Genomic DNA, 190,067 nt, shown 5'->3' with positions numbered 1-190,067 from the left:
TTTGTAACCTAAGTTACTGGTAAAACATCATCACTGTGAGTGCCCACACAAATTGCATGATAACTAATTGTTAAAGAACTATTCTTACGAATATATTGATAAATCTCATTCGTTTATCAATGGGCTCTTAGGTTGCTGCCGTGTGGCTTTACCCTTGAGAGCGGATGCGCATTTTACGCATCTCAGTTTTGATGTCAACACTTTTTATTTAACTTTTTAAATAATTTTTTGTGTTGATGTTTTTTGCCTCAATGAAGTAAAAAACCTGTTCAAAACCGCTTCTTGGCTTGTCCCCGAGAAGTGGAGCGCATTGTAGAGATCTTCTGAAATGGATCAAGTACTTTTTGCATTATTTTGTTTGTTTGCAGGTTTTATAAGCAAACTGCTGTATTTATCGCTATATTTGTAGAAAAAACTCTCTCAAAAGGCCAATTTTGTATTTTTATACTATAACTTGATTAAAAAACAGGGCATTTATTACGCTTATCAGTTGCACAATAAGAAAAGCTCGGTAACATGTAATTGCAATTAAAAATTTGTATTTTAAAAATAATAATTAGGTAATCTTTATATGACTTCTCCGAAAACTACACAGATAGTGGCGGCAATAGTACTTGCTATTGTTGTTTACTTTATTGCTATCAGTATAGAACTTAACCCAGCAATTGTTGCTGCTATTGCATTTGTGTGCTCAATCTTAACTGGCTTTTTAGGTTCTGAAAGTACTGATAGTGTAACAGGCGACGTAAAAACACTTTATGTTGGCAATTTACCCTATAGAGCAAATGAGGGTGCAGTAAGAGCACTTTTTTCAGAATACGGTAAGGTGCACTCTGTTAGATTAATGAAAGACAAACACACAGGCAAACGACGAGGCTTTGGTTTTGTTGAAATGGCATCGAATGATGCAGATGGCGCTATTAAACAACTTAATGATTCAGAGTTCCAACAAAGAACACTGAAAGTAAGAGAAGCGAAAGAAAGGCCTGAAAAACAAAACGACGACGAATAACACGCACCTATAATATAGGTACGTTCAGAAAGTCGCTTATAAACAGCGACTTTCTTTTTATTAAATTCACTTAATTTACCTGAGAAGCAATAACAGCAATTCAATTGTTAACTCGTATTCTTTTCTGTTAACAGCCTATTTCAATCTAAATACCCGATATAAAGAGTATTCTTAAGTCTTTCAATAATGATGTGTAGAGCGTTATTCTTAGCCGTAGTATAAATAGCACCTATTTTCAGCATCATTAACCGACAACATTCACACTGTTTAAAGCTTAAGCCTAAAGAAAAAAGGCACTAATACTAGACAAAGCGACAAGGCGCGCTACACTTTGCGCTTTTTAAGTACGTTCACTATTAAGGCACATCATGTTTAGTCATATTGATCCAGAACTATACCAAGCACAACTTACTGAAAAGACCGTTAAAATGACTGAGCTTTTTCGCCCCTTTTCATCCGTTGAATTTGAAGTGTTTAGTTCAGAGCCTTTACATTATCGTCAACGTGCCGAATTTCGTGTATGGCATGAAGGAGACGATCTCTTCTATATAATGTTTAATCAACAGACTAAACAAAAATATCGTGTTGACACTTTTCCAGTTGCTAGTGAATTAATTAACACCTTGATGAAAGCCCTACTTGACGATATTCGTCACAATGAAACGTTACGCCGAAAGTTATTTCAAGTTGATTTTCTCACAACCCTAAGTGGTGAGGCTGTTATAAGCTTGTTATATCACAAGCAGCTAGATGAGAACTGGCATGAAGAATGTAAACAATTGAAACAACGGTTATCTTCTATTTGTCCGATTGATTTTATTGGTCGTGCTCGTAAACAAAAAGTGATTGTTGAAAAAGATTATGTTAATGAACGTCTGTCTGTGAATAATAAACAATATGTTTATCAGCAAATTGAAAATAGTTTTACGCAACCTAATGCAGGCGTCAATGAAAAAATGCTTACTTGGGCACAAAATGAGACCAAAGAAAAAGGCAGCGATTTAGTAGAACTATATTGCGGTAACGGCAATTTTAGTATTGCGCTAGCAGAAAACTTTGATCGAGTACTAGGTACTGAGATTTCTAAAACATCAGTCAAGTCTGCACAAAAAAATATTGAAGATAACCAATTAGCTAATGTTGAAATTATTCGCATGTCGAGTGAAGAATTTAGCCAAGCAATGAACGGTGAAAAATCATTCCGTCGATTAGCTGACTTAGACCTAACAAGCTATCAGTATGAAACAGTGTTAGTTGACCCACCTCGTGCAGGCCTTGACCCCGATAGTGTCGAATTAGTGAGTCGTTTTAATACTATTATATATATTTCGTGTAACCCAGAAACACTAGCTGATAACTTAAAACAATTAACTAAAACACATTATATTGAAAAGATGGCGTTGTTTGACCAATTTCCATATACCCACCACATAGAAACGGGGGTTATTTTAACGCGGAAATAGTTTATGTTTGCTCAGATTTAGTGTTCTCTATGCGGTTAGCGAGCTCCATAGCGCCACGAGCAATAAAACGTAGTTGGTGAATCGTTCGTTCTGATAAAAGCTCGCGCTCTTTGCTATCGGCATCTAGGGCATCTGATCCAGCGCTAAACACAATAGTAACCGCAGCGTTTGCTTGTAAATATGCTATTTCAGCATCAAGTCGGTTGGCTTGTTGTAAATAGTCACATAATTCTAATGTAAAATAGCTAATTTCACGATTTACAGCAGCACGAAATGCTGGCGACGTACCGGAACGTTCCCGGAGTAAAAGTCGGAAAATATTACCGTTATTCTCTATAAATTCCATGAAGGTTAACACGGATATTTGAATCACTGATCCCCCCTTTTCAATTCGTTGACGTGCTTGTCGCATTAATTGTCTAAGGGTAAGTCCGGCTTCGTCTACCAAGGTTAAGCCAAGTTCGTCCATATCTGAAAAGTGCCGATAAAAAGAAGTAGGTGCTAAGCCCGATTCTTTAGCTACTTCTCGTAGGCTTAAATTAGAAAAACTACGCTCTGCACTTAATTGATTTAACGCGGCATTAATAATCAGCCGGCGTGTTTTTTCTTTTTGTTGTGCTCGAATACCACTCATACTGATTCATTGTTCTGACATACATTACACTATAATACTCAAATAGTTCACGCAGGGGAAATTTCTAATAAACAAATACATACACATGTACACTTAAAAATTGAACAATTTATATTCAACACTTATTAAAACAATACTTGACTATAGATGAAGGAAATTTAAAATAGCTTACACTTGTACACTGAAATTAAATTAATCGAGCGATTAATGAAGAAACCTAAGATTATTTGGCTCAATGTAGCCGTTTTTGTCATCACCTTTTTATTTGCAGCCATTGCCGTTCCTTATCGAGCCTTAACTCATGGTTTTGATGCAGCCGAAATATTAATGGCTGTGGCGTGTTTTTGTTATTGCGGAATGTCTATCACGGCTGGTTACCATCGATTATGGTCACATAAAACCTACCAAGCACATTGGTCATTAAGACTCATTTATGCAATTGGTGGTGCATTTGCCCTACAAAATAGTGCATTACATTGGTCATCAGATCATCGCGTTCACCATAAACATGTTGATAAAAATGATGTTGATCCATATTCCGCTAAACGTGGCTTTTGGTTTTCACACATAGGCTGGATGTTACGAGAATATCAGTCTCATCGGTATAACGATTACGACAATGTAAGAGACTTACAAAAAGATGCTATCGTGATGTGGCAACACAAATACTATTTACCGCTTGTGCTATTAACCAATATTGGTATTCCTTTGTTATTTGGCCTTTGGCACGGTGATGTGATCAGTAGTTTATTACTTATCGGCTTTTTTAGATTGGTATTAAGTCATCATACAACGTTTTTCATAAACTCGTTGGCACACATTTGGGGCAAACAAACCTACAGCGAAAAAAACACTGCTAGAGATAATGGCTTAATCGCATTGTTCACCTTTGGTGAGGGCTACCACAATTTCCATCATAACTTTGAGAATGATTATCGTAATGGCATTCGTTGGTGGCAATTTGATCCAACAAAATGGTTAATAAAAGGTTGTGAGTACTTAAACTTAACGAAGAAATTACGCGTAAGCCCAGAAGACAAAATAATAAAAGCACGTGTTTCAATGGAGCTAAAGCGTAAACAATTAAAGCTTGCAGCTCACCCTAACGCAGACCAACTACTCGAACGATTACAACAAGAGTACGACCATTTAATCGTCAAGCTGAATGCTTTTTACGAGGTAAAAAAACAGGTACTTTTAAGCAAAAGAGAACAGATTATTGCAGACGTGGAAAAATCTGAATTATTACTACGCTATAAAGAAATTAAGTTTAACTTTCAACAACAACAACGTAGCTGGCAATTTTTTCTAGAAAAAGTTGCATAAATAACAAGTTACCAAAGCCTAATTTCAAAGCAATAAATTTACCTACCTCTTAATTCCTGCTAAAATTTTCGATTATCAGCAGGAATTAAGGTAACCCTTTTGGCTAAAAGTACTCCCTCTAAAAGCAATAAAATACATTTTGATTTTGACGCCATTATAATAGGTACAGGCCCAGGTGGCGAAGGTACCTCTATGGAGCTTGCCAAAAAAAATAAACGTGTCGCAATCGTCGAGCGTTATAAAGAAGTTGGCGGTGGATGTACTCACTGGGGAACAATCCCGTCTAAAGCACTCAGACAAAGCGTTTCTCGGCTCATCGAATACAATTCGAACCCCCTGTTTAGACAACATGAAAAAGCAAAACACCTGACCTTTTCCGATATTCTAAGTCACGCTTCCGCCGTCATCCGTAAGCAAGTACAACTACGTAGTGGTTTTTATGATAGAAATCGCGTGGAACATATTGTTGGTGAAGCTTCTTTCGTTGATAAACACACCTTAAAAATCATTAAGCCTGATGGTTCTATAGAAACGATTACCGCTAAACAAATAGTCATTGCAACCGGATCACATCCATATCGACCTGATGATATCGACTTCAATCATCCAAGAGTATACGATTCAGACACTATTTTATCGCTTAAACATGATCCTCGTTCGGTAATTATTTATGGCGCAGGTGTTATAGGAAGTGAGTACGCCTCGATTTTTAGAGGGCTGAGTGTAAAAGTCGATTTGGTGAATACCCGAGATCGCTTACTGTCCTTTTTAGATGACGAAATGTCTGATGCGTTAAGTTATCATTTTTGGAACAACGGTGTCGTCATAAGACACGGAGAGCAAATCAAAAGTGTTGACGCTACCGATGACCATGTCATTGTAAACCTAGAGTCAGGTAAAAAAATGAAGGCTGACTGTTTATTATGGGCCAATGGTCGTACGGGTAATACCGCAGCCTTACAATTAGAGAATGCTGGTTTAAAAGCAGACGGTCGCGGTCAATTAAAAGTCAATGATCTTTATCAAACTAGCGTAGATAATATTTACGCCGTTGGCGATGTCATTGGTTATCCAAGTTTAGCCAGTGCAGCTTACGATCAGGGTCGACTAGCAGCATATGCCATGATGGACAACAAAAGCACAGCGAAACTTATTGCTGATATTCCAACGGGTATCTACACCATCCCTGAAATCAGTTCAGTGGGCAAAACAGAACAAGAACTCACTGAAGCTAAAATTCCTTATGAAGTAGGTCGCTCGCAGTTTAAACATTTAGCAAGAGCACAAATTGCTAACAGTTTAGTCGGCTCACTAAAAATCTTATTTCACCGTGAAACCAAAGAAATTCTCGGCATTCATTGTTTTGGCGAGAATGCTGCGGAAATTATTCACATTGGCCAAGCAATTATGCAGCAAAAAGGTAAAGGCAATACGATAGAATATTTTGTAAATACTACCTTTAACTATCCAACCATGGCTGAAGCATTCCGAGTTGCCGCGTTAAATGGTCTTAACCGACTTTTTTAACATTTTTTCAAAGACGAAAAAATGAGTCAAAAAAAGGGGTCAGGTACAATTTAAGCCTAAATTGTACCTGACCCCTTTTTTTGTTTTTTTATATTCGTTTATAAATGATACGGTTTACTTAAACGGCGTACTGCATCAATAAAATAGCCGGCATGTTCAGGGTTTACATCAGGATGAATGCCATGACCTAAATTAAAAACGTGTCCGGTTTTCTCTTGGCCAAAACCTTTTAATATAGATGCGACCTCTTGCTCAATACGTTCTTTAGGCGCATATAACATTGAAGGGTCCATATTACCTTGCAACGCAACTTTATCGCCTACACGAGCTTTTGCATCTTCAATGTTAATGGTCCAATCTAAACCAACGGCATCACAGCCTGTCGCTGCAATTGATTCTAACCACATACCGCCATTTTTTGTAAAAAGCGTAACGGGCACACGACGGCCGTCATTTTCACGGGTTAAGCCATCTACAATTTTTGCCATGTACTGTAACGAAAAGTCTTTATAGTCGCGTGGCGATAGCACACCACCCCATGTATCAAATACCATAACAGATTGAGCACCTGCTGCTATTTGTGCGTTAAGGTAACTGATCACAGAATCTGCAAGTTTATCAAGTAACAGATGTAAGGTTTGTGGCTCTGCATACATCATCTTCTTGATTTTAGTGAAGGCTTTTGAGCTCCCCCCTTCTATCATGTAAGTTGCTAGTGTCCAAGGACTTCCTGAGAAACCTATTAATGGCACACTACCATCGAGTGCTTTGCGGATTGACCGTACCGCATTCATCACATATTGTAGTTCACCCTCAGGATCAGGAATACCTATTTTATCAACATCAGCTTTACAAGTAATAGGTCGTTCAAATTTAGGCCCTTCACCGGTTTCAAAATACAAACCTAAGCCCATTGCATCAGGTATAGTTAAAATATCACTGAATAAAATCGCCGCATCTAATGGAAATCGTCTTAATGGCTGTAAAGTTACTTCGGTAGCAAGCTCAGTATTACGACACAGTGCCATGAAATCACCCGCATCTTTGCGCGTTTCTTTATATTCTGGTAAATAACGACCTGCTTGACGCATCATCCATACAGGGGTGTAATCAACAGGTTGACGTAATAAGGCGCGTAAATACGTGTCGTTTTTCAATTCAGTCATTAAAATGCATCCAAAAAAAATAATGCGCGCATTCTACCACCGCGCTATTTATTGATCTATGTTCTATGTCAAATTGTTATGATGCAAAATATATAAAAGTACTCCCTACAGAAGATAGATAATTAACTATTCACTAAAATAAAATAAATTTTTGTTAACTTTTTTTTAATGACTGTTTTGCGATAAAACCCGCACATTGCTCAATATATAACCAACCTGATATATAGATAAATTTCAATGAATTCAGCAACCTCAGAAGGCATCTTAATTTTAGTGCTTTTTTAATACTCATTAACATTGTGCTAACAAGCCGTTATACGAAAAAACTCGTGGTATAAATGCTCTAATAAAGTTGTTGCATGGCAATAATCCCTTTGCTATAAATTGTCCCGCGCTAACGGAAAACAATAATAATAAAAAAACAAAAATTAATAAGAAGCTAGTAAAACTAGACCATACAGCGAGCATTTCAAGCCTTACTTCGGTAAGGCTTTTTTATTGCCTGAAATAATGTGTTAACATTAACGGACGTTAATATACAAGGGACACAGGCAATATCATGGATTTTATTCATTATTTGAAATTAATCAAAATTGACCAAAATATACGTTTAAAGCACCCCCAAGGAACCCCCAGTTGTTACTTTAAAAGTGGGGAGCATTTAAATGGCTAAACGATTCAATTTCACAATTGCCGCAATAAACAATATAGAAATACCTGAACAAGGTCGTATTGAATATCGAGATACTAAAGTTCCTGAGCTAACGGTACGAGTTACTTCTGCTGGCTCAAAGTCATTTTCAGTAGCTAAAAAAGTTGCAGGCAAAAATATTCGAGTCACGTTAGGAAAGTTCCCTGCAAACACAATCGAACAAGCTAGAAAAAAAGCACGAGAAAACTTACTACTATTAGAGAACGGCATTAACCCGATAGAAAAGAAACGTGAAGAGGTTATTCAAAATTTATCTGTTGTTGATCTTTATGAACAATACGAAGAAAACTTTAAAGCAAGAATAAAGGTAGGTGAACGTAGACAAAAATCATTAGATGACTTTAGAGTTCTGTAAATAACTGCACTAAGCATAACAACAATTAAACTGCTAGTTGTTAAAAAACATTGAAAAGTATAAACTGAATCGATTGAATTTACATTTATGGATGATGTTTTTAATGCTTTTATGGTTACGCTGTACGTTTCTTTTACTGTCTTTTTTTCTTTCCTTTCTTTCCTTTCCTACTTTTGCTGAAAAAGTTGAATTAGTAGATAATATTAATCAAACGCCTATTGATGCATGGGCAGGTAAATACTTAACGCCATATCAAAATAAATTATACTTTGTTGCTGACGGTGGGATTTTAGGCGAAGAGCTTTATGCTTATGACCCTAAAACAGGAGGAACATTACTAATCGCAGATATCAATATAGGGGAAGGCAGTAGCGATATTCATGACCTGCTTGTTTTTAATAACAAACTTTATTTCTTTGCGTTTGATGGTAAGCGGTATGGGTTATATCTATATGACGCACAAAATAATTTAAAAAATAAATTGAAAAGCTTTAGTAGTGTCGCAGGGGTAATTGATTACCCTAGTAATATTACAATTTACAAGGATGAGCTGTATTTCACAGTTGAAATATTTGGAGGGGGAATTATACATACATCACTTTATAGTTTCGATAGCGTAGAAGGAAAAGCCATTTTTAAATTTCGATCCGGTTCTGATTTAAATAGTAATTCTCAGCTTTTAGTGGTTGCAGATAAATTGTATATGATTTTACCTTGGGACTATTACGGGGGCATATATGTGTATGATAAGGATACAGATAAAACATCCTTTTTAGACGATGTTGCCGAAAATAACTTCGATGAAGTCATGGGATTCAGGGCATTTACGTCATTATTTACCTACAATGAGAAGTTGTATGTTAATTTTCCCTCTAAAGGTGTTGCTCGCTACGACCCCAAAGTTAATATCATTACTAATGCTACTCAGAACTTAAATGACTTTGAAATAACTGAATTATTAACGATTCAAGATAACAACCTTATACTCAGCCTTGAAAGCACTGAACTAGGGACAGAGCTTTATAGCTATAATCTGGTCACCAATGAATACATCTTAGTTGCCGATATTAATATTGGTGAAAATGACAGCTCTCCGTTGTTTGTGGCTAAACACAATAATAAACTGCTTTTTACAGCCGAAAATGATATTTACGGAAGAGAACTATATAGCTATGATTATGAAAATGGAGAAGTAAACCTTGCTGCTGATATTGTGCCAGAAGTAGAAGGCAGCGATCCAAATAACTTGGTTCTATTAGATGATAAGTTATATTTAACGGCAAATGATGTTAATCAAAAACGTAGCATATTTACCATAAGCCAGGATTTTTCTGAATATAAAGTCATAGAAAATTTTTCTAATTCAGATACGTCTAGTAGCTTGCCATCTTCATTTATTGAGTATAATGAACAACTCTATTTTAGTGCGTATGAAGGTAAAGCTGATAAAAATCAGCTTTACTATTATGATGCAGTAGAAAAACAAGTGGCTAGAGTATCGGATTCAGATATAGTTGAGCCGGGTGTTGAGTACCAAAGCAAACTATACTTTGCTAACAAATCAGGTCGAGGATTAGTTGCCTACAATGACGATACCAAAACTACCATTGTATTAGATAACTATGAACAAGGTTGGCTAATCAAACCTCAATCTTTAACAGTTGCTAATGACAAGCTTTACTTCATTAGTTCTTATAAATATTGGGATCTCACTGAAAATTTTTTTTATGCATACGATGCGAATACAAATACTTTTCAACCTTTACTCATTGATTATAACGGGATGCCAGATTATCTAACTGGGGATATGTCAGGTTTTATCGTTTACCAAAGTAATTTGTATTTCTACCTTGTTAATTATTATTCCCGAAACAAAATGGCTTCTGTTGAACTTTATGAGTTCAATACGGACTTGTCGGAGTTCAATTCAGTTTTTGAAATATCCTATCCCAGCACTAGATCAGAATTTCTAACCCACATAGCAAATAGCTTTTTTGTTGCAGAGGACAGACTATACTTCACTGCGCCGAACGAACAGGCGGAACAGCAATTATTTACATATGATGCTAATACTCAACAAGTAGTTCAAGTAGAGAATGTCCCTGTATCTAGTGCCGCGCCAATAATTAAAGAAAATAAATGGTACTTTCCAACAACAACACAAAATAGTGCAGCATTAAATATTTATGACACACAAACTGAGCAATCAACAATCGTTGAAGTGACGCCTTATATTGCAAGCACTGCATTACCTTATGACCTAACAATCTACAATAACAAACTGTATTTTAAAGTTGCGGATAATGGCATTATCTCACTGTATGATTATGACTTTAGCACACAAGAGATATCTTTAACTCTCGATGTAAGTACTGATAAGCCGGTAAACCACTTACATCACCTTTCTAAAATGAAGGTTTATAAAAATAAACTCTATTTCTCCGGCTTATTAAAAAATCACGGTTATGAGCTATTTAGCTTGCATTCTAACCATATTCCTGAAGGTACAATCGACATTATTGGCTCTGCCTTTGAGCATCAAACTATAACGGTAGTTAGCAGTATTGAAGATGCCGATGGTAAAGGTGAAATGAGTTATCAATGGTATAGAGACAATATAGCTATTGATGGTGAAACTAATAATAGCTATATAATCACATCAGACGATATAGCTAAGTCGATTACGGTAGTAGGCAGTTATTATGATGGTGAAGGTACTTTTGAACAAGTAACGAGTAACCCAGTTACCCCGACTAAAGCAAGTAGCCCTCAAGAAGAAAATCAAAAATCATCGTCAGGAGGTAGCTTTGGGTTTATTCTTTTTATCTTGTTTTTCATATACACATACAAGCAAAGAGCAATATTGAAATGCCTTTTATTACGAATAACGGATCTTGTGATCAAGTCAAGATTAGTTTTTAAGTATAGCTCTATGGCACATAAGTTATAAATGTAAATCTGTATGAATTAGAGTTACTCAGTGTATACATAGCCTCTACTCGTTCGGCCATATTTTGTGCAAAATATTGATTTTAATGTTTTTTAATTTCATTACTTTTAATAAGCTGTTAGTTAGTTTTTATATTTAACAGCTTATTAGAATTACTACTTAAAAGTCCCCCATACCCCCCTAAGAAATAAAAATAAAATTTAAACCTTTAAATACAAAGATTTACAAACCAATAACACATTGCTTCGGTAAGGCTTTTTTATTGCCTGACGTTCAATTATTCATTTTAATTTCTTATGTGAATTGATATATTGTTTTTATACTGTTAAAACAATATATTAACCAAACAAAGGATTGTGTTGTGAATTATTTTTTAGCTTTTGCTTTATGTTTATTAAGCTGCTTCCCTGCTCTCTCAGATCAATTAAAATTTAAATCCACTCAAAAAGATAAAGTACACCCCAATGAGCAATATATCGTTACATTAGAAGCGCCAAGCTTCTATCAGCAACTTAAAATGAATCAAAAAACTAACCAGCGAATTAAAAACAAATCACACATTAAGCAAGTCAAGGCTAACATCGTATCACAGCAAAAAGTTCTAATAGGCGATATACAGAATAAATTTAAGGGTAAAGTATCAGTAAATAAACAATTTGATAAATTGATTAATGCTGTTGTTATCAGCGCTTCTCCATCACAAATACATAAAATTTCATCGATGAGCTCAGTTAAGAGAGTCAACAGAGTTATTCAACATAAAATAACTTCGGCTTCCAATGTAACTAATATTGATCTAATTAAGGCTGATCAAGTTTGGTCCATTGAAAAAAACGGTGAAAAAATTACAGGGAAAAATATATCTGTTGGCGTATTAGACACTGGCATTGATTATACACACCCAGATTTAGGTGGTTGCTTCGGCGCGGGGTGTAAAGTTTATGGTGGCTATGATTTTATTGAAGGTGATAATGATCCTTTTGATAATGAAAGTCATGGTACTCATGTTGCGGGAATTATTGCTGCAAATGGAGAGTTAAAAGGTGTTGCGCCTGATGCGCGATTGCTGGCTGTTAAAGTGTGTGATGATTTTGGTATATGTGATAATTCTCATGTTATTGCAGGTCTTGAATATGCATTAGATCCTGACGGCGATCCTGCTACAGCGGATAGTGTTAATATTATCAATATGAGTTTGGGCTCCATTCAACATGATGAAGCACTGATTGAAGCTGTAAATAGTGCTGTTGAACAAGGTGTTGTTGTGGTTGTGTCAGCAGGAAACGATGGCTCTACACATAATGTAATCGGCTCTCCTGCTGATGCTGAAAAAGCAATCACAGTTGCCGCAAGTGTTGACAATCAAAATATTGCTGACTTTAGCTCAAGAGGCCTCCCTTCGTCAGGTATTGCTATATTAAAACCAGAGATAGCTGCTCCGGGGGTGTCAATAAACTCAACTTTACCGCATGGTGAATATGGCGAACTAAGTGGCACCAGTATGGCATCACCTATGGTGGCTGGTGTTATAGCCTTAATGAAACAATATTCGCCGCATCAAACACCAGCTCAAATTAAAGCATCATTAGTCTCAACAGCTTCACCAATAGTCAATGATTTACTAGCAGAAGGAAGTGGCTTGATAAATGCTTTGTCAGCAATAAATTTACCGATCGTTATTGATACGCCTATCATTTCATTCGGAGATAGTGATTTTTCTCAATATTTATATGAAGTCACAGCCCCGTTAGTTATTAGTAACCCAAACTCAGAAGAAGTTAGTTTTCCAATACACATTACTGAATCAGCACATCCATCCATAAGTTATCAAAGCGCTAAATCATCGATTACTTTAGCCGCAGGTGAAACTTTATCAATAGATTTAAGTATGAGCGTAAATATGAATGAATTACCTATATCGCAAGACTCGCCTGTCTATCAATCAGCAATTAACTTCAAAATTAGCGACAAAATTTATAATGTGCCCATTGTTTTTTTTCATCGCTCATATATCAATATAAATTTTATTAATTATCCTCAAAACTATTCTGATCTTATTATCCTAAATGAAGATGAAACTCACATTTATGATACCCAAATATGGTCGCCCTATAGCTTATCCGGACAAACAAAGCGCGTTTTTGTGCCTCCTGGAAATTATAAATTGATCGATTCTGCTAAAAATTCAGGCACTAATCCATTAAGAGAGACTACATTTCTTTTTTATCCCGATATTGTGCTTGAAAATTCTTACACAATAGATGTATCTGTTGAGCAAGCCACAACCAAGCTTCATTTTAACGTTGAAAATTTCAAGGGTAAAAAAATAAGTGGTGAGCGTGGTATGTCTAAAGACAGCCAAAAAGGCGTTAGTTTATCTATGTTTAATAAATCCACAGGGAAGTTTATTAAGAATAATTTTCTAAGCTTTGAGTTAGAAGCTGAGCAAGAAGCAACCTTCAGCTTTAATAGTATTCCTGATGGCTATACTTTTCATTTATTTTCAGAAAACAATAATGAACAAGCGACAGAGCACCACTCTTTCTCTTATAAATTCGATAGTCCTATAACGCAAGAACCATATGTTGAAATTAAAAAGGATGATTATAAAAAAATAAAACTTAATTATGCACAGCCTCCATTGTTAACAGAACCATTTTTAGATGCATTTGTTTATTCCCGTTGGAATATAAATGAACCAACTGAAGATAGCTTTGGGGAGTACTTCTCTTTTAATAATATTGAACAAGGGCGAACTTATTATTCAACAGGTTTAGGTGAGAACTTCAAATATTCTTACTTCAATGACCGTATAAATAATAAAGAATGGCATAATGAAGATCATATTAAGCTTTATGAAAGTCCTCATTTTAAACTTAATGAAGGCAAGCAATTAGCCATTTATAACTTTTATAATGACCAAGTCATTAAAATATTCGAACCAAGTGAACACTATCAACTTTCTGTTGGCAAATTATTACCGTTTTGGAGCGGTACAGTAAGCAAATTGAATAATGGAAAGTTTGTTTATAATTTCACTGATACCAATAGTAACGCATTCTTCAGAGATTCACATTATAGCTACTGGTTAGATAAAGTTAAAATATACACTAATAATTATGAAGACATTGTTAGTCATAATTATGCGCATTTAAATTTAGGAGCTATTACGCAATATATTACTCTTCCAATACAATCTGGGAAAGTTCAAACAGAAATTAGTTTTAATGGTTATATTATTGAAGATAGAACAAGTAATATTTCAACTGAACTAACCTTTGATTTAAATAATGAAAAATTTAGCCCGCCTGTAATACGAGATTTACAGATAATTACGGCTAATCATTTAACTCATCAATTGCAATGTAGAAAGGGCAGTATCTCTATTGAATTTGATGAAACTATAGTTGCTGAAAACATTCAACTATTTATTAAATCCTCAGATAACGGTGAGTGGCAGCAGCCTCCAATAATGGTACAAGACAAAAATGCAATTGTTAATCTTTCAGATATTTTACCCGGCTTTTATGATTTAACCTTTCATGTGCAAAATAGCGAAGAAAGTAGCTTGTCATATACTGCAGAACCAGCATTTCATGTTAGTAATAGTACATTAGATACCAATGATTGTGATGGAGATGGTGTTAATAATATTAACGATGATTTTCCATTTGATCCTAATGAATCAGTCGACACTGATAACGATGGCATAGGTAATAATGCAGATTCTGATGATGATGGCGATGGCGTTTCAGATAGTACTGACGCCTACCCATTAGATGCATCACGTAGTGATAACTCAAACACTAAAAACAATAACTTACCCAAGAGCTCTGACGACTCTGGTGGTGGTAGTATGTATGTTTTATTGCTATTGATCTTTACCAGCCGAATAGTGAGGTTGAAGAACAAATATGAGGATATTTACAAGAGTCTAACGCGTAAAATTCGTTACATATAAAAATAGAAGTTTTAACGACGATACTTTTACTGAATTGAGTTAGATAATAAAGGACTTTTGAAATGAATTATATAAAATCATTTTTAACAATTATTTTTGCGTTAACTACAACATACTTCTTTGATTTGACCCCCTCCACCAACGGAAGTGCAAATTGGAACTTTTACCTTATGTTTATGTGTTGTACTTTTATCTACGGAATTATACTTTCGATGATGTTCGACAAGTTGTATAAATAAGCATTGAACTTCGCTCTCTATTAATGAGTTCTTGATTGGCAGATACTATAAAATTTCGTGTTATTCTACCTGGCAGCGACTGATTTTATGTTGACGATGAAAAGAACGCACAAAAAAACCGACGTGATTCACGTCGGTTTTTTTATGCTTAATAATTACTGTTCAAAGTAAAACCTTGAGCGTTTATTATCATAGTTACCAATTTCATTCATAGTTGCAGCGTCATATAGTCGGCCATTTATCATAGTATAAGTGACACGATCAGATAAACGAATGTCTTGTGTTATATCACCATCAATGACAATCAAGTCAGCAAGTTTACCCTGTGTTAATGAACCTAGGTCTTTGTCTAAACCTAGAGACTTAGCCGGTGCTATTGTCGCGGTGCTTAATGCTTCAATAGGTGACATACCGCCTTGCGCCATCATCCAAATTTCCCAATGCATCGCTAAACCTTCACGCTGACCATGCCCGCCAGCATTCACTAACACACCCAAGTCTTGCATCTCTTTAGCCACTTTAGCGACGTTAAAGTGATTATAGTGATGTAATGGCGCTTTAGTTCTGCGCATTGAGCGCGGTTCTAGTATTTCACTCGGTACGTATTTGCTTAAACGTGGGTGTTTCCATACCTCAGTTGTGTCGTACCAATAGTGCTCGCCAGAAATACCCCCATATGCAACCCCCATCGTTGGTGTATAAGCCATTTCAGAATGCGACCACAATTGTTTAATATCGTCATAAACTTTAGCCGTTGAAATAGAGTGCTCTAACGTTGTGTGACCATCTATCAGCATCGTTAAGTTATGTTGTAAAAGAGAGCCACCTTCAGGCACAACCATCACACCAGCTTCACGCCCTGCTTGAATAAACTGTTGGCGTTGATCACGACGTGGCTGGTTATAACTTTTCACGGAAAAAGCGCCAGCTTTTTGTAAGCGCTCAATGTGGAACTTTGCGTCATCTAAGCTATCAACGTGGGCCGTAGCGCCAGCTGATGTTGCTCCATATAAAATACGTCCTGTTGAAAATAGGCGTGGTGCAACAATTTCACCTGCTTTTTGCATTTCACTTGCAGCAAAAAAGCTGGTTGTATCATTTGAAGGATCATGAATCGTCGTCACCCCTAGTGACAACCCAGCATAGTTCTTCCAGTTTTGTTCAGGAATAATTTGATAGCTTCCTTGAGCACCATGAGCATGGGCATCAATCAATCCTGGTATGATGGATTTACCGGTAATATCAATAACTTTCGCATCTTTTGGAATACTAACGCTTTGTTGATTACCCACTACAATAATTTTATTACCGTCAACAACCACAACACCGTTATCAATCACACCTTTATTGTCCATGGTGACAACCTTACCCCCAACAAAAGCAATTTTACCTGTCGGTTTATCGATTGTATGTTCATAACTTAATGAAGTAATACGAGGTTTAACGTCAGATTTTTTTGCGTCATCTTTAGCAAAATCAAACAAGTTTGAAACGTCTGCCTGATATAAATCTGGGCCTAAGGTCCAATATAAAGCTGCAGAATTTCCGTGCCAATTAATGCCTTCACCTGCTCGCACCGATAATTGTTTTACCGGAAAGTTTTTAGCACTTGGCCCTGTATCAATAACCGAACCGCGCTCAACAAATGGTGTAACAAACACTTTAAAACGTTCTGCAAATGCTAAATGTTTGCCATTTGGCGCAACGCGATATTCAGTGGCAAACTTACCTTGATATAAGGCTTGTTCATGTTGACCATCTAAATCTATTTTAAATAATTGCGTTTTCTTGCCACCCCGAGTTAAATAAATACGGTCATTTTTAGCACCGAAATGTGGCGCAGAACCTGACTCGGTAATTAAAACCGGTTTACCACCTTTTGCCAATACTTGATAGACACCTGTTTTTAAGCCCCATTTAGGATCTAATATTCCGCCGCCTCGTACTTTTCGATAAACAACGGTTTTTCCGTCTGGCGAAAAGCTCGGCTCGATATATTTACCTGGCTCCTTAATCAGTGATTTACCTTTGCCACCGCGACTTGAAGTTACCATCACCTGACCAAGTGACTTATCATCCCACGTCGTATAAACAATCTTTTTACCATCGCGTGAAAAACTTGGATTTAATTCACGATAATCGCGTTGTTTTGTCAAACGCTTCGCTTTACCGCTCACTTTGCCATCACGCATTTTTTGGGTATATAAATAACCCATTGACTCAAACACAACTTGTTTGCCATTTGGCGACACTTCAACATCCCGGATCATTTTCGTATTAAAGGTGTCTTGATCTAAGTCTTGTTGAAAACGTAATGCGGTTTGAATTTTCTTTTGAGTGTTTACCTCAAACGGTATCACTTTAACTTGGCCGTTCTCAGTATTTAATCGATTGATATGCCCGCCAGACCAAAAAATTAATGTTTTGTTGTCTGGCAACCATGCCATATCTGGATACACACCATGTATAGCCCAGGTTTCTTGCATATCACGATCAAGGTTTTCATATGCGAGTATTTTTTCACCGCTATTTAGGTCGTAGAGATAAAGGTTAGACTGAAAGTCATCGCGACTCACAAACGCTAAAGTATTTCCATCTGGAGAAGGTACAGGACGAATAGCCCCACCTTTGCCTGAAATAATCGTTTTAATTTTCCCTGTGGCTAATTCAAAACGTTTAATGCGATAAATACCTGATTCTGAATCTTTACTGTATTCAAAATATTTACCTGGCGTTGCATCTTGAGAAAAATACACATAACGGCCATCAGGTGAAAACGCTGGCTCACCTAAGTCTTTTTGTTCATTCGGGCGTTTAGTTAACATTACACCACTTCCGCCTGACTTGTGGTACAGCCATACTTCACCTGCGCCTAGTGAACGTCTGCCAGTATAATGCTTACGACCAACAAGGTAATCTCCATCAGGTGACCAAGCTGGGCTGTTTAGCAATCGAAATGATTCTTTCGTAACGGGTTTAGCATCACTACCGTCTGCATTCATCACCCATAGGTTATCACCACCGTCTTGATCAGAAGTAAAGGCAATATATTTACCGTCAGGGCTAAAAGTAGGTTGCATTTGCCAAGCAATATCGGTCATTAAAGCCGTTGCTTTGCCGCCGGAAATTGGCATGGTATAAATATCACCTAACAAATCAAAAACAATTGTCTTTCCGTCAGGGCTTACATCAACATTCATCCAAGTTCCTTGGCTTACATTGATATTAGCGGTAGTAAATTCACCTTGAGGTTCGTTCACCGACCATTTTTTATCTTTATCAGCAGATAACTTTTCGTCAGCAATGCTGCTTGCACTTGCCATTGATAAAGCAAGAGTAAGCGCTGCTGTCGACAACATGTGTAGTGGCTTTTGAGGCATTTGAATATCCTATCGGGTTATCATTATAATTTTTATCACTAAGCAGGCGCGATTCAACACACAGCTGTCTTTAGCGTTTAACAGTTATAGTAAACACTAAAGCATAGATGTATACAAAATTTCAATGTGGTTGAGATAGACGAGAATAATTTTACGGTAAACGCCTAATAGCTATAGATATAAACGTTAATTATTTTTGGTAGCCCCAGCGAGGCATGATGTTTTGAGAAATATTTAAATGGTCAAGCAATCTGCCAACCATAAAATCAACTAAATCATTAATAGATTGAGGATTATGATAAAAGCCAGGAGCCGCCGGCATAATAGTGACGCCCATTTGTGAAAGTGTCAGCATATTCTGCAAATGTATGGTCGAAAATGGTGTTTCTCTTGGTACTAAAATCAGCTGTCCACGTTCCTTTATCACCACATCAGCGGCACGTTCGATTAAGTTATCACTCATGCCTTGGCTAATAGCAGCTAATGTACCGGTTGAACATGGGCAAACTACCATGGTTTTAGGCGCCGCAGAGCCAGAGGCTACCGGTGAAAACCACTGTTCTTTACCAAAAACGGTAATTTGTTCTGCTTTTGCATCAAAATGTGACGTTAACAATGAGGTAGCCGCATCTGGTGCCGCCGGCAGTTTTAATGACACTTCTGTATCAAGCACTACGCGTGCAGCGCTCGATACCAACAAGTAGATTTGATAATTCGTTGCAACAAGACATTCAATTAACCTTAACGCATACGGTGAGCCAGAAGCGCCAGTGATCGCTAACGTGATTTTTCCTGTAAAGTTGCTCATCATTACCTCAATTATTTAGTTGCTAATGCAGTTAACAAGTGCTCGTGAATTCCACCGAAACCACCATTACTCATGACCACAATCGTATCACCAACCTGTGCATGATCAATAATTGCAGCAGTAAAACGCGATAAGTCATTATCAACAATACACGGCTGTTGGCAATCTTGAATGAGCTTATCTACTGACCAAGTTATTTTATCACCCTGATAAACAAATGACAGATCGGCTGTTGAGAGTGACTTTGCTAAGGTATCTTTATGCACACCTGACTTCATGGTATTCGATCTTGGCTCTAACACAGCAAGAATTCGTCCTTCCCCAACATTTGCTCTTACAGCACTTAATGTTTTTTCAATTGCAGTGGGGTGATGGGCAAAGTCATCAAATACTTTTATCTGATTTATCTCACCGCGTAACTCTAAACGACGTTTCGTATTAACAAATTCGGAGAGGGCTTCTATCGCAACTTTAGTTGGTACTCCCGCATGGCGTGCAGCAGCGATCGCCATTAAGCCATTATCAATATTAAAATCGCCAATTAAAGACCAATTAACCGTACCTTGAATATCATCTTTAAAACGGACTATAAATTGACTACCGTCTGGCGTGAGTTTTTCAGCATGCCAGCCCAAGTGTTGTTTAACATCATCAACACTAAATTCTGTTGGTGTCCAACACCCCATTGAAAGTGTTTCTTCAATAGCACTGTCATTTGCAGGAGCAAGTACCAAACCATTACTTGGTACCATGCGTATTAAGTGATGAAATTGTTTTTGTATATCGCTCAAGTCATTAAAAATATCAGCGTGATCAAATTCCAGATTGTTGATCACTAACGTTCGTGGTCGATAATGAACAAATTTAGATCGTTTATCGAAAAAAGCCGTGTCGTATTCATCAGCTTCAATCACAAAGAAAGGGGAGTTACCCAATCGGGCAGAACAACTAAAGTTTTGCAGTACACCACCAACTAAAAAACCAGGTGTTAGCTTGGCGTATTCTAATATCCACGTAAGCATTGAGCTTGTTGTTGTTTTGCCATGTGTGCCTGAAACTGCCAACACCCAGCGATCTTTTAAAACATTCTCTAACAACCATTGAGGTCCAGAGATATAAGGAATATTGCGGTCAAGAATATGTTCAACCATCTCATTGCCGCGAGACATGGCATTACCTACGATCACCAAATCAGGTTCATCATTTAAATGTTCAACGTGATAGCCTTGTTTTAATTCAATACCTAATGCGGCTAGTTGAGTACTCATCGGCGGATACACATTAGCATCACAACCCGTGACGCGGTGTCCAAGCTGTTTAGCAATTGCAGCAATGCCACCCATAAAAGTACCGCAAATGCCAAGTATATGAAGATGCATATAATTCCTATCTATTTGGGAGCTCAGTAATGGTCTGCAATATACCCGATATCACCACTAAACTCACCTTTAAACTCATCATTAAACCCATTATTAAGTAATGTATTCAGCGCATAAACAACAAAAACCTAATATTTCATTTAATTACAATTGCACTTATTCACTCGGTTTGCCAAAATCATCACAAAGAAACCTAAAGGAATTATTGTGCCTAACCTAGAAGTTCAGTCGTTACATATCTACCCAATAAAATCAGCAGCAGGTATTAGTTTATCGCATGCTTGGGTTGATAATTATGGGTTAAGCTTTGATCGTCGTTTTGTTTTAACCACGTTAGATGGTCAATTTATCACCGCTAGAACGCAACCAACACTGTGTTTAATTAACGTTAATATAACTCCTGAAGGATTAGTATTAACCGCGCCAGACATGCCCGTACTGGAAGTGACGACCGAAAAATTTAGTGAGCAATATCATAACGTAACAGTGTGGAAAGACGACATCGAAGCGCTATACTGCCACCAACATTACGATAAATGGTTTAGTCAATATTTAGGTATACCCTGCCAATTACATTTCTTTGCTGAGCGCTCAACTCGCTTTGTTAAAAACAGAAATAATCAAGTGGCTTTTGCTGATGGTTATCCATTACTAATCGCCACACAAGCAACGTTAGATGATCTTAACCAGCGCTTATCAGATCATCAGGTCAGTATGAGCCAATTTAGACCAAACATAGTCGTAAAAAATAGTGATATATTTGCCGAAGATACATGGAAACATATCCGTATTGGTGAAGTTGAATTTGAAATCACCAAACCTTGCAGTCGCTGTATATTTACCACAGTTAACCCAAACACTGGTGAAAAGCACAGCAAGCAAGAACCGTTAAACACCTTAAAGCAATACCGCCAAATGGAAAATGGCGACGTTATTTTCGGACAAAATATGGTGGCGCTAAATAAAGGGGTTATTCGCCAAGGTGACAATATAACGATAATTAAACAACAAGATGCACCAGTATACTGTAAACCATCAAAAACAAAGAAAAGTATTCCCGAAGCCGATCCTGAAAAAACAGCACGAACTCAGCCTACAAAAGTTGTGCCTAAAAAAGTAACTCTACAGTTTGAGTCTTGGGATACTTCCCATAAAGGAAACACCCAAGAACCAGTTTTAGATCAAGGAGAAGCCGCAGGGCTGATATTACCGTACTCTTGCCGAGGTGGTATGTGTGGTCGTTGTAAAATAAAACTTAAAAGTGGTGAGGTAAAGCAGTTAGCTGATGATGGCTTAACTGACGAAGAAAAACAACAAGGTTATATATTAGCATGTAGCGCTATCCCACTATCTGACTTAGTGTTAAGTTCACAATAATATGACACTGCTACTTAATTGCGACATCGGTGAAAAAGTACATCACAACGATGCGTTGTTGATGCCATATATAGACCAAGCGAGCATAGCCTGCGGTTTGCATGCATCTGATCCCCAAACTATCGATCACACCATTAAACTCGCCATAAAAAACAAGGTTTGCATTGGTGCTCACCCCAGTTACCCAGATAAAGAAAACTTTGGCAGGAAAACCATGGTGTTACCCCAAAGTTCACTTGAAGCGATATTACATTATCAATTAGCCGCATTTGCGCAATTATGTAAAATTAACGGTGGTCAACTACGCTATGTAAAACCACATGGCGCTTTGTACAATGATATGATGAAAGATCTCGATATTTTTACTGTGATTTGCCAAGTAATAAACAATATGTTTATCGATGTGTCACTCATGGTACAGGCAATTCCTGAAATGAATAAATTCCAACAGATTGCGGCACAATACAATATCAACTTAATAACCGAAGCTTTTGCAGATAGAAACTACCAAGATAATGGCTTGTTAGTCCCGCGTACACATACAAATGCAACAATACATGATACGAATCAAATTCAGCAAAATATTGCGCAATTCCTAAAAACAGGAAAGCTATTGTCAGTGTCAGGTCAAACGTTACCGCTAACTGTAGATAGTTTGTGTATTCATGGTGATAACCAACACGCGGTTACCCTCGTCAAACAATTAAGACAACTACTCAATGAACACCGCTGAGCAAGTCGAAATTTCAGCTATCGCTGAAGATGCTGTACTCGTTGAATGGCAAGAAACTATTTCACCCACCATTCAACAGGCAATTTCGCATTTGAAAATTTCATTAAACGCTGCACTTTCGCATAAAGTAATTGAGATGGTGTCGAGCTATAATAGCTTGCTCATTTATTATCGCTTTGATTTGATTACCTACTCGCAATTACTTGAAACCATCATTGAGCACACTGCCAATTCTACGGTATCGCGTGACGATACCAGCAACACGCCGGAACTCAATATTCCAGTATATTACCATGGTGTCGATTTAGACCATGTGGCAAACCAATTATCGCTAAGTGTAAAAGAAGTGATTGATCACCATAGTACCAATAGCTATATTGCATACGCTCATGGTTTCACACCTGGGTTTTGCTATTTAGCATCACTAGTAAAGCAACTGCAATTACCAAGGCGTGATACGCCTCGCACTAACGTACCCAAAGGCGCAGTGGCTATTGCAGGGCAACAAACCGCCGTGTACCCAAATATTAGCCCTGGTGGGTGGCATATCATCGGTTACACACCTTTGCCAATGTATACAACACAAAGCCAAGTATTTGAACCAGCCATTAATTTAGGCCAAGTGGTTCGTTTTACCGCTATTTCGAAAGAAAAATTTATTGCCTTAGGCGGTAACCTTGAAGAGATTAGTCGCTTATGATCACTGTCGAAAAGTGTACTAAAAACATTTCTATACAAGATTTAGGTCGTCCATCAGCCCAGCATTTAGGGTTTAGCACATCAGGTGCCGCAGATGAATATAGTTTTTTGCTTGCTAATTTACTGCTCGAAAATCAAGCTAACACTCCAGCCTTTGAAATATTTCTAGGTAATGTTACGTTCAAATTCAATCAGCCTTGCACCATTATGTTAACCGGAGCAGATTGCCATTCTCTCCTTAACAATCGCAACGTAGAAAATAACCAACTACTACTCATGGAAAAAGGCGATGTATTACAATTACGAACACCGAGAAATATGCTTTATACTTACCTTAGCGTTCAAGGTGGATTTGATTGCAATAACTGGCTAGGAAGTGCAAGTTACACACATAACGAACATCATATAAACGGGCATATACCCCCCATTTATCAAGGTCAAGCATTTACTTTATCAGCAAATACAGGCTCGAAAAGTAAACATGAAAATGTTATCAGTAATACCCCAAAACAAGATAGAAACCTTTTCCATCAATCACAAAAAGATAAATTAACTCTTAGGTTTATTCCAAGTAATTTATTTAATGCATGGACAAAAACACATCAACATACATTTTTGACTCAAACATACCAGGTCTCAACACTCAGTGATAAAATGGGTTATCGTCTTACAGGTGAGCCACTTGAGGTATCCTTAGAAACAGAATTATCAAAGCCTGTAACATTAGGCACCATTCAATTGCCCCCTGATGGCCAACCGATCATTTTAATGAAAGCACGGCAAACAATCGGCGGTTACCCGGTACTTGGTGTGGTGATATATACCGATGTTATTCGATTGAGTCAGAAACGTCCTGGTGAACAAGTAAATTTTAACATGACACCGCTTAGTCAAGCACAAGCACAATTGCTTTCATTTAGAAAACGTATGGGGTTAACGTGAAACTAAGCACTATTGAACTAGGGCCTGTTGATCTTTCGCGTTTAATTCAAACAAAATTTAATATCAAAAGATCAACAGACTCTATATCAAACCTACAAATGAATACCTCAGGTACAAAATAGTTGATGAATTATCAATGCTATCACTTTAGAATAGCCGCGGTTTTTCTTGCTTGTTTCTATAAGGTTTCTTTGTGATATTAATGATCGACAATTACGATTCGTTTACCTTTAATCTCGTACATTATTTCGAATCACTCGAGCAACGGGTTTTAGTATTCCGTAATGATGAAATCACCATTGAAGCAATTAAACAGCTTGCGCCCCAGTATATTGTTATATCACCTGGTCCCTGTGATCCTGACAAAGCAGGTATCTCGCTTGCCGTTGTTGAGCACTTCGCAGGCAAAATTCCTATTTTAGGAGTTTGTTTAGGTCATCAATGTATTGCGCAATATTTTGGTGCAAAAATAATCAAAGCTCGCCAAGTTATGCACGGTAAAACGAGTCAAGTTCGTCATCGAGGAAACTCTCTTTTTACCTCGTTAAATCAACCATTGAATGTCACTAGATACCATTCATTAATCGTTGATAAACGCAGCCTACCCGCATCGCTAGCAATAACAGCATGGACAGAAAACGAACAGGGGGAAATTGATGAAATAATGGCACTAACGCATAAAGAACTCGCTCTTACCAGTGTACAATTTCATCCAGAATCAGTGTTAACAGAGCAAGGCCATCAATTATTAAAAAACTTTCTTACTCAACAACCTCTATAATTGTGTTTAAACCCATAAAATTAAACGTTATGCTACTGATGCCGATAGCAAGATGTCACGCTTAAAAATAGATACTCATGAAAATATTTGAAGATAACGAACTCCTTTCACCGATTTACCAAAAAGCAATTGCACTTACTATAGGGAAGGAATATGTCGAGCGTGAGCATAATGCAACTTCGGTTATTGCCAAACAAAACAGTGAACAAGAGAATCGAAGAAGAGAATTATTAGCCGTAGAAGAGCAAGCAAATAAAGACAGACTCATTGAAGAGCACGGGAAAAATCATTTTAAACATCAAATGATGAGCAAATTCTTTACCCAAGTGAACACGCAGGTAAACAGTGCCTTCGATCAAAAAGAAAGCTTATACACCAATCTGTTACAGATAGAAGATGCTGCGCCAGCTATTATGGAAATTTTAGCCGTAAAAGCTGCCTCAGTGAAACGAATATCTCCGCTGGTAGCATCGCTGCCTTGGCTTGCTGATGAACTTATCAAACTCGTTAACAAACCACAGTATAGAAAGCGCGCAGATGTTCAAGTGAGCGATGCTAATTTAGCCTTAACGTACATCGGTTTAGAAAACCTAAAATTAGTCATGCCCACCTTTATGTTAAAACATTGGCTACCAACAAGTACCTCTCCTTTTGGTGCAATGAAAAGAAAACTATGGAACGATTCACTCACAATCGCGCTTGCTACACAAGCACTGGCAAAGCTCCATAAATTAGACACTTTTACTGCCTTTTCAGCAGCCATGTTTAGTAATATAGGCTTACTTGCTGTTACGCGAAGTTATATTCAAACCTACAATGATTTACACAAAGAAGAAGTAAAAAAAGCGTTTGATAATAAAGATAAACGTTTACATGATGTATTAGTTGAATTTGATTTATCACCTGAATTAATGCATCAACAACTGACCACAAGAAGTGCAGCAGTTAGTGCTGATTTAGTGGAGTTAATGCGCTTTGACCGCTTAATGATCACTGAGCCTATTTTTGATCTTGCCTATACCAATAACTTACAGACAATGACACCCATCGCACAGCTTATTGTTAAAGCCAAGGCGTATGTGATGTACCGAAATTTAGCAGCCGATGAAATGCTCTCTACAGAACAAGCTAAAACATTACTCAGTAGCGTAAAATTGACTAAGGCAGAAATAGCACTACTGAAAAAATCAGATATTGATCATATTAAACTGACCTTTGATCACACCTAAAGCCAACTTCTTTTAACGTTCCAGGTGACATGCCTCTTTAATGTTACCTTGACGCTTTATACACACCAAAAGAGTTATACAAGATGCTATAACATTGTGGTCAAATGCGACAAAAATCTGAAAAAATGTCGACAACATTGCGATAAAATTAGCATTTATTTTTGAGTATTTATGAAATGTAAACTTCTATTAACGTATCAAGAAATGCTCAAATACACTCAAGCTCTATCAAATTTATAGAATCGATTTATCAATTATAGTTATGCAATATAATTGAATAAAAAACATAAACCCCTTGATTTACAAGGCTTTCAAGCACATTCAAACAAGACAACTATCTTTTTATCTGTCATAATGCCGTTGGTATGTTTACCTTTGACGTATCTATTTCACACAATATTTACGCTCAGCATAGCAAGTATTTTCGTGTACAAAGTTTATACTGCAAAGTTAAACACACAAACGTAATTTAACGACTAAAATAGCATTAGCTGATATTAGTATTAAACAAATAAGTTAGCATTCCGAATTTAAGGAGTAGACAATGAGTAATCACCCACCAGTTAGCCGTGAATTATTTGATGAAGTTATGGTACCTAATTATTCTCCATCAGCAGTAATTCCTGTACGAGGCGAAGGTTCTCGCGTTTGGGACCAACAAGGTAAAGAGTATATCGATTTTGCCGGCGGCATCGCAGTTAACTGTTTAGGACATTGTCACCCAGCGCTAGTAGGCGCTTTAAAAGAACAAGGTGAAAAACTTTGGCATCTTTCAAATGTAATGACCAACGAGCCTGCTCTACGTCTAGCGAAAAAACTTGTCGATAATACCTTTGCTGAAAAAGTATATTTCGCCAATTCTGGCGCAGAATCTAATGAAGCAGCTTTAAAACTTGCACGTCGCTGGGCACTTGAAGTGCATGGCGAGCACAAAACACAAATTATCGCATTCAAACAAGGCTTTCATGGCCGAACGTTTTTTACAGTAACCGTTGGTGGTCAAGCAGCATACTCAGACGGCTTTGGACCAAAGCCGGGTGATGTAGTACATGCCGAATATAACAACTTAGAAAGTGTTAAAGCACTAATCTCAGAAAAAACCTGTGCTATCGTTATGGAACCTTTGCAAGGTGAAGGTGGCATTATTTCGCCAACAGACGAGTTTGTGAAAGGTGTTCGTGAATTATGTGATCAACACAATGCACTACTCGTGTTTGATGAAGTACAAACTGGTATCGGCAGAACAGGCGATCTTTACGCATATATGGGCCTTGGCGTAACACCTGATATTTTAACCACAGCCAAAGCCCTTGGCGGTGGCTTTCCAATTGGTGCAATGCTTACGACTACTGAAATAGCAAAACACTTAAAAATAGGTACACACGGCAGTACGTATGGTGGTAACCCATTAGCATGTGCTGTTGCTGAAGCAGCGTTCGATACAGTGAAAGATTCAGCAGTACTTGCTGGCGTAAGTCAAAAAGCTGCAATTTATAACGAAGGCTTAAATGCCATCAATGATAAATACCACGTATTCAAAGAAATTCGCGGAAAAGGTTTGTTAATCGGTGGAGTATTGTCTGATGACTACCAAGGTAAAGCAAAAGATTTTCTTATTGCTGCCATGGAAGAAGGCGTAATGACTCTTGTTGCCGGCGCTAGTGTCGTTCGTTTCGCACCTTCATTAGTGATCCCTGATGAAGATATCCAAGAAGGCTTAGCTCGATTTGAGCGTGCTGTAGCAAAAGTCGTTAACGCATAGCTTAATGAGCCTCTTTTCAGAGGCTCTATTTATCTTGAGAAGTAGATATGATCATTATTCGCCCTATTCGACAAAACGACTACGATGCGCTGCATAAAATTGCCGTAGAGTCAGGTCATGGTTTTACCTCACTACCGGTCAATGAAGAGCTACTTTCGCAACGCATTGCACACTCTGAAGCTTCTTTCCATCGTGACGTTTCATCCCCTGGCAATGAAGGCTACCTTTTTGTCATGGAAGATACCGACACTGGAGAAGTTGTCGGAACAAGTGGTATAGAAGCAGCCGTTGGTCTAGATGATGCTTTTTATCATTATCATGTTGGTAAAGTGGTTCACAGCTCTAGAGAGCTGAATGTATATAACACTGTTGACACCTTATCGCTTTGTAATGACTATACGGGGGCAACTGAAATATGCACCCTATTCTTATCAGAAAGTCATCGAAAAAATAGCAATGGCCGTTTTTTGTCGCGAATGCGCTTTTTGTTTATCGCAGAACACTTAGAGCGCTTTTCAGATACAGTTATCGCTGAAATGCGAGGCGTTTCTGATGATGAAGGTCGTTCTCCTTTTTGGAATTGGTTAGAAGAACACTTCTTTTCAATGGATTTCCCAACCGCTGATTATTTAACAGGCATTGGGAAGAAAGAATTTATTGCTGAATTAATGCCTAAATACCCTATTTATGTCAATTTACTCAGTAAAGAAGCGCAACAAGTTATCGATAAAGTACACGATAAAACAGTACCAGCATTAAGATTACTTGAAGCAGAAGGTTTTAGCCGACGTGGCTACGTTGATATTTTCGATGCCGGTCCTACCGTTGAAGCTAAAACGAGAGATATACGCTCAGTTAATGAAAGCCAACGCTGCCAAGTTATCGTTGGTGATGTTGATAGCAGTGATAACTACATTTTATGTAACAACAAAATTGCTGACTTTAGAGCTGTACAAGCACCGATACTAATGCGAGAAACCGCTCATCAAGCAGTAATTACTCCACAAGTAGCTGAAAGCTTACATGTTTCGGATGGTGACTGGATCAGAGTGATAAAAAATTAACAGCACCATTCGCATTCAACAAAATACACGCAACAGTCGTGATGAGGAAAAACAATGACGCACCCAATACAATTTATCGATGGCCAATGGCTTGAAGGTCAAGGCTCAGCTTTTAACTCTGTTAACCCTGCAAACAACACTGAAATATGGCAAGGGAATGCGGCAAGTGAACAACAAGTTGAACAAGCTATCAAAGCAGCACGTAATGCATTTACTCCATGGTCTTCTAAATCGGTAGAATCACGCATTGCCTTAACTGAAAAGTTTGCTCAGTTATTAACTGACAACAAAGAAACATTAGCAACAACTATCGCACAAGAAACAGGAAAGCCACTCTGGGAAACAAGAACCGAAGTAGGTGCAATGGTTGGTAAAATCGCCATTTCAATTAAAGCGTTCCATGACAGAACAGGAACCGTTGAAAACCCAATGCCTGGAGCCAAAGCGTTTATTCGTCATAAACCTCATGGCGTAGTTGCTGTTTTTGGTCCTTATAACTTCCCAGGCCATTTACCAAATGGCCATATCGTGCCTGCATTAATAGCCGGAAATACCATTGTATTTAAACCTAGTGAATTAACGCCGTTAACGGCAGAAGTCACCTTAAAATTATGGCAAGAAGCTGGACTTCCTGAGGGTGTACTTAATATGGTGCAAGGTGAAGTTTCAACAGGTAAGGCACTGGCGAATCATCCTCAAATTGATGGTCTATTTTTTACTGGCAGCTCAACAACAGGTAAATTATTGCATGAACAATTTGGTGGTCTTCCTGGCAAAATTTTAGCGTTAGAGATGGGCGGCAATAACCCGTTAATCGTGAAAGATGTAAAAAACACTGACGCCGTAGTTCATGACATTTTACAATCAGCTTTTATAAGTGCCGGTCAACGTTGTACTTGTGCACGTCGTCTATTTATTCAATCAGGTGAACAAGGCGATACCATACTTGCCAAACTTATTGAATCAACAAAAGCCATTAGCGTTGGTTATTATGATGATGAACAGCAACCATTTATTGGCTCAATGATTTCTGAAAAAGCCGCTTTAGGATTAGTGAGTGCGCAAGATAAGTTAATCAAGCTTGGTGCCAAATCATTAGTTGAATTAACCCATAAAAAAGCAGGTACCGGGTTTGTAACACCAGGCATTTTAGATGTTACTGGCGTAGATATCCCTGATGAAGAGCATTTTGGTCCTTTATTAAAAGTGTATCGCTATACCGATTTTGATGCTGCTATTGATGAAGGAAATAACACCGCATTTGGTTTATCAGCAGGTTTACTTGCCGACAGTGAAGCAGACTATCAACACTTCTTCTCACGTATAAGAGCCGGTATTGTTAACTGGAACAAACCAATTACAGGTGCTAGTAGCGCCGCACCTTTTGGTGGTATTGGCGACAGTGGTAACCATAGAGCCAGTGCTTATTATGCAGCAGACTATTGCGCATACCCAGTAGCCTCTGTAGAAGCTAACGCCGTATCGTTACCTGAAAATTTATCGCCAGGACTGACCATAAAATAAATACTGATCACGCTTTAATGAAGCCAATAAGGTCTTCATTAAAGCGTATTAATATCTAAATACTAAAAACACATTATTTTTAGCACCCAATACAATGTAGTGAGAAACATCATGAGCGTTGAAGTAAAACAATTATTCGATCATATTTGGCAAAATTATTTACAAGTCACTCCCTCAGCTGAGAAAATTCATCAGTTATTAGGTTCGGGCAGCGATGTAATAAATGATCATGTAGCGTATCGCACCTTTAACCACGAAAAAGTAAACATTGAGAAACTTGCCCAACATTTATTAGCACTTGGCTATAAAGAAGGTGGAGAGTACCATTTTGAAGCCAAAAAATTATACGCAAAACACTTTGAGCATGAAGATGATACGTTGCCAAAAGTGTTTATTAGCGAATTATTAGTGGAAGAATTTTCACCGCAAGCTCAAGCGATTATCAATAAAGTGGTTGACCATATTGATGCATCATTAGTGGCAACACCTGCATTACTTTATTCAGGTAGAAATTGGCCATTAAGCTATGATGAATACCAAACTCTACTCGCAGAAAGTGAATATGCTGCTTGGTTATCAGCATGGGGATATCGCGCAAATCATTTTACAGTTAGCATTAATTATTTAGAAAACTTTGATGACATCGAACAAGTTAACCAATGTTTGAAAGATGCGGGGTACGCCTTGAATGCTTCCGGTGGGGAAATAAAAGGTGGCGCTGATGTTAAATTAGAACAGTCATCCACAATGGCCGATAAAGCTAAGGTTGAGTTTTCTGACCAAGCAATTGAAATTCCATCATGTTTTTACGAGTTTGCCAAACGTTATCCTTTAGCCAATGGTAAATTGTATACCGGGTTTGTTGCCGCGTCAGCCGATAAAATCTTTGAAAGTACCAACTCAAAAAGCTAATACACATAACATCAATGCTGCTCAGTTAGCGTAAACTAACTGAGCTTTTCAGCATAAATTTAGCATATCAACTTACTTACCCTTGTTATTTTTGTGCTTGATGTTGAGCAATATCGGTAATGGAAACTTGTTGTTCACCACGCTCAATCATGTTGATCATCACTTCTGAACGCTTACCGTGCTTTTCAACAAACGCTAAAATATTTTCACCGTTACACGCAATATTTTTAGCGACAAACTTAGCTGAATAACCTGAAGCTTTGATTTGGTTATGCATCACTGCTCGATTTCCATTTGCTGCAGCCATACATAAGCTTGTTTCAATTGAACCATCTGAAGCTGTTAGCTTCTCTGCTTGCGCAGTTGCGGCTACGCCTGCAATCATTAACGCACTTACTAATACTTTTTTAATACACATCATTATTTCCACCCTTTATTACTGACAACACAACACATGTTGTTCGTATATATAGTGGCAATAAAATCAGATAAAGTTGTTTAATCTGGCGTTGAGAATGTAAAAGTTCGTGTCATAACTCTGTCGAAAGTACAAAAAAAATACGCAAGAAAAATACATAACAATCTGTATTTATTATTAAAAACGATGTCGTATATACAATTTGTAAAAAAACACAAAAGATTACATTCATCATGTCAAATAAATTAATTATTCAATAATACCACCGGCAGAAAACTTTCTGCTTACTCGGGAAAACAACTGCAAAATGATGTTAAAGCAATCTTTAATATTTTCATTGCAGCCCTCAGATCAAGCAATACTCGGTATGAACACAGTTGTTTATATAATAGCTCCAACTATCTCGTATACTCTTCATAAAAATTGCATAAACGTACAATTATCTTATTAATACAATGAAAATCAGTGGTGTTTTAGTTGGTAATACGTCAATATGTACCTTAAGGGATAAAATGGATTACCTTCAAAAATTGGAATGCTCGTAAAATCAGCTAAGTTGTTGGCTATACATAACTTTATTTGAGCTGTTTTTTACTTTAAATGCAATTTTTATTATTCATTTTCTATTTGTTTTACTATAGTTAAATATTAAACAGTTGTTTTAGTTGGGAACAACGATACGACCAATTATTTAATTAGCAGTAAAGTAATGGTTTAGGAACATAATATGGATATACAGCTCTTTGAAAATAGTGCACGACGACAAGATACCTCGTTACGGATTGCCGTAGACCGTGTTCACAATAAACTTCAACATTTACAATCAGAAAAACAATTAATTCAATTAGTAACAGAGCTATTATGTGAATTATCAGAATCACGTTTAGCGTTAGCGTTTAAACTTTCTTTTGATGATCAAAGAACTCCTTATTTTGAAAAAATAGCCGCAGCTGAAAGTACACCACTGAGTTCGGTACCTTTAGCCTGTTCGCAGCACCTAGCTATTAATACCGTTACTAAACCTATCTACAAAGCCTATGTCGCAAACTGTCCAACTGTTTTTCATCAATCAGAACTATTAACAGAAATAAACCCTAATGGTGGCGAAAATAAACAGGCGGTAATGTTTCCTGTTCATGACGTAGAAAAACCAATCGCGATGTTTTTTTTATTTGACGCGAAAGCGCCTTATCATATTAATCAAATTGTTCGTTACATCCCGTTATTTAATGCATTGAACCATGTGCGACGTTTACTAAAAGCATCACCTATTAATGCACATAAACTGACCAAACTCGAACAAAGCTTTAAGCAAAATTATTCCTTATTAGAGACACTTTCGCCCAACCCAATTTTAATTCTTAAAAAAGATTTAAGCATCGCCCGAATTAACCCTTCTCTAGAAGCATTATTAGGGTATGACAACAGTCAACTAGTGAATGAACACATTAGTAAAATTATTCCTGAACATCATAAACATCAACACAAGTTAAGAATAGCGCTAAGTTTTCAACATATTGGGCAAGCAAACAAACAACAAATCACCATAAATACGCACGATAATGTTCCGTTAAATTTATCTTGTAGCATTGTCAAAATGATGGAAGCTGGTGAAGTTCGAATTTTAGTGTTGATGCTTGATCAACATGATGATCATTCGGTACAGCAACGTTATGAATTAGAACTAGCACGTTTTAAAGCATTATCTGAGCTTGTACCAATTGGTATTCTTCAAACGGATGAAAATTGGCATACGCGATATGTCAACAATAAATGGCTAGAAACCCTCGGTATTGAACGACAAGATGTTGATAAACTTAACTGGACTCAATTATTTAGTACTGAACAAGCCGAGTCTATTTTAGCCAACTTATATGAATCGTTAAATTGTCACCAAACGTTTGAATTTGAAGGTAGTATTTTCACGAATTATGAAAAAGAATTGTGGATCCATTTTGAAGCCCGACCGCTTTTCGATATGCAAGGTAATTTGTCTGGTTTTATTGCCTCAATTGTCGACAACACTTTTCATCATAATACTGAGGAGCGTTTAAGAGATATAGCCGAAACCGATCATTTGACAAAATTACCCAATAGATTAGCGTTAACCAATAGGCTCGCCAATTCTTTAGAGCGTGTAGAACGTCGTGGCGCAATGGCAATGTTAAGTTTAGATCTTGACGGTTTTAAAAACGTTAACGACACCATGGGTCACGATGCTGGCGATAAATTATTAATTCTGGTCGCCAATAGAATTTTAAAAGTGTTACGTAAGGAAGATTTTCTCGCTAGATTAGGCGGCGATGAATTTATTGTGTTACTCGAACAGTTAGCTGACTCTGAAGTGGCTTCGGCTGTCGCTAATAAAGTATTAAGTGCCATTAATAAACCTTTCATTATTGATTCTGAAGAAGTCTTTATCTCATCAAGCATTGGTATTTGTTTCGCTGTAGCAGGGCAAAAAACAACGAGCACCCAACTGATGAAGCAAGCGGATATTGCCATGTATCATGCAAAAGATATGGGGCGAAATACCATACAATATTATTCATCAAATTTAGATAAAATTTCTCGCGACCGTTTAGAGCTAGGTAATAGCTTACACAAAGCTGTTAGCCAGAAAGAATTTGAATTGTTTTATCAACTTCAAATTAATAATGCAGAGCAAAGCATTATTGGGCTTGAAGCCCTACTCAGATGGCGAAAAAACGGCGAAATGATTGTTGGTCCTGATCAATTTATTCCGTTATTAGAAGAAATTGGTTTAATAATTCCCGTTGGAAGGTTTGTTATTAAACAAGCATTAGCACAACTTGCTAGTTGGATTTCAGCAGGAAAACTAACCAAAAATGTGGCTATGGCGGTTAATTTAAGCCCAAAACAATTCCGAGATTCAGACTTAATTAAATATATCTTAAAATGTATTGATGACAATAACTTACAAGGGCATAATCTGGTTCTTGAAGTGACAGAAACAACCTTACTTCAAGATAATAAAGAAGTTACCTTTATTTTAAAAGAGCTTGCCAGTTGTGGCATAAAAATCGCGTTAGATGATTTTGGTACAGGATACTCTTCATTAAGCCACTTAAAAAATTATCCGATTGCAGAAATAAAAATTGATCGAAGTTTTATTAGCGATATTTTAACCGATGAAAGTGATAGAGAAATCACTAAAGCTGTGATTGCAATGGCGCATGCACTCAACATTGATATTGTAGCTGAAGGTATTGAAAATAAAGAAATTCTTGATGAACTTATCTTAATGAAATGTGCCATAGGTCAAGGCTATTTTTATAATCGTCCAATGCCAGCAGCTGATATTGAAGCATTATTTGTTCAGTATAAGTTTTAAGAAAATAAATAGGATTACTATCAATGGATGCTAACAACACACAATGTGTCACCCCAAATTACTGTATTGGCATTGGTGCTTCAGCGGGAGGATTAGAAGCATTAAGATCATTTGTAAACACCATCCCAACTGACTCAAATCATGCTTATATTATTATTCAGCATTTATCACCTGATTTTAAAAGCATGATGCCCGAATTACTTGCAAGACATACCGACTTACCAATTGTAAAGCTTGAAGACGGCACGATTATCGAAGCAAATCATATCTATTTAGCACCACCACGTAAAAACGTCATGCTTGCTGAAGGGAATACCTTATTAGTTGAACAAATGGAAAACCCAGGCGGTAGCTTTCCCATTGATGCCTTTTTTCGTTCTCTCGCAGAAGATCAACAAAATCAAGCGATTGCTATCATACTTTCAGGTACCGGAAGCGATGGTTCAAGAGGCATACAAGCCATAAAAGAAGTTGGTGGTTTAGTTGTTGTACAAGAACCCTCAGATGCAACATTTGATGGAATGCCATTCAATGCCGTAAAAACAGGTTATGCAGACATTGTCGATACTGCTGATAAAATGTTATCAAAAATCCTACAGTATACGAGTCATACGGTGGTTTCAGGAGAGAAACCGGTTGTTGAACCCGATAAAAGTATTGAACATGCATTATCTGATATCTACAGTTTATTAAAGGCAAAAAGCGATATTGATTTTAGCCATTACAAAGGCAAAACCATCGTAAGGCGAATTGAAAGGCGCATGGGTATCAATATGGTTGAAAGCGTGACTGACTATTACAGCTACCTATTAAAAAACCCTAAAGAGCTACAAACACTTGCCAAAGATATGTTGATAGGTGTTACGCGTTTTTTCAGAGATGACGAAGCGTTTGATTGTATTGTGAATAATGTGATCCCAGATATAATTAATCAATCATCCTCTGAAGATATACTCCGTATCTGGAGCGCTTGCTGCTCAACAGGTGAAGAAGCGTATAGCCTTGCTATTTTAGTTGATGAATACCTAAAGCAACATAATATCGAACGTGTCGTACGTGTCTTCGCAACTGATGTGGACGCAGATGCTATTACAGAAGCAGGCTTAGGGCGTTTTTCTCGAAATATCGAAGATGATGTAACACCTCAACGATTAAATAAGTATTTTGACCTGCAAGATGATTATTATGTCATCAAGCCTCATATTCGTAAAATGGTTATATTTGCAACACATAACTTACTGACTGACCCTCCGTTTTCTAACTGTCAATTAGCCGTGTGTCGTAATGCATTAATTTATTTTCAACCCAAAGCACAAAAACGCATTATTACGTTATTGCATTTTTCTTTGAATAAAGACGGTTATTTATTCTTGGGTTCATCAGAATCTTTAGGGGAAATGAAACAGCACTTCAATGTAGAAAATGAACGCCATCGCGTATATCGTAAAATTGATAACTCAAAAATGATGATTGAGTCGGTGCCGCCGTTAGACCAACAAAGCGGTAAAACGAATAAAAGCCCTTCTATTAGCCAATTACTGTCTAGTTTTCAACAATCAGCTAAAAGCCCTAATTACTCCCCTGTGCTAGAACGTATCATCGAAGAGTATTCGCCGCCTGCTATTATTTTATCTGAAGAACAGAGTGTTGTTCATGTTTTTGGCGATGTCAGCCCTTATACAAAAAAAATGGGGGCTGGACAATTCAGTTCTTTGTTATCTGATTATATCATTGAAAGTTTAAGTGTCGCAGTTTCTACCGCGTTGTATCGGGCACAATCGCTCAACTCAAGCGTGCATTACGAAAAAATACAATACGCTGATGAACATGGAAATAAATGTAGCGTCAATTTACGCGTACTATATTTAGATAGCCCAAGATTAACCAGTAATTATTTCGTGGTACTTTTTGAACAAGAGCAAGTCGTTAATAAAGTTCAAGACGTTATCGTTGATAACAATAATAGCCATGACCATAACAAACAGCTAATTTCTGACTTAGAAGATGCGTTGAGGACCAAACAGGAACATTTACAGGTTACCGTTGAAGAGCTACAAACGACCAATGAAGAACTTCAAAGCTCTAATGAAGAACTAATGGCGGCAAATGAAGAACTACAAAGCACAAATGAAGAATTACAGTCAGTGAACGAAGAGTTATATACTGTTAACAGTGAATACCAAGAAAAAATGGAGCTCACTTTACAAAGTAAACTTGATACTGATAACGTGATCAGATCAGCTGATATTGGCTTCATTTTTCTAGATGAAGCATTATTAATTCGTAAGTTTTCACCTTCAATTGTCAACGATGTCAATTTATTAGAAAGTGATGTTGGCAGACCATTTCATCATATCTCTCATGCGCTTGATTACGACGATCTGCTTACTGATGTTGCCGAAGTGATGCGCACCAATATTGATATCAATGTTCATGTTAACCGTCTTGATAATCACGGCCAGCGACTCGTTAAAATTTCACCGTATCGTGACCAATACGGTGTAGCATTAGGCTGCGTGATAAACATTACCGATATTACTGAAATAGTGACGTTAAAAAGCCAACTTCATGACTCTTGGCAGCGACTAAAACAAACACAAGGTGCGTCACTATTCCTAGAAAACAAAGACGTGATAAATTTATTGATTGTTGATGACGATGAAGTTGATCTTCATGCGATTCGAAGAAATATAGACATTGAACGAGCAGACAATTATACCTTTAATATTTCAACCGCCAATAATACTGCTGATGCAATAACCATGATCACAGAAAGAGAATTTGATGTTTGCATTATTGATTATCTATTGGCTGGCGATGATGGTTTAGTACTGATTGAAAAAGTACAACAACTTAACTCAAACAGCGCTTTTATACTGCTATCAGGCATGCTGACAAAAGAGTTAAGAGAAAAAGCTTTTGCTTTGGGGGTTTATGATGTTTTGGCGAAAGATGAGATAACACCGGCACTCATTCAAAGAAGTATCAGTTACACCTTAATTCACAAAAAGACTAATCAATTTTTACAATCCTGTAGCTAGCACAATTATAGAAAGAACTGTTGTGCTTTTTCATCGAAAAAGGAATGAGATGTTTAGTATCAATCATATTGTTTTAAGTCGATACCTCGGTGCTAGTATATCGCTGCTAGCCTTGATTGTGATCTTTGGTTGGTATTCTCATACCCCCTTATTGGTACAAATACATCCCACCTTTGTTGCAATGCAATTCAATACTGCCTTGTGTTTTTTACTTTGCGGGGCTGGCATCTCTGCTCGCTCTTTAAAGTATAGAAAGCTCTCAACATTTATTGCTTCGCTTGTTGTTTTAATAAGCACGATTACCTTTATTCAATATATCGCACACACCAACCTTAATATTGATCAGTTATTTTTAGAACATTACATTACAACTAGCACAACCCACCCAGGGCGCATGGCTATCAGTACCGCATTGTGTTTTATGCTAAGCGGAATAACGATTGTTACTCATAACATTTATCCACGTTTTCATATTAACAAAATCATTGGTCCAGCCATCAGTGGAATGGGCTCAGTTGCGCTAATTGGCTATATTTTTAGTATTGAAACAGCCTATGGTTTGGGCAACTTGTCTGCTATGGCGGTACATACCGCTATGGGTTTTGTTGTCATAGGTATTGCTTTAACACTCATGTCAGCAATAGCGACTGATAAATCTTTGCTTTTTGGCCAATACTGGAAAGAAAGCACCTTAACGGTTGCCTTAATTGTTTTTACCTTTGCTTTGTCGCAGGCGGTTGAAAATTGGCAAAACAAGCAACTGCAAGAAAAATTAGATGCTCATACAGTGAACGCAACGCAAGCGTTAAAAACCTTGATTAATACACGTGTTGATGCATTAAACCGAATGGCTCACCGTTGGCATGTGTTTGATAGCTTAACTAAACAACAGTGGGAAAACGATAGCCTACAATATGTAAATGACTTTCCAGACATGCAAGCTATTGAATGGGTTAATCGTAATATGAGGGTCAAGTGGGTGGTACCAATAGAAGGAAACGAAAAAGCGATTGACTTTGATCTTTCTTCAGAAGATAAGCGGCACGCGACTTTATTACGTGCACAGCAAATAAAAAGCACAACTATTTCTCCTGCAGTTGAGTTAATTCAAGGCAAGCGTGGCTTCTTGATTGTCGAACCGTTAACTAAACAGCAAGAAAATAGCGGCTTTTTAGTCGGAGTGATCGCATATACAGAGTTACTTAACGTATTGGCCGATAACTTTCATCTAGATAACTTCAATTTGACCATCAAAGCACAACATAAAATTATTGCGCACCATAAACCAGAAAGCGAAAGTAGCAATAACTATATCGCAACACAACAATTGGCTTTCTTTGGTGTAAATTGGCAAATAACACTCAAGTTCACTAAAGCGTATGCCTCTTCCTTACAATCTCAATTACCCAGCATTATTTTAGTTTCAGGTATGATCGCTATTTTTATGAGCTTATTGTTTTTAAAGCTATGGCGGGATGCAGCATTACACTCACAAAAATTATTACATGAAATAACACTGCATAAAAACACAAAGTCATTACTTGCTTATGAAGAAAATAGACTAAGAACCACACTTCAAAGTATGGGAGATAGCGTGGTGCTTGCAGATCATCAAGGTACAATTTTAAGTATCAATCAGGCGACAACAGCACTTTTTGGTTATCGCGAAGATGAAATGATTGGTAAAAATGTAAGAATGTTAATGCCAGAGCCAGATCGTTCCCAGCATGATGACTATATAGCTAACTATTTACACAGTAAAACACCCAAAATTATTGGTATTGGTCGCGAAGTAGTTGCGAAGAAGAAAAACCAAAAATCGTTCCCCATACATCTATCTATTGCGCACATGACTATAGACAACGAGCAGTTTTTCTCAGCTATTATTCGGGATATTAGTCAACAGAAAACCACCGAATTAGCACTCGCTAAATACACAAAAGAGCTTGAACGTAGTAATAAGGAGTTATCTGAATTTGCCTATATTGCTTCTCACGATCTTAAAGCGCCCTTAAGAGGGATCATGCAATTATCCAACTGGATTGACGAAGAACTACAAGATAATAAAAATTCACAGATAACTGAATATATAAGGCTGATGCAAAGCAGAACTTCTCGGTTAGAAAAGCTACTTGATGACTTGCTTTCATATGCAACATTAACCGAAAAGGTAGAAAAATTTACCACGATTAACGTTGATGTATTAGTGAAAGATACCTTTCAACTGTTAAACCCTCCGGCAAGTATTCATCTAGAAATAAACAGCGAGATTGTATCCTTCAATACTATTGCGGTACCGCTTGAACAAGTGTTAAGAAACTTAATTAACAATGCGATTAAACATCATGATAAAGAAACCGGCCACATTACTGTATCAATTAAACCGATTGAGCATGGATATCAATTTTCTGTTTGTGATGATGGCCCTGGCATTGATCCGCAATATCACCAACAAATTTTTGGTATTTTTAAAACCCTGAAACCACGTGATGAATTAGAAGGCAGCGGTATGGGATTAGCCATTGTTAAAAAGATACTTGATACTTATGATTGTGACATTACCATAGACTCTAATGGAAATACTGGTACTTGCTTTGCTTTTACTTGGCCAGATGAAGCAACATTAAAGAGGTTAATTGATGACTGAACATAACCAAAACAATAATACTGCTATATTACTTGTTGAAGATGACGATCTTGATGCAGTGAGTGTGAAGCGCGCCTTAACAAAGTTAAATACAAATAACCCCATTTATCGTGCTAAAGATGGCATCCAAGGGTTAGAATTGATGCGCAGTGAATTAAGTGGTCGGCCTTTTGTTATATTACTTGATTTAAATATGCCAAAAATGAATGGCTTAGCCATGCTTAAAGAGTTGCGTGAAGATCCAAAACTTTCGCATAACATCGTATACGTTCTTACCACGTCAAACAGAGAACAAGACAAAGCAAGTGCTTACCAACACCATATTGCAGGGTACTTTTTAAAATCAACACTAAACCATAACTATTCAGAGCTTGGTTCAATGCTCAATCAGTATTTGCAAATAAATGAACCTCCGGTACAACATGTCAATTAACGTTTTCATTTAAACGCCTTATCATGTCTTGGTTATTGTTGAAAATATACATTTAGCTAAAGGTACATCTAATTTACCTTTAGCTGTTAATAATTGTTTATGGCTCATTTCCAACAGTAAAGGTGCTGAAGGTAGAATGTCATCGATAATAAAAGCGATTTTCTCTGTCATTATTATCAATTCACCTTCCCCTGCTGCAATTGAATAGGGTCTACGTTTAATAACCTCTACATGGGAATAATCATTAATGTATTGCCCTACGTCATACTGTAGTACCCATTGCTTTTCCTCTAAAGTGCCAGAAAGACTATCAATAGCAATCACCTTTTGTGCTTGAAATGATGCTGGACACCGAAAACAAAAAGCATTTTGAGGGCATATACGTTGCCACTCTGTTAACTTATATTGTTGACATTGCAAAGCAGTAACAGCTTTAGTTTGAGCTGCTATGGGCACCATAAAGACTACTAGAGTGACCATTTGATATATGCGCCACTCGTTCAACTTACAATATAAGCATTTAATAGCGTTCAAGTGAAAACGCATATTTGTTGCTAACCTTACATCGACACAGTAGTGTGAAAACAGCTAACATAAACAACACGAAGGTTGCTGGTTCTGAAACCTTGGTAAGCTCACGAACAATTAATACAGGATTAATATCAATCCAATAGGTATTATCAACGTTTTGCACTAGCGGGCTTTGACGAATTTGTGCAACTTCAGCTTCAGTGAGTAGCGTTCTATTATTAAGACTAGGGTTCATTAAAAAAGCACCGTTTAAGTGAGGTAACCCTAAATTATGCCCAAGCTCATGGGCTAATAATTCGCTACCATATCCGCTATCTGCAAACCTAGATTCAACGACAAAGTCGTTTCCAAAATATTCGCCGCAGCCCACGATATTAGTACCGGTTGAACTTCCACAAGCGCTAATTGTATCGATAAAATAAAAATTAACGATATTGAAGCCACCTGAATGCATATTAAATAATTGGCGTACTTCTTCTCTTGTAGTGATATCTAATAAATTAGGGGCTAATATTTCAGAGGGTTGTCCAATACGAATATCAATGGGCAGATCACCGAACGAATCCTGAGAATATATCCTATCAAGCTCCGCTTCATTTATGGTGATATAAGCTGCTTGGCTAGCAGCCGAAATTAACAATGTCATTATAACAGCAATTGATTTTTCTAGTGTCATGTCCGTTCACCTACAATACGTTAAGGGGAATTCACCAGTAAAACTCAACGGTTTTTATTATTGTAATGATCAAGTTACGCACTAATGCATCATGATTACAACCATTCAAAACAGATCCTATACGTCCACATAGTCGCCACGGCTGTATGCTACACAGGTGATAACTTAACGAGAGTTAAAGAAAGGTTGTTTATTAACTGTAGAACTGTTGCTGAAATTTTCCAGTTTTTAATCGCTAAACCTCAGCACTAACAGTATAAATTAGCGTTTAATGATTTGTTCACGCATAGGGGCTAAACGCGCTAATAAACGATTTTGAACAGGATAAGAAATTCCGGTTGATTCCATGGCACGTATCAATAGTTCAACAACCCGATTAAAATCTCCTTCAGAAATATTCATACCTGTATGAATATCTACCATAGAATCGCCAGTATACTCACAAGGGCCTTCGCTTATAGCACACATATGGTTGATGAAACCTTTCCGAAAATAACTAACACTTGCTTTGGCAAAGTATGGAAATATTTGTTCATCTGCAACAATTTCAACAATTAATTGATCAACAAGTTTACTAATACCTTGTTGTTCGCCTAACGCTTGATACAAATTATTCTCTTGTGGTGATTGCTGCGAAGCGCATGATAAAACACTGAGATTAAGCAAAACCAACCACATAACACGTTTAAAAAAAATCATTAGAACTGCCCCGACATTGAAACATACCAACCATGCTGACCATCAATATTTGCGATTGTACCTAAATCTAAATAAGCCACTGTCATATTAAAGTGTTTATTCGGGAACCACGCCACAAATACATCATGCCAATTACTTTCTTTAACCGCTAGGTTTTCAGATTTAACGCGATATTCTGTGCCAATAGCAAAATGCTTATTTAATAAAATAGCTGCAGAAAGTTCTGGATGTAAGGCACCATTTCCTTCTGTACCTCCATAACCTAACAAGCCCATTTCATTTGCAGATGAATAGCGAAGCGTAGCATTCCAAAGAAAATTATAACCAGCAATCGCACCTAAATGTAATTTACTCGCAGCAAGATAAACATCAGTTCCTTTATCTTCTTTTGCACCCAAAGCAAAAGCAATGTCTGGCGTTTCCAGCATTTTATGTTGTACGCCTAACGATAATTGCGGCCAATCGCTATAGACAAGATCACCGTATAAGCGAAGTTTCATGCCAACCACTTCTTGCGAAAGGGTTAACGATAAAGGCTCAACATCAAAATCTTGTTTGGCATAAGACACTTCAATACGATCATAAAAATTGATTTGTGCACCGCAACTCTTCAATCGAAAATCTTGTACCTGTGCTGTTGAACAAAACACAGAGCCAGCTATTTCATCTTCGGTGGCATACCCAGCTAATTGTGCCCAAGGAACAATACCGCCACCGCCAGCCCCTTCTACTTGTGAAACCCCCGGTGTAGCTAAAATTTTACCGTTTGCAAAACACACGCAAGGCATGCAAAGTAACCATGTACTAAGTAGTCGTTTCATAGCTTTCATACCATTCAATTAACTTTTCTGCCGATAACGGCTTTGATAAATAATAGCCTTGTGCATAATCACAATTATATTCATTAAGTAACGCTAAGCTTTCTGCTGTTTCTACCCCCTCCGCTACCACTTGTAGCCCAAGGCGATGACCAAGTAACACGGTAGACATAACAATATCTTGATCTTGTTTATTTTTATCTAAATTGAGAATAAAACATTTATCAATTTTCAGTTCATCAACTGGCAAATGTTTAAGTTTAGCCAATGACGATTGACCAATACCGTAATCATCAACCGATATTTGAAAGCCAATAGATTTAAGATAAGTAAGACGTGATGCCACTAAGTTTTCATTCTCTGCAAGATCTCGTTCCGTTAATTCAAGCGTAATTTGCTGAGGTTCTACTTGTTTGGCTGCCACCGTATCTAATAAATATTCGACAAAGGTATCATGCTGAATATCCTGTGCGGATAAGTTAATCGACACCTTAAAGGTATAACCTTGTAGATTCCAATGTTCTACCTGTTGAATAACATGTAAAATCACCCATCGTGTTAACGTAACAATTAATCCTGCTTTTTCAGCCAAACCAACAAACAATTCTGGGTTAACAAAATCACCTTCTTTGTTTATCCAACGTATTAAAGCTTCTAATTTATCAACCCGCCCAGTAACCATATTTAACTTAGGTTGGTAATTCATAAATAATGGGCTATCTTCAGCCTCCAAGGCTGATTTTAACTCATCAATTAAGGATAGCTTATACATATAAGCTTCATCTTCACCCTGCTGATAATAACGTACTGTCACTTGTTCACTAATTGCCGCTGAAACAGCCATCGAAGCTCGTCGTATCATGTGCTCCGCATCAATACTTATAAGTTCATCAAATTGGGCTATACCAACATACACCGACAAATTAATTTTAATATCATTGACCCAGTAAGGACGGTCTAACTCTGATTGCAAATGCGCAAGAAACTTAGCAATATAATCTTTTTCCACCGTATCTATTGCCACTAAGAACTCATCAGCACCCGTTCGAGCAACACCTATTACATTAACATCGCTGGTAGATAAAGGTCCTAGGTAATGAAATATTCGATGAGCAAGCTCTTGAAGTATTTTATCGCCATTAGATATACCAATAGTGTCGTTTAATGTTTTAAAGTCTTTAATATTAAACGCGACTAAAGTAATTTGTTTGTTGTCATTGCTGGCTTCTAACTCTTGCAACATTTTTTGACGATTATAAAGCCCGGTAAGCAAGTCACGCTCTGCTTGATATTTAATGGCTTTTTCACGACTTTCAATTTCAGCCCCCATTACAGAAAAACTTTGATATAGCTCAGTAAATTCACGAGGTAAATCTCCTGATAGTTTTGGAATGACTAAATCACCTCGCCCTACTCGTTGTGTTAAATGCATTAAAGTATTAAGCGGTTTAGACAACCCATTTGACAATAATCTAGATAAAGCAATGGCAATCACAATAACAAAAAAGGCAATAAACAAAATTGATGAGATCAGTTGATTAAAATCATGATGAATTTGTGTTAAAGAGGCTGACAGCACCACAGAAAGTACTGTTGAATTACCTAAAGGCCTAATTTGATGATAATACGCTGCACTCGATAACAAAATATTTGACGGTGGCGTTATCGCTTCTTGCATAATTTGTTCGGACGAGTAGCCACTTTCCAAGGTAGTAGCCAATACCTTTTCACGTTCAGCGATCGAGATATCGAGTGAAATCATTTCTTTTAACCCAGTCAACGATGCCTGACCAAACTCAAAGCCAATAACCGTGTAGGCAATCACTCTTGGTGCTTTTACCGGTAATACAATCACCTGATAAACCGTATTATCAATACGTAAAAACTGCGCATGAACATTACGAAAGGGAAGAGATTGAATACCTTTAGTGACTGCTTGTAACGATAACGTTTTTGATGCGCTAGTGGTAATTAAGCTTCCTTCTAAATCTAATAACATCATCAAGTCAGCATTAATTCGTTCACCATGATTGAGTAGCACGCTATTAATCGTATTTTTATCTTGCGAAGCGACTGCTTGTTTAAAACCAAAATCTGCGGCCAAAACACTTGCTGCAGTGATCAACATTTTTTCTTGCGTTACTAAGTTTTGGTTTAACACATTTTCAGCAAAGTTAAATTGCTGTTTAATTTGCTGCTCTGCGTAGTCTGCTATCCGAAGCCAGTAACTTGCCGTCAACGCTAATACTGTTAACAATATTAAACCTGTTGATAACCATGTAATTTGTGTTTTAAAGCGATACTTAGTGAGCATAACCAAATACATCTTCAAAGCTATCTCTTTTCGGCGGCTTTATGGTGTTTATAGTTAAGGTGATCTGTTGCTTTTTGACATCAAATGTTTGAAATGATTTACGATGATTAACACCCTGCTGCGCATTAGCATGCCAAACCGTAATATTAGTGATTTGCTCAACAGGTATATCAATTTCTACCTCTCCATGCTCACCACTCATAAAGGTATTTTTATTTTCAGTAACATAAATATAGCCAACCATCGCGTCATGAATGTTACACCCTAAAACCACTAAACCTTGTTGTTGAAAAGATACTGGCGCTTTAGATTTTCCTGCGTACAGTTTTAATTCAAACGGTTTTGCAGGTGAAAATGAGTAGACATGGTGACGAATATCATCACTGTTAGGGAAACTAACACTGCTATCTTTAGGGACAATTAATACTTCAGGCGAAAAACGCTTATTCACTTGGTCCATAATAAAAGGCGAATCTTTCACTTGCCAAGCACTAACACCATCTTTGGTCGTGATTTCTAGCACAGCGTTTTCCAGTGGTTTATTATGTTGGTTTTTTACCTGTAAAATTGTTTGCGCATGTAACGCAAAAGAAAGCCAACTACTCACCAAAACTATTACACCTGTAATGTTTAACCGATACATAAATAAACCAATTTAATAACAGCGTTATAAATCAGCATAACCTTGCAACAAGCTTGTGTCTATTTTTGTATCGATAATTCATCTTTAAGCGGTATAAAATCAACACGCTATTAACTGCGCAGGTATTTGATAACAATACAACCACCTATTGTACTCACCTATGTATTCCTATATAGTCTGATGTGTTTATAAATCATAAGCTTACAAGAAAAACCTTAATAGGTTCTCATGACGTCTAATTGGAGTATTCGGTCAAGATGAAAAAATTTAATATCGCCATTGTGCTAGCATTGGTAATTGCAATACTACCTACCTTTGTAGATGCATCCACAAGAATGACCAATCATGATGTGTTAAATCAAACTGACGAATCAGGAAAAATTGCAATAACAGGTAAGAGATGTAAAAGACATGCTTCATCTTGTAATGGCGTAACGGTTAAAAACCTTGAAACGGGCGATATTATTTTCAAAGAAAATAAGGTGTCTTATAAGCGTGATTATAATCAAAACCCTTACAGCCCTATTGGAGGTCGGTATTATAATTTTACCATGGCACCAAATGGTGAACGCTTCGGTTTTTGGTTTGAACGCTGGAACAGTAGCGAAGACTATTATTACATTTATCAAACCAATCCGGTAAAACTCATTCATAAAATAAAAGGCAACGAATGGGGTGACAGAGCAGAATTTTCCGCCTCAGGGAAACTGTTAGTGGTTGAAAACCAAAATAATTTAGCCGTATTTGATGTTGATTCAGGCAAACGTTTACCGTTAGAAAATGCTAAATTCGACAATAGTCGGGAAGTGAAATCAATCGGGATTACCTCAGATGATACTAAATTAATTGCAACGGTTGAATACGGTATTGTCGCTTGGGATTTAGCAACCGGCAAACAGCTTTACAATCATAATACTCGTAAGCGATCTGGCTTCGTGGTTTCTGGCACTAATTATGGTAGTGGGCAATTACGCTTTTCGAAGGATAACAAAACTGCATTATCGGTAAGTGGTAGTATTTTTGTAATTGATGTTAATACAGGCCGATTAATTAAACGCTTTGAAACAAAAAAACTATCGGCTCAAGATACGTATTATGCAAAAGTAGATTTTATTGACCAAGGTAATTTACCATTAGTTACTGTATTTTCGCCACTAGAATTCCTAAAAAGTGATAAGTACGAAATATTTATCGCCGATTGGAAACAAGAAAAACTATTAATGAAAATAGGTGAAACAGGCGATAATTATCATCAATTACGTAAACACGCCCTTGAGATTACCTCTAGCAAATACACAGAGCAATTGCTTGAAGAAACCGCAAAAGCCAAGCAATTATCAGGGATAGCGCAATTAACTAAACTAACCGCGTTATATCAGCACAATGATGTACCACTTAGTCGTTATTTTCCTGCTAGAAAACAATGGATTGAGCAATTAAGAACAGACTGGTACACACTCGCCAAGCAGCAAATAAACCAAGCGAAAAACAATAACGATGTACAATTATTACAAACACTTGTTAACAGTGACTTACTTGGTAACAAAGAAAATCGGGTACTCGCCTATCAATCGTTGCATAGCGTGTTAAAAAATAACGATGATTATGAAAAATTAATTGCGCTTGCCGAGTCTGATTATATTCCTGCTCAAATAAAAAGAGACAGTTTACTTGATGCCATAGCTCGTTACCCAGACTCAACAAAGTTAGCTGACTATTTAGCCTTAGCTGATAAATTCAATGACGATGCAAGGGTGACAAACGCTATATTTGATAAAGTTTATCAACGGGTGAAAGAAGCAGATAACATTGCTTCGTATCAATGGTATATAAAACATGTTCAGCAAAGTGAACACACCCAAGAGGCGTTACTTACCTTATATAAACGCGCATTTGAACTCGCTGATGATAGAGGCACTATTGCCAGTTATAACGACTTTATCATTGCATACCCATTTGCACCGCAAGTAAACCAAGCAACTGAGTATGCAAGGTCGTTAGAAGAAGATGAATATTCAAGTTATTTTAGTAGTGACGAAGAGCTTTCACGCCGTTTATTAGTGCGCTCCAAACAAATATCGCGGGTTGCTAACCAATACCGTTACGACAATACCGGCTATTTACTCGTCATTGATCGTATGAACACCTTATTGCAAGACATGTACCCTGGTCAAGACGCAACTTTACGTCATTTAGAGTCAGAAGAATTTAAAGACTTTCATCGTGATTTTAGTCGAGCAATGCGCTCATTATCGTCTAAGTTAGATAACATCAACAAGAACGTTAAAGACTTAAAACGACATGTCGCTAAACAATCAGACATGATTGAACAGCACTTCGAAAAGGCGGCACAAGACAGAGAAACAGCAAGCGAACTCACACGACAACATCGTATGTGGGAGCGTTACCTGCAAGGTAAAAGTTAACCAGAACTCGACCTAACAGTCATAAAATAGGTAACACGATCAGCATGAAGCTATGTGCTATTCGTGTTACCACTGTTTATCCACTAATACCTTTTTTAAAACTGCATAATCATTTTCCACAAGTAAGGGCTTAGCTTTAAATATGTTGATACTTGTTAAAATGCATTTATCTATTTGACGTTTTGCTTATTTATTACTTTGCCAGTTCAGCACGATTATGCGCCGTATGATAATCAATATCAGGCCCTACTGGTACAATTTGTGTCGGATTGATCATGTCATGACTGAAATAATAATGGCGCTTAATATGTTTAAAATTAACCGTTTCGGCAACATGTGGCACTTGAAATAACTCACGAACATAATTCGCAAGGTTTGGGTATTGCTCAATCATGCGTTTGTTACATTTAAAATGACCAAAATAAACAGCATCAAAGCGAATTAACGTAGTGAATAATCGCCAGTCAGCCTCAGTAATTTGCTCACCAACAAGGTAGCGTTTAGTCGCTAACAGTTGTTCGATGTCATCTAAGGCGCTAAACAAGTTTTCATAGGCTTCTTCATACGCAGACTGCGTGGTTGCAAAACCCGTTTTATACACACCATTATTAATATTGTCATAGACAAACGTATTTATTTCATCAATGTCATGTTGCAACGTTGTTGGATAAAAATCGACGGTGTTTCCGGTAATATCATCAAAAGCACTGTTGAACATACGAATGATTTCGGCAGATTCATTATTAACAATACATTGTTGTTTTTTGTCCCATAGCATTGGTACCGTAACACGACCACTATATTGTGCATTGTGACGAAGATATAGTTGATACAAATATGCTGAATCATATAACTCATCACCAACACCGGCTTTTGTTTCATCGAAACTCCAACCTTTATCAAGCATATCAGGGCTAACAATCGAAACACCTATGTGTGGTGCTAATCCTTTTAACGCTCTAAAAATTAAAGTACGATGCGCCCAAGGGCAGGCCAAACAAACATATAGATGATAACGGCCTGATTCTGCTTTAAAACCGGCATCACCCGAAGGCCCCGCACTACCGTCTTTGGTTATCCAATGACGAAGTTGTGCTTGTTCACGTTTAAACTTCCCTTTGTTTTCTTTAGTGTCATACCATGTATCATGCCAAACGCCGTCGACTAATAACCCCATAAAAACCTCCTATAAATGCTATGTAAAACTCAATCTTTTATTTCGTGCACTAACTTATGGCAATTCAAACACTAGTGCAGTAACACTGCTGTCGCCATGATTTTTCATTTTAAGTAATGATTCGTTAATCACTTTTACGCCATCTCCTGGTGCTAACTCAGTACCATTAATGTTTAATGCACCAGCAATTAAATGCACATAAACTTTACGCCCTAACGGCACTTGATAAATTTCTTCAGTATTTGCTGCCAGTATAAGTTGTGATAAACGCGCATCTTGTTTTATCTTCAATGTATCCGCTTCACCTGTGGGTGTAACAATCGTTGTTAAACCTTGAGCGTTACCAAAAGCTTTTTGTTGATAACTAGGTCGTTCACCAAATATGTTGGGTTCTATCCAGATTTGCAAAAAACGTGAAGCCTTATTAGTAGACGCATTGTATTCACTATGAAAAATACCTTTACCCGCAGACATTAGTTGAAACTCACCCGCAGGTAATCTTTCTACATTGCCTACGCTATCTTTGTGCTCAAGCGCCCCTTCAATTACAAAGCTAATAATTTCCATATCACGGTGACCATGCGTATCAAAGCCTCTGTCCGCTTGCACGATATCGTCGTTAATAACACGTAATGCAGAAAAGCCCATATGTTTAGGATCGTAATATTGGCCGAATGAAAAACTGTGTTTACTATCTAACCAGCCAAAATTTGCCCTGCCGCGATCGTTCGCCTGTCTCAATTCGATCATCATTTTGCTCCTGTTGGCATTGTCGTTACGCCAACGATTTTTCTAACCTATTATCAATTGCCACTTTACCAGCACCTGAAATAGCAAGAGACACACTTGCCGCTAATAACGCTAAACCAAACTCATAGCCATTGTTCGACATGAATAAACCATTAGCAAAATGTACTGAAAAAATAGCAACCACCATGGTTACCGATAACACTACAGCTGCAGGGCGCGTTAACAAGCCAACTAAAATAAATAAGCCACCGAAGAATTCTCCACTACCAGCTAACAGCGCCATTAAATAACCCGGTGCTAAACCAATAGACTCCATCCAGCCGCCAGTGCCTTCTAACCCATAACCACCAAACCAACCGAATAGTTTTTGCGCACCATGCGCCATAAAAATGATGCCTATAGGAATGCGTAATGCTAATGTTGAATAGCCTGCTTTCGTTGCAACCATGGCTTTTAGTAATGTTTTCATGTTTTTCTCCTCAATAATTTTTAATTAACAATATCGTTGATAAATCGCTAATCAACTGTTGAAATCAAGTATAGAACTGTTAATGTAATTAAAATATCGGAACATTTTGAAATGTTCATTCAAAATATTTGAACAACTAAATTATGCACCCTGCAATTACACTAGATGCATTACGCGCACTTGATGCCATAAATAAAACAGGTAGCTTTGCGGCAGCTGCGCAATCGTTATATAAAGTGCCGTCAGCCTTAACTTACACCATTAAAAAACTCGAAGAAGATCTAGGTGCAGTATTGTTTGATCGATCAAAACAACGTGCTGTATTAACGCCCGCAGGTAAGTTAGTGCTTGAACACGGGAGAGAAATTCTACATGCCACCTCAAAAATGGTGGATGCTGTCACGCAACTAGAGTCTGGCTGGGAAAAACAATTGCGTATTGCGCGCGATACTATCATTCCTAGCACCGTCTTGTTTGACATACTCGGAGAGTTTACTCAACTAAAACAAAACGTTGACGTAACATTAAGCGTAGAAGCTTTAGGTGGTGGTTGGGATGCTCTACACAGCCAAAGAGCTGATATCGTTATTGGTGCCTCAGGCGAACTTCCTAAAGGTATGTTCCACACATTTAAAATAGCCCAATTAACCTTTATTTTCGCCGTACCACCAGAGCACGCGTTAGCTAAAATAAACGTGCCTATCGAACCCGAACATTTACGCGAATACCCTTCCGTTGTTGTTGCCGATAGCTCACAATATTTACCTGCACGTAGCAGTGGTTTATTTACAAGTAAGCAAGTTATCACAGTAAACAATATGAATGCTAAAGTTGAAGCACAACGTCGTGGTATTGGCGTTGGATTTTTACCCCTTCATTTTGCCCAGCCTTACATTGAATCAGGAGAACTTATTCAAAAGCCTTGCACACTGCCAAGACCAAACCAAGACGTATTTATCGCTTGGCATAAAGGCCACGAAGGGAAAGCATTTGACTGGTTTATTGATAAGCTTTGTAAAGCTGATTGGCGGATATAGCAGGTGATTAGCAATTGATAACGTTACCTGTTAAACATAACTTACCATGTTAAAAAACCACTAGCTATTAACGTTTAGGTAAAATTTGCCTTTTAAATCATCTTAAACTAAGTTTTAACAACCAATAACGTTGGTCACACTATACGCCAAGGATAAGGAAGTGTTTTAAGGACATTTAAGATAAATTTCCTTCTTACCTTAAACAAGTTAATTAAAAGGAATTAAATTATGAGAGTACTATCAATTGACGAGATACCACAAGTTACCGGTGGTAATAGTTTTTTAAAATGGGTGTTAGAGCAAATTGCAGGCGGTTTAGTATTTGAGGCTGCTAAAATTGCAATAGATGGCGCTGGGAGCATTGATTTAGATTGGGTAGGAAATGCCGTCCCCATCAATGTAGATCATCAAAATAACACAATCATAATTAAAGCTAAGGCAAGCTAGCTTTGTAAAAAGCCAATTTATCTGTTTTCAAAACTGGCTTTGACTTCATTATAAAAATAACAAAAAGCCTCATTTATGTTCACTTCGCTTACTAATATTAATCAAGCAAGTTATCTCTACTTGCTAAAAGCTACTGCAATTTCAATTATTCCCGCACTGTTCATTGCACTGGGTTTTTCCATTGCTATCACGCCAACATCAACACTAAAATTTGATGCTTCACCTTTACAGCTTGTCATTATTCTGGTGATTTTTGTACCGCTAATCGAGACTTTTCTTCTTGTGTATCTCATTAAAACTCTTAACAAGTTTTTATCAAATAAACAATACATCGCAATAACTGCCGCTGTTATTTGGGCGTTTTTACACGGATTAAAAGCGATAGAGTGGGGTTTTATCATCGCATGGTCATTTTATGTGTTTTCTATCTCATTTCTGACTTGGCAAAAACGTTCCACTAAGCAAGGATTTATCATGAGTCTATCAATTCATGCGCTACAAAATTTATTTGTTGCTTGTGGTCTTATACTTTTAGGCTAGCGGCCTGTAGAGTAAATTACATATAGAAACTGTCATTTTTAACGGACTATCCGTATAACAAATGTTGTAAGGGTGTTTTATTCATCAAAGGGTTTATTAATAATGTTTGCATGTTTTCATTACTTAATGCGGCATGGATCGGTAAAGTTGCTACGCCTTTATGGGAAATTTGCTGTACGTTTGGCGTTTTGATAAACCTGACAACATCCCGCTCACCATATTGAGCAATTGACGGTATATAAGGGCGCAAATGAGTGATTAATTTGTCGAGTACTTTATCTTCGATGTCTCCACCAATGATGATCGTTTGGCAATTAAGTATTGATTCCAGTGTATGTATCGCAATACGCATTGGTTCAGCAGCCTCTTCAATCCAACGATCAATACTGTTTCGATTTTCAGCACAATATTGCGCCAATTGAGCGTTGGTTAACAGCGGTTGTTCAATATATTGTTTTAAACTGCTCAACGACGCAAAGTCATTTAAACGACCCAACTCTCCCGTTACTTGATCTGTTTCAGGCGTCACAAAAATATCACCTAATGCCCCCGTCAATCCATTTTGACCCAACATAATTTTACGATCAAAAACCACTGCTGACTCAACAACATCACCAATATGCACATAGACAAAACTGTTTAGTTTTTTCGCTTCTCCGTATAACATTTGATAAGCCGCACATGCAGAAGCCGTTGTTTCTAATGCAACCGGGAGTTGAAGTTCACTCGCGATATCTTGCTGTAGCCTTTTTGTTGCTTGATAATCATGTAAATTCTGTTGATTCACTTGGCCAACACTAAGACCTACAGACAAAATATTTTCTATGGTTAACTCACTCTCTGTCATCAACTTTTCAAAGCTCTGCACAACACTGTTCAAGGTGTTTTTATCGCTAATAGGTTGTTGAACGTAATACTGCCGCTCACCTGACAGGTTAAATAATCCGGCCTCTACCTCACCAGGAAGTACGCGAAAAGCTAAAGAGAATGCGCAATCAGCTTTTAAACAAAGCATTTTTGAAGGTTTTCCTACCGCCCCTTCTTTTTTTATTCCTACTTCTTCTATCAATGCAACATGTAAAAGTTCTTCAACTAAATTAGTGATAGTTTGTTTTGTTAAGTGTGTGCGTCGAGAGATTTCAACACGAGAAATTGGTCCTTGTGTGACGATTTCTGATAAAACCAATCGTAAATTTAGCGCTTTATTCTGTTTTGAATTAGAGCCTTTCACTATTTAATATTCCTCATACACTCACATAAACCAACATTTATCTACATATAGCAACATTTTTAACACTTTTAACCACTAAATATGCAATAAAGCATGATAACAAAATAATAAGTCAAAATGTTTGACATATTATTTTTCAACCCTAATATGTTAACCAATTAATAATAAATGACCAGCTTTTGAATGGTTTTAAGGAGAATACGCTGTGAAAATAGCGAAGTGGTATCATTATTCCCGTATGTCATCAATTACGACTAAGGCACTTGTGATAATAAGCACGGCACTTGCTTTACCTGGATATAGCAACAATATTCAAGTACTTGAACATACTCAACCATCTAAAAATGTCACCATGACATCAGCGCAAATAACGGCGTTAAAGAACAAGTCACTGACTGCAGCTTTGGTTTGGCATGGCTCTAGCCCTTGGGTAAACGCTGTGACAGCTGGTGCAAAAAAAACCTTTGAAAAACTTGGTATTAAAGTACTCGCCGTAACGGATGCACAGCTTGATCCTGCCAAGCAAGTAGCAGACATAGAAAATGTTAGCGCCCTTGAGCCTGATATAGTTTTATCGCTCGCAATAGATGGCGTGAGTGCAAAAACCAGCTATCAAAAACTAGTTGCGGGGAATACGAAATTAGTTCTCTTAAGCAATCCTGTTCCTGATTTTGTGTTAGGTGAAGATTACGTTGGTATTGTTACCGATGACATGGTTGGTATGGGTAAAGCTGCTGCTGAATTGATGGCCACAGCAACACAAAGTCATGGTGAAATAGCGATGATCTATCATGATGCAAATTATTTTATTACCAACAATCGTGATCGTGCGTTTAAGCAAGAGTTAGCTAAATTTCCAAACTTAACAATAATTGCTGAAAAAGGATTCGTCAGCGAACACGAAACATCTAATATCGCAGCAGCACTTTTGCTTCAACATCCTAATTTAAAGGCGATTTATGTTTCATGGGATACACCCGCAGAAGGCGTAATTGAAGCGCTTCGATCACAAGGTCGTAGAGATGTAAAAGTAATCAGTCATGATTTAGGGGTTAGCAACCTTGTTGACATGGCAATGTCAGGCAATATGCACGGTGTTGTTTCTGATCGACCGTTTACTATCGGTGCCACAATGGCAAAACTTGGCGCACTCGCTCACTTGGGGCAAAAAGCTGCGCCATACACACTTGTACCGTTTGATAAAGTGACAAAAGCAAATATCGCTGACATTTGGCAACGTGCTTTTAGTCAACCATTACCGAATACATTAACGCGTGCATTAGCACAATAATAAGGAATGCATCGTGATTATTACTCAATCTCAACGACTTAATTTTAAGCAACTAGCATTAAAGCGCGAAGCCTTTATCTATTATATTTTCTTTGCTGTTTTATTAATTTTTGCCGTTGCCTTACATGACACTGCATTTTTAAGCGTCAATAACTTCATGAACATCATTCGGCAAACCGCACCAGTAACGATAATGGCAATCGGATTAACTTTTGCTCTTGCTGTTGGTCACATAGACTTATCTATTGGCTCGGTTGTCGCCCTATCAGCGTTAGTTGGTGCGCTGTTACTTCAACACACCGGCATTCCTTTGGCGATAGCTGGAGCTTTATTAGTTGGTATAACGATTGGTTTAATTAATGGCTTGTTAATAGAGCGTTTACAGGTATCTTCACTGCTGATCACACTAGGTACCATGGGTGTCGTTACCGGACTTGCTCGACAATTAACCAATTTAGAATCAGTGCCTATCATTAACCAAGATTTTACGTTCTTTTTTGGTGCTGGCGAAGTGTGGGGCATACCAGTATTACTAATATGGACCCTAGCAATAGCATTAGTTGCCTTTGTGGTTTTAAACAACTTAGCCTTTGGTCGTCACTTATTAGCGGCTGGAGGAAGTCCAAAAGCGGCACGAGCCATGGGGATAAACGTTGTTAGGGTGAGACTTACAGCATTAGTGATCTCTTCAAGTGCAGCAGCGTTAGCAGGTTTGCTTTACGCAGGAAGATTACACGGTGCAAGATATACGCTTGGCGAAGCAGATTTACTGACAGTGATTGCAGCAGTTGCTATTGGAGGTACCAGTTTATTTGGCGGCAGGGCCAGTATTATTGGAGCCATTTTAGGTTCATTACTCATGGGGATGATCAACAACGGGCTAATTCTATCGGGGTTTTCCACCAATGAGCAAATGATCGCCCGAGGTATTATCTTAATTATCGCCGTTGCTATTGGTATTAAGGAGCTTAAAAATGGTTAGAACAGCATTAGACCAAGTCGCGTTAGAAGTTAACAACATCAGTAAAAGTTTCGGGGGCGTACAAGCACTTAAGAACGTTTCTTTCACCATCAATAAAGGAGAAGTTGTTGGATTACTTGGTGATAACGGCGCAGGTAAGTCAACGTTAGTACGATGTATCTCTGGCATACACCAACCTGACTCTGGTGAAATATTAGTCAATGAACAGCCTGTTACTATCACTTCTCCTTTAGATGCACGCGCATGCGGTATCGAGACTGTTTTTCAAGATCTTGCCATGGTGCCTGAATTCAACATTACAGAAAACCTCTTTTTAAATAGAGAAATACGTCATAAAAATCCGATACTTTCCTGGTTAGGCTGGCTTGATACCAAAGCAATGGAACAAAAAGGCCGTAAGGCACTTAACCGATTAAACAGTCGTATACCTAGCTACACCGAAAAAATTCATAACCTATCAGGCGGCCAACGACAAGCTGTTGCCATAGCACGAGCGGTCAATTGGGGAGCAGATATTGTCATAATGGACGAACCAACTGCGGCATTAGGCGTAGAACAAAGTGCGCAAGTCAATGAATTAATAAACATCATCAGTGGTCAAGGCGTTGCGGTACTATTAATAAGTCATAATATGCAACACGTTAGTGAAACTTGTGATCGCGCTGTCGTTTTATATCAAGGTACTTCGATAGCTGATGTCTCTGTAAAAGAAGTCAGTAAAGAGCAGTTAGTGAGTTTAATCACTGGTGCAAGCGTTAGCGCCGCTTAAACACGTTAAAAAAAGCCCTTAAAAATTATGCTCGTGTTCATCGAGTCGGGAAAGTCATGTTTTTATTCAAGGAAAAGTGATGGATTTCACACATAAAGTTAACACCTTAATTGCGAGCTTATCGTTACCAGAAAAAGTTGGACAATTGTTTGTGCTTGCCTTCGCAGGGGAAGATATTGATTATGCCAAACGTCTTGTGCGTGATTATCATATTGGTGGTTTTTATATTACCGACGATAATGCTAAAACTAGCCAAGCTGCATCAACACTCGCAAAAACACTACAAACACAGGCAAGCCTTCGTGCATGTGATGCCCCCTTGATTCTCGCAGTAGATCAGGAAGGCGCTTGGGGTATATTGACTAACGAAACCGATTTAGGCCCCGGAAACTTAGCGTTAGGCATCGCAAACGACACACAGTTAACACAAAATATGTATCAAGTATTTGCAGAGCAAATGCAAACCATTGGTTATAATACGTTGCTCTCTCCTTGTGCAGACGTCAACGCTAATCCTGATAATCCTATCATCGGTCAGCGTGCCTTTGGCGAACAAGCAGAGCACGTAGCTTTACATGTAGAGGCAGCAGTTAAAGGAGTGCAAAAATCAAGTAACCTTGCTTGTGCTAAACATTTTCCAGGGCATGGTGACACAAAAACTGATAGCCATAGATCGTTGCCTACTGTTGACAAGTCACTAACCGAACTAACACAACAAGATTTACTGCCTTTTTCGCATGCAATCAATGCAGGCGTTGCAATGATCATGACCAGTCATATCTGTTATCCACAACTTGATGCTGAAAACCCTGCAACATTGTCCTACCCGATTCTAACCACGCTATTGAAAGAGCAAATGGGCTTTGATGGTTTAATTATTACCGATAGCATGAATATGTGGGCGATGCGTAAAAATTATCAACCAGAGCATGCAGCAGTGCAAGCACTGAACGCGGGTGCACATTTGATCATGTTAAGTGAAGAACATTACGAAAACCAAGAAACCCCCTATAAGGAAATACAGCAACAAACTATTCAAGGGGTTATTGATGCCGTAGAACAACAAATATTACCCCTATCTGTTATTGATCACGCGTTAGCAAAAGTCTTGTGTATGCGCTATCAAAAGCTACAGCAGCCATTGAGTCAAACTCAACTTTCAAAACAACAATGTCAAGAGATCGCCCAGCAATCAAGCAGCCAAAGCATTAAATTACTAAGAAACCACGCTAACTGGTTGCCGTTAAATGGTCGGCATTTCTACCTAACATTTGCCGCGAATGAACAATGTTATGAATCTTTAGTTAACTCAAGAGGCATAGGGCCAAATGACCCCGTTCCTGCTCGTCAAGCGTTGATAAGCGAACTAACAACACTTGGCGCTAACTACACCCTTGTACCCCTTGAACAGCTCAACGAAGGTCATTCAGCATTCGCTAGCGATGACCCTATTATTATCACCACTGAAGATTACCCTCTCCCCGGTGAAAGCTTTGATACACATGAACAACAACAAAAAGTAGCAGGCTTACTCAATCTATTTCAGCAACGACTCATTGTCATAGCTTGTCGTTCCGATTATGAACTGAAGCATTTTCCAAGCTTACAAACGTATTTATGTAGTTATTCAAGTAGAGCCCTTAGTGCTCGCGCACTCGCGCAATATCTTATTTAAAAAGTGTAAAAAATAATCAAATTAATGATTGACATTTAGTCAAATTGATTGATTAATAATTAGTATAATTATTTTACTAATTATTAAAAGTAAAACGAATACATAACTAAAACAATAGCTAAAAGGAAATAACAAGATGAAAACACCAGTCGCCAGTTACCTTGCATTAGCAATCACTGCTGCCCTATCCGGCTACAGCGTACATGCATATGCAGAACAACCTACCTCAGAAAAAGTAGAAGTTATCGAAGTAAAAGGTATTCGAGGAAGTCTTTCTCAGGCATTAAACAATAAACGCTTTACTGATTCGGTAATAGATTCAATTTCTGCTGAAGATATTGGTAAATTTCCAGACAAAAATATCGGTGACGCATTACAACGCATTCCTGGTGTAACAGTCTCGCGTGATTTTTCAGAAGTTGATGGCGTAACAGTGCGAGGCACAGCTCCTCAACACAGTATGGTGTTATTGAATGGTCAGAATGTAGCTTCGGTTGGTTGGTTTGATTTAGCACCTTTTAATCGTAGCTTTAATTTTGAGTTATTATCTGCAGAACAAATAGGCGGCTTAGATGTGTATAAATCAGTTGAAGCTGATATTAATGAAGGTGCGCTTGGTGGTACCATTAATTTAAAAACACGGCGTCCACTTAGTGTTGAAAGTAATACTTTTTTCGCTTCGACAGAAGGTGCATATAGTAAATCAGCTGGCGACTGGACAGCTAACGGTTCAGGGCTTTACAGTTGGAAAAATGACAATGAAAACTTAGGTTTTTTAGTAGCGCACTCTGTTGAAAATCAAAGTGTATACCGCGAAACACTCCGCTCTTTTGGTGAGCCATTGGCCAAACCCGCCGACTCACTAGGAAATATTCCTGTCGCTCCAGGCGCAATGGCATCCATATTATTTGACGAAGAACGTAAACGTGAAAGTTCACAGGTTACTTTGCAATACCAGGCAACGGAACAATTACAATTAATTGCAGATTATAATAAATTTACCCTTGAGAATGATCATGTCAATACGGCTATGTTTGCAATTCCAGCATTGTTGTCACAATACGATGGCACAACAGCAGTTGTAAATGATAAAGGTGTAACAACACGCGTGACAACGGTTCCTTTCGGTGGTGCTCAGCCGTTAGTACCGCTGTTCAATAATGCCGTATTACGTAAACCCGAAATGGAAATGGATGTACTGAATTTAACCGCTGAATACCAAACTGATAGCTGGTCATTAAACGCGGTAATTGGTCAATCAACCGCCAAGTCAAGAGGACTTCAATCAAGTACATGGTGGGGTAACATTGCCGAGAGTGAAAAAACAGGGTTTACGTTTGATACTTCTGGGCCACTAGAGCTTGAATTAACTCACCCAGATTATGCCTTAGATCATGAGCAAATGATGATCCATAATGAATTTAGTTACTTAAACAATATCCGTGATAATGACATTAATTACTATCAAATTGATGTTGTTCATGAACTAGATTTTGGTATTTTTACGTCTATTAAATCGGGCATTAAATATCAAGATCAGGAATTTTCAGCACGCATTGACCGTTACGATGACGGTATACTTGCTAGCGCAATGAATGACGGTTTAACCTTAGCTGATTACAATGGTGGTATTGTCTCTGGTTTACACAGCAAAGAAGGAAGAGACGGTACGTTATCGTCATTCGCCGTGATCAATAAAGACATTTGGCAGTATGCAAAAGATAATCAAGGTGCTTTACGCGTAACCGAAGCTTTTTTAATCGATGAAAGTATCCTTTCAGCATATGCAAAAGCTAACTTTAGCGGTGACGGTTTTCGCGGTAATATCGGTGTGAGAATTGTAGAGACTGATGTGAACTCAACAGGCGAAATAGATGGAAAACCATCTACTGGAAAGAAATCTTACACCAATATTCTGCCGAGTATAAATGTCGTTGCTGACGTAACAGAAGATTTATTAGTACGATTTGCCGCGGGCTCTAGTGTTGCTCGACCAGATTACGACCAAATGAAAATGTCAGCGAGTTTGGTGCCTACCATGGGTACTGCAACAATCGGCAATCCTGATATAGAGCCTTATAAGTCAGATCAATATGATTTAGGCATTGAATGGTATTTTGATCCTTCCTCATTATTAGGCGCAACACTGTTTAAAAAAAATATCAGTGATTATATCTACACAACTGCCGCGCAAGAATCCTTAGCCGGATGCTCAGAAACTTGTTTAGTGACTCGTTCACGTAATGTTGGCACGGCTGACGTTTCTGGGGTTGAATTCCAATACCAACAAGATTTTGGTAATGGCTTCGGTATGCAGTTTAATTATACCTATACTGACAGTTCTTTAATCAACCCAGCGGGTCAGAAAGAACGGTTAGATCGAGTTTCTCAAAATTCATTTAATGTATCAGGCTACTACGAAAACGAAGACTTTAGCGCTCGTATTGCATACAACGCACGTGATGAGTGGCAAAGCTTTGAAAGTAGCGCACTAGCAACGAACAAACCTTATTATCAACTTGATGCTTCGTTTGTTTGGCACGTAACAGATAATGTTGATATTTCTATAGAGGGCGTGAATATTTTAAATGAAGCGCGTGTAACCACCTTACCTGAATATAGCGTTTACCACAGTGTTGATGAATATGGTGCTCGTTACTTTGTTGGCGCTAGCGTGAAGTTTTAACGCTAGCAACACATTAACCAAAGGTTTAGATCCCTTACCCTAAGCCTTTGGTTACTTTAATTAAAATGAAATAATCAATCCTTTTAGGGGGCTATCTTAACTTGATGTGTTCTCAACTTTCGACTTAGGCAGCGCCCAACTTGTCACGTTTGAATAGTTAACCACACTTTATGAACAGGGCATTTAGAGATAAAAATACAGAGTACCACCTTCTTTTCCGTGTTCATTACAATGCCGTATATCGTGTTTATCTTGTTATACGCTACGCCTGAAAATGGCAGCATAATGATGTAATACTCGTTCTAAGATGATTTTACCCTCACGGCACAGAATACGTTCCATGGCGTTTAACGTTATGATAAATATTGCAAACAGCGATGAAACAATTGTTGTGTATCGATGGGTTTGCCAAGATGGTAAACAAACCCTTGTGCTAGATACTGCTTAATATCTTCTTCCATCACATTTGCAGTTAATGCGATAACGGGTATGCTCGGATATAACTTATTAATAATTTTTTGTGCTTGCAAACCATCCATCACTGGCATTTGTATATCCATAAAAATCAAATCAACCTGCTTATTTGCAAGCATATCTATGGCTTCTTGACCATTATTGGTAATAATCAAATCTACATTGGTTGGCTTCATCATTGACGAAAATATCGTCTGATTTATACGGTTATCTTCTGCTAATAAAACCGTTTTTCCGCGTAAATCAGGTGCCGAAAGCTTTTTAGTACTCAACCTTTGTTGTGTGACATCAGCTTGAGTTATAGGTAATACTACTTCAAAGGTAGTGCCTTTTTGTGGCTTACTTTCTACCTCAATTGAGCCATTCATCATATCGATTAATGATTTACATATAGACATACCAAGACCAGTACCGCCATATTTTCGCGTAGTGGTATTATCGGCTTGCTCGAAACGGTTATATAAACGATCTATGGCCTCCTGTTTCATACCAATACCACTATCTTGTACTTGAATAAATAAAGCGCCTTGCTTATCAGTATCAACCAATACGTTTACTTCACCAACATTTGTGAATTTCACCGCATTTGAGCTCAAATTTAATAAAATTTGTTTAACTCGCACACTGTCACCTAACCAACCCTGCTGATAGTTTCTTCCTTTAATAATAGAAAATTTGATATGTTTTTCTTCTGCAACAGGGGTTAATGACATAGAAAGCACTTCCAGCAATATGTCTAAATTAAACGGTTTTTTTTCTAATGTTAATTTATGAGCGTTTATTTTTGAGAAATCTAAAATATCATCAATAATGGTTAGTAACATTTCTGAAGAATAACTCGCTTTTTCTAATAAGTCTCTTGCTTCATCAGATTGCGGCATATCTTGTAACAGTTGAATAGTACCTAAAACGCCATTCATTGGTGTTCTTATTTCATGGCTCATATTTGCTAAGAACAGTGATTTCGCGTTATTCGCCGCTTCTTCTTTTTGTTTTGCAACTTCAATACGTCGCTTTTGTTCAGATAATAGCTCAACATGTTGCTTTAATTGTTTATTGTTACTTTCAAGTGTCTTGGTTTGTTCATTAACAATCCGCTTCAAGCGTTTATTAAAGCGCATTTGCACTAAAAGATACGCAACAAACAACAGCGCGCAAGACAGCACAATATAAAAGATACGCGAGTTTATTTCATAAGGCTTAGTCTCATAATCACGTAACAATAATCCAGTTAAACTACCATCTTCCGGTGCCATGTTTAAATTTTGATACACCTGCGCTGCACGTGAAAATCGTGCAGGAAACACACTGCCAATAGGCACTATATTAGGTTTAATAAGAACTTCCGTTGCTTTGGCTTCCTTTAAAATATTAATCAGCGTATTTTTAGCACGATACTTATCTTTGATAAGCTGAGCAATTTCTTGTTGATGTTTCAATGCATAAAGCCAACCTTTATGGGTTGCTGACACAAAACGCTTAACTGAAGATAAGTCACGCTTTACACGCTGTTCAGTGGTAAATAGCAGGTCGCCGTAGAAATCAATACCGTAGCTTGAAGGGTCTATAATATTGTAATCAATCCCTTTAGCATCATAAATAAAAGGTTGATTTGAGCGGTAAGCAGACATTACATCTGCCGTACCATTAAGTAACGCATTATTATTGAATGTATGAGCGACAAATTCATAATTGCTAACGTTAAACATTTCCAGTAATGCATTTAACGAAGCATCATCTAAATTACGCTGAAACATAATTTTTTTACCATTAAAATCATAAGGACTAGCAATACCAGATGATTTTAACGACATAAAAATTAACGGGCTAGATTGAAAGATGGTAGTGGCAACAACCAACGGCTGCCCTTTTAACTTGGCGGCAACAATTGATGAATCACCAACAGCAAAATCTGCTTTGCCGGATAATACATTTTCGATAACGCTTGTATTAATATCTCTTTCTTTTATTTCTACGTCAAAACCCGCGTCTTGATAATACCCTTTTTCTAAGGCTGCATAATAACCAGCAAATTGAAATTGATGAAACCATTTTAGCTGGAGAACAACCTTTTCTTGCCCAAATGCGAGTGGGCTTAACATCAGCCATAAAACTATGTACTTCTTCATCGCGCAACTTATCTAGAGAAGGTCATTTTACTATAGTACAAACATTCAATAGTGAAAGCCTCAATTATCTAAGCGAATAATGATGCCGTAGACATGAATACATTTAAGTTAACTGCCGTTTTAGCAAACGAATACCTTGCTAAAATAACAAAATTAATAGCTTGTTATAAAAAACCAACTATTTAACGGCATGTATTTTGCTGAAAAAATAATTAAATATGCCTAAGTGTCAATTAATTGATTTTTTATGATAAACAACATTAATAATTACAGTACTTTTTTTAGTGGTAATACGTCGAACTCGGCATCATCAGAAGTTGATGACATTATTGCTTCACATAAATCAACGCAAGAAGCGGCAATTAACAGTACTGAAAGTAGCCAGTCTCATTTATTTCTAAGCAGCAAAGCACAAAAGATAAGCGCTATAAAAAGTGAATTTTTTAGTGGTGACGGCGTGAGTTTCAACGATATAGAAACCTTAAAAACACGCGCTTACCAATTAGGGTTAATTAATAAAGAAGAATATGGACGATTGTCAAATACTGAATTTTCAGCAGAAGAAATACAAGCATCAGATGATATCTCCACTAAAGGTATTGCCAACTATATCACTGACTTTTTACAACGATTAGAAGAAAGTGATGCTGGGGTATCAAAAGAGTCTAGCGACCAAGAAGACGGCGTAGAAAGCGAAGCATTAATTGCATTAAAGTCAGCGCTAACAAACGCTCGCACCATTATCAATGATGTTGAAAATGAAAAAACAAGCCCTGAATTTAAAGAGATGTTAATGAGCACAATCACCACGTTAAAAGACACAATTAACGCCAGTGCTTTTGAAAAGATGCCCGTTGACGACAACGTTGGGTTAACTAAGGTGTATCAAACGTTAGAAATCGTCGATAGAATTTCACCACAACGACTGACTAATGAAAAGTTAAATCAATATATGTCAGTGTCGCTAGGGTAAAGGCATTAAATTATGAGTCAGTTTTGTTTTATTTGCTCACTAACTACTGCTCTCAATAACAAACGGCTTGATAGAAAGCTTATCAAGCCGTTTATTTCACACTATTTATGCTTTCGGTGATAAACCAATTTATATAATGCAGGCAATACCAATAAAGTTAATAATGTTGAACTAACAATACCACCTATTACCACTGTCGCTAAAGGCCGCTGAACTTCTGCTCCCGTCCCTATATTAAACGCCATAGGTATAAAGCCTAAACTAGCGACCAGTGCTGTCATTAGCACTGGTCGCAATCGTTGACTTGCACCTTGTTTAATTGCTTGCAATAACAACAAGCCTTCTTCCCTTAATTGACGGATAAAAGATAACATCACTACCCCGTTTAATACTGCAACCCCTGAAAGTGCGATAAAACCAACGGCGGCAGAGATTGAAAAAGGCATGCCACGTAAACTTAACGCGATTACACCTCCGGTAAGCGCTAAAGGCACACCGCTAAACACAATTAATGCATCACGCAGTGAGCTAAAGGCACTATACAGTAACCCCAAAATCAGTAATAAAGTTAACGGTACAACTAATGACAAACGACGGCTAGCAGATTGAAGTTGTTCAAACGTTCCACCGTAATCAAGCCAGTAGCCTGCAGGTAAACCAAGTTGAGCACGCATGACCGTTTCAGTTTGGTTAATAAAGCTAGCTAAATCTCGCCCTTGTACATTAGCAGTAACAACAACATTACGTTTACCGCTTTCACGGTTTATTTGGTTTGGTCCTTCGGCAATATTAATATCAGCAACTTCTCCTAGTGGTACATACGCTAATTCTGCATTGTCTGATTGAGGAACAGCAACAGGTATTTGCGCTAAGCGCTGAGGATCGTTTGACCAAGATTTATCCATTCTTACTATCAATTTAAACCGGCGATCTCCTTCATAAATCAATCCAGCTTTTATTCCACCAACCGCGGTATTCACTGCTTGTTGAATATCCATCACAGTTAGCCCTAATAACGCCATATGATCACGTTGCGGTGTAACCACTAACGTTGGTAAACCTGATAGCTGCTCTAAACGCACATCAGTTGCTCCTTGGATACCTGACAATAACCTCGTTGCTTTTTCACCATACGTTTTCAATGTGCTGAGATCATCACCGTAAAGACGAATGGCAACATCAGCTCTTACGCCTGCAATCAGTTCATTAAAACGCATTTCAATTGGCTGAGTAAATTCGTAATTATTACCGGGTACATCTTCCACTCGGTGCCTAATTTTTTTAATGAGCTCAGTTTTGGTTAAATTAGGCTTAGGCCATTCGTGACGAGGTTTGAGCATAATAAACGTATCTGCAACGTTCGGCGGCATAGGATCATTAGCAATATCTGGCGTACCTATTTTAGAAAACACCCTTTCAACTTCATGAAGTTCTGCGATTGCATTCTCTAATTGACGTTGCATAGTGACAGACTGCTCTAGTCCTGTACCAGGAATACGCAATGCATGCATTGCAATATCACCCTCATCAAGTTTAGGCAAAAACTCTGCGCCCATCTTATTCGCATGCCAGCTGACATAGATTAACAAAGCAGCAGCACAAAACAGTACGAAAGCAGATTGGCGTAACGAAAACGATAATAATGGCTGGTATAGTTTTCTCGCCCAGATCATTAAACGATTTTCCTGCTCAACTACCTTACCGCGTAGAAAAATCGCTAAGGCAGCTGGAACGAAGGTAACAGCAAACAATAATGCACCCAACAGCGCTGCAACAACGGTAAATGCCATTGGATGAAACATTTTTCCTTCAACACCAGATAAGGCAAAGATTGGTAAATAAACCAACATTATTATCAGCACTCCAAACACCGCAGGGTTAAAAACCTCTTTGGTGCTGAGAAAAACTTCGTGGAGCCGTTCCTCTAAGGTTAATAGTCGCCCTACTTTTCGTTGTGCCATACCTAGTCGACGTAATGCATTTTCAACCACGATAACCGCACCATCAACGATAATGCCAAAATCAATTGCGCCTAAGCTCATTAAATTACCGGAAACACGATTGGCCGCCATACCGGTAACGGCAAATAACATACTTAATGGGATCACCAATGCTGTGATCAATGCCGCGGTAACATTACCTAATAAAAAAAGTAATACCGCAATGACTAACACTGCACCTTCAAAAAGATTTTTTTGTACCGTTTCAATCGTTTTATCAACGAGTGACGTGCGATCATAAACCGCTTCTAACACGACACCTGACGGCATGCTTTGTTGAATTTTTTCTAATTGTTTAGCAACGTTCTTTGCCACAATACGACTGTTTTCTCCCAGCAACATCATCGCAGTACCCATTACCGCTTCATCACCGTGGTAGGTAGCAGCTCCGGTACGCAGTTCTTTACCAAAAAATACATTGGCAACATCTTTGACCCTAACTGGAGCGTCATCTCGCTTAGCGACCACTAATTGTTTAATTTCATCTAAGCTTTTAATTTGCCCAGGTGTTCTCACCAAATATTGCTCACCATTTCGCTCTATATAACCAGCCCCCTGGTTTATATTATTACGCTCAAGAGCTTCTATTATGTCTTTGATGCTTAGCTTATAAGCAAGTAGCTTCCCAGGGATCGGGGCTACCTGATATTCACGCTCAAAGCCACCAATACTGTTAATTTCAGTCACTCCAGGTACTTTAAGTAACTGAGGTTTAACAACCCAATCTTGTAATGTGCGTAAATCTTCAGCGCTATACGCTTCACCTGTGTCTTTTAATGCTCCGGCTTCAGTATGAATAATGTAGGTAAAAATCTCCCCCAACCCACTAGCTATAGGGCCTAAAGTTGGCTCAATTTGATTGGGTAATTCACCACGAATCGCTTGTAAGCGCTCCCCTATTTGTTGTCGTGCCCAATATATATCAGTACCTTCATTGAAAATTACCGTCACTTGAGACAAACCATACCGTGATAATGAGCGGGTATAATCAAGTTTTGGTATACCAGCCATCGCATTTTCAATGGGAAAGGTTATCCGTTGTTCTACTTCTAGCGGAGTGAATCCTTGCGCACCGGTGTTGATTTGTACTTGAATATTCGTGATATCTGGCACAGCATCTATGGGTAAACGCAATAAATTATAAACACCTACCGCTGCAATAAATAAAGTCACCGCCATCATCAGCCAACGACGCTTTATCGCAAAAGAAATAATATGATCTATCATGTTAACCTCAGTGTGCGTGGCTTGCGCCAGCCTTTAAAACATCCGCTTTAAGCACATAGCTATTTGTTGTTACGTATTCCGTATCGTTTGCTAGGCCTGATAAAACTTCAACCCATTGGTCATCAGCTTCCCCCAAAATTAACGGCCGCGCTTCAAAGATGTTGCCAAAACGTGCAAATACCACAGGTTTATTCATCAGTTGCTGTATCGCTTGTTTTTCAACACGCATTGAAACCGCTTTTTTGCCAGTAACAATATCTGCTTTCACATGCATGCCAGGACGCCAATGTCCGTCAGGGTTATCAATTAAAACTCGCGCTCTAGCAATGTGGCCTCCGGTCATTTTCGGAGCTACATAAAACACCTTACCTTTAGCTTCCAAGTGATGATGTAAATCATAAATATTGGCTTGTTGGCCTATCGCCATTTTTTCGATATTTTCAGGGAATGCCGATAATTCCACCCACACTTTGGAAAAGTCTGTGATTTCTATTAACGCTTGTTGATCTGCACGCTCCCCTTGGCTAACTTTCTGTGCGGTAACCATACCCTCTGCAGGACTATAAAGAGTAAATGACTGTAAGGTTTTATTATTTTTTACTTTCAGCACTGCTTGGCCTTTTTTAACGCTATCTCCAATAGTCACTAAAACTGACTCAACTACCCCCGCATAAGGCGACATAATGCTATATTGTCTATCTACTGTAGGAGCAATAACACCGAACAGTGTTTCTTTAAACTCAAGCGTACCTGCTTGCGCTAATTGTGTTTGAATATTACTTGCTTCAATAGCGCGTTGAGATATTTTAGTTCTCCCTTCATGCTTTTCGAACTGCCATTGGTATGGCTTTCCTGCGATGTTTGCCTTAACAGTTACATCAAATGAGTGCGGTTGCACAATACTTTGTTTACTGACTAAATAATCATATTCATCGACAAAATCTAGTGTATCTTGCTGGCCGTTTAGCCTTGATAAAACGACTTCTAATGACACTTCTTTCGGTGAAATAGGTTGGTCATCTTGGTAAACGTAAACACGCATCTCTGGAGCGACACCAATTTCATAAAAGCTCACTTCAACACTGATATTATCGTGCACTAATAATTGACCGCCATGCATTCCCGTTGGAGTAGATTCTTCTTCATGGCCGTGATCACCTGAAGCTCGTACAGAAGACATGCTGGCAATGGTGAATGTCAGATATACACTGACTAGTAAAATAAATTGTTTAATATTCATGATTATGTCTCTTATTCGCTCGCCGTATCATTGATCAATGATTTACCGGAAAATCGTTGCATCGTTAATAACGTTTGAAATTGCACTAAGCGTACCGTTAGTAATTGTTTTTCCGCATCAAAAAGTGCTTCTTGTGCTTCAAGCAACTGTAATACTGAAATTTGGCCATTCTGATAGCTCGCTTCACTGTGTTGTAGTAATTGTTTCGCATGAGGTAATAACTCACTTTGTAACGTACGTTCAATGGTTTTATTTGCGAGCATTTGTGTATGAAGATCTGAAAGTTGACTTCGCAATGATTGACGCAAAAGTGCCTGTTCTTCACTTAATTGACCGATTTTTTCTTGCGCCAAGGCGATATTGCCACGATTAGGTTTTTGCCACGTTAGTGGCATTGAAAACCCTAAAACAACACCGCTATCATGATTACCGGCATTGTGCCGTACACCACCTTCTAACGTGATGTTTGCCACATTATTCGCTTGTTCAACGGCTAATTGAGCTTGTTGAATCTTTACTTGCTGTTCTAATAACACAAAATCTGGTGCGCGATTCACCGCTTTATGCCAGATTGTTTCAGAAGGAATAACAGGTAAATCACTGATGTCACCCAAAACCTGATCAAAATCAGCTGCTGCTAACCACATTTTACTCAGTGAAAACTTCGCCATCGCTAAGTCTCGTTGAATACGTATTTTATTTAGCTTCAACTCAGTCAATCGGTATGCCACGCGTGATACATCTGCCTTTAATGCTGCGCCAGCCTTTGCTCTAGCTTCAACTACGTTTAGCAATTTTTGCGTATTAGTTTCTCGTTTTAGATGCCATTTAAGCAGGTGTTGCTGGTACAATACTTGATAATATCTCCCTGCAGTATCAGTTAATACTGACAACCTATCAGACTGATATTGTGCAGTACTGTATTGTTGCTTTTGTTGCTGTAATGCCATTCGTAGTTGACGCTTATCACCTAGTTCAATCACTTGGCTAAGTGAAAGGGTCAGTTCCGCTGATTTTACGCCTTTGCTTTCGCCGGTACCGAGTATATTTTCCAGTTTTACGCCCAATTTAGGTGAAGGTCGAATGCTCGCTTGTAATAAACTCGCGTCAAGCATTCGCACTTCATACGGATAACTTTGTAAGCTTGGATGATGAGTAATGCTCTTTTTTAACGCATCGGTTAACGTTAATGCTTCTTTTGCTGCAGCATTAACGCACACCAGCAATAAAACTAATTGGCATAGTGTTGCCCTGCTAAACAGAGCAGTGATGTTATGCATAATGTATAATCTCTTAATAAATATATGACAAGACCGCGCCCGTTTGACTAGGCGTAATGATCTTTTCAATGTGATTATTGTTCACATTCAAAACACGTTGTTTAACACTTGAATGAAAATAAAGTGAGCTACGTTATCAATCAGCCACTAACACTTGAGTGTTTTAAATTGAACCTTTAAAGGCAATGTTTTCTGCAGAAGCGAATGCTAAAGATCAACACGCCCGAATAATTAATGCGTGTGAATTTGGCGGGGGTAATGGTGGACTGTAATATAAACTAGTGTAGGTTGGTATTAATTGCGTTTGTGTTGTCTCTAAACATCCAGTAAACGCAACCCCAGCACCATAGCCACTGAGACAACTTAAATGTACATGTATCTCGTGTTCCCCTTCGAGGTCAGGTGAGAGTTTTTCTTCTAGTTCGAGGCCTTCAATATGCTGTAGGTGCGAGTAGCTAGCATGTTCTTGATCTGGAGGGTAAAAAGGCGCGCTATCACAGCTAAAAAAGCTATGGATCAACAGCAACAATGCGTAGGTAAATTGTTTTGCCTTCATTAAATGTTATCGTCTTATCGTTTCAGGTTACTAATTGACTTTGCTAGCGTTGTTTTTACAAAATAACTGTCATTCAGCATTATTATGCCATAGGATAAAGCTTCCAGTTACAGGAAGGTCAAGATGAAGATAAGCCAATTAGCAGAACAAACAGATGTTCCTACTAAAACCATTCGCTATTATGAGGACATTGGTCTATTAAAGTCGGCAAAACGCGCCGAAAACGGCTATAGATACTATCAAGCTGAAGACGTTCAACTGCTTATTTTTATTCGTCGTTGCCGTGATTTGAATATTTCACTCGACGAAATAAAAACTTTAGTAAAAGTACAACGACAACCAAATAACTCTTGTGAAATGGTCGATTCTTTGATTACTCAACAGTTAGGAAAGGTTAGAAAAGCGCAACAAGAACTGCAAAAGTTAGAAAGTTCATTAGCAACACTCGCGCACTGCTGTACCAGTAATAAAATAGAAGACTGCATGATACTAAATACACTTAAAGCTTCGCCAAATTCAGCGTAAAACAACCTTTTTTGTTCTGCCTTAATCGATAGATAACTAACTATTTTAAGTTAAACAGTTAGTTATCTAACAAATAATACTTACCACCTATCTCTAGTTATTCATTTTCTTTCTGTAAATGTTCGAGAAAGAAACGCCAGCGCTTTTCAACAAAATAAGGGTGTTCATCTAATACATGACCCATTTTTGGCATGATCAATAAATCAAAATCTTTATTTGCCTTAATAAGCTTATCGACCAAGCGCATGGTCGCAGAAGGGTGAACGTTGTTGTCAAGTTCACCGTGAGCAAGTAATAACTTACCGGTTAACCTTTCTACATCAGTATAGTTTGACTGTTGTTGCCAAGCATCATTCATTGGCCAACTCATCCATATTTCATTCCAACCCGCTTTATCAACTCGAAAGTCATGGTTACCCGATGCACTAACGCCAGCTTTAAAAAAGCTATTATGCCTTAACATGGCTTGCACCGTATCGTAGCCACCCGCACTAAAACCATAAATACCGACTCGATTAATATCCATATATTGTCGATCTTTAGCTAACTGTTTTATTGCCCAAACATGATCATCGGTGCCTGCTGCTAAGTTTTTGTAACTAACACGGTGAAATTCACGCCCTCTTTTGCTGGTGCCACGGCCATCCATTTTAATAACAATAAACCCAAGCTCTGCCAAAGCTGGTCGAGTATTAGCAAAAGTTGAAAAGGATTTTGGCGTGAAAAAATTATGCGGACCTGTATAGGTATCATTAATAACAGGGTACTTTTTACTGGCATCGAAGTTTGATGGTTTATAAAGCAAGCCATATAGAGGAGTTACACCATCATCTGCAATGACACTAAATGGTTCAGGTGGCTGCCAACCTAAAGCGGTTAATCCTTCAATGTTCGCTTGATCAAGTTTTGTTAATTTTTCTCCTGTAGTTGCACTTCGTAGCCAGGTCTGCGGCGGAGTTTGTGCGTCAGAATATGTATCAATAACAAAGCTAAAATTCGGTGATAATCGTGTTTCATGCTCAAAAGGTTCAGGTGTTAGTAACGTTAAATCACTGCCATCAAGGTTAATTCGATATAAATGACGTAAATAAGGATCTCGATTTTTCTCTCTACCAGAAGCTTCAAAATACAAAACCCCTTTTTCTTCATCAACGCCCCGTATGGCTCTCACGGTATATTCACCTTGAGTAATCGGGTTAATCAATGATCCTGTTTTTGTGTCATAAAGATATAAGTGTTGATAGCCTGAACGCTGTGAACTCCAAATAACCTGGCTTTTATTATTTAAGTGATACGACACTTGCACCCAAGGGTCAATAAATTCATCATTTGTTTCTTTTATCACTGAAACAACTTGTTTCTCTTTCGCGATCACTTTACGCAAAAATAATGCTTTATTGCCTCTTCGACGATCTTGGTAGTAAAAATCACCTTTGTGCCAGTACCCCCAAAGTGCCCTTCCATAATATGTTTGCATTACTTTAGGGCCATTTAATGCGCTAGCTTCCTGATTAGCAACATCAATAAGTACAACCTGTGCCATAGGCAATGTTTGATCGCCCGCTTGGGGGTAATAGTAACGTACACTATTCACGTTAAAATCATTATCGGCGGTACTATCAGTTAATGTTAATTGACTCACGCCTTGGCGGAATAGTCGATAAGTGATGACATAATGACTATTTTCTGACCAATAAAGGCCTAAATGGTTCTGTTCATCGAAAGCTTCATCATTTAGCCGCTTATTAGGAACTGAATGTGTGACAGCATAAGGGGATGATTCAGATCCATCTTGAGTTAATTGTTTACAGTCTTGCGTGGATGTTTTACACAAAAACAAATTGTAATTTTCCACTTTTACAAAATGTTGCTTATCTGGTGAAGTATATCTTCTTGTCTTATCTTGTGACTTTTGTTTAGGTGCCGCATGGCATTGATAAGGGCTTGCAACGATCTCACAACGATAAGGTTGGTTATTTATATCAAAATTAAGTACTTTGCCATTGAATTTAACGTGACTAAGCGGAGAACTTTGCCAGTCAATTGGCTCTTCTAAATTAAGCGATTGTGTTAAGTTAATTTTGTCAAACAAAGGCGTCTTTACTTTATCATTGGCGTTTACCCGCACGAATTCCTGCCCACGCTTTTTAGAGTAGCGTTCAAACCAAAACTCATCAGCCTTGTCGTCAATCCAATGTGCAGTTAACGAAAAATTATCTACTTTATTACTTAAATTCTTCGCACTGAACGCTTTAGCACGCTCAACATTATCATCTATTGATTTGTGCTTAATTGCTGGCGTGTGCTGACAACTTATTAAAGATAAAAGAAGAAAAAACAGGGGTATAAATTTCATAAAAAATACTCACGTAATTAGCAATGGCCTTCACATTGGTAAAATAATTTTTCGGAAAAAGATAAGGCCAGCATTAACTTGCCGGCCTTATGAAAGCTCTATAAGAGTAACCTGTGATTATCGCTTAAAAACGATATGTAGCAGTAATAAAGTACTCTAAACCAACAGGGTTGTATTTTGTAATGTCAGCAAACGGCCACCATTCTTCTGATTCGTGCTGATGTGGTTTTTTGTCGAATAAATTCGTTACCGCAGCACTCAAAGTCAAATCATCAGAAATATGGTAAGTGGTACTCATATTTACCGTTGTCCATGCTGGATAGCGTTCATTGACATCATCAGACCATCTTACAGGCGATGTACCTAAGCGATTAACAAAAAAGGCAACCGATAAGTCATCATTATTCCAACCCAAAGTAGCGGTTGTGCGTGTGCGGAATTCATTGTTCCATTGATAGTCTCGAATATCTTCTAGCTCATCTTCTGGTAAGAATCGCTCATTGGTTTCAAAAATATGCGTATAATCAATATTGAAAAACACTCGACCAAGTCCAGCTAAGTCATGAGTATATTTCGATGATATATCAATACCTTTCTGCTCACGCTCACCAGTATTAAATGGGCTAGTTACAGTTGAAAGTACATCATTACCTGATGGACCACCTCGAGAAACGCGATTGAGCATTTCTTGACATTTAGCCGAGTTTTTATCAACCGTTTGCCCTGATTCAGTAAAACCAAGCATACATTCAGCTTCATAACGCAATACTGAACTTGCCCCCAAATTACCAATTTTCTTTTCTAAAGATACTTCATAATAATCAAACGTAACTGACCAGTCATCGGTAATACTAGCAACTAAACCGATATTTAAACTATCACCCGTTTCTTCTTCTAAAGAAAGATCGCCTTTAGATTCTTGGCGAACGCTGATGCCGTAATCATCACCACAACCACTCCAGCTTTGCCCTGAAGTTAAGCCAGTGTTATTCACACAAGTTAAATAATCAATTGGGCTTGCAAATGAAGAGCTTTCACCTGCATACATATAATGCATATCTGGTGCCCTAAATGATGTGGAATACATTGTTCTGATTAACAATTCTTCCATTGGTCGCCAAGATAAGCCCGCTTGATAAGTAAACGCTCCGTCAACATTTGATTCATCATCATAATAATCATAACGACCCGCTAATGTGGCTTCTAATGAGCCAATGGTGCTTTCTTTCGCGGCTAGAGGAATAGATAATTCTAAACCTGCAGCATATCGTTCACGATCACCTTTACCTGTAATGCCTGACCAACCATAAATATCACCACGTACCGTTTCTTCGTCAGTGATAAATTCATACCCTTCTTTAAGGTACTCAGTAACAAAAGCAAATTGAGCTTCACCTGCGGGTAATTCAATTAAAGAGCCACTAATATCAAATGATAAACTGTGTAAATATGAATCACCTTTTCCGATGGATTGGTGAAGAGCACTGGTAAACATATCAGGTGTTAATTGACCAAATATGTCGATATTGGTTGGTTCGTAGTTAGCGTTTAACTGTGATGCATTAACCACAACCCAACGTGAACCTTCCCAAGGTTGAGTCCAATCAGTACCTTTTTCACCATACAATAAACTCAACATCTTTTGATCATCAAAACGACCTACAGTGTCTTCATAATCATACTGACCGGTAGTGAACGTAAGAGAGTAATCGTATTCGTCTGCGATAACACCTTCTATACCAACAATACCGGTGATAGAGGTTTCATCGAATTCTTGATTTGAAGTTGGTACTTCAAAGTTTCTAAAGCGTCGCCAAAAATGACGATTTCCTAAAAAGGTGCTTGCATCATTAATGTCTTCTTGAACAACATAATCAACGCCATAGCTATATCGGTACAAACCTGCATCACCTTCAGACTTTGTGCCTAAAAAGGTAGCAAATAAGCGCCCATCATCTAACTCATACTCTGCGTTGACAAACAGATTTGTACGGTCACGCTCATTTCGTACGGTATATGTGTTGTAAGGGTTGTCACCGCAATAATAAGGGTCAGGATCAAAATGCACTCGTCCTGGCGGTTGCACCTTTTCATAACCAAGTGGTTCACAACGTCCTGATAAATCTTTCATCGCGATGGGATCTGGCTCCCACTTAGCCCAATAACTCATCACTTGTTCTGGGCCATGTCTATCTACATTTGGTCCATCTTCTGGCTCGTCAAACCACCCTCGATCATCACCATGAATAGGGTCACGTTGATCAACTTCTAGTACAGCGGTATAGCTGAATTTATCATGTGTACCACCGGTGCTAAGTGTAAACTTTTTGCTCGCACCGCCGCCGTCTTTAGTATCACCGTAACGTGCGGTTATTTGGTTAAAATCGATATCATCTTTTAAAATAACATTGACTACGCCTGCTACAGCATCAGAACCATAGATTGCTGATGCACCACCACTAAGTATTTCAACTCGTTTTACCGCTTCGGTTGGTATCATTGCAAGGTTAACAATATTACCTGCAACGTTGCCTGATGGCTTAGGTAATACAGGTATGCGTCTTCCATTTATCAATGTTAATGTGTAGCTTGCGCCAAACCCTCTTAAGTTAATAGCTTGCGCATTCGCATTGAAATTATTTGAGCTTTCTTCACCGACGAAAATACCGGTATTTTTAGCAAGAGAGTCTAATGCATCAAAAACATTCGCATGACCCTGTAATTGAATATCAGCGGCGGAAATTGTAACGATTGGCGTTACACCCTCTATAGATGTTCTTTTAATTCGTGAACCCGTAACTTCGATACGTTCCACACCTTCATCTTCAATATTTTCAGCGTCTTCAGCTGCAAAAGTAGCCATACTCATAGATGAAAATGCACTTGCTATAGCTAACGCTGTCATACTTTTTCTTGTGATTAAAGGCTTAAAAAAATTAACCGTCATACCCCCTCCCGGGTTTAATATATTTATTCTTTATGGTTTTCTTAAAAAAATAAGAGGCTTACAACACTAAAAAATGCGTAGCGCCCACAAACAGATATAATGTATACAATATATCTGACTATGGAATCAAGTAAAAAAAGCATTCTACGGGTGAATTTTTTTTACTTATGATTTGTACATAAATACAAAATAAAGAGGAGAGCTATAAAGAGAACGGCTTACGGCATAGATTTTTGTCGATCACATTCTATGTGAACCAACAAGTTTTACAAAAAATGAACACAATGCACTTATTCTGAAAGAGACTTCTACCGTACAGCGCAACAGAGTTTTTTTATGATGGAAAAGTATTTTAAAGTACTTCGCTTATACTAAGAGTGTGAGGCCATCACCACTCAGTCAATCACATGGTTCAAGTGGATTACACGCTAACTATTCACTTAAAACACAACTTTATCTACACGTATATCTAATCTTTTCGATAACCTAATTAAGTTGGCACGATCAACCGATAAATATTTAGCTGTTTTACTCCAATTGCCCTGATGTAGCTGCAAGGCTTGCTTTACAACTCGTCGTTGATACTCATCCATCAAGGTGCGCAGATTAACTGACTTTTCTAAGGTGAAAGTTTTTGCTTCGTCGTTAGTTGCATTGAGTTCATGGTGTTTATTGATTGTGGATGTCGTGTCATTTAACTCATCACTATCGGCAACATTAATTGTCACAATTTCCTTGTGCTTATTTACTGCTGATACTTTGGCACAAGCTTTTAGCGCTGCTCTACTCAATAAATGTTCAAGCTCACGCACATTTCCTGGCCAATCATAGCCTTGCAACTTTGCCATTAACTCGGGAGAGATTTTTAATTGGTTCACTCCTAATTTACGTTTGGTACGCTCAATAAAAAAGCCTGACAGCAAAGACACATCACCTTCCCTCGCTTTTAATGGCGGAACATTCAATGGATAGACATTCAATCGATGAAACAAATCTGCTCGAAAACGCCCAACGTCCACTTCTGTTTTTAAATCTCTATTGGTCGCCGCAATAACACGTACATCAACGTTTATGACTTCATCTTGACCAACAGGTTGAATTTCTTGATTTTGTAATGCCCTTAATAATTTACTTTGTGCTGCTAAGGGCAATTCTCCTACTTCATCTAGAAATAAGGTGCCGCCGTTCGCAATAAGAAATTTACCCGCCCTTTTACTTTCAGCCCCTGTAAACGCCCCTTTAATGTGACCAAACAATTCACTTTCCACTAAATTTTCAGGCAATGCTGCACAATTAACATAAATAATCGCTTCATCAGCTCGACTTGATTGCTGATGTATACTGTGGGCAACTAACTCTTTGCCCGTTCCGCTTTCCCCTTGAATTAATACAGAAAAATTAGACGGTGCGACTAAAGCTATCTCGTTTCTAAGTTTCTCTATCGCATGGCTTTTGCCAATGATTTCTAAATGACTTCCTGAAACACTTGGTTCACTTAATGCGCGCATTACTGCTTTAGACCGGGAAACATTTGCTTCTAAAACATCTACCGTAGAAGCCGTGTGCAAACTCACTGACGCCATTGAAGCAATTAATGCTAATGATCGTTCAGTGATCTGTTCAAATACCCCCGGTGATAGGCTATCAAGAGTGAGCACGCCAATTAACTTATCTTCAAAATATAAAGGGATCCCCATGCAAGCATGAACCGGTAAATCACCGTCGGTGACAGTAAGTAAGCCATCGTATGGATCTGGCAATGAAGAATCAGCAGGAAATCGAATCGCTTTTTTAGACTGACATATAGCATTGAACCTAGGTTGTTCATTAATCATAAACCTACGCCCCATGGTTTCAACATCAAGGCCTTGAGAAGCTAAGGGTTTCAGGCAATCACCTTGATAAGCTAATAATACAATAGCATCACAAATAATTACCTTTCTAATCGCTGTTAATAGATCATCAAACCGCTGCTGACTTGCAACACTTTGCGCTAACTCAATAGATAATTCGAGTAATTGGCTATCCGTTAAATTATTCATATTAAGTACCTTAAAGACTCTTTAATAGTCAATATGACACATATAAAAAATATGTCAAATTGACACAAAACAAAATTAAAAACAAACTATTTATTTAATTACAACAAGTTACAATTTTGGCATTAATATTGATATACAGATATGCATTACTTATTAAAAAATGAATCGATATGTACTCTAATTTTGCCCTAGCGACTAATCACCAATTAGACAACACTGAATTAAATTATCAAAAATGTATCATCACAGGTAATTGGACAATGATTATTTCATTTTTCATTACGGTGATGTGCTTGATGATTAATTTTCAATTCGATTTTCAGTTTTCAATTCCTGTACAGATAGGTGCACATGTAGCAACCATCATTTTTGCTAGCTTATTTAAAATTGGTTATGTCATTCGCTGTATTGGTGTTCACGGTCTAGGGTTTAAAATTTTCTAAGCATTTTGATTACCGTAATAATCCCTTATTTAAATCAGTACCTATCGTTAAATTAGCGACTTAACGATAGGCGCTTTATTTTCTATTTCCTACACACTGGCTGTGCTTTCTGCATCGCCAATTACCTTCGGAGTTTACATGTTATCTTCTCAAGACATAAAAATTGTTCAATCAACCCTCCCACTAATTGAACAAGCGGGCACGGCAGTCACCGACCATTTTTATCACAGAATGTTTACCCACAACCCAGAATTAAAAGATATTTTTAATTTAAGTCATCAACAAAGTGGCAATCAAAAAGTTGCTTTATTTGAAGCTATTATTGCTTACGCCAAAAACCTCAATAATCTTTCTGTTCTTAAACATGCAGTAGAAAGAATTGCCAACAAACATACCAGCTTTCATATCAAGCCTGAAAACTACAACATTGTAGGTCATCATCTCATTGAAACAATGCGTGAATTATTGACTAGCCATTTCACACAAGCTGTTGAAGAAGCTTGGACGGCTGCATACGAAGTGTTAGCTAATTTATTCATTCACCGTGAAGAGACACTCTATTCACAACGAGAGTCGATGACTGGCGGTTGGCGTGGAAAACGCGCGTTTAGCTTATTAGCCAAAACAAAGGAATCTTCACTGGTTACAAGTTTTATTTTTGAACCCGTAGATCAACAACCGGTAATGCATTATCAACCTGGTCAATACATCGGTATAGAACTTAAACCATGCACATCAGATTACAATGAAATACGTCAATACTCTTTATCAACAGTTTCGAACGGTTCAACTTATCGGATTTCAGTGAAGCGCGAGTTGGGCGAACACAAAGGAATAGTGTCTAATTATTTGCATGACCACCTTGAACCTGGCGATATAGTTGACTTACATGCGCCTGCTGGCGACTTCTATTTGAAAGATAGACAAAAGCCTGTGGTACTAATCTCGGCTGGTGTTGGTGTAACACCGATGCAAGCAATGCTGGATAGTTTAGTTGATAGCCAATATAAATTACCGGTAACTTACCTGCATGCATGCGAAAATAATACATTACATTCTTTTGCCGAACATACAGCACAATGCTGTCAGAAGCAGGGATGGCAATATTTTACTTGGTATAACCAAGAAAGCAGCCATGATGCGCATACCTTCAAAGGCTTCATCAATTTTGATCAAATTGATTTACCGATAGTAGCGGGAGATTTTTATATTTGTGGCCCAGTAGGATTTATGAAATATGCAAAAGATAGTTTGCTCACCCTAGGCGTTGAGCAAGATCGTATCCATTACGAAGTATTTGGCCCACATGCAACACTTTAAAAAAACGGCTAGATAAGCCAAGGTAAAAAATTACTGCTGAACGCCATAGCGGCAAACAGCAGTAATTCATGGTATTAATCACAACTTTTCTTAACGGTACTTACATTTAAGCTAAATTATCTGGCCCAACTTGCACGACTAACTTACCGAAGTTTTTGCCTTCAAGTAGACCGATAAATGAAGTTACTGCATTTTCCAATCCATCGACTTTATGTTCTTTATACTTAATTTTTCCTTCAGTTAACCATTGGAACATTGCCCGACTAAATTCATCATATCGATGGCCATAATCATCAAACACAATGAAGCCTTGCATTTTAATACGTTTGACCAAAAGTGCTCCCATTAATGCAAACATTCTATCTGGCCCTTCTGGTAACTCAGTTGCATTGTATTGTGAAATAAGCCCACACAGCGGTACTCGCGCAGATGAATTTAATAAGGGTAAAACGGCATCAAACACCTTACCGCCAACATTTTCAAAATAGACATCAATTCCATCAGTACAAGCTTTTGTTAATTGTTCAGCTAAGTCTTCATGGTAGTGATCTAAACAAGCGTCAAAACCCAAAGTATTTACTGCATAATCACACTTTTCTTTACCGCCAGCGATACCAACTACTTTACAGCCTTTTATCTTTGCAATTTGCCCCACTAAACTACCGACCGCACCGGTTGCGGCGGCAACAACAACTGTTTCACCGGGCTTTGGCTGGCCGATATCGAGCAATCCCATATATGCCGTTAATCCAGGCATACCTAATACACCTAATGCATATGAAGGATTAGCGATATTGTTGTCGAGCTTTATTAACCCCTCGCCATTAGAAATACTGTAATCCTGCCAACCACCAAACGCGACTACCCAATCGCCTTTTTGATAGTCTGCATGATTAGATTGCTCAACACGACAGACACTACCCCCTACCATTACTTCGTTAATACCTACCGGCTCAGCATATGATTTCGCATCACTCATACGGCCTCGCATGTACGGATCTAATGATAAGTAAACAGTGCGTAATAACAATTCACCTGACTGTGGTGTTGGTATGTCTGATTGTAAAAGATTAAAGTTTTCATCCGTTGGCGCCCCAGTAGGACGAGAAGCTAAAACGATCTGTCTATTTATTTGTAAATTCTGAGTCATAAACCTGGCTCTCTTTGTCAGTATTAGGTTTTACTTATAAAAATCATTTACATAAATTTCAATAAGCGTTCAATGTAATTGATGTATTTAAATGTTTGTTATCTAACAATAAAGCTAATTTATTGTTTACAGTTTTAAAATGTTTTCGGATAACCCTTAATAGATTCAAATAATGAAAAAATCATTTTTTATCAAGAACAGGCTGTTTCAAGTATCTTTTTGCTCACATCTAGGTTTATATCATTATGTTCGCCTAGTGCTACCATGCCATGCTGTTCTAACTTTTCAATAAGATTGGGTATATGCTGATGATTTAGTTCAACGTCAGAAAAACGGGTTGGCACTTTCATATCCTTGAAAAATTCTTCAGTCAATTCAATCGCTTTGTCTATTTTCTGTTCTTCATCCTCACCTGTAACTCCCCAAACACGCTCGGCATATTGAACAAGCTTTTCACGTTTATCATCTCGCTTAACTTTCATAACAGCTGGTAAAATAATTGACAGGGTTCTAGCATGATCAATATTAAAGCTGCCGGTTAATTCATGACCGATCATATGCGTAGACCAATCTTGAGGAACGCCAGCACCGATCAGACCATTCAACGCCATTGTCGCTGACCACATAATATTAGCTCGTATAGTTAAGTCTTCTTTCGTTTCGGTTCGTAATGCTTTTGGACCTTCTTCAATTAATGTTTGTAATAAGCCCTCAGCAAATCTATCTTGTACCTTTGCATTAACATTGTAAGTTAGATATTGCTCCATCACATGAACAAAGGCATCAACTACACCATTGCTAATTTGTCGATCAGACAAAGATAACGTTACTTTAGGGTCTAACACCGCAAACTGTGGACAAACCAATGGACTTGAAAACGGTAGCTTGTTTCCTTCACGTGTAACCACTGAGTTGCCATTACTTTCAGAACCTGTAGCGGGTAAAGTTAATACAGCGCCAATAGGTAATGCTTTTTCTACCGGTTCTTGTTTGGCGAGAATATTCCAGGCATCTTCCCCTTCGTATAAAGCAGCGGCAGCGATAAATTTCGCACCATCAACCACTGAACCACCACCCACTGCAAGCAAATAATCAATTTGATGTTCTTTAATCAATGCTTGTGCTTTCATCAAGGTTTCATAACGAGGGTTAGGTTCGATGCCTGAAAATTCAACCCACGTATGATCACTTAACGCTGTTACTACTTGGTCATAAACGCCATTTTTCTTGATAGATCCACCGCCGTATATCAACAGCACCTTTGCATCTGCGGGAATTTCACTACCCACTAGCTTAATTTGATCTTCACCAAAATGAATTTTTGTTGGGTTATGAAAACTAAAATTTAACAAAATATATACCTCAAAATTAACTAAAATTAAGCACCTAACTTATTCAGTAACTTTTCAGCTACTAATACAGAACTTGCAGGATTTTGACCAGAGATGATCAAACCATCTTGAACAGCAAACGCATGCCAATCTTCAACTTTTTGATAATCAGCGCCACGTTTTACTAACTCGTCTTCAAGTGAAAAAGGCACTACCTCTGTTAACTGAACCCCTTCTTCTTCACTGTTAGTAAATCCGGCAACGGCTTTGTTATTAACCACATAATCACATGCGCTATCTTTAACATTCAATAATGTTGCCGTGGCATGACAAACAACAGCGACCGGCTTTTCTGCTGCTAAAAACTGTTCAATTAATTGAATAGAATGTTTATTTTCAGTTAAATCCCAAAGTGGACCATGGCCGCCAGGATAAAATACCGCATCAAAGTCACTGGCATTTATATCAGTTAACACCTTTGTATTTGCTACCGCAGACTGCGCCGCAGCATCATCGTAATATTTAACTGTTGCTGGCGTTTGAGCATCTTCAGATTCACTATTAGGATCAATTGGCGCTTGTCCTCCAAGGGGTGAGGCAAGAGTTATGTCGACACCGGCTTCTTTAAACGCATAATAAGGTGCAGCAAATTCTTCAATCCAAAAACCTGTTTTTTCACCTGTATCACCAAGCTTGTCATGAGAGGTTAATACCATTAATACTTTTTGCTTGTTCATCATAATCTCCTATCTATGTGCAGTTAAGCCTTTACGAGTTGATAAGGGAAAGTCTACAGCCTAAACAAAAGTCTAACAATGTAGAGTAAATGAGCTTCTTTGTATTAATTAATGATACAATGAAATATTCGTTGGTTTTCGTTGCTTAAGTTACTCATGGACTTATCGTTTGAAAAATTAAAAAGTATGGTGGTATTCGCTCAAGTAGTTGAACAAGGCACGTTAAGTGGCGCTGCAAAACGTATAGGGTTATCGCGGGCAGTGGTGAGTTATCATATTAAAAAACTTGAAGCACAATTAGGCATAAAGCTAATCAACCGCTCTACTCGTACCTTGTCATTAACCGAAGCGGGAAGAGACTATTATCAACATTGCAGGGTTATTGCTGATCAAGCCTCTGCGGCAAATCAACAAATTGAAAACCTGAAAAATAACCCGACAGGTTTACTTAAAATCACTTGTCCGGTAAATGTAGGGCTACAAACCATTGTTCCTGCACTCAATGAATTTAGGCATCGTTACCCTAATATTGAACTAGATATTATGCTGACTGATGAAGTGGTTAATATCATCAAAGAAGGCATTGATTTAGCTATTCGGGGTGCTCCGCTGTCAGACTCAGGGCTACAAGCGACTAAACTTTCAACCCTTAAAACATGCTTATGCGGTTCTCCTGAGTATTTTAAAAAGCATTCAAAACCACAAAAACCAACAGATTTAAACTGTCATCAATGGGTAATTTACAAATTAACCTCAGGTACATTAGAACTCACTAAAGGCACGCGTTCTTTCAGTATCGAAATGAAAGGAAGCATTCAAACCAATAACGCTGCTGCCCGTACAGCTTTTGTTGAAGGCGGTCATGGTTTAGGCAGAATCCCTATTTATGATGCAAATCCAAAAATAAAACAAGGAAGTTTGATCTCAGTGCTTGATGATTACGTAATGAAAGATATTAACGTTTATGGCGTTTTTCCACCTGGGGCTGCAGAGTCAAAAAAGGTACGGTTATTAATCGATTTTTTAAAAGATTATTTTGTAAGGTCTAGCTTGATAAATCCACTTTAGCTATTTTGAACCTGTAGATAACTCAGTCATTTACGTTGTTAAGCATCAGCTTTAAGACTAAAATAGTTTACCATAGATAGCCCGAAAAAACTTTCATGACACGCTGAAATATTGCGCGTTGCAGTAGAAATTATTTATAGGCATTAAACACAAGATGTATATGTTTAATAAGAAAAACAAAGAAATTGAACAACTAACGCAAGAATTAGCTAAAGCTAAATCTGTTATTTCTGCAATTAATGACTCTATCGCTAACATTGAGTTCACTCCTGACGGTATAGTGTTAGATGCAAATGACATTTTCTTAGAGGTTATCGGATACAACAAACAAGATGTCATTGGTCAACATCACCGAATGTTTTGCCAACCTAATTATGTAAATTCTGCCGAGTATCAACACTTTTGGGCGCAATTAAAAAAAGGTGAAGCTAAATTCGGACACTTTGAAAGAGTCGCTAAAAATGGTGACCTACTCTGGCTTGATGCTACTTATTTTCCAGTAAAAGAAAACGGTGCTGTTACCCGGATCATAAAAATAGCCAATGATATTACCGACGATAAAAAAGCACTTATAGCTCAATCTTCAATTACTCAGGCGTTAGATAAATCACTCGCTATGATTGAATTCAACCCACTGGGTGAAATCATTCATGCCAACAGAAATTTTCTTCAAACACTTGGTTATAACATAACTGAAATTAAAGGTGGTCATCATAGAATGTTTTGTGATGACCAATTTTTACGTGACAACCCAAACTTTTGGCAAGAATTAGCAAGAGGTGAACATAAGTCAGGGCGTTTTAATCGTCTGGATAAAAAGGGGCATACCGTTTGGATAGAAGCGACATACAACCCCATTATTGATGAAAATGGAAACGTTACTAAAGTGATTAAATTTGCATCAGACATTACCGCTAGAGTCGAAAAATCGTTACAAGTTGCTAACGTTGCAGAGGCTGCAAAAGTCACCTCTGAACAAACCGAACAAAGTGCAAACACTGCAAATAGTAAACTTGAAAAGTCTATTGAAACTTCAGAGCTGATCTCTTCTCAAGTACAAAGTTCCATGGAATCTATTGGTCACTTGAATGAACAATCTAAAAGCATTACCGCTATTGTATCTACGATAAGTGCTATTGCAGAACAAACCAATTTACTCGCATTAAATGCAGCCATTGAAGCAGCTAGAGCAGGAGAACAAGGACGCGGCTTTGCGGTTGTAGCTGATGAGGTAAGAAGCTTGGCAGCTCGTACTAGTCAATCAACCAATGAAATCAATGACGTTGTAAAACTAAACGAACAACTTACCAAAGACGCCACAGATATAATGCATCAGGTGGAAGGAACAACGAGAAAGAGCTTAACTCAAGTATCTGAAGTAAGCGATGTAATGCAAGAAATTATTACTCGAGCATCAAATTTAACAAATATGGTTAAAAATATCTCAAACTGATACTGAAAGCTTTCAATGTAGAACTAGGTTTGAGCTAGAAAGTATAGTTACTCATACCTGATCTGACACTAATTACCAAAGATTTTAACGTTTAATGTCAGTCTGATATGAGCGATAAAGGGACCCTGAAATTTTGCTTTATTGCTTGCGAATAACGGGTATCCACCAACGAATGCACATCTCATTCATTGGTCTAAATGGTATAGGAAAATATGCGACTATGTCAGGCTTATTCCCATCTCTTTCATAGCCTGTTGAGGAGAACCATTCACCATATATATATCGGTTAGTTTTCATTGAAGTCTTATATGTACAATTAAACTCCGCATAAGTTGAAGAAGGTACTGTATAAACTTCAAATCCACTCAAACTATCCTCACTTGTTGCTTCAACGCCTAAAACATCCGTAAACTCATCCCGTTTTCCATTTTCTTTTGGAAAATATGCAGAGAGCAATGATGAATTTGTGATAGAACATGGCCTACCATTATTTAGCTGATAAAGCTTTTTATAGTCTTCTGAACCAATATATTCTTTCCAGAATTTAGGCCCATCTTTAACAAAATCTTCGAACTCAAAACTTTTGCTTTTGCCTATTATGTTGAATTCTGGAATCTCAATTATTTTATAGTTCATACTTACTCCTACTTTTTTGTCCTTAGAGAAGAAGACTCGTTTATATGAAGAAAGTGAAGTGCCACCTAAGCGAGCTTTACTCGGATTTATTCCGTGCATATTTCGAAATGCACGAGTGAAAGCATTAGGAGATTCGTAACCATATTTGAATGCGATATCAACTATACTTTCGTTAGTATTCAACAACTCAACAGCAGCCATAGTCAGCTTTCGCCTTCTGATATACTCAGCACAGGTAACCTTAAAATTAGCAAAGAACATACGATGGAAGTGGTATTTGGAACAACAGGCTACCTTTGCTACGTCCTCTGTACTAAGAGCACTATCTAAGTTACTCTCAATATAATCAATTGCTAAATTCATTCGTTGTGACCAAATCATATACTCAAGTCTCCTATAGAGTAATTATGGTATTTAATCACTCTAACAGCTGTCTCACCTTTTCTTGCTATTTTTAAATTATCTCAATAATTTAAAACCTCAGAAATGAATAAATGGAATTTAACTAGGTTTTCGAGTATTGGAAGGTTAGGCTTCTCTATATCTTCTTGGATCAAAGACAAGTAAGCGATGGGCCGCTATTGGCACCCTCCGGACGATGAATTTTGATTACCCCCTTTATTTTCACTTTATTGATACTGTAAAACGCCGTTAAATTCACCTAGCAACCTCAGCCATCAATATTTATCAAATAAATGAAGATCATAAAAACATTTAAAACACACCGAAAAAAATATTCATCAAATTTGAATACGTATGCAATAAGTGTACTTCACATATCAATAGCGTAATACTCTTTGTAAGTGGTCAAAAAATAATAAATAAAAATTTACATATGCCTAATAAAGCGCACTCTAGCGTTAATGAGCATAGTCGTTCTTTTATTGAATTAGTTTTTCCATGCGAAATGTATCTCAATAATAAGGAAAAAAATGAAACCATACATCATAAAGTTCACGTGCATAGTATTCGTCATTTTATCGTTACTATTCACCAGTTCTAGCCATGCAAAAACATCAACAACAAACAATAACGCTATCGACCCTTTTTGGAACAACGCTGTAATTTATTTCATGATGACGGATAGGTTTTCGAATGGTGATAAATCAAATGACCAAGCCTTTAAAAGAAAACAAGATGGTGCGGTTCTTCGAAATTTTATGGGCGGGGATATTAAAGGTATCACTCAAAAAATTGAAGATGGTTACTTTTCAGCGCTAGGGGTCAACGTACTTTGGATGACGCCGCTAATAGAGCAAGTACATGGCTACTGGGATGAAGACTGGGGACGAAGCTACCCTTTTCATGGTTACTGGCCTAGAGATTGGACCAAGGTAGATCCTAACTTTGGCACAGAAGCTGAGATGAAAACCATGATAGCAACAGCACATGCACACGGTATTCGTGTCCTAGCCGATGTGATCATCAATCATACAGGACCCATGACAAATGTAGACTCTGCTTGGCCAGCTGGCTGGATACGCACTGAACCTGTTTGTCAGTGGCATAATTATAAGAATAATGTTCATTGTGCCGTTGCTACAAGTATACCCGATATCCGTACTGACTCAGAAAAGCCAGTTAAATTACCGTCGTTTTTACTTGAAAAATGGCAACTTGAAGGAAGGCAACAGCAGGAGATTGCTGAGCTTGACGCCTTTTTTGAAAGAACACAGTTACCTCGCGCCCCCAAATATTACATTGTTAAATGGCTAACCGATTGGGTTAGAGACTATGGTATCGATGGGTTTCGTGTTGATACTGCCAAACACGTTGAAGCTGATATTTGGCGTGTGTTAAAAGCCGAAGCATCATTAGCATACAATCAATGGAAATCAAAAAATTCAACAGTATTTGAAGAAAACAAAGACTTTTTTATGATTGGTGAAGTTATGCACTTAGGCGTTAATGGTTTTAAAAATACCCCGTCGGGTACTCGAAAATACGACTATGGCGATAAGCAGGTTGATTTTTATGATTATGGCTTCGACAGTTTAATTAATATGGGGTTTGCAACCCATGCAAATTTGCCAATGGAAACACTTTTCAGCATTTACTCAGAAGAACTTAATCATGGTGCGTTTAAAAACGTTGGTATTTTGAATTATGTTGTCTCACATGATGACCCTGAACCTTATGACAAGGAGAGAGCTACACCATATAAAACGGCTTTAAAACTCATGTTAGCGCCAGGTGCCGCACAAATTTACTATGGGGATGAGCTAGCCAGAAATTTAAAGATAAACGGCACTATTGGCGATGCAACTTGGCGTTCATTTATGAACTGGCAAGATCTAACAAAAGATGAAACTCAAAAACTTTTAAGGCATTGGCAAAAACTTGGTACTTTTAGGCATAACCACCTTGCAGTAGGGGCTGGGGTACATGAACAGCACAACGAAAAACCCTATATATTTAGTCGTAAATATATCGCTAAAGAAAGATCCGATAATGTTCTTATTGGCATTGATTTAAACAAAGGTCATAAAACGTTATCGGCTTATCAAGCCTTTAAAGATGGTACGGTGCTTAAAGATTACTATTCTGATACGTTAGTCACGGTAAAAGATAATAAAATCAAATTGAATACCGATTTCAGCATTGTACTGCTGGGTAAAGTTAGTGATAACTAACATTTATCACTTTATCGGTGCATTTCACGTGCCATCAGTTTATCTGATAAGAAAAACCCTGATGTTGCCATCAGGGTTTAAGAATAAATGAGTTAGCACATAAGCCGGGTTCTGTATCTTTTCCGAAGAAAAGTGACAATCATTCGTCTAGGCTATGGATCGCTCCATAGCTCAAGCAACCTACCCGGTTTCAACGCGAGCCACGCCGTATGAAACCCTATTTGGTCTTGCTCCGGGTGGAGTTTACCCTGCTGCCAACTGTTACCAGTGGCCCGGTGCGCTCTTACCGCACCCTTTCAGCCTTACCTGTGCTATTGCTAGCCATCGGCGGTCTTCTCTCTGCTGCACTTGTCGTCGGCTTACGCCGCCCAGACGTTATCTGGCACCCTGCTCTTTGGAGCCCGGACTTTCCTCCCCTTGTCCTGTCTATTTACTATCGAAATACTAAATACAACGAACAAGCAGCGATTGTCTCGCTAACTCGGGGCGCATTCTACCCTAATCACCAGATAACAACAAAGCTTACTTCTATTTGCCAATTATTATTTGTGATTTAACCTGCTTGCAGCAATTAACTAAGCCTGTGACATATTGTCGCACTTTCTATTTTTATGCTTGTTTTTCAGCTTGCTTTACCAAAATATACCATTATAAATCTACGAATATACAATGAATCATATAATGTTATGCAGTACATCATTGAACAAACTTAAGCAAAAATCGTCAGGCTATAGCTATATAGACTTAATTGGTGGCTATCAATGGTCAAACAGCCTGACACTTGATTTCGGAATTTCAAATCTATTCGATCGTGAATATCAAGATCATTTAGCTGCTTATAATCGTATAAACGGTAGCGATATTCCATCAATGTCACGTATTCCTAGCACAGCTCGTAATTTCTGGCTTGCTGCCACGTTTCAATTTTAAGTTCCGCATATAGGCACTTGCCTGTACCCTAGCCCTAGCTTTTCTGATGAAAACTAGGGCGTTTTTTTAGCTTTCTTTGTAGTGTACGTCGATGCATTGATAAGTGCCGAGCTGCTGCAGAAATATTCCCCTTATTCGCCTTTAGCACTTGCTGAATATGCTCCCACTCTGCTTGTTCAGCACTAAGTTTATCAGGGATTGAGATTTGTTCATTAACAGCTGTTTTCACGGTAACTTTAAGCGTTTTTAATAACGTTTCGGTATCTATGGGTTTAGCGAGATAATCATCGGCACCTAACTTAATTGCTTCTACAGCGGTAGCAATACTTGCATAGCCAGTGAGCAAAATAATACGGCAGTTGGGTAATAAATGTTTTATCGGTGAAATTAAAGGTAACCCACTGTCACCGGCTAAATACATGTCCAATAACACGACTTCAGGTAAGAAGTTTCTCACCATCAGCAATGCTTCTGAATTAGTTTCACAATGCTCAACTTGTAATTGGTGCTTACTTAGCCTTCTTGCTAAAACAGATGCGTAAGCGCAATCATCTTCAATTAATAACACTTTCATCTTCAATCTACTATTATCGGCATGGTGATAAGTACAACTGCACCGCCAGCTTGATGATTATCAAGCCAGAGTTTACCTTGCAACCTTTCAAGGCTCGCATTGCTTAGCATAATTGAAACACCAAAACCATGTTCGCTCAGTTGTGGGAAGTCGCCCAATTCATGTAGTTGTTCAATAACAAAGCCTTTACCGAAATCTTTTATTGATAAACACCATTGTTGATCCTGCAAATAAGATTCAATCTCTATCGTTTTATTTTGACTTTCTTGGCTTGCATGAACGGCATTATCAATCACATTAACCACAGCAGGGATGAATGAGCCATCAATTTCAATGCGAGAATCAAGCGTGTTGTCGATAAATGTGAAGTTCACTTCAGGGTAGGTTAATTGGCAATGATGCTTAATTTGTTGATGAATATTGGCACAACTAATTGGCTGCTTTTCATTGGTTTTAATATGTTCTGTAGTCACTCTAAACGCGTGTAAACTTTCTGCGCAACGGGCAACCTGTTTTTCAATATCATCGAGTAAGTCCGCAGGCATTTGTGGTTGTTCAGCGAGTTCTTCTGAGAGTAGCTGTAGTGTTGCCAGTGGCGTTGCTAAATTGTGTGTTACTTGTGCAGAAGCAACACCTAGTGCAATGATGCGTTCTTTTTTAAGTTGTTGCTCTCGAAATTTTGCAATGGTTGTTTCTCTACGCGTAATCGCACGTGCTAAATATCCAACAATAAGAGACAACACTAAAGCAGAAAACAGAAAATTAATCCACATTCCAATAAAGTGCCCAGCCATATTGCCATGCATTACATGCATTGGCATGGTCCAAAGTAATACGGAGTAAATAACGATGGCGCAGCTTGCAATAATTAACCCGCGCCAGAATGACAAAGTGATCGCGGCAATAGCAATAGGCACCAATAATAAAGAAACAAACGCGTTGGTCGCACCACCGCTGAAATAAAGCAAGCAGCCGAGAAAAAACACATCAGCGAGCAATTGTATTAACACATGATTTTTTTTAGAGCTCGCCCCATTTCGGGTTATCGAAAAGCTGGCAACATTAAACGCAAGCTCAAGTGCGATAATGATAAACATCGGTAACCAAGGAAGTTGATAATGTAAAATCAAATTAACAAATAATAATAAGAAAACTTGCAGTATTATCGATAAACCGCGTAGCGTCATAATTAACTCTACGGTTGACATTTTTGTGAAGAATTTTATCAGTGGTTTAATCATTTTTATTTAGTGTGCGTTTATCCGTTCATCATTTTACGCTTTAAGCGCCTGTTATTTTTAAAGCTGCCTTTTAAAGGCCTTAATAATTTCCCACATTAAAATATTGTGCCCGATAGTTTTGTCAATGTGTTGAAAATTCTATTTACAATACGGTACATGTACATGTTTAACAACTCACTCTTGTTAAAATCAATAGCACATTTTATTACCGAAAACAGTGTAATACCTATTTATAACTTAGTGTTAAATCATAGAGTGCTTTTTTATTCACTTCATATAAATCGGCAGTCACGGCACAGGCTTTTTTAGGTGGCAATTCCTTTAGTAGTCGCTTTAGCGCACGTTCAACCTCAGGTGTTATTTCTGATATTTTTTCAGGCGCACCTTCAATAATCAGCACCATTTCACCTTTTAATTGATTCGCATCTTGCGACAACCAATTTAACATTTCACCGGCGGTATTAGAGTAGATGGTTTCGAATGTTTTTGTCAGTTCACGAGCTATCACTAAATATCGACTCTCACCTAGCACCGTAACAATATCTTGTACCGTATCAATGGCTCGTCTAGGTGCATCGTAAAACACCATAGTTCTAGTTTCGTTTGCAAGCCCTTGAAGTATGGCTTGTCTTGCCCCTGTTTTAGCGGGTAAGAAGCCTTCAAAAGCAAAACGATCTGTCGGTAACCCAGCAACAGATAACGCCGAGATTGCTGCACATGCGCCAGGTACGGGTGACACGTTTAATCCTTGTTGTCGACAATAACGTACAAGGTGAAAACCTGGATCACTAATCAAAGGCGTACCAGCATCAGAAACTAATGCAACATCGCTCCCCGAGGCAAGCAGTGAACCAATGTATTCCTGCTTTTGCCGCTCATTGTGATCATGCAGTGATATTGTTTTACCGCTTATTGAAAAGGCAGATAAGAGTTTTTTAGAGTGCCTGGTATCTTCACAAGCAATAACATCTACTGCACGCAAAGTATCAATTGCCCGCTGGCTAATATCGCCTAAATTACCAATAGGAGTGGCAACAATATATAAGGTACCTGAGTTATCTTCAGCTAAAGTCATTTAATAGTTCTGTTGAGCAAAGAGTCAATGACGTTTATTATAAAGCAATATCGATTGAAAAGATCCATCATTTATAGGGTTTGTTTGTGGCATATCATTACGTTAGTGTTAAACGTTTGCGCGTTATCTTCTCTGTTATTACGCTTTTAGTGCTCACAAGTTGTGCCACAAAGCCAGACAAGAAGCCCGTTAAAAGCAGCGACAATACTCAAATATCAAGCAACGAAAATTTAACTGAGTCAGCTAATGACTATCTTGCGCTAGCAAAAAATAGTACCGGTGAAACAGCCACGCAATATTTTTTATTTGCGGCACAGCAATTTAATAATGAAAACCAATATAAAAAAGCACTGTGGTTAGCACAGCAAACCCAGGCATTAACAGACAATAACCGTTTAAAATATCAATTAGAGCTGATCAGTGCGCAAAGTTTAGTTCGGCTTGAAGCATACGACCTGGCATTAAAACATTTGAATCAGGCAAAAAAATTACGTGGTGAACAGCAACAGCCAAAAGAGTTTTATCAAACATTAGCGATTGTTCAACAACAAAGACAGCTTCCTCTAGCCTCAGTAGATGCAAGACTGCGTGCGTTAGCGTTATCTTCTGAGTTGGAATACCAACAGCAAGCGAATGACGTTTGGCTTTCGCTAAATAAACTATCGCAATGGGAGATTCAGCAACTTTCAAAGCTAGATCCTCCTTACTTCGGCGGTTGGCAACAATTATTAAATTTTGCCCATCGTTTTGGCTATCAACCTGATACATTCAACCGATATTTAACACAATGGCAGCGAAATTTTCGCGATCACCCTGCACAGGTATTAATTGAGAAGCTGTCAGCCACAACAGTACAAAATATCGATAAAGAGCATAACATCGCGGTATTACTACCTTTATCAGGCAAACAGAAAAAAGCAGGTGAAGTTGCTCAGCAAGGTATTTTAGCGGCTTATCAAAATAATGCTGATACGAGCTTACATTTCATAGACTCTGTAGCAACAGACTACAGCACACTAGCAGACTACTTAACATCACTGGAAGTAGATCATGTAATAGGTCCATTGCTTAAATCGAATGTTGATGCATATATCAATCAGCCGCAGCTTAATTTACCCACATTATTGTTGAACATACCTCAAGCACATACGCTAAAAGAAAACCATATTGTGCTTTCTATGAACCCTGAAGATGAAGCAATACAAGCAGCAACAACACTCAGTCGTCGTCAATTTACCTCGCCAATTGTGTTCGCTCAACAAGATAGTATTAGCCAACGTATTGCCAATACCTTTAGTGAACAATGGCAACGTATTACCGGCAGAACCCCTGAGGTAATCGCTTTTGCTGATGCCAGTAAAGTTCAAGAAAAACTTGAAAGTACCTTAGAACTCGATTTAAGTAAAAAGCGAATAGCTGATATTGATAGAAGAATTCGACAACAGCTAAAAACGCAAGAGCGAAATCGCCTCGATATCGACATGATTTATATTGTCGCATCCCCCAATGAAACACGGTTACTCAAGCCTTATATCGACGTAAATATTTCACCTTTCGCCCGTGCAATACCTGTCTTTGCAAGCTCAAGAAGCCATAGCCATAACAGCGATAAAAGTGATAGTCGTGATTTATCCGGCTTGTCGTTTACAGAAATGCCTTGGCAGCTTACCAGCAAACAACAAAATACATCACTGAAACAACTTAGCTCGCGTATCTGGCCAGATAGATCTGATAGTCTTGAGCGTATTTTTGCCATGGGGTACGATAGCTACTCATTGATCCATAAGTTTTCAGTGTTTAAACAACAACCATACATTCGCCATTACGGACAAACAGGCGTATTAAAATTAAATGAACAGGGTATTTTAACCCGCAGTTTATTGTGGGGTAGCTACCAAAGGGACAAGGTAGAAGAAATTGTTTTGGAATAAAAAATCGTCGAATAATTCACATAATACTTCAGGGCAGCACTGGGAATCAAAAGCGCTCGAGTACCTTGAGAAACAACAACTTATATTTGTTACAGCCAATTTTCATAGCCGCCAAGGTGAGATTGACTTAATTATGAAAGAAGGTAACTGCGTAGTATTTGTTGAAGTGAAATACCGTAAAAACAAAGCTTTCGGTGGCGCTATTTCCGCGGTAAGCATCAGCAAGCAAGAAAAAATTCGTAGAACAGCCGCATTTTTTCTGCAACAACAAGGACTAAATGCTTATAATACCGCATGTCGATTTGATATCATCGCCATCGAAGGCGGTAACATTCCCGAATTTATTTGGCTGAAAAATGCCTTTTGACTCGATTTAAACGGAGCCAATATAACCATGTTAGAGCGCATAAAAAGTAACTTTACAGAAAGTATTCAAACAAAAATTGCTGCAAGTGAAGCGCTTGCAGGGCCTATTGAACAAGCATCGTTAATTATGGTGCAATCACTATTAGGTGGCCACAAAATATTATCTTGTGGCAACGGTGGCTCTGCTGGTGATGCTCAACATTTCTCAGCCGAACTACTCAACAGATATGAAACTGAGCGCCCTAGTTTACCAGCAATTGCCTTGACTACAGACAGTTCGACCATTACATCAATTGCAAATGACTACCACTACGACGAGGTATTCTCAAAGCAAGTACGAGCACTTGGAAATGCCGGTGATGTATTGCTTGCCATTTCAACGAGCGGTAACTCACGTAATGTTATTAAAGCCATTGAAGCTGCCGTTGCTCGAGATATGCCAATTATCGCGTTAACTGGTAAAGACGGTGGAGATATAGCGGGCTTATTAGGTGAAAACGATGTTGAAATTCGTGTTCCTTCATCACGTACCGCTAGAATTCAAGAGGTACATCTAGTGGTTATTCATTGTTTATGCGATATTATCGATTCAACATTATTTCCACAAAGTGAAGAATAACACCATGAAAGCAAAAAAAGGAATATTGCTACTTGCTACTGTTTCCATCTTACAAGGGTGTGTTGCTGCCGCTGTGGTAGGGGTTGTCGGTGGTGCTAGCGTTGTTGCAGATAACCGCTCAATTGGCAATCAAATTGATGATCAAAAAATTGAAATTGCAGCACATGCTAAGCTCGCTAAAGTGGCTGGTATTTCTGACAATACGAACTTACAAGTTATCAGTGTAAACGGTAAAGTGCTGATTGTCGGGCAGGCGATGAATACGTATTTAAAAAACCTTGCGATTAAAACTGTTAATCAAGTGAAAGGGGTCGAATATATTCATGATCAAATACGTATTGGCAATACAACCTCTCTTTCAACGCGCAGTAATGATGTTTGGTTAACCTCTAAGGTTAAAACCGCCTTGTTTAAGCAAGATGATTTTGACGCTAATAATGTAAAAGTGGTGACTGAAAACGGTGAAGTATTCCTAATGGGTCTTGTGACTAATCGTTTAGCCAATAGCGCTGTTGAAATTGCACGTCGTGTTGGCGGGGTCAATCGGGTTTTTAAAATGTTCGAAATTGTTGAAAGCTAACAGGCCTTACTTAACGATGAACATCTGTTAACAACATCATTAGACATAAAAAAACACTCTAAAGAGTGTTTTTTTTATTTAACAACTTTTAAACTCGCTCTACCACGAGGCTTACTCGGGGGCGTTGGGTCTGGCTCATCATCACTGCTATTATCAACTGCGCTAACAGGGGAAAGTGACAATTCATCATCTTCAACAGGGTGCTCTATCGCTAACGAAGTACCTGCACCATTTTCTTTGGCATAGATAGCTGAAATAGCACCATAGGGCACTGTCAGGTGTTCTAACTTACCAGAAAACCTTGCAGTGAACTCAATGTTTTCACCTTCCAAAGAAATTGAACCAACGGCACCAGGGGCAACATTTAGTATAATTTGCCCGTCATTTACAAACGCCATAGGCACCAACACACCGTATACATTTACATCAACGGCAATGTATGGGGTTAGATCATTGTCACAAATCCAATCATAAAAAGCCCTAACGATGTAGGGCTTTGATGATGTCATTTCAACAGACATTAAACTGCAGTACCAAAGCGAAGTTCTCTTTCAACTTCTGTTAAAGAAGCTTGGAACGATTCACGTTCAAATACACGTAACATGTATGTTTTTAATTCTTTAGATCCTGCGCCTTCTAATTCGATACCGAAAACAGGTAAACGCCATAATAGCGGAGCTAAGTAACAATCTACTAAACTAAACTCTTCACTCATAAAATAAGGAGCTTCATTTAAGATTGGTGCAATGCTTAACAAGCTTTCTGCTAATTCTTTACGTGCTTTCTCAGCTTCACCCGCACTGCCATTCATGATAATACGCGCTAAGCTATACCAATCTTGTTCGATTCTGTGCATCATTAAGCGGCTACGACCACGTGATACTGGGTAAACAGGCATCAATGGTGGATGTGGAAAACGCTCGTCTAAGTATTCGATAATAATTGACGCTTCGTAAAGCGCTAGTTCACGATCAATTAATGTAGGCACTGTTCCATACGGATTTAAGTCTAATAAATCCTCAGGCAAATTCGCCATATCAACTAAGTGGATATCTACACCAACGCCTTTTTCTGCCAACACAATACGAGTTTGATGACTATACATATCATCCGCATGTGAATATAAGTTCATGACAGAGCGTTTGTTTGCAGCAACGGCCATTTCGCCTCCAAAAATATTCAATAATAACTAACAATGGGGGCTAGTGCCCCCAATAAAATTACCTGATAGTGACCTTCAAATTAATGAACATCTCTCCAGTATTCTTTCTTCAATAAGTAAGAAAATACTAACAGGATAAATAAGAACCCGATCACGTAATAACCTAATTGTTTACGTTCAAGCTTGTTCGGCTCACCAACATATTCTAAGAAGTTAGTTAGATCGCGAACGAACTCATCGTATTCTTCTGGTGACATTGTGCCACCCACAGCAGGTGTTAACTCGCCGTTTTCGTCAAGAGTTTGTACACCTTGTAAATTTTGTAATACATGTGGCATACCAACATCTTTAAAGATTTTATTATTTACTCCGAACGGACGTTCCGCATCTACGTAAAATGAACGTAGATAAGTATAAATATAATCAGGGCTTCTAAAGCGAGCTTCCAAGGTTAAATCTGGAGGCGCAGTACCAAACCATGCACCGGCGTCTTTCGCAGGCATAGTATTAGTAATGTGATCACCTGGCTTTTCACCTGTAGGCATATATTTTTCTTTACCTTCAGCTTCGCTTATTCCAAGATCACGAAATGTTCGGTTATAGCGTTGATATTTTAACTGATGGCAACCTAAACAATATTGTAAATAAGATTCGAAGCCACGCTTTAATGATTCTTTATCTGCTAAATCATTATTTGCTTTATCAAGCGGCATAGAGCCCCCAGCAGCTAGTGCAAAGAAAGGGACGCATGCTAATAGTGTTACAATTAACTTTTTCATTATCCTGTCACCCTCTCTGGTACTGGTTTGGTTTTTTCATTTTTACTGTAAAACCACAGTAAGATAAAGAAGCCAAAATAGCCTAAACTTGCGATTCGGCCAATTAAATTCGCCAAATCAGTTGCCGGCATAGTACCTAAAATACCTAACACAATAAAACTAATCGCAAATTGCGTTAAGTTAAGTAAGTGAGCTTTACTACGGTAACGAATTGATTTAACCGTACCACGGTCAAACCAAGGTAGTGCGAACAACATACCAATAGCCGCAAACATGGTGATCATGCCAAACAACTTATCAGGTACAACCCGTAAAATGGTAAAGAATGGTCCGAAATACCATACTGGCACGATATGCTCAGGTGTTTTTAAGCCATTAGCAGGTTCAAAGTTTGGCGCCTCGATAAAGTAACCACCGCCCTCTGGCGCAAAAAACATAACCCACGAAAAGCCAATCAAGAAAATAATGACCGCAACTAAATCCTTCACTGTGTAATAAGGATGGAAAGGTATCGCATCAACAATGTCATACTTTTTAGTGTATTGCTCATGGAAGGTAAATTTGCTTTTCTCTTCTTCCGGAACGCTACCTTTCGGCTTCTTAATGTCTGTACCGTCAGGATTATTAGAGCCAACTTCGTGTAGTGCTATAATGTGTAAGAATACTAAAACACATAACACAAGTGGTAATGCAATAACGTGTAGCGCGAAGAATCGGTTTAGTGTCGCACCAGAGATAACATAATCACCTTTAATCCAAATAGTCAGTTCTTCACCCACAAGAGGTATGGCACCAAATAAAGATATAATTACTTGTGCACCCCAATACGACATATTACCCCAAGGTAATAAGTACCCCATAAAGGCTTCGGCCATTAGCACCAAGAAGATAAACATACCGAAAATCCACAGCAATTCACGTGGTTTTTGATAAGAACCGTACATTAAACCGCGGAACATATGTAAATAAACAACAATAAAAAATGCTGAAGCACCTGTTGAATGCATATAGCGCAACAGCCAACCGTAATCTACATCACGCATGATGTATTCGATAGAAGCAAAAGCACCTGCGCCTGAAGGTTCATAGTTCATTGTCAGCCAAATACCAGTCAGAATTTGGTTAACTAAAACAACGGTCGCTAAAATTCCGAAAACATACCAAAAGTTGAAGTTTTTCGGTGCCGGATATTGGATAGCATGCTTGTTCATGGCATCCATAAACGGAAGACGCTTTTCAATCCAAGCCATAAAGTTTTCCATTACGCTTCTCCTTGGCTTACACCGATAATTAAGGTGTCATCTGTTGGGAATGAATGCTCAGGAACCACTAAGTTTAACGGTGCAGGAACGCCAGAGAATACACGACCTGCCATGTCAAATTTAGAACCGTGACAAGGACAATAGAAACCATTTTTAACGCCTTCTACCATCTCTTCAAAGTCACCTTTTCGATACGTTGGAGCGCAACCTAAGTGAGTACATACACCTAACGCCACCATAATTTCAGGCTTAATTGAGCGATGTTCGTTTGCAGCATAATCAGGCTGTTGTGGTTCAGCAGATTTAGGATCACGAAGCTGATCTTCATGATTTGCTAACGATTTAACCGCTTCATCAGTACGACGCACTATATAAACTGGCTTACCGCGCCATTCAGCACGAATTAATTGACCGGGTTCAATTTTACCTACATTCACCTCAACTGGCGCCCCTGCGGCTTTCGCACGCTCACTTGGGTTCCAGGAGCCAATGAAAGGCACAGCAACACCGACAGCGCCAACACCGCCAACTACCGAAGTAGCCGCAGTTAAAAAGCGTCGACGGCTGTTATTCACAGGCGCATTGCTCATCCAACATCTCCAAAATTTGTATTATTTATTTAAAGTTAGAATTCTTCTTGCTTTTTTAAACATAGCCAAAGCGATGATTCTTTTTCAAACAAATAAACTTAGCGATAAAAAAATTTTTCCGATCATAAAGAAAAGCCCTGATTTTTACAAGGAAATAAAGTGGTTTATAGCAATGATTAGTGAAAAAATGACAATAAATGCGTCAGGGTTTAGCACGGTTTGTATTCATTACAAAGATAACGAACAATTTTCGACAAATAATCTCAAGCGACTACTCACCAAATAAACGTTCTAACCAAGATTTGTTTTTCTTTTTCGGTTGGGGTTCTAAACAAGAATGTTGCATAGCCAAGCCACGAGAAATAGCAGGCATTTCTATATTCTGTTGACATTCAACGGCCATTGCCAAGCCTGTTTTGGCATCAAACGATAACCATTCAATATCGTTAGGTACTGAAGTATGTTTACTTTTTGCACCATAACTATTTAAGAAGTCTGCAAACAGCACTAACGCGCCTGAACTTCCTGTTAGTGTGGTTTCTTTATTATCATCTCTACCAATCCACGTGGTAATTAGGTGCTGTTGGTCATAGCCAACAAACCAACTATCACGTTGATCATTTGTGGTGCCTGTTTTACCCGCTAATGTCGCGTCTTTGATACGCCAAGCAAGTGATTTAGCCGTGCCTTCAGTCGTGACTTTCGTTAACGCATAATCAACTAAATAACTGGCTTGTTCAGAAAAATAGGGGGTTGGCTCTGCAAAGAATTCATAAAGGGTTTCACCCTGAGCTGAGGTTATTTTCTCAACTGCATGGCTTTGCACCGCATATCCTTGATTAGCAATAGGCAAATAAAACTGACTTACCTGATAGGGCGACATATTGATCGACCCCAGAAGCATTGAGGGACGGAGAGTTATATCACGGTCATAGCCAAGCAAATGCACAATTTCAGCGACACTTTCTAAGCCAAGATCCATCCCTAAATTTATCGTCGGTATATTAAGCGATCTTACTAAACTGTCTAATAAAGATACCTGTCCTCGGAATTTACCGTCATAGTTTTTAGGCTGCCAAACTTCACCATTATCGGTTGTGAAACTAATTTCAGAGTCGTCTAAAATGGTGGCTAATTGATAGTCCTGATAGCGTTCTAGTGCCGCGATATAAATGGCTGGTTTGATTAGCGAACCTATTGGGCGTTTAGCATTTAATGCACGATTAAAACCTGCATAACCACTTTCTTTACCGCCAACGAGACCTTTTACAGCACCGGTTGTACGTTCTGTGACTATCATCGCTGCTTCAAGTTCGTGAGCTTTACTCTCAGCTAAGGCTGCTAACTGTTGCTCAACCTTCTTTTCTAGCAATGTTTGTGTGTAAAGCGAAAATTCGGTAAACACTCGAATGCCAGAAGCCTGCATGTTAGCGGATAGTAGCTCGCCCAATTCTTTTTTTACTAATTGTAAGTATGCAGGAAACTTCTGCTTGTTTTTCACTAGTCGTCTAGATTTTCGAACAGAAAGTTCACTCTTAATCGCAGCGAGATATTCAGGCTTAGTTAAATATTCTTGTTCAAACATCAACGTTAATACTAAATCACGACGTTTTTTTACGCGTTCGGCATACCGCCAAGGATCATAATAGCTCGGCCCTTTTATAACACCTACAAGCGTAGCCATTTGTTCATCTGATAGCTGTGCTACACTTTTACCAAAATAAAACTCAGCGGCTAAACCAAAACCATAAATGCCATTAGCAAAGTGTTGCCCCAAGTAAACTTCATTAATATACGCTTCAAGTAATTGATCTTTGCTATACCGATACTCAAGCAATAAAGCCATAATTGCTTCATTGGCTTTACGCCAAATCGTTTTTTCACGCGATAAGTACATGTTTTTTACAAGTTGCTGTGTCAGTGTACTACCACCTTGCACGGTTCTACCTGCACGAATGTTTTTATAAAGCGCACGTAAAATACCCAAAGGGGAAATGCCCGCATGATGATAGAAATCGCGATCTTCAACGAGTAATAAAGTATCGAGTAATCTTTCTGGCACAGATTGTAATGGTACCAACACTCGATCTTCTTTATTTTCAGGAATAATACGATCAATAAGATAGGGTTCAAGGCTTACAGATTGTGTTTGCTGTTCATCAAGATATAATTTTTCAACGGTTTGAATATCACCGCTACGTGTTACATCTATCATTACTTTTTGCGGATATTCAATACCTGAGCCAAAATCAAAAGCCCGTCGATAAATAATGATCCGCTTGCTTGATAACGCAAATTGCCCTGGTTTTGTCACTTTCGTTACGCGACGATAACCCATTAAAGACAATTCAGCTTTCAAGTGGCTAAGATTAATGTCACTTCCAGGCTGAAACGTATGAATTTTACTATAGACTTGAACGGGTATTTGCCAACGCTGACCTTCGAATTTATCGACCACCCGTGCATCTAGATATAAGGTATAGAATGCCAAAATAATGGCAAATAAAAGTGTAAACTTAACCAGAAATATACTAAATCGCTTTAGTTTTGAACGTTGTTCTGGTGATGCTTTACTTGTTACTTTTTGCTCTTTCGACACACTAAAACCTAATTATTCATCGTCTTCGTTGTTAGATATTTTACTATTGCTTGACTTTAAACGCTGCCTAAACTTAGCTTTAGCTAACATTTGCATATCTTCCACTTGGTCACTCTCGTCAATTATTTCTCGGCCTAAAAAGGTTTCGATCGCATCTTCCAAGGTGACAATACCTGCAGTTTGTCCGAAATGATCTTCGACAAGAAAAATATGTTCGTGACGCTTTATGAAAAAATCAAGCAAGGGTAGTACAGGTAAGCTTTCTGAAATTCGATGCAATGGTTGTTTAATATCAACAAGTAATGTGTCGCCTTTTCCTTGTCTTTCTTGTTCGTAGAGTGTCCCTTTAATAATTAAGCCGGTTATATTGTCGATTGAGGCACTATAGACAGGTATGCGGGTAAAACTTGCAGTTTGGTCTGCAGCCAAAGCAGCAGAAATGGTCATGTTTTCATCAAGAGCATGCACAACGCTTCTTGGTGTTAATATATCACCGGCCTTGACTTCTCTAAGGGTAAGAATATTTTCAACTAATTGGTTTTCTTGGTAAAAAAGAGAACCATCTTTATGACCTAATGCAGCAAAAGCACGAATTTCATCTCGTGATACTACATCGGTTTTATTTTTATCAAACATACGAGTGAGCAACGATGAAAACCAAACGAGTGGATAAACAACTTTTACAAGAAAATTGATGATATAAGCTGAAGGGATCGCCAAATTGCGCCAAAATTTAGCACCAATCGTTTTTGGAATTATTTCTGAAAAGTACAAAATTGCTAACGTTAATAAAAACGCGATTAAGGTTTCTTTTTCTTCACCAAATACTCTAATAGCTTGGGCACCAACACCTGCTGCCCCCATGGTATGGGCGAAAGTATTAAGGATCAAAATACTAGAAATCGATTTATCTATATTGTCTTTCACATGACTGAGTACTTTGCCTCCAAGCGGTTTGTCTTTTTGAATATTTTCTACGAAACTTGGCGTTACCGATAGCAACACAGCTTCAAGAATAGAACATAAGAACGACACACCTATTGCTATTGCCAAGTATGTGAGAAGTAAAGTCATAAATTTTGCACGTTGAAAACATTAAAAAATAATCGACGATTGTAAACTAGCTGGCAATGCATTCCTATGTTTTCGTCATATTTAGCCGTAAATCCGATGATTAACCCCTCACGTTCATTAAAATCATTTGTTCTGAAACTGTTTAGTTAATACTTTTTAGTCAAAGTCTAGCAATTTAAACGCTTATTACTATGCAAGATCCCTAGAAATGTATAAGCTAGCTTCAAATTCTCTCAAAGAATATTTGCTATGGAAAAATACGAAGAACTACTCGTTGCCATCAGAAGAGTGATCAGAGCGATTGATTTGCATTCTAAGCAATTAAATAAGTCAGCGGGGCTAACTGGGCCGCAACTATTGATCATGCAAGAAATTGCCCGCGTTAAAGGGGTAACAGCGAGTCAAATTGCAAAAAATATCAATTTAAGCGCTGCTACAGTGACGAATATACTCGATAGGTTAGAAAATAGATCATTGATAGAGCGAGTAAGAAGCACCGAAGACAAACGCCGGGTCAGTTTGTTTTTATCTGATAGTGGTCGAGAAACATTAATTAATGCGCCGCAACCACTGCAACAACACTTTATTCAGAAGTTTTGCCATTTAGAACAATGGGAGCAATCTTTATTGTTGTCATCAATGCAACGTATTGCCACCATGATGGACGCCAACGAAATAGATGCATCTCCGATGTTAGAGCTTGACTTAATGCAGGCCGATATCAACAAAACGCTATAAACAATTCGCGATAAACAAATATAGGCTAAATTGATCAATGTGAGGTTGATCAATTTAGCCATTAATTACTGACAACTTGCTATATAATGTATTCGTCGAATTAAAACGATATTTTTTCTTCTATCAGTTTAACAATATCGTCTGAGTCAAGACTCGAAATTGAGGCTTCTTCACTATTCGAAATAAGAAAAACATTGTCATTGCATTCGCCTAACTGACTTATTTTTGCTGAATGAATGGTAAACCCTTGCTCATTAAACACTTCACAAATTTGCTCAATATAGCCAGGATCATCCAAGGCGTTAATTTTAATCAATGACTTGTCTTTATCGGGGTATGGTAATACTTCAATGTTCGGATCTTGCTCAAAGGTCTCAACGTACATAGGCGCTTTGATTGCTTTGCCGGTATCACCGGTATTTAAAATATCTTTCACTCTTTGCACAATGGTGTTTAATCTAAATTCATCATCCACAACATCGTCAGACTCACTAAGCAACTGAAACACTTCAATGACATTATCATCTTGAGTTGTCAGCATATTTGCTTCTTTGACGCGAAGTTTTGCCTTAGAAAGCACTTTAAAGATATCAGAAAATAATTGATCTCTGTCAGGGGTGTAAACCACTAAGGTGGTAAAACCAAGATCATTGGAGTTACATAAAAATACATGATGTTCACTGTTAAAATTACTCATAATGTTTTCGGTAATTTCAACGATATGTTCAACACAATTTGCAGTAAAAAACTCGCTGGGTAATTTTTTCCACCACGCTTCAACTGTGGCTAGATCAATGTTTTCATGCAGCTGGCTTTTCGCGCTTGCCTTTTTCTCGCTGATCAATGTTCTCGCTTCAAAAACATTGCTGGTACCTTTTGCGATTGTTTTCTTTAAACCTTTATATAGAAGTGATAATTGATACTCTATCCATGGATTCCATGCGCTTTCATTGGTTGCCATTAAATCAGCAACGGTGAAACACAGCAACGAATCAAGCTTTTCTTGCGACGAAATAGTTTTTGCCAGCTTTTGAAAAATAGCCGGGTCATTTAAATCACTTTGTTTACAAACATCTAGCATTAATGTTTGGTTTTTTACCAACCAAAACACCTGTTGAATAGATTTCTCATCGAGTTGATGAAAAGTGGCAAACTCTTTCGCTTGCATCGCACTGAGTTCGTGATCTTCATCTGTTTGACGACCCGACAAATGGTGACACAAAGTCGCTAAACGTAACGGAAGTTTATTTGGGATTTTTTGATATGATTTAACCGGAAAGCTGTCTTTTTCATGATGTTTTTCAAAAGCACCAAGATAAGCTAAGGCTTTAAACGCATGTTCATCAACCGTATAGGCATTATGCATATCAAATTGCATTTGCCCTTCAATTAATTGCCAGTGAGAAAAATATACTGACAAAATACCGTACCGATGCATTAAACCTAACGCTTGCTCGAATCCATCTGTTTTAGATAAAAGCTCGATAAACTCATCTCTACACCCTTGATAATCTTGTAATTCACCGAGTAATGAACGCCTTACATTCCTTAATGCCCTTAGCGTTTTAGGTGTAATACCTGTGATTGCATCAATGTCAGATATCAGTCTAAACATGCGGATAACTTGTTTCTTTTCGATAAACACATTTTTATCTTCAACATCAATTAAACGACCAACTCTTCTAAAGCCACTGTCGAGTTGCTTAACATTATTGCTATGCGAAAATGCCGTATGTTCAATGGTTAAGGTATCTAAGATAAGTTGGTTTAATTCGCGAATTCTGGTCATAGCACGAAACAGTTGTCGCATCATGCGCTCGATGGCTTGTTGACTGTTTTCACCATCACCAAAGCCTAACATTCTTGCTACTTCTGCTTGGTGTTCAAACAATAACTGCTCTACCGATGATTCCGCAACCGTATGCAATGCCCATCGCACGCGGCAAACAAAATCAAACGCTTCTTTTAATTCTATTTGCTCATCAGCAAGTAACAACTTAGTACCGCTAAACACTTCAGAGTAACCTAATCCGTAAAATTTTTGTGCAACCCACAAAATACTTTGTACATCACGCATTCCGCCAGGGTGGTTTTTCAAATTAGGTTCTAAAAATAATGCGGTGTTTTTTGCTTTTACATGTCGTGCTTTTTGCTCTTCAAGCTTTTCTTCAAAAAATTGTTGATGTGACCATAAATCTTCACTGTGCATTAAGTCATTAATCGCAAGTGCATGCTCGGTCGGCCCTGTGATTCTTCTGATATCAAGTAAATTAGTTGCTACGGTAACATCTTGTTTTACTTGTTTTTTAGTTTCATCAATCGTTCTTACTGATTGACCAATATCAGCGCCTAAGTCCCACAGTTTAGTTAAAAAACCGGACAACGAGGTTTGTTGTTGTTGACTTATTTTTTTATCGATAATAATCGCTAAATCGATATCAGAACCTGGGTGTAATGACGCGCGACCATACCCGCCAACAGCATTTAATGAAATTGGCGCGCCCATTAAACCAAAGTGCCGCCATAACTCGGTAAGTACTTCATCAAAAAAGTAAGCTCGCTCTGTTAGCAAGCCTTGAATTGCATCCGTCATAAATCGACAGTTAAGTACTTCATCTTTCTCTTTAATGACTTTTTTAAGGGTTAAAGCATCGGGTAGGGTTGTGAATTGCATTGTGTTCTCTATAATCGCTTGAACCATGTATTTAGGCTATCTAACTCGCCATCTACCAGTGATTCATTTTTTAATCGTCCGCCAAACTCAAACCCTTGTTCAACACATATTGCGTTAATAGCAAGGCTGCTTGCTGGCACAATGGTAAAGGCAGTAGTACACTTTAGCGCTTTAAAGTGTTGTTCCATTTCAGTGATTAAATTGATCAGTAACTGCCAAACATCAAATTCAGCACTTACTATAAAATCTGAGAACTCAACAACTTGCTGAGACTCATCATAGCTTGCTGTGGCGGTTGCTACAATTTTGTCATTCGATTGGGCAAAAAATTTATGATGCGTGTCATGATCAGCAATTGAATGCTCACGACCCGTAAATACTAACTTATCTTTGCTTTCTACGTTAGTGCGTACTGTATTTGTACCAACCGTGACACGATCAAAACTAAAATCAGTTAATTTATTTTTTCTACTAATATAGGCCTTTTCAAGCACTTTATCATGGATAGTCGCGAGATGATTTTTATGGTGTTTATCATTAAGGTAATAAACAACATAAAAAGCATCTTGTAAGCCATAGTAAGCCATTATTGAGGCTTCAACTTTAAAGCCATGTTGAAAAAAATAAATGGCCTGAGACTCATTTACTTTAATGCTTATTTTTGCTGCATTTATTTGATACGAGTAGCGCATTACCATTTCAACAAAAACTGATAAATCTATCGTTCCAAGGTCATCAATCAATACGGTATTTGCTTCACTATCGTAAACAAAATCAATATTTTCTTCTTTTGCTAACTCTTCAAAACTAAGTGGTTTTATACTCATAACATTAATGTATTTCGCTCCTGACTCAAAAATTAATTAGAACTCTTATTATTTAAATAGTAACAAATGGTCAAAAAATAGCAAACAGAGACAGGCTGAAAAGCGCTCAAAACGAGCTTTTACTATATTAACCCTCTTATTGAGAGGTCTGATTAATTTAATTATTACTCTAATTATTCACGATAGATCGTCTTGAAAGACTCAACAAATGTTAAGCAGATTTTTGTTTAATAGAGCGCCCAGGCTTTTCTTCTAAGGGTTTTTCAGGCCATCTATGTTTAGGGTATTTTCCACGCATGTCTTTAGCAACGTCGAAATAGGAAGATTGCCAAAAACGCCTTAAATCACTCGTGGTTTGTATAGGTCGGCGAGCTGGAGATAACAACTCAAAACGTAAAGGTACTTGCTGTGATGCCAATTTAGGCGTTTCAAGCTGGCCAAACATTTCTTGTAAAATCACTGCAACGGTTGGTCCTTGTGACTCATCATATCGAATTAATACCTGTTTACCGCTAGGCGTTTGAAAATGTATCGGCGCATTTTCATCCATGAACTGTTGCTGTTGCCAGTCTACATTAGCAATCAATAGTGGGTATATATCAAGCTCTTTAAGGGCCTTTAAGTTACTAATTTTATTCAGATAAGGAATAAGCCAATCTTCAATCGTAGAAAGTAAATGCTGCTCAGAAATCTGAGGAAAGGTCTCTAGTTGCCGACCTAACCATTGAGCTCTTGTCAGCCATGATCGACATCGTGATGACCAATTTAAGAAGCTTAACCCTTCCTGTTGCAGAATATCTTTAAGACAAGCGGAAAAATGTGCTTGCGAAAGAGCGCCATTATTCTCTTCTGCAATCGTTAATGCCTTGTAATACGTTCTACTAATACTGTGAATGGCATTTTTTTTGTTATCGAGCTTATACTGTGTTTCTTCTCGTAAATCGTTCTGTAAAATAGTTGAAAGCTGAGATGGCTTCACCGGCAGCGCTAAAAATACTTTACCATCTTTATTTTTTCCATCACAGTGACAAACGATCAGCCATGTTTCAGCACTTAAAGCGTCAGTTTCGTTAAGCGAAACGCCTCGGCCATTCGCCAGTAAATAACGTTCACCTTGCTTATCTCGCGCTTTTGCAAGCCTTTCAGGAAAGGCGAAATAGAGAAGTTGAGCGGCACACTCTCTAAAAGTGTCAATTTCTAGGTAAGTAAGTACCAACTGTATTGATAATTTACTGGCAAAATTTTTGGCCAGTTTAACGACTTGTTCTAAGGCTGTACGATTCACGCCCTTAGGTATCGACTGCTGCTGTAAATATTCAGCTAAGACAAGAAATCGCGCGGTTATGTCTGCATTTTGCGGCGAAATTAACATATCCCTTTCTGATAAAAGTGCAGCAAGTAAACAGGCTATAGCAGTGTGTTTGGGTGAATCAGCGCGTAATAACATACTCGCAAGCCTTGGTTCTACACCTAGCAATAATGCCTGTTGCCCTAACGCAGTAATTTTATTGTCATTGTCTATAAAGCCTAACGACTGGTTCAATTCACACGCGGCATCAAAATGATACTTAGCCGGTTCTGATAACCAATTAACTTCTTGATATTGCGTGATCCCCCAAGCAGAGAGCTCAAGCACAAAGCTTGTAAGTTCAGCATTTAACACTTCTTCTGGTTGGTAGTCAGCTAAACGCTGTTGTTCACTTTCAGACCATAAGCGAATACATTTACCCGCAGTTAGTCTGCCAGCCCTACCAGCTCTTTGACTGGCCGAAGCTTTTGCTATGTTGGTAGTGTCGAGCCTAGATAAGCCACTTTTTACATCAAAAGTTAATATTTTCTCAAGCCCAGAATCTATTACTATAGTGATACCTTCGATTGTTAAGCTAGTTTCAGCAATATTGGTCGCAAAAATGACCCTTCTTTGCTGTGAATGTTTCTTTGTTAATGCTAACGACTGCTGGGCAAGCGGTAAGCCACCGTATAAAGGAAGTAAATCTACCGACGGCTCTAGCGCTTGCTGAGCTGCTGCAATACAACGTTTAATATCAGCCTGTCCGGGTAAAAAAACTAGAATATCCCCTTGCTCTTCATGTTCAAGTTCACGCTTAATGACAGATAAAACAGTTTCGGTGAGATAACGACTTCGTTGTCCATTATATTCAATAGTTACAGGGAAACTTCTTCCAGGACATGACATCACTGGCGCATGATGTAGGTAGTTTGAAACTTGTTGAGTATCAATCGTTGCTGACATCACCAGCATTTTTAATGTTTCGTTATAAGCTTCTTGAACTTCTAATGATAAAATTAATGCTAAATCTGCATGTATAGAGCGTTCATGAAATTCATCAAAAATAATCAAGCCAACATCAGACAATTCTGGATCTGTTTGAATTCTACGTGTTAATACGCCCTCAGTGACAATTTCTAAACGTGTATTGTTAGATATTTTCCGTTCGTTACGCATTTGGTAACCTACCGTTTGCCCAACTTTCTCACCTAATTTTCCAGCTAAATAATGTGCAATAGATTTAACCGCAACACGGCGAGGCTCTAACATGATAATTTTTTTGCTGCCAAACACACCTGATGCTAATAATGAAAGCGGCACTGCCGTAGATTTACCTGCACCAGGCTCTGCCTGTAAGACCACACGCTTATTCGCTTTTAGCATAGCATTAAGCTCGGGCAAAAATTCGTCTATTGGTAACAATTTGTTGTCAATGAAGTTGTAAAAGGTTGGCAAAATTATATCAGAGTAGAAACTAAAAATGTGCTTGTTACATAAAAACGACATCCTCACCTGTTAATTTCTCTGAGTACAATTGCACAGTATTCCTGAATGCTTATGAGGTATTTTAAATACGAAGGCAATAGTCTTTAATAGTGATTAGGCTATTAGTTTTCACACAATTCAGACATAAAATAAAAAGGATAAATCATTGATATACGATTGTTTAAATAATTTGCATCTTTTAGAAAATCTGCTTACTTGGCAAGCATTCATATTTTTGCTATTGATATTGACCCGATAAAAAACAAGGAAGATGATGTGAATTTAGCCGCCCATGGTGATTACAATATTGAAAGGGAAAACAACATACTGGTTGTTGATGCTCGAGGACCTTTCAACGAGATCACCGCAAAAGCATACGTAAAAGATATGCAGGTTGCTTGCGAGCAATACCAAGGGAAGCCTTGGGGGTTATTAATTACCTTTTATGGAAACAGTATTTTTACCCCAGAGGCAGAAAAAATTTTAGTCGATGTAACGCGTTATCGAATGCAACATGGAATGATCGCGAACGCGAGTGTTATTGTTGATAGTAATACTGCTGATATTCAACAAATGCAACTAAAACGGGTATACCAATCGTGCAACCTTACCTTTCATGTCTTTACTGATATATTTAACGCAAAACAGTGGCTGGTTGAATTTGTAAAAGAGCAATCACAGGCCATGTAACTGCTCTTTGCTGAGATCATGTTATTTATTATTTAACAGCAAGTTTGCGATAGTTGCGATAGACATTCCGGTAGCGCCTGCAGCCCACAAACTATTTGCGCTACCATTATAAGCAGCAGCTAAATCAAAATGTAGCCAACCTTTTCCTTCATTCGGCACAAACCTTGATAAAAAGCCAGCAGCATTACTTGCACCTCCCATTCCACCACCTTTTTGCGTCCGGCTATTCGCGGTATCTGCAAAGGCAGAAGGACACTTTTCTTGATGCCACGGCGCTAAAGGTAATGGCCACAAAGGTTCACCTTCTGCTTTAGCAGCAACTAAAGCCTGTTCAGAGGCTACATTGTCTAACGACATTAGCGCTGTATAGTCACCCCCTGTTGCTAACATGGCGGCCCCTGTCAACGTTGCCGCATCAATAATCATGTTAGGTGAATATTCACTAGCCAGTAATAAGCCATCGGCTAAAACAAGACGCCCTTCAGCATCAGTATTAGCAACTTCGCAGGTAACGCCATTTTTATAGGTTAAAATATCACTGACTTTATACGCACTTCCGCTGATCATGTTTTCAGCACAACATAGTATTAATTTTACACGTTTAGTTAACCCTTGTTGCATTGCATAAGCTAAAGCAGCCGCCACAACAGCTACGCCACCCATGTCACATTTCATGTTAAACATGCCATCATTTGATTTTATGCTATACCCGCCTGTATCAAAGGTAATACCTTTACCAACCAAACACACATCTACTGGAGCGTCTGAATTGCCGCTAGGATTAAAATCAATTTCAGCTAAACAAGGCTCATGTTGACTAGCTTTACCTACGTTATATACGCCAACCCAGCCATTTTCATTCAATGCTTCACCCTTGATCACATTCATGCTGACATATTCAGGCGACAACGCTTTTACATATTCAAACACACTCGCTACCAATATTTCTGGCGATTGCTCTGCCGCCGTTTGATTGGTTAAGCGCTTTGCCCAAGCATAAGTCTTCAATTTATTAGCAAGTTTATTGATAAGTTCAGGTTCACCAGTGAAGTGGATATTATTGCTTTTAGTCACCGAGCTAAAACCTTGCGCAAACGCCCACTGGTAACTTTCTTGCCAATCATCTCCGGCGAGGGTTACTTGTTCAACACCCATGTTTTCTATTTTTCGAGCTGCTTTTTGAATATTTCGTTCAATATATTGATCAAACTCAGGAAAGTATAAAAATACCTCACCATTAATATGTTGAATCGTTTTATTCTGTTGCCAGTCTGTTGCTTTATTGTCGTTAATTAAATGTACTTGAACACCATGCATCACGGGAACACCTTATTTCTTGAAATTCATTGTGTTAGTTTACACCAAACAAGCAAGCTGCTCACACTTAGTTCAATAAATATTGTACTATCATGCACACTTTATTTTACGGAATCGCAATTACGATGAAGCTAACACTTGCTCAAGCAACCCTTGAAAAGCGATATAAACGATTTCTTGCAGATGTCATTCTTGATAACGGCGATCAAACCACTATTCATTGTGCGAATACAGGTGCAATGACCGGCTGTGCTACTCCGGGAAACACGGTGCTTTATAGTGTTTCAGAGAATAAAAAAAGAAAATACCCCTATAGCTGGGAGCTTAGTATAACCGAGCAACAACACATCATCTGCGTCAATACAATTCGCGCGAACCAGTTAGTAGAAGAAGCATTAAACAATGGAATAATTAATGAATTCGAACACTTTTCAGCATTAAGGCGGGAAGTAAAATATGGTAACGAAAACAGCAAAGCTGACTTTTATCTTCGCGATGAAAATGAAACTGAAACCTATATCGAAGTGAAAAGTGTCACTTTATTTGAGCATGAACAAGGTTATTTTCCTGACGCTAAAACCCTACGGGGACAAAAGCATTTACGTGAATTAATAGAAATTGTAGAACAAGGTAAACGCGCGGTGTTATTGTTTGCTGTGCTTCATTCCGCTATTAATAATGTCAAAGCTGCAGCGCATATAGATCCAATTTATGCAGACTTACTTAGCCAAGCAAAAGCAAAAGGGGTTGAAGTTTTCGCATATAAAGCAGAATTTTCTATTAAGAAACACGACGTCGACATACAATTAACTACCCCCATACCTGTTAGTTTTATAGATTATAAACTGGCAAAAAAGTGATTCCCGCTATTAAAGTATTAAATGAAAGTACAAAAAAAACAGCTAATTTGTTACAACTATTATCAACAAAAGATTGACGAGAGCAGTTAAATCTTGCTAAAAAAGTGGGCTTGCGATAAAACAGGATTCATTCGTTATAAGTTATATTTGTAACATTCTGATATTCCACTAAAAAAAAATATTTTTAATGATTGTTCTTGAATTTTGTCTAACGTAACACAATATAGTTCTGATATTTCAGGTCTATTTTAAAAATTGGCACATGCAGTCAAATTAGCATTCTTTAATTGTTATTTGAACTAGTTAGCATTAGGAGAATTAGCATGCCAAACAGTAAAGCTTTAGGTATTTTAGCGTTAGCAGGCGTAGAGCCATATGTAGAAAAACCTAATGAAGAATACATGAGCGCTGAGCAATTGGAACACTTTAAAAAGATCCTAGAAGCATGGCGTACACAACTTCGTGAAGAAGTCGATCGCACCGTAACTCATATGAAAGATGAAGCGGCAAATTTTCCTGACCCTGTGGATCGTGCAGCGCAAGAAGAAGAGTTTAGCTTAGAATTACGTACCAGAGATCGTGAGCGTAAATTAATTAAAAAGATTGAAAAAACTTTGCAGTTAATTGAAGAAGATGATTTTGGTTTTTGTAAAAGTTGTGGCATTGAAATCGGTATTCGCCGATTAGAAGCTCGACCTACCGCTGATCTTTGTATTGAATGTAAAACGTTAGCGGAAATCAAAGAGCGACAACTTGCCGGTTAATCATCTGTAAAGATGAATAACGTAAGTTCAACAAAGCGATCTATGCAATATCGAGGTCGCTTTGCTCCTTCTCCGTCTGGCCTCCTCCACTACGGCTCACTTATTACAGCATTAGCAAGTTTCCTTGATGCTAAACATCATCAAGGACAATGGCTCGTACGCATTGAAGATATTGACCCTCCAAGAGAACAAGCAGGCGCTAGCGATATAATATTAGAAACCTTACTAGCCTTTGGTCTTCAGTGGGATGAAGACGTAATGTTTCAAAGCCAGCAATATTCGCGGTATAACCAGATAATTTCATCGTTAAAGCTAGATTCTCTCGCTTACCATTGTCAATGTACTCGCGCTCAAATCAAGTCGATCGGAGGCATTTACCAAGGCCATTGCCGACACTTGAACCTAACAGAACAGCAAAGTGCTATTCGCGTAATAAATCAGCCCAAAATTGCCCAGTATGATGATATTTTTCAAGGTAGCGTTATCTGCGATAAACACTTGGCCGCTGAAGACTTTATTATAAAACGTCGTGATGGCTTATATGCCTATCAACTTGCAGTTGTCGCAGACGATATAGAGCAAAACATCACTCATGTCATCCGTGGCTGCGATTTACTCGAGCCAACCGCCAGACAATTAAGCTTTTTTAAAATATTGGGTAAAGCAACGCCACAATATGGCCATATTCCATTAGCGGTCACTGAATTAGGTTATAAATTAAGTAAACAAAATAAAGCGCCGGCCATTGACCGCAATGATCCAGGCTCCAGCTTAATTAACGCCTTATTATTTTTAGGACAACAACCACCTGCATTACTTCAAACTGCTGATGTTAAAACGATTATCAGCTGGGCTATCGATAATTGGCAACGGAAGCTAGTGGCAAAAACTCGCGAGATCACTATTTAATTTTCTTGTTGTTTCTGCATTATCCCAATGAAATATCTACTACAACTGCAGTTGCCTGTATTTTTTTCATTCTCTTTTTAGCCCTACTGTTATATGATCGCGGCGCTCTTTTTTAGTTTTGAGGTTGTTAAGTATCAAACGCGTTATCAATTTGTGTAAGAAGGTATTCGGCCAATCTATGCGTGAAAAAAAATCCAACAGTTCAATCAGTGCAATAAGCACCGATGGCCCGCAAATATTGACCAGGGATCAACACCCTGTTTCTCGCCAACATATCAGTTCTAATGCTCTAAAAGTACTTTATCGTCTTAATAAATCAGGCTTTGATGCGTATTTAGTCGGTGGTGGGGTACGAGACATAATGCTTGGTTTAACGCCAAAAGACTTTGATATTGCTACGAATGCAACACCTGAACAAATTAAAGGGTTATTTAGAAACTGTCGTTTAATTGGTCGTCGCTTTCGACTTGCTCACATTGTGTTCGGTAGAGATGTCATTGAAGTTGCTACTTTCCGTGGTCATCACGACAACCCTCAACAAGCAAAAAATTGTGGGAAAACATCGAAGCAAAGTGAACATGGAATGCTACTGCGTGATAATATTTATGGTTCGATTGAAGAAGACGCTGAACGTCGTGATTTTACCATTAACGCACTTTATTATTCGATAGCTGATTTTAAGGTGTACGATTTTGCTAATGGTGCCAAGGATATTGCTCAACGAAAAATTCGTTTAATCGGTGATCCTGAAACTCGCTACCGCGAAGATCCTGTAAGAATGTTACGAGCCATTCGCTTTGCCACAAAACTCGACATGGCTATCAGCAAAGAAACTGAAGCACCTATTGTTTCATCGGCACCATTATTAGAAAACATTCCACCAGCACGTCTATTTGAAGAATTTTTGAAGCTATTTTTGTCTGGTAAAGCCGTTGAAAATTACACCATGCTTCGTCAATACGCATTATTTCGTTATTTTTTCCCCACAGTGGAAGAAGCATTAGTGGATAAATCGCTACCTTATTTATCTCCCTTTATCGCGCAAGCTCTAAGCAATACTGATGACAGAATTAATAACGAAAAGCGCGTAACACCCGCTTTTCTTTTCGCAGCAATGCTTTGGTATCCAATTCAACAACAAATAAAAGTACTTAAGCAAACATCATCACTTACACCGCAAGATGCTTTTTTTGCTGCCTATGGCGAAATAATGGGTCGTCAACAACAAAGTATTGCGATTCCAAAGCGTTTTCAGACGGTAATTAAAGATATTTTAATTTTACAAGATAAGCTCGCTCGACGAGAAGGCAAAAAAGCGTTTCGTACCTTTGAACATCCAAAATTTAGAGCGGGTTACGACTTTTTACTACTGCGTCATCAAGTGGAGTCTGCACAAGGGTGTAATGATTTAGCAGAGCTTGTTAATTGGTGGACGGAGTTTCAACAACGTAACTACGATACTCAACAGCAAATGGTTAAAACACTTGGCCGTAGTAAACCAGGTGCCAGACGTTCTCCAAGAAAACGTCGTCGTCCACGTACGAATCCCCCTCAGGACTGATCATGGCAATTTGTTATATTGGCTTAGGCAGTAACTTAATGGAGCCACAACAGCAAATTCAGCATGCGGTTACATGTATAGGAGCACATGCTGATATCAATGAAGTAGTAACGTCTTCACTTTATTGTAGCCAACCGATGGGGCCACAAGATCAGCCTGACTATATGAACGCAGTCATGGCTATTAATACTAAACTGACTCCCATTGAATTACTTGATGCATTACAAGCTATTGAACAGCAAGCTGGCCGTGTGAGAAAAGGCGAACGTTGGGGAGCACGAGTGCTTGATTTAGATATTCTGCTTTATGATCAAGAAATAATAAACACTCCACGCCTCATCGTCCCCCATTACGGAATGAAACAGCGAGAATTTGTGTTAATCCCACTAGCAGAGATAGCACCTAAACTGACACTACCTTGTAATAGTAACGTATCAACCCTGGCCGAGAGCATCGATAAAAACGCACTAACAATTCACAGCCAACTCAGTTAAAATCGCTGCAAGAAAATCAATTTATCGCACAAATAACTGTGTTTTTGGATCTTTTTATGACAAAGATAACAACCTCAGTGTTGCAAAAAATGAAGCAACAAGGTGAAAAAATAGCGACAATTACTGCCTATGACGCTAGTTTTGCTAAATTATTCGATCAAGCTGGTATTCACGCCATTTTAATTGGTGACTCATTAGGTATGGTTTTACAAGGCCAAGATGACACCTTACCTGTTGATGTTGACCATATGGCCTATCATACTCAATGCGTGAAACGCGGTGTTGAAAATACACTGATCATCAGCGATCTTCCTTTTATGAGTTACGCAACAAAAGAGCAAGCATTCACTAATGCGGCTACCTTGATGCAAGCTGGTGCAAGTATGGTCAAAATTGAAGGTGGTCTTTGGTTAGCTGACACCATTACAGGTCTTGTTGAACGTGGTATACCAGTATGTGCTCATCTTGGCTTAACACCTCAATCGGTTAATGTCTTTGGCGGTTTTAAAGTACAAGGACGTGACGATAGCAAAGCACAAGAAATGATCCAGCATGCAAAAGCACTAGAAGCTGCAGGTGCGCAATTATTAGTATTAGAATGTATTCCTGCTTCATTGGGTAAAGCTATTTCCGAGGCGATTGACATTCCAACTATCGGTATTGGTGCAGGAAAAGATACCGATGGTCAAATTCTTGTTATGCATGATGCCTTAGGCATTTCATGTAGTTATATGCCTAAATTTTCAAGAAACTTTCTTATCGACACTGGCGACATTAAAAAAGCCATTGAGTTATATATTAGTGAAGTGCAAAAAGAAAACTTTCCAGGTGATGAACACATTTTTAAGTAGGCGGAATAATGATCACCCTTAACGATATTTCAAGTTTAAGAGAAACCATAAACCAGTGGCGACAACAAGGTTTTAAAATTGCCTTTGTACCTACAATGGGTAATTTGCATGCAGGTCATATTGCCTTGATCACTGAGGCCCATAAACACGCAGATAAAGTCGTGGCTAGTATCTTTGTTAACCCAATGCAATTCGGTCAGAATGAAGATATTGCTAATTACCCCAGAACGTTGCAAGCAGATCAACAACAACTTGAAGCCGCCAAAACTGATCTACTTTTCACACCAACACCCGAAATTGTATATCCTAAAGGCCTTGATAAACAAACCTTTATTGAGGTTCCACAAGTTTCTGAAGGTTACTGCGGAGAAAGTCGTCCAGGTCACTTTCGTGGCGTAGCTACAGTCGTTTGTAAGCTGTTTAACCTTGTGCAACCTGACATAGCCTGTTTTGGTTTAAAAGATTATCAACAGGTACAAGTTATTCAGACCATGGTTGAAGATTTATCCATGCCAATTGATATCATTCCGGTAGCAACTGTAAGAGAAGCAAGTGGTTTAGCATTAAGTTCACGTAATGGATATTTAACTGAAGAGGAGTTAAAGATTGCGCCTGCACTTAGTCAAAACATTCAGTGGCTTGCTGAGAAAATAAAACAAGATACCGACTTTATTGGTTTAGCGAAGCAAGCAGCTAATTTCATTAATAATGCTGGGTTAAAAACCGATTACATTCATATTTGTCATGCAAAAACATTACAGCCAGCAAGCGAAGATGATAAAAACTTAGTTATTTTAGCCGCTGCGCACTGCGGTAAAGCACGCTTAATTGATAATTTGCAAGTTAACTTGTAACTCAACAATAAACATTACAGAATAAAAAAGGCCAACAGTGGTTTTTCACTGCTGGCCTTTCAAACGTGTGTTAGTTGATTTTATTCGTATGAACGTTCAAGCCACATAAGTTGACTTTTCAAATCTTCAATTTCTTTTTGTGCATCAACAAGTTGTTGCTCAATAGATTTATCTTCGATATTACGCTCATCAATCATTTCTGGCATGTTACTGTCCTCTTTATACATCATACAGCCCTCAAAAATGTAATCATAGGTGTAACATTACACACTAACTTTCACTTTGTAAAACAATCGAAAGAAAAACATTTCGGTTAGAAAGTAAAAGAGTGTAAATTTTAAACAACAGTGACGAAAAAATTCGATAGAATTCAAGATTCAAGCAATGTTAATTACAACAACTAACATTGCTTCATACTTATAGGTTTTGTGACAATGCGACCAACTTGGGTAAAAAATGGCTGCTTTCTTGAGCTAATTCCACTTGTTCTTCAAGGACATCTTTTAAAATTTCTTTTGAGGTAAGTGGGTTTGCCAACACAACACGGAAGACTAAAGTTTTCCTGCCATGATATTTTTTCACCTCGATACGCGTACGAGACACAAAAGACTTGCCGTTCTCACGTTGTCTTTTCTGAATGAATTTAGTGAGTTTATCCAATAGATTATTTACGTTAGTAAGCGTATTTTCATCCGCTTTAGACAATAATTGTTGAACTGAGGCTGGATTATAACGATAAGTTAATAAACATAGTTCAGGCTCTGTCACTAATTCAAAGTCAGGATGTTGATCAATAATATCAGCAAAATATTTTGCCTTCTCAATACCTTGGTTAATCAACATTTCATAGCCTGGACGACTAATAATATGCAAGCTTGCATAAACCAGCATTGCCATACCCGGCCTTGAGCCTTCTAAGGTATGCGCACCTAAATCTTTTGAACCTTTACGTAATATATATTCAGCATGATGCTCAATTGAAGCGACTGACGCGGGGTTACGAAATACAACTAAGCCTGCCCCCATAGGCACATACATTTGTTTATGCGCATCAATAGTCACTGAATCAGCGCGCTCGATGCCGTTTAACAAACCTCTGTGTTTACTTGAAAGTAAGGTAGCACCACCCCAAGCAGCATCAACATGAAAATGACATTGGTATTCATTGGCCACTTCTGCTAATTCGTTGAGTGGATCAATATTGCCCGTTTCTGTCGTGCCAGCTACGCCGACGATACTTAAAATACGAATATTTTTTGCGGTAAGCTCTTCGCACTTTTCTCTGAGCTTTTGAGGGTCCATTTTATTATGTTCATCAGTTGGTATAGCAATAACGCTGTCTTGACCAATACCTAAGACATCAGCTGACTTTTTCAGCGAGTAATGACCGCGTTTAGAAACTAAAATTGCTAAGCCGTCGTATTGATAATGCTTTAATGCATTAAATAATCCTTCTCGAGCAACGCCTTTAAAATTCCCCTCTGCGCGTAGTAAGTTATTTCTAGCCACCCAAAGCGCTGTGATATTTGCCACTGTGCCGCCTGAACAAAATGCACCTAACGAATGATTTGCACTGTGCATCCATTGCTGATAAAAATTTTCTTCAAATTGATATACCAAACGGTGCATCATGCCTAATACTTGGCGTTCTAACGGGGTAAAAGCTTTTGAGGTTTCAATTTTGACAAGGTTTTGATTTAAACCAACCATTAATTTCGAGAGAGGTAAAATAAAATAAGGCAACGCTGAGGTCATATGACCAATAAAACTAGGGCTTGAGGTATGAACAGATTGCGACACCAACTTTTCGAGTAAGTGGTGCATATGATCAGAAACAAAGGCAGGTTGCTCCGGAATTTTAGAGCAATCAAAATCTTTTTCTATTTCTGTGAGTGCAGTTTCTTTGGCAGCAATATGAGAACCAAGAAAACCAGCAAGATTTTGCGAGATCTCTTGTTCTATTCGCCCTAACGTTGAGTCAGGCGCCTCTGGGATAGTAAAAATACGCAGTAACGACTCTTCTGTCGCATTTGCCGCACGTTTGTTAATTGTCATAAAAGCACTAACTAATTATTGTCACTAATGACCTTTCATAGGTGCGGCACTGTAATAAAAATTCTGTCAAATGTCTTGTATTTTTCACGATTAACACTATTTTGCTAACAAAGTGTTAACCAATTAATGTTGCTAAGTAAACAAAACCAAGTTCGACTATTGCTAAGCTACTTAACGCCATCATAAGTACATTTTTTTTGATATTGTGAGTCATTTTCATTTCCTATATTAAAATTGACTGATGCTTATCTATAAACAAATATCAGACCAATGTTGATATACCATTGTTTTTATTGAACTTCCTTATAAAAACAATCAATAACACTATAATTAATAGTAGTTACAAAAACAACAAAATGGTAATTTTAACCAACAATTTTGAAAAAATTGACCAACAACAATGTACTTAGTTTATTTCATTATTCACGCTAACTAGACAATATTTAACTGCCAACAGGTTTGCCCACTCGCTTGATATTTAGCTTCAAAAGGAGTGAATGCTAGACTACTTTCAACTTCAGTAATCTCACCGTTACGATGAGCCAGCTGAGCTGCTAGCAAAAACTCTTCTAAGTATAAACGCCAATTACTACGTAAGGTGATGCGTTTGCCTATTGAAATTATTTCAGGAAACACAGCGCTGCCATGCCATCGGCGCTGTATGTGTTTACTTTTAGGCCAAGGATTGGGGTAAAGAATATAATGTTGATCGACTTGCCACTTTTCCTGGACAATCAAACGGTAGAAGTCATTAAGATCTGCACGAAGCAACAGGTAATTATCAACCCCCTGTGTATCTGTACGTTCTATTAATTCTTCATCATTACGCTTGATACGATGCGCTGATTTATCAACCCCAATAACTAACGCATTAGGGTTATTTTTCGCTAATAGTCTGGTGCTTTGACCAACACCGCAGCATGAATCAAGTATCACCTCTCCTTGATGTGCCTTAACTCGTTCATTTGCAACATCAAACGCTTTTAACGTGTGTGGTTGAAAGGGCTTTTTTGAGCGGTGCGCTAAATGTTTTTCAACGATTTCTGTCAGTTTCTCGTGAACTCCGGTTTGGTTACTCACGATAACTTTGGAATCTCCTAATTGCGTTTCATCCATTAGCTTCTTAACCCGATACCTTTAGTGATCAAATACATTGCAACGGCATATAAACCAATAATAAACGCACCTAGCACACCAAATGCTACAGGTAAGCTGACATCAGAAATACCTAAAAAGCCATAGCGAAAAGCATTAACCATATAGACAATGGGATTAATTTTTGACACGCCTTGCCAAAAATCAGGCAACAAACTTATCGAATAAAATACCCCGCCTAAATACGTTAATGGTGTTAATACAAAGGTAGGAATAATAGAAATATCGTCGAAACTACCTGCAAATACTGCATTAATCAAACCACCTAATGCAAACGTTGCGGAGGTAAGTGCAACGGTCGCAATGATCACCCACACATTATGAATTTGGATCTGAGTAAAAAACATCGCAATAATGGTCACAATTAAGCCCACCAATATACCACGAGCCATACCGCCACCAACATAACCAGCAACGATCACCCAGTTAGGCACAGGAGCAACTAGCATCTCTTCGACATTGCGTTGCCACTTAGCACTAAAAAACGAAGAAGCCACGTTAGAATAGGAATTCGTTATTACACTCATCATAATCAAACCAGGTACTATGAAAGACATATAGTCAAAGCCCCCCATTTGACCAATTCTAGACCCTATTAACGAACCAAAAATAACAAAATACAAACTAATCGTAATGGCAGGTGGGACTAATGTTTGCACCCAAATACGCATAAACCGATGCGTTTCTTTATGTAAAATACTTTTTAATGCAACCATATTTCTTGTCGATGACATACTCACACTTCCTCCGCTTTTTCGCCTGTTCCAACGAGGCTGACAAACAGCTCTTCTAATCGGTTGCTTTTGTTTCTCATACTGATCACATCTATATTTTGTTCACTTAACTGGGCAAATACATCATTGATTCGTTGTGATTTTTTCACATCAACCTCTACGGTATGATCGTCAATTACCCGATAACAAAATCCGTTGAGGACAGGTGTGTTACTGTTTGGTTTGAGATCTAATATAAAGGTTTCTAAGTCTAGTTTTGCAAGTAATGATTTCATGTCTGTATTTTCAACAATAACACCTGAATCAATAATAGCGATATTACGACACAGCATCTCTGCTTCTTCTAAGTAATGTGTCGTTAAGATGATGGTAATACCTTGCTTGTTTAACTCACGAAGGAAGTCCCACATAGAGCGTCTTAGTTCAATATCCACCCCTGCTGTAGGTTCATCTAGAATCAGCATTTGTGGTTCATGCATTAAAGCCCGAGCAATCATTAAACGTCGCTTCATGCCGCCTGATAGCATGCGCGCTGCGTTGTCTCTTTTTTCCCATAAATCTAATTGCTTTAGATACTTTTCAGCACGTTGATGAGCTGTTTCTCGATCTACGCCATAATAGCCAGCTTGGTTTACGAGTATTTTCGTTAAACTTTCAAACTGATTAAAATTAAACTCTTGTGGCACTAAACCAATATGACTTTTGGCCGTTTCTAATGCTTGATCAATATCATAACCAAACACTTTTACGCTTCCTGCAGACTTATTCACTAAAGAAGTTATCACGCCAATAGTAGTGGATTTACCCGCCCCATTTGGGCCGAGTAACGCGAAAAAATCCCCATTTTCAACGGAAAGGTCAATCCCTTTTAACGCTTGAAAGCCACCTTTATAGGTTTTCTTGAGATCTGAAATTTCGAGTGCTTTGGTCATATCGATTTAAAAATTAAAACAAATAATGACTATAGGTGAGGCAATAATGCACGAAATTCAAGCGTATAAATAAAATAAAATTCACATTTTGCGCTAGAATAATGACGGTGACTTATTGCCTTTGAATTGTATACAATTTAAAGTAACGGCGTTATCCATGAGGAACCTCACAATGCAATTAACAACAATTAAGCAATTACTTATAGGTGCAGCGCTCACCACAGCGATTGTGGCCTGCCAATCAACAGACAGTAAGCCTAATGAACAGGCAAAAAATAATCTCGCAAAAGAAGAGAGCGCATTAACGCTAAAACGTATTTATCAAGATTACGAATTTAGTTCAGATAGAATTGGGCGCATACGCTGGTTAGCTGACAACAGCGGCTATACCTCGATTGAAAAATCAACTGCTAGCAAAAAAAATCAAGAAGGAAAATCAGTTCCCGTTGGTAAAGATATCGTCATCTATAACCCCCAAACGCTTGATCGTGAAATATTAGTAAGTGCTCAACAGTTAACACCAAAGGGGCAAGATGCTCCACTTGCTATCCACGACTACATTTGGTCAGAAGATCGCAAGCAATTATTAATTTACACCAATAGTAAACGCGTTTGGCGTTCAAATAGCCGCGGTGACTATTGGGTACTAAACCTTGCAACAAATAAACTAGTGCAATTAGGTGGAGCAAACGCAAAGCCAAGCAGTTTAATGTTTGCAAAATTTTCGCCTGACGGAACACGCGTGGCTTATGTGCGCGAAGATAACGTGTACGTTGAGAACTTATCAACCAACAACATTACGCAATTAACGAATGATGCGGGTAACGGTATTATCAATGGTTTATTTGATTGGGTGTATGAAGAAGAATTTTCAATTCGTGATGGTTTTCGCTGGAGCCCTGATGGAAACAAAATTGCTTTTTGGCAATTAGATACCACAGGCAGTAAAGATTTCATCATGATCAACAACACCGACGAACTTTACCCTACCATCACAAAATTTCCTTATCCTAAAGTGGGCGAAACAAACTCACTCGCAAAAATAGGTATTGTTGATTTATCCACTAAAGAAACTATCTTTCCTGATTTACCGTTTAATTCTCGTAATATGTACATTCCACGTATGAATTGGGCTGGTAACGGTAAAGAAGTACTGATACAACACGTGAATCGCAAGCAAGACACGAATCGCTTATATCTTGCTGATAGCACGAGTGGCCAATTAACCCGCATTATGACCGAGCAAGAAGAAACCTTTCTCGATTTCTATGATGATGCCCACTGGTTAAACGATGGCAACTATTTTATTTGGACAAGCGAACGCAGTGGTTGGCGTGACCTATACCGCATTTCAAGAGACGGTAAAGAAGTTATTAATTTAACCCCTGGTGATTTCGATGTCACTGCATTTGGCTCGATACAAACCATTGATGAACAAGGTGGTTGGGTATACTTTACCGCCTCAATAGGCAATACCTCTGAACGCTATTTATATCGTAGTAAGCTAGACGGCAGTGTTGTTAATCAACGTTTAACACCTAATAATTTTGCCGGTGTAAATTACTATCAAATGTCACCTAATGGCCAATGGGCTGTGCATAGTTATTCAGCGTTTGATAAGCCAACACAAAAACGTTTATTGTTTATTGAAGGGCATCAAGAAAAACACATGCTAATGAGTAATGAAAAACTCGTTAACAAATTAGCAAAACTGAATAAACCTACTCATGAATTCTTTCAAGTAAAAGCCCGAGACGGTGTCGTACTAGACGGCTACATCATGCGCCCTGCTGACTTTGATCCAAGTAAACAATATCCAATTATTTTCTATGTTTACAGTGAACCTGCTGGTCAAACAGTGCAAAATAGATGGCGAGGTAACTCCTACTTATGGGATAGCTATATGACGGAGCAAGGCTACATTATTGCTTCAGTAGATAGCCGTGGCGCACAAACACCTAAAGGACGCGAATGGCGTAAATCAATTTACGGCGCTGTAGGTATTCTTTCTTCACGCGATCAAGCAGATGCGTTAGACGCCATGGCTGAACGATGGGATTATATAGATACAAACCGCGTTGGTATTTGGGGCCATTCTGGCGGCGGCTCAATGACATTAAATATGTTATTCCGCTACCCTGAAAAATATCATGTAGGTATCTCATTAGCACCTGTACCTGATCAAAAACTCTATGATTCTATTTATCAAGAACGTTATTCTGGTTTATTACCTGACTATGAAGAAGGTTACAAACAAGGCTCTCCTATCACGCATGCGAAAAACCTAGAGGGTAATTTATTGCTTGTACATGGTACCGGTGATGACAATGTGCATTATCAAGGTGCTGAGCGTTTAATCAATGAATTGGTCAAACATAATAAACAGTTTGAGTTTATGTCGTACCCGAACCGTAGCCATGGTATTTACGAAGGTGAAGGCACAACATTACATCTAAATACGATGAAAACACAATATTTCAATCGTCATTTAAAAAATAAATAACGGCATCTTTTAGCCAACAAAGTAAGCCTGCTATTTGCAGGCTTACTTTGTTGGCTATAAAAAACAATATAAAGTGGCTAATTAAACCTAAGAGTCGTTAAAATCACTATTCATCATTATTCATACCTTTATTAACTGGTTGTTATTATTAGCTTTAATTTTTATGGTCACGCTTTTGCTTATGGTAAGTATCAATCAAAAGTAAACTGCGATGTTGTATTACATTATTGCAGTCATGTTTCTTAAGGTGGTAGAGGATATTATGAGAGAGATTAATTCGACAGAGAAAAAGAACTGGTTAAGTGCAAGTACATGGTTACGTGGTTTATTCATGCTGCTATTTGGTTTTATTGCAGGCTTTACCCGTTTTATTATCACCTTAATTGCCGTATTCCAATTTATATCATTACTCGTGACTGGCCGAGCGAACACTCATCTTAAGGGCTTTGGTGAAAGCTTAAATAACTATATTTATCATATTAACCAATTTTTAACCCTTAATACCGATAAATACCCTTTTCCGTTAAGTAGTTGGCCAGAAGAAAAGCCACATTACCGCTACACCCCTAGAGATTAATTCAGCATGGAAACCATCGCTATTTATTTGATGACTTGGCTTTGGTTTCTATATAATGCACCAATCGAGATACCTCTATGCACCTGCAAGTTATAAATCGCATCTTACTAGCCATAACACTTATGATGGCCAGCCAACTATCACATGCTGAGACTCACCAGCAACAATTTGATCGCTTTCTTGTTAACACGATGAACACGCTAGATCTACAAAGCTCTATGGCTGTAGCCGTTGTAAAAAACGGTAACGTCATTTTTCAAAATACCCACGGATTCGCCGATATAACCAAACAAGAAAAGGCGACAAAAAATACACTGTATTATATAGCTTCAATCACTAAGCCGATTTTCTCACTGGCAATACAAGAAGTATTATCCCAATCAAAGTACAGTGCAAATACTACGCTTAAAGAAATGTTCCCTGATGTAAAGTTCCAAGCTGGAATAAAAGCAGAACAGATCACAATCAAGCATTTACTTTCACATACCTCAGGGTTATCAGATCAATATTTAACAACAGCCGTATCAATCACAGGCTTACATAACCAAGCACAAAAGTTAGCCATGTTGACACAATTAAACGTTAATGAAGAAAGCCCGCTTGGCCAGTTTAAATATACAAATCTTGGGTATAATATTGTCAGTTTGTGGTACGAAAAAACCTTTCATAATCCATGGCAAACTGCAGTGCAGCAACATGTATTAACACCGATGAACATGTTCGCTACTACAGGGTTTAAAGATGAAGCCTTACGAAATAATCAACAGATTGCCAAACCTTATGCTTACTTCTCATTATCGCCTCATAAAACACTTTATTTAGAGAAACAAGACAATACCTTACATGCTGCAGGAGGACTCTATTCAACGGTAAGCGATATGGCAACATTTCTCCGCTTTCAACTCAATACTAAGCAGATACCTTCATTATCTAAAAATATTACCAACACACAACAACTAACTACATCACTCAACAGTGCACGAGGCGACTTTAAACGCACACACTACTGCTTAGGTTGGTATATTGGCCCATACAAACATCAGACAACCTACCATCACTTTGGCAGTTTTGATGGTTATCGACCACATTTATCTTTTATGCCAGAGCAAGGTATTGGATTGGTTATTTTAAATAACGAAGGCATGTTAAACGATAAGCTAACAGATATTATTGCCGATTATATTTATGGCACTTTATTAAAAGAAAATGACATAGAGCAAAAAGCCGCTTCAAGAATAGCTAAACTCGCAGACATGGCTAAAAAATATCGCACAGCGATTTCGGAAAAAGAACAAAGTTATCTAGATAAACCGCTCACTTTAACACTCGATAAAAAAGCTTATACGGGTACCTATGTAAACCCATTTGCAGGTGAAGTAAATATTTCGTTAAAGGAGGAAAAGTTTTTCGTGACTTGGGGAAATTTACAAGCAACCGCTACAGCTTTTAATCAGCCAGATATATTACGTATAAAATTAAGACCAACTCGAGGGCAACTCATAAGGTTTGATGTTGAACAACACAGCATTAATACGCTCACGCTCGATGGTATTACTTTTAACAAAAAATAAAATAAAAAAGCCCTGCTTAGCAGGGCTGTTTTAAACAAAAGAATGAAGCGTTTTATTTACCCGCTCGGGAAACATACTCACCGGTTCGAGTATCAACTTTCACTACTTCACCAATTTGCACGAACAATGGAACACGTACTACAGCGCCCGTTGATAAGGTAGCGGGTTTACCGCCAGTGCCAGCAGTATCACCTTTTAAACCTGGGTCAGTTTCGGTAATTTCTAACTCAACAAAATTAGGTGGCGTTACCGAAATTGGCGTGCCATTCCAAAACGTTATCGTACATAAATCACCTTCTGATAACCATTTTATATTATCGCCAACTGCTTTTTCGTCCGCAGCAACTTGCTCAAAGGTGTCATTATTCATAAAATGCCAGAATTCGCCATCGGCATATAAATAACCAAGTTCTGAATCCATTACATCAGCACCTTCGACAGAATCACCTGATTTAAAGGTTTTTTCTAGCACTTTGCCAGAAATTAACTTACGGATTTTTACACGGTTAAATGCTTGGCCTTTACCCGGCTTAACGATTTCATTTTCTAAAATGTTACAAGGTTCGCCGTCGATCATTAATTTAAGACCGGCTTTAAATTGGTTAGTACTGAATGAAGCCATAAATACTCGCTTTACTTTCGAGAGATTGAAATTATAAATGCCGCAAATAATACCCTATATTCACGATAATTTGCACACTTCTTGGCAAAAAGAGTTAGCTGACGTTGTGACAGACCCGAGTGTACTGTTAAAAATGCTTGATATTGACCCTAACGTTTATCAAACACACTTTTCAGCACGTAAACTTTTCCCTGTACGAGTGCCAAAACCTTTTATTGCACGAATGGTGAAAGGTGATATTGACGACCCCCTGCTAAAACAAGTGATGCCTTTGTCAGCTGAATTTATTGAAACTCAGGGGTATAGTGCCGATCCGTTAGCAGAGCATGAGACAGTCGCCGAAGGTTTATTGCATAAATATACTCATCGTGTATTGATGATAGTTAAAGCGGGTTGCGCGATTAATTGTCGTTACTGTTTCCGTCGTCATTTTCCTTATGCTGATAACAGTCCAAATAAACAGCGTTGGCAGCAAGCACTTGATTACATAGCGGAACATCAAGAAATTAATGAAGTGATCTTTAGCGGTGGTGACCCTTTGATGGCTAATGATCAACACTTACAATGGTTAATCGCACAAATAGAGCGTATTTCACATGTAAAGCGATTACGAATCCACAGTAGGTTACCCGTTGTGATCCCGCAACGCATCACATCTGAATTGGTGAATATGCTGGCAAACACTCGACTTAAAAGCACCCTTGTGTTTCATATAAATCATCCGAATGAAATAGATGAACAATTTGCAAACGCCATTGAACCCTTAAGGCAAGCAAGAATACCGCTGTTCAATCAAAGTGTTTTATTAAAAGGAATTAACGACGAAGTAAGCACGTTATGCCTATTAAGTGAGCAGCTATTTGATCATGGCATTCAACCGTATTACTTACATTTATTTGATAAAGTACAAGGGGTTGCTCATTTTGATATTAGCGAACAACAAGCACAATCGTTAGTAAAAAACATGATGGCGACCTTACCCGGCTTTTTAATGCCGAAAGTGGTAAGGGAAATTGCAGGAGAAGCTAACAAAACGCCCATAAAACTGGCATAATAGCCGCCATTATTTCGAACAATCTATAAACGTATTATGAGTGAAGCTGTTAGTAAACAATTGGTAGACAATATTTCAATAATTTTAAAAAAGTCGTTGGCGGCAGATGCCACACTTACGGATTTGCGTGAAAAAAAGATGGCTAATTTTGAAAATATTTTTACCAAAGATGCCGGTTTTAACGCTAATGCCAATACCTTTCAACCCTATGTAGAAGAAGTTGCTGACGACTTACTAAAGTGGCAACAAACTCAAGATCAGCAGTTGCTTATTATGCTAGTCAAAAAAATAGAACAACTGTTTAATGTCTTAGGCAATTTTGAAAACACCTACCGTCAGTAAACAAGTGTATTCACATCTGAATTGAGTTCAATTAGCGGTGTGATGTTGGCTCGGTGGTTAACAACTTCACCAACGACTATTAATGCAGGACCATTAAAACAAGATATCTCTTGTTGATTCGTTATTCCGTTAATTGTACTACAACACACTTGCTGATCTTTCTCTGTGCCTTTATCAATAACGGCTATTGGGGTGTCTTTATCCATGCCATGCTCTATTAATTGTTGACAAATCATGGCTATTTTATTTAACCCCATATAAAACACTAGTGTGCCTGTTTCCTGTGCTAGTAGCTGCCAATCGCAGTCTTGTTCAGCATTTTGACGATGTGCAGTGACAAATTTAACCGATGCTGCACATTCACGATGCGTTAATGGGATACCTGATGAAGCAGCACAGCCATTTGCTGCGGAAATACCAGGAATGATCTGATAAGCAATATGTTCAGTATCTAACACTTGAGTTTCTTCTGCTAATCGACCAAAAACCGATGGATCACCCCCCTTCAATCTGACGACGGTTAACCCTTGATTAGCATAGCTTACTAACAGCTGGCATATTTCTGTTTGACTCATTGAATGATAACCACAACGTTTTCCCACAAAAACCCGCTTAACGTTAGCTGGGATCATCTGATTAATCTCAGCGCTCACCAACCAATCTAACAACACCACATCAGCCGCGTTAAAGGCTTTAATGGCTTTCAACGTCAAGAGGTCAGGGTCGCCACTTCCAGCTCCAACGAAAAATACGGCACCTTCGTTATCCGCTTTAGTTTTTTCTGTGAAATAGTGATTATTTTGCCAGGAATTAGTCTGCCAATAACTTGCAAATCTTTTGGTGAATAACGATAAATGCTGAATAGATTTTACCAACATATCAACCTCTTATGCTAACTGTTTAATTGGAATTTCATGTTGGTGTTCATCAAGTAAAGCTTGCAATTCTGGTTTACACGAACCGCAATTCGTACCGCACTTTAACGCTTTTCCTAACGCCATTACAGATTGGCAACCCTGTACTATTGCTGTGATAACTTCACCTTTACTCACTGAGAAACAACTGCATACTTTACGTGTAGCTTCTGCATCTTCAGGTGATTGCTTTGTTAATAACGATTGAATTTGTTCGACGGTTAATTTTTTCTGTTCAAAAAGTTGATCAATCCATGGCTGGCTGATAACAGGTGCAGTTGTACTGAAATAACCCGCTATTTTTATTTGCCCTTCTTGCAAACAGATAAATTGAAATTGTTTACCGCCTTGCTGACTTTGGCAGATCCACTCACCTGCAATCTCAATCGATTGCTGAAGTGATTCAAAACTGATTAACGACTGCGAAGCTAATTGCCAATAATCACTATGTTTCAAACCGGTTTTTAACCAATATTCACTCGTTATCTTTATGGCATTGTTAACATATATTTCCCCAAAGCTTTGATAGTCAATCGCTTCAATTTTCACCCCTACATGCTTAGATTCTGGTTGGCCCGAAATAGGGTCAACTACCCCTTGAAAAAGTGTTGCAACCGTTGCATTAGCCGCAAACTGTTTGTTCCAATGGATAGGTATAAACACTTGACCTTTACGCATAACACTAGACAGTTTTACAGCAACCTCAATACTGCCTTGCGCTGAGCTTACTTTAACGATCTGATCATCTTTTAACGCTAATAATGCACCATCTTGGTGACTGACATAAACATAGGGCTTTGACGTATGCTCATTTAGAGATGCTGCAATGCTTGTACGTGTCATGGAATGCCATTGATCACGTAATCGTCCTGTATTCAGTACCCATGGAAATTCATTACTGGTTTGTTGTTTTGGAAGTGACGGCACTACAGGATAAAACTTAGCATTCAAATCATCATTAACATACCGGCCATCGTTAAAGATCTGTTCCCCTCCTTGAGGATTTTCTGTAGTAACTGGCCACTGAATAGGCATCATATTATTATATTGAGCTATCGATAATTGACCTAACCCCGAGATATCAAATAATCTGCGATTTTTCGCTTGATTATCTACCCCTGTTAATTGTGCAAATTCGGTAAAAATTTCTTGCTGATGTTGATAATTAAATCCGTCAAAGCCCATCGCTTTGGCAACATCGCAAATGATTTGCCAATCATGCCTAGCCTGCCCAGAAGCAAATTGGCTTGCACGTTGTCGTGACATTCGCCTTTCTGAGTTGGTCACTATTCCGTCTTTTTCTCCCCAACCTGTGGCTGGCAACTTTACCTCAGCAAACTCAAGGGTATCGTTGTTTGCTACACAATCTGAAACAACAACAAAGTCACATTGTGATAATGCTTGTTTTATTTTTGTTGTATTAGGCAAACTAACCGCAGGATTTGTTGCCATAATCCACACTGCTTTTATTTTTTTATCGGCGATTTGGTCGAACATATCAACGGCTTTAGCACCTTGTTTTACCGCTATAGTAGGTGACTGCCAAAATTGTTGCACCAATGCTTGATGATCGCTGTTTTCAATATCGAGGTGGGCGGTTAATTGATTAGCCAACCCCCCCACTTCTCGACCACCCATGGCGTTAGGTTGTCCCGTGATAGAAAATGGCCCACACCCCTCCCGTCCTATTTTTCCGGTCGCAAGGTGAGCATTAATAATACTATGACACTTATCTACTCCAGAAGATGATTGATTTATTCCCATGGAATACATTGACACTGCGTTGTTGTGGGTGGCAAACCATTGATAGAACTGTTCAATTAGAGCTATATCTACTTCACAATACCGAGCAACTTTTGCTAACGACCACTCATTCGCTACCTTTAACGTTTCCTCAAAGCCAGTAGTATGCTGAGCGATATAGTCAGTATCTAATTGTTCTTCATTCGCCAAATAACATAATAAGCCATTATAAAGTGCGCCATCAGTTCCAGGTTTAATCGGCAAAAACAAATCAGCACCTGACGATGTTGGCGTTTCACGAGGATCAATAACGACAAGTTTAACCTCAGGGTTAATCTGCCTTGCGCGTTCAATGCGTTGATATAACACAGGATGAGTCCATGCTGCATTTGAACCGATGAAAATGAGCAAGTCCGTTTGCTCTAAATCACGGTATGAGCATGGAACAACATCTTCACCAAATGCGCGTTTATATGCTGAAACCGCTGAAGACATACACAGACGAGAATTAGTATCTATGTTTCCGCTTCCGATGTAGCCCTTCATTAGTTTGTTCGCAACATAATAGTCTTCAGTTAATAATTGCCCCGAGACATAAAAAGCTATAGCGTCACGACCATATTTAGCGATTGTTTCTGTAAACTTATCTGCAACCGTTTGAATAGCTTCTGACCAACTTACTTGATGTCCTGATACTTCTGGTGTGAGTAAGCGAGTACTTTCATCTAACGTATCAATTAAATGCGTACCTTTAACGCATAAGCGACCAAAATTAGCAGGATGATCTTCACTACCATTAATACCGGTTGCTTTACCGTCGGTTACTGTTACATCCACGCCACAACCAACTCCACAATAGGCACATGTAGAACGTACTATACTTGCAGCTGGTGTTTCACCTTTGCTATTAAACATGTAAATACTCTTTATATCGGCTTAGCATTATTCACGAAAAATTTGTACGTATCCTTCAGCAATACGCGTTTTAAAACACGTTACTGCTGTCTCTTCTTGAATACATTTCCCGGTTCTTAACGAATACTGTTGCTTATACAGAGGACTTGCGACAATGGGTTCACCATTTTGACAGCCAACAATTCCTCGATACAACACGTTGGCACTGCCAATAGGATCATAATTGGTAATAGCAAAAACCCGTTCAGGTTGTGACGGTAAACTAAATAGAGCTACTTGTTGATTATCATTAATTAAGGCACAAACGCCTGCATTATCAATCAAATCATCAGGTTTACATACATTGATCCATTGTTCATTGGTCGTCGTCATTACAAGACCTCCACGGCGATTACTTGGTTAGATTTTTCTGCTTCAGTTGCGGGACGAATTTGATTTCGCTCAGTGACAAATTGAATGTTTTCGTCGCTTTCATCAGAGTTAACAAATTGTTTAAAACGCTTTAAGGCTTCTGGATTGTTTAAAGTTGTCGTCCACTCACACTGATATTTACCAATAATCTCTGTCATATGCTGTTCTAATGATTGGCAAATACCTATGTGATCTTCGATCACGACTTGCTGTAAGTAAGCTAATCCCCCCTCTAAACTTTCTAACCAAACCGAAGTGCGTTGTAAGCGCTCTGCGGTTTGAATATAAAATGCTAAAATACGGTCAATGTATTGAATTAGCGTAGTATCATCTAGGTCGGTAGCAAACAAGTCAGCATGTCTAGGCTTCATACCTCCATTACCGCATACATATAAATTCCAACCTTTGTCTGTGGCAATAATACCTATATCTTTGCTTTGTGCCTCGGCACATTCACGTGTACAGCCTGACACGGCAAATTTTAATTTATGAGGCGCACGGATTCCTTTGTATCGATTTTCAATCGCGATCGCCATTGACACACTGTCTTGCACACCAAAGCGACACCAAGTACTTCCCACACAAGATTTTACAGTTCTGACTGACTTACCATAAGCGTGGCCTGTTTCTAAGCCAGCTTCTATTAAGGTTTTCCAGATCTCGGGTAACTGTTCAACACGCGCGCCAAACATGTCAATTCGTTGTCCACCGGTAATTTTGGTATATAGCTTATATTGCTGTGCTACCTCGCCGATTTTAATCAACTTTTCTGGCGTTATCTCGCCACCAGGTATACGCGGAACGACTGAATAGGTACCATCTTTTTGCATATTGGCCAGGAAGTTATCGTTTGTATCTTGTAAAGCAAGGTGCTCGTTAGCCAAGATATAGTCGTTCCATACTGACGCTAAAATTGAGCCCGCTGTGGGTTTACAAATTTCACAACCCAAGCCCTGCCCATGCTTAGTCAACAATTCATCGAATGAACGAATTTTTTCAATTTTTACAATATCGAACAATTCACGTCTCGAAAATGGAAAGTGCTGGCAAATATCTTTCTTTACTTCAACACCACGGCTTTCAAGTTCACTATCAACAACACTTTTTAACAGCGCTGCACAACCACCACAGCCACTACTTGCTTTCGTACATGATTTAACGTCCGCAACTGTGCAAGAGCCTTGATCAATGGCTTGGGTAATATCGCCTTTTGTGACATTCAAACAAGAACAAATAGTGGCGGTATCAGGTAATGCGTCTGCACCTAAAGTCGGCTTATTTTCAGCCATAGGGAGTATTAACGTTTCTGGTGACTCAGGTAAAGTAATGTCATTTAACTTATATTGAAGTAATGTATCGTATTCACTGGTGTCACCAATCAAAACCGCACCCAGCAACCTTTGATTATCTTCACTTACGACTATTTTTTTATAGATACCCGCGGGTTGATTAACATAGGTATAGCATAGTGCGCCTTCAGTTTTAGCATGTGCATCACCGATTGACCCAACATCTACGCCCATGAGCTTTAATTTAGTGCTCATATCAGCACCCGAAAACTGGCTAGCGTCTGGCAAAGCAAGAATATGCTGTGCTGCGGTTTTTGCCATACTATAACCGGGGGCGACAAGGCCGTAGATCATCTGATTAAATAAAGCACATTCACCAATCGCATAGATATTAGGATCTGATGTTTGACATTGCTGATTAATCGTCACACCGCCACGTTCCCCAACGGTTAATTGGCAATCGCGTGCAAGTTGGTCATGGGGGCGGATACCCGCAGAAAACAAGATCATATCAGTTTCTAACTCTGAATCATCAGAGAAAATCAATTTGTATCGGTACGTGTCCCCACGGGATATTGATGTTGTTGCTTTTGAGGTATGTACTGAAACACCTAATGCTTCAATTTTTTCTTTTAGCACCTGTCCACCACCTGCATCCACTTGAACCGCCATTAGTTGCGGTGCAAATTCAACAACGTGGGTCTTAAGACCTAGCTGTTTTAATGCATTTGCAGCTTCCAAACCGAGCAGGCCGCCACCGATCACCACACCCACTTTACTGGTACTTGCCGACTTTTCGATCGCGAGCAAATCTTCAATCGTGCGGTATACTAAGCAATGTGGTTGTTCTCCCCCGGGGATCGGTGGCACAAAAGGATAAGATCCTGTTGCAAGGATCAACTTGTCATAACAAAATGATTCACCAACATGTGTTGAAATAGATTTATTTTCTCTATCTATATCAATAACCTTTGCATTGGTACGATAATTCACTTGCCAGCTATCGTACGTACTTTCATCAGTTAATGCTAAATCTTGCGCTGATTTACCGGCAAAAAACTCTGATAAATGAACTCGATCATAAGCTAAACGACTTTCAGCTGATAACACAGTAATATCGATTTTCACGTCTTGCTGTTGTAATTCGATAAGTTGTTCAACACAGTGGTGTCCCACCATACCGTTTCCCACGATAACGACCCTACATTGTTTAGACATGTTGTTTCCTTATTCTTATATTTGCCCACACAATGTCCCTTAAAAAACCTCGTTATCTATCTTCAGAAATGTCATCAATAAATAATGGTTTTGCACGGTATTCTTATCATTGGTAAGCAAGCTAATTGTGCGTAAAATTGGTTGTTCTATCGTTAGTAAAGCAACCGTAATGCCAATAATTATTAATATTTAAATTCAATGACTTACAAGAAAACACCCTTTGTTTTTACCAAGCTTTGCACCTGTGTGAGCAAAATTCGCACTAATTAGGGGCGAACCATTGATTTGAAAGGGGTTGACGTTAATTTGCGCTGTCAAAATCGAATCGGTTGAAATATCGCAATAACTGTTAAATGAGATATAAAAAAGAAGTGACAACAGAATCACCAAGATGATCCTGTTTAGTGTTACAAAAAGGCGTTTTTTTTGTACGGGGTAACGGTAATCGTTTAACAACTTTTGATTGGCTTAGAAAGAAGCACTTAGCCAAAGCCATAATTTATCAGTATCAACTTTTCCGATAGTATTATTTCCAGCTGAATAAGCAGCAAATTTAATTCCAGCAGAATACGTTTTACTTAGTTTTTTTACGTAGGAAATATTCAGTTCGTCACCTAAGTCATCATCAATATTGCTGGCATTATCAGCAGTAAAGTTGTGAAAAACAAGCGCCCACTTTCCTTGAAGCATAGTTCCATTAAACGAAATATATTGATCACGTAAGCCAACGGAAGGAGTAGCTAAAAATTGATCTGTCCAACCATTAAAAGCGTGTAATGTTGCCAAAGGAGTCGAGAAAGCAAACTCACCCGCATCGCTACTTAATATTTCAATCCCCCCTTTTATCGTTACACCCTGAATAGTCGCGCCAAGTTCTGCAAAGTGATAGTCAGTGGAAAATTGCTTATCCGCTTTATCTGCCTGTTGTTTTGCATATTCAATACGGTATAACCAAGCAATATCACTCAATGATTTTTTACCCGCCAAGCGCACACCATGAGTCGTCAGTGAATCTGTTACTCCTTCATCGGCGTCAAGTAGGTATGAATAACCAGAAAGCTTACCAAGTTTGCTGTTAATACTTACATTGAAAAGGTGATCTTGCGCTTTACTATCTTTTTGCTCAGCAAAAATACGATTACGCTGAGTTACGTATGCATACTTTGCTTCTATGTTATCAGTTGCTTGATAGCTAGCAGAGGCAGCATCAAATGTTTGTTTGTCTTGTCGCCAACCTACATGCCCAACAAAACGTTGATTGTCTAAAGCGATCACTTGTCGTCCAAGCTTTACAGTCACACCTTTATTTTGGTATTGCACATAAGCTTGATCGACTTCTGTGGTGTTTGGATCCGCAACGACTGAATATTGCGTGCCATACCCATTCGTGTCGTTATAGTGATCAAGCCCAACGTCACGAGAATCTGCAAATTCTATAAAACCAGAAAAATGTTGATATTGCGGGGTTTGTAATCGTAATTGAGTACGTAACGTTAACGCATCTGCATTTTTTAACAAATTATCTTGTGAAACAGATTCGTAGCGTAAACGAAAATCAAAACTTGCATCCACTGACTCATCCGCCATAACGGGTAACACAAGCAACGTTAAACTTATGGATGAAAACAGTGCCAATGATAAAGTAGTGCCTTTCATAAAGGTTCCTTAAACAGAGAATATTGAATTGATACCTTCCGTAAAATGCAGTTCGCTGCTGTTTATACGAATTGGTATTACAAAATGTTATTCAAAATAATATCGCTAACAATCATTGGCTTTATTACGCTACATCAACCTTTTTGTTCGTTGGGGCATTTTGTTGCTTTTTTTGGCCGTGATTTAAAGGCTCAACTTTGCGTTGTTTTTCATATAAGAAAGTTAATACCGCTGATCGTAAACGGTTATACTCCACATCTTGAGCCAGCGACAATCTATCTCTAGGTCTCGGTAAATCGACTTCTAGCACTTCACCGATGGTTGCTGCAGGCCCATTAGTCATCATGATAATGCGATCAGAAAGTAAAACAGCTTCATCAACATCATGAGTGATCATGATCACGGTATTATTTAGCTCTTCTTGAATATCCATCAAGGAATCTTGCATATGCGCACGTGTTAGTGCATCAAGTGCACCAAACGGTTCGTCCATCAGTAATACTTCAGGTTTCATTGCCAACGCACGCGCAATACCAACGCGTTGCTTCATACCTCCCGAAATTTCATCTGGGCGTTTGTGCATAGCATGCTCCATATGCACTAACTTAAGATTGTGTTCTATCCACTCTTTACGTTCTGGTGCAGTAAACGTTTTTTTGAATACTTGATCTACCGCCAATTCAACATTTTGGTAGGCCGTTAGCCATGGTAATAACGAATGATTTTGAAACACCACCGCACGTTCTGGGCCAGGCTCGAGAACTTCTTTATTATTAAGCAGTACGCCTCCCTTTGTTGCTTGATGTATACCGGCAACAATATTTAATACTGTTGATTTACCACAACCTGAATGACCAATTAAGGAGATAAATTCACCCTTTTTGATTTGTAAGTCGACCTCTTTTAAGGCGGTAAAGTCGCCATTCGGTGTTGGAAACACCATGTCTATTTTACTAATGTTTAATAATGTACTCATGTTGCAACTCCTTTGGCTTAGCGGTTGACTGTTGTTTTGTCCCAAGAAACAAAACGTTGAATTTTTAACATGGCTCTATCGAGTAAAAAGCCAATAAAACCAATAACGAATACCGCGGTCATAATGCGGCTCAGTGATTGTGAACTACCGTTTTGAAATTCATCCCAAACAAACTTACCTAAACCTGGGTTTTGCGCGAGCATTTCTGCGGCAATTAATACCATCCATGCAATGCCTAACGATAAACGCATACCGGTAAATATCGCGGGTATTGATGCGGGTAATATAATTTTTCTTACATGTACAAGGCTTGGTAAGCGTAATACTGAACTTACGTTGAGCCAGTCTTGATTAATTGACGACACGCCAATAGCAGTATTTATCACCATAGGCCACACGCAGCATAAAGTGACCGTGATCATTGAATTTATAAATGATTTATCAAACATCGGAGCATCACTGGTATAGACAGCACTTACCACCATGGTCACTAACGGTAACCATGCTAATGGCGAAACCGGTTTAAAAACTTGAATAATCGGATTAATTGCCAAGTTTAATGATTTGTTAAGCCCTACAGAAATTCCAAGAGGAATCGCAATGATCACCGCTAATAAAAAGCCACTCATCACGGTTACTAAGCTAGTAATAATTTGATCTAAAAACGTTTCCTTACCGGTGTAATCGCGAATTTTAGCCGGATAGTTAGGATCTTTTTTCAGTCGTTCTGCATTACGCAATTCTTGACGTTGATAAAAAGCTTGCTCTTTTTCGCGGCTATCCACATGCTCTTGATAAAGATTAACTATTTGTGTTCCCACCGCTTTAGGACCAGGAAACTGACCTAATGAGGTGTCAATATTATTGGCAGCAATCGTCCATAACCCTAGAAAGAAAGCGATACCAACTATGGGTAACATAATGGCTTTTACTGTAGTGGATATGCGAACAAACCACTGAGACATAAAGTCATTATTCAAGGTATTGAAACCTGATTTTGAGAATGCTTTTATCATGAAACCTCCTATTGTTGGGCGAGAATAAATTAAATTTTATCGTCAGATTTTAAGCCAAGTGTGAATTTATTAATGTATTCATTTGGCTTTGTTCCGTCGTAAATTATGTTATCAATGAAGTGTTGTTGTGGGTCTCTAAAACCATCTTCATTTTCAAGAGCACTAAAATCAGCCTGCATCATTAATTTGTCGTCAATTAACGAACGTACTGCTTTCATGTAGATATCGGGACGGTACACTTTCTTGGCGATATCGATATACCATTGATCAGATTTCTCGTCGCTTATCTGCCCCCAACGACGCATTTGCGTTAAATACCAAATAGCATCAGAGTAATAGGGATAGGTTGCATTGTGGCGAAAGAATACATTGAAGTCAGGAACTGCTCGAACATCCCCAGGTTCATATTCAAAGGTACCTGTCATACTGTTTGCAATAACATCGTAATCAGCTCCAACATAATGAGATTTTGACAATATTGTTACCGCTTCTGAACGGTTTTTATTGTTATCTTCATCTAGCCATTTAGCTGCTCGAATTAACGCTCTGGTTAATCGAACGGTAGTGTTAGGGTATTTGTCAGCAAACGCTTTAGTAATACCGAAGACTTTTTCTGGGTTGTTTTTCCAAATTTCATAATCTGTGACAACGGCGACACCAATACCTTTTAATACCGCTTGTTGATTCCATGGTTCACCGACGCAATAACCATGAATAGTTCCAGCTTCTAATGTTGCAGGCATTTGAGGAGGAGGTGTTACAGACAGCAATGCTTGAGCATCAATTTGCCCTGACGTGTCTCCCTTATGCGGTGCATAATACCCAGGATGAATTCCACCTGCCGCTAACCAATAGCGCAATTCGTAATTGTGTGTTGATACTGGGAATACCATGCCCATATTGAACGGCTTCCCTTGTGCCGAAAATTTATCAATTATCGGTTTTAAGGCATCTGCTTTTATCGGATGAACAGGCTTTCCGTCTGATTGCTTTGGTATCAAAGGTTTCATTTGTTGCCAAATGTCATTTGATACCGTTATAGCGTTCCCATTTAAGTCCATGGAAAATGGCGTAATAATTTCAGCTTTAGTGCCATACCCTATGGTTGCAGCAATAGGTTGGCCTGCAAGCATATGGGCGCCATCTAATCGCCCATCGATAACCCCATCAAGTAATACTTTCCAGTTTGCTTGTGCTTCAATAGTGACGTATAAACCTTCATCTTCAAAAAAACCTTTTTCATAAGCAATTGCGATCGGCGCCATGTCGGTTAGCTTGATGAATCCAAACGTCAATTCTTCTTTTTCAGGGTAACCTAAATCACTGGCTTGACTGGTGGGGGCACAGAGCATAATCATTAACCCGATACATTTGTAATTACGAACTAGGTGTTCACGCCATTTTTTTGTACATTGAAAAATACCTGCGAGCATGTTTTCCTCCAAATAAAAAGCCCGTAGTGCTCTGCGAACAGACACATACGGGCTTCGATGCCTAACTTACCTTTTTACTACACTAAGTAGTTGATCAGTTTATTGTTAAAAAACCTACAGTCATTGTAGGGAAATGACTTAAAGCAATCGCGCTAAATCATCTTTGATAGATAAGTTAATTCAGGATACGTGCCAGACTAAGAAAAAACAACTAACCATTTGTTATGTAAGGATTTTTAATGTTGCACCATAAAAAATGAAATTTTTTGTACTTAGGTTTGCTTCAAAATAGCGCACAAAAAGCACTATTTTGCACTCATATTTACATAAAATCGGTGGTGGGTAACGCTAACGCTTTACGATAAATGTCTTGACGATACACTGAAGACACCAAGGTATCATTGATTAACTTTTTATCTATTTTAACCAACTTCTTCATTTGGTTAAGTAACCACTCGCCTTGATATAAAGTAGGTTCATTGATTGGTTGATTGACGTCAGCAAACCGATTGTAGCGATGAACATCTCTCGGTGTATGTTGATGATGCACTAAACAACTCCCCATTAACGAAGGGGCTATGACTGATAATGGCAAACCTAAATATGATGATTGACTAAGCATTTTCGCTGCTTCTAGTCGATTTGCGATTGGTATTAACCAATTACACGCTTTTTGTAAGGCACAAATTAATGCATGTGCCTCGCTCGAGTGCTGTTGATACCATTGATTAAGAAAGGCCAATACTTTTTCAGGCATGTCTGGCCAGACATCACTCGATGTTACTCCAGTAACGCCTACAGCATCTCGTACAGCTTTTGCGTTCCAAGGGCCTCCAACGCAAAAGCCATCTATGTCACCACAAGCTAATGCCTCTACCATATTTGACGGTGTCACAATGATAATTTCTATATCACTTAACCTGATACCGCTATGTTCAAACCAACTGCACAATTGATAATAATGGCAACTGTCAGGATAAACGGTAGCAAACTTAAGCAGATTTTTTTTCCGCTTTCTTTTTTTTATTATGGGCTTTAACAGAGTTGCACTCAATGGAAAATCAATATGATCTAATTGGTTTACTACTTTTACTTGAGCATAAAGCTGTTCAGATATTGTAATTGCATTACCATTTTGACTCAGAATCATCGGAGCAATCACTTCGGTTTTATCAGACGATAAACCAAGAGCACTTGCCAATGGCATAGGCGCTAAACATTGTGCCGCATCTAATACTCCTGCATGTAGTTTGTCCCGCATCACTGCCCATGAATACTGCTTTTCTAGCTTTACCGTTAAACCTGTCTCAGTAAAAAAACCAAGCTCATGTGCAACAACTATAGGCGCGCAATCGGTTAATGGCATATAACCTAGATGAATGATATTGGCAGGCGTTCTGTTAGTTTTGCTCATGTGAAGCTATTCCTGTTATTGACATGATACTTTCAGCGACCCGCTCTAATTTCTGCCCTTTATCCATCGCTACTTTTTGTAAATATCGATACGCGACAGGCTCCGACATTTTTTGGTGTTCTATCAACCAACATTTTGCTTGAGCAATTACACGTTGATTATTTAACTGTTGTTTAGTCTCCGTTAATTGTTTTTTCAATTGTTGTAGCTCATTGAACCTGGCAATTGCCGTGTCTAAAATTACCGTGACGCGATTAAAATCAATTCTTCCCGTTATATAAGCACTCACACCAGAAGCAATCACTTTGTTAATAGACTGATTATCATGTAAAGATGAGAACACAATGATTGGCGTTGCCATGTATTGCATAACCACGCGATATTGCTCTAATAGGCATTGAGAGCTATTTGCTAAGCTGACAATAACAACATCTGGCTGAAAGGCTTCTACGTTTTTTAACAAGCTATCGTTCGTGGGCGCGGTATAACAAAGGTGATAATGAGAATGCACTAATGCATGAGTAAATGATCGCACCTGTTCTTGATTATCTTCAATCAAAAGCAGTGTTAGTTGGGGGTGTTGAGTGTTTAAATTCACGCTTAACTCTTAACAACATTTTTATTATCAAGTTAAACAAGTTACATACCAACACATTTTTTATTTATTTTTCAGTGTATTAAATAAAATATAAATATTCAAAACGCACTAAATGTTTTATTTTGATCCACTAATGCGCTAATAAAGGGCAATAAAAAAAGCTGGTAAACCAGCCTTTTTAAGTCATTTATATATTCAATTTATTGTTCGAAGGTGTTTTCAAACCAATCGTCTAACATCACTTTTTCATAATGAAGAAAAGAGTTGTTATAGCGCAAACTACTTCGCATCATGAAGCCCATATCTTTCAAATGTTCTTCGCCTTCTTGAAGAATTTGCTCTGAAGCATCAACTAACTGATATGAAAACTTCATACGTGGGATATGAATATCTTTAATCACACGTATACGCTCCATGGTTTCATGAACATCACCAGCTAAATCAACATCAGTTACGGTAACTTTTAACACCTGTTCTTTGGGAAGTTGCTCTGCAAGTTTAGCAAAGTGCTGTTCAAACTCTTTAAACACGCGCTTTTTAAACTTAGCTCTATGCTCTTGCCCAGCATGCACATCTCTATATTTATCCGGGTTCTGCCACGTTACTTCACTTGTCCCAGCTAAAGCCATTGGCACAACAAATAAAACAGATAATAATGTGGAGATAATTCTATTCACTTTATTCATCACGTTTTCCTCTTTGCTATAAGCCTATTAATTAGACCGGAGTTTAACTAAAAAATGTGTGTTCAATTGTAATCAACATCATAATGCTAATAATCAGACACTACAATGTTCATTCCAAATCTATGCTGTCACACTGATTAGCAATGAACGCATTTATTAAAATGAATAAGTATAAGATGCCATTACCGTTCTACCTCTACCAGGCATAACTCCCCAATCAATACCTTTTGCTCCCGCTGAACTCCAATAAGCCTTATCAAATACATTTTCGACTTTAACCCTAAATATACTGTTTATATGTTCCATTTGATATTTAACGCCAACATCAACACGTAAATATGAAGGTAGGCTTAGCGTGTTATTGACGTTCTGCTGCCTTTTACCAACATAAAAAGCGCCAAGCTGCACATTAAGACCATGAAAATGTTGAAGTTGATAATCAATAAACGCATTGGCTTTAAACTTAGCTACATTCGCGGGTTGGTTACCATTTAATGCTTGGTTACCCACTAAGCTTGTCAGCTTTGCATCTAAATAACTTACAGAAGCTACCATGGACATTCCAGTTAGTACCTCGCCATTAATGTTTAACTCAATACCTTGGTGTTCCTGCTTGCCATCTTGAGTAAAAAAATTCGTATCTTTATTATGGTATTCTAACTTTTTTTCAATCTTAAATATTGCCGCAGTAAAGCTGGTGCTTTCTCTTTGCCACTTTATCCCCGCTTCAATTTGTTCACTTTCTTGAGGGGGTAATGTTTCTCCTTCATTAAGCGCCCCACTACCAATAACAGCGACTCCACCTTCGCCTGTACCTTCAGAGTAATTCAAATAATAAGCGAATGATTCGTTAGGGTTATAGTTAACGCCTATCATTGGGGTAGTAAAGTGATGGTTTTCTATTTGTTTCCACTGCTCGTCTGGTAGTTGTTGTTTCTTTTGATATGAAATATGCCTTAAACCAACAGTTGCATAAATATTATCATTTACATGTATAGTATCTGTAACGAAATAAGACAGTTCATCAGTATTCGTGTTGGTAGCCAGCGGATACTCTGGGTATTGAGGTCTATCTACGTGAACAGGTGAAAATATATTGGCAACTGGGTTGGTTAAATTAAACCAACGCCCGTCTTTCGCATTATATTGACGATAACTCAGACCAAAAACGAGATCATGCTCCATATCGCTTAAGGTAAAATTTTTGTTGAGCATGCTATGCCCAGAAATAGAGCTATATTCTTCATCAGGTGTTACCAGTATATCTGAAGATAACACAGTTCCTGTTAAGTCAACCTGATAGATATCAGGGAAGATTGTAAAACGATCATTTTTTGCAAAAGCGATTTGTGTGATCCATTTCCAGTCATTTGCAAACCAATGATCTAACCGTGTTGCTACATTAACAGTTTGCGTTTCGTATCTCGCCCAAGGTTGACCTAACAATACCTCGCTAAGATCTACATACGGCGGCAATATAGCCTCATCACCTATGTAAGTTAAACCAATTAATGGCTGCGACACCACTTTTTTATCTTGAAAATCAGCGTCAACTCTCAATAAAGTGTTTTCTGATAAAGACCAGTCAACGGCACCGCTGAAAAAATAACGCTTTAAATCATCTCCTCCAGTAAAGTTGCCTGTGTCTTCAACTGCAGCATTTACTCGATATCCTGCATTAGAAAATTCATCAAGTGAACCACCTGCATCAATATGAATATACTTTCCCTGCTGACTTCTAAGTTCAGCAGTAACTTCAGCAAATTTATCTTTCGTTGGTCTTTTAGTAATATAATTAATTGTGCCCCCAGGATTATTAAAACCAGCAATAACCCCAGACGGTCCTTTTAATACATCAATACGTTCGATATGTTCCAACGGTACATCTTGGTAAGGAGCAAGCGCTAAACCATCACGCCTTAAACCATTGGTCCAATCTAATTGAAAGCCCCGCAAGCTTACAACATCAAAAACAGCGCCAATCGCCGTGTTTTGTGCTGAAGCATCATTTAATAAAACATCACTTAAGGTACGCGCACGCTGTTCAGAAAGTAACTCTGAGGAAAAAGATTGTATCGAAATTGGTAATAACTGCGTATCTTTAATACCAAGGGCAGCTGCATTTACATCGCGTGTGTCATATAAAGGCGTTCTGTTGCTTGTAACTTCAATTTTTTCTATAGCTTCTTCAGCTGATATTGCAAATGTATGGGTAAATGTTCCGGCCATTACGACTGATCCGAACAGCATTTTTTTCATGTTTAAATCCAAATAATAATATAAAACAATTGTATTTTTTCAGGTGTTAGAACACCCTACAAAATAGATATGTTATAACATAACAATAGTAACAGAAAATTAACATGCCTGTGAAGTAGCCACTTGAATATTTATTTTTACTTCAATTTTTTAGTATCACATTGACTTATCTAGATAATTTTTTTCATCAGAAAAAAGACAAATATTATGCTTGCATTTTAACCAAATGATAACTATTATCACTCGCATAATCATTAAGGGTAGCATTATGTTTGTTTGCATTTGCAATGGCATCACAGATAAAGATATTCAAGAAGTTGTGCGCAATGAAGGCGCAGGTTCAGTACGTGAGCTAAAAAAACATCTTGCTGTTGGAAAAGACTGTGGTTCTTGTGTAAAAGCAGCACAACGCATTATTGATAACACTATTATTGATGAAACTCTTTTTCAGAATGTTGGCTAAGCCTCTCTTTTACCTAAACTTATCTAAACCTTCCTTAGCTACACTCATAAAACACCTATACAAATTGATAATTAATAGAAATAGAAACAAGAATGGTTTTCAATATTAAACCCTTGATTTTATTTGTTTTTTTGACTTTTAGCCCGCAAGTTCTATAATTGAACCACCATTTGCTAACGAGGCGCTATTCATGCAAAGTCAAAGCATTATCATTACGTCATTAAATACAGTACTCACCACCGAGCTTACTTCCATAAATCAATATTTTTTACATGCAAGAATGTATAAAAATTGGGGCTTTAATAAGTTAAATGACCAATGCTATAAAAAGTCGATAAAAGACATGAAGCAGGCTGATGCCATTATTGAACGCGTGTTGTTTTTAGAAGGGCTTCCTAACTTACAAAGACTTGGTGCACTGTCAATCGGTGAAAAAACCGAAGAAATGTTGCAATGCGATACTAAGTTTCAATTAGCCCAAATCGAACAAATGAAACAAGCGATTGTGGTTTGCGAACAAGAGAAAGACTTTGTTACTCGCCAACTATTGGTTGAAATTCTTGATTACGAAGAAGAGCATTTAGACTGGTTAGAGACACAAGAATACCAAATTGAGCAAATGGGTTTAGAGAAGTATTTACAAGCACAGTTATAGAGGACTTATTATGAAAGGTAATACAGAAATTATTAACGCCTTAAACGGCTTGTTAGCATACGAATTAGCTGCAATGGACCAATACTTCATTCATTCAAGAATGTATCATGATTGGGGTTTAACAAAGCTATTTGAACGTATCGACCATGAGTTTGATGATGAAAAAGGTCATGCCACATTATTAATAGAACGCATTCTATTTTTAGAGGGTACGCCCGATATGGTAACGCGTACAGGTTTAGATATTGGTAAAGACGTGCCACAGATGCTTAGCAATGATTTAGATGTAGAGCTTGCCGTTGATAACGCGTTAAAAGACGCGATGGCACTCTGTGAGGAGAAAAAAGACTTTGTGACTCGTAACATGCTGCAAACCTTGATTGATGATACTGAAACAGATCATGCGTTTTGGTTAGAGCAACAACTTAGGTTGATCAAAACCATTGGTTTAGAAAATTATTTACAATCACAAATGTAGCTAATAATCATTTTAAAGCTATTACGAATGGTGACTTAAAGCCTACATATCACAAACGAATACTAAATTCGCCGATATGAACGAGGATTAGGGTTGCAAAGCAACCCTAAAATAGCGACTTGTTAAAATAGATGGTTGACGAACAATTAGTATAATCCTAAGCCACACAACGAAAGTTCAAATTCTCATTGCCTGTCACTATTCGCGTAAAGCGCAACAGTTCAAATAGAAAAGTGATACTTTACGCTGTTATTATTAGCCTAATTTGAATCAGCCTTAACTTGATCTATCTGACTCGATCAATAGAACTTAACCAAATCTGACAGTCGCATATGTGCCAATAGCGGACTTTAAATACAAAAATAAAAGCACCTCATACTTGTATCAAAAAGTGCCTTTTTATTTTGTTAAAAATCGTTTTTATCTTTAACAGCCATAACACGACCGTTTTTAGCAACTTGGAAATAAAGCTTATTTTCATTGTTAGGATTAGACGCACTTACAACGTAGAAATTGTCTTCAACACTAGCAATCGAAAGTTGCGACTTGTCAATATTTTTCCATGACTCATCTAACTTGCCAACTTCAAAACCAGTGTCTTTAAATGTCATCTTTTGAATATGTGTTGCAGCGATGCTAACAGCTTTTTGACCGCTGATGACACCATGATCGCCATGTGCCTGTACATTACCAGTAAGCAAAGCACCACAAAGTGCAATAATTGATATTAGTTTGTTCATTTTAGTCTCCATTTCGTGTGGAATTCATATAGTTAAATTCGTTATTGTTTAAGGCCAATAACTTCATATTGTCCTTTAACCAGTAGCTGTACTGACACTGGTTTATCTGATTTGTTTTTCCAATACCAACCATGAGAACCAGCAAATGGCGTGGTATAGCTGCCTTTCATTTCATTAGTTGTAGCAATGGCGTAGCTTTCAAAATATCCCGTTGTGTCACCTTCAGGCTCACCATGTAAATCGAAGTACAATGGAGCACCATCAGTTAACCATTCATAAGTCATTTTTTCATGCTGCTTCATATAAAATTTATATTCGATACCGCGTCCCGCAGGGACGGTCACTTCTACTGTTTGAAACTCATCACTGCCTTCAGTAGTCTCTATTGGCGTTGTTTTCGTTTCAGCAGCGTGTGCTAGGGCTGTTAACCCTAATTTACCACCAACGCCTGTAGGATCGATGTCATATTCGGCTGGTAATATTATTATAATAAGCACGATGGCTGCGACAATGACCGCTGAAATGCTTGCTTTAATGAGTGTTTGTGTACTAACTGTATGTTGCATAAAATTCTCTTTTACTTTCTATATTCTTTAATAAATTAAAGGGTGAAATAACCAGTGAGTTGTAAGCCCATTAGCATTACACCTGCACTCATTAACGCTGTGTTGGTTATTGTTGAAAATCGTTGGAATGACGGCAACTTCCGCCATGCATTTATCAAAATAAGTATCAGTGCAAGTGCCGTGAATTGACCAAGCTCAACACCAATATTAAACGCAATTAAATTAGACACTAAACCATCTTCAGCTAGGCTAAACTCCTGTAATTTAGTCGCCAAACCGAAGCCATGAAACAGGCCAAAAATCAGTACCGCCCATTGCGTATTGGGTTGCCAATTAAAACAACGCTTAAAGCCGCCTAAATTATCGAAGCCCTTATAAATTACAGAAAAACCGATAATGGCATCAATTAAATAGGCATTGACTTGAATATCGCTTAATACGCCAAATAGTAATGTTGTGCTATGACCGATAGTAAACATGGTGACGTACAAAAGTACGTCACGGCTACGATATAAAAAGAAGATGACACCAACTAAAAACAGCAAGTGGTCGTAGCCCGTTATCATATGCTTAGCACCTATGTATAAAAACGGAATAAACTGCACACCTGTATTTTGCTCTAAAAACGCTCTGGTTTTGTCATCGACCCCGTGAGCCAAGGCTTCAACACTGACAAGCGCTAACAGCGCAATAGTCAGATAGATTAGTACTTTAATCATATTACTTGGCATCTTGAGACTCCAATACTTCAACATCAGTCAAAATAGACTCCTTTTCTTTATGTAAAATTCTGTATAAGGCAGGAATGACAAACAGAGTCAAAATCGTTGACGAAATAATGCCACCAATGACCACTGTCGCCAAAGGACGTTGAACCTCTGAACCAATACCTGTATTTAACGCCATAGGGATAAACCCTAATGATGCGACGAGTGCCGTTGTTAGCACAGGTCGAAGACGAGTTAATGCGCCATCAAATATAGCTTTATCAAGTACTAGCCCATCTTTACGCAAGTCTCTAATAAACGACACCATAACCAGTCCATTGAGGATGGCTATACCCGACAGGGCAATAAAGCCAACTGCTGCCGAAATGGAGAACGGAATGTCACGTAATAATAGCGCGGCAATACCACCTGTTAATGCTAAAGGCACCCCTGCAAATATGATCATTGCATCTTTAACGGAGTTAAGTGCAAGGATTAATAAACCAACAATCATGATTAAGGTGACAGGTACAACAATACTTAGGCGTTCTGAAGCAGATTGTAGCTTTTGATAGGTGCCACCATATTCCACCCAGTAACCAGCCGGGATTTCAACACTTTCATCAATTGCAGTTTTAATATCCGCAACAAAACTTCCTAAGTCTCTACCACGGACGTTGGCTGTAACAACCATTCTACGTTTACCGTTTTCACGATTAATTTGGTTAGCGCCAGATATAAGCTCAATATCAACCAATTCTTTAAGCGGTACTGAATGTCCATCAGCCAAAGTTATCGGTAAATAAGGTAATGAATCGATATCATTACGCTTAGACTCTGCAAGGCGCACCACAATATCAGAACGGACATCGCCTTGATAAAACTTACCTGCGATTGTACCACCCATAGCCGTTGCCACTTGAGACTGTATTTGGCTAATGCTAATGCCAAACTGCATCAGTTTTTCACGATTTGGCACTAGGCTAAGCATAGGTAAGCCAGTGGTTTGCTCAACTTGTATATCAACGGCACCTTCAACCTGAGAAATTGCACCCTCTATCTCAGCGCCTAACGTAGTCAACATATCAAAGTCATCACCAAACACCTTTATCGCAAGTTCGGCTCTTACCCCAGCTAACAATTCGTTGAAACGCATTTGTATTGGCTGTAAAAACTCATAGCGGTTCCCCGGAATTGGCTCTACCAGCGCGGCTAACTCTTCTACGATTTGTGTTTTAGTTTTGTCTGGATCAGGCCATAACTCGCGAGGTTTCAGGATAATGAAGTTATCTGCGACACTTGGCGGAACGGCATCTGTTGCAACGTCGGCTGTGCCTATTTTGGCAAAGACGCGTTCAACTTCTGGCATTTGTTTAATTTTATCTTCTAAAGATTCCTGAAGCGCGATTGCTTGAGACAATGACGTACCCGGAATTCGCAGCGCGTGCATGGCAATATCACCTTCATCCAAATTAGGTGTAAATTCACTACCTAGCTTAGTCGCCTGATAACCTGAGAAACCAACTAATACTGTTGCGGCTACAACCACGAACCAACGGGCTTTTAATACCCACCTCAATGAGGGCTTATAAATAACCGCAGCACCACGAATAATTGGACTATGCTTTTCTTTCACAGGTTTTTTGAATAGTAAGGCAACCATAGCAGGTACAAAGGTAACCGATAACAGCATCGCGCTAAGTAAAGCGATAACTACTGTGATCGCCATCGGGTGAAACATTTTACCTTCAACCCCTTCTAGGGCAAAAATAGGTAGGTATACCGCAGTGATAATAAACACACCAAATAATGCTGGACGTATGACTTCTTTTGTCGCTTCGAAAACCAATTCCATACGTTCTTTTAGTGGCAGAGGATTGTTTCCTGCTTGACTTAGCCTGCGAAGACAATTTTCTACGATGATAATGGCACCATCGACTAACAAACCAAAATCTAACGCGCCTAAGCTCATCAGGTTCGCACTCACGCGAGTTTGTACCATACCTGTCACTGTCATTAACATAGCAAATGGGATCACTAGTGCTGTTAAAAATGCAGCTCTGAAATTACCTAATAGAACAAAGAGTACGACAATAACCAATAACGCACCTTCGGTCAGGTTAAGCTGAACCGTTTGTAGGGTTTTATCAACTAATTTAGTACGATCATAAACAGCGGTTGCTACAATGCCTTCAGGTAACGTTGCATTTATTTCTTTAAGCTTCTCACCTACTGCGTGGGCAACAGTTCGACTATTTTCGCCAATAAGCATGAATACCGTACTCATCACCACTTCACGGCCATTTTGTGTAGCTGCGCCCGTTCTTAGCCCTTTGCCGTTTTCAATATCGGCTACGTCTTTTATATAAAGTGAAGAACCATCAATGGATTTAAGCGGAATATTACCAACTGCGTCCATACCAGTGATTTGACCGGGCAATCGCAGCAACCATTGTGCGCCATTTTGCTCAATAAAACCTGCACCTTGGTTTTGATTGTTTTGTGAAATTGCATCAACCACATCAGCTTGTGACAGCCCAAAAGCAAGTAACTTTTCAGGTTTAAATGCAACTAAAACCTCGCGTTCAAAACCACCTATAGGGTTTACCTCTACCACACCCGGCACTCTCATCAATTGCGGTCTTATCGTCCAATCGTGTACTGTGCGTAAATCTGTTGGTGTGATTAATGTACCATCAGCATGTGTTGCATCAGGCTCAGCATCAACAGTAAACATAAAGATTTCACCAAGCCCTGTTGCAATTGGCCCAAGTTGAGGATCTAAGCCCTGCGGTAACTCAGCGCGAGCTGCTGATAAACGCTCGTTAACAAGCTGCCGGGCAAAATAGACATCCGTGTCATCACTGAATATTGCGACCACTTGTGACAGGCCATAACGAGAAACTGAGCGGGTATATGTTAATCCCGGTAAACCCGATAACGCAGTTTCTAACGGAAAGGTTACCCTTTGCTCTACCTCTAAAGGAGTAAAGCCAGCCGCTTCGGTATTGATCATGACTTGCACATTGGTGATATCGGGCACCGCATCAATCGGTAGTTTGGTAAAATTCCAAATACCCAAACCTGACACTGCTAACACCATCACCATCACAAGGAATTTGCGCTTTATCGAAAAGCGTAAAATTGACTCCAACATTTATACGCTCCTAGTGATCGTGTGATGCGCCAGACTTTTCGATGTCGGCTTTTAAAATGTAGCTATTGTCGGTCACGTATTCAGTTCCCGCTTTTAAGCCACCTAATACTTCAATCCATTTGTCTCCAGCGCGGCCCAACTCAAGCATACGAACTTCATACTGCTTACCCACTTTGGCGTAAACGACTGTAAAGTCTCTAAAGCCTTGCAAGCCAACACGTTTAACAGCCAGCGGTACTTCGATGGTTGCAACTTCTATGTCGGCTTTAACAAAACTCCCCTCATTAAAGTTACCATCCGCTAATTCAACCCAAACCAATCGCGCCTGATCTTCTCTCACGCTAGGCTCAATAAATGACACCTTACCTGCAAAGGGGTCTTCATGACCTTCAACGTTTAACGTTACTGGCGTTTCTAATTTCACCTTGGAATAATCCGAAGGATAAACCGCTAATTTGGCAATATGGCGATTAAAATTGGTAATGGTTAGTAAGGCTCTACCACCCGTTTGCTCACCCGTGTTTGCGAATAACTGGGTAATAACACCGTTATTGGGCGCTTTAATAACGTAGGGTTTAAGACTTTCATTACTTTCTACTGTGAATAGTGTTTGACCTTTTTTAACGGTTTCACCGTAATTGACATGTAACTTGCTGATTTCACCATCAAAACGGGCAGCAATGTTTCGCTTAGCGTCCACAGGTAAACTTAATTTGCCATAAGCAGGTATGGTTTGATGAATGGTCGCAGGGCCTGCAATTTCAGTGTTGATTTCCATTGCATCGGCAACTGCCCGTTCAATCGTGGTGCGCCCCTCGAAGTTGTCATATCGCCAATTGTACTTTTTACCCTGATAAGTTGCTTCAATGGCAACAACAAAAGAGTGAGGCTCATAAATCACCATATCACCGCGAAGAAAGTCACCTTGAGCATTAAAGTTAATATCATCAGTACCATCGCCTAAGCGAATTAATTTCACGTTTAAATCGACTTTCTTTGGGTCTATAGGCTGTCCATCATTAGTCGCCCAAACGCGAAACTCTGGCGGTACACCTGTTTCAAAAATAGATAGTTCAATTGCAAAATCACCATCTCGTAACATGCGCCCACGGTGTGGACCTTTCTCTGGTTCAGCTTGCTCAGCCGCAGGTGTTGATGCCGCAATAGCATTAGGTACGACGACCCCTGTGAATGAGATAATAATCGCCAAGCTCAATGACGACAGAATATTTTTATTTTTCATAAGTTTGCTCACGGTTTTACTCGCTATCACTAACGGACACGCCAGTTAGGCGTTGAATTTCAATATGTTGTAAGTGCAAAGATTGATAAGCATCAAGTAATTGATTTTGGACGCTGAGCAGCTCTCTACGTATATCACTCCACTGGTTGTAGCTAAGCTTACCGATATCAAATGCCTGACTTGCTTCAGTCAATGCGGTTTCTAGTACGGGAATAATTTCCGCTTGAATCGTTTCAATGACATGGTGGGAATGCGCCATTTCTTGCAATAGCACATAAAGCTGTGCATCAAGTTTCTGCATTAACGCTTGTTGCTTACTTGCCAGTACATCTTGTTTTGCGCGTAAGGCAGCTATTGTTCCTGCATTTCTATTTTCACTTCCCCAAGGAATAGAGATACCAGCTACTAAACCAAAATCATCGGTCGCTTCATATCGCCTTAACCCCGCAGTGAATTGCCACTGAGGTTTTGCTTCAATGCGTGCAAGCTCCATTTGAGACTGGGTGATACGTTGTTCATTAACAAACTGTTGTATTTGCGGGATTTGCTTAAGCTTGGTTAACTGGCTTTCTACTGAGGGAATTTTCGGCTTACGCATTAAATTTCCCGTTAACTTTAGCTCTGCCTGAGGTTTACCCCATAAAGATGACAGTTGATAATGACTGGCTTTTAATTCGTGCTCTAAATCTTCGACAGCTAGATTTCTTCGAACCAGCTCAGCTTGAGCTAAGCGCATTTCAATATTAGAACTTTTACCTGCTTTTACTCTTTTGGCGATAGCATCTACTACGTCCTGCGCCTGAGATATAGCTAATTGATTTAATTTCAAGCGCTCTTGCTTAATTAAGATTTCAACAAACTGCTTAGCAACAATCGCAGATAAATCGAGTGCTTTTATTTTTTGCTCGACTTTTACTGCACTTGCTTGGCTTTTTGCTGCATTAACTCTTCCGTCAATTTGATCTTGTTGAAGCAGCCAAGAGTATGTGAGTGTTGATTGCATACTTTTTAATGCACTGTGCTCACCTGTCCCTAACGCATCCTCAATCATTAAACCTATTTGAGGGCGCTCTCCAATGCCTGCTTGCTCTACATTGCCTTGCCACACAGCTTCTTTAGCTACCAAGGCTTTTAGTTCGGGATGACTTTCTAGGGTCATGGTCACAGCCTTACTCAGATTAATAATCTGATGTGATGACTGTATTTGCTGCTGAGTTTGCGAATTAGCCAAAGAAGGGGTAGGCATTGTTAAACCAAGCCCCGTTGTTACAGCTATTCCAACAGCCAAAAACCGATAGCCTATCGGTTTTTGGCTGTTGCTTTTATTAAGATTAAATCTCATTCCATATCCTTAATTAATGGATGAAAAACGTTTCAATAAAGTGATGAAAACTATCGACAGTGGATGCCGCGAGTATTGGCATAGTTGCCAATAATGCTAGAGCAATGATGATAGTGGTAAGTGACGGTTTACTAATTGGATTTAATAACCGCTCTACACGAAGACTGGTGTGATCATGTCCGAAGTAGCTAACAGACGCCTGATCGTAATCCGTAGGAAGTGCTTTTTGAAGTCTAGCGACATCAATCAATGTCTGTGCGACATCAAGATTGTCATATGCTTTAGTGACCTCATTATCGGCTATCTTCTCCGTCATTAAGACATATTGTTCTATTAAGGTTTGTTTTATACGTGACGGATAGAAGCAGGCAAGTGCTATGAATAGTACTTTAAATAGGGGATCTCTTGCTACTACATGAGCCAGTTCATGATTAACGATGATATTAAGTTGTTCATCGCTAACTTGGGTTTGTAGTCCGGTTGATACATAGATCTTGGGCGATATAAAGCCTGTAGTAAATGCAACGGGCACTTGAACAGGCATCAAGAAATATTGGTTGCCATTAGTCGTCTTAGAATCTTGTGCATTAGTAAAGCTAAGCAAACTCGATAATGCGATGGACTGTTTGGCTCTAGCAAAGATAGTCCTAGTTACGCGCCATGTTAAATAGAATAATGCCAAAAGTAATGTTAACGCGTGCCAACTTGAAAAACTGAAAATATCAATATGGTGCCAATGGGCAAAATCCTCAAACCAGCTTATGTTAAAAACTTTATCAAACCCTATCGAGTAAGGCATAAAGTAACCGATACAAGAAAGTGCTACCCACCAAGGCGCACTAACAAGTGACCACAATATAAATTTTTGACTATTAAAACTGACTTGATTGAGCCTGAACAACACAAAACGAGATACGACAGCAACACTTGCTATACCGATCACAAATGCAAGCACTGCAACACTGAGCAAGTTTAGTGCGATTGCCATATCTCCAACTAACATAATTAAGTCTGTTCCTTTCTTAACTGGCGTTGTTTTTCGATCATTTTTTCTAATGTATCGAGTTGTGCGTCATTAAGTTGTGCCGAAGCGGAAGTAAAAGCGGCTATTAAGCTATTTTCACCATCTTCTACAAAGTCACTGGTCACATTTGAAATAAGCTGAGCAATTAAGCCTTCACGATCTACTCTGGCTGAATAACAATACGCATGACCTTGTTTAGTGCGCTTTAGTAATTCTTTTTTAAATAGTCTATCAAGCGTGCTTTGAATGGTATTTAACGAATTACCACGCGCAAGCCCCAGTACTTTATGCACTTGCTTTGCATCCGCCTCTTTTACATTCCAGAAATGCTGAAGCACTAACTTTTCTAGTTCACCTAACTGCATTACACTTTACTCTATTTAATCCGCTGGCTATATTGCCACAATAAAAACCGATAGGCAATCGGTTTTTATATTTGAGGATATTATATGAGTTGGCTAATAATTAAGTATTTGATCACAGCGACGGTCATAGTCGCGGCATCTGAGCCAGCAAAACGAAGTGATAAACTAGGAGCACTGATAGTCGCATTACCGACATTCACCATTTTGACCATGATTTGTTTATATGTTGAAAAACAGTCCACAGAGAAAATAGCCAATCATGCTTGGTACACCTTTTGGTATGCACTTCCCACGCTCTCTATTTTTTGATAGTCCCCGCGTTAATGCAGCGTTATAGCTTCTGGATATCGCTACTCATCAGCTCAATAGTAACGATAATTTGCTTTTGGTTGTTTTCTTTATTGCTGAAGCAGTTTGGTATAAATTTGCTACCTTGAATGTCTGCGGCAAGGTCCGCTCTTCGCTCTAAGCTGACTGTCAGATGAAATCTAAACCGATTAGGCTAAACTGTAAGTCCGATATGAGCTACTACACCTAATTCATACGCCTAAAGCTGTCACTTCCAAATCTACCTATAGAAAACACATCTAATAAACATACTTTTGATAAGATAACTCTTAAAAAATAATACACCTCGCCTTGTAGAAAGTATTTCGACCTCAAGGTAAAAATGAAAATATTTGCAATGAAGCACTATAACTTTTAATTGTTATGTTATAACATTTCACAAAAATAGTATTGAAGAATTAATATCCTAATGAATAATAAATTACCTGTTACAGTGCTTTCCGGCTTTCTTGGTGCAGGAAAAACAACTGTATTAAGTCATATTCTCAATAATCGAGAGGGTAAAAAAGTCGCGATTATCGTTAATGATATGAGTGAAATCAATATTGATGCCTCTTTAATTAAAAACGATGTTTCACTCAATCATAGCGATGAAAAATTAGTGGAAATGAGTAATGGCTGTATCTGTTGCACCTTACGTGAAGATCTTCTCATTGAAGTAGATAAATTAGCAAAAGATGGTCGATTTGATTACCTCGTTATTGAATCAACGGGCATTTCTGAGCCCCTACCCGTTGCAGAAACGTTTACTTTTATCGATGAGAGGGGTATCTCATTATCTGATATAGCTAGGTTAGATACCATGGTAACCGTTGTTGATGCAGTAAACTTTCTGAAAGATTATGACGAAGCACAATACTTACAAGAGACAAATCAATCGCTTGGGGAAGATGATGAACGCAGTGTAGCAGATTTATTGGTTGATCAAATTGAGTTTGCTGATGTTATCTTGATCAGTAAAACTGATTTAGTTCAAGCAAATGAACTTGAGCGCCTTATCGCCATTCTTAGTGTGTTAAATACTTATGCAAAAATACTTCCTATTTCAGCCGGAAAAGTAGATGTGAATGCCGTATTGAACACCGGTTTGTTTAATTTTGAACGTGCAGAACAAGCACCTGGTTGGCTTAAAGAAATGCGTGGTGAGCACTTACCAGAAACTGAAGAATACGGTATTAGCAGTTTCAATTACCAAGCAAGGCGACCATTTAATCCAGAAAAATTTCATCAGTTTTTACATAATACTCAGCAATTTGGCAAACTCCTTCGCTCTAAAGGCTATTTTTGGCTAGCGTCTCGCCCTCAGTTTTGTGGCCAATGGAGCCAAGCAGGTGGTATAGCCCGATATGGCTTTGCTGGTATGTTTTGGAAGTCAATTCCACAAAAAAACTGGCCACAAGATAACGACACGCTAGAAGCTATTCATAAGCAATGGGTAGAGCCTTTTGGAGATATGCGTCAGGAGCTTGTTTTTATCGGTCAACAGTTAAATAAAGCCGCGATGATTAATGCCTTAGATCAGTGCTTATTATCAGAAGAGGAGTTACTCAGAGGGGAAAATTACTGGTCAACGTTGAATGACCCTTTTCCTATATGGGAGGAATCAGCATGAGTTGCTCCGAAATACCTAATAAAACTTTCACTAGGCAATCAATAATAGGAAAGAAACCAACAATTTTCACGAATGTGTATCAAAAGGATACTAATATTATTATTTGGCAACGTCATCTTTGCGCCAAGATAACATCTGCTGTTAACAGTTTTATACAAAGTAATAAAAAGGCGACGGTACTTGCTGTAACACCAGAAAATACACACCAAGTACTTTATCAAGAATTTGGTAAAACAGAATCAATAACAACTTTAAGCGATGATATCGCTTTATTAGTTGATATGTTTTGCTGTTTATTTGATTTACCACGAGCAGGGTTAAGACTTAACATACTTGATCGTGCAATGTGTCCTCGCTTTCATGTTGATCATATTCCTTGTCGTTTAGTTACAACCTATCAAGGCATAGCTACAGAATGGCTTAACCATAATGACGTTGACCGCACTAAGTTAGGTTCTGGCAATAACGGCAAGCCTGATGAGCAATCAGGGTTATTCCAAGATCTACAAAGTATTAACCGATTAAGCGCTGGCGATGTGGCTTTGCTAAAAGGTGAAAATTGGGATAACACCAAAGGAGCTGGTCTAGTGCATCGTTCACCTCCTGTTCAAGCAGGAGAAAAGCGATTATTACTCACTTTAGATTTTCTTTCAGACTAGAATCAATTTACCAGCGATGAAAGAATACTATTGCGACAATATGAATCCACTTAATAATACGTATAGGGTTTATCAACAACGACTATCGCGAACGCCAAAACACCTTTAAGGTTCAAGCACGCATCATGTTTGTTTATTGCTAGAATATGAGGTGTAAGCTGATGATAAAACATCATTCCTCACCAATGCCTGGCCCAATATTTATTGAAAGATTAAATTAAAGACAAAAAATCCATGAGAAACTTCAACATAGATAATAAACGCGGCTACAGAATATCAACTTGTTGTGCATCGCAAAGCCCTTTCGTTAATACATCGCCAAAATTTTCGCATAAGGCCTCATATCGTACGGTAGTAAGCATAAATTCAAACACTAATGCGGCTATAGAAGTAGAAATAATATGAAGTCTATTAAAATCACCGCTGTTCCTACGAATATTATTACTGGCTTTTTAGGCGCAGGTAAAACGTCAGCTATCTTACAATTACTAAACAACAAACCATCAAATGAACGATGGGCTGTGTTAGTCAATGAATTTGGCGAAATAGGCGTTGATGGTTCTTTCATTAAAGCAATTAACTCAACACACAAAGGTGTGTTTATTCGAGAAGTACCTGGCGGGTGTATGTGTTGTGCTGCTGGTGTACCTATGCAAATAGCCTTAAACCAACTTTTGTCACAAGCAAATCCAGATCGTTTATTAATAGAACCTACTGGGCTTGGACACCCTAAAGAAGTATTAAACGTTCTATCAGCTGAACATTATCAAGAGGTGCTTCTATTACAAAAAACGCTAACTTTAGTCGATGCAAGAAATCTAAACAATGCTCGTTATACATCGCACGATACTTTTAACCAGCAAATTGCAATCGCCGATACGGTCATTGGTAATAAAATAGATTTATATCAAGCAGGCGATAAAGAAAGGTTAATTAGCTATGTCAAAGCACATGGCAAGCTTAACGCTGATATTGTATTTTCACAACAAGGATACGTTACCGTTGACCAATTAGCAGGAAAGTCGCTCATATCGCCTGTTGATGCACAACATAAGCATCATGAACATACCCATTCAACGGAAAAAACATTAATCGCAGAGTTGCCCATACCCGCAAGTGGCTATCTTAAAGCGGTAAATAGCGGGGAAGGCTTTATAAGTGTTGGGTGGCGAATTTCACCAGAGAAAATATTTGAATATCAGAAACTTTACGATTTTTTATCTAATATTAACGCTGAACGTATAAAAGCGGTACTTATCACAGAGCTTGGTACCTTCGGCTATAATATTTCCACAGACGGAATCAAAGAAACAACGCTTAAAGACAGCCACGAAAGTTGTATCGAAATCATCGTTAAATCTCTTGATAACCAGCTGGAAGCAAAGTTGATGTCATGCATCATGAAAAGTAGTGATCAGTTAACATTCATAACAAAAAAGTAACTCATTACTCAGGGAAGATAAAAAGCTTAGTTCAGAAATTGATTAGCCGTTGTTAATTTAGCTACGTAACCACTATCAAACTACCTTCTTATTAAAGTAAAAAAACCGCCAAGGCGGTTTTTTATTCACTCTATTTAAGCAGTACATTCTGCGCAGGGTAAATTGATGATGACAAGGCGCTTTAAGCGACGCATAGCTCGCACTATGCGAGTCGAAAAAGCAACAATGTCAGGGTCAATTTAATCAAGCATGAATTACATCATGCCTGGCATGCCGCCACCCATACCACCCATGCCGCCCATATCAGGCATTGCAGGAGCTGAGTCTTTAACCGGTGCGTCAGTGATCATCGCTTCAGTTGTTAGCATTAAGCCAGCAACAGATGCAGCAAACTGTAATGCACTACGTGTTACTTTAGCTGGGTCAAGAATACCCATCTCTAGCATGTCACCGTATGTACCGTTACCCGCATTGTAGCCATAGTTACCTTCGCCATTGCGAACTTCATTTAACACTACTGATGCTTCATCACCACAGTTGGTTACGATTTGGCGTAATGGAGATTCCATCGCACGTAACGCAACGTTAATACCATGATTTTGGTCTTCGTTGTCACCTTGAAGCGCTTTAATTTTCTCAGCAACGCGTACTAAAGCAACACCACCACCGGCTACAACACCTTCTTCAACTGCAGCGCGAGTTGCATGTAAGGCATCTTCTACGCGTGCTTTCTTCTCTTTCATTTCAACTTCGGTGGCAGCACCTACTTTAATAACAGCTACACCGCCAGCTAATTTAGCAAGACGTTCTTGAAGTTTTTCTTTGTCGTAGTCTGAAGATGTTTCTTCAATTTGACCGCGAATTTGTGAGACACGTGCTTGAATGTCAGCTTCTTCACCAATACCGTCGATAATCGTGGTATTGTCTTTAGAAATAACAACGCGTTTCGCTTGACCCAAATCTTCTAATGTTGCTTTTTCAAGTTCCATACCGATTTCTTCAGAAATCACGGTGCCAGCGGTTAACGTTGCGATGTCTTGTAACATTGCTTTACGACGATCACCAAAGCCTGGTGCTTTTACTGCCGCTACTTTTACGATGCCGCGCATGTTGTTAACTACAAGTGTCGCTAATGCTTCACCTTCAACGTCTTCAGCAATAATTAATAACGGCTTACCCGCTTTTGCTACAGCTTCAAGTGTTTGAAGTAATTCACGGATGTTTGATATTTTCTTGTCCACTAACAGAATAAATGGATTTTCTAATTCAACAGTACCGTTTTCTTGGCTATTAATGAAATATGGTGATAAATAACCACGGTCAAACTGCATACCTTCAACCACGTCTAATTCATCCGTTAATGCCTGACCTTCTTCAACAGTGATCACACCTTCTGCACCAACACGATCCATTGCCGTTGCGATGATTTCACCAACGGTTTTATCAGAATTAGCAGAAATAGTACCTACTTGTTCAATCGCTTTGTTATCAGTACAAGCTGTAGAAAGCCCTTTAAGTTCTTCAACTGCTGCAATTACCGCTTTATCGATACCGCGTTTCAAATCCATTGGATTCATGCCCGCAGCAATTGATTTTAAGCCTTCTGTCACAATTGACTGTGCCAATACTGTTGCTGTTGTTGTACCGTCACCTGCTTCATCATTTGCTTTTGAAGCAACTTCTTTCACCATTTGCGCGCCCATATTTTCAAACTTGTCTTCAAGTTCGATTTCTTTCGCAACAGAAACACCATCTTTTGTGATAGTTGGACCGCCAAATGATTTATCTAAAACCACGTTACGGCCTTTAGGGCCTAACGTTACTTTTACTGCGTCAGCTAGAATATTTACACCGCTAAGCATTTTTGCGCGTGCATCATTACCGAATAATACGTCTTTTGCTGCCATTTTTATCATTCCTATTTTTTATGTTTGGCTCAGTTTTAAGTTTTCTCACGTAAAAACGAGTAGTACTCGTTGTGAGTTAGATAACCTTTAAACTATGCCTAAATTTCAACCAATACGTGAATTTAGAATCAACGTACAATGAATTAATATTTACTCAACGATAGCTAAAATGTCAGTTTCGCTAAGGATCAATACTTCTTCACCATCGATTTTTTCAGTTTTTACGCCGTAGCCTTCATTGAAAATAACTTGGTCGCCTACTTTTACGTCTAAGGCGCGTACTTCACCATTTTCTAAAATACGGCCGTTGCCTACGGCAACTACTTCACCACGAGTCGATTTCTCAGCAGCGCTACCCGTTAAAACGATACCGCCAGCAGACTTAGACTCTACTTCTTTACGCTTAATAATTACGCGATCGTGTAATGGACGAATGCTCATTAATTTCTCTCCTGAGAATGTTGTTAACAAAATAATTAAGTTGAAAGATAAATAGGGCCGTATTTCATCAATACAACCCTTTTTATAAAAAAATTACTCTTTACGTTCAAATTCGCCTTCAATCGTTTTGTTCTCGTTACGTTGCTCAGGCTGTTGCTCTTCTTGATCGAACGGAGATTGTTGATGAAAGCCAAACTGTTGAGTATGTACAACAGTATGTTGTGATAATTGTTTTTGCACGGCATTAATCAAGCCATTTCTAATGGTTGGGATTAACAGCGACAGACCAAAAAAATCAGTAACAAAACCAGGTGTTACCAATAGCACACCTGCCACTAACAAAAGCAAACCCGCAACAATTTCATTAGACGGTGCTTCACCCTGCGCCATTTTATCCTGCACAGATTGTAGAGTAGCAATTCCTTGCTGTTTTACATTCTTTGCACCGAGCCATGCAGTAATAACAACAATTGCGATTGTGGGCCATGCGCCAATTAATGCCCCTACCTGCATTAATACCATTATTTCAATGATGGGAATGACGATAAATAAAAAAAACAAAATGCGAAACATGTAATAAAATCTCCTAATACATTGAAACAGATATGAGGCTTATCAGGTCTTTTTCAACCAGTGACGTTTTACAGACCCTCAATATTACTTTAGATTAGGGCAAGCACTAACAGGTGGCCTCAATATTATGTATCAAATCGTGTTATGTACCTGCCCTTCTAATGAAGTGGCAAATGAAATTGCTGAATCACTGGTAAAACAAAGCATAGCAGCTTGCGTGAATATTATTTCAAACGTTTCTTCTGTATATTTGTGGCAAGGTAATATTGAAAAAGACGTTGAAGTACAACTAATCATCAAATCAAAAGCTGCAATATTTAAACAATTAGCTGATACAATTATCAAGCTTCACCCTTATGACGTACCTGAAATTATCGCTTTGGATATTAACAAAGGGAATCAGGATTATTTAACTTGGCTAGATGAATCAATACATACTCATGATTAAACATGCTTTCTCCCTATTTTTACTACTTTGCATTACCACTGTTTCTCAGGTTTCTGCAAGCCCGCAAGACTCTATTTTTGATAGTAGCGCCAGTTCACTGTTTAACAATGAACAGGAATTTTTACCGCCCGATTTAGCCTTTAATTTTAATTTTGAGCAAAAACAACAAACAGTGGAAATTACTTTCGGTATTGTTGATGGGTATTATTTATATAAGAAACAGTTTTCTTTTAACGGTAAAAACGTCGCAGTAAATGAAGTTGAGCTACCTCAAGGGGTTGAACACGAAGATGAATTTTTTGGTATCCAAGAAATTTACGAAAAGCCGTTATCAATTACCATTGCTTTAGAAGATATTGGTGACAATGCACAATTGATGATCCGTTTTCAGGGGTGCGCTAAAAAAGGGCTCTGTTATCCGCCTGAAATCAAAACGATTGACCTCGTAAAATCGACCGCCAGCTCAGCTGATATTTTTGCGGCTATGTCACAAAATACCGAAAATACAGGAGATGCCGCTCCAGTTAATACGAATGCATCAGTTAGCCAAAGTAGCGAGCAACATCAATTAGTGGCATTACTGAAAAGTGAAAGCCTTTGGTGGACCCTTGCAGCCTTTTTTATTGGAGGTTTATTGTTATCGTTTACTCCATGCGTATTTCCGATGTACCCAATTTTAACCGGCATTATAGTTGGACAAGAAAAAGGGCTAACCACGCAGCGAGCATTCACGCTTTCCTTTACTTATGTACAAGGAATGGCTGTCACTTATACGTTATTAGGTATTGTTGTTGCGTTAGCAGGTGCAAAATTTCAGGCGATGTTTCAACACCCTGCGGTATTAATTTCATTGAGCGTGTTATTTATTTTCTTAGCATTTTCAATGTTTGGTGTTTTCAATTTAAGCCTACCGGCAAGTTGGCAACAAAAATTACACAATTTAAGTAATAGCCAAAAGGCGGGTTCTTATGGCGGCGTTTTTAGTATGGGAGCAATCTCAGGTTTAGTGGCTTCACCATGTACCACAGCACCATTAACCGGTGCATTGCTGTATATTTCTCAATCTGGTGACATTACCCTTGGGGCTGCTGCACTTTATGCCCTTAGTTTAGGCATGGGGTTACCCTTATTAATTCTTGGTAGTTCAGGCGGCAAGTTGCTTCCTAAAGCAGGACCTTGGATGGAAGTGATAAAGGTCATCTTTGGCTTTTTATTATTAACCGTTCCGGTTTTTTTACTTGAAAGAATATTGCCAAGCAGCATCGCATTCGCATTAGCTATCATTATTTTACTATCGGCATGTGCTTACTTCGTTAAATTGGCATATAAAAACTCAAGCTTTATTGAAAAACTTTTCAAAAGCAGTTTTATTATTGTCTTCGCGTTATTTTTTAGCTTTCACTTAGCACAGTACTACCAAATACAATCTGCTCAACATACCGAAACAAAAGCGTTTACATACGTTAATAATTTAGCTGAGCTTGAAGCGGTAGTGAACGAAGCAAATGCAAATGGTGAAACGGTTATGGTTGATTTATACGCTGACTGGTGCGTCGCATGTAAAGAATTTGAACATAAAACCTTTCCTGTCCCTGCGGTACAAAAAGCATTAGCTAACACTAGATTAGTGCAAATAGATCTAACCGATACTGGCTCACCAGCAAGTGTGGCATTGATGAAGCAGTATGATGTATTAGGCTTACCCTCAATATTATTTTTTAACTTAGCAGGTGAAGAGATAAGCCAACGTCGGGTTACCGGTTTTATGGCCGCTGATGAATTTGCTAAACATATAGAAAATACTTTTTAGCCCATTATATTTGCCAATTAATCGGCGCTTTTCCTAACTGCTGTAAGTATGTGTTGGTTTTGGAAAAGTGCTGGCAACCAAAAAAACCGCGATGTGCAGACAACGGTGACGGGTGAGGCGCGGTTAAAATCACATGCTTATTTGCATCGATGTTTTTACCTTTTTTTTGTGCATGTGCTCCCCAAAGCAAAAATATAATGCCTTCACCCTTTTTACTTAATAATTCAATTACGCGATCGGTAAACTGTTCCCAGCCTAGCTTTTTATGGGAGTGTGCTTGCCCCTCTTCAACAGTAAGCACAGTATTAAGCAAAAACACTCCTTGAGCTGCCCAGTCTCTTAAGTCCCCGTGCTGAGGGAATTGAAAGTCTGCAATGTCTGTTTGTAATTCTTTATAAATATTTACTAACGAAGGAGGAGGCTTTATTCCTGGTTTTACCGAGAAGCACAAACCATGTGCTTGGCCTGCACCGTGATATGGATCTTGTCCTAGAATAACGACCTTTATCTGATCAAACGAGGGCGAATCAAACGCAGAAAACACCTCTTGTTCCGCAGGATAAACATTAATGCCTTGCGCTCGACGTTGGTTTACATACGCTAACGTTTGTTGGAAATACTCTTTTTGTTTTTCGTCTGCTAGCAACGCAGACCAACTATTCAAATTCATTAATCAACCTTAAACGGTTTCGTTTTATCATGTGATACTTTGCTCTCAGGCTTAGCCGAAAAAGAGTTCAAGAAGTAGTCGATATTGTTGGTTGAGTTTTCCAGTAACCGTTAACAAGCTGTGTTTCAACAAAGGCAAGAATATCAACTTCAGGGATCGGTTTGGAAAAATAATACCCTTGAATAATATCGCAGTCACTTTCGGTTAAACTTCTAAGCTGCGCACTACTCTCAACCCCCTCAGCAATGACCGTTAACCCTAAGTTTTTTACCATGGCGATTGTCGACATAATAATCTGATAATCAGCATGATTTTCTAACATGCCAAAAATAAAGCTTTTATCAATTTTAATCACATCGATAGGCATTTTTTTAATATACGCCAACGATGAATATCCCGTGCCAAAATCATCAATGGCAAAACTAAAGCCATTTTCCTTTAATAAATTCATGGTATCTATCGCACGATCAATATCTTTCACTAGGGTTTGCTCTGTCAATTCTAATTCAAAGCGTTCAGCTCCGATATTAAACTCATCCAATAATTGATGTAAATAATGAGGCAAGTTGTTATCGATAAATTGTCCTGCCGACAAATTGATTGCCATTTTCACGTCATGTAAGCCCAGTGCATCTAGTTTTTTTAATAACTCGAAACATCTGCGAATCACCCAGTAACCTAGTTCAACCATATGCTCGGAATTTTCTAATATTGGAATAAAATCATCCGGTGAGATCATTCCTTTTTCAGGGTGTTTCCAGCGTAATAGTGCTTCAAAACCGTACAATTGTTTTGTTTTTGTCAACAATTGAGGTTGCAAACTTAGGCTGAATTGCCCTTTCGCTAAGGCTTGGCGCACTTCCGTTTCCATCATAACGCGGTGCGCAACACGCTGATACATATCAGCATGATAAATATGGTATTGAGCGCCACCATTATCTTTTGCCTCATACATGGCAATATCAGCTTGGCTGACTAATAACTCAGGCTTGGTTATTTCATCTTCACTGTATGCAATACCGATACTAGTGGACACATAAAATATACTAGAATCAATGCGGATCGGCGCTTTAAATCGTTGTAATATTTTTTCTGCAATAGGCACGGCATCTTCTGGTGAGTTTAAATGACCTAACACAACAACAAATTCATCACCACCAAACCGACAGGCTAAATCAACATGACGAACACTGACTCTCACGCGATTAGCAGCTTCAATGAGCAACTTATCACCTTCACCATGACCATGGCTGTCATTTACCTTTTTAAAATCATCTAAATCAAGAAACAATACCGCAATGCCTTTACCTACTCGGCCAATATTGGCTACCGCTTTACGCAACTGGTAATTCAGCATATTACGATTAGGTAAGCCAGTTAAAAGGTCATACATGGCAATATTTTCAAGCTCTTTGGTTTTCTGTTCTACTTCAAGGTTTAACTGCTCTAGTTCATAACTTAACTCGGTGGCTGAATCGGCTACAATATCGAGTTCATCTGCTAATAATCGGCGGCGCTTTAAACGAATTTGCCGAAATTGCTCAAATTCTTTTCTTGCTAATAATGGCAAAGCACTTGATAAGGTTAAAATGCGGTTAGCAAACGGACTAGCAACCAAATAAACCAAAACGGCTAACGTAATGAATATCAATACTGCAGAGAATAAAAACTGTAACACTTGTTGTCTGTATTCTTGTTTAATTGAACTAACATTATCTACTAAGGCTATGTAAAATTGTTTATCTTCTGTGTTTGCCAACTTCATCAAGTTAACCAAGTAGCTTTGATCTTCCAATGTTATTTCTAACCCCGACTCTCTAATATCTTTAGCGGATATATTGCTGTCTAATTTATCAAAAAGGTCATTCATTAGTTTGGCATTTGAAGTAGAAAGGAACCGCAGTTTAGTAGATGAGGTTTTTGGGTTATGGTCAAAACTGACGACAGATATTTCACTTTGTAGTACTTGGTTAATAGAATAAATAACATCAAGTAAAGACATAGTCATGGCAACAACATGGAAACTACCATCAGCACCAAGTAACGGCACTACAACTAATTGCTCGCATGCTACATCGCAAAAAAGTTGATAGCCAGGCTCTTTGTGTTTAATCACTTTTTTTGCAGCTGAGCTTACTATAGGGTGGGCATCAGCAGTAGTGTAAAGTAACTGATTATCTTCACTGAATAACCAAATATTTTCAACGTTTTGGTTCATTTGCAATGCGTCATACTGCCGCTCAAAAGCTTGTGGTAATGAGTAATTATCATTAGTTGCTAATTGCAAAACATCAGAAAATGATTCAATCCATAAACTTAACTTTTCTTTATCAGTACTGGTTTGCATCGCAAACTGACTTTGGCCTTGTGCTATTTTCTCATTTTGAAAGTCTTTAAACTCTTGTTGTAAACGAGAAAGCGACATCATCGAAATACCAATACTCATTAACAAAAGTGCACTGATGACCAATAGCAATAATTTAGTTGGCACACTAATAAATATTTTATTCATCATTTAGAACCAATAAACAACTTGGATTGCAGAAATTTGCCAATATTCATGATTATTCACCAGGGCATTCGGCAATACAACAGGGGTTAATCTTGCAGTACCCTTAATCCAATGGTGTTCAAGCTGTATCTGAACGTTATTAGTAACATCAATGGTAGCACCAAGAACAGCTTCATGCTGATAGCCAAAATGTTTAGGGACAAAGCCGTTAGTGCTAACGGCTAATTCTGTGCCGGTTTTATCGTCTTTGTCAGCATAAAAATGTTCTAACCTGCCCAAAAATTTGAGATTAGCCCCATAGATATATTCCAACTGAGCAAAGCCACCTTGCCCAATTTTCTCTTGAATAAATGCGTCGGACATAAAACCTTCAAGCTTCATTCTTTCTTGTAATAATTCAAAGCTAAAAGTCCAATTATCTCCTTGGTATTCACCATTAAAGTAATGCCTAGTTAGGGCGAGATCACCATCGGTAAAAGCACTTTCCTGTTTTTTATCATATTGGAAGTTTGCATCGGTAATTGCCAAACCAAATCGCCAATTAGAACTTAACGGCGCCCAATACATACTAGATTGTATATCCGCTTTATGGGTTAGATCGCCATTTGAAAAAGGACCCAGAATAATTTTTGCTTGTTCATCTGAAATATTTGAATAGCTTGAACTGAGACGAAAATCAAAATCGCCTAAATCATCGCTAAAGTATTTTGCGGTGAGCGCACCACCGTCACCCCCCACCGACATATTGCGTGTAGCATCAAAATATACCGATTGTGGTAAAATTATACTCGGCCTAGTCATGGGTACATCTCTAGTACTAGAATATAGCCAGTGGTAATTTTTTATTCGCCCTAAGTATAAATTTACCTGCCATTTTTCATTAGTAAATACCGACCAATCCATTAATAAGTAATCGATATTCAAACCATCTGCATAGCGATTTCCACCATTTAAATAAACAGCTTGCCCTGAAAAGCGTAAATTGTCTGAAAACTGATAGGAGGCATTAAAACCTAGCTCGGTTAATTCTGCAGACGGTTTCTCATCATTATTGACAAAATTACTGCCATTAACATCAATAAGCCCTTGAGCCACAAAGCCATGAAGTTGTATTCCTTTAATGTCATCACTAATGGCAAAAGAACTTGTACACATAAGACATGCAGTAAGTACTCCCTTAAAAATATGGAGGGCTTCTATATGGATAAAGGTTTTATAGGGAAATTTGAATGACATTGACGACATCTTCCTTTGTTACGTTTTCCATGTACCCTAAGGCACCAGGGGTAGTACTGACCGCTTTAATCAATAATTCAGGTGTGGCAACAATAGTGGGAGCAACCCCCAACCCTGAAAAGGTGAGTTTGTTCCAAATTCGGTCTAGCTTATAGGGTAATATATTGAGTTTTTTTTGTGCGAATTTTTGATGTAATGCATGATTGCTCTTCAGCACAAATACTTTAATCGGTGTATTATCCGACCATCTTATTTGACGCATAGTATAAATTCGGCGCAATTGTGCGACTGACAAAGATTTCTGTGAAACTGCCTTATGCGCAATAACTTCTACCCCAAACGTGGCAGAGCTAAAGAAAATCAGGATACAGGCAAGGCTTAATATAATATATCGACTGATGATAATATCCTTATTAGAGAATCCACGTATTTCAAAAAAACGGCGTTATATTTTATGATAAAGCGGCAATCCTGACAATTACCTTCCTACATTTCAACAAGTTAAATGCTTATTCACATTAATAATTCTAGCGTAGTTATTTAAAATCACCAGAAAAAAAATAGAATAAAATAGCACCACAAAGAGATTAGACCAGTATTTTGCTGCGATTGTCGTCGAAAACACTATAATAATCGACAAACCAAGTAAAAGTTTAGTTTTTTATTACAAGCCGTTTCATATTGATTAATTTTATGTAAACATAGGCTTTAAACTGATATTAGCGACATTTTCAATGCAGATGACTACAAAATACCAATTTTTATTGTTAAATGGTCCTAACCTAAATATGTTAGGAAAACGAGAACCCGAAATTTACGGTTCGCTTTCGTTAGCTCAAATCGTTGACGAAATCACCATATCTGCAGAAAAGCTCAATATTAAACTTAACCATGTGCAATCCAATGCAGAGCATGAATTAATTGATGCCATACATCAGGCACATAACGAAGTAGACTTTATACTCATTAACCCTGCTGCGTTTACTCATACAAGTATCGCTATTCGTGATGCATTAGCCGCTGTTGATATTCCTTTTATAGAAATACACTTGTCTAATGTGCATGCACGCGAACCTTTTCGTCATCACTCTTATTTTAGCGATAACGCTGTTGGTGTGATATGTGGCTTAGGCCCGCAGGGATATCAATTCGCATTGTCGGCAGCATGTCGATATTTACAAGACAACAATCGTCAGTAAAGTGCTACTGACAAAATTTATACTCATTTAAGTAAGGTATTTTCATGGATATTCGTAAAATTAAAAAGCTAATAGAACTTGTTGAAGAGTCAGGCATTAACGAAATTGAAATTTCTGAAGGTGAAGAATCAATTCGTATTAATAAAGGTAATACTTATGTTCAATCTGCACCTATGATGCAAGCCGCGCCGGCCGCGCCAGCACCTGCTGCCCCTGCTCCTGCTGCCCCAGCAACAAGTGATGAACCTGCTCCGGCAGCATTAACCGGTCATATTGTTCGCTCACCTATGGTTGGAACATTTTACTCTTCAGCCTCACCAGATGCACCTGCATTTGTCGAAGTAGGCCAACATGTAAACGCTGGCGATACATTATGTATTGTCGAAGCAATGAAAATGATGAACCAAATTGAAGCAGACAAGTCAGGTGTTATTAAAGAAGTCTTAGCGCAAAACGAAGATGCTATTGAATTCGACCAACCGCTATTCATCATTGAATAAGCCCAACATTAATAAGGGTAATTCCATGTTAGATAAAGTTGTTATCGCCAACCGAGGCGAAATTGCGCTAAGAATATTACGCGCATGTAAAGAGCTAGGGATAAAAACCGTCGCTATTCATTCAACAGCGGACAAAAACTTAAAGCATGTTTTATTAGCTGATGAAACCATTTGTATTGGTAAAGCACCTGCGCCTGACAGTTATTTAAATATACCTGCGATTATTACCGCAGCTGAAGTAACCAATGCTGTTGCGATACATCCTGGTTATGGCTTTTTAGCTGAAAATGCTGACTTTGCTGAGCAAGTTGAGAATTCTGGCTTTGCCTTCATTGGTCCAAAAGCGGAAAGTATTCGCATCATGGGCGATAAAGTATCTGCAATACAAGCCATGAAAGCAGCTGGGGTACCTTGTGTGCCTGGTTCTGATGGGCCATTGACCGATGATGATGAGTTAAATAAAGCACACGCAAAGCGCATTGGGTATCCGGTAATTGTTAAAGCTGCCGGCGGCGGCGGTGGCCGAGGTATGCGTGTTGTTCGCAGTGAAGATGAGCTAATTGATTCTATTAGTTTAACCAAAAGAGAAGCTGGCACCATATTTAAAAATGACATGGTTTACATGGAAAAATTCCTTGAAAACCCGCGTCATGTTGAAATACAAATTGTTGCCGACGGTCAAGGTGGTGCAATTCATTTAGGTGAACGAGATTGTTCTATGCAACGCCGCCATCAAAAAGTAGTGGAAGAAGCACCTGCACCAGGTATTACACCAGAAATGCGTGCTAAAATTGGTGAACGTTGTTGTAATGCTTGTATTGAAATTAACTATCGTGGTGCTGGTACCTTTGAATTTCTTTACGAAAATGGCGAATTTTATTTCATCGAAATGAATACTCGTATCCAAGTAGAGCATCCAGTAACAGAAATGATCACTGGTGTTGATTTAATTAAAGAACAACTTCGTGTGGCTGCAGGTTTACCGCTTTCTTGCACACAAGAAGATATAAAAATTGCAGGTCACTCTATTGAGTGTCGGATTAATGCTGAAGATCCACGTACGTTTATTCCTTCACCGGGTAAAATTACCCGTTTTCATCCTCCGGGTGGATTAGGTGTACGTTGGGATTCTCACATTTACGCCGATTATTCGGTTCCACCTCATTACGATTCTATGATCGGCAAGCTGATAACTTGGGGTGATAACCGTGACGTTGCTATTGCTCGTATGCGTAATGCATTAAGTGAATTAGTTGTTGATGGTATTAAAACCAACATTGCATTGCACCAAGATATTTTGAATGATCAGGGTTTTGTTAATGGTGGCGCCAATATTCACTATCTTGAGAAAAAACTTGCTGAAAGCGAATAGCTTGTAAAAAATGTTTAGCAAAGCTCAACACAGCTAAGTATCCAAAGCCTCATATAAATTATGAGGCTTTTTTATTTCTGCGCTTCTCTCGCTGTAGTATCATAGTCACATTGATTAGCAATCTTATTTTGGTTAGCCGTTATGACTGAATCAACGCTATTAGAAAAACCACAACCACCTGCAGACTACGAATGTTGCGACAGTGCCTGCACTCCTTGCGTATGGGATCACTACTACGCAGCGTTAAAGGCTTGGCGCATTCAACAAGCGGAGTTAAAAGCACAACAGCAAGATAGTTAATTTAATCTAGCGAGAAGGTTAATTTCCCTAGTGCTAAGCCAAGATCAATTTCGGTTGAACACGACACTATTCTGTCATGACTAACTTGTTTTTCATCAACAAGGTAATCAATAAACGTTTCTAACCGTTGTTGTCCAAGTTGTCGCACTTGTGCTAATTGTTGCGGAGATAAATTTCCCTTTTGTTGTTCACCTTCAACATCCGCTTTACCAATCACAGGGCATACGGTCATTTGGATATGATCTTTATCGGTTAAAATTTTAGCAACATCATCAGCAAACTTTTGTTGTTTATCAGCTAGCGATACTTGTTTTGCTGAATAGTTTAAGTCATCAACATTAATGGCAAATAACGAATTTCCTGCCATCATAGCAACAGAAACGATATTTGAATAAGGCACAAATGTTTGCATTAAATAATTTCTTGCTCCTCTCTGCAACGCCTTTGTTGTGATCAAAGACACAAAACCTGATAAGCCAAAATTAGGATCATCAAAATGGCCTGTCAGCGGTATATCAATCGTTATATTACCTTTCGAATCGGTTAATTGACCAATTGCTACGTTTAATGGCACTAAATGGTTACTTGTTACTTTTTGTGTTTGACCAATATGCGGTGATAAGGCAATAGCTTTAATATTCGTTGCGACTTTTCCAGCAATGTCATTGTTATCTACAGTGAAATCTATGGTTGCGTTCAGCTGGCCTTGTTTTATTTTGTGGCCAATAATATCTACCACATAAGGTGAAAACTGTGTCAAGTTAACGGTTTTCATTTCCCCTTTAACTTTCATGGTTTTCGCTGGATTAAAAGGCGTTATTTCACCTTCCATTTTTACCATTGACCGTTTGTCTAAATGCCCAAGTAATTCAAAACGTGCAGGCTTGGCATTTTTTTTCGACGATATATCATGAACCACGAATGTTTCCAGTATAATATCTTGAATAACAGGCTCTGATGCCGTGAAATCATGCAATATCACATGAGAGTCTCCAGAAATATCAAGTTTATTAATGGTTAACTCTACTGCGCCTTTCTCATTTTCAGGTGTATTATCATCACCTTCAGTTTTGGCAATAGTTTTATTATCATCTGCCATTGATTGTCCGTTGCCTTCGTCCTTTGGACTCGTTAGCACTATATTTTCAATCCCATTGGTTTTTGTTTTATACAGGCTCACCTTATCAACTTTCGCTGTAATCTCTTCAAAAGTAACCCGTGACGGATCAATGGCCGCGTTGCTGATATCAATTTGATGGAACGTTAGCAACGGCTTTAACTCAACAATATTTTTTGATAACGTTTCTGGCACCTTAGATTTTTGTGAAACTTTACCGTCAGATAACAATAAATTTTGAAACGTCAGTTGAGTGTTTTCTAGCTCGGCTAATTGAATTTCAGAGCCTTGTAAATTAAGCGCTTCAAGTGAAAAAATTAAATCGTCGGTTTCAGGTTGGCGCCATAAAAACTGCTCAATTGAAGCCTGAGAATGCAAGGTACCCTTAAGAGACTGCGTGGGGCTGTCCCATATAACTGAGCTGTCATCAAGATTTAGCTGGAATTTGTTTGCCTTTATAATAGTAGGCTGCTTATTCACCTCAAGAGGTAAACTAAGCCCACTGCCTATTGTCGAAGATTTACCTAGGTTAACGTGCCATTGTTCACCTTTTTGAGTAATTTTTGCCGATAATTCAGTGTTAAACTTACCTTTAGCTGTTTTATATTTTTCAGGTAACCATTGGTTTAAGGCATCAATATTGACACCTGCTTTCATCGCTTCAATATCAAACGAAACCGTATCTGCAGTTTGCTTAAATGATGAATCTAGCGACAATTCTTCACCGTTGAACATACTTTTTAATGAGATATCACCGATAACACCTTTAGCATTTAATAAAGTGTTCGACAGTGTTAGTTCGGCTATTTGCCATTGGTGTACTGTATCCGCTGTCATATCAATATTAAACGATGATACAGTCATATTACTTAGCAACACACTCGACTCTGATGCTGCCGTTTCTTCACTATTACTATTGGTTTGTTTGCTTGGATCCCAGCCGGCAAACGTTAGACTGTTGTTGGACCATTGACCACTTAATGTGCCACCGTCAATGATGCCCTGCTCAACCACAAGGTTGCCTTGTATGAGTTGTCGCCAACGTAAATCCACAGCAATAGAGTCAACCACTAAAAATTGCTTAGATTGGTGAGCCAATGTCAATGATTCTACATGAACCGATAAGGTAAAAGGGTTTAGGCGCACACTTTTCATGTCAGCCGTTAAGGCGCTACTCGGCATGTTTTTATTGACAAAATACGTAATCAGCCCCGCTGTCCCTAATGTTAAGTAGGCGAAAAAAATTGCGAATGCAGCGCTGATACCGATAATAATTTTGTATTTTTTGATCATAAAACTCAGTGTTAATAGGTGAATTAAAATAATACTCATCTGATTACTATTTTATAAATAGCATTAATCAACATGATATAGCAGTTATCATGCTACTTACCTTATTCATTGATATCAACGTGATTCATCGTCTTAAATGAAAAAGCCTACTATCTAAGTAGGCTTTACAAGCTATTGCAGTAAAAAGTTTACTGACGTATTAGGTGATCAAATGCTGAAAGTGCTGCTTTTGCTCCTTCACCCATTGCTACCACTATCTGTTTATAAGGAACAGTTGTTACATCACCACACGCAAATATACCAGGTTCCGAAGTTTGACCTTTTTCATCAATGATCACTTCACCGTGTGGTGTTAATTCCACAATACCTTTAAGAAACTCGCTATTAGGTAACAAGCCTATTTGAACAAAAATGCCCGCTAGGTGCTTTCTATGCACTTGATCTGTCGTTCTATCAAGATAATCAATGGCGACGACCTTTCCATTATCTGCGATAATTTCCTTGGCTGCTGCATTACTGATCAGAGTAATTTTATCATTCGCTTTTGCTTTATCAACCAATAACTTATCGGCTTTAAAATCAGATAAAAACTCAATAACAGTCACATGGTTTACCATGCCAGCTAAATCTAGCGCCGCTTCAATACCTGAATTACCACCACCAACAACAGCAACATCTTTACCCTTAAAGAAAGGCCCATCACAATGTGGACAATAAGCAACACCGTTACCGACATTTTCTTTCTCACCAGGTACTCCAAGTTCCCGCCATTTTGCACCAGTCGCAATAATTAATGCTTTCGTATTAATAACTTCACCGGTTGATAAGGTCAGAGATTTCGTCTTTCCTTTTTCAATGTTATCCACACGAACATGCTCTTTTAGCGTAATATCGTATTCGGTTAGATGGCCATATAGATTTTTCGTTAATTCTGTACCTGTTGTTTGAGGTACTGAAATTAAATTTTCAATTCCTACCGTGTCTTTTACTTGCCCGCCAATACGATCAGCAATCATGGTGACTTTAAGGCCTTTTCGGGCTGCGTAAATTGCAGAAGCCACACCTGCTGGGCCACCGCCTATTACGGTAATATCTTGTAAGGGAAGTGCTTCAGCTTCTGTTACTTGTGAAATGGTTGGAAATTTTTGTAACAACTTATCTAATAACTGAGCCGTATCCACTTTACCATTGGCAAATAATTCACCATTTAAATAAACGCTTGGTACACCTTGTATGCCACGCTCTTCGATCAACGTTTGAAATTCACCGCCATCAATCATCTCGGTGCTAATATTCTCATTAAGTAAAGCGAACTGATTTAACGCTTGCACTACATCCGGGCAATTATGACAGCTTAAACTAATAAACACTTCAAAATGTAAGGGCTGGTCAACATTTTTAACCAAGGTTTGTACATGGTTATCTAGTTTTAATGCTGTGCCTGATGATTGTAATATCGCCAACACTAGCGAATTAAACTCGTGACCAGAAGGTGTGCCAGAAAACTCTATACCGTTACGAATACCATCAACTTCTAATTCAAAAGAAATTGGACTACGTAGGGCGTTATCACGCTCTACTAGCTGCAATTTTTCACTGACTGAAACCAGCTGAGTTAAGAACTCTTTAAGAGCACCACGTTTTTCATGCTCACCCGTTTGTAAAACAAGTGTCACGTCGTTTGTCATTGTCGCGGTGTAAGTTTTTAATGCATTTAAAATATCGTTAGTTAACATTGTTTTACCTTTATTTTATTCAATAGGGTGGTGAAAGGTGAGCACAATTGCCCACCTACATTAATCAGGCTTAAATCTTGCCGACTAAATCTAAGCTAGGCGTTAAGGTTGCTTCACCTTGTTCCCAAGCTGCTGGACAAACCTCGCCGTCGTTTTCACGAACATATTGAGCAGCCTTAACTTTGCGTACCATGTCTTTGGCAGAGCGACCAATGCCTCCCGCATGAATTTCAGCTACTTGAATAATGCCATCAGGATCTGCCAAAAAAGTACCACGATGTGCCATATGATCTTCTTCGATCATCACATCAAAACCGCGCGTTATTTTGCCCGTTTGATCGCCAAGCATTGGAAAGTTAATTTTGCCAATAGCTTCACTTGAGTCATGCCACGCTTTATGTGAAAAGTGCGTGTCGGTTGACACGGCATAGACTTCCACACCCAACTGTTGTAATTCTTCATATTGATTGGCCATATCTTCTAACTCTGTTGGACAAACAAATGTAAAATCTGCTGGGTAAAATAAAAATATCGACCACTTACCTTTAACCGCTTCTGATGATATTTCAGTAAATTCACCATGTTGGAACGCTGTCGCTGTAAATGTTGGGATTGATTGACCAATCTTCGCCATGAGTATTTCCTCTTTTTCTTAAGTTGATGAAGCAAAAGTGCTTCGATGAGGAAATGATAAACAACATGGGTTAATTAGGAAAATTGAATAATTTGATTTTTACATTCAATTTTTTAGAACACTGAAGGTTTCAGTCAGGATCAGTATATACGCAAAAACGCACTGAGATTTAATAAGCATCGAGAACTTTTAAGGAAGGAACAATCAACCCATTCATTTGCAATCAGCTATTAATAGGTAATAACTGATTGCAAATATGCTAATACGTTATTTTTGTTATTCTTTAGTGACTAACCAAACAGCATGAATAACAGCAGGCACCCAGAAAATAAAGCACAGAACGATATTAATCAATAAATCCTGCCCTACGCCTTTTTTCAAAAATACGCCTATCGGTGGTAGTAATACAGCCAAAATTATCAGTACGAGTTTATTCTCCATTTTTACATCCTTATTATTAACCATGTTAAATTAAACTTTATGTTAGCCTATCTATTTACTAGGGTCTGTTGATCTTTCGCGTTTATTTTTGCAGCAGTTAATTGGTATTTAGACAAGGCATTGCGATTAATGTGTGGTTATTCCACATGAAAAAGCAATAACGACGTATAAATAACAAAAAACGCTGCCCTTTGAGTTTAGCTAAACGCTATTTATATAGCTTAACGTTGATACTATTAACTGACAAGGCTATGAAATCTCGCTCAACAAAGTAACTTCTCTTTAGCAAGTCCGTATTATTTCTTTCGGCTAATTTCGATAGCGCCGTCTAGGTGAATATCTCGTTGTGGAAATGCGACTACAATACCGTCTTGATTAAATTCTCGATTTAGGGCGAACCTAATATTACTAGCAACATGTCTTAACCCCCCCTCAACTTGAGAGTTAATCCAAAAGTACACTTCAAACACTAACGCATTGTCACCAAACTCCTGAAAAAAGACTTGTGCCTTAGGAGACTGTAACACCTCCTCTTGTTGATTCGTAACGTCGAGCATAATGCGAGCAACTTGATCACAGTTACTGCCGTATTGTACTCCGACACTGACAGTTCCGCGGATCAATTTATCGCGCAATGTCCAGTTAATAACCGTGTTTTCAAGCAATTTACTGTTGGGGATCAACATATGTACACCATCTACCCGCCGGACTCGGGTAGAACGAGTATTAATTTCTTCAACCACGCCTTTTACACCTTCAACTTCAAGAAAGTCGCCAATGCGAATAGGTTTTTCACCAATTAGTATCCAGCCGCTGATAAAGTTATTTATGATGTTTTGCGCACCAAAACCAAAACCAATAGCAATTGCTCCCGATAAGAACGCAAAAGCTGTGATAGGCACTTTCAAAACAGCTAAAGTCGCAAAGAAAATCGCTACCAATACAATGACATAAAGCACACGCTCAATAAGCTGAATAAAGTTAGGGTCTTTATGCCTCGTTTTAAGTATATTGGCGATCTTACTGATCACCAATTTTGCCACAATCAAGCTGACGATAATCCAAAGGGGTACGGCTAATACCTCAATCACCGTGACAGTTTCTTCATTAAAGGTGAACAATGGGTAGTCTAATAACCGCCTTAAATCACTTAACATTAGCATTCTTCCCCTATATCGGAAGCGACAAATACATTAGCGGCATCAACATAAAAATGTGAGCCTAAGGCTTCTCGTCCTAATAGCATAAGGTAAGTCATGTCGGATCTATCTGTCAGTGTTATTTCAATGTCCCATTCAAAATCACCGAGTTTTGCACCTGTTTTAATCACATAACGTTGCTCACTAATACCATTGGATGATTTTATTTTACGAACATCATGCACGAGGGCTTTACGGCGAACGACCTTTTGAACATTATGTATTTCAGGATGAATATCAAACGCCACCCCCGGTTTATTGCCAATTTTTATTCGTTGAATATTATCAACATGTAATGAAGAGGTTTGTGCACCAGTATCAACCCTTACCGTGAGCTGGTTTATTTCAAGATCTGGCAGGTTTACCGTTTCTAATCGGCCTATTATGATTCTTTCATTCATATTAATGCTTCACTATTATCAATATTACCAATGAGCTCTTCTTCAATGGTATCAATATGGTCAACAACATGTTGATCATCTTCAGAAAAGAACGCAATGTGATACATTGCTTCACCTTCTTGTACTAGCGGGATATTCTGTTTACCAATTATAACACCATCTTTATTCGCTATTACCTGCCCCAACACCTTGCCAAATGGCGAGCCGATATCGGCAAGTACATCGCCTTTTTTCACTTGATCGCCCAACGAATAATGATGCGTTACAATTCCGCTAGCATTGCCTCTCACCCAACCACTATGATTGGCAATAAAGTGATTTTTCTTACGCTTTGCCGTTCGACGTTTTGGCATCATTTTTAAATGCCGCAATATGTTCACAATACCTTTGATACCTGCACGAATTGAAAACTCGTCAAAACGCAAAGCTTCGCCCGCTTCATACAGCAATACTTTAGTATCATTAGCAACCGCAGCTTCCCGTAATGAACCGTCAATAATATTTGAATGCAAAATCACCGGAACACCAAATATTTTAGCCAATTCAAGCGTTTCTTCATCAGCAAGGTCAGCCCTGATCTGAGGTAGGTTAGAACGATGAATAGCCCCAGTATGCAAATCAATACCATAATCGCAGTGGCTAACAATTTCTTTTAGGAAAATGTTGGCCACTCGACCAGCTAATGAACCTTTTGCAGAGCCAGGAAAACAACGATTTAAATCTCGTCTATCAGGCATATAACGACTTTGGTTTACCATGCCATATACATTTACCATTGGAACAGCGATAAAAGTACCGGCACTAATTTTAAAGCCCTTTAGATTAATCAAACGGCGAATAATCTCTACGCCATTTAATTCGTCACCATGTACCGCAGCACTAACAAAAATTGTTGGGCCCGGCTTTTTCCCCCGCACAATATAGACAGGCAGATGAACATCCATATCGGTATATAATTTTGCTACAGGTAAGGCAATATTCTTTATTTCACCTGGCAAAATAACATGATCGCCTATTTTTAGTTCATTCAACGCATCTCTCCTATAAAGATCGTTATGATATAAAAGTACTTAGCCTTTTCCACGCATTCTATTGCTGGTGGTTTTAGCACTTTTTTCAATAAACTCAATTACTTTAGCTGCAACATCTAAGCCCGTCGCCGTTTCTATGCCTTCTAATCCTGGCGATGAATTTACTTCCATTACCATTGGACCATTATGAGAACGTAACAGGTCTACGCCACAAAAATTTAGCCCCATCACTTTGGCTGCATTTAAGGCGGTTAAGCGCTCTTCTTTACTCAACTTGATCACCTCTGCCGAGCCTCCGCGGTGTAAGTTCGATCGAAATTCACCTTCTAAACCTTGACGCTTCATGGCTGCCACAACACGACCACCCACAACTAAACATCGAATATCAGCACCACCAGCTTCTTTGACAAACTCTTGCACTAAAATATTGGCTTTTAAACCCATAAACGCTTCAATAATACTTTCAGCCGCTTTTGCAGTATCAGCCAGCACTACTCCGATCCCTTGCGTACCTTCAAGTAATTTAATGACGAGAGGTGCGCCACCTACATTTTTAATCAAATCTTTGATGTTATCGGCCTTACTGGCAAAGCCTGTTCGTGGTAAGCCAATGCCTTTACGCGACAATAACTGTAAAGAGCGTAATTTGTCACGAGAACGACTAATTGCCACCGATTCATTCACATTGAAGGTGCCCATCATTTCAAATTGCCTAGCAACAGCAGTACCATAAAAAGTTACTGATGCACCTATGCGTGGAATTATCGCATCATATTTTGGTAACTCTTCACCATGGTATCGCACCGTTGGCCGACTACTGGTGATATCCATATAACAATGTAAGGTATCAACGATATCGACTTCGTGTCCTCGTGCTACACACGCCTCTTTTAAACGACGGGTTGAATATAAATTTTGATTTCTCGATAAGATAGCTATTTTCATTTTTTTCACTCTCAATCTATTTGGTGGCAAGATAATTGAAAAAACATGATTATTAAAACGAAATAAAATAAACTGTTTAATAAATAATTCTTATTAAAGCATAGTATGAAACTCGCACTTTTAAGTACTTTTTTAGAAGTTAGTCAAACCTTGCATTTTCGCGTGGCTGCTGAAAACTTATTCATCACTCAAGCAGCGGTGAGTACCCGCATAAAACAGCTTGAACAAGAGCTAGGTGTATTACTTTTTGATCGAACTCATAAACGCCTAACGCTTACAGCAGAAGGCCACCGTTTGATAAAACATGCTAATGACATGATCATTATGTGGCAAAAGCTAAAACAAGATGTTGGCGTTGCACAAGCAAATTCAGCACAATTATTTGTTGGTTCAATGATGTCTATCTGGGATATTGTATTGCAAGACTGGTTACAAAAAATTCATCGGAATTTAGATGATGTGCATTTGATCACACATACCTTCTCGCCGATGGAATTAAGAAAACAAGTGATCAGCCGACTTGTTGATATAGCGTTCTTGTTTGAACCACCCTATGTTGAAGATTTAGTCACTGATAAAGTGAGTAGTGTGCCATTACAATTAGTATCTACTGACAACAATGCCCAGTTAGACACGTTAAATAATATGGTAATGGTCGATTATGGCGAATCAGTAAACGCGCAATTTTTACGTGAATTAGGCGATATGGCCGTTATTAGACACAATATGAGTCAGCCGAGAATCGCTTTGAACTTCATTTTAGAAGCAGGAGGATGTGCATACCTACCCAAACAAATGTGTTTCGAACATTTACGTAAAAACAAATTATTTCTTGTTCCTCAATCACCTGAATATAGTCGCGATATTTACGCAATTTATTTGGCGAAAAGTCATAAAGAATCGCTCATTCAAGATGCATTACAGCTTTTTCCTTACATGCGTACCTAACAACTAGATCACATGATTAATTAGTTTAATAATTATATATTCAGTGTTTGATAAAATATTTTTATTAAACACTGTTTATCTGCCTATAGAGATATAAATTTTTTATTTATTTTCACGCTTTGCTGCGTACATTGCGGCATCTGCTTTTTCGAATACGGTTTGTGTATCCTCACCGTCGATCCCCATAACAGCACCACCAAAACTCATGGTAATATTAAGCTCTAGTAATTTCTCAGTTGGCGAAGCTAATGCATAAACACCACAAAGCTTTTGTTTTTTAGCTTCAATAAACAACGCGAGATCTTGGTGATTATTAATATGGGGGGCAAGAATAACAAATTCGTCACCGCCAATACGCGCAACAGTATCTGATACTCGGTTAAACATACGTAGTCTATCGGCTAATAACTGTAAAATGCGATCACCGACTAAATGACCAAATTCATCATTAATCGGTTTAAAGTTATCTAAATCAATAAAAATTAGTGCGAATTTACTTTGGTAACGAGTATATTCTTCATATTTCTTTTCAACCTGTGCTTCAAAAGCTTCTCGGTTATAAAGCTGTGTTAATTTATCTCGGATGGCTTGCTCTTCTAATGCGGCCTGAAATAAAAATCGTTCTCGAGCAAATAAGATGGTTCGGGTAATTAAAGCACTTGAAAGCTCATCTTTTTTTAGAAAATCTTGCGCACCTAATTGAATCGCTTTAATCGCTAGCCCTTCCTCACTACCTGTTAAAACAATAATAGGGGTTTTCTTAGCGAATGCCTTTATCTTAATTAACGTATCAAGCCCTTGGCTTTCAGGTAGGTTCAGATCAGTAATCAATACGTCAGGCTCTAACAAATTAATTGAATTTGCTAAAGATTCTATCGAACTGAAACATTGCACGTTAAAAATTTGATTCTCAGCATGGTTAAGCTTCTGTTTTATTAAATATTGATCTTCTAAACAGTCTTCTAATAATGCTACAACTATGCGATTCATTAGCTAGCCTTTTCCGAAAAGGCGTTTACTTCGAACCAATATTGCGTCACGTTGTTTAATAGTTTTTGAATACCCAACATTGAATTTGGTTTAAGTAAATAAGATTTAACGCCTAATTCATAGGCGAATTTCATGTCTTTATCACGTGAAGACGTTGTATAAATAATAACAACCATCTGATTAAACTCAGGATGGTTGCTAATTTTTTTCAGCGCTTCAAAGCCGCTTAATTTAGGCATATTTAAATCTAATAAGAACACAGTATTTAACACTGTGTTCTTTTGCACATAATCAATAAACTCTAAACCATTACGTAATACTGTTAGCTCAATATCTAGCGTCACTTGCTGACACGCAAGCTTGAAAAAATAAATATCATCATCGTCGTCTTCAATGAGCACCAATTTACGCATAAAAAGCTCCTTGTTTAGGTAGGTACAAGGTAAACGTTGTGCCTTGGCCTTGCTCACTTTCGCAGTATATTTGCCCTTCATGTACATTGATAATTTGCTGGCAAATTGCAAGACCAATTCCACTACCTTCATATTCGCTATTAGCATGCAGTTTTTTAAACGGTTCAAAAATTGACTTTAAGTAAGGTTCTTCAATACCTATACCGTTATCACGAATGGTAATAATCGTTTCATGATCACTTTCACGTAAGCGTATATCAATAATAGGATCTTGGTCGGTTTTCGCAAATTTTATCGCATTCCCAATGAGATTCTGTAGCACTTGAACAAATAACGTAGGATCTGCCATCATGTTAGCATTGTCAGGCGAAACATGAATCTCAGCGCTACTTTGCTCAATTAAGAATTGCAACCTATCACAGGCAACATTAACCACTTCTTGTAACTGACACTGTTTAATCGCTATTGCTGAGGTATTAATTCTCGATAGTTTTAGAATATCTTTAATCATTGTTTTCATTCGTTCAGCAGCATTAGTAAGGCGGGAAAATTCATATTCAGCCTCTTGGTCATTGGCAATAATAGGTGCTAACCGATTGCTTAATAAACTCGAAAACGCAGTGATCTTCCGTAAAGGTTCCTGTAAATCATGCGAGGCGACAAAAGCAAACCGTTCAAGATATTCATTTGACTCTTTTAGTTTCTGTAATAGCGTTGTTTGTTCTGTAATATCAACAAAAGTGCCTAACATAAGCTCAGGTTGTCCAGATTTATTCCGTTTTACAATGCAATCTACCGAGTAACACCAAACCCAATGTCCCTCTTTGTGTTTGAAGCGGTATGTTAATGGTGCCAACGTTTGCCCTTCATCAGTAATGACATTATTGATATGTGTTTCAACATGTGGAACATCATCAGGATGAAATAATTGCATAAAATCGGCTATCGCATTTATATCATCAATGTTATAACCGAGAATATCGGTGTAACGTTGATTTATTCTAACATTCACGTTGTGAGTGATATCAAACAAATACAATCCACAAACCGTTGAATTTATAATCGTTTCTAGGAAGACTTGATTTTCTTCTAACGCTATTTCACTTTGTTTTCGTGAAGTAATATCAATTGCAGTACCAACTATGGCGGTTACCTTATTATTCTGATCAAAGACTGGATATAGCGTTGCGTTGTACCAAGCACTAACATCATCAAATTTGATATGCTCAACATAATCAAAGGGTTTCTTGCTTTTTACGCAATGTTCGTATCGTTCTCGTATTTTATCTGCCACTGATTGTTTAAAAACGCTTTGCGCTAATTCGGTAAGTGTACGCCCTATGACTGCTGACGGATTAGTACGTGTCCACTGACATGCGGTGTCATTAAATTCTTCAAATTTAAAATCACACTCTGCGGTTATTGAAACCACCCAAACAGCATGGCTCGTTCCATTATAAATAGCATTTA

At 38.4% G+C, this 190,067-nt stretch carries 155 protein-coding genes, 1 other RNA gene and 1 pseudogene (1 of these 157 running past the window's edge); 70 read left to right on the top strand and 87 right to left on the bottom strand.

The genetic code is table 11. The features are described 5' to 3' along the window. Nucleotides 1-571: 571 nt before the first annotated feature. Together Q4489_RS02815 and trmA are read left to right on the top strand one after the other, a co-directional pair. Nucleotides 572-1,012, top strand: a complete 441-nt coding sequence (locus tag Q4489_RS02815) for an RNA-binding protein (protein ID WP_303476787.1) — start codon at nucleotides 572-574, stop codon at nucleotides 1,010-1,012. A gap of 368 nt (nucleotides 1,013-1,380) precedes the next feature. Further along, nucleotides 1,381-2,475, top strand: a complete 1,095-nt coding sequence (trmA, locus tag Q4489_RS02810; RefSeq protein ID WP_303476784.1) for a tRNA (uridine(54)-C5)-methyltransferase TrmA — start codon at nucleotides 1,381-1,383, stop codon at nucleotides 2,473-2,475. A gap of 1 nt (nucleotide 2,476) precedes the next feature. Here the strand turns inward: trmA and fabR are convergent, their stop codons facing one another. Beyond that, nucleotides 2,477-3,109: an HTH-type transcriptional repressor FabR gene (gene fabR, locus Q4489_RS02805; RefSeq protein WP_303476781.1), complete on the bottom strand. Its 633-nt coding sequence runs from the start codon at nucleotides 3,107-3,109 to the stop codon at nucleotides 2,477-2,479. Between the two features lie 207 nt (nucleotides 3,110-3,316). Between fabR and Q4489_RS02800 the strand changes: the two genes are divergently transcribed. Both Q4489_RS02800 and sthA read left to right on the top strand, forming a co-directional pair. Further along, the gene (locus Q4489_RS02800; RefSeq protein ID WP_303476778.1) at nucleotides 3,317-4,435 is read left to right on the top strand and encodes a fatty acid desaturase; all 1,119 of its coding nucleotides are present in this window, start codon (nucleotides 3,317-3,319) and stop codon (nucleotides 4,433-4,435) included. A 99-nt stretch (nucleotides 4,436-4,534) separates the two neighbouring features. Further along, nucleotides 4,535-5,962 (top strand): Si-specific NAD(P)(+) transhydrogenase, encoded by a 1,428-nt coding sequence (sthA, locus tag Q4489_RS02795; protein WP_303476776.1) that lies wholly within the window; start codon nucleotides 4,535-4,537, stop codon nucleotides 5,960-5,962. Nucleotides 5,963-6,060: 98 nt separating this feature from the next. Here sthA and hemE read toward each other — a convergent pair whose 3' ends face one another. After that, nucleotides 6,061-7,128 (bottom strand): uroporphyrinogen decarboxylase, encoded by a 1,068-nt coding sequence (gene hemE, locus Q4489_RS02790; protein ID WP_303476774.1) that lies wholly within the window; start codon nucleotides 7,126-7,128, stop codon nucleotides 6,061-6,063. A gap of 665 nt (nucleotides 7,129-7,793) precedes the next feature. Here hemE and Q4489_RS02785 point away from each other — a divergent pair. From Q4489_RS02785 to Q4489_RS02775, 3 genes are all read left to right on the top strand, one after another. Continuing rightward, complete coding sequence (locus tag Q4489_RS02785) at nucleotides 7,794-8,195, top strand: Arm DNA-binding domain-containing protein (RefSeq protein WP_303476771.1); 402 nt, start codon at nucleotides 7,794-7,796, stop codon at nucleotides 8,193-8,195. 103 nt (nucleotides 8,196-8,298) lie between these two features. Further along, nucleotides 8,299-11,145: a hypothetical protein gene (locus Q4489_RS02780; RefSeq protein ID WP_303476768.1), complete on the top strand. Its 2,847-nt coding sequence runs from the start codon at nucleotides 8,299-8,301 to the stop codon at nucleotides 11,143-11,145. 361 nt (nucleotides 11,146-11,506) lie between these two features. Continuing rightward, nucleotides 11,507-15,106, top strand: a complete 3,600-nt coding sequence (locus Q4489_RS02775) for a S8 family serine peptidase (RefSeq protein WP_303476766.1) — start codon at nucleotides 11,507-11,509, stop codon at nucleotides 15,104-15,106. A gap of 394 nt (nucleotides 15,107-15,500) precedes the next feature. On the opposite strand, the gene Q4489_RS02770 is transcribed toward Q4489_RS02775, so the two are convergent. The 3 genes from Q4489_RS02770 to mpl form a co-directional block, all read right to left on the bottom strand. After that, nucleotides 15,501-18,725: an amidohydrolase family protein gene (locus Q4489_RS02770; protein ID WP_303476763.1), complete on the bottom strand. Its 3,225-nt coding sequence runs from the start codon at nucleotides 18,723-18,725 to the stop codon at nucleotides 15,501-15,503. 190 nt (nucleotides 18,726-18,915) lie between these two features. Then, a complete protein-coding gene (locus tag Q4489_RS02765) occupies nucleotides 18,916-19,536 on the bottom strand; it encodes a flavin prenyltransferase UbiX (RefSeq protein WP_303476761.1) in 621 nt (206 codons plus the stop codon). Nucleotides 19,537-19,544: 8 nt separating this feature from the next. Next, nucleotides 19,545-20,912, bottom strand: a complete 1,368-nt coding sequence (gene mpl / locus Q4489_RS02760; RefSeq protein WP_303476758.1) for a UDP-N-acetylmuramate:L-alanyl-gamma-D-glutamyl-meso-diaminopimelate ligase — start codon at nucleotides 20,910-20,912, stop codon at nucleotides 19,545-19,547. Nucleotides 20,913-21,119: 207 nt separating this feature from the next. Here mpl and Q4489_RS02755 point away from each other — a divergent pair, with 207 nt between their 5' ends. The 10 genes from Q4489_RS02755 to Q4489_RS02710 all read left to right on the top strand — a co-directional run bounded on the left by Q4489_RS02755 (nucleotide 21,120) and on the right by Q4489_RS02710 (nucleotide 31,935). Beyond that, nucleotides 21,120-22,289 (top strand): YcbX family protein, encoded by a 1,170-nt coding sequence (locus Q4489_RS02755; RefSeq protein ID WP_303476755.1) that lies wholly within the window; start codon nucleotides 21,120-21,122, stop codon nucleotides 22,287-22,289. Between the two features lies 1 nt (nucleotide 22,290). Beyond that, nucleotides 22,291-23,022, top strand: a complete 732-nt coding sequence (locus tag Q4489_RS02750) for a 5-oxoprolinase subunit PxpA (protein ID WP_303476752.1) — start codon at nucleotides 22,291-22,293, stop codon at nucleotides 23,020-23,022. Continuing rightward, a complete protein-coding gene (locus tag Q4489_RS02745; RefSeq protein WP_303476749.1) occupies nucleotides 23,009-23,722 on the top strand; it encodes an allophanate hydrolase subunit 1 in 714 nt (237 codons plus the stop codon). The genes Q4489_RS02750 and Q4489_RS02745 overlap by 14 nt, the downstream gene beginning before the upstream one ends. Then, nucleotides 23,719-24,663 carry a biotin-dependent carboxyltransferase family protein gene (locus tag Q4489_RS02740; RefSeq protein WP_303476746.1) on the top strand — a complete coding sequence of 315 codons (945 nt, stop codon included), beginning with the start codon at nucleotides 23,719-23,721 and terminating at the stop codon, nucleotides 24,661-24,663. The genes Q4489_RS02745 and Q4489_RS02740 overlap by 4 nt, the downstream gene beginning before the upstream one ends. A gap of 193 nt (nucleotides 24,664-24,856) precedes the next feature. Then, nucleotides 24,857-25,444, top strand: coding sequence for an aminodeoxychorismate/anthranilate synthase component II (locus tag Q4489_RS02735; protein ID WP_303476744.1), 588 nt, complete (start codon nucleotides 24,857-24,859; stop codon nucleotides 25,442-25,444). A 77-nt stretch (nucleotides 25,445-25,521) separates the two neighbouring features. Beyond that, nucleotides 25,522-26,673, top strand: coding sequence for an HDOD domain-containing protein (locus Q4489_RS02730; RefSeq protein WP_303476741.1), 1,152 nt, complete (start codon nucleotides 25,522-25,524; stop codon nucleotides 26,671-26,673). 544 nt (nucleotides 26,674-27,217) lie between these two features. Beyond that, nucleotides 27,218-28,435, top strand: a complete 1,218-nt coding sequence (locus tag Q4489_RS02725; RefSeq protein WP_303476739.1) for an aspartate aminotransferase family protein — start codon at nucleotides 27,218-27,220, stop codon at nucleotides 28,433-28,435. Nucleotides 28,436-28,482: 47 nt separating this feature from the next. Further along, nucleotides 28,483-29,499 (top strand): arginine N-succinyltransferase, encoded by a 1,017-nt coding sequence (gene astA / locus Q4489_RS02720; protein WP_303476736.1) that lies wholly within the window; start codon nucleotides 28,483-28,485, stop codon nucleotides 29,497-29,499. Nucleotides 29,500-29,553: 54 nt separating this feature from the next. Then, entirely contained in the window at nucleotides 29,554-31,023 is a 1,470-nt protein-coding gene (astD, locus tag Q4489_RS02715) for a succinylglutamate-semialdehyde dehydrogenase (protein ID WP_303476734.1), read from the top strand. Between the two features lie 111 nt (nucleotides 31,024-31,134). After that, nucleotides 31,135-31,935, top strand: a complete 801-nt coding sequence (locus tag Q4489_RS02710) for a DUF1338 domain-containing protein (protein ID WP_303476731.1) — start codon at nucleotides 31,135-31,137, stop codon at nucleotides 31,933-31,935. A gap of 85 nt (nucleotides 31,936-32,020) precedes the next feature. Here the strand turns inward: Q4489_RS02710 and Q4489_RS02705 are convergent, their stop codons facing one another. Further along, the gene (locus tag Q4489_RS02705; RefSeq protein WP_303476728.1) at nucleotides 32,021-32,356 is read right to left on the bottom strand and encodes a DUF3718 domain-containing protein; all 336 of its coding nucleotides are present in this window, start codon (nucleotides 32,354-32,356) and stop codon (nucleotides 32,021-32,023) included. Nucleotides 32,357-33,080: 724 nt separating this feature from the next. Here Q4489_RS02705 and Q4489_RS02700 point away from each other — a divergent pair. The 4 genes from Q4489_RS02700 to Q4489_RS02685 are packed head-to-tail and all read left to right on the top strand — an operon-like array spanning nucleotide 33,081 to nucleotide 41,829. Then, the gene (locus Q4489_RS02700) at nucleotides 33,081-35,708 is read left to right on the top strand and encodes a GGDEF and EAL domain-containing protein (protein WP_303476725.1); all 2,628 of its coding nucleotides are present in this window, start codon (nucleotides 33,081-33,083) and stop codon (nucleotides 35,706-35,708) included. 23 nt (nucleotides 35,709-35,731) lie between these two features. Then, the gene (locus Q4489_RS02695) at nucleotides 35,732-38,749 is read left to right on the top strand and encodes a chemotaxis protein CheB (RefSeq protein ID WP_303476722.1); all 3,018 of its coding nucleotides are present in this window, start codon (nucleotides 35,732-35,734) and stop codon (nucleotides 38,747-38,749) included. A 49-nt stretch (nucleotides 38,750-38,798) separates the two neighbouring features. Then, nucleotides 38,799-41,396 (top strand): PAS domain S-box protein, encoded by a 2,598-nt coding sequence (locus tag Q4489_RS02690; protein WP_303476719.1) that lies wholly within the window; start codon nucleotides 38,799-38,801, stop codon nucleotides 41,394-41,396. Next, the gene (locus Q4489_RS02685; RefSeq protein ID WP_303476716.1) at nucleotides 41,389-41,829 is read left to right on the top strand and encodes a response regulator; all 441 of its coding nucleotides are present in this window, start codon (nucleotides 41,389-41,391) and stop codon (nucleotides 41,827-41,829) included. Before Q4489_RS02690 ends, Q4489_RS02685 begins: the two co-directional genes overlap by 8 nt. 21 nt (nucleotides 41,830-41,850) lie before the next feature. Here Q4489_RS02685 and Q4489_RS02680 read toward each other — a convergent pair whose 3' ends face one another. From Q4489_RS02680 to Q4489_RS02655, 6 genes are all read right to left on the bottom strand, one after another. Continuing rightward, complete coding sequence (locus tag Q4489_RS02680) at nucleotides 41,851-42,309, bottom strand: hypothetical protein (RefSeq protein ID WP_303476713.1); 459 nt, start codon at nucleotides 42,307-42,309, stop codon at nucleotides 41,851-41,853. A 40-nt stretch (nucleotides 42,310-42,349) separates the two neighbouring features. Next, nucleotides 42,350-43,036 carry a hypothetical protein gene (locus tag Q4489_RS02675; RefSeq protein ID WP_303476711.1) on the bottom strand — a complete coding sequence of 229 codons (687 nt, stop codon included), beginning with the start codon at nucleotides 43,034-43,036 and terminating at the stop codon, nucleotides 42,350-42,352. A gap of 261 nt (nucleotides 43,037-43,297) precedes the next feature. Further along, a complete protein-coding gene (locus tag Q4489_RS02670; protein ID WP_303476709.1) occupies nucleotides 43,298-43,735 on the bottom strand; it encodes a group 1 truncated hemoglobin in 438 nt (145 codons plus the stop codon). Continuing rightward, nucleotides 43,735-44,556, bottom strand: coding sequence for a DUF3034 family protein (locus Q4489_RS02665; RefSeq protein ID WP_303476706.1), 822 nt, complete (start codon nucleotides 44,554-44,556; stop codon nucleotides 43,735-43,737). The genes Q4489_RS02670 and Q4489_RS02665 overlap by 1 nt, the downstream gene beginning before the upstream one ends. Beyond that, nucleotides 44,540-46,879, bottom strand: coding sequence for a bifunctional diguanylate cyclase/phosphodiesterase (locus Q4489_RS02660; RefSeq protein ID WP_303476816.1), 2,340 nt, complete (start codon nucleotides 46,877-46,879; stop codon nucleotides 44,540-44,542). The genes Q4489_RS02665 and Q4489_RS02660 overlap by 17 nt, the downstream gene beginning before the upstream one ends. Further along, entirely contained in the window at nucleotides 46,857-47,474 is a 618-nt protein-coding gene (locus Q4489_RS02655) for a methylamine utilization protein (protein WP_303476703.1), read from the bottom strand. Before Q4489_RS02655 ends, Q4489_RS02660 begins: the two co-directional genes overlap by 23 nt. Before the next feature lie 293 nt (nucleotides 47,475-47,767). Here Q4489_RS02655 and Q4489_RS02650 point away from each other — a divergent pair, with 293 nt between their 5' ends. Then, nucleotides 47,768-49,936: a WD40 repeat domain-containing protein gene (locus Q4489_RS02650; protein ID WP_303476700.1), complete on the top strand. Its 2,169-nt coding sequence runs from the start codon at nucleotides 47,768-47,770 to the stop codon at nucleotides 49,934-49,936. 193 nt (nucleotides 49,937-50,129) lie between these two features. Here Q4489_RS02650 and Q4489_RS02645 read toward each other — a convergent pair whose 3' ends face one another. Genes Q4489_RS02645 through Q4489_RS02635 form a run of 3 tightly spaced genes read right to left on the bottom strand, consistent with a single transcriptional unit; the run spans nucleotide 50,130 to nucleotide 52,332 of the window. Then, nucleotides 50,130-51,113 (bottom strand): glutathione S-transferase family protein, encoded by a 984-nt coding sequence (locus tag Q4489_RS02645; RefSeq protein WP_303476697.1) that lies wholly within the window; start codon nucleotides 51,111-51,113, stop codon nucleotides 50,130-50,132. 54 nt (nucleotides 51,114-51,167) lie between these two features. Further along, complete coding sequence (locus Q4489_RS02640; RefSeq protein ID WP_303476814.1) at nucleotides 51,168-51,863, bottom strand: pirin family protein; 696 nt, start codon at nucleotides 51,861-51,863, stop codon at nucleotides 51,168-51,170. 25 nt (nucleotides 51,864-51,888) lie between these two features. Next, nucleotides 51,889-52,332: a DoxX family protein gene (locus Q4489_RS02635; RefSeq protein WP_303476695.1), complete on the bottom strand. Its 444-nt coding sequence runs from the start codon at nucleotides 52,330-52,332 to the stop codon at nucleotides 51,889-51,891. Between the two features lie 143 nt (nucleotides 52,333-52,475). Between Q4489_RS02635 and Q4489_RS02630 the strand changes: the two genes are divergently transcribed. The 3 genes from Q4489_RS02630 to Q4489_RS02620 all read left to right on the top strand — a co-directional run bounded on the left by Q4489_RS02630 (nucleotide 52,476) and on the right by Q4489_RS02620 (nucleotide 54,356). Next, a complete protein-coding gene (locus Q4489_RS02630) occupies nucleotides 52,476-53,369 on the top strand; it encodes a LysR substrate-binding domain-containing protein (RefSeq protein WP_303476692.1) in 894 nt (297 codons plus the stop codon). A gap of 228 nt (nucleotides 53,370-53,597) precedes the next feature. Next, nucleotides 53,598-53,816 (top strand): hypothetical protein, encoded by a 219-nt coding sequence (locus Q4489_RS02625; protein ID WP_303476689.1) that lies wholly within the window; start codon nucleotides 53,598-53,600, stop codon nucleotides 53,814-53,816. 75 nt (nucleotides 53,817-53,891) lie between these two features. Continuing rightward, entirely contained in the window at nucleotides 53,892-54,356 is a 465-nt protein-coding gene (locus Q4489_RS02620; RefSeq protein WP_303476686.1) for a hypothetical protein, read from the top strand. Nucleotides 54,357-54,402: 46 nt separating this feature from the next. Here the strand turns inward: Q4489_RS02620 and Q4489_RS02615 are convergent, their stop codons facing one another. Continuing rightward, nucleotides 54,403-55,587, bottom strand: coding sequence for an ROK family transcriptional regulator (locus Q4489_RS02615; protein ID WP_303476682.1), 1,185 nt, complete (start codon nucleotides 55,585-55,587; stop codon nucleotides 54,403-54,405). Nucleotides 55,588-55,792: 205 nt separating this feature from the next. Between Q4489_RS02615 and Q4489_RS02610 the strand changes: the two genes are divergently transcribed. From Q4489_RS02610 to Q4489_RS02590, 5 genes are all read left to right on the top strand, one after another. Next, a complete protein-coding gene (locus Q4489_RS02610) occupies nucleotides 55,793-56,878 on the top strand; it encodes a substrate-binding domain-containing protein (RefSeq protein ID WP_303476679.1) in 1,086 nt (361 codons plus the stop codon). 13 nt (nucleotides 56,879-56,891) lie between these two features. Continuing rightward, on the top strand, nucleotides 56,892-57,860 hold the full coding sequence (locus Q4489_RS02605; protein WP_303476676.1) for an ABC transporter permease: 969 nt from the start codon (nucleotides 56,892-56,894) through the stop codon (nucleotides 57,858-57,860). Further along, nucleotides 57,853-58,629 carry an ATP-binding cassette domain-containing protein gene (locus Q4489_RS02600; protein WP_303476673.1) on the top strand — a complete coding sequence of 259 codons (777 nt, stop codon included), beginning with the start codon at nucleotides 57,853-57,855 and terminating at the stop codon, nucleotides 58,627-58,629. The genes Q4489_RS02605 and Q4489_RS02600 overlap by 8 nt, the downstream gene beginning before the upstream one ends. A gap of 79 nt (nucleotides 58,630-58,708) precedes the next feature. Continuing rightward, on the top strand, nucleotides 58,709-60,304 hold the full coding sequence (locus Q4489_RS02595; RefSeq protein ID WP_303476670.1) for a glycoside hydrolase family 3 protein: 1,596 nt from the start codon (nucleotides 58,709-58,711) through the stop codon (nucleotides 60,302-60,304). Between the two features lie 136 nt (nucleotides 60,305-60,440). Continuing rightward, nucleotides 60,441-62,990, top strand: coding sequence for a TonB-dependent receptor (locus Q4489_RS02590; RefSeq protein ID WP_303476666.1), 2,550 nt, complete (start codon nucleotides 60,441-60,443; stop codon nucleotides 62,988-62,990). A gap of 353 nt (nucleotides 62,991-63,343) precedes the next feature. Here the strand turns inward: Q4489_RS02590 and Q4489_RS02585 are convergent, their stop codons facing one another. Beyond that, a complete protein-coding gene (locus Q4489_RS02585; protein WP_303476664.1) occupies nucleotides 63,344-65,593 on the bottom strand; it encodes an ABC transporter substrate-binding protein in 2,250 nt (749 codons plus the stop codon). Nucleotides 65,594-65,840: 247 nt separating this feature from the next. On the opposite strand from Q4489_RS02585, the gene Q4489_RS02580 reads away from it, so the two are divergent. After that, complete coding sequence (locus Q4489_RS02580; protein ID WP_303476662.1) at nucleotides 65,841-66,566, top strand: hypothetical protein; 726 nt, start codon at nucleotides 65,841-65,843, stop codon at nucleotides 66,564-66,566. 101 nt (nucleotides 66,567-66,667) lie between these two features. On the opposite strand, the gene Q4489_RS02575 is transcribed toward Q4489_RS02580, so the two are convergent. From Q4489_RS02575 to Q4489_RS02560, 4 genes are all read right to left on the bottom strand, one after another. After that, a complete protein-coding gene (locus Q4489_RS02575; protein ID WP_303476659.1) occupies nucleotides 66,668-69,793 on the bottom strand; it encodes an efflux RND transporter permease subunit in 3,126 nt (1,041 codons plus the stop codon). A gap of 7 nt (nucleotides 69,794-69,800) precedes the next feature. Next, nucleotides 69,801-71,033 carry an efflux RND transporter periplasmic adaptor subunit gene (locus Q4489_RS02570; protein ID WP_303476656.1) on the bottom strand — a complete coding sequence of 411 codons (1,233 nt, stop codon included), beginning with the start codon at nucleotides 71,031-71,033 and terminating at the stop codon, nucleotides 69,801-69,803. Nucleotides 71,034-71,044: 11 nt separating this feature from the next. Next, the gene (locus tag Q4489_RS02565; RefSeq protein ID WP_303476654.1) at nucleotides 71,045-72,313 is read right to left on the bottom strand and encodes a TolC family protein; all 1,269 of its coding nucleotides are present in this window, start codon (nucleotides 72,311-72,313) and stop codon (nucleotides 71,045-71,047) included. Nucleotides 72,314-72,527: 214 nt separating this feature from the next. After that, entirely contained in the window at nucleotides 72,528-72,869 is a 342-nt protein-coding gene (locus Q4489_RS02560) for a hypothetical protein (protein WP_303476651.1), read from the bottom strand. A 123-nt stretch (nucleotides 72,870-72,992) separates the two neighbouring features. On the opposite strand from Q4489_RS02560, the gene Q4489_RS02555 reads away from it, so the two are divergent. Continuing rightward, nucleotides 72,993-73,394: a Cd(II)/Pb(II)-responsive transcriptional regulator gene (locus tag Q4489_RS02555; protein WP_303476648.1), complete on the top strand. Its 402-nt coding sequence runs from the start codon at nucleotides 72,993-72,995 to the stop codon at nucleotides 73,392-73,394. Between the two features lie 97 nt (nucleotides 73,395-73,491). Here the strand turns inward: Q4489_RS02555 and Q4489_RS02550 are convergent, their stop codons facing one another. From Q4489_RS02550 to norR, 3 genes are all read right to left on the bottom strand, one after another. Beyond that, nucleotides 73,492-75,750 carry a DPP IV N-terminal domain-containing protein gene (locus Q4489_RS02550; protein WP_303476646.1) on the bottom strand — a complete coding sequence of 753 codons (2,259 nt, stop codon included), beginning with the start codon at nucleotides 75,748-75,750 and terminating at the stop codon, nucleotides 73,492-73,494. Between the two features lie 124 nt (nucleotides 75,751-75,874). Next, nucleotides 75,875-78,697, bottom strand: a complete 2,823-nt coding sequence (locus tag Q4489_RS02545) for a TonB-dependent siderophore receptor (RefSeq protein ID WP_303476644.1) — start codon at nucleotides 78,695-78,697, stop codon at nucleotides 75,875-75,877. A gap of 440 nt (nucleotides 78,698-79,137) precedes the next feature. Beyond that, complete coding sequence (gene norR / locus Q4489_RS02540) at nucleotides 79,138-80,739, bottom strand: nitric oxide reductase transcriptional regulator NorR (RefSeq protein WP_303476641.1); 1,602 nt, start codon at nucleotides 80,737-80,739, stop codon at nucleotides 79,138-79,140. 170 nt (nucleotides 80,740-80,909) lie between these two features. On the opposite strand from norR, the gene Q4489_RS02535 reads away from it, so the two are divergent. After that, nucleotides 80,910-81,182, top strand: a complete 273-nt coding sequence (locus tag Q4489_RS02535; RefSeq protein WP_303476638.1) for a hypothetical protein — start codon at nucleotides 80,910-80,912, stop codon at nucleotides 81,180-81,182. A 138-nt stretch (nucleotides 81,183-81,320) separates the two neighbouring features. After that, nucleotides 81,321-82,502, top strand: coding sequence for an NO-inducible flavohemoprotein (gene hmpA / locus Q4489_RS02530; RefSeq protein ID WP_303476635.1), 1,182 nt, complete (start codon nucleotides 81,321-81,323; stop codon nucleotides 82,500-82,502). 106 nt (nucleotides 82,503-82,608) lie between these two features. Here the strand turns inward: hmpA and Q4489_RS02525 are convergent, their stop codons facing one another. The 3 genes from Q4489_RS02525 to Q4489_RS02515 all read right to left on the bottom strand — a co-directional run bounded on the left by Q4489_RS02525 (nucleotide 82,609) and on the right by Q4489_RS02515 (nucleotide 85,720). Then, nucleotides 82,609-83,652, bottom strand: a complete 1,044-nt coding sequence (locus Q4489_RS02525; RefSeq protein ID WP_303476632.1) for an NADP-dependent oxidoreductase — start codon at nucleotides 83,650-83,652, stop codon at nucleotides 82,609-82,611. A gap of 191 nt (nucleotides 83,653-83,843) precedes the next feature. Next, nucleotides 83,844-85,004, bottom strand: a complete 1,161-nt coding sequence (locus tag Q4489_RS02520; RefSeq protein ID WP_303476629.1) for an iron-containing alcohol dehydrogenase — start codon at nucleotides 85,002-85,004, stop codon at nucleotides 83,844-83,846. 26 nt (nucleotides 85,005-85,030) lie between these two features. Continuing rightward, nucleotides 85,031-85,720 (bottom strand): type 1 glutamine amidotransferase domain-containing protein, encoded by a 690-nt coding sequence (locus tag Q4489_RS02515; protein WP_303476812.1) that lies wholly within the window; start codon nucleotides 85,718-85,720, stop codon nucleotides 85,031-85,033. Between the two features lie 156 nt (nucleotides 85,721-85,876). Between Q4489_RS02515 and Q4489_RS02510 the strand changes: the two genes are divergently transcribed. Together Q4489_RS02510 and Q4489_RS02505 are read left to right on the top strand one after the other, a co-directional pair. After that, nucleotides 85,877-86,788, top strand: coding sequence for a LysR family transcriptional regulator (locus Q4489_RS02510; RefSeq protein WP_303476627.1), 912 nt, complete (start codon nucleotides 85,877-85,879; stop codon nucleotides 86,786-86,788). Between the two features lie 154 nt (nucleotides 86,789-86,942). Continuing rightward, nucleotides 86,943-88,241: a PAS domain-containing methyl-accepting chemotaxis protein gene (locus Q4489_RS02505; protein WP_303476625.1), complete on the top strand. Its 1,299-nt coding sequence runs from the start codon at nucleotides 86,943-86,945 to the stop codon at nucleotides 88,239-88,241. 138 nt (nucleotides 88,242-88,379) lie between these two features. Here Q4489_RS02505 and Q4489_RS02500 read toward each other — a convergent pair whose 3' ends face one another. Beyond that, nucleotides 88,380-89,258: an AraC family transcriptional regulator gene (locus tag Q4489_RS02500; RefSeq protein ID WP_303476622.1), complete on the bottom strand. Its 879-nt coding sequence runs from the start codon at nucleotides 89,256-89,258 to the stop codon at nucleotides 88,380-88,382. A 551-nt stretch (nucleotides 89,259-89,809) separates the two neighbouring features. Here Q4489_RS02500 and Q4489_RS02495 point away from each other — a divergent pair. Beyond that, a complete protein-coding gene (locus Q4489_RS02495; RefSeq protein ID WP_303476619.1) occupies nucleotides 89,810-91,510 on the top strand; it encodes an alpha-amylase family glycosyl hydrolase in 1,701 nt (566 codons plus the stop codon). An 84-nt stretch (nucleotides 91,511-91,594) separates the two neighbouring features. Here Q4489_RS02495 and rnpB read toward each other — a convergent pair. Continuing rightward, nucleotides 91,595-91,994: RNase P RNA component class A (rnpB, locus tag Q4489_RS02490), an RNA gene on the bottom strand. Nucleotides 91,995-92,179: 185 nt separating this feature from the next. Here rnpB and Q4489_RS02485 point away from each other — a divergent pair. Then, the gene (locus tag Q4489_RS02485) at nucleotides 92,180-92,440 is read left to right on the top strand and encodes a TonB-dependent receptor (RefSeq protein ID WP_303476616.1); all 261 of its coding nucleotides are present in this window, start codon (nucleotides 92,180-92,182) and stop codon (nucleotides 92,438-92,440) included. 34 nt (nucleotides 92,441-92,474) lie between these two features. Here the strand turns inward: Q4489_RS02485 and Q4489_RS02480 are convergent, their stop codons facing one another. The 3 genes from Q4489_RS02480 to rsmI form a co-directional block, all read right to left on the bottom strand. Continuing rightward, entirely contained in the window at nucleotides 92,475-93,014 is a 540-nt protein-coding gene (locus Q4489_RS02480; RefSeq protein ID WP_303476613.1) for a response regulator transcription factor, read from the bottom strand. Between the two features lie 2 nt (nucleotides 93,015-93,016). Then, nucleotides 93,017-94,201, bottom strand: a complete 1,185-nt coding sequence (locus tag Q4489_RS02475) for a HAMP domain-containing sensor histidine kinase (protein ID WP_303476610.1) — start codon at nucleotides 94,199-94,201, stop codon at nucleotides 93,017-93,019. Between the two features lie 280 nt (nucleotides 94,202-94,481). Next, nucleotides 94,482-95,330, bottom strand: a complete 849-nt coding sequence (gene rsmI, locus Q4489_RS02470) for a 16S rRNA (cytidine(1402)-2'-O)-methyltransferase (RefSeq protein WP_303476608.1) — start codon at nucleotides 95,328-95,330, stop codon at nucleotides 94,482-94,484. 86 nt (nucleotides 95,331-95,416) lie between these two features. Between rsmI and Q4489_RS02465 the strand changes: the two genes are divergently transcribed. Genes Q4489_RS02465 through Q4489_RS02450 form a run of 4 tightly spaced genes read left to right on the top strand, consistent with a single transcriptional unit; the run spans nucleotide 95,417 to nucleotide 98,826 of the window. Continuing rightward, nucleotides 95,417-97,261: a penicillin-binding protein activator gene (locus Q4489_RS02465; RefSeq protein WP_303476606.1), complete on the top strand. Its 1,845-nt coding sequence runs from the start codon at nucleotides 95,417-95,419 to the stop codon at nucleotides 97,259-97,261. Beyond that, nucleotides 97,248-97,628, top strand: a complete 381-nt coding sequence (locus Q4489_RS02460; protein ID WP_303476603.1) for a YraN family protein — start codon at nucleotides 97,248-97,250, stop codon at nucleotides 97,626-97,628. Before Q4489_RS02465 ends, Q4489_RS02460 begins: the two co-directional genes overlap by 14 nt. 27 nt (nucleotides 97,629-97,655) lie before the next feature. After that, entirely contained in the window at nucleotides 97,656-98,246 is a 591-nt protein-coding gene (locus Q4489_RS02455; RefSeq protein WP_303476601.1) for a phosphoheptose isomerase, read from the top strand. A gap of 4 nt (nucleotides 98,247-98,250) precedes the next feature. Continuing rightward, nucleotides 98,251-98,826: a BON domain-containing protein gene (locus Q4489_RS02450; RefSeq protein ID WP_303476598.1), complete on the top strand. Its 576-nt coding sequence runs from the start codon at nucleotides 98,251-98,253 to the stop codon at nucleotides 98,824-98,826. Nucleotides 98,827-98,900: 74 nt separating this feature from the next. On the opposite strand, the gene Q4489_RS02445 is transcribed toward Q4489_RS02450, so the two are convergent. The 7 genes from Q4489_RS02445 to Q4489_RS02415 all read right to left on the bottom strand — a co-directional run bounded on the left by Q4489_RS02445 (nucleotide 98,901) and on the right by Q4489_RS02415 (nucleotide 106,292). Continuing rightward, on the bottom strand, nucleotides 98,901-99,347 hold the full coding sequence (locus tag Q4489_RS02445) for a ClpXP protease specificity-enhancing factor (RefSeq protein ID WP_303476595.1): 447 nt from the start codon (nucleotides 99,345-99,347) through the stop codon (nucleotides 98,901-98,903). Beyond that, a complete protein-coding gene (gene sspA / locus Q4489_RS02440; RefSeq protein WP_074496446.1) occupies nucleotides 99,347-99,988 on the bottom strand; it encodes a stringent starvation protein SspA in 642 nt (213 codons plus the stop codon). The genes Q4489_RS02445 and sspA overlap by 1 nt, the downstream gene beginning before the upstream one ends. A gap of 80 nt (nucleotides 99,989-100,068) precedes the next feature. After that, complete coding sequence (locus tag Q4489_RS02435; protein WP_074496445.1) at nucleotides 100,069-100,767, bottom strand: cytochrome c1; 699 nt, start codon at nucleotides 100,765-100,767, stop codon at nucleotides 100,069-100,071. After that, complete coding sequence (locus Q4489_RS02430) at nucleotides 100,767-102,029, bottom strand: cytochrome bc complex cytochrome b subunit (RefSeq protein WP_303476590.1); 1,263 nt, start codon at nucleotides 102,027-102,029, stop codon at nucleotides 100,767-100,769. Before Q4489_RS02430 ends, Q4489_RS02435 begins: the two co-directional genes overlap by 1 nt. Next, nucleotides 102,029-102,619: a ubiquinol-cytochrome c reductase iron-sulfur subunit gene (gene petA, locus Q4489_RS02425; RefSeq protein ID WP_303476587.1), complete on the bottom strand. Its 591-nt coding sequence runs from the start codon at nucleotides 102,617-102,619 to the stop codon at nucleotides 102,029-102,031. The genes Q4489_RS02430 and petA overlap by 1 nt, the downstream gene beginning before the upstream one ends. 271 nt (nucleotides 102,620-102,890) lie before the next feature. Next, nucleotides 102,891-105,218 carry a penicillin-binding protein 1B gene (mrcB, locus tag Q4489_RS02420; protein ID WP_303476585.1) on the bottom strand — a complete coding sequence of 776 codons (2,328 nt, stop codon included), beginning with the start codon at nucleotides 105,216-105,218 and terminating at the stop codon, nucleotides 102,891-102,893. 12 nt (nucleotides 105,219-105,230) lie between these two features. After that, complete coding sequence (locus Q4489_RS02415) at nucleotides 105,231-106,292, bottom strand: CNNM domain-containing protein (RefSeq protein ID WP_303476583.1); 1,062 nt, start codon at nucleotides 106,290-106,292, stop codon at nucleotides 105,231-105,233. Nucleotides 106,293-106,541: 249 nt separating this feature from the next. On the opposite strand from Q4489_RS02415, the gene Q4489_RS02410 reads away from it, so the two are divergent. Next, nucleotides 106,542-107,030 (top strand): MarR family winged helix-turn-helix transcriptional regulator, encoded by a 489-nt coding sequence (locus tag Q4489_RS02410; RefSeq protein ID WP_074496440.1) that lies wholly within the window; start codon nucleotides 106,542-106,544, stop codon nucleotides 107,028-107,030. Between the two features lie 100 nt (nucleotides 107,031-107,130). Here Q4489_RS02410 and glnD read toward each other — a convergent pair whose 3' ends face one another. The 3 genes from glnD to hrpB form a co-directional block, all read right to left on the bottom strand. Next, complete coding sequence (gene glnD / locus Q4489_RS02405) at nucleotides 107,131-109,704, bottom strand: [protein-PII] uridylyltransferase (RefSeq protein WP_303476579.1); 2,574 nt, start codon at nucleotides 109,702-109,704, stop codon at nucleotides 107,131-107,133. An 8-nt stretch (nucleotides 109,705-109,712) separates the two neighbouring features. Continuing rightward, the gene (locus tag Q4489_RS02400) at nucleotides 109,713-110,531 is read right to left on the bottom strand and encodes a hypothetical protein (RefSeq protein ID WP_303476577.1); all 819 of its coding nucleotides are present in this window, start codon (nucleotides 110,529-110,531) and stop codon (nucleotides 109,713-109,715) included. Nucleotides 110,532-110,742: 211 nt separating this feature from the next. Next, entirely contained in the window at nucleotides 110,743-113,244 is a 2,502-nt protein-coding gene (gene hrpB, locus Q4489_RS02395; protein ID WP_303476575.1) for an ATP-dependent helicase HrpB, read from the bottom strand. Nucleotides 113,245-113,523: 279 nt separating this feature from the next. Here hrpB and Q4489_RS02390 point away from each other — a divergent pair, with 279 nt between their 5' ends. Beyond that, nucleotides 113,524-113,997 (top strand): hypothetical protein, encoded by a 474-nt coding sequence (locus Q4489_RS02390; RefSeq protein WP_303476572.1) that lies wholly within the window; start codon nucleotides 113,524-113,526, stop codon nucleotides 113,995-113,997. 21 nt (nucleotides 113,998-114,018) lie between these two features. On the opposite strand, the gene pepB is transcribed toward Q4489_RS02390, so the two are convergent. Next, nucleotides 114,019-115,314 (bottom strand): aminopeptidase PepB, encoded by a 1,296-nt coding sequence (gene pepB / locus Q4489_RS02385; protein ID WP_303476810.1) that lies wholly within the window; start codon nucleotides 115,312-115,314, stop codon nucleotides 114,019-114,021. A gap of 125 nt (nucleotides 115,315-115,439) precedes the next feature. On the opposite strand from pepB, the gene sfsA reads away from it, so the two are divergent. From sfsA to panC, 7 genes are all read left to right on the top strand, one after another. Then, on the top strand, nucleotides 115,440-116,174 hold the full coding sequence (sfsA, locus tag Q4489_RS02380; protein WP_303476808.1) for a DNA/RNA nuclease SfsA: 735 nt from the start codon (nucleotides 115,440-115,442) through the stop codon (nucleotides 116,172-116,174). A 323-nt stretch (nucleotides 116,175-116,497) separates the two neighbouring features. Then, nucleotides 116,498-116,938, top strand: coding sequence for an RNA polymerase-binding protein DksA (dksA, locus tag Q4489_RS02375; RefSeq protein ID WP_074496434.1), 441 nt, complete (start codon nucleotides 116,498-116,500; stop codon nucleotides 116,936-116,938). A 12-nt stretch (nucleotides 116,939-116,950) separates the two neighbouring features. Further along, nucleotides 116,951-117,847, top strand: a complete 897-nt coding sequence (gene gluQRS, locus Q4489_RS02370) for a tRNA glutamyl-Q(34) synthetase GluQRS (RefSeq protein ID WP_303476569.1) — start codon at nucleotides 116,951-116,953, stop codon at nucleotides 117,845-117,847. A 178-nt stretch (nucleotides 117,848-118,025) separates the two neighbouring features. Continuing rightward, nucleotides 118,026-119,408, top strand: a complete 1,383-nt coding sequence (gene pcnB, locus Q4489_RS02365) for a polynucleotide adenylyltransferase PcnB (RefSeq protein WP_303476566.1) — start codon at nucleotides 118,026-118,028, stop codon at nucleotides 119,406-119,408. 2 nt (nucleotides 119,409-119,410) lie between these two features. Further along, nucleotides 119,411-119,902: a 2-amino-4-hydroxy-6-hydroxymethyldihydropteridine diphosphokinase gene (gene folK, locus Q4489_RS02360; protein WP_303476563.1), complete on the top strand. Its 492-nt coding sequence runs from the start codon at nucleotides 119,411-119,413 to the stop codon at nucleotides 119,900-119,902. A gap of 56 nt (nucleotides 119,903-119,958) precedes the next feature. Then, entirely contained in the window at nucleotides 119,959-120,753 is a 795-nt protein-coding gene (gene panB / locus Q4489_RS02355) for a 3-methyl-2-oxobutanoate hydroxymethyltransferase (RefSeq protein WP_303476560.1), read from the top strand. A gap of 8 nt (nucleotides 120,754-120,761) precedes the next feature. Then, nucleotides 120,762-121,607 (top strand): pantoate--beta-alanine ligase, encoded by an 846-nt coding sequence (gene panC, locus Q4489_RS02350; RefSeq protein WP_303476554.1) that lies wholly within the window; start codon nucleotides 120,762-120,764, stop codon nucleotides 121,605-121,607. A gap of 80 nt (nucleotides 121,608-121,687) precedes the next feature. Here the strand turns inward: panC and Q4489_RS02345 are convergent, their stop codons facing one another. The 5 genes from Q4489_RS02345 to Q4489_RS02325 all read right to left on the bottom strand — a co-directional run bounded on the left by Q4489_RS02345 (nucleotide 121,688) and on the right by Q4489_RS02325 (nucleotide 126,483). Next, nucleotides 121,688-121,813 carry a hypothetical protein gene (locus tag Q4489_RS02345; protein ID WP_303476552.1) on the bottom strand — a complete coding sequence of 42 codons (126 nt, stop codon included), beginning with the start codon at nucleotides 121,811-121,813 and terminating at the stop codon, nucleotides 121,688-121,690. A 211-nt stretch (nucleotides 121,814-122,024) separates the two neighbouring features. After that, on the bottom strand, nucleotides 122,025-123,662 hold the full coding sequence (gene panP / locus Q4489_RS02340; RefSeq protein ID WP_303476549.1) for a pyridoxal-dependent aspartate 1-decarboxylase PanP: 1,638 nt from the start codon (nucleotides 123,660-123,662) through the stop codon (nucleotides 122,025-122,027). A gap of 432 nt (nucleotides 123,663-124,094) precedes the next feature. Beyond that, nucleotides 124,095-124,778 (bottom strand): tRNA (guanosine(46)-N(7))-methyltransferase TrmB, encoded by a 684-nt coding sequence (locus Q4489_RS02335; protein ID WP_303476546.1) that lies wholly within the window; start codon nucleotides 124,776-124,778, stop codon nucleotides 124,095-124,097. Then, nucleotides 124,778-125,551, bottom strand: a complete 774-nt coding sequence (locus tag Q4489_RS02330) for an ABC transporter permease (protein WP_303476544.1) — start codon at nucleotides 125,549-125,551, stop codon at nucleotides 124,778-124,780. The genes Q4489_RS02335 and Q4489_RS02330 overlap by 1 nt, the downstream gene beginning before the upstream one ends. A 2-nt stretch (nucleotides 125,552-125,553) precedes the next feature. Next, nucleotides 125,554-126,483, bottom strand: a complete 930-nt coding sequence (locus Q4489_RS02325; RefSeq protein ID WP_303476541.1) for an ABC transporter ATP-binding protein — start codon at nucleotides 126,481-126,483, stop codon at nucleotides 125,554-125,556. Between the two features lie 172 nt (nucleotides 126,484-126,655). Between Q4489_RS02325 and Q4489_RS02320 the strand changes: the two genes are divergently transcribed. From Q4489_RS02320 to Q4489_RS02310, 3 genes are all read left to right on the top strand, one after another. Continuing rightward, nucleotides 126,656-128,986, top strand: a complete 2,331-nt coding sequence (locus Q4489_RS02320) for a S9 family peptidase (protein ID WP_303476539.1) — start codon at nucleotides 126,656-126,658, stop codon at nucleotides 128,984-128,986. A 262-nt stretch (nucleotides 128,987-129,248) separates the two neighbouring features. Continuing rightward, nucleotides 129,249-129,563 carry a DUF4389 domain-containing protein gene (locus Q4489_RS02315; RefSeq protein WP_303476535.1) on the top strand — a complete coding sequence of 105 codons (315 nt, stop codon included), beginning with the start codon at nucleotides 129,249-129,251 and terminating at the stop codon, nucleotides 129,561-129,563. A gap of 77 nt (nucleotides 129,564-129,640) precedes the next feature. Further along, complete coding sequence (locus tag Q4489_RS02310; protein WP_303476499.1) at nucleotides 129,641-131,134, top strand: serine hydrolase; 1,494 nt, start codon at nucleotides 129,641-129,643, stop codon at nucleotides 131,132-131,134. Between the two features lie 52 nt (nucleotides 131,135-131,186). On the opposite strand, the gene efp is transcribed toward Q4489_RS02310, so the two are convergent. Next, nucleotides 131,187-131,756 carry an elongation factor P gene (gene efp, locus Q4489_RS02305; protein WP_074496423.1) on the bottom strand — a complete coding sequence of 190 codons (570 nt, stop codon included), beginning with the start codon at nucleotides 131,754-131,756 and terminating at the stop codon, nucleotides 131,187-131,189. A gap of 37 nt (nucleotides 131,757-131,793) precedes the next feature. Between efp and epmB the strand changes: the two genes are divergently transcribed. Both epmB and Q4489_RS02295 read left to right on the top strand, forming a co-directional pair. Next, nucleotides 131,794-132,810 (top strand): EF-P beta-lysylation protein EpmB, encoded by a 1,017-nt coding sequence (epmB, locus tag Q4489_RS02300; RefSeq protein ID WP_303476495.1) that lies wholly within the window; start codon nucleotides 131,794-131,796, stop codon nucleotides 132,808-132,810. A 36-nt stretch (nucleotides 132,811-132,846) separates the two neighbouring features. Next, entirely contained in the window at nucleotides 132,847-133,152 is a 306-nt protein-coding gene (locus Q4489_RS02295) for a hypothetical protein (RefSeq protein WP_074496421.1), read from the top strand. Here Q4489_RS02295 and cobA read toward each other — a convergent pair. The 12 genes from cobA to Q4489_RS02235 all read right to left on the bottom strand — a co-directional run bounded on the left by cobA (nucleotide 133,146) and on the right by Q4489_RS02235 (nucleotide 149,680). Next, nucleotides 133,146-134,030, bottom strand: coding sequence for a uroporphyrinogen-III C-methyltransferase (gene cobA / locus Q4489_RS02290; RefSeq protein WP_303476492.1), 885 nt, complete (start codon nucleotides 134,028-134,030; stop codon nucleotides 133,146-133,148). The genes Q4489_RS02295 and cobA overlap by 7 nt on opposite strands. Before the next feature lie 9 nt (nucleotides 134,031-134,039). After that, nucleotides 134,040-136,724 (bottom strand): nitrate reductase, encoded by a 2,685-nt coding sequence (locus Q4489_RS02285; RefSeq protein WP_303476489.1) that lies wholly within the window; start codon nucleotides 136,722-136,724, stop codon nucleotides 134,040-134,042. Nucleotides 136,725-136,751: 27 nt separating this feature from the next. Further along, nucleotides 136,752-137,096: a nitrite reductase small subunit NirD gene (gene nirD, locus Q4489_RS02280; RefSeq protein ID WP_303476487.1), complete on the bottom strand. Its 345-nt coding sequence runs from the start codon at nucleotides 137,094-137,096 to the stop codon at nucleotides 136,752-136,754. Next, nucleotides 137,096-139,642 (bottom strand): nitrite reductase large subunit NirB, encoded by a 2,547-nt coding sequence (gene nirB / locus Q4489_RS02275; protein ID WP_303476484.1) that lies wholly within the window; start codon nucleotides 139,640-139,642, stop codon nucleotides 137,096-137,098. Before nirB ends, nirD begins: the two co-directional genes overlap by 1 nt. Nucleotides 139,643-140,110: 468 nt before the next feature. Further along, nucleotides 140,111-141,298: an alginate export family protein gene (locus tag Q4489_RS02270; protein ID WP_303476480.1), complete on the bottom strand. Its 1,188-nt coding sequence runs from the start codon at nucleotides 141,296-141,298 to the stop codon at nucleotides 140,111-140,113. A 124-nt stretch (nucleotides 141,299-141,422) separates the two neighbouring features. Beyond that, on the bottom strand, nucleotides 141,423-142,274 hold the full coding sequence (locus Q4489_RS02265) for an ABC transporter ATP-binding protein (RefSeq protein WP_303476478.1): 852 nt from the start codon (nucleotides 142,272-142,274) through the stop codon (nucleotides 141,423-141,425). A gap of 17 nt (nucleotides 142,275-142,291) precedes the next feature. Further along, a complete protein-coding gene (locus Q4489_RS02260) occupies nucleotides 142,292-143,239 on the bottom strand; it encodes an ABC transporter permease (RefSeq protein ID WP_303476805.1) in 948 nt (315 codons plus the stop codon). A gap of 80 nt (nucleotides 143,240-143,319) precedes the next feature. Next, the gene (locus Q4489_RS02255; protein WP_303476803.1) at nucleotides 143,320-144,648 is read right to left on the bottom strand and encodes a CmpA/NrtA family ABC transporter substrate-binding protein; all 1,329 of its coding nucleotides are present in this window, start codon (nucleotides 144,646-144,648) and stop codon (nucleotides 143,320-143,322) included. A 397-nt stretch (nucleotides 144,649-145,045) separates the two neighbouring features. After that, on the bottom strand, nucleotides 145,046-146,137 hold the full coding sequence (locus Q4489_RS02250) for a CmpA/NrtA family ABC transporter substrate-binding protein (protein ID WP_303476475.1): 1,092 nt from the start codon (nucleotides 146,135-146,137) through the stop codon (nucleotides 145,046-145,048). Continuing rightward, a complete protein-coding gene (locus Q4489_RS02245; protein WP_303476472.1) occupies nucleotides 146,124-146,735 on the bottom strand; it encodes an ANTAR domain-containing response regulator in 612 nt (203 codons plus the stop codon). The genes Q4489_RS02250 and Q4489_RS02245 overlap by 14 nt, the downstream gene beginning before the upstream one ends. Nucleotides 146,736-146,935: 200 nt before the next feature. Then, nucleotides 146,936-147,421 (bottom strand): DUF3016 domain-containing protein, encoded by a 486-nt coding sequence (locus tag Q4489_RS02240; RefSeq protein WP_303476469.1) that lies wholly within the window; start codon nucleotides 147,419-147,421, stop codon nucleotides 146,936-146,938. 156 nt (nucleotides 147,422-147,577) lie between these two features. Continuing rightward, a complete protein-coding gene (locus Q4489_RS02235) occupies nucleotides 147,578-149,680 on the bottom strand; it encodes a TonB-dependent siderophore receptor (RefSeq protein WP_303476466.1) in 2,103 nt (700 codons plus the stop codon). 268 nt (nucleotides 149,681-149,948) lie between these two features. On the opposite strand from Q4489_RS02235, the gene Q4489_RS02230 reads away from it, so the two are divergent. The 3 genes from Q4489_RS02230 to bfr (Q4489_RS02220) all read left to right on the top strand — a co-directional run bounded on the left by Q4489_RS02230 (nucleotide 149,949) and on the right by bfr (Q4489_RS02220) (nucleotide 151,276). Then, a complete protein-coding gene (locus Q4489_RS02230) occupies nucleotides 149,949-150,143 on the top strand; it encodes a (2Fe-2S)-binding protein (protein ID WP_303476463.1) in 195 nt (64 codons plus the stop codon). A 190-nt stretch (nucleotides 150,144-150,333) separates the two neighbouring features. Next, nucleotides 150,334-150,798 (top strand): bacterioferritin, encoded by a 465-nt coding sequence (gene bfr / locus Q4489_RS02225; RefSeq protein WP_303476461.1) that lies wholly within the window; start codon nucleotides 150,334-150,336, stop codon nucleotides 150,796-150,798. A 10-nt stretch (nucleotides 150,799-150,808) separates the two neighbouring features. Continuing rightward, complete coding sequence (bfr, locus tag Q4489_RS02220; RefSeq protein WP_303476459.1) at nucleotides 150,809-151,276, top strand: bacterioferritin; 468 nt, start codon at nucleotides 150,809-150,811, stop codon at nucleotides 151,274-151,276. 407 nt (nucleotides 151,277-151,683) lie between these two features. Here the strand turns inward: bfr (Q4489_RS02220) and Q4489_RS02215 are convergent, their stop codons facing one another. From Q4489_RS02215 to Q4489_RS02180, 8 genes are read right to left on the bottom strand one after another with little or no spacing between them, the layout of a single operon-like run. Next, on the bottom strand, nucleotides 151,684-152,016 hold the full coding sequence (locus Q4489_RS02215) for a DUF6488 family protein (RefSeq protein ID WP_303476457.1): 333 nt from the start codon (nucleotides 152,014-152,016) through the stop codon (nucleotides 151,684-151,686). Between the two features lie 41 nt (nucleotides 152,017-152,057). After that, nucleotides 152,058-152,582: a hypothetical protein gene (locus Q4489_RS02210; RefSeq protein WP_303476454.1), complete on the bottom strand. Its 525-nt coding sequence runs from the start codon at nucleotides 152,580-152,582 to the stop codon at nucleotides 152,058-152,060. 35 nt (nucleotides 152,583-152,617) lie between these two features. Beyond that, complete coding sequence (locus Q4489_RS02205) at nucleotides 152,618-153,313, bottom strand: HupE/UreJ family protein (RefSeq protein WP_303476452.1); 696 nt, start codon at nucleotides 153,311-153,313, stop codon at nucleotides 152,618-152,620. Further along, nucleotides 153,303-156,446, bottom strand: coding sequence for an efflux RND transporter permease subunit (locus Q4489_RS02200; protein ID WP_303476450.1), 3,144 nt, complete (start codon nucleotides 156,444-156,446; stop codon nucleotides 153,303-153,305). Before Q4489_RS02200 ends, Q4489_RS02205 begins: the two co-directional genes overlap by 11 nt. A gap of 10 nt (nucleotides 156,447-156,456) precedes the next feature. Continuing rightward, nucleotides 156,457-157,689, bottom strand: coding sequence for an efflux RND transporter periplasmic adaptor subunit (locus Q4489_RS02195; protein WP_303476448.1), 1,233 nt, complete (start codon nucleotides 157,687-157,689; stop codon nucleotides 156,457-156,459). Nucleotides 157,690-157,705: 16 nt separating this feature from the next. Then, nucleotides 157,706-159,031: a TolC family protein gene (locus Q4489_RS02190; RefSeq protein ID WP_303476446.1), complete on the bottom strand. Its 1,326-nt coding sequence runs from the start codon at nucleotides 159,029-159,031 to the stop codon at nucleotides 157,706-157,708. A gap of 13 nt (nucleotides 159,032-159,044) precedes the next feature. After that, nucleotides 159,045-160,034, bottom strand: a complete 990-nt coding sequence (locus Q4489_RS02185) for a M56 family metallopeptidase (RefSeq protein WP_303476444.1) — start codon at nucleotides 160,032-160,034, stop codon at nucleotides 159,045-159,047. Nucleotides 160,035-160,036: 2 nt separating this feature from the next. Then, nucleotides 160,037-160,420: a BlaI/MecI/CopY family transcriptional regulator gene (locus tag Q4489_RS02180; RefSeq protein WP_303476442.1), complete on the bottom strand. Its 384-nt coding sequence runs from the start codon at nucleotides 160,418-160,420 to the stop codon at nucleotides 160,037-160,039. A gap of 84 nt (nucleotides 160,421-160,504) precedes the next feature. Here Q4489_RS02180 and Q4489_RS02175 point away from each other — a divergent pair. From Q4489_RS02175 to Q4489_RS02160, 4 genes and pseudogenes are all read left to right on the top strand, one after another. Continuing rightward, a pseudogene (locus Q4489_RS02175) lies at nucleotides 160,505-160,857 on the top strand (DUF3147 family protein). A gap of 320 nt (nucleotides 160,858-161,177) precedes the next feature. Beyond that, the gene (gene zigA, locus Q4489_RS02170) at nucleotides 161,178-162,380 is read left to right on the top strand and encodes a zinc metallochaperone GTPase ZigA (protein ID WP_303476440.1); all 1,203 of its coding nucleotides are present in this window, start codon (nucleotides 161,178-161,180) and stop codon (nucleotides 162,378-162,380) included. Beyond that, a complete protein-coding gene (locus tag Q4489_RS02165; protein ID WP_303476439.1) occupies nucleotides 162,377-163,039 on the top strand; it encodes a DUF1826 domain-containing protein in 663 nt (220 codons plus the stop codon). The genes zigA and Q4489_RS02165 overlap by 4 nt, the downstream gene beginning before the upstream one ends. 401 nt (nucleotides 163,040-163,440) lie before the next feature. Next, nucleotides 163,441-164,481, top strand: a complete 1,041-nt coding sequence (locus Q4489_RS02160; protein WP_303476437.1) for a GTP-binding protein — start codon at nucleotides 163,441-163,443, stop codon at nucleotides 164,479-164,481. Nucleotides 164,482-164,735: 254 nt separating this feature from the next. Here Q4489_RS02160 and groL read toward each other — a convergent pair whose 3' ends face one another. The 3 genes from groL to Q4489_RS02145 all read right to left on the bottom strand — a co-directional run bounded on the left by groL (nucleotide 164,736) and on the right by Q4489_RS02145 (nucleotide 167,402). Continuing rightward, a complete protein-coding gene (gene groL / locus Q4489_RS02155; protein WP_074496414.1) occupies nucleotides 164,736-166,388 on the bottom strand; it encodes a chaperonin GroEL in 1,653 nt (550 codons plus the stop codon). Between the two features lie 150 nt (nucleotides 166,389-166,538). Continuing rightward, nucleotides 166,539-166,829, bottom strand: a complete 291-nt coding sequence (locus Q4489_RS02150; protein WP_074496413.1) for a co-chaperone GroES — start codon at nucleotides 166,827-166,829, stop codon at nucleotides 166,539-166,541. Nucleotides 166,830-166,922: 93 nt separating this feature from the next. Continuing rightward, nucleotides 166,923-167,402, bottom strand: coding sequence for an FxsA family protein (locus tag Q4489_RS02145; protein WP_303476433.1), 480 nt, complete (start codon nucleotides 167,400-167,402; stop codon nucleotides 166,923-166,925). Between the two features lie 127 nt (nucleotides 167,403-167,529). Here Q4489_RS02145 and cutA point away from each other — a divergent pair, with 127 nt between their 5' ends. Continuing rightward, the gene (gene cutA, locus Q4489_RS02140) at nucleotides 167,530-167,850 is read left to right on the top strand and encodes a divalent-cation tolerance protein CutA (RefSeq protein ID WP_303476432.1); all 321 of its coding nucleotides are present in this window, start codon (nucleotides 167,530-167,532) and stop codon (nucleotides 167,848-167,850) included. Further along, complete coding sequence (locus Q4489_RS02135) at nucleotides 167,843-169,660, top strand: protein-disulfide reductase DsbD (protein WP_303476430.1); 1,818 nt, start codon at nucleotides 167,843-167,845, stop codon at nucleotides 169,658-169,660. The genes cutA and Q4489_RS02135 overlap by 8 nt, the downstream gene beginning before the upstream one ends. Nucleotides 169,661-169,664: 4 nt before the next feature. On the opposite strand, the gene ung is transcribed toward Q4489_RS02135, so the two are convergent. From ung to Q4489_RS02115, 4 genes are all read right to left on the bottom strand, one after another. Further along, nucleotides 169,665-170,324 carry a uracil-DNA glycosylase gene (gene ung, locus Q4489_RS02130; RefSeq protein ID WP_303476801.1) on the bottom strand — a complete coding sequence of 220 codons (660 nt, stop codon included), beginning with the start codon at nucleotides 170,322-170,324 and terminating at the stop codon, nucleotides 169,665-169,667. A 73-nt stretch (nucleotides 170,325-170,397) separates the two neighbouring features. Then, on the bottom strand, nucleotides 170,398-172,845 hold the full coding sequence (locus tag Q4489_RS02125) for a bifunctional diguanylate cyclase/phosphodiesterase (RefSeq protein WP_303476428.1): 2,448 nt from the start codon (nucleotides 172,843-172,845) through the stop codon (nucleotides 170,398-170,400). Then, complete coding sequence (locus tag Q4489_RS02120; protein ID WP_303476426.1) at nucleotides 172,846-173,997, bottom strand: hypothetical protein; 1,152 nt, start codon at nucleotides 173,995-173,997, stop codon at nucleotides 172,846-172,848. Nucleotides 173,998-174,055: 58 nt separating this feature from the next. Beyond that, a complete protein-coding gene (locus tag Q4489_RS02115; protein WP_303476424.1) occupies nucleotides 174,056-174,340 on the bottom strand; it encodes a hypothetical protein in 285 nt (94 codons plus the stop codon). A 478-nt stretch (nucleotides 174,341-174,818) separates the two neighbouring features. On the opposite strand from Q4489_RS02115, the gene aroQ reads away from it, so the two are divergent. The 4 genes from aroQ to Q4489_RS02095 all read left to right on the top strand — a co-directional run bounded on the left by aroQ (nucleotide 174,819) and on the right by Q4489_RS02095 (nucleotide 177,449). Then, nucleotides 174,819-175,277, top strand: a complete 459-nt coding sequence (gene aroQ / locus Q4489_RS02110) for a type II 3-dehydroquinate dehydratase (protein WP_303476799.1) — start codon at nucleotides 174,819-174,821, stop codon at nucleotides 175,275-175,277. Nucleotides 175,278-175,321: 44 nt separating this feature from the next. Then, nucleotides 175,322-175,777, top strand: a complete 456-nt coding sequence (accB, locus tag Q4489_RS02105; RefSeq protein ID WP_303476422.1) for an acetyl-CoA carboxylase biotin carboxyl carrier protein — start codon at nucleotides 175,322-175,324, stop codon at nucleotides 175,775-175,777. A 25-nt stretch (nucleotides 175,778-175,802) separates the two neighbouring features. Further along, the gene (gene accC / locus Q4489_RS02100) at nucleotides 175,803-177,149 is read left to right on the top strand and encodes an acetyl-CoA carboxylase biotin carboxylase subunit (protein ID WP_303476420.1); all 1,347 of its coding nucleotides are present in this window, start codon (nucleotides 175,803-175,805) and stop codon (nucleotides 177,147-177,149) included. A gap of 141 nt (nucleotides 177,150-177,290) precedes the next feature. Beyond that, nucleotides 177,291-177,449 (top strand): oxidoreductase-like domain-containing protein, encoded by a 159-nt coding sequence (locus tag Q4489_RS02095; RefSeq protein ID WP_303476418.1) that lies wholly within the window; start codon nucleotides 177,291-177,293, stop codon nucleotides 177,447-177,449. A 1-nt stretch (nucleotide 177,450) separates the two neighbouring features. Here Q4489_RS02095 and Q4489_RS02090 read toward each other — a convergent pair whose 3' ends face one another. The 8 genes from Q4489_RS02090 to rimK all read right to left on the bottom strand — a co-directional run bounded on the left by Q4489_RS02090 (nucleotide 177,451) and on the right by rimK (nucleotide 186,246). Further along, on the bottom strand, nucleotides 177,451-179,898 hold the full coding sequence (locus Q4489_RS02090; protein ID WP_303476416.1) for a DUF748 domain-containing protein: 2,448 nt from the start codon (nucleotides 179,896-179,898) through the stop codon (nucleotides 177,451-177,453). 149 nt (nucleotides 179,899-180,047) lie between these two features. After that, complete coding sequence (gene ahpF, locus Q4489_RS02085; RefSeq protein ID WP_303476414.1) at nucleotides 180,048-181,595, bottom strand: alkyl hydroperoxide reductase subunit F; 1,548 nt, start codon at nucleotides 181,593-181,595, stop codon at nucleotides 180,048-180,050. Nucleotides 181,596-181,665: 70 nt separating this feature from the next. Continuing rightward, entirely contained in the window at nucleotides 181,666-182,229 is a 564-nt protein-coding gene (gene ahpC / locus Q4489_RS02080) for an alkyl hydroperoxide reductase subunit C (RefSeq protein WP_303476412.1), read from the bottom strand. A gap of 276 nt (nucleotides 182,230-182,505) precedes the next feature. Further along, nucleotides 182,506-182,670, bottom strand: coding sequence for a YqaE/Pmp3 family membrane protein (locus Q4489_RS02075; RefSeq protein WP_303476410.1), 165 nt, complete (start codon nucleotides 182,668-182,670; stop codon nucleotides 182,506-182,508). A 296-nt stretch (nucleotides 182,671-182,966) separates the two neighbouring features. Further along, nucleotides 182,967-183,833, bottom strand: a complete 867-nt coding sequence (locus Q4489_RS02070; protein ID WP_368389580.1) for a mechanosensitive ion channel family protein — start codon at nucleotides 183,831-183,833, stop codon at nucleotides 182,967-182,969. Beyond that, nucleotides 183,827-184,270: a RimK/LysX family protein gene (locus tag Q4489_RS02065; RefSeq protein ID WP_074496399.1), complete on the bottom strand. Its 444-nt coding sequence runs from the start codon at nucleotides 184,268-184,270 to the stop codon at nucleotides 183,827-183,829. Before Q4489_RS02065 ends, Q4489_RS02070 begins: the two co-directional genes overlap by 7 nt. Further along, on the bottom strand, nucleotides 184,267-185,301 hold the full coding sequence (locus Q4489_RS02060; protein ID WP_303476403.1) for a succinylglutamate desuccinylase/aspartoacylase family protein: 1,035 nt from the start codon (nucleotides 185,299-185,301) through the stop codon (nucleotides 184,267-184,269). Before Q4489_RS02060 ends, Q4489_RS02065 begins: the two co-directional genes overlap by 4 nt. Before the next feature lie 39 nt (nucleotides 185,302-185,340). Then, nucleotides 185,341-186,246, bottom strand: coding sequence for a 30S ribosomal protein S6--L-glutamate ligase (gene rimK, locus Q4489_RS02055; protein WP_303476401.1), 906 nt, complete (start codon nucleotides 186,244-186,246; stop codon nucleotides 185,341-185,343). Nucleotides 186,247-186,351: 105 nt separating this feature from the next. Between rimK and Q4489_RS02050 the strand changes: the two genes are divergently transcribed. Then, on the top strand, nucleotides 186,352-187,194 hold the full coding sequence (locus Q4489_RS02050) for a LysR family transcriptional regulator (protein ID WP_303476398.1): 843 nt from the start codon (nucleotides 186,352-186,354) through the stop codon (nucleotides 187,192-187,194). Nucleotides 187,195-187,296: 102 nt separating this feature from the next. Here the strand turns inward: Q4489_RS02050 and Q4489_RS02045 are convergent, their stop codons facing one another. The 3 genes in view from Q4489_RS02045 to Q4489_RS02035 are tightly spaced (each overlapping or abutting the next) and all read right to left on the bottom strand, a layout consistent with a single transcriptional unit that may run on beyond the window. Continuing rightward, entirely contained in the window at nucleotides 187,297-188,184 is an 888-nt protein-coding gene (locus Q4489_RS02045) for a GGDEF domain-containing response regulator (protein ID WP_303476393.1), read from the bottom strand. After that, nucleotides 188,184-188,597: a response regulator gene (locus Q4489_RS02040; RefSeq protein WP_303476391.1), complete on the bottom strand. Its 414-nt coding sequence runs from the start codon at nucleotides 188,595-188,597 to the stop codon at nucleotides 188,184-188,186. The genes Q4489_RS02045 and Q4489_RS02040 overlap by 1 nt, the downstream gene beginning before the upstream one ends. Further along, nucleotides 188,590-190,067: the 3' portion of a PAS domain-containing sensor histidine kinase gene (locus tag Q4489_RS02035; protein WP_303476389.1), read on the bottom strand. It continues 1,228 nt past the right edge of the window; 1,478 of the gene's 2,706 nt are visible here — the last part of the coding sequence; the start codon falls outside the window, past its right edge — the gene reads right to left on this strand; its stop codon occupies nucleotides 188,590-188,592. The genes Q4489_RS02040 and Q4489_RS02035 overlap by 8 nt, the downstream gene beginning before the upstream one ends.

Origin of the sequence: Thalassotalea sp. 1_MG-2023 (assembly GCF_030546745.1) — a bacterium.
In the GTDB taxonomy this organism is placed as follows: Bacteria; Pseudomonadota; Gammaproteobacteria; order Enterobacterales; family Alteromonadaceae; genus Thalassotalea_C.
The sequence above is the reverse complement of the archived record's forward strand: the minus strand, read 5'-3'. Positions and strand labels throughout refer to the sequence as shown.

Excerpts from the sequence above, each read along its gene's own strand:
- Q4489_RS02260 (WP_303476805.1), bottom strand. The coding sequence starts at position 143,239 with ATGTCTCAGTGGTTTGTTCGCATATCCACTACAGTAAAAGCCATTATG.
- Q4489_RS02545 (WP_303476644.1), bottom strand. The coding sequence starts at position 78,697 with ATGACGGTTAATTTTTTTAAGCCTTTAATCACAAGAAAAAGTATGACA.
- Q4489_RS02780 (WP_303476768.1), top strand. The coding sequence starts at position 8,299 with ATGCTTTTATGGTTACGCTGTACGTTTCTTTTACTGTCTTTTTTTCTT.
- Q4489_RS02180 (WP_303476442.1), bottom strand. The coding sequence starts at position 160,420 with ATGCAGTTAGGTGAACTAGAAAAGTTAGTGCTTCAGCATTTCTGGAAT.
- Q4489_RS02620 (WP_303476686.1), top strand. The coding sequence starts at position 53,892 with ATGTTCACTTCGCTTACTAATATTAATCAAGCAAGTTATCTCTACTTG.
- cobA (WP_303476492.1), bottom strand. The coding sequence starts at position 134,030 with ATGTTGGTAAAATCTATTCAGCATTTATCGTTATTCACCAAAAGATTT.
- Q4489_RS02265 (WP_303476478.1), bottom strand. The coding sequence starts at position 142,274 with ATGAGTACATTATTAAACATTAGTAAAATAGACATGGTGTTTCCAACA.
- Q4489_RS02800 (WP_303476778.1), top strand. The coding sequence starts at position 3,317 with ATGAAGAAACCTAAGATTATTTGGCTCAATGTAGCCGTTTTTGTCATC.
- Q4489_RS02710 (WP_303476731.1), top strand. The coding sequence starts at position 31,135 with ATGAGCGTTGAAGTAAAACAATTATTCGATCATATTTGGCAAAATTAT.
- Q4489_RS02320 (WP_303476539.1), top strand. The coding sequence starts at position 126,656 with ATGCAATTAACAACAATTAAGCAATTACTTATAGGTGCAGCGCTCACC.
- fabR (WP_303476781.1), bottom strand. The coding sequence starts at position 3,109 with ATGAGTGGTATTCGAGCACAACAAAAAGAAAAAACACGCCGGCTGATT.
- astA (WP_303476736.1), top strand. The coding sequence starts at position 28,483 with ATGATCATTATTCGCCCTATTCGACAAAACGACTACGATGCGCTGCAT.
- Q4489_RS02205 (WP_303476452.1), bottom strand. The coding sequence starts at position 153,313 with ATGCCAAGTAATATGATTAAAGTACTAATCTATCTGACTATTGCGCTG.
- Q4489_RS02740 (WP_303476746.1), top strand. The coding sequence starts at position 23,719 with ATGATCACTGTCGAAAAGTGTACTAAAAACATTTCTATACAAGATTTA.
- Q4489_RS02505 (WP_303476625.1), top strand. The coding sequence starts at position 86,943 with ATGTATATGTTTAATAAGAAAAACAAAGAAATTGAACAACTAACGCAA.
- Q4489_RS02325 (WP_303476541.1), bottom strand. The coding sequence starts at position 126,483 with ATGACCAAAGCACTCGAAATTTCAGATCTCAAGAAAACCTATAAAGGT.
- Q4489_RS02215 (WP_303476457.1), bottom strand. The coding sequence starts at position 152,016 with ATGAACAAACTAATATCAATTATTGCACTTTGTGGTGCTTTGCTTACT.
- Q4489_RS02315 (WP_303476535.1), top strand. The coding sequence starts at position 129,249 with ATGAGAGAGATTAATTCGACAGAGAAAAAGAACTGGTTAAGTGCAAGT.
- Q4489_RS02230 (WP_303476463.1), top strand. The coding sequence starts at position 149,949 with ATGTTTGTTTGCATTTGCAATGGCATCACAGATAAAGATATTCAAGAA.
- Q4489_RS02475 (WP_303476610.1), bottom strand. The coding sequence starts at position 94,201 with ATGACGCTACGCGGTTTATCGATAATACTGCAAGTTTTCTTATTATTA.
- Q4489_RS02630 (WP_303476692.1), top strand. The coding sequence starts at position 52,476 with ATGCACCCTGCAATTACACTAGATGCATTACGCGCACTTGATGCCATA.
- Q4489_RS02665 (WP_303476706.1), bottom strand. The coding sequence starts at position 44,556 with ATGAAACGACTACTTAGTACATGGTTACTTTGCATGCCTTGCGTGTGT.
- pcnB (WP_303476566.1), top strand. The coding sequence starts at position 118,026 with ATGCGTGAAAAAAAATCCAACAGTTCAATCAGTGCAATAAGCACCGAT.
- Q4489_RS02695 (WP_303476722.1), top strand. The coding sequence starts at position 35,732 with ATGGATGCTAACAACACACAATGTGTCACCCCAAATTACTGTATTGGC.
- Q4489_RS02500 (WP_303476622.1), bottom strand. The coding sequence starts at position 89,258 with ATGATTTGGTCACAACGAATGAATTTAGCAATTGATTATATTGAGAGT.
- Q4489_RS02040 (WP_303476391.1), bottom strand. The coding sequence starts at position 188,597 with ATGCGTAAATTGGTGCTCATTGAAGACGACGATGATGATATTTATTTT.
- Q4489_RS02700 (WP_303476725.1), top strand. The coding sequence starts at position 33,081 with ATGGATATACAGCTCTTTGAAAATAGTGCACGACGACAAGATACCTCG.
- Q4489_RS02075 (WP_303476410.1), bottom strand. The coding sequence starts at position 182,670 with ATGGAGAATAAACTCGTACTGATAATTTTGGCTGTATTACTACCACCG.
- ahpF (WP_303476414.1), bottom strand. The coding sequence starts at position 181,595 with ATGTTAACTAACGATATTTTAAATGCATTAAAAACTTACACCGCGACA.
- Q4489_RS02555 (WP_303476648.1), top strand. The coding sequence starts at position 72,993 with ATGAAGATAAGCCAATTAGCAGAACAAACAGATGTTCCTACTAAAACC.
- Q4489_RS02065 (WP_074496399.1), bottom strand. The coding sequence starts at position 184,270 with ATGAATGAAAGAATCATAATAGGCCGATTAGAAACGGTAAACCTGCCA.
- Q4489_RS02285 (WP_303476489.1), bottom strand. The coding sequence starts at position 136,724 with ATGTTTAATAGCAAAGGTGAAACACCAGCTGCAAGTATAGTACGTTCT.
- Q4489_RS02410 (WP_074496440.1), top strand. The coding sequence starts at position 106,542 with ATGGAAAAATACGAAGAACTACTCGTTGCCATCAGAAGAGTGATCAGA.
- bfr (WP_303476461.1), top strand. The coding sequence starts at position 150,334 with ATGCAAAGTCAAAGCATTATCATTACGTCATTAAATACAGTACTCACC.
- Q4489_RS02510 (WP_303476627.1), top strand. The coding sequence starts at position 85,877 with ATGGACTTATCGTTTGAAAAATTAAAAAGTATGGTGGTATTCGCTCAA.
- Q4489_RS02195 (WP_303476448.1), bottom strand. The coding sequence starts at position 157,689 with ATGAAAAATAAAAATATTCTGTCGTCATTGAGCTTGGCGATTATTATC.
- zigA (WP_303476440.1), top strand. The coding sequence starts at position 161,178 with ATGAATAATAAATTACCTGTTACAGTGCTTTCCGGCTTTCTTGGTGCA.
- Q4489_RS02690 (WP_303476719.1), top strand. The coding sequence starts at position 38,799 with ATGTTTAGTATCAATCATATTGTTTTAAGTCGATACCTCGGTGCTAGT.
- Q4489_RS02330 (WP_303476544.1), bottom strand. The coding sequence starts at position 125,551 with ATGTCATCGACAAGAAATATGGTTGCATTAAAAAGTATTTTACATAAA.
- Q4489_RS02785 (WP_303476771.1), top strand. The coding sequence starts at position 7,794 with ATGGCTAAACGATTCAATTTCACAATTGCCGCAATAAACAATATAGAA.
- Q4489_RS02310 (WP_303476499.1), top strand. The coding sequence starts at position 129,641 with ATGCACCTGCAAGTTATAAATCGCATCTTACTAGCCATAACACTTATG.
- Q4489_RS02675 (WP_303476711.1), bottom strand. The coding sequence starts at position 43,036 with ATGACACTAGAAAAATCAATTGCTGTTATAATGACATTGTTAATTTCG.
- Q4489_RS02645 (WP_303476697.1), bottom strand. The coding sequence starts at position 51,113 with ATGGGGTTATTAGTCGACGGCGTTTGGCATGATACATGGTATGACACT.
- aroQ (WP_303476799.1), top strand. The coding sequence starts at position 174,819 with ATGACTACAAAATACCAATTTTTATTGTTAAATGGTCCTAACCTAAAT.
- astD (WP_303476734.1), top strand. The coding sequence starts at position 29,554 with ATGACGCACCCAATACAATTTATCGATGGCCAATGGCTTGAAGGTCAA.
- Q4489_RS02250 (WP_303476475.1), bottom strand. The coding sequence starts at position 146,137 with ATGAGCAAAACTAACAGAACGCCTGCCAATATCATTCATCTAGGTTAT.
- Q4489_RS02240 (WP_303476469.1), bottom strand. The coding sequence starts at position 147,421 with ATGAATAAAGTGAATAGAATTATCTCCACATTATTATCTGTTTTATTT.
- Q4489_RS02190 (WP_303476446.1), bottom strand. The coding sequence starts at position 159,031 with ATGAGATTTAATCTTAATAAAAGCAACAGCCAAAAACCGATAGGCTAT.
- Q4489_RS02815 (WP_303476787.1), top strand. The coding sequence starts at position 572 with ATGACTTCTCCGAAAACTACACAGATAGTGGCGGCAATAGTACTTGCT.
- Q4489_RS02095 (WP_303476418.1), top strand. The coding sequence starts at position 177,291 with ATGACTGAATCAACGCTATTAGAAAAACCACAACCACCTGCAGACTAC.
- Q4489_RS02590 (WP_303476666.1), top strand. The coding sequence starts at position 60,441 with ATGAAAACACCAGTCGCCAGTTACCTTGCATTAGCAATCACTGCTGCC.
- Q4489_RS02660 (WP_303476816.1), bottom strand. The coding sequence starts at position 46,879 with ATGTATTTGGTTATGCTCACTAAGTATCGCTTTAAAACACAAATTACA.
- Q4489_RS02625 (WP_303476689.1), top strand. The coding sequence starts at position 53,598 with ATGAGAGTACTATCAATTGACGAGATACCACAAGTTACCGGTGGTAAT.
- nirD (WP_303476487.1), bottom strand. The coding sequence starts at position 137,096 with ATGACGACGACCAATGAACAATGGATCAATGTATGTAAACCTGATGAT.
- Q4489_RS02145 (WP_303476433.1), bottom strand. The coding sequence starts at position 167,402 with ATGTTTCGCATTTTGTTTTTTTTATTTATCGTCATTCCCATCATTGAA.
- Q4489_RS02335 (WP_303476546.1), bottom strand. The coding sequence starts at position 124,778 with ATGGATGAAACGCAATTAGGAGATTCCAAAGTTATCGTGAGTAACCAA.
- Q4489_RS02565 (WP_303476654.1), bottom strand. The coding sequence starts at position 72,313 with ATGCATAACATCACTGCTCTGTTTAGCAGGGCAACACTATGCCAATTA.
- panC (WP_303476554.1), top strand. The coding sequence starts at position 120,762 with ATGATCACCCTTAACGATATTTCAAGTTTAAGAGAAACCATAAACCAG.
- accB (WP_303476422.1), top strand. The coding sequence starts at position 175,322 with ATGGATATTCGTAAAATTAAAAAGCTAATAGAACTTGTTGAAGAGTCA.
- Q4489_RS02045 (WP_303476393.1), bottom strand. The coding sequence starts at position 188,184 with ATGAATCGCATAGTTGTAGCATTATTAGAAGACTGTTTAGAAGATCAA.
- sspA (WP_074496446.1), bottom strand. The coding sequence starts at position 99,988 with ATGGCCGTTGCTGCAAACAAACGCTCTGTCATGAACTTATATTCACAT.
- Q4489_RS02445 (WP_303476595.1), bottom strand. The coding sequence starts at position 99,347 with ATGTCTGTTGAAATGACATCATCAAAGCCCTACATCGTTAGGGCTTTT.
- hmpA (WP_303476635.1), top strand. The coding sequence starts at position 81,321 with ATGTTATCTTCTCAAGACATAAAAATTGTTCAATCAACCCTCCCACTA.
- cutA (WP_303476432.1), top strand. The coding sequence starts at position 167,530 with ATGTATCAAATCGTGTTATGTACCTGCCCTTCTAATGAAGTGGCAAAT.
- rsmI (WP_303476608.1), bottom strand. The coding sequence starts at position 95,330 with ATGACTTTAGCTGAAGATAACTCAGGTACCTTATATATTGTTGCCACT.
- Q4489_RS02525 (WP_303476632.1), bottom strand. The coding sequence starts at position 83,652 with ATGACTCAGAATTTACAAATAAATAGACAGATCGTTTTAGCTTCTCGT.
- epmB (WP_303476495.1), top strand. The coding sequence starts at position 131,794 with ATGCCGCAAATAATACCCTATATTCACGATAATTTGCACACTTCTTGG.
- panP (WP_303476549.1), bottom strand. The coding sequence starts at position 123,662 with ATGACAATTAACAAACGTGCGGCAAATGCGACAGAAGAGTCGTTACTG.
- Q4489_RS02535 (WP_303476638.1), top strand. The coding sequence starts at position 80,910 with ATGTACTCTAATTTTGCCCTAGCGACTAATCACCAATTAGACAACACT.
- Q4489_RS02210 (WP_303476454.1), bottom strand. The coding sequence starts at position 152,582 with ATGCAACATACAGTTAGTACACAAACACTCATTAAAGCAAGCATTTCA.
- Q4489_RS02670 (WP_303476709.1), bottom strand. The coding sequence starts at position 43,735 with ATGATTTTTTTTAAACGTGTTATGTGGTTGGTTTTGCTTAATCTCAGT.
- rimK (WP_303476401.1), bottom strand. The coding sequence starts at position 186,246 with ATGAAAATAGCTATCTTATCGAGAAATCAAAATTTATATTCAACCCGT.
- Q4489_RS02765 (WP_303476761.1), bottom strand. The coding sequence starts at position 19,536 with ATGATGAGCAACTTTACAGGAAAAATCACGTTAGCGATCACTGGCGCT.
- Q4489_RS02450 (WP_303476598.1), top strand. The coding sequence starts at position 98,251 with ATGAAAGCAAAAAAAGGAATATTGCTACTTGCTACTGTTTCCATCTTA.
- Q4489_RS02680 (WP_303476713.1), bottom strand. The coding sequence starts at position 42,309 with ATGGTCACTCTAGTAGTCTTTATGGTGCCCATAGCAGCTCAAACTAAA.
- Q4489_RS02070 (WP_368389580.1), bottom strand. The coding sequence starts at position 183,833 with ATGCTAATGTTAAGTGATTTAAGGCGGTTATTAGACTACCCATTGTTC.
- Q4489_RS02640 (WP_303476814.1), bottom strand. The coding sequence starts at position 51,863 with ATGATCGAATTGAGACAGGCGAACGATCGCGGCAGGGCAAATTTTGGC.
- Q4489_RS02745 (WP_303476749.1), top strand. The coding sequence starts at position 23,009 with ATGAACACCGCTGAGCAAGTCGAAATTTCAGCTATCGCTGAAGATGCT.
- Q4489_RS02295 (WP_074496421.1), top strand. The coding sequence starts at position 132,847 with ATGAGTGAAGCTGTTAGTAAACAATTGGTAGACAATATTTCAATAATT.
- trmA (WP_303476784.1), top strand. The coding sequence starts at position 1,381 with ATGTTTAGTCATATTGATCCAGAACTATACCAAGCACAACTTACTGAA.
- accC (WP_303476420.1), top strand. The coding sequence starts at position 175,803 with ATGTTAGATAAAGTTGTTATCGCCAACCGAGGCGAAATTGCGCTAAGA.
- Q4489_RS02455 (WP_303476601.1), top strand. The coding sequence starts at position 97,656 with ATGTTAGAGCGCATAAAAAGTAACTTTACAGAAAGTATTCAAACAAAA.
- Q4489_RS02730 (WP_303476741.1), top strand. The coding sequence starts at position 25,522 with ATGAAAATATTTGAAGATAACGAACTCCTTTCACCGATTTACCAAAAA.
- ahpC (WP_303476412.1), bottom strand. The coding sequence starts at position 182,229 with ATGGCGAAGATTGGTCAATCAATCCCAACATTTACAGCGACAGCGTTC.
- Q4489_RS02750 (WP_303476752.1), top strand. The coding sequence starts at position 22,291 with ATGACACTGCTACTTAATTGCGACATCGGTGAAAAAGTACATCACAAC.
- Q4489_RS02255 (WP_303476803.1), bottom strand. The coding sequence starts at position 144,648 with ATGATTATGCTCTGTGCCCCCACCAGTCAAGCCAGTGATTTAGGTTAC.
- pepB (WP_303476810.1), bottom strand. The coding sequence starts at position 115,314 with ATGCATGGTGTTCAAGTACATTTAATTAACGACAATAAAGCAACAGAC.
- Q4489_RS02115 (WP_303476424.1), bottom strand. The coding sequence starts at position 174,340 with ATGCGTCAAATAAGATGGTCGGATAATACACCGATTAAAGTATTTGTG.
- Q4489_RS02435 (WP_074496445.1), bottom strand. The coding sequence starts at position 100,767 with ATGAAAAAGTTAATTGTAACACTATTAGCATGCGTCCCTTTCTTTGCA.
- Q4489_RS02185 (WP_303476444.1), bottom strand. The coding sequence starts at position 160,034 with ATGTTAGTTGGAGATATGGCAATCGCACTAAACTTGCTCAGTGTTGCA.
- Q4489_RS02685 (WP_303476716.1), top strand. The coding sequence starts at position 41,389 with ATGACTGAACATAACCAAAACAATAATACTGCTATATTACTTGTTGAA.
- Q4489_RS02050 (WP_303476398.1), top strand. The coding sequence starts at position 186,352 with ATGAAACTCGCACTTTTAAGTACTTTTTTAGAAGTTAGTCAAACCTTG.
- Q4489_RS02120 (WP_303476426.1), bottom strand. The coding sequence starts at position 173,997 with ATGTGTACAAGTTCTTTTGCCATTAGTGATGACATTAAAGGAATACAA.
- Q4489_RS02600 (WP_303476673.1), top strand. The coding sequence starts at position 57,853 with ATGGTTAGAACAGCATTAGACCAAGTCGCGTTAGAAGTTAACAACATC.
- Q4489_RS02160 (WP_303476437.1), top strand. The coding sequence starts at position 163,441 with ATGAAGTCTATTAAAATCACCGCTGTTCCTACGAATATTATTACTGGC.
- Q4489_RS02235 (WP_303476466.1), bottom strand. The coding sequence starts at position 149,680 with ATGAAAAAAATGCTGTTCGGATCAGTCGTAATGGCCGGAACATTTACC.
- Q4489_RS02585 (WP_303476664.1), bottom strand. The coding sequence starts at position 65,593 with ATGAAGAAGTACATAGTTTTATGGCTGATGTTAAGCCCACTCGCATTT.
- Q4489_RS02270 (WP_303476480.1), bottom strand. The coding sequence starts at position 141,298 with ATGAAAGGCACTACTTTATCATTGGCACTGTTTTCATCCATAAGTTTA.
- Q4489_RS02430 (WP_303476590.1), bottom strand. The coding sequence starts at position 102,029 with ATGGAAAACTTTATGGCTTGGATTGAAAAGCGTCTTCCGTTTATGGAT.
- bfr (WP_303476459.1), top strand. The coding sequence starts at position 150,809 with ATGAAAGGTAATACAGAAATTATTAACGCCTTAAACGGCTTGTTAGCA.
- dksA (WP_074496434.1), top strand. The coding sequence starts at position 116,498 with ATGCCAAACAGTAAAGCTTTAGGTATTTTAGCGTTAGCAGGCGTAGAG.
- glnD (WP_303476579.1), bottom strand. The coding sequence starts at position 109,704 with ATGCAATTCACAACCCTACCCGATGCTTTAACCCTTAAAAAAGTCATT.
- sfsA (WP_303476808.1), top strand. The coding sequence starts at position 115,440 with ATGAAGCTAACACTTGCTCAAGCAACCCTTGAAAAGCGATATAAACGA.
- Q4489_RS02705 (WP_303476728.1), bottom strand. The coding sequence starts at position 32,356 with ATGATGTGTATTAAAAAAGTATTAGTAAGTGCGTTAATGATTGCAGGC.
- gluQRS (WP_303476569.1), top strand. The coding sequence starts at position 116,951 with ATGAATAACGTAAGTTCAACAAAGCGATCTATGCAATATCGAGGTCGC.
- Q4489_RS02635 (WP_303476695.1), bottom strand. The coding sequence starts at position 52,332 with ATGAAAACATTACTAAAAGCCATGGTTGCAACGAAAGCAGGCTATTCA.
- Q4489_RS02580 (WP_303476662.1), top strand. The coding sequence starts at position 65,841 with ATGATAAACAACATTAATAATTACAGTACTTTTTTTAGTGGTAATACG.
- mpl (WP_303476758.1), bottom strand. The coding sequence starts at position 20,912 with ATGCATCTTCATATACTTGGCATTTGCGGTACTTTTATGGGTGGCATT.
- Q4489_RS02575 (WP_303476659.1), bottom strand. The coding sequence starts at position 69,793 with ATGATAGATCATATTATTTCTTTTGCGATAAAGCGTCGTTGGCTGATG.
- Q4489_RS02165 (WP_303476439.1), top strand. The coding sequence starts at position 162,377 with ATGAGTTGCTCCGAAATACCTAATAAAACTTTCACTAGGCAATCAATA.
- Q4489_RS02200 (WP_303476450.1), bottom strand. The coding sequence starts at position 156,446 with ATGTTGGAGTCAATTTTACGCTTTTCGATAAAGCGCAAATTCCTTGTG.
- Q4489_RS02595 (WP_303476670.1), top strand. The coding sequence starts at position 58,709 with ATGGATTTCACACATAAAGTTAACACCTTAATTGCGAGCTTATCGTTA.
- Q4489_RS02150 (WP_074496413.1), bottom strand. The coding sequence starts at position 166,829 with ATGAGCATTCGTCCATTACACGATCGCGTAATTATTAAGCGTAAAGAA.
- Q4489_RS02400 (WP_303476577.1), bottom strand. The coding sequence starts at position 110,531 with ATGAGTATAAAACCACTTAGTTTTGAAGAGTTAGCAAAAGAAGAAAAT.
- Q4489_RS02550 (WP_303476646.1), bottom strand. The coding sequence starts at position 75,750 with ATGAAATTTATACCCCTGTTTTTTCTTCTTTTATCTTTAATAAGTTGT.
- hemE (WP_303476774.1), bottom strand. The coding sequence starts at position 7,128 with ATGACTGAATTGAAAAACGACACGTATTTACGCGCCTTATTACGTCAA.
- Q4489_RS02345 (WP_303476552.1), bottom strand. The coding sequence starts at position 121,813 with ATGCCAGAAATGATTGATGAGCGTAATATCGAAGATAAATCTATTGAG.
- folK (WP_303476563.1), top strand. The coding sequence starts at position 119,411 with ATGGCAATTTGTTATATTGGCTTAGGCAGTAACTTAATGGAGCCACAA.
- Q4489_RS02090 (WP_303476416.1), bottom strand. The coding sequence starts at position 179,898 with ATGAGTATTATTTTAATTCACCTATTAACACTGAGTTTTATGATCAAA.
- petA (WP_303476587.1), bottom strand. The coding sequence starts at position 102,619 with ATGAGCAATGCGCCTGTGAATAACAGCCGTCGACGCTTTTTAACTGCG.
- panB (WP_303476560.1), top strand. The coding sequence starts at position 119,959 with ATGACAAAGATAACAACCTCAGTGTTGCAAAAAATGAAGCAACAAGGT.
- Q4489_RS02560 (WP_303476651.1), bottom strand. The coding sequence starts at position 72,869 with ATGAAGGCAAAACAATTTACCTACGCATTGTTGCTGTTGATCCATAGC.
- Q4489_RS02495 (WP_303476619.1), top strand. The coding sequence starts at position 89,810 with ATGAAACCATACATCATAAAGTTCACGTGCATAGTATTCGTCATTTTA.
- Q4489_RS02485 (WP_303476616.1), top strand. The coding sequence starts at position 92,180 with ATGAATCATATAATGTTATGCAGTACATCATTGAACAAACTTAAGCAA.
- Q4489_RS02480 (WP_303476613.1), bottom strand. The coding sequence starts at position 93,014 with ATGAAAGTGTTATTAATTGAAGATGATTGCGCTTACGCATCTGTTTTA.
- Q4489_RS02135 (WP_303476430.1), top strand. The coding sequence starts at position 167,843 with ATGATTAAACATGCTTTCTCCCTATTTTTACTACTTTGCATTACCACT.
- Q4489_RS02125 (WP_303476428.1), bottom strand. The coding sequence starts at position 172,845 with ATGATGAATAAAATATTTATTAGTGTGCCAACTAAATTATTGCTATTG.
- groL (WP_074496414.1), bottom strand. The coding sequence starts at position 166,388 with ATGGCAGCAAAAGACGTATTATTCGGTAATGATGCACGCGCAAAAATG.
- Q4489_RS02650 (WP_303476700.1), top strand. The coding sequence starts at position 47,768 with ATGAAAAAATTTAATATCGCCATTGTGCTAGCATTGGTAATTGCAATA.
- Q4489_RS02415 (WP_303476583.1), bottom strand. The coding sequence starts at position 106,292 with ATGACTTTACTTCTCACATACTTGGCAATAGCAATAGGTGTGTCGTTC.
- norR (WP_303476641.1), bottom strand. The coding sequence starts at position 80,739 with ATGAATAATTTAACGGATAGCCAATTACTCGAATTATCTATTGAGTTA.
- Q4489_RS02770 (WP_303476763.1), bottom strand. The coding sequence starts at position 18,725 with ATGCCTCAAAAGCCACTACACATGTTGTCGACAGCAGCGCTTACTCTT.
- efp (WP_074496423.1), bottom strand. The coding sequence starts at position 131,756 with ATGGCTTCATTCAGTACTAACCAATTTAAAGCCGGTCTTAAATTAATG.
- Q4489_RS02725 (WP_303476739.1), top strand. The coding sequence starts at position 27,218 with ATGAGTAATCACCCACCAGTTAGCCGTGAATTATTTGATGAAGTTATG.
- nirB (WP_303476484.1), bottom strand. The coding sequence starts at position 139,642 with ATGTCTAAACAATGTAGGGTCGTTATCGTGGGAAACGGTATGGTGGGA.
- Q4489_RS02570 (WP_303476656.1), bottom strand. The coding sequence starts at position 71,033 with ATGAATATTAAACAATTTATTTTACTAGTCAGTGTATATCTGACATTC.
- Q4489_RS02515 (WP_303476812.1), bottom strand. The coding sequence starts at position 85,720 with ATGAACAAGCAAAAAGTATTAATGGTATTAACCTCTCATGACAAGCTT.